182 protein-coding genes, 2 tRNA genes, 4 pseudogenes and 1 riboswitch (1 of these 189 cut by a window edge) are annotated in these 230,686 nt (G+C 56.1%); of the genes and pseudogenes, 90 read left to right on the forward strand and 98 right to left on the reverse strand.

From position 1 onward, the window contains the following. Positions 1-96, forward strand: a pseudogene (locus tag AC2FLD_RS06350) (IS5/IS1182 family transposase); the annotation flags it as partial. Here AC2FLD_RS06350 and AC2FLD_RS06355 read toward each other — a convergent pair. Both AC2FLD_RS06355 and AC2FLD_RS06360 read right to left on the reverse strand, forming a co-directional pair. Next, positions 84-1,166: a tyrosine-type recombinase/integrase gene (locus AC2FLD_RS06355; RefSeq protein WP_496668001.1), complete on the reverse strand. Its 1,083-nt coding sequence runs from the start codon at positions 1,164-1,166 to the stop codon at positions 84-86. The pseudogene AC2FLD_RS06350 and the gene AC2FLD_RS06355 overlap by 13 nt on opposite strands. A gap of 171 nt (positions 1,167-1,337) precedes the next feature. Beyond that, a tRNA-Leu gene (locus tag AC2FLD_RS06360) sits at positions 1,338-1,422 on the reverse strand. A gap of 689 nt (positions 1,423-2,111) precedes the next feature. Between AC2FLD_RS06360 and AC2FLD_RS06365 the strand changes: the two genes are divergently transcribed. From AC2FLD_RS06365 to AC2FLD_RS06425, 13 genes are all read left to right on the forward strand, one after another. Continuing rightward, positions 2,112-2,603, forward strand: a complete 492-nt coding sequence (locus tag AC2FLD_RS06365; protein ID WP_253276851.1) for a hypothetical protein — start codon at positions 2,112-2,114, stop codon at positions 2,601-2,603. A gap of 2 nt (positions 2,604-2,605) precedes the next feature. Further along, positions 2,606-4,618, forward strand: a complete 2,013-nt coding sequence (locus tag AC2FLD_RS06370) for a dynamin family protein (RefSeq protein WP_496668002.1) — start codon at positions 2,606-2,608, stop codon at positions 4,616-4,618. A gap of 8 nt (positions 4,619-4,626) precedes the next feature. Beyond that, a complete protein-coding gene (locus AC2FLD_RS06375; protein WP_496668003.1) occupies positions 4,627-6,375 on the forward strand; it encodes a dynamin family protein in 1,749 nt (582 codons plus the stop codon). Positions 6,376-6,445: 70 nt separating this feature from the next. Next, entirely contained in the window at positions 6,446-6,829 is a 384-nt protein-coding gene (locus tag AC2FLD_RS06380; RefSeq protein ID WP_253276850.1) for a hypothetical protein, read from the forward strand. A gap of 23 nt (positions 6,830-6,852) precedes the next feature. After that, complete coding sequence (locus AC2FLD_RS06385) at positions 6,853-7,719, forward strand: hypothetical protein (RefSeq protein ID WP_496668004.1); 867 nt, start codon at positions 6,853-6,855, stop codon at positions 7,717-7,719. A gap of 66 nt (positions 7,720-7,785) precedes the next feature. Continuing rightward, on the forward strand, positions 7,786-9,828 hold the full coding sequence (locus tag AC2FLD_RS06390) for a dynamin family protein (RefSeq protein WP_496668005.1): 2,043 nt from the start codon (positions 7,786-7,788) through the stop codon (positions 9,826-9,828). Then, positions 9,825-11,111 carry a dynamin family protein gene (locus AC2FLD_RS06395; protein ID WP_496668006.1) on the forward strand — a complete coding sequence of 429 codons (1,287 nt, stop codon included), beginning with the start codon at positions 9,825-9,827 and terminating at the stop codon, positions 11,109-11,111. The genes AC2FLD_RS06390 and AC2FLD_RS06395 overlap by 4 nt, the downstream gene beginning before the upstream one ends. Before the next feature lie 341 nt (positions 11,112-11,452). Next, the gene (locus AC2FLD_RS06400; protein WP_496668007.1) at positions 11,453-13,618 is read left to right on the forward strand and encodes a serine/threonine protein kinase; all 2,166 of its coding nucleotides are present in this window, start codon (positions 11,453-11,455) and stop codon (positions 13,616-13,618) included. A 202-nt stretch (positions 13,619-13,820) separates the two neighbouring features. Then, a complete protein-coding gene (locus AC2FLD_RS06405; protein WP_496668008.1) occupies positions 13,821-14,864 on the forward strand; it encodes an FHA domain-containing protein in 1,044 nt (347 codons plus the stop codon). 3 nt (positions 14,865-14,867) lie between these two features. Continuing rightward, entirely contained in the window at positions 14,868-15,650 is a 783-nt protein-coding gene (locus AC2FLD_RS06410; RefSeq protein ID WP_496668009.1) for a PP2C family protein-serine/threonine phosphatase, read from the forward strand. A 21-nt stretch (positions 15,651-15,671) separates the two neighbouring features. Then, positions 15,672-16,934 (forward strand): type 2 periplasmic-binding domain-containing protein, encoded by a 1,263-nt coding sequence (locus AC2FLD_RS06415; RefSeq protein ID WP_496668010.1) that lies wholly within the window; start codon positions 15,672-15,674, stop codon positions 16,932-16,934. A gap of 44 nt (positions 16,935-16,978) precedes the next feature. After that, a complete protein-coding gene (locus tag AC2FLD_RS06420; RefSeq protein WP_050603905.1) occupies positions 16,979-18,088 on the forward strand; it encodes a LysM peptidoglycan-binding domain-containing protein in 1,110 nt (369 codons plus the stop codon). A gap of 252 nt (positions 18,089-18,340) precedes the next feature. Next, the gene (locus AC2FLD_RS06425) at positions 18,341-19,315 is read left to right on the forward strand and encodes a glycosyltransferase family 2 protein (RefSeq protein ID WP_496668011.1); all 975 of its coding nucleotides are present in this window, start codon (positions 18,341-18,343) and stop codon (positions 19,313-19,315) included. Positions 19,316-19,782: 467 nt separating this feature from the next. Here AC2FLD_RS06425 and AC2FLD_RS06430 read toward each other — a convergent pair whose 3' ends face one another. The 4 genes from AC2FLD_RS06430 to AC2FLD_RS06445 all read right to left on the reverse strand — a co-directional run bounded on the left by AC2FLD_RS06430 (position 19,783) and on the right by AC2FLD_RS06445 (position 25,294). Then, a complete protein-coding gene (locus AC2FLD_RS06430; protein WP_496668012.1) occupies positions 19,783-21,996 on the reverse strand; it encodes an NADP-dependent isocitrate dehydrogenase in 2,214 nt (737 codons plus the stop codon). A gap of 210 nt (positions 21,997-22,206) precedes the next feature. Then, positions 22,207-23,343 (reverse strand): tetratricopeptide repeat protein, encoded by a 1,137-nt coding sequence (locus AC2FLD_RS06435; protein ID WP_496668013.1) that lies wholly within the window; start codon positions 23,341-23,343, stop codon positions 22,207-22,209. An 89-nt stretch (positions 23,344-23,432) separates the two neighbouring features. Then, the gene (locus tag AC2FLD_RS06440) at positions 23,433-24,491 is read right to left on the reverse strand and encodes an ABC transporter ATP-binding protein (RefSeq protein ID WP_496668014.1); all 1,059 of its coding nucleotides are present in this window, start codon (positions 24,489-24,491) and stop codon (positions 23,433-23,435) included. Then, entirely contained in the window at positions 24,488-25,294 is an 807-nt protein-coding gene (locus AC2FLD_RS06445; protein ID WP_496668015.1) for an IclR family transcriptional regulator, read from the reverse strand. Before AC2FLD_RS06445 ends, AC2FLD_RS06440 begins: the two co-directional genes overlap by 4 nt. A 142-nt stretch (positions 25,295-25,436) precedes the next feature. On the opposite strand from AC2FLD_RS06445, the gene AC2FLD_RS06450 reads away from it, so the two are divergent. The 10 genes from AC2FLD_RS06450 to AC2FLD_RS06495 all read left to right on the forward strand — a co-directional run bounded on the left by AC2FLD_RS06450 (position 25,437) and on the right by AC2FLD_RS06495 (position 36,721). Then, positions 25,437-26,696: an ABC transporter substrate-binding protein gene (locus tag AC2FLD_RS06450; protein WP_496668016.1), complete on the forward strand. Its 1,260-nt coding sequence runs from the start codon at positions 25,437-25,439 to the stop codon at positions 26,694-26,696. A 93-nt stretch (positions 26,697-26,789) separates the two neighbouring features. Beyond that, positions 26,790-27,716 carry a carbohydrate ABC transporter permease gene (locus AC2FLD_RS06455; protein WP_496668017.1) on the forward strand — a complete coding sequence of 309 codons (927 nt, stop codon included), beginning with the start codon at positions 26,790-26,792 and terminating at the stop codon, positions 27,714-27,716. A gap of 1 nt (position 27,717) precedes the next feature. Then, positions 27,718-28,566, forward strand: a complete 849-nt coding sequence (locus tag AC2FLD_RS06460; protein ID WP_050603898.1) for a carbohydrate ABC transporter permease — start codon at positions 27,718-27,720, stop codon at positions 28,564-28,566. A gap of 22 nt (positions 28,567-28,588) precedes the next feature. After that, on the forward strand, positions 28,589-29,929 hold the full coding sequence (locus AC2FLD_RS06465; RefSeq protein ID WP_496668018.1) for an alpha-glucosidase/alpha-galactosidase: 1,341 nt from the start codon (positions 28,589-28,591) through the stop codon (positions 29,927-29,929). Between the two features lie 57 nt (positions 29,930-29,986). Beyond that, the gene (locus AC2FLD_RS06470) at positions 29,987-31,693 is read left to right on the forward strand and encodes an IlvD/Edd family dehydratase (RefSeq protein WP_496668019.1); all 1,707 of its coding nucleotides are present in this window, start codon (positions 29,987-29,989) and stop codon (positions 31,691-31,693) included. Beyond that, positions 31,693-32,457, forward strand: coding sequence for an SDR family NAD(P)-dependent oxidoreductase (locus AC2FLD_RS06475; protein ID WP_496668020.1), 765 nt, complete (start codon positions 31,693-31,695; stop codon positions 32,455-32,457). Before AC2FLD_RS06470 ends, AC2FLD_RS06475 begins: the two co-directional genes overlap by 1 nt. Positions 32,458-32,461: 4 nt before the next feature. Next, positions 32,462-33,349 carry a 2-dehydro-3-deoxygalactonokinase gene (locus AC2FLD_RS06480; protein ID WP_496668021.1) on the forward strand — a complete coding sequence of 296 codons (888 nt, stop codon included), beginning with the start codon at positions 32,462-32,464 and terminating at the stop codon, positions 33,347-33,349. Beyond that, entirely contained in the window at positions 33,346-33,951 is a 606-nt protein-coding gene (locus tag AC2FLD_RS06485; RefSeq protein WP_496668022.1) for a 2-dehydro-3-deoxy-6-phosphogalactonate aldolase, read from the forward strand. Before AC2FLD_RS06480 ends, AC2FLD_RS06485 begins: the two co-directional genes overlap by 4 nt. Then, positions 33,948-34,808, forward strand: a complete 861-nt coding sequence (locus AC2FLD_RS06490) for an SMP-30/gluconolactonase/LRE family protein (RefSeq protein ID WP_496668023.1) — start codon at positions 33,948-33,950, stop codon at positions 34,806-34,808. The genes AC2FLD_RS06485 and AC2FLD_RS06490 overlap by 4 nt, the downstream gene beginning before the upstream one ends. Then, on the forward strand, positions 34,805-36,721 hold the full coding sequence (locus AC2FLD_RS06495) for a beta-galactosidase (protein ID WP_496668024.1): 1,917 nt from the start codon (positions 34,805-34,807) through the stop codon (positions 36,719-36,721). Before AC2FLD_RS06490 ends, AC2FLD_RS06495 begins: the two co-directional genes overlap by 4 nt. Before the next feature lie 40 nt (positions 36,722-36,761). Here AC2FLD_RS06495 and AC2FLD_RS06500 read toward each other — a convergent pair whose 3' ends face one another. The 14 genes from AC2FLD_RS06500 to AC2FLD_RS06565 all read right to left on the reverse strand — a co-directional run bounded on the left by AC2FLD_RS06500 (position 36,762) and on the right by AC2FLD_RS06565 (position 54,109). After that, positions 36,762-38,033 (reverse strand): ABC transporter permease, encoded by a 1,272-nt coding sequence (locus AC2FLD_RS06500; protein ID WP_496668025.1) that lies wholly within the window; start codon positions 38,031-38,033, stop codon positions 36,762-36,764. Next, complete coding sequence (locus AC2FLD_RS06505; RefSeq protein ID WP_496668026.1) at positions 38,030-38,950, reverse strand: ABC transporter permease; 921 nt, start codon at positions 38,948-38,950, stop codon at positions 38,030-38,032. The genes AC2FLD_RS06500 and AC2FLD_RS06505 overlap by 4 nt, the downstream gene beginning before the upstream one ends. A 12-nt stretch (positions 38,951-38,962) precedes the next feature. Next, entirely contained in the window at positions 38,963-40,075 is a 1,113-nt protein-coding gene (locus tag AC2FLD_RS06510; protein WP_496668027.1) for an ABC transporter ATP-binding protein, read from the reverse strand. 117 nt (positions 40,076-40,192) lie between these two features. Further along, positions 40,193-41,317, reverse strand: a complete 1,125-nt coding sequence (locus tag AC2FLD_RS06515) for an extracellular solute-binding protein (RefSeq protein WP_050603887.1) — start codon at positions 41,315-41,317, stop codon at positions 40,193-40,195. 125 nt (positions 41,318-41,442) lie between these two features. Beyond that, positions 41,443-43,428, reverse strand: a complete 1,986-nt coding sequence (locus AC2FLD_RS06520; protein ID WP_496668028.1) for a beta-galactosidase — start codon at positions 43,426-43,428, stop codon at positions 41,443-41,445. Beyond that, the gene (locus AC2FLD_RS06525) at positions 43,425-45,071 is read right to left on the reverse strand and encodes an amino acid ABC transporter permease (protein WP_496668029.1); all 1,647 of its coding nucleotides are present in this window, start codon (positions 45,069-45,071) and stop codon (positions 43,425-43,427) included. The genes AC2FLD_RS06520 and AC2FLD_RS06525 overlap by 4 nt, the downstream gene beginning before the upstream one ends. Before the next feature lie 65 nt (positions 45,072-45,136). After that, on the reverse strand, positions 45,137-45,886 hold the full coding sequence (locus AC2FLD_RS06530; RefSeq protein ID WP_496668030.1) for a basic amino acid ABC transporter substrate-binding protein: 750 nt from the start codon (positions 45,884-45,886) through the stop codon (positions 45,137-45,139). A 22-nt stretch (positions 45,887-45,908) separates the two neighbouring features. Next, positions 45,909-46,955, reverse strand: a complete 1,047-nt coding sequence (locus AC2FLD_RS06535; protein ID WP_496668031.1) for a LacI family transcriptional regulator — start codon at positions 46,953-46,955, stop codon at positions 45,909-45,911. After that, complete coding sequence (locus AC2FLD_RS06540; RefSeq protein WP_496668032.1) at positions 46,955-47,704, reverse strand: sugar phosphate isomerase/epimerase family protein; 750 nt, start codon at positions 47,702-47,704, stop codon at positions 46,955-46,957. Before AC2FLD_RS06540 ends, AC2FLD_RS06535 begins: the two co-directional genes overlap by 1 nt. A gap of 80 nt (positions 47,705-47,784) precedes the next feature. Then, positions 47,785-48,867 carry an ABC transporter ATP-binding protein gene (locus AC2FLD_RS06545; RefSeq protein WP_496668033.1) on the reverse strand — a complete coding sequence of 361 codons (1,083 nt, stop codon included), beginning with the start codon at positions 48,865-48,867 and terminating at the stop codon, positions 47,785-47,787. Positions 48,868-48,870: 3 nt separating this feature from the next. Continuing rightward, positions 48,871-50,526, reverse strand: a complete 1,656-nt coding sequence (locus tag AC2FLD_RS06550; protein WP_496726235.1) for an alpha-amylase family glycosyl hydrolase — start codon at positions 50,524-50,526, stop codon at positions 48,871-48,873. Positions 50,527-50,535: 9 nt separating this feature from the next. Next, positions 50,536-51,684 (reverse strand): carbohydrate ABC transporter permease, encoded by a 1,149-nt coding sequence (locus tag AC2FLD_RS06555; RefSeq protein ID WP_496668034.1) that lies wholly within the window; start codon positions 51,682-51,684, stop codon positions 50,536-50,538. Between the two features lie 3 nt (positions 51,685-51,687). Further along, positions 51,688-52,695: a carbohydrate ABC transporter permease gene (locus AC2FLD_RS06560; protein WP_496668035.1), complete on the reverse strand. Its 1,008-nt coding sequence runs from the start codon at positions 52,693-52,695 to the stop codon at positions 51,688-51,690. 55 nt (positions 52,696-52,750) lie between these two features. Next, positions 52,751-54,109: an ABC transporter substrate-binding protein gene (locus AC2FLD_RS06565; protein ID WP_496668036.1), complete on the reverse strand. Its 1,359-nt coding sequence runs from the start codon at positions 54,107-54,109 to the stop codon at positions 52,751-52,753. A gap of 219 nt (positions 54,110-54,328) precedes the next feature. Here AC2FLD_RS06565 and AC2FLD_RS06570 point away from each other — a divergent pair, with 219 nt between their 5' ends. The 9 genes and pseudogenes from AC2FLD_RS06570 (at position 54,329) to AC2FLD_RS06610 (ending at position 62,837) form a co-directional block, all read left to right on the forward strand. Beyond that, a complete protein-coding gene (locus AC2FLD_RS06570; protein WP_496668037.1) occupies positions 54,329-55,366 on the forward strand; it encodes a LacI family DNA-binding transcriptional regulator in 1,038 nt (345 codons plus the stop codon). Next, positions 55,363-56,664: pseudogene (locus tag AC2FLD_RS06575) on the forward strand (GH1 family beta-glucosidase); the annotation flags it as partial. The gene AC2FLD_RS06570 and the pseudogene AC2FLD_RS06575, both read left to right, overlap by 4 nt. Next, the gene (locus tag AC2FLD_RS06580; RefSeq protein ID WP_496668382.1) at positions 56,641-57,690 is read left to right on the forward strand and encodes a glucokinase; all 1,050 of its coding nucleotides are present in this window, start codon (positions 56,641-56,643) and stop codon (positions 57,688-57,690) included. The pseudogene AC2FLD_RS06575 and the gene AC2FLD_RS06580, both read left to right, overlap by 24 nt. Positions 57,691-57,729: 39 nt before the next feature. Continuing rightward, positions 57,730-58,656, forward strand: coding sequence for a carbohydrate kinase family protein (locus tag AC2FLD_RS06585; RefSeq protein WP_496668038.1), 927 nt, complete (start codon positions 57,730-57,732; stop codon positions 58,654-58,656). Between the two features lie 16 nt (positions 58,657-58,672). Continuing rightward, on the forward strand, positions 58,673-59,338 hold the full coding sequence (locus AC2FLD_RS06590; protein WP_496668039.1) for a D-lyxose/D-mannose family sugar isomerase: 666 nt from the start codon (positions 58,673-58,675) through the stop codon (positions 59,336-59,338). A gap of 99 nt (positions 59,339-59,437) precedes the next feature. Continuing rightward, positions 59,438-59,634: riboswitch (cobalamin riboswitch) on the forward strand. Positions 59,635-59,732: 98 nt separating this feature from the next. Then, a complete protein-coding gene (locus AC2FLD_RS06595; RefSeq protein WP_496668040.1) occupies positions 59,733-60,089 on the forward strand; it encodes a DUF1636 family protein in 357 nt (118 codons plus the stop codon). After that, entirely contained in the window at positions 60,086-60,862 is a 777-nt protein-coding gene (locus AC2FLD_RS06600) for an ABC transporter ATP-binding protein (protein ID WP_496668041.1), read from the forward strand. Before AC2FLD_RS06595 ends, AC2FLD_RS06600 begins: the two co-directional genes overlap by 4 nt. 12 nt (positions 60,863-60,874) lie before the next feature. Next, the gene (locus tag AC2FLD_RS06605; RefSeq protein ID WP_496668042.1) at positions 60,875-61,825 is read left to right on the forward strand and encodes an ABC transporter substrate-binding protein; all 951 of its coding nucleotides are present in this window, start codon (positions 60,875-60,877) and stop codon (positions 61,823-61,825) included. A 1-nt stretch (position 61,826) separates the two neighbouring features. Next, positions 61,827-62,837: a FecCD family ABC transporter permease gene (locus AC2FLD_RS06610; protein WP_496668043.1), complete on the forward strand. Its 1,011-nt coding sequence runs from the start codon at positions 61,827-61,829 to the stop codon at positions 62,835-62,837. A gap of 2 nt (positions 62,838-62,839) precedes the next feature. Here the strand turns inward: AC2FLD_RS06610 and AC2FLD_RS06615 are convergent, their stop codons facing one another. After that, complete coding sequence (locus tag AC2FLD_RS06615) at positions 62,840-63,730, reverse strand: LysR family transcriptional regulator (protein WP_496668044.1); 891 nt, start codon at positions 63,728-63,730, stop codon at positions 62,840-62,842. A gap of 115 nt (positions 63,731-63,845) precedes the next feature. On the opposite strand from AC2FLD_RS06615, the gene AC2FLD_RS06620 reads away from it, so the two are divergent. Continuing rightward, entirely contained in the window at positions 63,846-65,396 is a 1,551-nt protein-coding gene (locus tag AC2FLD_RS06620) for a proton-conducting transporter transmembrane domain-containing protein (protein ID WP_496668045.1), read from the forward strand. 20 nt (positions 65,397-65,416) lie between these two features. Beyond that, positions 65,417-67,822 carry a YbcC family protein gene (locus AC2FLD_RS06625; RefSeq protein WP_496668046.1) on the forward strand — a complete coding sequence of 802 codons (2,406 nt, stop codon included), beginning with the start codon at positions 65,417-65,419 and terminating at the stop codon, positions 67,820-67,822. Positions 67,823-67,871: 49 nt separating this feature from the next. On the opposite strand, the gene AC2FLD_RS06630 is transcribed toward AC2FLD_RS06625, so the two are convergent. The 6 genes from AC2FLD_RS06630 to AC2FLD_RS06655 all read right to left on the reverse strand — a co-directional run bounded on the left by AC2FLD_RS06630 (position 67,872) and on the right by AC2FLD_RS06655 (position 76,218). After that, positions 67,872-68,669 carry an inositol monophosphatase family protein gene (locus AC2FLD_RS06630; RefSeq protein WP_496668047.1) on the reverse strand — a complete coding sequence of 266 codons (798 nt, stop codon included), beginning with the start codon at positions 68,667-68,669 and terminating at the stop codon, positions 67,872-67,874. Positions 68,670-68,860: 191 nt separating this feature from the next. Next, the gene (locus tag AC2FLD_RS06635; RefSeq protein WP_496668048.1) at positions 68,861-71,305 is read right to left on the reverse strand and encodes a GcvT family protein; all 2,445 of its coding nucleotides are present in this window, start codon (positions 71,303-71,305) and stop codon (positions 68,861-68,863) included. Positions 71,306-71,313: 8 nt separating this feature from the next. Beyond that, positions 71,314-72,195: a phosphotransferase gene (locus tag AC2FLD_RS06640; protein ID WP_496668049.1), complete on the reverse strand. Its 882-nt coding sequence runs from the start codon at positions 72,193-72,195 to the stop codon at positions 71,314-71,316. A gap of 1 nt (position 72,196) precedes the next feature. Beyond that, a complete protein-coding gene (locus tag AC2FLD_RS06645) occupies positions 72,197-74,188 on the reverse strand; it encodes an ABC transporter permease (protein ID WP_496668050.1) in 1,992 nt (663 codons plus the stop codon). Then, entirely contained in the window at positions 74,185-75,207 is a 1,023-nt protein-coding gene (locus tag AC2FLD_RS06650; RefSeq protein WP_496668051.1) for a quaternary amine ABC transporter ATP-binding protein, read from the reverse strand. Before AC2FLD_RS06650 ends, AC2FLD_RS06645 begins: the two co-directional genes overlap by 4 nt. Positions 75,208-75,282: 75 nt before the next feature. Further along, positions 75,283-76,218: an ABC transporter substrate-binding protein gene (locus tag AC2FLD_RS06655; RefSeq protein WP_496668052.1), complete on the reverse strand. Its 936-nt coding sequence runs from the start codon at positions 76,216-76,218 to the stop codon at positions 75,283-75,285. Between the two features lie 215 nt (positions 76,219-76,433). Between AC2FLD_RS06655 and AC2FLD_RS06660 the strand changes: the two genes are divergently transcribed. Next, entirely contained in the window at positions 76,434-77,207 is a 774-nt protein-coding gene (locus tag AC2FLD_RS06660; RefSeq protein WP_496668053.1) for a DeoR/GlpR family DNA-binding transcription regulator, read from the forward strand. Between the two features lie 4 nt (positions 77,208-77,211). Here the strand turns inward: AC2FLD_RS06660 and AC2FLD_RS06665 are convergent, their stop codons facing one another. From AC2FLD_RS06665 to hutI, 13 genes are all read right to left on the reverse strand, one after another. Next, the gene (locus tag AC2FLD_RS06665; RefSeq protein WP_496668054.1) at positions 77,212-77,967 is read right to left on the reverse strand and encodes a methyltransferase domain-containing protein; all 756 of its coding nucleotides are present in this window, start codon (positions 77,965-77,967) and stop codon (positions 77,212-77,214) included. Next, positions 77,964-78,584 (reverse strand): pimeloyl-ACP methyl esterase BioG family protein, encoded by a 621-nt coding sequence (locus tag AC2FLD_RS06670; RefSeq protein WP_496668055.1) that lies wholly within the window; start codon positions 78,582-78,584, stop codon positions 77,964-77,966. The genes AC2FLD_RS06665 and AC2FLD_RS06670 overlap by 4 nt, the downstream gene beginning before the upstream one ends. Continuing rightward, the gene (gene bioA, locus AC2FLD_RS06675) at positions 78,581-79,867 is read right to left on the reverse strand and encodes an adenosylmethionine--8-amino-7-oxononanoate transaminase (protein WP_496668056.1); all 1,287 of its coding nucleotides are present in this window, start codon (positions 79,865-79,867) and stop codon (positions 78,581-78,583) included. The genes AC2FLD_RS06670 and bioA overlap by 4 nt, the downstream gene beginning before the upstream one ends. Next, the gene (gene bioD / locus AC2FLD_RS06680; RefSeq protein ID WP_496668057.1) at positions 79,864-80,484 is read right to left on the reverse strand and encodes a dethiobiotin synthase; all 621 of its coding nucleotides are present in this window, start codon (positions 80,482-80,484) and stop codon (positions 79,864-79,866) included. The genes bioA and bioD overlap by 4 nt, the downstream gene beginning before the upstream one ends. Further along, complete coding sequence (locus tag AC2FLD_RS06685; RefSeq protein ID WP_496668058.1) at positions 80,481-81,614, reverse strand: 8-amino-7-oxononanoate synthase; 1,134 nt, start codon at positions 81,612-81,614, stop codon at positions 80,481-80,483. The genes bioD and AC2FLD_RS06685 overlap by 4 nt, the downstream gene beginning before the upstream one ends. Continuing rightward, positions 81,611-82,591, reverse strand: coding sequence for a biotin synthase BioB (gene bioB / locus AC2FLD_RS06690; RefSeq protein WP_496668059.1), 981 nt, complete (start codon positions 82,589-82,591; stop codon positions 81,611-81,613). Before bioB ends, AC2FLD_RS06685 begins: the two co-directional genes overlap by 4 nt. 114 nt (positions 82,592-82,705) lie before the next feature. Further along, positions 82,706-83,554, reverse strand: a complete 849-nt coding sequence (gene nadC, locus AC2FLD_RS06695) for a carboxylating nicotinate-nucleotide diphosphorylase (protein ID WP_496668060.1) — start codon at positions 83,552-83,554, stop codon at positions 82,706-82,708. Beyond that, positions 83,551-85,119 carry an L-aspartate oxidase gene (locus tag AC2FLD_RS06700; protein WP_496668061.1) on the reverse strand — a complete coding sequence of 523 codons (1,569 nt, stop codon included), beginning with the start codon at positions 85,117-85,119 and terminating at the stop codon, positions 83,551-83,553. Before AC2FLD_RS06700 ends, nadC begins: the two co-directional genes overlap by 4 nt. A gap of 6 nt (positions 85,120-85,125) precedes the next feature. Then, positions 85,126-86,175, reverse strand: coding sequence for a quinolinate synthase NadA (nadA, locus tag AC2FLD_RS06705; RefSeq protein WP_496668062.1), 1,050 nt, complete (start codon positions 86,173-86,175; stop codon positions 85,126-85,128). A gap of 143 nt (positions 86,176-86,318) precedes the next feature. Then, positions 86,319-88,001: a urocanate hydratase gene (gene hutU / locus AC2FLD_RS06710; RefSeq protein WP_496668063.1), complete on the reverse strand. Its 1,683-nt coding sequence runs from the start codon at positions 87,999-88,001 to the stop codon at positions 86,319-86,321. After that, a complete protein-coding gene (gene hutG, locus AC2FLD_RS06715; protein ID WP_496668064.1) occupies positions 87,998-88,804 on the reverse strand; it encodes an N-formylglutamate deformylase in 807 nt (268 codons plus the stop codon). The genes hutU and hutG overlap by 4 nt, the downstream gene beginning before the upstream one ends. Beyond that, entirely contained in the window at positions 88,801-90,339 is a 1,539-nt protein-coding gene (hutH, locus tag AC2FLD_RS06720; protein ID WP_496668065.1) for a histidine ammonia-lyase, read from the reverse strand. The genes hutG and hutH overlap by 4 nt, the downstream gene beginning before the upstream one ends. Continuing rightward, positions 90,336-91,544 carry an imidazolonepropionase gene (hutI, locus tag AC2FLD_RS06725; protein WP_496668066.1) on the reverse strand — a complete coding sequence of 403 codons (1,209 nt, stop codon included), beginning with the start codon at positions 91,542-91,544 and terminating at the stop codon, positions 90,336-90,338. The genes hutH and hutI overlap by 4 nt, the downstream gene beginning before the upstream one ends. A gap of 82 nt (positions 91,545-91,626) precedes the next feature. Between hutI and AC2FLD_RS06730 the strand changes: the two genes are divergently transcribed. Further along, entirely contained in the window at positions 91,627-92,991 is a 1,365-nt protein-coding gene (locus tag AC2FLD_RS06730) for a formimidoylglutamate deiminase (protein ID WP_496668067.1), read from the forward strand. On the opposite strand, the gene AC2FLD_RS06735 is transcribed toward AC2FLD_RS06730, so the two are convergent. Continuing rightward, positions 92,988-93,521, reverse strand: a complete 534-nt coding sequence (locus AC2FLD_RS06735; protein WP_496668068.1) for a HutD/Ves family protein — start codon at positions 93,519-93,521, stop codon at positions 92,988-92,990. The two genes, AC2FLD_RS06730 and AC2FLD_RS06735, sit on opposite strands and share 4 nt — an antisense overlap. Before the next feature lie 80 nt (positions 93,522-93,601). On the opposite strand from AC2FLD_RS06735, the gene hutC reads away from it, so the two are divergent. Next, complete coding sequence (gene hutC, locus AC2FLD_RS06740) at positions 93,602-94,303, forward strand: histidine utilization transcriptional repressor HutC (RefSeq protein WP_496668069.1); 702 nt, start codon at positions 93,602-93,604, stop codon at positions 94,301-94,303. On the opposite strand, the gene phnY is transcribed toward hutC, so the two are convergent. After that, a complete protein-coding gene (phnY, locus tag AC2FLD_RS06745; protein WP_496668070.1) occupies positions 94,297-95,745 on the reverse strand; it encodes a phosphonoacetaldehyde dehydrogenase in 1,449 nt (482 codons plus the stop codon). The two genes, hutC and phnY, sit on opposite strands and share 7 nt — an antisense overlap. Positions 95,746-95,902: 157 nt before the next feature. Then, positions 95,903-96,877 carry a LysR family transcriptional regulator gene (locus tag AC2FLD_RS06750; RefSeq protein ID WP_496668071.1) on the reverse strand — a complete coding sequence of 325 codons (975 nt, stop codon included), beginning with the start codon at positions 96,875-96,877 and terminating at the stop codon, positions 95,903-95,905. 360 nt (positions 96,878-97,237) lie between these two features. On the opposite strand from AC2FLD_RS06750, the gene AC2FLD_RS06755 reads away from it, so the two are divergent. The 3 genes from AC2FLD_RS06755 (at position 97,238) to AC2FLD_RS06765 (ending at position 103,629) form a co-directional block, all read left to right on the forward strand. Further along, on the forward strand, positions 97,238-100,438 hold the full coding sequence (locus AC2FLD_RS06755; RefSeq protein ID WP_496668072.1) for a beta strand repeat-containing protein: 3,201 nt from the start codon (positions 97,238-97,240) through the stop codon (positions 100,436-100,438). Positions 100,439-100,501: 63 nt separating this feature from the next. Next, positions 100,502-102,262: a type I secretion system permease/ATPase gene (locus AC2FLD_RS06760; RefSeq protein ID WP_496668073.1), complete on the forward strand. Its 1,761-nt coding sequence runs from the start codon at positions 100,502-100,504 to the stop codon at positions 102,260-102,262. Next, on the forward strand, positions 102,259-103,629 hold the full coding sequence (locus AC2FLD_RS06765) for an HlyD family type I secretion periplasmic adaptor subunit (protein WP_496668074.1): 1,371 nt from the start codon (positions 102,259-102,261) through the stop codon (positions 103,627-103,629). The genes AC2FLD_RS06760 and AC2FLD_RS06765 overlap by 4 nt, the downstream gene beginning before the upstream one ends. Before the next feature lie 106 nt (positions 103,630-103,735). Here the strand turns inward: AC2FLD_RS06765 and AC2FLD_RS06770 are convergent, their stop codons facing one another. Beyond that, entirely contained in the window at positions 103,736-104,353 is a 618-nt protein-coding gene (locus tag AC2FLD_RS06770) for a TetR/AcrR family transcriptional regulator (RefSeq protein ID WP_496668075.1), read from the reverse strand. Between the two features lie 147 nt (positions 104,354-104,500). On the opposite strand from AC2FLD_RS06770, the gene AC2FLD_RS06775 reads away from it, so the two are divergent. The 6 genes from AC2FLD_RS06775 (at position 104,501) to AC2FLD_RS06800 (ending at position 111,608) form a co-directional block, all read left to right on the forward strand. After that, the gene (locus AC2FLD_RS06775; protein WP_496668076.1) at positions 104,501-105,430 is read left to right on the forward strand and encodes an AEC family transporter; all 930 of its coding nucleotides are present in this window, start codon (positions 104,501-104,503) and stop codon (positions 105,428-105,430) included. Between the two features lie 103 nt (positions 105,431-105,533). Continuing rightward, complete coding sequence (fghA, locus tag AC2FLD_RS06780; protein ID WP_496668077.1) at positions 105,534-106,367, forward strand: S-formylglutathione hydrolase; 834 nt, start codon at positions 105,534-105,536, stop codon at positions 106,365-106,367. 3 nt (positions 106,368-106,370) lie between these two features. Beyond that, the gene (sthA, locus tag AC2FLD_RS06785; RefSeq protein ID WP_496668078.1) at positions 106,371-107,828 is read left to right on the forward strand and encodes a Si-specific NAD(P)(+) transhydrogenase; all 1,458 of its coding nucleotides are present in this window, start codon (positions 106,371-106,373) and stop codon (positions 107,826-107,828) included. Beyond that, positions 107,825-108,280: a YaiI/YqxD family protein gene (locus tag AC2FLD_RS06790; RefSeq protein ID WP_496668079.1), complete on the forward strand. Its 456-nt coding sequence runs from the start codon at positions 107,825-107,827 to the stop codon at positions 108,278-108,280. Before sthA ends, AC2FLD_RS06790 begins: the two co-directional genes overlap by 4 nt. Before the next feature lie 121 nt (positions 108,281-108,401). Then, a complete protein-coding gene (gene mtnA, locus AC2FLD_RS06795; RefSeq protein WP_496668080.1) occupies positions 108,402-109,496 on the forward strand; it encodes an S-methyl-5-thioribose-1-phosphate isomerase in 1,095 nt (364 codons plus the stop codon). A 75-nt stretch (positions 109,497-109,571) separates the two neighbouring features. Further along, complete coding sequence (locus AC2FLD_RS06800; RefSeq protein WP_496668081.1) at positions 109,572-111,608, forward strand: bifunctional aldolase/short-chain dehydrogenase; 2,037 nt, start codon at positions 109,572-109,574, stop codon at positions 111,606-111,608. Between the two features lie 50 nt (positions 111,609-111,658). Here the strand turns inward: AC2FLD_RS06800 and AC2FLD_RS06805 are convergent, their stop codons facing one another. Further along, the gene (locus AC2FLD_RS06805) at positions 111,659-112,894 is read right to left on the reverse strand and encodes an MFS transporter (RefSeq protein WP_496668082.1); all 1,236 of its coding nucleotides are present in this window, start codon (positions 112,892-112,894) and stop codon (positions 111,659-111,661) included. Between the two features lie 149 nt (positions 112,895-113,043). Between AC2FLD_RS06805 and zapE the strand changes: the two genes are divergently transcribed. Further along, on the forward strand, positions 113,044-114,102 hold the full coding sequence (gene zapE / locus AC2FLD_RS06810) for a cell division protein ZapE (RefSeq protein WP_496668083.1): 1,059 nt from the start codon (positions 113,044-113,046) through the stop codon (positions 114,100-114,102). Positions 114,103-114,180: 78 nt separating this feature from the next. Here zapE and AC2FLD_RS06815 read toward each other — a convergent pair whose 3' ends face one another. From AC2FLD_RS06815 to AC2FLD_RS06830, 4 genes are read right to left on the reverse strand one after another with little or no spacing between them, the layout of a single operon-like run. Next, positions 114,181-115,455 (reverse strand): bifunctional folylpolyglutamate synthase/dihydrofolate synthase, encoded by a 1,275-nt coding sequence (locus AC2FLD_RS06815; RefSeq protein ID WP_496668084.1) that lies wholly within the window; start codon positions 115,453-115,455, stop codon positions 114,181-114,183. Then, positions 115,452-116,381 (reverse strand): acetyl-CoA carboxylase, carboxyltransferase subunit beta, encoded by a 930-nt coding sequence (gene accD / locus AC2FLD_RS06820; RefSeq protein ID WP_050603831.1) that lies wholly within the window; start codon positions 116,379-116,381, stop codon positions 115,452-115,454. The genes AC2FLD_RS06815 and accD overlap by 4 nt, the downstream gene beginning before the upstream one ends. A gap of 60 nt (positions 116,382-116,441) precedes the next feature. Next, positions 116,442-117,326: a CPBP family intramembrane glutamic endopeptidase gene (locus tag AC2FLD_RS06825; RefSeq protein ID WP_496668085.1), complete on the reverse strand. Its 885-nt coding sequence runs from the start codon at positions 117,324-117,326 to the stop codon at positions 116,442-116,444. Further along, positions 117,319-120,420 carry an ABC transporter transmembrane domain-containing protein gene (locus tag AC2FLD_RS06830; protein WP_496668086.1) on the reverse strand — a complete coding sequence of 1,034 codons (3,102 nt, stop codon included), beginning with the start codon at positions 120,418-120,420 and terminating at the stop codon, positions 117,319-117,321. The genes AC2FLD_RS06825 and AC2FLD_RS06830 overlap by 8 nt, the downstream gene beginning before the upstream one ends. 251 nt (positions 120,421-120,671) lie before the next feature. On the opposite strand from AC2FLD_RS06830, the gene AC2FLD_RS06835 reads away from it, so the two are divergent. From AC2FLD_RS06835 to AC2FLD_RS06845, 3 genes are all read left to right on the forward strand, one after another. Next, entirely contained in the window at positions 120,672-121,433 is a 762-nt protein-coding gene (locus AC2FLD_RS06835) for a DUF6478 family protein (protein WP_496668087.1), read from the forward strand. An 11-nt stretch (positions 121,434-121,444) separates the two neighbouring features. Continuing rightward, on the forward strand, positions 121,445-121,804 hold the full coding sequence (locus AC2FLD_RS06840; protein WP_496668088.1) for a hypothetical protein: 360 nt from the start codon (positions 121,445-121,447) through the stop codon (positions 121,802-121,804). 78 nt (positions 121,805-121,882) lie between these two features. Further along, positions 121,883-123,409 (forward strand): MFS transporter, encoded by a 1,527-nt coding sequence (locus AC2FLD_RS06845; RefSeq protein ID WP_496668089.1) that lies wholly within the window; start codon positions 121,883-121,885, stop codon positions 123,407-123,409. 117 nt (positions 123,410-123,526) lie between these two features. On the opposite strand, the gene AC2FLD_RS06850 is transcribed toward AC2FLD_RS06845, so the two are convergent. From AC2FLD_RS06850 to AC2FLD_RS06880, 7 genes are all read right to left on the reverse strand, one after another. Continuing rightward, positions 123,527-124,867, reverse strand: a complete 1,341-nt coding sequence (locus tag AC2FLD_RS06850; RefSeq protein ID WP_496668090.1) for a S41 family peptidase — start codon at positions 124,865-124,867, stop codon at positions 123,527-123,529. 6 nt (positions 124,868-124,873) lie between these two features. Further along, complete coding sequence (locus AC2FLD_RS06855; RefSeq protein WP_496668091.1) at positions 124,874-126,004, reverse strand: murein hydrolase activator EnvC family protein; 1,131 nt, start codon at positions 126,002-126,004, stop codon at positions 124,874-124,876. Then, positions 126,001-127,518: a 2,3-bisphosphoglycerate-independent phosphoglycerate mutase gene (gene gpmI / locus AC2FLD_RS06860; protein WP_496668092.1), complete on the reverse strand. Its 1,518-nt coding sequence runs from the start codon at positions 127,516-127,518 to the stop codon at positions 126,001-126,003. Before gpmI ends, AC2FLD_RS06855 begins: the two co-directional genes overlap by 4 nt. Before the next feature lie 102 nt (positions 127,519-127,620). After that, positions 127,621-129,291: a sulfatase-like hydrolase/transferase gene (locus AC2FLD_RS06865; RefSeq protein WP_496668093.1), complete on the reverse strand. Its 1,671-nt coding sequence runs from the start codon at positions 129,289-129,291 to the stop codon at positions 127,621-127,623. Between the two features lie 71 nt (positions 129,292-129,362). Beyond that, a complete protein-coding gene (nqrM, locus tag AC2FLD_RS06870) occupies positions 129,363-129,599 on the reverse strand; it encodes a (Na+)-NQR maturation NqrM (RefSeq protein ID WP_050603822.1) in 237 nt (78 codons plus the stop codon). Positions 129,600-129,613: 14 nt separating this feature from the next. Beyond that, positions 129,614-130,639: an FAD:protein FMN transferase gene (locus AC2FLD_RS06875; RefSeq protein ID WP_496668094.1), complete on the reverse strand. Its 1,026-nt coding sequence runs from the start codon at positions 130,637-130,639 to the stop codon at positions 129,614-129,616. Positions 130,640-130,705: 66 nt separating this feature from the next. Beyond that, positions 130,706-130,891 (reverse strand): hypothetical protein, encoded by a 186-nt coding sequence (locus AC2FLD_RS06880; RefSeq protein ID WP_050603938.1) that lies wholly within the window; start codon positions 130,889-130,891, stop codon positions 130,706-130,708. A 123-nt stretch (positions 130,892-131,014) separates the two neighbouring features. On the opposite strand from AC2FLD_RS06880, the gene AC2FLD_RS06885 reads away from it, so the two are divergent. Beyond that, positions 131,015-131,539, forward strand: coding sequence for a CBS domain-containing protein (locus tag AC2FLD_RS06885; protein ID WP_496668095.1), 525 nt, complete (start codon positions 131,015-131,017; stop codon positions 131,537-131,539). Positions 131,540-131,541: 2 nt separating this feature from the next. Here AC2FLD_RS06885 and AC2FLD_RS06890 read toward each other — a convergent pair whose 3' ends face one another. Beyond that, the gene (locus AC2FLD_RS06890) at positions 131,542-132,306 is read right to left on the reverse strand and encodes a metallophosphoesterase family protein (protein ID WP_496668096.1); all 765 of its coding nucleotides are present in this window, start codon (positions 132,304-132,306) and stop codon (positions 131,542-131,544) included. A gap of 184 nt (positions 132,307-132,490) precedes the next feature. Between AC2FLD_RS06890 and AC2FLD_RS06895 the strand changes: the two genes are divergently transcribed. Continuing rightward, complete coding sequence (locus AC2FLD_RS06895; protein ID WP_496668097.1) at positions 132,491-133,504, forward strand: NAD-dependent epimerase/dehydratase family protein; 1,014 nt, start codon at positions 132,491-132,493, stop codon at positions 133,502-133,504. Positions 133,505-133,561: 57 nt separating this feature from the next. Here AC2FLD_RS06895 and nqrF read toward each other — a convergent pair whose 3' ends face one another. The 6 genes from nqrF to AC2FLD_RS06925 are packed head-to-tail and all read right to left on the reverse strand — an operon-like array spanning position 133,562 to position 139,422. Beyond that, positions 133,562-134,785, reverse strand: a complete 1,224-nt coding sequence (nqrF, locus tag AC2FLD_RS06900) for an NADH:ubiquinone reductase (Na(+)-transporting) subunit F (RefSeq protein WP_496668099.1) — start codon at positions 134,783-134,785, stop codon at positions 133,562-133,564. Positions 134,786-134,795: 10 nt separating this feature from the next. After that, entirely contained in the window at positions 134,796-135,404 is a 609-nt protein-coding gene (gene nqrE, locus AC2FLD_RS06905; RefSeq protein ID WP_050603817.1) for an NADH:ubiquinone reductase (Na(+)-transporting) subunit E, read from the reverse strand. Next, complete coding sequence (locus tag AC2FLD_RS06910; protein WP_152460184.1) at positions 135,404-136,057, reverse strand: NADH:ubiquinone reductase (Na(+)-transporting) subunit D; 654 nt, start codon at positions 136,055-136,057, stop codon at positions 135,404-135,406. Before AC2FLD_RS06910 ends, nqrE begins: the two co-directional genes overlap by 1 nt. Continuing rightward, entirely contained in the window at positions 136,057-136,872 is an 816-nt protein-coding gene (locus AC2FLD_RS06915) for a Na(+)-translocating NADH-quinone reductase subunit C (protein WP_496668101.1), read from the reverse strand. The genes AC2FLD_RS06910 and AC2FLD_RS06915 overlap by 1 nt, the downstream gene beginning before the upstream one ends. Beyond that, positions 136,865-138,073 carry an NADH:ubiquinone reductase (Na(+)-transporting) subunit B gene (locus AC2FLD_RS06920; RefSeq protein WP_496668103.1) on the reverse strand — a complete coding sequence of 403 codons (1,209 nt, stop codon included), beginning with the start codon at positions 138,071-138,073 and terminating at the stop codon, positions 136,865-136,867. The genes AC2FLD_RS06915 and AC2FLD_RS06920 overlap by 8 nt, the downstream gene beginning before the upstream one ends. A gap of 5 nt (positions 138,074-138,078) precedes the next feature. Next, positions 138,079-139,422, reverse strand: a complete 1,344-nt coding sequence (locus tag AC2FLD_RS06925) for a Na(+)-translocating NADH-quinone reductase subunit A (RefSeq protein ID WP_496668105.1) — start codon at positions 139,420-139,422, stop codon at positions 138,079-138,081. A gap of 298 nt (positions 139,423-139,720) precedes the next feature. Between AC2FLD_RS06925 and AC2FLD_RS06930 the strand changes: the two genes are divergently transcribed. Together AC2FLD_RS06930 and AC2FLD_RS06935 are read left to right on the forward strand one after the other, a co-directional pair. Then, positions 139,721-140,836, forward strand: coding sequence for a THUMP domain-containing class I SAM-dependent RNA methyltransferase (locus tag AC2FLD_RS06930; RefSeq protein ID WP_496668107.1), 1,116 nt, complete (start codon positions 139,721-139,723; stop codon positions 140,834-140,836). Between the two features lie 109 nt (positions 140,837-140,945). Next, positions 140,946-141,022 (forward strand) — tRNA-Pro (locus AC2FLD_RS06935). A gap of 131 nt (positions 141,023-141,153) precedes the next feature. Here AC2FLD_RS06935 and AC2FLD_RS06940 read toward each other — a convergent pair. From AC2FLD_RS06940 to AC2FLD_RS06950, 3 genes and pseudogenes are all read right to left on the reverse strand, one after another. Beyond that, positions 141,154-142,173, reverse strand: a complete 1,020-nt coding sequence (locus AC2FLD_RS06940) for a tyrosine-type recombinase/integrase (RefSeq protein WP_496668109.1) — start codon at positions 142,171-142,173, stop codon at positions 141,154-141,156. Positions 142,174-142,187: 14 nt separating this feature from the next. Next, positions 142,188-142,343, reverse strand: a pseudogene (locus tag AC2FLD_RS06945) (helix-turn-helix domain-containing protein); the annotation flags it as partial. 499 nt (positions 142,344-142,842) lie between these two features. Continuing rightward, positions 142,843-142,968, reverse strand: coding sequence for a DUF3644 domain-containing protein (locus AC2FLD_RS06950; protein ID WP_425079684.1), 126 nt, complete (start codon positions 142,966-142,968; stop codon positions 142,843-142,845). Between the two features lie 204 nt (positions 142,969-143,172). Here AC2FLD_RS06950 and AC2FLD_RS06955 point away from each other — a divergent pair, with 204 nt between their 5' ends. The 4 genes from AC2FLD_RS06955 (at position 143,173) to AC2FLD_RS06970 (ending at position 148,392) form a co-directional block, all read left to right on the forward strand. Further along, positions 143,173-143,751, forward strand: a complete 579-nt coding sequence (locus tag AC2FLD_RS06955) for a hypothetical protein (RefSeq protein ID WP_496668111.1) — start codon at positions 143,173-143,175, stop codon at positions 143,749-143,751. A gap of 94 nt (positions 143,752-143,845) precedes the next feature. Then, a complete protein-coding gene (locus tag AC2FLD_RS06960; RefSeq protein WP_496668113.1) occupies positions 143,846-144,859 on the forward strand; it encodes a hypothetical protein in 1,014 nt (337 codons plus the stop codon). Positions 144,860-145,163: 304 nt separating this feature from the next. Continuing rightward, positions 145,164-146,291: an ATP-dependent DNA helicase gene (locus AC2FLD_RS06965; RefSeq protein ID WP_496668115.1), complete on the forward strand. Its 1,128-nt coding sequence runs from the start codon at positions 145,164-145,166 to the stop codon at positions 146,289-146,291. 655 nt (positions 146,292-146,946) lie between these two features. After that, positions 146,947-148,392, forward strand: a complete 1,446-nt coding sequence (locus AC2FLD_RS06970) for a phospholipase D-like domain-containing protein (RefSeq protein WP_496668117.1) — start codon at positions 146,947-146,949, stop codon at positions 148,390-148,392. Positions 148,393-148,860: 468 nt separating this feature from the next. Here the strand turns inward: AC2FLD_RS06970 and AC2FLD_RS06975 are convergent, their stop codons facing one another. After that, positions 148,861-149,247: a hypothetical protein gene (locus tag AC2FLD_RS06975; RefSeq protein WP_496668119.1), complete on the reverse strand. Its 387-nt coding sequence runs from the start codon at positions 149,245-149,247 to the stop codon at positions 148,861-148,863. A gap of 1 nt (position 149,248) precedes the next feature. Then, positions 149,249-149,716: a hypothetical protein gene (locus AC2FLD_RS06980; protein WP_496668121.1), complete on the reverse strand. Its 468-nt coding sequence runs from the start codon at positions 149,714-149,716 to the stop codon at positions 149,249-149,251. Between the two features lie 233 nt (positions 149,717-149,949). On the opposite strand from AC2FLD_RS06980, the gene AC2FLD_RS06985 reads away from it, so the two are divergent. The 3 genes from AC2FLD_RS06985 (at position 149,950) to AC2FLD_RS06995 (ending at position 153,307) form a co-directional block, all read left to right on the forward strand. After that, on the forward strand, positions 149,950-152,034 hold the full coding sequence (locus tag AC2FLD_RS06985) for an alkyl/aryl-sulfatase (protein WP_496668123.1): 2,085 nt from the start codon (positions 149,950-149,952) through the stop codon (positions 152,032-152,034). Between the two features lie 93 nt (positions 152,035-152,127). After that, on the forward strand, positions 152,128-152,646 hold the full coding sequence (locus AC2FLD_RS06990) for a DUF1269 domain-containing protein (protein ID WP_170421358.1): 519 nt from the start codon (positions 152,128-152,130) through the stop codon (positions 152,644-152,646). An 82-nt stretch (positions 152,647-152,728) separates the two neighbouring features. Further along, complete coding sequence (locus AC2FLD_RS06995) at positions 152,729-153,307, forward strand: DUF3611 family protein (protein WP_496668125.1); 579 nt, start codon at positions 152,729-152,731, stop codon at positions 153,305-153,307. Between the two features lie 5 nt (positions 153,308-153,312). Here AC2FLD_RS06995 and AC2FLD_RS07000 read toward each other — a convergent pair whose 3' ends face one another. Next, entirely contained in the window at positions 153,313-155,175 is a 1,863-nt protein-coding gene (locus AC2FLD_RS07000; protein WP_496668127.1) for an SLC13 family permease, read from the reverse strand. A gap of 3 nt (positions 155,176-155,178) precedes the next feature. Further along, a complete protein-coding gene (locus AC2FLD_RS07005) occupies positions 155,179-156,051 on the reverse strand; it encodes an ABC transporter ATP-binding protein (RefSeq protein WP_496668129.1) in 873 nt (290 codons plus the stop codon). Positions 156,052-156,766: 715 nt separating this feature from the next. Here AC2FLD_RS07005 and AC2FLD_RS07010 point away from each other — a divergent pair. Further along, positions 156,767-158,479 carry an adenylate/guanylate cyclase domain-containing protein gene (locus tag AC2FLD_RS07010; protein WP_083445195.1) on the forward strand — a complete coding sequence of 571 codons (1,713 nt, stop codon included), beginning with the start codon at positions 156,767-156,769 and terminating at the stop codon, positions 158,477-158,479. Positions 158,480-158,916: 437 nt separating this feature from the next. Continuing rightward, positions 158,917-159,888: a hypothetical protein gene (locus tag AC2FLD_RS07015; protein ID WP_496668131.1), complete on the forward strand. Its 972-nt coding sequence runs from the start codon at positions 158,917-158,919 to the stop codon at positions 159,886-159,888. A 394-nt stretch (positions 159,889-160,282) separates the two neighbouring features. Here AC2FLD_RS07015 and AC2FLD_RS07020 read toward each other — a convergent pair whose 3' ends face one another. From AC2FLD_RS07020 to AC2FLD_RS07035, 4 genes are all read right to left on the reverse strand, one after another. Then, positions 160,283-160,756 (reverse strand): hypothetical protein, encoded by a 474-nt coding sequence (locus AC2FLD_RS07020; protein WP_496668133.1) that lies wholly within the window; start codon positions 160,754-160,756, stop codon positions 160,283-160,285. Between the two features lie 539 nt (positions 160,757-161,295). Next, the gene (locus tag AC2FLD_RS07025; protein ID WP_496668135.1) at positions 161,296-162,192 is read right to left on the reverse strand and encodes an EamA family transporter; all 897 of its coding nucleotides are present in this window, start codon (positions 162,190-162,192) and stop codon (positions 161,296-161,298) included. 58 nt (positions 162,193-162,250) lie between these two features. After that, entirely contained in the window at positions 162,251-162,874 is a 624-nt protein-coding gene (gene wrbA, locus AC2FLD_RS07030; protein ID WP_496668137.1) for an NAD(P)H:quinone oxidoreductase, read from the reverse strand. 106 nt (positions 162,875-162,980) lie between these two features. Further along, positions 162,981-163,868 carry a LysR family transcriptional regulator gene (locus tag AC2FLD_RS07035; protein WP_496668139.1) on the reverse strand — a complete coding sequence of 296 codons (888 nt, stop codon included), beginning with the start codon at positions 163,866-163,868 and terminating at the stop codon, positions 162,981-162,983. Between the two features lie 1,203 nt (positions 163,869-165,071). On the opposite strand from AC2FLD_RS07035, the gene AC2FLD_RS07040 reads away from it, so the two are divergent. Further along, positions 165,072-170,189 carry a RecQ family ATP-dependent DNA helicase gene (locus tag AC2FLD_RS07040; protein ID WP_496668141.1) on the forward strand — a complete coding sequence of 1,706 codons (5,118 nt, stop codon included), beginning with the start codon at positions 165,072-165,074 and terminating at the stop codon, positions 170,187-170,189. A gap of 240 nt (positions 170,190-170,429) precedes the next feature. Here AC2FLD_RS07040 and AC2FLD_RS07045 read toward each other — a convergent pair whose 3' ends face one another. Then, on the reverse strand, positions 170,430-170,831 hold the full coding sequence (locus AC2FLD_RS07045; protein WP_496668143.1) for a helix-turn-helix domain-containing protein: 402 nt from the start codon (positions 170,829-170,831) through the stop codon (positions 170,430-170,432). 140 nt (positions 170,832-170,971) lie between these two features. Then, positions 170,972-171,427: an Lrp/AsnC family transcriptional regulator gene (locus AC2FLD_RS07050; RefSeq protein WP_496668145.1), complete on the reverse strand. Its 456-nt coding sequence runs from the start codon at positions 171,425-171,427 to the stop codon at positions 170,972-170,974. A gap of 115 nt (positions 171,428-171,542) precedes the next feature. Between AC2FLD_RS07050 and AC2FLD_RS07055 the strand changes: the two genes are divergently transcribed. The 3 genes and pseudogenes from AC2FLD_RS07055 to AC2FLD_RS07065 all read left to right on the forward strand — a co-directional run. Next, positions 171,543-172,742 (forward strand): methionine gamma-lyase, encoded by a 1,200-nt coding sequence (locus tag AC2FLD_RS07055; protein ID WP_496668147.1) that lies wholly within the window; start codon positions 171,543-171,545, stop codon positions 172,740-172,742. 14 nt (positions 172,743-172,756) lie between these two features. Beyond that, positions 172,757-175,129 (forward strand): thiamine pyrophosphate-binding protein, encoded by a 2,373-nt coding sequence (locus AC2FLD_RS07060; protein ID WP_496668149.1) that lies wholly within the window; start codon positions 172,757-172,759, stop codon positions 175,127-175,129. A 315-nt stretch (positions 175,130-175,444) separates the two neighbouring features. Continuing rightward, a pseudogene (locus AC2FLD_RS07065) lies at positions 175,445-175,634 on the forward strand (IS5/IS1182 family transposase); the annotation flags it as partial. On the opposite strand, the gene AC2FLD_RS07070 reads toward AC2FLD_RS07065, so the two are convergent. After that, positions 175,618-176,916: an MFS transporter gene (locus tag AC2FLD_RS07070; RefSeq protein WP_496668151.1), complete on the reverse strand. Its 1,299-nt coding sequence runs from the start codon at positions 176,914-176,916 to the stop codon at positions 175,618-175,620. The pseudogene AC2FLD_RS07065 and the gene AC2FLD_RS07070 overlap by 17 nt on opposite strands. Positions 176,917-177,131: 215 nt before the next feature. Between AC2FLD_RS07070 and AC2FLD_RS07075 the strand changes: the two genes are divergently transcribed. After that, entirely contained in the window at positions 177,132-177,539 is a 408-nt protein-coding gene (locus AC2FLD_RS07075) for a hypothetical protein (RefSeq protein ID WP_496668153.1), read from the forward strand. Between the two features lie 227 nt (positions 177,540-177,766). On the opposite strand, the gene AC2FLD_RS07080 is transcribed toward AC2FLD_RS07075, so the two are convergent. The 4 genes from AC2FLD_RS07080 to gntH (AC2FLD_RS07095) all read right to left on the reverse strand — a co-directional run bounded on the left by AC2FLD_RS07080 (position 177,767) and on the right by gntH (AC2FLD_RS07095) (position 183,102). Continuing rightward, a complete protein-coding gene (locus AC2FLD_RS07080; protein WP_496668155.1) occupies positions 177,767-178,378 on the reverse strand; it encodes an exonuclease domain-containing protein in 612 nt (203 codons plus the stop codon). A gap of 372 nt (positions 178,379-178,750) precedes the next feature. Continuing rightward, positions 178,751-180,034, reverse strand: a complete 1,284-nt coding sequence (locus AC2FLD_RS07085; RefSeq protein ID WP_496668157.1) for a HupE/UreJ family protein — start codon at positions 180,032-180,034, stop codon at positions 178,751-178,753. After that, positions 180,027-181,757, reverse strand: coding sequence for a hypothetical protein (locus tag AC2FLD_RS07090; RefSeq protein WP_496803717.1), 1,731 nt, complete (start codon positions 181,755-181,757; stop codon positions 180,027-180,029). Before AC2FLD_RS07090 ends, AC2FLD_RS07085 begins: the two co-directional genes overlap by 8 nt. Positions 181,758-181,905: 148 nt before the next feature. Next, positions 181,906-183,102, reverse strand: a complete 1,197-nt coding sequence (gene gntH, locus AC2FLD_RS07095; RefSeq protein WP_496668161.1) for a guanitoxin biosynthesis MBL fold metallo-hydrolase GntH — start codon at positions 183,100-183,102, stop codon at positions 181,906-181,908. A gap of 114 nt (positions 183,103-183,216) precedes the next feature. On the opposite strand from gntH (AC2FLD_RS07095), the gene AC2FLD_RS07100 reads away from it, so the two are divergent. The 5 genes from AC2FLD_RS07100 (at position 183,217) to AC2FLD_RS07120 (ending at position 190,422) form a co-directional block, all read left to right on the forward strand. Then, the gene (locus AC2FLD_RS07100; RefSeq protein WP_496668163.1) at positions 183,217-183,786 is read left to right on the forward strand and encodes a TetR/AcrR family transcriptional regulator; all 570 of its coding nucleotides are present in this window, start codon (positions 183,217-183,219) and stop codon (positions 183,784-183,786) included. Positions 183,787-183,997: 211 nt separating this feature from the next. Next, positions 183,998-185,125, forward strand: a complete 1,128-nt coding sequence (gene gntH, locus AC2FLD_RS07105; RefSeq protein ID WP_496668165.1) for a guanitoxin biosynthesis MBL fold metallo-hydrolase GntH — start codon at positions 183,998-184,000, stop codon at positions 185,123-185,125. A 726-nt stretch (positions 185,126-185,851) separates the two neighbouring features. Continuing rightward, positions 185,852-187,204, forward strand: coding sequence for an MmgE/PrpD family protein (locus AC2FLD_RS07110; protein WP_496668166.1), 1,353 nt, complete (start codon positions 185,852-185,854; stop codon positions 187,202-187,204). Positions 187,205-187,677: 473 nt separating this feature from the next. Continuing rightward, complete coding sequence (locus AC2FLD_RS07115) at positions 187,678-188,568, forward strand: DUF418 domain-containing protein (RefSeq protein WP_496668168.1); 891 nt, start codon at positions 187,678-187,680, stop codon at positions 188,566-188,568. A 126-nt stretch (positions 188,569-188,694) separates the two neighbouring features. Then, the gene (locus tag AC2FLD_RS07120; protein WP_496668170.1) at positions 188,695-190,422 is read left to right on the forward strand and encodes a pyridoxal phosphate-dependent decarboxylase family protein; all 1,728 of its coding nucleotides are present in this window, start codon (positions 188,695-188,697) and stop codon (positions 190,420-190,422) included. Between the two features lie 449 nt (positions 190,423-190,871). On the opposite strand, the gene AC2FLD_RS07125 is transcribed toward AC2FLD_RS07120, so the two are convergent. Further along, the gene (locus AC2FLD_RS07125) at positions 190,872-191,123 is read right to left on the reverse strand and encodes an SH3 domain-containing protein (RefSeq protein ID WP_496668384.1); all 252 of its coding nucleotides are present in this window, start codon (positions 191,121-191,123) and stop codon (positions 190,872-190,874) included. A gap of 971 nt (positions 191,124-192,094) precedes the next feature. Between AC2FLD_RS07125 and AC2FLD_RS07130 the strand changes: the two genes are divergently transcribed. The 6 genes from AC2FLD_RS07130 (at position 192,095) to AC2FLD_RS07155 (ending at position 198,860) form a co-directional block, all read left to right on the forward strand. Further along, the gene (locus AC2FLD_RS07130; RefSeq protein WP_496668172.1) at positions 192,095-194,191 is read left to right on the forward strand and encodes a hydantoinase/oxoprolinase family protein; all 2,097 of its coding nucleotides are present in this window, start codon (positions 192,095-192,097) and stop codon (positions 194,189-194,191) included. Next, complete coding sequence (locus AC2FLD_RS07135) at positions 194,191-195,846, forward strand: hydantoinase B/oxoprolinase family protein (RefSeq protein WP_496668174.1); 1,656 nt, start codon at positions 194,191-194,193, stop codon at positions 195,844-195,846. Before AC2FLD_RS07130 ends, AC2FLD_RS07135 begins: the two co-directional genes overlap by 1 nt. Beyond that, positions 195,843-196,910 (forward strand): pyridoxal phosphate-dependent aminotransferase, encoded by a 1,068-nt coding sequence (locus AC2FLD_RS07140; RefSeq protein WP_496668176.1) that lies wholly within the window; start codon positions 195,843-195,845, stop codon positions 196,908-196,910. Before AC2FLD_RS07135 ends, AC2FLD_RS07140 begins: the two co-directional genes overlap by 4 nt. Next, positions 196,907-197,644 carry a maleate cis-trans isomerase family protein gene (locus tag AC2FLD_RS07145; protein ID WP_496668178.1) on the forward strand — a complete coding sequence of 246 codons (738 nt, stop codon included), beginning with the start codon at positions 196,907-196,909 and terminating at the stop codon, positions 197,642-197,644. Before AC2FLD_RS07140 ends, AC2FLD_RS07145 begins: the two co-directional genes overlap by 4 nt. A 513-nt stretch (positions 197,645-198,157) precedes the next feature. Then, positions 198,158-198,562 carry an isocitrate/isopropylmalate family dehydrogenase gene (locus AC2FLD_RS07150; protein WP_496668180.1) on the forward strand — a complete coding sequence of 135 codons (405 nt, stop codon included), beginning with the start codon at positions 198,158-198,160 and terminating at the stop codon, positions 198,560-198,562. Positions 198,563-198,566: 4 nt separating this feature from the next. Beyond that, positions 198,567-198,860 carry an isocitrate/isopropylmalate family dehydrogenase gene (locus AC2FLD_RS07155; protein ID WP_496668182.1) on the forward strand — a complete coding sequence of 98 codons (294 nt, stop codon included), beginning with the start codon at positions 198,567-198,569 and terminating at the stop codon, positions 198,858-198,860. 227 nt (positions 198,861-199,087) lie between these two features. Here the strand turns inward: AC2FLD_RS07155 and tcuB are convergent, their stop codons facing one another. The 3 genes from tcuB to AC2FLD_RS07170 are packed head-to-tail and all read right to left on the reverse strand — an operon-like array spanning position 199,088 to position 202,231. Further along, a complete protein-coding gene (gene tcuB, locus AC2FLD_RS07160; protein WP_496668184.1) occupies positions 199,088-200,155 on the reverse strand; it encodes a tricarballylate utilization 4Fe-4S protein TcuB in 1,068 nt (355 codons plus the stop codon). Continuing rightward, positions 200,145-201,539: an FAD-dependent tricarballylate dehydrogenase TcuA gene (gene tcuA, locus AC2FLD_RS07165; RefSeq protein WP_496668186.1), complete on the reverse strand. Its 1,395-nt coding sequence runs from the start codon at positions 201,537-201,539 to the stop codon at positions 200,145-200,147. Before tcuA ends, tcuB begins: the two co-directional genes overlap by 11 nt. Positions 201,540-201,550: 11 nt before the next feature. Further along, on the reverse strand, positions 201,551-202,231 hold the full coding sequence (locus tag AC2FLD_RS07170) for a GntR family transcriptional regulator (RefSeq protein WP_496668188.1): 681 nt from the start codon (positions 202,229-202,231) through the stop codon (positions 201,551-201,553). Positions 202,232-202,339: 108 nt separating this feature from the next. Between AC2FLD_RS07170 and AC2FLD_RS07175 the strand changes: the two genes are divergently transcribed. The 3 genes from AC2FLD_RS07175 (at position 202,340) to AC2FLD_RS07185 (ending at position 206,638) form a co-directional block, all read left to right on the forward strand. Beyond that, positions 202,340-203,374: an AbrB family transcriptional regulator gene (locus AC2FLD_RS07175; protein WP_496668190.1), complete on the forward strand. Its 1,035-nt coding sequence runs from the start codon at positions 202,340-202,342 to the stop codon at positions 203,372-203,374. Positions 203,375-203,582: 208 nt separating this feature from the next. After that, positions 203,583-205,322: a type I secretion system permease/ATPase gene (locus tag AC2FLD_RS07180; protein ID WP_496668192.1), complete on the forward strand. Its 1,740-nt coding sequence runs from the start codon at positions 203,583-203,585 to the stop codon at positions 205,320-205,322. Continuing rightward, entirely contained in the window at positions 205,322-206,638 is a 1,317-nt protein-coding gene (locus AC2FLD_RS07185) for an HlyD family type I secretion periplasmic adaptor subunit (RefSeq protein ID WP_496668194.1), read from the forward strand. The genes AC2FLD_RS07180 and AC2FLD_RS07185 overlap by 1 nt, the downstream gene beginning before the upstream one ends. An 11-nt stretch (positions 206,639-206,649) precedes the next feature. Here the strand turns inward: AC2FLD_RS07185 and AC2FLD_RS07190 are convergent, their stop codons facing one another. Genes AC2FLD_RS07190 through AC2FLD_RS07200 form a run of 3 tightly spaced genes read right to left on the reverse strand, consistent with a single transcriptional unit; the run spans position 206,650 to position 209,652 of the window. After that, positions 206,650-207,648: an ABC transporter substrate-binding protein gene (locus AC2FLD_RS07190; protein ID WP_496668196.1), complete on the reverse strand. Its 999-nt coding sequence runs from the start codon at positions 207,646-207,648 to the stop codon at positions 206,650-206,652. Further along, positions 207,627-208,994, reverse strand: coding sequence for a sensor histidine kinase (locus AC2FLD_RS07195; RefSeq protein WP_496668198.1), 1,368 nt, complete (start codon positions 208,992-208,994; stop codon positions 207,627-207,629). Before AC2FLD_RS07195 ends, AC2FLD_RS07190 begins: the two co-directional genes overlap by 22 nt. Further along, positions 208,984-209,652 (reverse strand): response regulator transcription factor, encoded by a 669-nt coding sequence (locus AC2FLD_RS07200; protein ID WP_050603782.1) that lies wholly within the window; start codon positions 209,650-209,652, stop codon positions 208,984-208,986. Before AC2FLD_RS07200 ends, AC2FLD_RS07195 begins: the two co-directional genes overlap by 11 nt. Positions 209,653-209,759: 107 nt before the next feature. Between AC2FLD_RS07200 and AC2FLD_RS07205 the strand changes: the two genes are divergently transcribed. The 5 genes from AC2FLD_RS07205 (at position 209,760) to AC2FLD_RS07225 (ending at position 214,747) form a co-directional block, all read left to right on the forward strand. Continuing rightward, entirely contained in the window at positions 209,760-210,743 is a 984-nt protein-coding gene (locus tag AC2FLD_RS07205; protein ID WP_496668200.1) for a Bug family tripartite tricarboxylate transporter substrate binding protein, read from the forward strand. A 67-nt stretch (positions 210,744-210,810) separates the two neighbouring features. Next, positions 210,811-211,293 carry a tripartite tricarboxylate transporter TctB family protein gene (locus AC2FLD_RS07210; RefSeq protein ID WP_496668202.1) on the forward strand — a complete coding sequence of 161 codons (483 nt, stop codon included), beginning with the start codon at positions 210,811-210,813 and terminating at the stop codon, positions 211,291-211,293. 1 nt (position 211,294) lies between these two features. Next, positions 211,295-212,806 (forward strand): tripartite tricarboxylate transporter permease, encoded by a 1,512-nt coding sequence (locus AC2FLD_RS07215; protein WP_496668204.1) that lies wholly within the window; start codon positions 211,295-211,297, stop codon positions 212,804-212,806. Then, entirely contained in the window at positions 212,799-213,983 is a 1,185-nt protein-coding gene (locus AC2FLD_RS07220) for a CaiB/BaiF CoA transferase family protein (RefSeq protein ID WP_496668206.1), read from the forward strand. The genes AC2FLD_RS07215 and AC2FLD_RS07220 overlap by 8 nt, the downstream gene beginning before the upstream one ends. After that, positions 213,980-214,747, forward strand: a complete 768-nt coding sequence (locus AC2FLD_RS07225; RefSeq protein WP_496668208.1) for a citryl-CoA lyase — start codon at positions 213,980-213,982, stop codon at positions 214,745-214,747. The genes AC2FLD_RS07220 and AC2FLD_RS07225 overlap by 4 nt, the downstream gene beginning before the upstream one ends. A 7-nt stretch (positions 214,748-214,754) precedes the next feature. On the opposite strand, the gene AC2FLD_RS07230 is transcribed toward AC2FLD_RS07225, so the two are convergent. From AC2FLD_RS07230 to AC2FLD_RS07260, 7 genes are all read right to left on the reverse strand, one after another. After that, a complete protein-coding gene (locus AC2FLD_RS07230) occupies positions 214,755-215,951 on the reverse strand; it encodes an acetate/propionate family kinase (RefSeq protein WP_496668210.1) in 1,197 nt (398 codons plus the stop codon). Continuing rightward, complete coding sequence (locus AC2FLD_RS07235) at positions 215,948-217,345, reverse strand: bifunctional enoyl-CoA hydratase/phosphate acetyltransferase (protein ID WP_496668212.1); 1,398 nt, start codon at positions 217,343-217,345, stop codon at positions 215,948-215,950. The genes AC2FLD_RS07230 and AC2FLD_RS07235 overlap by 4 nt, the downstream gene beginning before the upstream one ends. A 172-nt stretch (positions 217,346-217,517) precedes the next feature. After that, complete coding sequence (locus AC2FLD_RS07240) at positions 217,518-219,695, reverse strand: Tex family protein (RefSeq protein WP_496668214.1); 2,178 nt, start codon at positions 219,693-219,695, stop codon at positions 217,518-217,520. A 136-nt stretch (positions 219,696-219,831) separates the two neighbouring features. Beyond that, a complete protein-coding gene (locus AC2FLD_RS07245; RefSeq protein ID WP_050603775.1) occupies positions 219,832-220,572 on the reverse strand; it encodes an aspartate/glutamate racemase family protein in 741 nt (246 codons plus the stop codon). 39 nt (positions 220,573-220,611) lie between these two features. Further along, positions 220,612-221,850 carry an NAD(P)/FAD-dependent oxidoreductase gene (locus AC2FLD_RS07250; protein ID WP_496668216.1) on the reverse strand — a complete coding sequence of 413 codons (1,239 nt, stop codon included), beginning with the start codon at positions 221,848-221,850 and terminating at the stop codon, positions 220,612-220,614. A gap of 1 nt (position 221,851) precedes the next feature. Continuing rightward, positions 221,852-224,065 (reverse strand): TRAP transporter permease, encoded by a 2,214-nt coding sequence (locus tag AC2FLD_RS07255; protein ID WP_496668218.1) that lies wholly within the window; start codon positions 224,063-224,065, stop codon positions 221,852-221,854. Between the two features lie 83 nt (positions 224,066-224,148). Next, on the reverse strand, positions 224,149-225,156 hold the full coding sequence (locus AC2FLD_RS07260) for a TAXI family TRAP transporter solute-binding subunit (protein ID WP_050603772.1): 1,008 nt from the start codon (positions 225,154-225,156) through the stop codon (positions 224,149-224,151). 129 nt (positions 225,157-225,285) lie between these two features. On the opposite strand from AC2FLD_RS07260, the gene AC2FLD_RS07265 reads away from it, so the two are divergent. Continuing rightward, positions 225,286-226,230, forward strand: a complete 945-nt coding sequence (locus AC2FLD_RS07265; RefSeq protein WP_496668220.1) for a LysR family transcriptional regulator — start codon at positions 225,286-225,288, stop codon at positions 226,228-226,230. A 36-nt stretch (positions 226,231-226,266) separates the two neighbouring features. Here the strand turns inward: AC2FLD_RS07265 and AC2FLD_RS07270 are convergent, their stop codons facing one another. From AC2FLD_RS07270 to AC2FLD_RS07280, 3 genes are read right to left on the reverse strand one after another with little or no spacing between them, the layout of a single operon-like run. After that, entirely contained in the window at positions 226,267-228,480 is a 2,214-nt protein-coding gene (locus AC2FLD_RS07270; RefSeq protein ID WP_496668222.1) for a hybrid sensor histidine kinase/response regulator, read from the reverse strand. A 3-nt stretch (positions 228,481-228,483) separates the two neighbouring features. Further along, on the reverse strand, positions 228,484-229,653 hold the full coding sequence (locus AC2FLD_RS07275) for an FIST N-terminal domain-containing protein (protein WP_496668224.1): 1,170 nt from the start codon (positions 229,651-229,653) through the stop codon (positions 228,484-228,486). A 46-nt stretch (positions 229,654-229,699) separates the two neighbouring features. Then, entirely contained in the window at positions 229,700-230,383 is a 684-nt protein-coding gene (locus AC2FLD_RS07280) for a response regulator (protein ID WP_496668226.1), read from the reverse strand. Positions 230,384-230,614: 231 nt separating this feature from the next. Between AC2FLD_RS07280 and AC2FLD_RS07285 the strand changes: the two genes are divergently transcribed. Next, positions 230,615-230,686 carry the 5' end (the start) of an SRPBCC family protein gene (locus tag AC2FLD_RS07285; RefSeq protein WP_496668228.1) on the forward strand. It continues 453 nt past the right edge of the window, so 72 of the gene's 525 nt are visible here — the first part of the coding sequence; its start codon is at positions 230,615-230,617; its stop codon lies beyond the right edge, outside the window.

The following is a 230,686-nucleotide window of genomic DNA, read 5'->3' on the forward strand; positions in this document are numbered from 1 at the left end:
AAGGACTGGCGACGTGTGGCAACCCGCTACGATAGATGCCCGAAAGTCTTCCTGTCAGCCATCGCACTCGCCGCACTCGTCATCTATTGGCTATGAGTCCTGAGCCTAGCAGCTGTTGCTTGGCTGTGACCCGCGATCTTCGCCGCCACGTATGGATGTACGTTTGCTCTGACGAGCCGACTAACAAAAATGCTTCGTAGATTCCGGATCGTGAGGTTGGTTAAATCGGCTTTGCGGCAGATTGATTTCCAGGCCACACGGATATCCACCAATTTTCGGCCCGTGGGTGACGGAAACACGTATCCGTCCCGGCGACCGCTTACCATCTGCCAATCCCTGAGTGCCGACAAAAGCTCGTTTGAGATTGGCACTTCTCTTTCTGTGGAAGTCTTATTGTTCTCGCCACGGATAGTCAGCATCCGGTTCTCAAAGTCTAAATCCCGCCACTCAAGACTGGCGCATTCGCCCAAACGGAGGCCACAGTAATAAAGGGTAAGGACCAAGGGTCGGGTGTATAAAGTGGCATCGTAGTTGTTCACCACGTCCAAAAAGCGGCTACGCTCGGCATCCGACAAGATACGCTGCTTGCCACCTTTAATGGTGGGAAGTGGTTTAAAACCGCGTAACGGATGGCGCTCAATCAAGTCAAGTTCCAGCGCGCGGGTCAAAACCGACGAAATGGAATTCACCGTTCGATTCACGGATACCGGCGTGACGCCTCGGCCAAGCATCTTCTGTCGAACGGCGTCTATGTCAGAACGACTGATTTCGTCCAACGGCTTGTTCTTAAGGTGACCGAAGTTGGTTTTTATCCGGTTCACCTGGGACTTTGGGCATTTTAGATTGTTTTCACACCAACTCGCATAGGTGGTTGCCACAAATTCTCTCAACGTCGGAATCTGTTTTTTGACCGGCACCACACCTTCCAACTGATACCGGCTGAGCGCTGCTCTGGCCGTTGCCCTGGCCTCGGACATCGATACTACCGGCCAGCTACCAAGCTTGACCCGCTTTCCGCGCTTGAACTGACAATAGTGGGAGATGCTTCCGCTTGGCTGGACCCGGACCACATATCCGGTCACATCGGAATCACGGAGGTCTTTGATCTTCTCTGGAGGGTTCGCGGCATGGCGCTTTAACAGGGCATTACTGATATTCACCGGCATTTCGGCACTTCCTCACTATTCATTACTGTGGTGCTTTCGAATTGCCGAAAAAACACTACGAAAATCAGCGACACAATATACCCAGCAACAGGGAGGCGGCAACAAAGCTTTTAAAAACAACGCACTAGACGTTGTTCTAGATATACATCGGTAGATTTCTGTTGAATGAAGTGGTGCGGGTGGAGGGACTTGAACCCCCACGCCTTGCGGCGCCAGAACCTAAATCTGGTGCGTCTACCAATTTCGCCACACCCGCAACCATGCGCCTCGGCGCCGGAATGATGCGCTCATAACAAAGCTTCTGTCCGAGTGCGAGAGGTAAATTGAGCATTTGAGGAAGTTTTGTTGCTCAGATTTTGAGTGTAGGAATCTTTGAATTTGAGCCGCCAAAAGGCACTGATACCGTGAGAAAACCTGCAGTGGGCCGCGGTGTTCGCATATGGCTGCAATGGTGGTCCCTCGCCCTGTTCTTGCACGACCATGGGAATCCGATCGATTGACATGTTTTCTTCTTTTTTGCTGAGAACGGGCCCTGTGCGAAAATCGACAGGGATAGTTCGAAAGACGCGTTTACGTTGAGTGATGGCCTCTTATTTAGTCAAAAATGAATATTGGTGAAGCGACTGGGCGACAAAAATGAGACCTTTGACTTAAGGTCCAGTTTCTGACGTTGCCGCTCGCGGTTCGTCACTAAGTATCCCTATAACAATATGCATTTTATAGCTTTTCCCGGCCATACGCGCCGCTCCCAAGGAAATGGCACTGAACGGCTGTTGTGAACTTTCTGTGCCCACAAGCTGTGATGTTTCCAGCGACGGTACTCGTATGGGTTGAGACATTCTTATGGGTGGGCCGCCATGAAGCCGCCACATTTCAACCGCCAAAAAATCTTATTCACGTCAAAATAAGACCGCCTTGAAGGGTCTTCTTGTTTGATAGGAGTTAATGAGTCTTTTTCGCCACTTTGGCACCGGTACGAGTTTTCTGCTCAACTCCAGTACAAGGTTTTCTGCTGTGACCGATATGAACCCTACCGTTGCCGCCGAGCAAGAAGCTGTCTTCTTTGCTCGCGAGAGCTTTCTTGGCGAGCTCAAGACCCTGAACCGAGATCATCCGAATACCGGCTTTGGTATTTCTCTGCACACGCATTCCGGAGAACACTATCTGCTGGCCAATGCACGTATGCCTTTACCTGCCGTAAAATCCGAAGGTTTCCCGACCGGGCGCCGTGTTGCGCGACTTGAAAACGGCGACCGCTTCAGCTCGATTGAAGTGCTGGCGGATTCCAAAGCCTACGAAACCATTTCTCCGTGTGCCGAGGCCGAGATCTTGGGTAACGCCCTGGATCTGATCGCACGTATCGACACTCTGACAAGCATCCCGTCTGGGCGCGTGTCACACGAACCCCAGATTGCTGCTACGGGAACCGGAGGTTAAGCATGGCGCGCAACGATCACCTTTTGTCTGTCGGCAACGAAGCATTGGCCCCGATGACCTCTGCCATTTCTTCACTGACGACGCAGATCGATCACTTGACTGAGGTGGCTGATGCGCGCTCCTCGGCACGGCTGGCCACCCTCAAGACGCGGATGGAAAACTTCACCGCCAGCATCACGATGGTGGGTCAGGTCAAGGCAGGCAAATCATCGATTGTGAACATACTGGCCGGGCGCCCTGCCCTGCTGCCGTCGGATGTCAACCCATGGACGTCTGTGGTCACGACCCTGAACATCAACACACGCCCGCCAGGCGATACTAAAGCCAAGTTCACATTCTTTGAGCAGGAAGAATGGGACAATCTGATGGTCGGCGGCGGTCGTCTGGGGGAACTGGCGAACCGGGCTGGCGCAGATGATGAAATGGACGACATCCGCCGTCAGATCGGTGAGATGAAAGCCAAATCCGAAGAACGCCTTGGCAAGCATTTTGACCTGATCCTCGGCCAAAGCCATCAATACGATCACTTCGATGAAGAACTGATCAAACGATATGTGTGCCTGGGCGACGAAGACGATCCGGATATCGACCCGAAAACCGGTCGCTTTGCTGATGTCACCAAGTCGGCTGAGCTGTATATGGATATCCCGCAATATCCGATCGCTCTCAAGCTTTGCGATACACCCGGCGTTAACGATACATTCATGGTGCGTGAACAGATCACGCTGCGCAGTTTGCGCGGTTCTGAGGTCTGTGTCGTGGTTCTGGCGGCAAGTCAGGCGCTGACCACGATGGATATGGCCCTGATGCGTATAATCGCGCAGTTCGAGAACCGTCAGATTGTCCTGTTCGTCAACCGCATCGACGAACTCTCGGATCCGGTCAATCAGGTGCCGGAAATCCGCGACCGCATTCAGGACACGCTGAAACAGAACAATATCGATACCAACACCAGCGTCGTCTTTGGCAGTGCTATCTGGGCCGAAGCAGCCCTGACCGGCAATCCGGATATTCTGACCGAAGAGTCGCGTGAAGCCCTGAATACCTTCTACCTGGCGGCCGGGTTTGGGGATCAGGCGGCCTCACTGGACAAAATCTGGGCACTGTCCGGCCTGCCCGATCTGCTTTTGGCCATCAACGAACGTATTGCCGAAGGGGCCGGGTCTCGATTGATGGACCGTGTGCGCCACCGGGCCCGAAACATCGCCAGCCAAATCCGCGCGACAGCGGTCGCCAAGAACCTGTCCGACGGCGAAGGCGTCGCTCGGGACCTAGACGGCGTGTCGCCCGAAGAGGCCATCAACACGATGTCGGCGGAATACGATAAGAAAGCTGCCGAATTGACAAATGCGTTGCGCGACAAGGTGTTGGAACGTCTGAACTCGGCCGAGGCCAGCTTTGTCAAACGCGCAACAGACTCTTTGATCGCGCATCTTGAGAAGAATGGCGAACAAGGCACCTGGCAGTATGACCCGGCGGGTCTGCGTACCCTGCAAAAGGCCGCCTATTTCAGCTTTGCCCGCGCTATGCGGAAAGACGCCGGGGCTCTTTATAACACAGCTGCTGCTGATGTTGAGGCGCTATATCATAAGATACTCGGCAACCATCTGGGTGAGTTCAGCATAGAAGCGCCCATCGTGCCTCGCGTGCCTCCACCACTTGGCATTGGCCGGACGATTGCTCTGGACTTGCAAAGCACCTGGTGGCGGCGATGGTGGCAAAAGCGCAAGGGCTTTGAAGCATACGCTGCGGATTACACGCGTTTGATCGCGTCTGAGGCAAATTCGATCACCAAGGACATCGAAGAAAACCAAGTCGCAGCAGTGTTGGAAAATGTCCGCGCGATCCTGACGGATTTCATGCGCGAGCAGAAAGAAACCTTGCTGAGCATCTCGTCGACGGCTGATAAGAAAGCAGGTCAGACTGCGGCGGCGATGGCGGATTTACAGCCCCAGAAATCCAAAGACGAGATTCTGGGTGACATCCTAAAAGATCTAAGCAACGAAGCGGCATAAGTAGAAAAATGGCAAAAGATACACAATCACGCTTTGTTTCACCGAAGGCTTGGGAACGTATCGAGCAGTGGTCCCGCCGTAAACCGGTTTTCGCTCTGATGGGCGAATTCAGCGCCGGTAAGTCTACGTTGATGAATTTTCTGTTGCGAACGCAGACCTTGCCGACGCAGGTCACTGCAACACAACTGCCTCCGGTCTGGTTCAGCTGGGGTGATCGTGCACCCTATATCAAGCGTCATGATGGCTCTGTCGAAACTATAGAATTGGACGATCTAGAATCTGTTGGTGTCAATGACGCGCAGTTTATCCGCGTATTCCTTGAGGCCGATATCCTTGAGGCGGTGGATCTGATCGACACGCCCGGAATCTCGGATCCAAAAATCTCGACGGATGTCTGGCAGCGGGCCGTGGGTCAGGCGAATGGCGTTTTGTGGTGTACCCACGCGACCCAAGCCTGGCGCGAGACAGAGCGTGCAACATGGGTATCCCTGCCTGAACGTTTGCAGCACAATTCGCTGCTATTGGTCACCCGCGCGGATGCTTTGAATCTCAAGGACCGTCAAAAGGTTCTGCGCCGCGTGAACCGCGAGGCCGGGCATCTGTTCAATCGGTCTATTCTGTTTTCCGCTCGGGATGCAATTGTCGCGCGTGACAAGACCGGCGACGCAGAGATGTGGTCGCGCAGCGGTGGTGGCAAGATGATCGACAGTTTCCTGGAGATCACAGAACAGATCATGGACAATCGTGCCGATCAACTGGCCCGGTATCAGATTGACAAAAGCCAGTCAGATGCCCCGAAAGTGCAGCCCATGCGCCCTGCACGCTCATCGGACAGTGACGCGCAGGTCGAAGCCGCGCCTTTGCGGTTGGTTAACCCGTTGGAAACAGACGCTCAGCCCGCGCAGAACGACACCGCGGTTGTCACCAGCTTTCCTGTTCGGCCTGCGCGGGTGGAGCGGCGCTCGGATGAGGCCGAACGCGTGCGGATCGACGCAGAAGAAGCCGAACGTATGCGGACCGAAATGGTCTCGGATCCGGATCCCCTGCCCGAAGAGCCGGATACAAGCGATGATTTGCGCGCCTTCTTCAGGGACACGTCGAATGATCCTTTGGAGCTGACCAATGTGGCCGGCCTTGAGGATGCAATCGACGAGTTCGAACTGTCAGACGAAGCGGATCTTGATGACGAGATTGATGATCTGTCAGAAGAGGTGGCTGAAGTAGAGGTGATCGAGGCGCAAGCTGACGAGATTGACAATACCGATGATGTTCTGACTTCGCTTCACAGCACTTTGCGAGACGTCCCGGTCGACACAGATGTCTCGGGCGATAAGGCCGAAGAGATCGACGAGCGCGAAGATCGCGGCATCGAGGTTTCGGTATCCTCTATCGCAGCTTTGATGGCGGCTCAGCCCAACATCACTGCTGAAGACTATGAACCGGAGCCCGAGAACAGTGGTTTGATCGAAGCGGCTCTGTCAGATCGGGTGGAGGCAGTCGATTCAAATGTCGCGGCGCTGGGAGATCTGCCGGAAGTTGCCGTTGGATCCCCTTTGAGCGCAGCCGCAATGTGGCGGGAAGTAGCAAGTAGTGAAGACTTGCCTGAAGATGCAGATGGCTTAAAAAACGTGTTCAAGGCATTTTTGGCTGAGTTTGATCAGATCGCAATCGAACACAGCGCGAAGCAGACGAAGGAAGTACTGCAATCCATTCCAAAAGCAAAAGAAAGTAGTGCGGCGGAATGGCATGTGTTGTAGAGATCGTCGAATCGGGAAGATGGCCAAACATATAGGGATAACAAATAGTTAGATGTCAATTCAGGAGGCATTGAGCACGGCAATCGAAAAGATACCCGACTGCGTTGCAGCCGGGTATGTCGATATGGAAACAGGGATGCTTCTGGGGAGTTGCGTCTCGGATCCGGAATGCGCGGAGTCTTTGGACATATTGGCAATCGCTGTGGCCAATCTTTTTCAAGGGCGCGGGGTTGCCGCGTTTGAAGCGCTAATGCGTCAGACAGGACGCGACGATGCGGAGAATACAGGGTTTGGGGAAATCGCTGTGTTCTCGAAAGATCGCCTGAACATTTTTTTGCGGACCAAGGAATATCCTGATCATGTGGTCTGCTATATCTGCCGCAACAGCGCAAATGTGGGGTTGGCGCTGACAAAATCACATCTCAGCCTGGGGCCGGTTGCGGCCGCAGTCTGAACGGGACCAGAGGGGGTCACGGTATGATGGACACTGACATTCTGGGCATGCTCGAAGATATCGGGCGGTCTTCGGTGGCACGGTTGTCGCCAGCTGTGATGATCACGGGGGACTCTGCTGTGTCCCGGCGCGCGGCAATCCTGCGCGCCATTCGCGGTACGGTCCTGCCACGTCGGTTAGAGTTTACAGCCGCCAATGGGGCGTGTCTGGCACTTGAAGTGAACAGCTCGCGGGTCACGAACGTCTTTCAAGTGCCCGATGGGCCGACGCCGGATTTCGAAACCGAAACGCGTGACGCACTGGTTGAAAAGTTGGCTCAGCTGGTGTCAGACATCGCAAACGCCCCTGCCCCGCTTGAGCTGATGTCGGGTAAGCCGGATTCAGCTCTTGAGGCCGACGATGTGGGTTTGACGTTCAGCGAAATCGAAAACGCGTGTGCTGCCATAGATATATCCGGTGAACCGATTGTTTCGGTCGTGCCAGACATCGACGCGCCGGAAGATGATGAACCGTCCATGGTTGAAGATCGCACAGCCAACTTGGCCCAGAAGTTCTTTGATCATGCGGGCCGTTTCGCTATAGGCCGTATGTTGATCGACGGGACAAGCAACGCCGCTTTGGCTTGCGAGGGTTCCTGCCAACCTTCCCAAGACATGCATCCCGATCAGGAGGTTTTGGCACGTTTCGTGGCTGATCTTGCAGGTTGGGAGAACGATAGTCAGGACGAGTTTGACAGCCCCCATCTCATTGTCATGCGACCATCCGGCGGAAAAGGCGCGGGAATGGCGGTGCTGAGCGACAGCGATCAAATAGCGGTTGCTGTCCACGATGCGCGCAAGCTGGGGGCGGTCGTCAATCTGTGGACCTCTTTACAGGGGGTAGCTGAATGATTGCCTCCATAGCATTCAAATTTTCGATTAATTCAATCCGTTTTAGTGTGACCAAGGTAGTGAGTAATGAGTGATACACATCGTCGCGAGCTTATACGCATCGCAGAAGACATGAATGAAACCAGCAATGACGAAACGCAGCATTTCATTTCGCGCATCATCGGAGATCTGGGAAACCTAAAGCCGTCAATCGCATTTGTAGGGCAGATCAAGGCAGGAAAATCACGTTTGATCAACGGGTTCACCGGGCAGGCTGAATACCTGCCGTCAGACGTTAACCCGTGGACCACCGTGATCACCGACATGCATTTCGGGCATCCCTCTGGTCGGACCGATGGGGCTGAATTTCATTTCTTCGACAATCACCAGTGGCAATCCCTGATCGCCGAAGGTGAAGAACTGCGCAACATGTTCCCCGATGACGAGGACAGCTATAAGCGCGAGATGATCGAAGAACAGGTCGAGGCCATGAAGACCCGGGCACGCCTGCGTCTGGGCGACAGCTATGAACAGCTGCTGGGACAACACCACGATCTTGATCAACTCAACTCGGACGATCTGGCGCGCTATGTATGCGCCGGAGATGATCCTGCCGAAGATGGCGGTGTCGATCCGGGCAGTGATCGTGGGCTTTACAGCGACATCACCCGCAAGGCTGAAGTCTATTTCGACATCGGACATTTCCCGTTCCCATTAACCGTCACGGACACGCCGGGGGTCAACGATCCGCTGTTGATCCGCGAAGAGATTTCGCGCCAATACCTCAAGGAATCCGATTTCTTCGTGGTGGTTCTGTCCGCGCATCAGGCGTTGTCACGCGCGGATCTCAAACTGTTCCGCCTGATGCAGGCGCTTGAGCTTGGTCAGATCGTTGTTTTCATCAACCGTGTCGATGAACTGGGTGGCGGGCCCGAAGACGCGACCAAAGTGCGTCTGGATGTTTTGGACGGTCTGGAGAAGGCGCTCGGTAATTCGGACATCGACGTTCTGATGGGCAGCGCTCAATGGGCTCATTATGCGCTGACCGGCGACGAAACCGGCGTGAACCATGACCATGTCCTGGCGTGGCTGCGAGCGCACCCGGAACAGATGCAGCAATACCTGAACGGCGTTGCCGAGATCAAACAAGGCCCCGGGCCGATCAGCCGTGAGGCCGTGTTGCGCTTTGCTGCAATGATCGCTTCGGGACTACCGGATTTGCGCCGTCATGTTACCAAAGCTCTGACGGACGGGCCTATTGACGAACACCTTCGGATGGCGTGGCAGCATCTTGACAGTTTCGCGCGAGGCGAGCTTGAGCGGTCCCAGGTTCATCTGCGGGCGCTGCAAGATGAAAACAATTCCGACGCACGTAGCGCAGATGACAGTGACAAGACCCTTGGTGAGTTGCGCAAACTGATTGCCGATAAGACACAAGACATTACCCGGGACATGGATGATGTCCTGTCCAATCTGCGCGGGGTAATGGATGATACAGTCGCTGAATCCGTCTCGGCCGTAGTACGTGGACCGAATGGTCAATCGCCTCTTCTGGCCAAAGGGGGTGCGACCGAACTGAACTTTACCCCCCTGCGGGAACACATGCGGGAACTAATGCAAGGCGCGTCGCAAGTGGTGCGCCAGCGTATGCTGAGCGAGCTCTATACCATCGATATGCAATGCAATGCGGCTTTGCGTGCATTGCCGGGTTGGCAAGAACCGGTCGATAGTCGCATGAACACCAGCGCTGTTCGTTGGTTCCGACCCGATACCACTGCGCTCACCCGTGGAATTACGGTCGAGTTGCGTGTAAACTGGCTATCGCGCCTGATCTCGCGCAACAGCGTTGTGACGCAGGCAGAACGGATGATCGTGCAAGAGTTCGAGCTGATCGGCGACGACCTGATCGACACGACACGCGACAACTTACTGGAACGGCTGAATACAGTTTTGGATCACTACGTGGCTCTGTTGTCGGGCCATTTCGAACATCGCTCTGGCGCGGGTGAATTGAATGCTCATGCCGAAGCACAAACTGCATTCGACCGGGCGCGCCGCATTGCTATGGATCTTGAAAGTGTCTTTGGAACAGGCAGTGTGGACGAACGACTAGCAGAGGCTGCGGAATGATTGAATTTCCCGGAACCGAACAGGAAGTGCGCCAGCTGGAGCGTTTTCTGACCGCGACTGAAAAACTGTCATCGGATGCAAAGTTGGAGGACATGCGCGCACGGGCGCTGGCCCATGCCGAGCGGCTGTCCAACGCGGTCAATATCGGGTTTGCCGGGGAATTTGGCGCGGGCAAGTCGAGCCTGGCAAATATGCTGGCCGGTGCAGATATTCTGCCCACAGGCCCACAGCATCTGAAACTGCCGCTTGTGATCGTGGCTTATGCCGATGTGCCTGAGACGACCGTGGGCTGGTGGAACAAGGAACCCAAGACCTATTCCGGGATCGCGCTTGAAAAAGCGGCGGCGGATGATCCGGATTTCATCTCGGTGGGGATCAACACGCCTGCCCTCAAGGAAATCTCGCTGTTTGATCTTCCTGGGTCGGGTGCCTTGGACGATACGTATAAAAAAACTCTGGATCTGCTGAAGTTTGTCGACTGCGCCATCTGGTGCACAAACGGTACAAATGCATGGCGCGAGACTGAGCGCCACTTGTGGTCGAAGGTGCCGCCTGAACTTCGCGCGAACAGTCTGTTGGCTGTTACTCATGCCGACCTGCCGCCGGTACAAGGGTCACTGGACCGTGTTCTGGCACGTCTCAACAAGGAAAAAGATGGGATGTTCCGTGAGATTGTGCCGATTGGTACCCCGGTAGCGGTCAAAGCGATGGCTCAGGAGCCGGAACCTGACTTTGCTCTGTGGGAGACATGCGGCGGACAGAACCTTGCCGAACAAGTTCTGGATGCAGCGTCCAATCGGAGGCGCAGTGATCTGGATGCCGCTCGAAAGGATTTGCAGCAGGAGTTCCTGCCGTACCTCGAAGAGCTTGAGGGTCCCGAACCTGAACCGGCCGTTTCTGATACACCTGCGATGCACGCGACTCTGGGCTCGGCCCTGCCGCCATTGAACAATCCCATCCTCGAAGATTGGCTGGCCGCAATTGCCAGCATTTATGAAGACCTTCGTGAGTCGTCCAACATCGAACCCGCAGCATTTTTGCATAGCTGCCAGGAGATCGTGGAAGACTTCGCTGAAAGGCTGGAACAAGGGGGGGAGATCGACCCCGACGCAGATTGGATTCCGGCGGAATTCGAGAAGGCAACGGACCTGTTGTTGCTGCTGCAATTTGAAAGTGGTGATGCGCCTTTGAATGACGCGATCAGCATTCTTGCGCAGCTGGGTGACAACCTTGCCTGGGCCGGCAGCACAGTTGCCGCAGCGCAATCCAAAACCGGCACTTAATAATTTCTCGTTAAGATTGAGCGCGACTCAGCGATTCGAAGGGCCGAGGAATCGGCCCTTTATTGTTTCGAATTCGTAGACCAACCACTGGATTTTGGGGTGTACGTTTTCACTGATACCGTCTTGTCGATCAATATATAGTATCATCACAACCGCAAAGCGCAATATAAGCCAAAATCGAAAAAACGGTCCATAGTGAAGCCACGAGGCGGCCCCAATAAAGTCAAATTTGAACCGTCTAACCGTTCTCAAGTGTCCTGCGGTTGTTTTGGTTGTGAGTTCGTGGGCTGTCGGCCCTGTTTATTTAAGCCGCAAAAAACGAGTAAAACGGGCGGATTGAAATGAGCCACAACCAGGCTGTCGGTGCGACGCACGACGAACCAAAAATTGAAGGATTGCAACCTGGCGCGAAATTGTTGCGCGGGCAGTATGAAATCCTTCGCTTCCTAAGCAACGGTGGATTCGGAATTACCTACCTGGCGCGCGACAGCCTGGAGCGCGACGTGGTGATCAAGGAGTGTTTCCCCGGTGCCTTGTGTCGCCGAAACGGTGATTTGGTCGAGCCCAATGACCCGTCCTACAAGGAAGATCTGCGGGCTATCATTGATCTGTTCATTCAGGAAGCCCGCAATCACGCACGCCTTGTGCACCCCAACATCGTCGACGTGCATCAGGTGTTTGAAGACAACGACACCGCCTATATCGCGATGGATCTGATCCGTGGTTGCGATCTGCTCGATTACGTTGAAAACCCTGAAAACGACACGGGCCCTGACTTTATCGTGCAGGTCACGGAAAAGATGTTGTCGGCGGTTTCATTCATTCACCAAAGCGGCATGTTGCACCGGGACATTTCACCGGACAATATTCTGATCGATGAGAACGGTGATCCGGTCCTGATCGACTTTGGCGCAGCGCGTGAACAGGCGGCCAACAAATCTGCGGCTCTGCTAACCCTGCGTGTCATCAAAGATGGTTACTCTCCGCACGAGTTTTATGTCCGGGGCGCGGAACAAGGACCGAGCAGCGATCTCTATGTTCTGGCAGCAACTCTTTACCACGCCATCAGTGGCGAACGCCCCGTAGACGGGCAGAGCCGTTTGAACGCCTTCAATAACGGGCAGGACGATCCCTATGCCCCACTGACGGGACGTTTCGAGGGATACCCCGAAGGTTTCCTTGAAGCGATTGACAAGGCGATGGAGGTTCACGCCACGGACCGTTTGCAGACAGCGCTGGACTGGTTGCGCATGTTCCGTGGCCCGGGTGTGATGTTCGACACCTTCGCCTATCGTCCGGTTTCGGTGATCGTCGGTATGGACCGCAAGGACAAGGAACAAGAAAAAGCACGCATCAAAGCTGAAAGCGAAAATGCCGAAGCGGTTGTGACGGCCCTTCTGGCTGGCAATGCAGATATCGTTGTTGGAAACGACGAACAGAAGAAGAAAGAAGAACTCGCTAAGATTGCGGCAAAGGAAGAGGCTCCTGTTGCTGTCGATACCGTTGTTCAAAGCGGCTCAGGTGGAAGCGGTAAATTGATCGCCGGAGCGGTCGTCGTCGCAGTTGCCTTGGCGGCAGGTGGGTTTTTCGTCATGTCAGGGGACAAGCCAGAAGAAAAGGCCGAGACCCCGGTTGAGCAATCCGTGGTGGATGTTCAAACTGCCGAAACGGAAGCACCCGTTGCGGAGGAGGCTTCCGCCACTGAAGCGCCTGAGGCCGTAGTGGTCTCGGATCCTGCCCCAGCGCCGGCAGAGCCTGTCGAGCAGGCACAAGAAGACGGTGTAGAGCCCGTTGCCGTGGAAACAACACCCACAACAGAAGAAACGTCGGCGGTTGTGGCGCAGACGGCAGAAGCACCAGAAACCGAAGCGGAACCCACGGTGGTCGCAGACTCCGCAGTTCCTGCGGCCCAACAGGTGTCCTTTGCCCACTGGGATGTGGAAATTCCCTTCCAGACGTCTCAACGTCGCGGTTCGACGGGTCCGACAATTGCAATCACCGGGATAGACTCCAATCAGGATATGAGTGTGGTTGGCGAATGGGTACAGCGTGGAGCTGTAATCTTTACCCTCAACGGCAAACCTGTGCGCCAAGATGTATCCTTCGCTGCGCAAGTTCTTGACACTCTGAGCATTGATCCCGACGGCTATACCCGAGTGGCGGCCCGCTATCGTCCGCTTGGACAGACCCGGGCTCAGAATGGTCTGCTTGCCCTTCCGGTGATGCGGTCCGTGGGGTTGGAGAACGGCTATTCCTTCTCAGTGAGCAGTTCGGGTAACGAAAGTTGGCAGACAGAAGTCACGTCCGTTTCGGGAGATTACGCGGGCAGCTTGCAACAAGGCGATATCCTACTGAGTGAAAGCCAGACGGGAGCAAATCTGGACGGTTCAGACAGTCTTGACGCAATGCTGGTCGAGCTTGTCTCAGAAGGCCGTGCGGTCGCCCAGCTGACCGTCCTGCGAAATGGGGTCGAAACGAACGGAACCATGCCGCTTGCACAGGAGTAATCTGACCGGTTCGTTGTGATCTGCCAGTGTGTGTTTGCTGAGGGTGGCACCCAATTCTGCCACCCCGGCGGGAACCGGCCCGCCGCAGAATGTACCAGTTTCCTTGAGTATTCATCGAGTGTCTCTGTGCCGTGAGCGCGGGGATAAGTAGCAGCCCCTCGGCACAAGTTGTTCGTGCCGCCAAATTGAAGGTGTCGACACCATGTTTAAATACAAAAGCCCTCTGAGCCGGCTTCTCGAAGGTGCCGGCAAGACCAAAGAAGAAGATACGCCTGAAAAGGCGGAGGCGACAGAAAACGCCGCGTCTGAAGAACAAAAGCAAGAGCCGATCGCGGACTTCAACGCGCTGCGCGCTGCATTGGCCGGAGGGAACACGACATCCGAACCGTATGAAGAAACGGATGAACTGATCCCGGAAGAGAAAATGCCAGAGTTCGATGAGGCTGAGGTCACTGAGGCGGAAGAGCCCGTTGAAGAGTCCATCTTTGCCGAAGCGCCCACCGACGAAGTCGACGCGCCGGCACTGGACTCGGCAGTTGAAAACACGGCTGATCCGATTGAGGACGAACAGGTTATCACCCTGCACGTGGCTGACGAACCTGTCTCGGCCCCGGTAGAAGAAGCCACGGAACAGGTCGAACCTGAAGTTGCCGAGATGCAAGACACGGCAGCCGAGCCAGCGGTAGAAGCCGAGGTGGAAGACCTGCAGGTTCAAGAACCCGAACTAGTTGAAGAGATCGTTGAGCCTGTTGCTGAGGCTGCCCAACCTGCCCCTGCTCCGGCAGAAGATCGTCGCTCACGCGTTAAGACAACCTTCCTGGGTTTCGAGCGGGCCGATACACATGTTCAAGACCTGATCGAAACCGCAGCCCCCGTGGCAAAAACGGAAACCGCGCAAAAGACTTTCCCCGTTGGCTGGCTGGTTGTCACTGCTGGTCCCGGACGGGGTGCTAGCGTCACACTGACCGAAGGTCTGATGCAGATCGGTCGCAACGATGACCAAGCTATTCAGCTGGATTTCGGCGACACCGGCATTTCACGTTCGAACCATGCTGTCATTGCCTACGACCCTGAAGATCGCAAATGTTATCTGGGTCATGGCGGCAAGGCCAACCTTGTGCGCCTCAACGGCAAACCCGTGCTCAGCACTGTTGCCCTTTCAAACGGTGACCTGATCCGTATCAGCGAATCCTCTCTTCGGTTCATGGCCTTCTGCGACGAAGGTTTTGATTGGCGGGATTCTTAATAGATGCTGGCGACCCCGGCATATGATGTTGCGTTGATCCTGAACCAGGGTCAGCGAGAGACGCAGGAAGACGCCATTGCTGCACGCATGTTTGATGCGTCCGCTGCGGGTTACGTCGTTATCGCGGACGGAATGGGTGGTCATGACGCAGGTGAGGTCGCGTCAGAAATGGTGGTCGCAGCCTGGCGTGACGCGCTTGACGTCGAGCTTGAGGCCGAGACCCTGAATGAGAGATCCGCGATCGATGCGCTACCCCTGGCCGCGATGCAGGCCAATGCCGCGATCGCCGCTCATAACGAGGAACAGGGCGAGAGCTTCAATATGGGCGCGACCCTTTTGGGCATCCTGCTGCTGGGGCATCGCGTTTACTGGATATCGATCGGAGACAGCCCCCTTTACCTGTTCCGCGATGGGACGTTGTCTCAGGTAAACGAAGATCACTCGATGGCGCCCGTGATCGACGAAAAACTGGCTGCCGGAGAGATCACCGAAGCTGAAGCCAAGCATATGGACCGAAACCAGCTGACCTCGGTCATCATTGGTGGTGGCATCCCCAAGGTGGATTGCCCGGAAGAGCCGTTGCTGGTGTCGCCGTCTGACATCCTGATCCTTGCCAGTGACGGATTGCAGTATCTTGGCGACAACGAAATTCAGTCAGTTCTGAAGGAACACGGGCAGGCTCTTGCTCAGGACATAGCCGAAGCTTTGCTTGCGGCGGTCCTGGCCAAAGGCGATCCGGATCAGGACAACCTATCCATCGCCGTCGCGAAACTCACAAGAAATTAAACAGGCTAAGCAACAGGACCCATGAGAAAAAATCTTATCATATCCAGCCTTGCCCTCGCAGCGGCCACCGGAGCTGCTTCGGCGCAAGAGGCGTGTTCAAGCTATGAAATTCAACGCGGCGATAGCCTGCGGGAGTTGGCAATCGAAGTTTATGCGACCGAAGATTTTCGCATTATTTTCGATGCGAACCGCGATGTCATCGGCTCTAACCCCAACATCATTCGTGTCGGCGATGTTCTGGAACTGCCCTGTCTCGAAGATGTCGGACGTGCTCCGGTGCTAGCCGATACCGAAGCAGAACGGCTGGCAGCTGAAATGGCGGCAGAGCTGGTGAAGGCCGCCGAGGAACGTGCGGAAAAGGCCGTTGCCGAAGCCGAAGCCCGCGTTGCGGCTGCGGAGGCCGAAGCAAAGAAGGCGAGTGAAGAGGCCGTTGTTGCAGCACGGGTTGCAGCGAAGGAAGAAATTGAGGCTGCCCGGTCGGAAGCCGCAGCTTTGATCCGGAACGCCGGAACGGGAGAACGCCCCGAAATTCGTGATCGTCAGTTGCTGCTGATCACTGGCAGTAACTACGCTCCGTTTACCGATGAATCGCTGCCGAACCGGGGTCTGTATACGCATCTGGTTGAGACAGCCATGTTTCGCGCCGCACCAGAGCAAGCCTACAAAATTCAGTTCGTGAACGACTGGTCATCGCATCTGGACTTGTTGATGCCGACACTGGCCTTTGACGGCACTTTCCCCTGGTCGCGCCCCAATTGCGAGGAAGCCGCGGCCCTGTCGGAAAGCGACCGTAACCGGTGCGAAACCTACAACTTCTCAAACCCATTCTATGAGGTCGTGGACACGTTCTTTGCTCGTGAGGGATCAGGATACGAGCAGACATTGACCTATGCCGACTTTGCCGGAACGACGATCTGCCGCCCGGAAGGCTGGTCACTGTCTCATTTGGACGTGGTGAACCTATACGAGCCGGTTATCAAACTGCTACGCCCGACTTCGCCGGATGATTGCTTCCACGCCCTAATGGAGGGCACTGTCGATATCGTAGCAATCGAAGCGCATCTGGCGGCCGAAGCCATCGATCGGCTCGGATATCAACATCGGATTATCGAAAACCCCAACCTGGCGGCCATCAAGTCGCTTAACGTCATGACCCACAAAGATAATCCTGACGGGGAAGCGATCCTTGAGACGCTGAATCAGGGTCTGGCAATCATGCAGCAATCGGGCGAATGGCGCGACATCGTGTCAACTGCCCTGCGTCATCAAATGGAAAATGGATAAGGCCCCGATCTGGCCTGACAAACTAAAGTCTGGAGGAAGTGGACATGTTTAACGAGAAGATGAAGAAGGTAGCGCTTTCAGCAACCGCTATTACCGCTCTGAGCGCGGGTGCCGCGGCGGCACAGGAAGCTTGTACCAACTATACCGTACAAGACGGTGACACAATGGCGACCATTGCCATCGCGGCTTATGGAACATCGAACTATCAGCCGATCTTCAACGCGAACCGGAACGAAATTACGAACCCCAACGCTCTTGAACCGGGTTTGGTTCTGGCCCTGCCTTGTGAAGACGGAAGCCTGCCGAATGGTCAGACCGCACAGGAAATCATCGCGGCTGAAGAACAGCGCGCGGCCAGCGTCAAGCGTTCGAGCGTTTACCAGCCGCCAATCAAGCTGGTAACCGGCAACGGCTGGGCCCCTTTTGCGGATGAATCGCTGAACGGTGGCGGTGCGATTACACGCTTGGGCACCACAGCGTTGCAGCGTGGCGGAAACGCGCGTGATTATTCTGTCAGCTTTGTGGATGACTGGAACTCGCACCTTGAAACCCTTCTGCCGCTTGGTGCCTTCGACGTTTCCATGGCATGGAACATGCCGGACTGCACCAATCGCACTTATGAATGGTCGTGGGAAACCGAAGTGCGCTGCACTCAGTTCGACTCGTCCGTACCAGTCTATGACATCGTGGTCGGTTTCTACACCATCCCCGAAAGCGACTTTGCTGGCGCAACAACCTTTGAAGAGCTGAAAGGCGCCACGATCTGCCGTATGGATGGATGGTTCATTCATGATCTGGAACAAGAAGGTTTGCACAATGGTGAATCCATAACACTGATGCAACCGATCACCGCGCGGGAATGTCTCGATGCAGTACTGACAGGCACTGCGGATGTTGCAACCTTCGAGGTTCAGCTGTTCTCGGACACTATGGTTGAAATGGGTCTGAACCAGAACGACCTGGTCGAAAACCCATTCGTGACTTCGCTGTCTTCGCTGCGCTTTATCAGCCATCGCAGCAATCCGTTTGGCAAACAATATCTGGCGATGTTGAACAAGGGCCTGAACGAAATGCGCGAATCCGGTGAATGGTATGCGGTCGTTTCCGACACGCTGCGCGAGCATAACGAGAAACTGATGGCAGCTTCGAACTGATCCCTCGGTTCAGCTGAAACTCTGGGGCCGGTGCTTGAACCGGCCCTTTTTTTGTTTGCTGAAGCAACAGTTCTCTCAGAATGACAAAATTTTGCCGTTTATCTGCTTCATAACGGTCGAATACGCGCTTCACTCTGAATCCGAAGCGCAATCATCTTTCCCTTGGTGGGACTTAAACAGCATGAGCCACGCATGATAGAAGGTGCATTGGATCTCAGGAAAAGGTCGGCGACTCCGGTCAATAGGCCGGGCTTGGACATCGCTGTTATATTGCCCTGTTATAACGAGGCGGTTGCCATCGGCGAAACCGTCAAGCAATTCCGGGCGGCCCTGCCGGACGCGGTCATTTACGTCTTCGACAATAATTCCTCGGATGAGTCTGTCCGAATAGCTGAAGAAGCGGGCGCCTTGGTCTTTTCCGAACCCTATCAAGGCAAAGGCAATGTGGTGCGCAGGATGTTTGCCGATGTGGATGCCGACGTCTACGTTATGGCCGACGGGGATGCGACCTATGACAGTTCAGCAGCACCAGAGTTGATCAACCTTCTCGTGTCACGGAATCTGGATATGGTTAACGGTGCGCGTGTGAATGACGAGATCGAAGCGTATCGGAGAGGCCACAAATTCGGAAACGCATTGTTCAGCGGCCTAGTGAAGTTTTTCTTTAAGAGCAAAATCGACGATCTGCTCTCGGGCTATCGCGTTTTCAGCAAACGTTTTGTCAAAAGTTTCCCTGCGGTTTCGAACGGATTTGAGATTGAAACCGAGCTCACGGTCCACGCAATGCAGATGCGTATGCCGATTGGTGAGGTCAAGACCCGGTACTTTTCACGATTGCCGGAGTCAAACTCCAAATTGGCCACCTTCTCTGATGGTTGGCGTATTCTCAAGATGATCGGCCTGCTGATCAAAGACGAAAAACCCGTTCCGTTTTTCTTGTCTTTGGCTTTATTGGTCTTCTTGCCTTCCCTCTTCGTCTTTGTGTCCGTTTTCCGCGAGTTCCTGGAAACCGGGCTTGTTGAACGAATCCCGTCTTTGGTCGTCGCTGTGTCTGGATTCGTTGCCACGATGTTGTCGATTGTATGCGCGCTCATCCTGCAATCTCTTGCCCTAGCGCGAAGAGAAGCGCGCCGCCTGTCTTACTTGCGATATGAAGGTGTGGCGGCTTCTGGTGTTGGCCGAACTATGTCATCCGCCGTGAAGGCCGAAAGACGCCGGTTCGGCTGAACGACTGAGATTTTCAATCCCCGCGGATGAAAGCTGGCGATGTTCCGTCGCCGTCGAGGTAGGCGTGCGTTGTGCGCCATAACATGGGGCTACCATCAGAATTGGCGATCTCAAAAAAGCAAATGACCAGCACCCCAAATGCTGGTCATTTTCTGAGTGAGTGATATAGCCCGAGGGCCTCACCAGTGAAATTCCGTGTTACCACAGGATTACCTTGGCTTGCATTTAACCGCTATTGGGGGAATCCCGTAGGTTTGAGAAATTTCTCTTTAAGCTCAGAAAAAATGGAAAAATGTTGAGACAGGTTTCTTAGTTTGCTTGAATGAATTTGCAATTAGCCGCAACGATCCCTTTTGGAACCAACGCGCCGTCAACCAACACATACGCGACAAAAAAGGGACCGCGCAATGCGTCGGTCCCTTCCAGATTTCCAGCGGGTGCAAAGTGACCCGATGTCCCGTTGACGATTATCCGATGATCGAGTTCAACGTTGCACTTGGGCGCATTACAGCAGCCGTTTTTGCGGGATCGGTGTGGTAGTACCCACCCAGATCCGCAGCAGCACCCTGAGCCGCAGCAAGCTCTGACAGGATTTGTTCTTCCTTGTCGGCCAGCTCTTTAGCCAGCGGAGCAAACTCAGCTGCCAGATCAGCATCATCAGATTGTGCCGCAAGCGCTTCGGCCCAGTAGCGCGCGAACCAGTAATGGCTGTCGCGGTTGTCGGGCAGACCCACTTTGCGGCTGGGCGAACGGTTGTTATCCAGAATGCCCTGAGTTGCTGCTTCGGCCGCAGCGCCAAGAACGCCGGCTTTCGCGTTGCCTTTGCCGTCAGCCAGGAAGTTCAGAGATTCCCCAAGTGCGCAGAACTCACCCATCGAGTCCCAACGCAGGTGGTTTTCCTCAACCAACTGCTGCACATGTTTCGGTGCCGAACCCCCTGCCCCGGTTTCAAACAGACCGCCGCCATTCATCAGTTTGACAATCGACAGCATCTTGGCCGAAGTGCCCAGTTCGAGGATCGGGAACAGGTCGGTCAGATAATCCCGCAGCACGTTGCCGGTGATCGCAATCGAGTCATTGCCTGCAGTGATGGTCTCCAGCGACTGACGGGTTGCTTCGCGCGGAGCCATGATCAGGAACTTGTCGGCAACGCCCGCGGCCTCAAGTGCCGGTTTGACGTATTTGATCAGTTCCACATCATGGGCGCGGTTTGCATCCAGCCAGAAGATCGCCTCGGACCCGGTCAGGCGCTGACGGTCCATGGCCAGTTGGATCCAGTTCTCGATAGGTGCTTTCTTGACGGTGCAAGACCGCCAGATATCACCGGCCTCGACGTCGTGGCTGTGCAGTGTTTCCCCATTCGCAAGAACGATACGGATCGTACCATCAGCAGGGGCTTGGAAGGTGGTAGGGTGCGAACCGTATTCTTCGGCCTTCTGCGCCATCAGGCCCACGTTAGCGACAGCGCCAGCGGTGGCTGGGTCAAGCGCGCCGTTGGCTTTGAAGAATTTGATGGTTTCGTCATATACCGGGGCATAGCAGCGGTCAGGGATCACACAATTGGTGTCACCCTTGGCGCCTGTCTCATCCCAACCCTTGCCACCTGCGCGGATCACGGCGGGCATCGAAGCGTCGATGATCACGTCTGAGGGGACGTGCAGGTTGGTAATGCCACGATCCGAGTCGACCATGTACATCGAAGGACGATCACCTTTGATCGCATCGATGGCAGCCATGATATCCGCGTTGTCTTTCACACGGTCCAACAGGTCGCCCAGTCCCGAGTTCGGGTTCACACCCAGTGCGTCCAGTTCGGAACCGAACTTCTCGAATACTGGGGCCAGCCATGCTTTGACGGCATAGCCGAAGATGATCGGGTCGCTGACCTTCATCATCGTTGCCTTCATGTGCAACGAGAACATGGTGCCGTCTTTCTTGGTGTCCTCAATGGCGTCGGCCAGGAAAGAAGATAAAGCTTTGACCGACATAAAGGTCGCATCAGCCACGGTGCCTTCTTCCAGTGGCCAAGCGTCCTTCAAGACGGTTACGCTCCCGTCTTTACCGACAAACTCGATCTTTGCGTTACCTGCCTGAGCAGCGGTAATGGTCGCGGACTTCTCGTTGGCATAAAAGTCGTTGCTGGCCATGGACGACACTTTGGTTTTGCCGTCCGAAGCCCATTCACCCATCGAATGGGGGTTCTTCTGAGCATAGTTCTTTACGGCTCGGGCCGCGCGGCGATCGCTGTTGCCCTCGCGCAGAACCGGGTTCACAGCCGAACCCTTGAGCGCGTCATACCGCGCCCGGACTGCTTGTTCTTCGTCTGTGGCGGGTTCTTCCGGGTACGCAGGAATATCATAGCCCTGCGCCTGAAGCTCTTCGATCGCCGCAACCAGCTGCGGGACCGAGGCTGAGATATTGGGCAGCTTGATAACATTGGCGTCCGGAGTTTTCACCAGCTCACCCAATGCGGCCAGATCATCGGTGATGCGCTGCGCATCTGTCAGCTTCTCGGGGAAGGTTGCCAAAATGCGCCCGGCCAATGAAATATCCTTGGTGCCAACGTTGACGCCCGCGGCAGATGCGAACTTGCGGATGATGGGCAGGAACGAGGCGCTGGCCAGCTCGGGCGCTTCGTCTACAATGGTATACAATATGTCGAAGTTCGATTTATCTACCATATTCTTTTACCTTTTTTTAAGCCTTTCGGGGCGTGCGTTCCAAGAGTTAAGGCCACATTTGCGCGGCGCAGCAGGGGCGTGATTACGATACCGCCCCTGGGTGACTCTGTTTTGACAGGGCTTCCCTTAAATCACGTTGGGCTGGGAATCAATCGTATCTAGACGCGCGTTTTGCCACGGGCAGGAGGTTTTGCTTCCATGTGGGAGGGATTAACCGGATTGTGGACCAAGGTTTGAAAAGCCCACTTTCTGTTCCAAGTGGTGGATATAGTCATCAATCGCTTTGTTGATATGTGGCGTCGATCCCGCACGGGCTTGCGGGTCAACGGGCACGCCGGCTCCCTCTATAATATCAAGAAGGAGTTTTGGGGAGTAGGGGCCACCTTTTTCCAGGAAAGTGAGGTATTCCGCACGGGCGAGATCTGCCGCACCCAAAGCTGCGAAGGTATGGCTTCGCCTTATCCACTCAGTACCTTGCCCATGGATTACGTATCCAAGTAAAAGATCAATCGTTTTTCTGACAGAACCTTTGTCTCTCCACTGAATTTTGTTCTCTGCTTTCGCATAGGCCTCGGCGTACTCAACCCCCTTTTTCTCATCGCCGATTTTCATGTGGATCAAGGCAAAAAGCAACAAGTCTGCTGATGGATTGGGCGCAATTGATATTCTTTTCTCGATCGCGTTCAAGGCTTTTTCCAGATCATAACCGTAGCGCAGTTCATATGTGACGCGCGCATCGAGTGCCCATGGTTGATTCGGCCATTTCGCTTCAGCTTGTGCCAGATGACGTTCAAACGCCTCGGGTGGCATCGTGTCATAAAGCAACGTCAAGTACCGGGTGCCGACATCTCCAAAACTCGGATCAAGTTCCAGAACTTTTTCATAGCCTTCCAACGCAAGGGGAACTTCACCCCATGTTCGCATCTTCTTTGCCACGTTGAACAAAACATATGTGCTGTTGGGGCTGATCTTTTGTGCCCGTTCCAAATCGGCCCGGGCACCGTCCTTGTCCTCCAGCGCGTTCTTGGAATAGCCGCGCCAGACAAGTGTAACTGCATCTTCAGGGTTCAAGGACAGCGCGCGATCTGCGTCCTCGATGGCTTGCTGGTAGTGCCTCTGACTATGCAAAGCCTGCGCCCGTTTGGCGTAGTAATCCTGACGTGCCTCCAACGGCTCGTCACTCAGATCAAGCAGCGCAGTGCAAGCCGGGATAGCCATTTCTGATCCGCAGCCCATTCCACAGGCCGCGCGCAGCCTGGCGTATTCCCTTTCAGCTTTCGAAGGCGTGTTAAACGACAGTAAAAGTGCCGTGCAAACGACGATCAACGCGGCGAGGCGAATGCCCATAGTACCCTCAAAACAAGTGTGTTTCTACTTTAGGTAGTTATTCTAGGGGGGGCAAAACAAGCGCCAATAATCTGTCAGACGCTGAACCGTTACCGAAATCTCTGCCCTGTTTCAGGGTCGAACACCATGGCGCGGTCGGGTTGGATCGAGATGCCAATCCTTTCGCCTGTTTTGCTGCGTTGGTCATCCCGTTCTTCAACAATCAGCTTGTCGCCATTTGGGGTGAGCAGATAGGAATAGGAAACACCCCCTAGCGCCTCGGTCAGGTCCACGGTGCAAGTATCCGCCGAGCGATCGATCTGGATGTGCTCCGGGCGCATCCCCAAAGTCACCTTGCCCTGCCCGGCAGGAACCTCTTCAGAGACCGGCAGAGGTTGCGCCAGCACAGGATGAGTGATTTGGCCGTCGGCATAGTCGCAATCCAAAAAGTTCATTGCGGGTGAACCAATGAAACCTGCAACAAAACGGTTGTCGGGGTCGCGGTACAGATCCATCGGAGCCCCCACTTGTTCAATTCGGCCATCGCGAAGCACGACAATCTTGTCGGCCATAGTCATCGCTTCGACCTGATCATGGGTCACATAGATCATCGTCGCGCCGATTTCCTGATGTAGACGCGCGATCTCGACCCGCATTTCGACGCGCAATTCGGCGTCCAGGTTCGACAAAGGTTCGTCGAACAGAAAAACCTCGGGTCCGCGGACGATAGCACGGCCAATTGCAACCCGTTGCCGTTGCCCACCCGACAAGGCCTTGGGTTTGCGTTTGAGATAGGGATCAAGCTTCAGGATGTTCGATGCTTCCTGAACTTTCTGATCAATATCGGCTTTTGCAACGCCGTTCATGCGCAGACCGAATCCCATGTTCTCGGCCACCGTCATGTGTGGGTAAAGCGCATAGGTCTGGAAAACCATCGCAACACCACGCTTTGCCGGGTCCACATGCGTAACTTCCCGCGCGCCAATGTGGATCTCGCCTTCCGAGGTCTCTTCAAGCCCTGCAATCATGCGCAGCAAAGTGGATTTGCCACATCCAGAGGGGCCAACAAAGACGCAGAATTCGCCATCCTCGATTTGCAGATCGATCCCGTGAATGACCTGCGTCTGACCGTACCGCTTGATTGCCTGGTTCAGAGTTACTCCTGTCATGTCACTTGCATCCTGTCATCGCTAAGGTTTGGGCCTGTTTCGGGAAAGCGCCATGCCTGCGCCTCGGCCCCGATCTGTTCGGCCACGCGGCGGACACGCGGCACCCAGGCTTCGAGTTGTATGAAGTTCATCCGTTCCGTCGAACCTGTCACGGAAATCGCACCCAGCATTCGACTGTTCGACGTCAGAACCGGGCAGGCGATACAGATGATTCCGGGCTCGTGCTCTTCATCATCGATAGCGAATCCCCGGCCGCGTATCCGATCAAGATCTTCGCGCAGCGCCTGTTCCGAGGTCAGGGTCCTTTCGGTGAAGCGGTGATAGCTTTGCTGAGAAATGACTCTATTCAGCGTCTCTTCCTCTAAATACGCCATCATCGCCTTGCCGACCCCGGTGCAGTAAGCGGGGCCAACCTTGCCAGCTTGTGAATACATCTCAATGGGCTGCGCAGCGTTGCGTTTATCGACATACAGCACCTGACCTGAGTCGAGCTGTGCCAAATGCACGGTTTCACCCGTTTCCCGACTCAGCGCGTCCAGAAACGGGCGCGCGATTGGGGCCAGAGAGCTTTGTGTCCAAGCGGCATGGGCAAGTCGGACAAGGCGCATCCCGGGGGCATAGGTCTGCCGGTCCGGGTCGTACGAAAGCATTCCTTGATTCGTCAGGGATTGAAGGAATCGGTAGAGCGTTGCCTTTGGAAAGGCACTGCTGTCCAGCAGCTCCGAAAACCGCACAGGGCGCTGAAACGCCGCTACATGATCCAGCACATCACATGCTTTGCCTATGGTTCCATCACCTGACACGGGTGCGTGTTCTCCTCCAATTGCCGACTGCCATCCTTTCGATGGGTCTTGACAAGACTAACCGAGTCGATGTGTAGTTTTCAATATATAAAACTAGGTTTCAATATTTGGAACCGCACATGGGAGAAATAGGGAGGAGACCATGTATTCAACTTTCAAGCGCACAACAGCTGCGCTGGCGCTTGGTGTCGCGATGGCGGCACCTGCAGCTGCGGAACTGACGGGAGAGCTGCGCATTTTCCTGGACACATCAAACCCGGCGCCGCGTGCGACGATGGAAGCGATGATCGAGCGGTTTGCGGAACAGCATCCAGGGTTGGAAATCGAAACCACCGTGATCGACCGCGAAGCCTACAAAACGCAGATCCGCAATTTCCTGACGGCCGATACCCCGGACGTCGCCACATGGTACGCGGCCAACCGCATGAAGCCTTATGTTGAGGCTGGCCTGTTTGAGGATGTGTCGGACCTTTGGGCCGAACCGGAAATTGCCGACAATTTGGCCTCGACCAAAGGCGCGATGACCATCGACGGCAAGCAGTGGGGCGTGCCCTATACCTACTACCAGTGGGGCGTTTACTATCGCAAAGACATCTTTGATGAGCTTGGCCTGACTGAACCGACCACGTGGGAAGAAGAGCTGGCCAACTGCCAGAAGATCGTCGATTCAGGCCGCGCCTGCTATACCATCGGCACCAAGTTCCTGTGGACCGCCGGTGGCTGGTTCGACTACCTGAACATGCGCACCAACGGTTACGACTTCCACAATCAGCTCGCTAACGGCGAGATCAGCTGGGAAGATGACCGGGTCAAGCAGACCTTCGCCAACTGGAAACAGCTGATCGACATGGGCGCGTTCATCGACAACCACCAGACCTATAGCTGGCAAGAGGCCCTGCCCTTTATGGTCAACGGTGAAGCCGCCGCTTACCTTATGGGTAACTTCGCCGTTGCGCCGTTGCGTGATGCCGGGCTGACAGATGATCAACTGGACTTCTACCAGTTCGTTTCGATCAATCCCGATGTCGAACTGGCCGAAGACGCGCCAACAGATACGTTCCACATCCCGGCCAATGCGTCCAATAAAGAAGCAGCGCGTGAGTTCTTGCGCTTTGCGGTTTCGGCAGACGAGCAAACCGAGATCAACAATGGTGCAAACCTTGGTCAGCTGCCGGTGAACGCGCAGTCCGCGGTGGATGACGACAAGTTTCTGCAACAAGGGTTCCAGATGCTTTCATCCAACAGCCCGGGCGGTGTCGCCCAGTTCTGGGACCGCGACGCTCCGGCTGAAATGGCCAAAGCGTCGATGGAAGGCTTTCAGGAGTTCATGGTCAAGCCGGACAATGCCGACCGCATTCTGGCCAAGCTGGAACGAGCACGCCAGCGCATCTACGACAACTGATCCGGAATGGGCCGGGCTGGTGCCCGGCCTACGCCTTGCACAAACGTAGGCGGGCGGAAGCCCGCCTTCACCCCAACAGACCCGAGAGTCCCCATGACAGTTGCAGTAGACGTCCCCGAACAGGAAAGCTGGTTCCACCGCAACCAACAACGCATCGCGCCGTGGCTGTTTCTGGCCCCTGGGCTGCTATTCTTCATGGTCTACGTGATCATTCCGGTTTTCCAGTCTTTCAACCTGTCACTCTACGAATGGGATGGGCTGGGCGCGGCGGAATACGTCGGGTTCCGAAACTACGAGGACCTCTATTGGGAATGGGTTGATCGGGATGCTTTCTATATCTCGATGAAAAACAATCTGATCTGGCTGGTCATGTATTTGCTCGCGATTCCAGCGGGTCTGTTCATCGCGTTATTCCTGAACCAAACAGTTTGGGGTATTCGACTCTATAAATCATTGTTTTTCTTCCCGTTCGTGATCTCTCAGGTGGTCGTCGGTCTTGTGTTCACGTGGTTTTATGATCCGACTTTCGGCCTGCTGAACGAATTCCTTGACCTCTTTGGACTTGGCCCTCTCAATGTACTGGGGGATGAACGTTTCGTGACCTACGGTATCATCTTCGCCGGGCTCTGGCCGCAAACAGCCTATTGCATGATCCTGTATCTGACTGGCCTCAACGCCGTGGATCCGGAACAGATTGAGGCCGGGCGTCTGGATGGCGCAAAAAGTTGGAGAATGCTGTGGCATATAATCTTGCCGCAATTGCGTCCGGCCACCTTCATCGCCTTCGTTGTAACAATCATCGGCGCGTTGCGCAGCTTCGACCTGATCTCGATCATGACCCAGGGCGGACCTTTCGGATCATCTCGCGTGCTGGCCTATTACATGTTTGAAGTCGCCTTGTCCGAGTACGGATTCCGCATGGGCTACGGCGCTGCCATTGCGGTGATTCTGTTCCTGATCATGCTCTGCTTCATCGCCTACTTCCTGTGGTCGATGTACCGCGAAGAAAAGGGGCACTGAGATGTTTCCCAAACCTATCGAAAAACAACCGCGAGCAGCGCAGATTACCTATCAGGCGATGCTGCCCCTGGCACTGTTGCTATGGCTTGGTCCCTTGTTGGCGGTTGCGCTTTTCTCGGTCAAACCCGCCGCAGATTTCACCAACGCCAACTACTGGGGATTGCCGTCCAGCTTTGAGGGAGCGTTCAACTATGGACAGGTCTTCTTCAACTCGGACATGCCGCGCTATCTGTTGAATTCGTTCATGATCACCATCCCAACAGTGATCGGAGCTGTCGCGCTGAGCTGCATGACCGGCTTTGCTCTGGGAATCTACAAGTTCAAATCGAACCTCTGGATCTTCTTCATGTTTGTCGCGGGCAACTTCGTGCCCTTCCAGATCCTGATGGTGCCGGTACGCGATCTCACGCTTGAACTCGGTCTCTACAACACCAAAACCGGCCTTGTACTTTTCCACATTGCCTTCCAGACTGGGTTTTGCACCCTCTTCATGCGCAACTTCATCCGCGCCCTGCCGTTTGAACTGATCGAAGCCGCTCGGGTCGAGGGTATCAGCGAAATCCGTATCTTCTGGTATGTAGTCTTACCTTTGATGAAGCCGGCAATTGCCGCGCTTAGCGTACTGATCTTCACCTTTATCTGGAACGACTATTTCTGGGCCGTCGTGCTGACTCAGGGCGCGGAAAGCCAACCTGTCACCGCTGGTATCACCAGCTTTAACGCTCAGTTCAGGGCCGCCTATCAGCTCATGAGTGCGGGTTCCATCGTCGCGGCCTTACCGCCCGTTGCCATGTTCTTTCTGATGCAGAAACACTTTATCGCGGGCCTGACCCTCGGTGCTGTAAAGTAACGTCAAACCAAGAGTTTGTAAGATGACAAAGATCACCTTTATCGGGGCCGGTTCCACGATCTTCATGCAGAACATCGTGGGTGATGCCCTGCTGACCCCAGCATTGGCGAACAGTCAGTTTGCCCTGATGGATATTGATTCCGAGCGCCTTGCCGAAAGCGAAGCTGTGGCGCGCGCCATGATCCGATCGATCGGCACGGGTGCAACGGTTACAACCCATACCGACCGCCGTGCTGCGTTGGATGGCGCAGATTTTGTCATCACTGCCTTTCAGGTCGGGGGGTATGAACCTTGCACTGTCACGGATTTCGAAATTCCCAAGCAATATGGCTTGCGCCAGACCGTTGCCGATACGCTGGGCGTCGGTGGCATCATGCGCGGCTTGCGTACGGTTCCGGTGTTATGGGATGTAGCGCACGATATGATGCAGCTCTGCCCGAACGCGACGCTGCTTCAATATGTAAATCCGATGGCGATCAACACCTGGGCTCTGGCCGAGCGATTCCCCGGCCTAAAGCATGTTGGTTTGTGCCATTCGGTGCAAAACACGGTCGAAGAGCTGGCCCACGATCTGGACCTGCGCAAAGAGGACATCCGCTACAAGGTCGCGGGCGTCAATCACGTGGCCTTCTTCCTGAAGCTTGAACATCAGAACCGCGATCTCTACCCCGCTTTGCGGAGAGGCTATGCCAGTGGTCAAATCCCAAAACCGCCCCTGCTGATGCCGCGCTGCCCCAACAAAGTGCGTTACGAAGTCATGGACCATCTGGGCTATTTCTGTACCGAAAGCTCGGAACACCTGGCCGAATACGTCCCCTGGTTCATCAAGGACGGGCGTCAGGATCTGATCGAGCAGTTCTCCATCCCACTGGACGAGTACCCGACACGCTGTGTCGAACAGATTGCCAACTGGAAAAAGCAAGCCAAAACGCTGACCGACGGTCGCGACATTGAAGTCGTCCGCAGCCACGAATTTGCCGCCGATCTGATGAACGCCATCGTCACGGATACCCCATATACAGCCTATGGTAACTTGCCGAACACAGGCCAAATTCCGCAACTTCCCTTGGGTGCAGCGGTCGAAACGCCTTGTCTGGTGGATAGCAATGGTGTGCAGCCTTCGGTTGTCGCCGACATACCGCCTCAACTGATTGCCCTGATGCGCACGCAGATCAACGTGCAGGAACTTACCGTTCGCGCTTTGGTCGATCAGAACCCGGAATACATATATCACGCAGCCATGATGGATCCGCACACTGCGGCCGAACTCGACCTGCGCCAGATCCGCAATCTGGTGAGCGACTTGCTAACGGCCCATGCCGACTGGCTGCCCGATTGGTGCCGCCCTGCTCGGGCCGCCTGATCTTCATCTTTTCAACAATACTCAATTCCAACCGCAGCCAAGAAAAGCCCCGCAAAAATGACAAAACGCCGCTCACAGCATTGGTACGGAAAACTCGACAAGGACGGGTTCATCCACCGGTCCTGGATGAAGAACCAGGGTTTCCCTGATCACGCTTTTGATGGGCGGCCGATCATTGGCATCTGCAATACGTGGTCGGAACTGACCCCTTGCAACTCGGGCCTGCGCGATCTGGCCGAAGGCGTCAAACGTGGTGTGTGGGAGGCAGGCGGCTTTCCGGTCGAATTCCCCGTCATGTCTTTGGGCGAGACGCAGATGAAGCCCACAGCGATGTTGTTCCGCAATTTGCTGGCGATGGATGTCGAGGAGTCAATCCGTGCCTATGGCATTGACGGCGTGGTCCTGCTGGGCGGTTGCGACAAGACCACGCCGGGGCAATTGATGGGCGCGGCCTCGGTCGACCTGCCTTCGATCGTTGTCAGTTCCGGCCCGATGCTGAACGGCAAATATCGTGGGCAGGATATCGGCTCGGGCACGGATGTGTGGAAATTCTCCGAGGCCGTCCGCGCCGGAGAGATGACGCTGCAGGATTTCATGAACGCTGAATCCGGTATGTCGCGCAGCGCCGGTGTTTGTATGACAATGGGCACCGCAAGCACAATGGCCTCACTTGTCGAGGCGATGGGTATGTCCTTGCCCACCAACGCCGCCTTACCTGCCGTTGACGCCCGCCGAATGGCACTGGCGCATCTGACCGGCAAACGGATTGTCGAGATGGTGGACGAGGACCTCAAACCCTCGGACATTCTGACCAAAGAGGCATTTGAGAATGCCATCCTGGCCAATGCTGCGGTGGGTGGCTCGACCAATGCCGTTGTTCACCTGTTGGCTTTGGCGGGCCGGGTGGGAGTTGATCTGACACTCAAGGATTTTGAGATCGGGTCGGAGATCCCCCTGCTGGTAAACTGTATGCCCTCGGGCAAATATCTGATGGAGGATTTCTGTTACGCGGGCGGTGTGCCGGTCGTGCTGAACGAGCTTAAACCCTTCCTTCGCCCGGCAATAACGGTGTTGAACAAAGACATATCGGCCCATTGCGAAGGAGCCGAATGCTTCAATTCGGACGTTATCCGCCCCTTCAACGACCCAGTGAAATCCGCTGCTGGTTTGCGTGTGTTGCGCGGCAACTTAGCACCGGACGGAGCCATCGTTAAACCTTCGGCGGCGACGGACGAACTGCTGGAAACCGAAGCCGAAGCATACGTTTTTGAGAATATCGAAGACCTGAAAGCCAATATCGACCGAGATGACTTGCCTGTCACACCCGATACCATTCTGGTTCTGAAAGGCTGTGGCCCCAAGGGTTATCCGGGAATGCCAGAAGTTGGCAACATGCCGATCCCGGCCAAGCTGGTGAAAGAGGGCGTGCGCGACATGATCCGTATCTCGGACGCGCGCATGTCGGGGACGGCTTATGGGACCGTCATCCTGCATGTCAGCCCCGAGGCGCAGGCAGGCGGCACGCTGGCTTTGGTCAAAACTGGTGACCGTATCCGCGTCTCTGCCAAAAAGGGCGAACTGGAACTTTTGGTGGATGAAAAAGAACTGGAAGCCCGTCGTGCTGCGTGGCAACCGGACGATCCTCACTACACCCGCGGATACGCGAAGCTTTACATTGACCATGTGCTGCAAGCCCATCGAGGCGCTGACCTTGATTTCCTAGTGGGCAAAGACACCCGCCTTGTAACCAGAGAGAGCCACTGATGGATCAAACAGCAACATTCCCTGACCTGAACGGGGCGTCTGTCTATATCACTGGTGGCGGCTCGGGCGTCGGCGCAGCATTAACCGATGGATTTATGGCTCAGGGGGGCAACGTGGCTTTCATCGGTCGCTCAGACGCCAGCGGGTTCGTCGAGGAGATGCGGGACAAGCATGGCCGCGCGCCGCTTTTCATGCAGGGTGACATGACCGACACCGAGTTGCTGCACGCCACCATGCGCCAAGCCGCCGAGGCGCACGGTCCCTTGCACGTATTGGTAAATAATGCGGCCAATGACCAACGACACGCATTGGACGAAACCACTCAAGAGTTCTGGGACTGGATGATAGAGGTCAACCTGAAAGCCTACTATTTCGCTTGTCAGGAAGCGGCCCGGCAAATGAAAGACGGGGGTGCGATCATCAATTTCAGTTCGATCAGCTACATGATGGGCAACGCGGGGTATCCGATCTACACAACGTCAAATGCTGGAATTACAGGCATGACGCGTTCATTAGCACGTGAGCTTGGTCCGCAGAACATCCGGGTGAACGCTCTGGCTCCCGGCTGGGTTCTGACGCAGAAACAACTGGACATGTGGGCAACGCCCGAAGATTTGGCTGCACATCTGGATCGGCAATGCTTGAAAGAACATCTGACACCCGAAGACATGATTGCGCCCACCTTGTTTCTGGCGTCTAAGGCCAGCCGCGCGATGACCGGTCAATGCATGGTCGTTGACGGTGGCGTTGTGGTTACGGGGTAACGTGATGAAGACAGACTGGATCGCTGTTGATTGGGGTACCTCCCATCTGCGGGCGTGGGCTATGCAAGGGCACACGGTGCTCGATCAGGCGCAGTCCGACGCCGGTATGGCACGTATCGGTCAGGATGGGTTCCAAGCCGCATTGTTGGGCCTGATTGAATCCTGGCTCGTAGATACCCAGGTGAACGTGATTGCTTGCGGTATGGTTGGGGCGCGGCAAGGTTGGGTCGAGGCACCCTATTGCGCTGTGCCGAGCCAACCGCTGCCAGCCGCGCCTATCCGTGTTCCCGGCACCGATCCACGTATCCGCGCCTTTGTGGTGCCGGGTCTGAAACAGGTGGCACCGCCGGACGTTATGCGCGGCGAAGAAACGCAGATCGCAGGATTTCTTGCCGCACATCAGAACTGGGATGGGGTGATCTGTTTGCCCGGAACACATACAAAATGGGTTCAGGTCAGCGCAGGCGAAGTTGTCAGCTTTCGGACGTTTATGACGGGAGAGATGTTTGACTTGTTATCCGGGCAATCGGTGCTGCGGCACTCGGTTTGCGAAGGTTGGGACGACAATGCCTTTGCGGACGCAGTTGCAGATACCTTGTCCAAGCCCGAACAACTTGCTGCACGTCTCTTCGGCCTGCGCGCGGCAGATTTGCTGCAGGGTCAGGACAAGGGCACCGCTCGGGCGCAGCTTTCGGGTTTGCTGATCGGTGCCGAGTTGGCCGCCACCCGGCCCTATTGGTTGGGACAACAGCTGGCTGTCATTGGCGCCGACGGTGTGTCGCAGATCTATGCCGCCGCGCTAAAGCAGCAAGGCGCATTCGCCGAAACTGTAAACGCCACTGCGGCGACGCTGGCAGGGCTTGCTCTGGCTAAAGACAAGGTGAATTCATGAGCCGTCCTATCATCGCCATTCTGCGTGGACTAAACCCGACAGAGGCCGAAGCCGTTGGGCGCGCAATTCTTGACGCGGGGATTGACCGGATCGAAGTGCCGCTCAATTCACCCGACCCGCTGAACAGTATCGCCGTTTTGGCCAAGGCGTTTGGGGATCAGGCGCTGATTGGCGCGGGCACGGTTTTGTCCGTCGATCAGGTCGAAGCGGTCTCGGACGCCGGGGGCAAACTGATCGTATCGCCAAACTATGATGCCGACGTCATCGGACGCTCGGTCGCTCTGGGGATGCAAAGCTGGCCGGGTGTCTACACCCCGACCGAAGCTTTTGCGGCCCTAAAGGCTGGGGCCACAGGACTGAAGCTGTTTCCCGGTGTGATGGCAGGGCCGACCGGGCTGGCCGCTTTGCGCCCGGTTCTGCCTGATGGCGCGCTGGTCTTTGCCGTAGGTGGTGCAGGCCCTGAGAATTTCGATCAGTGGATCAAGGCCGGTGCAGACGGGTTCGGAATCGGATCGGCGCTTTTTCAACCTGGCATGGACGTAACCGAAATAGCAGATCGTGCCCACCGCGTCGTTGCGGCCTATGACAAGGCGACGGGATGAGCACTGTTTTTGACGACCGCCCGTGTGAGTTGGGCGAAGGGCCTTTGTGGCACCCCGAACGGCAACAGTTGTTTTGGTTCGACATCATCGGCAAACGTCTGATGACCCGTGATGGACAAGGGTCAATTAGCTGGGCATTTGACGAACATGTCTCTGCCGCAGGGTGGGTCGACCGAGATAGGCTGTTTCTGGCGTCAGAATCCGGGCTCTGGCGGTTTGATCTGACCACTGCGGACCGCAGCTTGATCGTCCCTTTAGAGCCAGACAATCCTGTGACCCGCTCCAATGATGGCCGCGCCGACCCTTGGGGTGGGTTCTGGATTGGAACGATGGGAAAGCAGGCCGAACCAGCGGCCGGATCGATCTATCGGTTCTGGAAAGGCGAGCTGAGGCGTCTGGTTGCGGATGTGACAATCTCGAACGCGATCTGTTTTGGACCGGATCGGTCCGTTGCCTACTTTTGCGATACCGTGACAGGGCAGGTTCGGTGTTGGAAGCTGAATGCAGAAACCGGGTGGCCTGAAGGGGATCATTCGGTCTTTTTGGATCTTAGGGATGAGGGGCTGAACCCTGACGGCGCTGTGGTTGATGCCGCTGGAAACATCTGGATTGCACAATGGGGTGCCAGCCGGGTTGCCTGTTACACACCTGATGGACAATTCCTGAGCGCCGTGTCTTTCGATGCGGCACACACGTCCTGCCCGGCCTTTGGTGGCAGTGACTTGAGCACGCTGTTCTGTACTACAGCGCGTCAGGGGTTGAGCGTCGGCGAAATCGAAGCGCAACCAAACAACGGAATGACCTTTGCCGCGCTGAATGTCGGGCGGGGTCAGGCAGAACACAAGGTCATCTTATGAAGCCGGAACTTGGCGTTTGCTATTATCCCGAGCACTGGCCCGAGGCGATGTGGGCAGCGGATGCCGCGCGCATGATCGCCACCGGCTTGACCTGGGTCCGAATCGGTGAGTTTGCGTGGAGCCGTATGGAACCACAGCCGGGTAATCTGCAGCTCGATTGGCTGGACCGCGCGATCGAAACACTTGGTTCCGCAGGATTGAAGGTCGTACTGGGCACGCCAACGGCAACGCCGCCGCGCTGGATGATCGACAAACACGCCGACATGTTGGCTGTGGATGAACATGGGCACCCGCGCAAGTTTGGATCGCGGCGGCATTATTGCTTTAGCCATAAAGGCTATATCGACGAATGCTCACGCATAGCCCGCATCATGGGAGAGCGGTATGGCCGCAATCCGCATGTGGCCGTTTGGCAGATCGACAACGAATACGGGTGCCACGACACAACGGTCAGCTACAGCGTCCCTTCCCTCCAAGCCTTTCGGCATTGGCTGGCGGATCAATACGGATCCGTCGAAGCGCTCAACACAGCATGGGGCAATGTGTTCTGGTCGATGGAATACGCCAGTTTTGATGAGATCGATCTGCCCAATCAAACCGTGACCGAACCGAACCCAGCCCACGTATTGGCGTTCCGGCGGTTCAGCTCGGATCAGGTTGTGGCGTTCAACAAGGCTCAGGTTAACGTCTTGAGGCAGTTGACTGATGCGCCACTGCTGCACAACTACATGGGTCGTGTTCTGAATTTCGATCACTTCGAGGTCGGCGCTGATCTGGATATTGCCACCTGGGACAGCTATCCGATTGGGTTTTTGTCGGACCGGCTGGAAGATGACGACGCGCATAAGATCGCCTTTCTTCAGCAGGGCGACCCGGATATGCAGGCGTTTCACCATGATCTGTACCGGGCAGTCGGATATGGACGATGGTGGGTGATGGAACAGCAACCCGGTCCCGTGAACTGGGCACCGTTCAATCCAGCCCCCCTGCCGGGAATGGTGCGCCTCTGGTCGCTTGAAGCTGTTGCCCATGGGGCTGAGGTGGTCAGCTATTTCCGCTGGCGTCAGGCCCCCTTCGCCCAAGAGCAGATGCACGCGGGCTTATTAACGTCGAATAACCGCCCCGCGCCTGCTTTGAACGAGGCACGTCAGACCGCTGACACACTGTCCGAGTTGGGTGAAGTTCTTCAGGTGCAAGCCAGAGTGGCCATTTTGTTTGATTATGCGTCGGACTGGGCATGGGCTGCTCAGCCGCAGGGGGCTGGGTTTGATTACTTTCGACTGGTCTTTTCCGCCTATCGCGCTTTGCGGCGCGCGGGGTTGTCGGTGGATATCGTATCGAAACATGACATTTCAGGACAATACGATCTGATCCTTGCGCCGGGCCTCGCGACAATCGACCAGGATTTGGAGCGCCGTCTGCAAGAGGCATGTAAGCTCGCGATCCTTGGCCCCCGCAGTGGAGCCATTACGCATGATTTCCAAATTCCCAATACGGGCCGTCCCGGGTTGGGCGCCTTGGACTGTGAGGTCGATCTGGTTGAAACGCTACCTCCGACGGTTGAACGACCCGTTCAAGGGGGTGGTGCGGCCCTGCATTGGGTGGATCGCCTGTCGGGATCGGCCGCCGATTTATTGAGCTTTGAAGACGGAACGCCTGCGCTTAAGGGAAATTCCGGGCTTTGGTATCTGGCAGGTTTCCCCGACGAGTCGCTCTGGGACCGGATCATACTGATGGCGGCAGAGCAAACAGGGTTGCGTGTGCAAACCATGCCGCCAGGGCTGCGGATGCGCGAGACTGCTGATCATGTTTTCCTGATCAACTATAACGCGGACCCGGTGATCTGGGACAGGAAAACCGTTCCGGGCTGCGATGTCGCCATCCTGAAACGCAATCCGCCCGGACAGATTTGATCCTGATCCGGGCGGATGCCTTGGCTATCAACCTACGACGCTACTCGTCGTTTTGCAGGCTGTTAGGGTCGAAGACGTTTCCGAACCCGCTGTTGTTCGACGGGGCTGGGTCTGCGTCGGACGAACCATCGTCGCTTTCGCCTTCGTCTCCACCTAGAGAGTTCGGGGCAAACACGTTTCCAAAACCACTGTTGTTTGAGGGCTTGGGCGTGGATTGCGCCCCACCCTGTTCAGCTTCTTCGGCTTCGCGCTGCTTGCGACGTTCTTCGCGCTGCTTGCGCAGTTCCTGAATGCGCTGTTCGGCCTCCAGTTGCTTCTGCTCGCGCACGTCGGCGATACACTGACCAGGATCGTAGGCCGTAGCAGTGCCGACAACCGTGATCGTTGCAATGGCAAATACGACCAGCAGAACCGCTGCCATGTTACCGGCAAAGAAGCTGGGCAGTTTGATCTTGCCTGCCAGTTCCTCAACCGTCGCGTTTTTGCGCGCCGCTGCCACCAGTTCCTGACGCTTGAGCTTCGCCTCGTTCAGCAAGGCAAAGAACACCGTCAGCGCAACGATGATGAATGCCAGCGCCGAGATCGCGGGTGTGATACCATAGCGGACCTTCTGGGCCAGCTCGATCGTCAGTGTTGGGTACTCACCAAAAGTGAAGGTGGTGGTGTTGTAGTTCTCGAACGATGCAAGGAACGCCAATACCGCCGCTGAGGCAATCGCCGGGCGCATGAACGGCAGCAGAATCTTGCGGAACGCCTGTGCATGCGTGGCGCCCAGATCCAAGGCTGCTTCTGTCAGAGCCATGTCATAGCGCTGCAATCGCGCCACCAGAACCAGCATGCAATAGCTGGCGATAAAGGTGGACTGGCCGATCACCGTCAGGAAGATGCCGTTCGACAGGAAGCTATCCGCGCCCAGTCCCAGCATCCGGTTGATCCGATCCCAGAACACCAGCGTCGAGATACCCAAAACCACGCCCGGGATCAGGATCGGTGCGATGATGACCGTATAGTAGGTCGCGCGCAGTTTAGGCCAGATCTGCGTCAGCATCAGCGCACCTGCCAGCCCCATGGCCACGGACAAGACCACCGTACCGAGCCCGATGATCAGCGAGTTCTTGATACCGTTCAGGATACGCTGATCCTGAAACAGTTCACCAAACCACTGGAAGGTCAGACACTCCCAAGGGCTCATCCGTGGGAAACCCGACGAGTTGAACGCGGTGATCGACATGATCACAAGCGGTCCCAGCAGATACAGGAAGAAGAGCACCAGATAGACCCAGATGCTTATGCGGAGGAAGGAATTATTCATTTCCCGATATCCCCCATGTTCACCTTGAACATGCGCATCATGGCCAGCACGAACAGGATACAAGTGACCAGCAGAACGATCGCGTAGGCGGCACCTTGTGGCCAGTCATTGTTGTCGTTGAACTGTTGATAGATCAGCTGCGTGAACCACAGGCTCGACGGTCCGCCCAAAATCTGCGGCGCGGCCAACGCACCGGCGCTCAGCATGAACACCATGGTGCAGCCCGAACTGATGCCCGGTTTGGCATAAGGTATGACCACGCGCCAATGTATCCGCCACCACGGTGCGCCCAAGTCGCGGGCAGCCTCGATCTGGTTTTTGTCCAGACTTTCAATGACGTTATACATCGGGAAGATCATCAGCAGGATGTAGGCATAGCCCAGACCCGCATAGAGAGCGATATCGTTGCGGATGAAGTCGAACGGTGTATCCCATATCCCCAAGCCCATGAACAACGTATTCAGAACGCCGGTTTCACCGAAGATTATGCGAAGCGCAAAGGCGCGCAGGATTTCGTTGATCCAATAGGGAATGATCAGAATGATCGCAAAGATTCGGATATGGCTGCCTTCGGATTGTCCCAAGTAGTAGGCAATCGGATAGCAGATGATCAGGTTGAAAATCGTGACGCACACGGCCGCCACGAGGGTGCGGAAGAACACCCTCAGGTCGACTGTGTTATAGTCCTGACTGCCGCCCTCGGGGCCGTAGATCAAGTATTTATAGTTTTCCAGAGTATAGACGTCCTTGGGCCCGCCTATCTCTGGCGGTGGCAGGTTCGGGCGGAACGAAAAGTCCAGCATCGACAACTGCGGCAGGATGATCAGGCCGATTGTCCAGAACAGGACCAGGCCCAGGATCGCCAACCCCATACCGGTACCGTTGCGATTGAAGAAATCTTTCAAAAACTGGGGCATGAGTTGGTCCCCTTATTCTGCGGCCAGTTCACCCGCCGGGACGATGACGGCGTTATGCGTCTCGTATTCCAACGTGATGTTCTGTCCGGTGTGATCGTCGAAAGACTGTCCGTGATTCGGGATCGACACTTTGATCTCTTTCCCACCTTCACCTTCGGTAAAGATGTTAAAGGCGTTGCCTTCGAACTCTTCGTGGTTGACACGCGCCGTGACGAAATGATCGCCTGAGGCGCCATCGGGTGCAATGGCAAAAGCTTCGGGGCGTACGAACATCATTGCGTCGTCGCCTTCCTTCATCTTGCCTTGATTGGTTGTCGAAATCCGCGCCACCAGATCGCCCGAGCGATTGGTCGCAATCAGAGCCTCATTGCCCATGACTTGTTTAACTTTGCCGCGAAACACGTTGTTTTCGCCCACAAAAGAGGCCGCAAAAGCCGTGTTGGGATCATTGTAGATGGTCTTGCCATTGGCAATCTGATCGATCACACCCGCGCGCATAACAGCGATATTGTCCGACATGGTCAACGCTTCGCCCTGGTCATGGGTGATATAAATGAATGTGATGCCGACGCGCTTTTGAATTTCACGTAGCTCGGTCCGCATGTGTTGGCGCAGTTTTAGGTCAAGTGCCGACAGCGGTTCATCCAGCAACAGAACGTCAGGCTCGGCGCACAAAGCACGGGCTATAGCAACACGTTGGCGCTGACCGCCTGACAATTCGCTGGGCAGTTTGTCGCCCTGCTCTGGCAGCGCGATCATGTCCAGAAGCTCATCAGCGCGCTTGCGGCGCTCGGCGCTGCTGGCACCTTTGATTTCCATCGAAAACGTGATGTTTTCCCAGACCTTCATCAACGGGAACAGCGCAAGGTTCTGAAAGATCAGTGCGGTGGGCCTCCTGTTTGGCCCAATACCTCGCATGTTTTTGCCGCCGATCAGAACGTTGCCTTCGCTGGGCTCAAGAAAACCTGAGACAGCCCTTAAGATGGTTGTTTTACCGCAGCCAGACGGTCCGAGGAACGAAAAGAAATCGCCCCCGTTTATGTTGACGTTTGCATCGCGCACGGCGACGAAGTCACCGAAACGGATCCACAGGTTTTCCAGATCGACTCCGACCCCTGCACTCATTTTTGGTATCTCCCCTGAGGCGCGTATTAGCACCGCACCACATAACTGTCCGTTACGCCGGAGCGGCGCACAGATGATTGCCCCCCGCAGATCGCGAAGGGCAAGGTTTCGAAACGCTTAAGCGCTCTTGAACTTGTTGACGAACTCGGTCCGTGTTTCAGCATACCAAGGTGCTTCGGCCGGCCACGGGTTAAGGTTGGCCAGCGAGTCGCCCGGATAGGCCTCGGCAAAGTTCTTTTTGTAGGTGTCGCCCGAATACTGGTCTGCACCTAGAACTGGCGAGTTATACCCGTGGCTGTCGATGGCAACACCGGCAGGCTTGGCCTGATAGGCGAAGTCGACGAAGGCGTAGATCTGGTCGATGTTCGCCGCGCCGCTCGGAATCGACATACCGTCAACCCAAGCCATCGCACCTTCGACGGGTGCCTGATAGTGCACCGGTTCACCAGCGGACTTAAGCGCCAGTGGCGGGCCGTCCCAGGTTTGACCAACAACAACACCTTCGTTCAGCAGACCGTTTTTCTGTGTGTCAGCGTCGTTCCAGATCAGCTTAATGCGATCCTTGCGCGCGACACACCAGTCAGTGATCTGGCCCCAAACCTTGCGCATGGTGTCTTCATCACCGTATGCGGCCCAGACCGAGCCCGGCTCCATTTCGCCTGCGCGTTCCATGTACAGACCTGCGCCCAGCATCATCGAATGCGCACGGCCCATTGTCTTGCCCGCGTTTGCTTCCGCCCAAACGTCGCCATAAGACGGCGCATCACCTTCCGGCAGCCACAAGTCGGTGCGGTATGCAATGCCCTCGGTGCCCCAGATATGCGGCAGCCAATGCGCACCTGATCCACCAAAGTCCCACGCGTCAGTGCCGATCTTTGCCATGGCAGGGTTCACCAGATCAATCGGAACCTTGTTCATGTCAAATGGCTGAAGCAGCTCCAGCGGTTCCCACTGCAAAGAGCGGTTGTTGGTTGGCGAAACGATGTCAAAACCCTGGCCCTTGGTGGCCTTCATCTTGTTGATGATTTCTTCGTTCGAACCGATGCCGGTGTAGTTTACCTTGATGCCGGTCAGAGTCTCGAACTCTTCGATGAAGCTGGGCGGAAGATAATCCGACCACATCAGAATGTTGATCTCACCCGACGATGCCAGCGCGCTTTTGCTGTAAAGCGGCGCCGCCAAAGCAGCAGCACCCGCGCCCTTTAGCACCGTGCGTCTGGAAAGAGTTGATTTATCAGTCATTAGTGTTCTCCCATGATGGACTGTTTTGTTTTTGTTTTTTATTTATAGGACTTTCTTTGTCAGTTCGGCAGTCCAAAAGTGACAGTTTCCAAAAACCTTAAGTCCAGTTCTTAGTAAGAGCCCATTCAGATAGTCTTTTTGGGTGGCCCATTTTCTTGCCAAACTGCTAAATCCCCAACATTTACAGGGTCAGTTCCTATCAAGAATGTACGATGATCCCCGGCAGGCAGAGATTTAGGAATGTCACCAAAATTAAACGCAAAATGCAATGTGTCGCGTCGGGCAATGCGCATGTCGGGGTCACACTCCAGAGTTTTCAACCCTGCCCAATCCAAAGCCTGTTTCAAAATGGACTGTAAAAACGTACCGCGCGGGAGCATGGCCAGATAAGTTGCGCGGTCCGATCTGACAATTGCAGGACTTCCATCGCGATAGCTGCTGTCAAAGCGTGCCAGGATGCCTTCCTTTGTTTCAACAATTTCGCGCCAACCTGTGAAAGTGTACCGCTGGCCGTTGGTCAGTTGCACGTACTCTTGTGCCAGAGCGGGCAGCGACTCGACGCGCGTGACACGTACTCCGGTCAGCGCAGCCAACGCGCCGGGCGCCAGATTATCGGGTGTGTGCATCTGTGGTGTTTTGCTGCCGGACCGAGCCCCAATCACAAGTTTCGCGCCCGAAGCTGTGAGTTTAGCGGCGAGATCTGTGCTCATAATCATGCTCTGGGGCAGAAGGATCAGCGCATAGCCGTCTGGATCATCTTCTGGGCCTAGGAAATCGACGTCTACGCCGAGTTGACGCAAGCTGGCATACCATTCGCGGAAAATGTGACTGTTCGGGAAATCATCATCATGAGGCAGGATGTCTGCCGCCCAGATCGAACTGTAATCCAGAAGCATCGCCACCTTGGCCTTTCGTCGCGCCGCAGGTGGCAAAGTTTCGCGATCCTTGACGATCTGTGCCAATTCAACGGCCGCTTGATCCAGGTTGTTATCCGAACGCAGCAAAGCCGAATGGTATTGTTCCTGTGCGTATTTTGCCTGCCGCCAGCGAAAAAACATCACCGCTTGTGCACCATGCGCATAAGCCGCCCAAGTCCAGAGCCGCACCATTCCCTCTGCCGGAGAAGGGTTCGAGGCCGCCCAGTCCACTGGACCCGGCTGCTGTTCTAGAATCCACATCCGTCCGCGTCCCTGACTGCGGTAGAGATCGCAGTGAAAGCCTTGGTAATCCGGTGCACCTGTCCGCAAATAGCGACGCTTTTCGTCGTCGGGCATGGTCGAGCCCATCAGGTTGCCCAGCGGGTAACTGTCAAAGCCAACAACATCCAAATCGGCGGCAACGGCGTGATGGTCGAACTCGAAACTGCCTGCCATGAAGTTGTGCGTGATGTCGCGACCCGGAGCATGGTTCCGCAGAATGTCGACCTGCGCCTTGTTGAATAGACGCACCCTGTCCGATGAATAGCGCATGAAGTCCAACGCATGGGTTGGGTTCGGGGACGCGACCAGACCGTTGGGCAGTTCGATCTGGTCAAATCCGGAATAAAGCGATCCCCAGAACACAGTTCCCCACGCTTGGTTCAGTGCGTCGATTGTTCCGTATCGCTGTTCCAGCCAGTGTCGAAAGCCGCTGCGTGCTGCATCTGAATAGCTGAGCACCGTATCGTGATCGTTGTATTCATTGTCGATCTGCCAAGCATGGACATGAGGGTTCTTCCCATATCTGCGGGTATACTCGGTGGCAATTCTTTGGGCCTCGGCCAGATAAATCTGGCTGGAAAAGCAATAATGTCTACGCGAGCCATATCCCCTGACCCGACCATCCGGTCCGACCGGCAGGATTTCAGGATGCTCATCGATCAGCCACTTTGGCGGGGCTGCCGTCGGAGTCGACATCATGATCTTTAGCCCGGCTTGCCCCAGAACCTCGATCACCTCATCCAGCCAATCCCAGTGGAATTGCCCGCGCGCGGGTTCGATCAAGCCCCAGGTGAATTCGGCAATGCGCACCCAATCCAGCCCCATCTCGACCATGCGTTTGGCGTCGTCGCGCCATTCGGACGGGTCCCATTGTTCAGGGTAATAGCAAACCCCCAACTCAAGCTTGCTCATCTGGTGTCCTTTGCGGCACGGCGTTCGATCCACTTCAGGAAGCTGGCGCAACCCAACGTAATCACGACATAAAGTATGGCCGCCGTATTGAAGGGGGCGAAAGGCAGGAAACTTGCTGCCTGAAACTCTCGCATCCTTTGGGTCATGTCACGGACGGACAGGATTGATAGCAACGAGGTATCCTTGATCATTGCTATGAATTCGTTGCCCAAGGGGGGGGTCACGATCCGCAATGCCTGCGGCAAGACGATTAGCCGAGCAGTCTGCCATCGAGACAAGCCCAAAGAGCTGCCCGCCTCCAACTGTCCTTTGGGTATGGCCTCGATCCCGGATCGGAAGATTTCGGCCATATAGGCGGAATATCCGACCGAGATGGCGATGATGCCGCGCGTCATATTGGTCATGTCGATGCCGCCGCCTGTGGCGTCCTTGACCGCACCAGCCAGAGGCAGGCCGATATAAAGGATGATCACCAGCATCGGGATGCCGCGGATCGTATCTACAAAGAACTCTGCCCCGACCGCCAGGGGGTGCAGTTTGTGCTGTGCGCCACCAATGGTCAGCGTCAATAGCAAAAGGCCAAAGACTGCAAAGGCCAGCGCAAGATTGCGAAATTTGTCGGGCAAAAAGCTGGTTTGCCAGAGCACAGGATAGCCCTGCGTGTTCGCCTCAACTGGGACAAACGCGCCAGAGACGCTGTCGACGGTTTCGATTTGCTCAAGGGCCGAAGCGGCATCCGTCGCACTGCGGATGCGATATTGTTGTTCTCCGCCACCTTTGAATTCGCCGAAACGGATGATGTCAGCCTGCGCCTGTGGGGTGCCGCGCACGATGGCAATACGGGCTTCGGTGCCACCGACAAGGACATAATGCACCTGTGGCTGCATGAAAAAGAAGGCTGAGACGCCCAACAAGGCCAGGCTAATCGCGCCATACACCATCGTGGTGCGCGCCTTGGGTTTGAACGATTGCAACCCCACCCAGATCAGCCCGAGGATCGCTGCGAAGATATACGCAAAGATCGCGGCGCGGAATGTAATGGCAACGCCGGTGGCAAACTGCCAATGCGCCATGAACATCAAATAGAACAATGTGGCTCCGGTCAGGACCTCAAACCCGATTTGAGCATAGCCGCGCGACGGGTTGTTCAGACGGCCGGATACCAAGCACAGTGCGATGACCACCGCGTAGATCACCAGCAGGATTTGCAGCCCGGTCTGAACCTGTACCACTACCTCTGGGAACAAAACCCAGGTTTGGTTGGACCGGTCAATAAGCGTAGATGTGTTTTCGCTGAGCGCATGAAAGAACACCGACTCGGCGAAGGGCAGGAGAATCTGAGGTGCAACAACAGCAAGTATCGATAGCCCGACCGCCGCCGGAAACGCAGCCAATGCCGCCGCGCGCAACCAGGCTGGTGCCTGCGACTGGAAGCGCAAATGGCGGGCGCAGAGATAGCCCAAAATCGCCGTCGTCAGGATCAGAAGGAACCCGACAAAAATCGGCACCGCGTTGTTGCCGATCCCCAGAATGGCGACCAGAGATCGCAAGTATTTGGACGAGGTGGCAAACAGATAAATGATGAACGGCGCTGCTGCGAGCAACACAAGGTTGCTCGGGCGGATCGAGCTGAGGCGCGACATGGGGTTCTCCGCTGGTTCAAAGCCCCGGCGAAGTATTCCGCCGGGGCCGATTGAGTTTTATGGGATCAGTTGGTGCCCCAGTATTTGGCTTTCAGCTTATCCAGCGTACCGTTCTCCTGAATCTCGGCCAGCCCTGCGTTGATGGCATCAACGGTTGGGTCGCCCTCCTGAAAGACGATGCCCAGCGGGTCGGATTGCAGGCCGGTGATGCCAACGGTCAACTCGCCTGCAAACTCTTGCTCATAGGCCGACGCCGAGGTGCCATCGATGATCACCCCCTGAACGTCCGCGTTTTGCAGCGCAAGAATGGCGGCTGAGAAGTTGTCGTAGAGGCTGACATTCTCGCGGCCTACCAGCTCTTCAGCGAGCTGTGCGTTGGTCGTGCCGGTCTGTGCGGCAAGCTTTTGGCCCCCGGCTTTAAAATCGTCCAGCGTCATGTCGGCATTGTCGACCTGGAGTAGGATGGCCTGGCTGACCACGATGTAGGGGTCCGAGAAATCCATGGTTTCTTCCCGCTCTGGCGTGATGGACACGCCTGAGATCACCAGATCAAACTCACCCTGTTGAAGCGCGGCAAAGATGCCGTCCCAAGCGGTGTTGACGAAGTTCGGAACGCAATTCACGCGCTCGCAAATCGCGTTCATGACGTCGACATCGAAACCCACAATTTCACCTGTTGCTTCATCAACGGTTTCCATCGGTGGATAAGTCGCATCCGTGCCGATCTTGAGGACGCGGCCCTCCAGATCGGCTGCAAAAGCGGCTGGCGCGGTCATCGCGGCAAGGGTTACTGCGGCAAGTAGATGTTTGAACATACTTGGTTTCTCCTCTGTTGGTTTAGGTTATTCGCGCCCTACCGGACGCAGGCGTGTCAGGTTGCCGCTCGATCAATGTGGCCCTGATCTTCTTTTGAATCTCTTTCGGGTCGGCACCGCCCAGTGCTTTCAGCATGAATTCACCCAGCAGGCGGCTGGTTTCACCAATTGGCAGGTAATAGGTGCTGGGCGGAGGCACGAAATACTGGCTGAGTTTCAGGTCGTCGTTTGAAATGGCCACCACGTCCTGTCCCACTTTCACTCCTGTTTTGGCAGCAGCCGACAAGGCCCCAAGGGTCATCGCCTCGTTGGCGCAAATGATGGCGCTAGGCGGGTTTGGTGATTGCATAAGCGCGGTAAAGGCCAGTTGACCGGTTTTTGCGGTGGTCGGACCGGTGGCAATCAGCGCGGGGTCGAAGCTCAGCCCGCCCTCCGACAGAGCATCGGCATAGCCCTGGCGGCGTTGCTGGGCATAGATCAGGTCATCTGGTGGGTTGATCAACGCGATCCGGCGATGGCCAAGTCTGATCAATCGGGCCGTTGCTTCCGACGCCGCAGCCTGACTATCGAGGTCCACATAGGCGTGTGGCTGATCGCTGTCACTCATGCCGTATGTGACGAAGGGAAACCCCTCAACCTGCAAATATGCGATACGTGGGTCGTTCACACGGGTGCCCGAAAAGATCACGCCATCAGCCAACCCCTCTTGGACAATCGATCGTAGAGTCTCTAGCGCGGCATCACCGTCGCTTATGCTGAAAACACTAAGCTGATAGCGCGACCCTTGAACCGCTTTTGAAACCCCGGCCAGAATGCGCGTGAATTCCACGCCTTCCCATTCTTCAGCGGCATCTTCCGACACGCATACCAGCACCGCGATACGATAAGATTTATTGGTGCGCAGCTTCAGCCCATCGAGGTTCACACGATAGCCCAGAGCAGCTGCAGCCTTGTGAATCTCGTCTCGTGTTTCTTGTTTCACTGATGGGGCGTCACGCAAGGCGTTCGAGACCGTTCCAACGGAGTATCCCGTCTTCCTGGCAATCGATTTGATCGTTGCCCGCGCCATCAGGTGACCCCGGTCAGGCGTTCGGTCAGGAACATCCGCCCCGTGTTCAACGTGCGCCTGCGATCTGAACTTTCGTCATGTTCGATAAACAGATCGGCACACTTGCTGTCCGCGAGGGCCTTCAATGTAGCGTCCCAATCTACGACGCCCTCCCCCAGATCGCGCCAGCGCTCGTCACCTGTCCCACCTTTGGGATCTACGTCCTTTGCGTGGATCGACAGGATGCGATCCGCGTGGCGGGTGATTGCTGCTGCTGGGTCCAGGCCGGTCGCTTGCAGCCATCCGATGTCAGGCTGCCAATAGATATTCCTTTGCGCAAGTATTTGGTCCAGAGGCGTTTCACCAGAGCTACCCGCCAAATCAAAATCGTGATTGTGATAGGCCAGACGGATGCCGTGTTCGCCCAGCCGATCTGCCCATTCAGCCAACCGGCCCGACACTGCCATCCATCCCCGGGCAGTGTCGGGCCGCGCCCGGGGCGCCAGCCAAGGCATGACGGCCACCTGGCATTCCAGAAGCCTCAGAACTTCGACAATCTCGTCGAAACGAGTGTCGAACTCTTCCCAGTCAAAATGTGCAGACCGAACGTTAAGACCTGATTGATGAATGGTGCCCGCCATCTGCTGCGGGCTTAGCTCGTGCAGACCAGTTGTTTCGATATCTGTAAATCCGCAAGCGGCAACCAGACGCAGCTGATCTGTCAGATCACCGCATTGCCGCACCGTATAGAGCTGGGCTGAAACTCTCATTCCCCACCATTGAAACGTTTCAATTATGGTGGATTACGAGCTGTAGCGTTGTCAAGCGTTGCGTTGAACGCCCCTTACTCTCACTTTCGCATCGAAAAACCGTTGTGGAACAAGTGTATTTTTTCCGGGGCTGCGGTCACGGAAACTGTCTGTCCACGCATGTTCTTTTGAACTCCGGGCAGTTTGGCAATCGGACCTTCAGCGTCCTTAGTTTTTTCAAAGTACAACAGTGTGACCTCGCCCAAAGCCTCGGTGAAATCGACCGTTCCGGTCAGGATCGCGGTATCGTCTGTCATGACAAAATCTTCGGGGCGAACCCCGATTTTGACCTTCTTGCCCTGATCACTGTCTTCAGTCGGGACCGCAGAAATGGCGGTGCCGCCTGAGGCAAGCTCCACAGTTGTTGTTGCCCCCGTCCCCGTGATCGTGCCGGGAAGAAGGTTCATCGACGGCGAGCCAATGAATTGGGCCACAAACTCATTATCGGGCGTCTCATACAACTCAAGCGGCGAGCCAACCTGCGCGATACCTTTATCGGCCAAGACTACGATACGGCTGGCCAGTGTCATCGCCTCGACCTGATCGTGGGTGACGTAGATCATGGTGCTGTCCGGCATGGCCTCTTTCAGGCGCGCGATTTCGATCCGTGTCGCCACCCGAAGGGCGGCGTCAAGGTTCGACAGAGGTTCATCAAACAGATACACCTTTGGATCGCGCACAATTGCACGGCCGATTGCAACGCGTTGTCGCTGACCGCCGGACAACGCTTTGGGCAAACGGTCGAGAAAGGGCTCCAGTTGCAGAATCTGGGCCGCTCGCTCTACCGCGGCATCTATTTCACCCGCAGGCATCTTGGCGATTTTCAGGGCAAAGGCCATGTTCTCGCGCACGGTCATGTGGGGATACAAGGCGTAGCTTTGGAACACCATCGCGATGCCGCGCTGTGCGGGCGGAACATCGTTCATGACCTGCCCTTCGATCTCCAGCGTCCCGCCAGTGATCTTCTCCAACCCTGCGATCATCCGAAGCAAGGTGGACTTCCCACATCCGGAAGGACCGACAAAAACGATCAGTTCGCCCTGTTTAATGTCGAGATTGATGTTCTTCAGAACGTCAACAGGACCATAGGATTTCGCGACATCTGTTAGGTTGAGTTCAGACATGCCTTACCCCTTTTTCCGAATCATCAGGGAGAACTGCGAAGCCGTCAGAGTGATTGTATGTCCACCTTCAATGCCACCCAGTTCCTGACCAATGGTCTGCCAACTGCCGTCTGGTACCGTCACTTCGGTGGTGTCTGAACCGAGGTTGAACGCACAGAAAATTTCCTCGGAACTGTCTTCACGCAGGAAAGTCAAAACCGGGCCAATTTCATTCATTTCGGACAGACGACCTGATGATAGAGCCGGGTGTGCATGACGCAGCGCGATGGCGCGGCGATAGTGGTTCAGCATTGACTGCGGGTCCGCCTCGGCCCGGTCTACTGCATGTTCGGCCTGCTGGGCGCTGACCGGTAGCCAGGGTTCTGCGGTGCTGAACCCCGATTGTTCATCCTGAACTGCCCAAACCATCGGTGTGCGGCAACCGTCGCGGCCTTTGAACTCGGGCCAGAACTCGATGCCGTAGGGGTCTTGCAGCTTCTCAAACGGCACTTCTGCTTCGCGCAGGCCCAGTTCTTCGCCCTGATACAAACAGGCAGAGCCGCGCAGGCACATCATCAGAACCGCGTGCTGTCGGGTCGCCGCATCATCCAAATTCCAGCGTGAGGCGTGGCGTTGCACATCGTGGTTCGAAAACGCCCAACAGGGCCATGCATCACCCGCCTTGGTCTGTAACTGGTCAAAGACATGCTTTGTATAACTGGCTGTCAGCGCACGTTTCTCGAGGAACTCGAATGCATAGCACATATGCATCCGCTTATCGCCCGAGGTGTATTCACCCATGATCTCGAGCCCACGCTGTGCATCGCCGACCTCTCCCAGACAAGCACGACCTTCGTATTCGTCCGTCAGCGCCCGCAGGCGCTCAAGGAATGGGATATTCTCGGGCTGGCTTTTCGAGAACAGGTGATCCTGATGGTTGTAAGGGTTGACCGCAGGTGCGATCGAGGCATTCCGCTGATCCATCGGCAAGGCCGGGTTGTCGCGCAGTTCTTTGTCGTGGAAGTAAAAGTTGATGGTATCCAGCCGAAAGCCGTCGACGCCCAGATCCAGCCAGAACCGCGCCACGTCCAGCAACGCATCCTGAACATCCGGGCAATGGAAATTCAGATCCGGCTGCGATGTCAGGAAGTTATGCAGATAGTATTGCAGGCGTCGGGCATCCCATTGCCACGCCGAGCCGCCAAAGATCGAAAGCCAGTTGTTTGGTGGTGTTCCGTCCGACTTAGGATCTGCCCAGACATACCAGTCGGATTTCGGGTTTTCACGGCTGCTGCGGCTTTCGCTAAACCACGGGTGCTGGTCTGACGTGTGCGACAGAACCAGATCGATCATGATCTTCAAGCCTTTGGCATGGGCCTGATCCAGAAGCTCTTTGAAGTCCTCGAGCGACCCAAACATGGGATCGACATCGCGATAATCGCTGACGTCGTAGCCGAAATCCTTCATTGGCGACTTGAAAAACGGTGAGATCCAGATCGCATCGACGCCCAGAGACGCAATATAGTCCAATCGCGCGGTGATGCCCTTCAGATCGCCGATTCCGTCGCCGTTGCTGTCCTGAAAGCTGCGCGGGTAGATCTGATAGATCACCCCTCCATGCCACCAATCCGAAGACAGTTTCGTTGCTTTGCTGCGTTCAAGGTTGTTGTGCACGTTCATTAGACGCCTCTATTTGACTGATCCGGCCAGAAGGCCCCGGACCAGGTATTTTTGCATTGCGAAAAAAACGACCAGCGGCACAAAGATCGAGACAAAGGCAGCGGTCGCAAGGATTTCCCAGTTACCGCCACGCGTACCCAAAAGCTCGACGATGCGGTTGGTCATCACGGTTGTCTGGCCTGTTGCGTCGATCAGGAAAACCTTGGCAACCAGAAGGTCGTTCCATGTCCACAGAAACTGGAAGATCGCGAACGACGCCAGCGCCGGGAAACTGAGTGGCAGGATGAGTTTGGTGAAAATCTGGAACTCGGTGGCGCCATCCACGCGGGCGTTCTCGATCAGATCACGCGGCAATCCGGCCATATAGTTGCGAAGAAGGTAAATCGCCAAGGGCATCCCGAACCCGGTATGTGCCAGCCAGACGCCCAGATAGCCTTTGCCGATCCCGATGTTCAGGTGAAACTTCAGCAAGGGAATCAAGGCTAGTTGCAGTGGAACCACCAAGAGGCCGACAACCGCCGCGATCAACAATGCCCGACCGGGAAAATCCATCCACGCCAGCGCATAGGCCGCAAAGGCGGCCACCAGAATAGGGATGATCGTTGCCGGGATGGTCACAGTTAGCGTGTTGAAAAAGGCCTTGGCCATGCTGTCCGTACTGCTCTGATCCAGAAGAACTTTCTGGTAATTGCCCAAGGTGAACTCGGGGGGCAACTCGGCTGTCACAAAGATGCGCGCACCGCGGTTTCCGGTGAACTCTTCGGTGTTTTCCATCCGGTAATTGCCAACCGCATCCACGGTGATCGTGCCGCCCTTCCGAAGTTCGGCCGTTTCGCCGGGTTCAAAAGCATCCACATCACGCGAGCTGATACCCCATCTGGAAATTTTGGCTTGCTCATCCGCGCTGAACAGCGCGCCCTCAATCACATACACTTCGTTTTCAAGCACCTGTGTTTCAGGCGCAGCGCTGCGAAGCGTCAGGTTCTGCTCGGACGGAAACAGCGATCTCCACCAACCGCTGGATGAAATCTGATCTGCGGTTCGAAAGGATGATACCAGCAGACCCAAGGTTGGAATGACCCAAAGCACGACAAGAAAGATGACCGAAAGGTGTACAACCCATCTGAGCGCCGGTTTGGTTCCTGCAATATCGCTCATGGCCTACTCCATTTCCTTGCGCGCGTTGCGCACGTTCCAGACAAGAATCGGAGCAACCAGCAGCATGATCACCATGGCCGAGGCTGACCCGACGCCCCAGTCGTTGGCCCGGAAGAGCTTGTCGTACATGTAGTTGGCCAGCACCTGCGTTTCCCACTGGCCATTGGTCATGGCAAAGACGATGTCGAAGACCTTGAGCACGGTGATTGTGATCGTCGTCCAAACAACAAGGATTGTTGTCTTGATCTGGGGTACTTTGATCTTGAAGAATATCTGAAACGGATTTGCGCCGTCCAGAATAGCGGCTTCGATGGTTTCTTCGGGAATGCCTCGCAATGCTGCAGAAAGGATGACCATCGCAAAACCGGTCTGAATCCAGACCAAAACGATCATCAGGAAAAAGCTGTTCCAGAACGGGACCGTCAGCCATGTTTGCGGCTCGGCCCCTCCGAAGAAGATATAGAGCGCGTTCAGGATCCCGATCTGGTCCTGTTCTGCGGGGCGCGCATCATAGACCAGTTTCCAGATCACCGAGGCACCAACGAAAGATATCGCCATAGGCATGAAGATCAGAGACTTGGCGAAATTGCCCCAACGGATGCGATCAGTCAGTTGCGCCACAAGAAGACCAAAACCCGTGGACATGGCGGGCACAACGATTAGCCAGAACATGTTGTTGCGCATGGCTTCCCAAAACTTCGGCTCTGCCACCATCTGAGAATAATTGTCCAAGCCGACCCATTTGTATCCGCCGCCGGGCACGCGCTCCGTGAGTGACAGGCGCAGTGTTTCAACCACTGGATAGGCCAGATACAGCCCCAGCGCAGCAAGCGCCGGGAACAGGAACAACCATGGGCGGATCACGTTGGCCCGGTTTATGTTGCGGCCCGCGTTTGGCCCACGCGGTGGGAACAGGACTGTGTCCAGAAACTGATTGGAGAGATAGAAATAGCCCACGCAACCCGACACGCCGATGGCGATCGTCAGCAGGCCTTGAAGTGCCGGTGTCATGGTGCGCTCATCCGTTTGGCAAGCGGGGCGATCCTAAGACCGCCCCAGGCGTTGATCACTTGGCTGCATCCCAGGAAGACTGGATTTCGCTGGCCACGGTGGCTGCATCTTTCGCACCCGACGAATAATCGACCATCCCGGTCCAGAAGGTGCCCGCCCCGACCGTGCCGGGCATCAGGTCAGAGCCGTCAAACCGGAATGTTGTTGCGTTGGTCAGGATTTCGCCCTGCCCGCGCTGGGTGTCATTTGAATAGTTTTCGGGGTTCGCACCCAGGTGAGGTGTCAGGAAGCCGTCTTGTGCCATCATGATCTCATGCGCGAAGGGCGTCTTGAGGAACTCCATGAACGCTTCGGACGCAGGGTTCGGGTTGGTGACGGTGAACAGCGTCCCCGCCCCCAGTACCGGTGTTCCCAGATCCTTTTCGGCATAAGCCGGGAAATAGAAGAAATCCGCGTCTGCACCCAGTTCGGTTCCCTCAGGGAAATACGCAGGGATAAACGACGCCTGGCGGTGCATCATGCAGGCTGGCGGGCTGTCGAACAGACCTTTAGGACTGTCGCGGAAGTCGATCGCGGCAGTATCATTTGCGTTGCCTACGACATAATCGTCATTGCGAGTAAAGCTGCCATATTCTTCGATTGCAGCGATCACCTTTGGATCATCGAACTTCATCTCGTTCGATACCCATTGGTCATAAATTTCCGGGGGTTGGGTACGCAGCATCAGGTCTTCAACCCAGTCGGTTGCAGGCCATCCGGTTGCGCCACCCGAGGCCAGGCCAACGCAGAGCGGGGTTTCGCCATCTTCGACCATCTGATCCATCAGAGCTTTGAACTCTTCCATGGTCTGCGGCACTTCGTATCCGAAATCTTCAAAGTTCTCTGGTATGTACCAAACCAGAGATTTCACGTTCACGTTGAAGAAGAAGCCATAGAAACCGTCTGTTCCTTCGGCGTTTTCGAATGTCCCCAAGTCAACCCAGGACTGACCAGCAGCAAAGTTGTCTTTGATCCAGTCCGCCGACCCTTCTGCCAACGGTGTCAGATAACCTTGCTTTGCAAGATTTGCCGCAAGACCGGGTTGCGGGAACACCGTTAGGTTTGGTGCCGAACCTGCCGCAGCATCGATAAGGATTTGCTGTTCCAGCGAGTCTGAGCCCACATAGCTGGAACTTGCGCCGGTTGCTTTGTCAAAATACGCAACGAGGTTCTCAAAGGATTTCCCTTCACCCGCCAACCAAGGGCCGAAAATCGTCAGACTTTCACCGGATAGGTCCGTCGCATCGGCAAAGGCCTGAAACCCTTCCCAATCAAAACTGCCCTCCCCTACGGCGTGGATCAATTCACCCTCAGCCTGAACAGACCCAGCCATCAGGGCAAACATCGCCGCACCTGCGTAAAGCGAGTGTTTCATCTAATTCTCCTCCCAAGTTTTCACGCGCTTGCAGACTCAGTTTCAAAGCGCTTTGGATGCGATGTGTTATCCGCTAACAATTTCACTCTGTCAATGAATTGCTTTCTCGACCCAGCAGTATTAATAAATATTGCCATCGCAGCAAAACAAGTTGACGGGCACTTAAATTGCCCACACAACAAGTGTGAGTACGCAATTGAAGGCGCTTTGAATAGCATAATGAACCTAAAGCAGCTCTCGGAAATCTTAGGTCTTTCGCAAACAACGGTGAGCCGTGCGCTGAACGGCTTTCCCGAGGTCAGCGAAGGAACGCGCGTGCGTGTGCAAGCCGCCGCGCAAAAACATGGGTACAGACCCAACAGCAGGGCTAAGGGGCTGGCGACTGGTCGGTCCATGGTGATCGGACACGTGATTCCCAGTTCTTCGCAGCATGAAATGGTTAACCCCATCTTTGGAGATTTTGTCGCCGGAGCTTCAAAGAAATATGCCGAATACGGGTACGACATGATGTTCACCAACGCTGACGATACCTCGATCGAGGATGCCTATCGCAGCCTTTTTCAGCGTGGGGCCGTTGATGGCGTCGTGCTGCAAGGTCCTAAAGTGAACGAAGCTCGGATTGCAGTTCTTAAACGTATGAGCGTGCCGTTCATTGTGCATGGGCGTTCAACGGGCACGGATACGCCTTATGACTGGATAGATGTAAACAACAAAAGCTCGTTTTTGAGGGCGACGCGGTTTTTGATTGATCTTGGACATCGAAGGATTGCCCTTATCAACGGGTTGGAGGAGATGGATTTTGCACAGCGTAGACGCGCGGGGTATCTGGAGGCGCTAGAGCAAGCTGGAATAGCCGCTGACCCCGACCTGATGCGTAGCGCCGAGATGACCGAGGTTTTCGGACATCGGGAAACGCACGGCATGTTGCAACTTGATGATCCGCCGACAGCCATTCTGGCATCTTCCATGATATCCGCCATTGGGGTCAGGCGTGCGCTGGATGAAGCGGGGTTGAAGATGGGGCAGGATGTTTCTGTTATCGCCCATGATGACGACTTGTCTTATCTGAAGAACGGGCAAGACGTTCCAATTTTCACCGCAACACGCTCTTCCGTCCGGCAAGCGGGGGAAATGGCGGCTGAGATGCTGATTGAACGGATCAAATCCCCGTCTGCTCCGACCAACACCAGACTGCTGGAGGCCGAACTGGTGGTCGGCCGCTCGACCGGCCCTGTCCCCAACAGGACGTCGAAATGAAACACTCTCGCGCTGACTTTCCCAAAGATTTCCTTTTCGGAGTCGCTACCTCAGCTTATCAGATCGAAGGTCATGCACAGGGGGGTGCTGGGCAAACCCATTGGGATACGTTTGCCGCCTCACCAGACAACGTGGTGCGCGGGGAAAACGGCGATCTGGCCTGTGACCATCTGCATCGGTTTGAACAGGATTTCGATCTGGTGCGCGAGGTGGGGTTTGACTGTTATCGGTTTTCCACCAGTTGGGCACGCGTCATGCCCGAAGGTCGCGGACAGATCAATCAGGCGGGCATGGACTACTACGACCGTCTTGCAGACGCGTTGCTGGCCCGCGGAATCCGACCTTGCGTGACGCTGTATCACTGGGAACTGCCTTCGGCTCTGGCGGATCTGGGCGGTTGGTGCAACCGCGACATTGCTGGATGGTTCGCAGATTTTACCGAGATCATCATGGGCCGCATCGGTGACAGGATGTACAGCGCGGCCCCGATCAATGAGCCATGGTGTGTCAGCTGGCTAAGCCATTTCGAGGGTCATCATGCCCCCGGGCTTCGCGATATTCGCGCCACGGCCCGCGCGATGCACCACGTGTTGCTGGCTCATGGACGGGCCATTCAGGCCATGCGCAGCCTTGGTATGAGCAACTTGGGCGCAGTGTTCAACCTGGAATGGGCAGAACCAGCAGATGACAGCGTCGCAGCGCAGCACGCAGCGGACCAGTATGATGCGATCTACAATCGGTTTTTTCTTGGCGGTGTTTTCAAGAAAGAATACCCTCAGCTGGTGCTGGATGGTTTAGAGCCGCACTTGCCGTCTGGATGGCACGATGATTTTGGCACGATTGGCGCGCCGGTCGATTGGTGTGGATTGAACTACTACACGCGAAAGTTGATTGCCGCGAACGATGACGCATGGCCCAGTTTGACGGATGTTCCGGGTCCTTTGCCAAAAACGCAGATGGGTTGGGAAATCGACCCTTCTGCCCTGACCCGTTTTCTGGTTCGAACACAGAAGGACTATACGGGCGCGCTGCCAATCTATATCACCGAAAATGGTATGGCCAGCGCAGAGCGTGGGCAGGATAAGGACCGTATCGATTATCTCGACACGCATCTGGCAGCCGTGCAAAACGCTCTGGCGCAAGATGTTCCCGTGAAGGGCTATTTCGTCTGGTCTCTGCTGGATAACTATGAATGGGCCTTCGGGTACGAGAAAAGGTTTGGACTGGTGGACGTGGATTTTGAAACTCTGGAAAGAACCCCCAAAGCTTCGTTCATGGCACTGAAATCTGCCTTGTCCTATGGGCAGAACGTCTCTCAGCCGTTAGCGCAACCATTGGGTTCCGTGCATGAGCACTGGAACCTTGTTGCGGATATTGGTGGTACGAATACCCGTCTGGGGGTAGTGACAAATGGCGATTTGACAGGGCTGCGCAAGCATCCAACGGGAACTTTAAAAGATTTGCTGAACGCCTTTCACGATCTGCGTGATGAAGTAGGTACAAATCCGCAGGCAGTTGTGGCCGCTGGCGCCGGTCCTGTTCGGAATGGCGTCATACGTTTGACAAATGCTAATCTGGATTTGTCCGAGACCGAACTGGCTCGGGCTACCGGTGCGGAACAAACGTTTGTCATCAACGACTTTACGGCTGCGGCATGGTCGGTCTCTGACGTGACACAGGATGATGTCTCGGTTTTGCAAGGAGAGGCAAATCCACCTATCGGCACGCGATTGGTGGTCGGTCCCGGAACGGGGCTCGGCGTCGGGGCGCTGCTGTATTCAGAAGGACATTATCATACAGTGTCCGGCGAAGGTGGTCACGTCGGCCTTTATCCCCGCCACCGCGACGAGGTTGAGATTTTTGAAGCCGCGCGTCGCATAGCGCCCGCGTGTTTCTTTGGAGACAGCCTCGCCCTGGAGGCGGAAATGTTCCTGAGCGGAACGGGCTTACCAATCTTGTATCAGGCCGTTGGAATGGCGGCAGGGCACGCTCAGTTCCCGGCGCAAGCTGCAAAGAACATCTTGCAGGACGCGCGAGATGCTTCCGATCCTATCGCAGTGAAAACGGCGCAGATGTTCACCACTCATCTGGGTGCACTGATGGGCGATATGGCCGTCACCTTGATGCCTTCGGGCGGTGTGTTTCTTGTCGGTGGCGTTGCCGAGAAAAACCGCTGGCTTTTTGGACAGGACTTCATGGAAGCCTTCAATGGAGGTGGGCGTTTCAGTGAACTGCGCCAGTCTTTGAACCTCTACGTTTCTGAACAAGCTGAGTTTGGTATTATCGGGGCCAACAATTTCTGCAAGAACGCCCTGAAACGCTAGGCGAAAAACTTCTTCGACAAACCGGGAAAGGACCGTGGAATGATCTTGTGTTGCGGCGAGGCTCTGATCGACATGATTGCCGAGCCAACAGCTTCGGGGGCGCAAGGTTTCGTGCCGCACACCGGAGGTGCGATCCTGAACACCGCGGTGGCCATGGGGCGATTGGGTGTGCCCGTTGGAATGCTGACCGGAATGTCCAGCGATATGTTTGGTAAGCAACTGACCGACGCGCTAAATGCAAGCCACGTAGATACATCGCACATGGTCGTCTCGGATAGACCCACGACGCTTGCCTTCGTTCAGCTTACGGACGGGCACGCAACCTACAATTTTGTCGATGAAAACACGGCCGGGCGCATGTTGCTTCCCGAAGATATGCCGGATCAGCTTCCGGCTGTCACAACCTTGTATCTTGGGGGGATCAGCCTAGCGTGCGAGCCCTGTGCCGATGCCTACGCGTCATTGCTGAACCAGCACGGAGGCGATCGGGCAGTGATGCTGGACCCCAATATCCGTCCGGGTTTCATCGCAGATCAAACCCGGTATCGAACACGCCTGAACCGGATGATCGCCCAATCGGATATCGTCAAAGTATCGGACGAGGATCTGGACTGGATCATTCCCGGCAGTGAACCCGAAGCGGCAAAGGCCGCCTTGCTGTTGCAGACCGGACCATCGGCCCTGATCGTGACCCGGGGCCGCGACGGCGCGAACGGATATTTGGCGGATGGGTCACAGGTATCCGTGCCAGTGAAACCGGTGCAGGTCGTCGATACAATCGGTGCCGGAGATACGTTCAATGCAGGCGTGTTGACCGAACTCCACCGAGCGGGTCATCTGACAAAACCGGGGGTGCGAAACCTGACCCCCGACGCTTTGCGCGCGGCAATGGCCTTGGGCGCTGAGGTTGCAGCTGTAACCGTTTCCCGTGCCGGGGCAGAGCCGCCTTGGGCACATGAGCTTTGATCATTGAGGTTAGCCAATGAAGCGATCCGAAATAAACCGCATCAAGTCTGAAGCGCAGACTTTCATCCAATCCTTCGGAGCAGTGTTGCCGCCTTTCGCATATTGGTCGCCCGAGCAGCTGCGCAGCCCTGAGGCGCAGACGATCCGAGACCGGGGCTTGGGTTGGGACATTACCGATTACGCCCAAGGCCGGTTTGACGAGTTGGGCCTTTTTCTTTTTACCCTGCGCAATGGTGAAGTGAACGATTTGAAATCCGGTCGTGGGATGCTGTACGCAGAAAAGCTATTGATCTCGAAAGATAAACAGCTATCCCCAATGCATCGTCACATCGTAAAGGCTGAAGACATCATCAACCGGGGCGGCGGCGATCTGGTGCTGGAGATTTACGCGTCAGACCCTGAGGGAGGCATCGACCGGGACACGCCTATTACGGTGCCAAGCGATGCCTGCCCGGTTACCCTAAAACAAGGCGAGCATCTGCGCCTGAAACCAGGGCAAAGCGTGACCTTGATGCCAGGCGTCTGGCACGCTTTTTGGGCAGAACGCGGCGATTGCCTGATTGGCGAGGTTTCGACCGTGAATGACGACCGCACCGATAATGTGTTCGAAGACCCAATCCCGAGGTTCTCGAAAATCGAGGAAGATGCCGAACCCGATTTCCTTCTTGTTTCAGACTACTAAGGTTGATCCAGTTGAGCCTGTGCAAAAGGAATAGCGGGCACAACACTTGTTTTTCGTGCCAGCCCCAGTTTCCTACCGCTTGACAAGTCTTGCATTGCCGGACTAGCTGATCTCGATGGTTCCGCAAGGGATGAAAATGGGAATACGGTACGGCGCACCCTTGCGCCAAGTCCGTGACTGCCCCCGCAACTGTAAGCGGAGAGCGACGCCACTTCACCACTGACCTCGAGGGGTTGGGAAGGTTGGCCGAGCCTTGACCCGCAAGTCAGGAGACCTGCCATCGCATGTTAAACCAACCCGGGGCGGGGCGTCCTGGAAGGAGGCTCGATGGCGCGTTTGCGTGAAAACCCGGTATGGTCCCCCTGTCTGTGTCCGACAAAAGACGGAGACGGCAATGACCACCTATCCTGAGCATTTCGTTCTGATCTGTTCCACATGTCAAGGAACGATGACGGCGGAAGCCGTGCAAACCGCATTGGACGATCGGTTGCCAGACGGTTTTGAAATCCGGTTGATTGCCTGCATGGCAGGTTGTGAACGGGCCATGACCGTTGGTTTTCAGGCTACGGGAAAAGCGCAGTACCTGTTTGGCGATATTGAGACGGCCAACGATCTGACCGCTCTGGTTGAATTTGCAACCCAGTTTGGCGACAGCAAAGACGGCTGGACCAGCGCTTCAGATCGCCCCCCTGCCCTGTTTGCCAAAACCTTGTCGCGGATGCCTGCCATGCCATCGCAGGGGGCTTCATGAGTTTTCTGGTTGTCGAAGATCTGGAGTACTATGCCCTGAATGGCGATGTGCTGCTTCAGGATGTGTCATTCAGTCTCGACGAAGGCTCAATTCTCGCAATCGCTGGACCAAATGGTGCCGGAAAAACCACTCTGCTGAACTTGCTGTGCGGAATTGAAAGGCTGGTTCTGGGGGACGTTCGCGTCCGAAATCAAAGCCTCCGTACTCTTACCGCTCATGAACGTGCTCGAACCATTGCAGTGGTTGGCCAGCAGGAAATGCCAGATGCTCGATTGCGTCTGCGCGACTATGTTGCTCTGGGGCAAATCCCGATTAAAGCTGATCGATCGGCAGGAGAACATAAAGAGGATCTTGATCGGGTTCTGGCGACGGCCGGTCTGTTGCATCTTGCCGGAAAACCCATAGGCCAACTATCGGGAGGCGAACGCCAGCGGGCGCATATCGCGCGGGCGCTGGCACAAAACCCGTCTTTACTGTTTTTGGACGAACCGACAAACCATCTGGACCCGGATGCCAAGGGGCACATGCTGTCCTTGGTTGCCGAGTTGGGCGTAACGGTGGTCATGATCGTGCATGATCTGGTCATGATTCCGGAATTCGCCACCCATGTTGCGTTGATGAAATCCACACGCCTGACAGGGTTCGGACCTGTTAGCGACGTACTGACCCCCGACCGGGTGCGCGACACCTTTGGCGTGGATTACCTGTGCTTTCAGCATGAAGGCCGCATGATCCCTGCCTTGGATATCCGAAAAAGAAAACTGTCATCATAACAGGAGCTTACAATGATGCACAAACTCTGGCCCGTGGCTTTGTTCACCGGTCTGGCCAGCGGCGCGGCTGCAGATGCTATAACAGTGGACAATTGCGGTGAAACGTTGGTGTTTGAAACCGCACCGGAACGTCTTGTCGTGCATGACATGAACATGACAGACATGGCTTTCGCCCTTGGCCTGCAAGACCAGATCGTGGGCCTGACCGGCATCACCGGATGGTACAAGACAAGCCCTGATTTTGAAGCGCAACGCGGCGAAATTCCTGAGCTTGCGCCCAAATACCCAACCATCGAAAACCTCGTCTCGGTCGAGCCGGACCTGTTCTTTGCAGGCTGGTATTATGGCATGAAGCCGGGTGGCGACGTGACCCCGGACACTTTGGAACCCTTCGGCATCAAGACCATGGTTCTGACCGAAAGCTGTATCCATTTGGACAAGGATCGCCCCACGGCCAGCATGGATCTGCTGTTCAACGACGTGTTGCGTCTTGGTCAGGTCATGCAGGTTGAAGACAAGGCCGAGGCACTGGTCGCGGGTTGGAAGGACCAACTGACCGCCATCGAAGCGAAAACTGTCGACTTGGCGAAAACGCGCGTCTTCCTCTTGGATGGGCCAGCAGATGCGCCTTTCACAGCCGGCAAATTCGCAATTCCCGACGCAATGATTGCAGCGGCCGGAGGCGAAAGCGTGACCCATGATCTGGAAACAAGCTGGGGCCGCACTTCGTGGGAGGCCGTGGCTGCCGCCAACCCTGAGTTCCTGGTATTGCTGGACTATCAGACCGGAAACGGTGCAGAAGATACTTTCCAGTTTCTGAAAGATCATCCAGTTATGTCACAAACCGATGCCGTCAAGAACGAACGCTGGATTGGCCTGCGTTACGAAGAACTGACACCTGGACCGGCGAACATTGAAGCCATTGAGAAGATGGCCAAAGCGATGCATCCGGAGATCAACTGATATGGTCCATTTGGGCCGTTCGATATTGCTGGGGGCGATCGTTTTGATCGCCCTTTTGCTGCTGTCCATCGTTTATGGAACGACGCAAATTCCGGTGCGCGACGTGATCTCGGCGATTGGCCTGGGTACGGGTCTTGTCGAAGGTGACATGTCCCCCATGCACCGGATCGTGTTTGACTTGCGCCTGCCCCGAGCTTTGTTCGCTGCGGTGATTGGCGCGGGTCTTGGGGTTGTAGGTGTGGTTCTGCAAACCACTACGCGCAACGATCTGGCCGACCCTTTTCTGTTTGGCCTATCCTCGGGTGCGGCTGCGGGTGCGGTTCTGGTGATCACTGTCACCGGGGATGTACTGGGCATATGGACCTTACCTTTGGCCGCGTTTTGCGGGGGTCTGATCGCATCGGCTATCGTTCTGGCACTGGTCCAGGGTTTGCGCACAAGTGCGCCGGAAAAATTGATTCTAGCCGGTTTAGCCGTCTCCTTTCTGTTTTCCGCAATCACGAACTACTTGATTTTCTCTGGCGACAATCGCGCGGCGCATTCGGTCATATTCTGGATGCTGGGTGGGTTGGGACTCGCCCGGTGGCAGACATTCCCCCTGGTCGTGATCGGTCTGGGGTTGATCCTGAGCTACGCCCTTTATCGCAGCCGCTGGCTAGATGCGTTGCTGACTGGTGATTTCACAGCCTCTTCACTTGGTATCCCGGTTCAGGGCTTACGTTTTCGCATGTTCTTTGTCGCCGCTTTGGCAACGGCCAGCTTTGTGTCCGTGGTTGGTGTCATCGGCTTTGTGGGCCTGATGGTGCCTCATATCGCGCGCGGCATTGCTGGCACGCTGCACCGGAATCTGTTGGTCACTTCAGCCATTGTGGGGGCGATCCTGCTGACGCTGTCGGATATTCTGTCGCGCCTCCTTCTGGCCCCCCAGGAACTGCCCGTGGGCATCGTGACAACGTCAATCGGCTCGCTTTTTGTATTCTTGTATCTGTTCAAATCGTCGCGCGGTGACTAAGTTCAGCCATTCGCCCAGTTATTTGTTTCGTAGGACAAAAGTTCTTGCACCAAAGGGTTTGGGAACCGGCGTTTGAATGTGATCGCGTGGAAGTTTTCCTTGATTTTCGGGTGCTCCTGCGCCTCGACCAACCGACCCGAATTCAACTCATCCCGAACCACGATCGGCGCCACCAGAGCCAGGCCAATGTCTTCCCGCGCCAGCAGCCGCATCATGGCCATGTCGTCCACCTCAGCGGCCACCTGAGGGCGCACCGACATGCGGCTGGCCATGGCGTCAAAGGCTGTGCGGACAGTGTTGTTCATTGTAGGCAGGATGAAAGGTTGTTCTTCCAAAAGGTCCCGTATGGGACGTTTCGGATCCAGACGATCCGGAGTGCCCACGATGCTTACCGGTTGTTCCGCCAGATGATGGGTGACGAAATTGGTCAAGCTGTCGCTTGCCGGTTCATGATTCATGAGGACCAGGTCGAAATTGAGCGTCTTTAGACCTTCCAGCAGCTCACTTGGGTTGCCAGACCTTAAGATGACCTCGACATCAACACGCGACAAAATGGGCCGCAAAAAGCGAATCTGAAAGTTCCGAGATAGGGTGGATTGCGCCCCTACTCTGAGGGCCTGCCGCGCATTCCCGGCATCTTGCAAGGTTGCCACAAGTTCCTGACCTGTAGCAAAAATCGCATCGGCATGGTCCAGAGCAATATGTCCGGCTTCGGTGAGGTGCAGCTTGCGACCTCTGCGTTCGAACAGCGGATGACCAAGGCGGTCTTCCAACTCCTTGATCTGCACGGACAACGCTGACTGGGACAGATTCAGACGCTGCGCCGTCCGTGTCAGGTTCCCGTCATGCGCGACGGCCCAGAAATATCGAAGGTGATGATAGTTCAGCGGCATATAGTTCTATTTAAACGAACGATAATCATCAAACAATGTATTTTTCATATGTTAGGCCGCGACATATCTCGATCTGAACAAATCAAGTCAATGTCGAACGTCAAGGGACACATGAATGAGCTACCTGCTTCTTCCCCTCCTTAGTCCATTAATCCTGTTGGGATCTGCGTATTATTGCAGCCGACATCCGGGGGTCCGACCGCGTAATTTGCCTAAAGTCGCAGAATGGGCTGCCTTGGCGGCCATTGCCGTGTCTGCTTTGGCGGTAACATTGTTGATTGCAAAAGGACCAGGAACCTCTGCGCTGATCGGGTTCTGGGGCATGGGATTGTCGGTCCAACTGGATGCCGTGAGCGCAACGATGCTGGTTCTGGTCAGCTTTATAGGCTGGATCGTGCTGCGCTATTCGGCGACTTACATGGATGGCGAGCAAAGGCAGGGTGCCTTTACCGGTTGGATGTTGGTCGCCTTGGCGTCTGTTCTGCTACTGGTCATGTCCGGCAACATCATCCAACTTCTTGGGGCTTGGATCGCGACAAGTTTAGCATTGCATCAACTGTTGTTGTTCTACCCCGAACGCACCACGGCACAACGCGCGACACGAAAAAAGGCCGTTGTGGCGCGGATCAGCGAAGCCGCGCTAACGCTGGCTGTGGTCCTGTTGATCATTGGCTACGGCACGACCGATATCGCCAAGATCCTTTCGTCGGCGCAGCCAACCCTGACAACAATTGTTGCTGCCCTATTGATCGCATTGGCGGCCGTGCTGGCGTCAGCTCAGTTTCCGGTCCACGGGTGGTTGACCGAGGTTATGGAAGCACCGACACCCGTGTCTGCTCTGCTGCATGCCGGAGTGATCAATGCGGGCGGATTCTTGTTGATCCGTTTTGCCGACGTGATGCTTGTTGCACCGGGCATAATGGCCTTATTGGTCATGCTGGGCGGGTTCACCGCGCTGTTCGGCGGCTTGGTTATGCTGACACAGCCCGCGGTCAAGACATCTCTGGCGTGGTCCACAATCGCCCAGATGGCGTTCATGATCATGCAGTGCGGCCTTGCCCTGTTCCCGCTGGCGCTGCTGCATATCGTGGCGCATTCGCTCTATAAAGCCCACGCTTTCCTGAGCGCGGGTGAGGCCGTGCGCAACGTGGCCGCCATTCGCCGGCCGGGGCCGGTGGCTGTACCAAGTGCCCACAATGTACTGCTGGCCTTTGCAACCGGCATTCTGATCTACGGCGCAGTGGCTTCGGTGTTCGGGATTGACAGGAAATCTGTTCAGGCCATTGCACTGGGCGTGATCCTGATCTTTGGTGTTGCTTATCTGCTGGCGCAGGGGTTTGCGGATGCCGCCCCCGGTGCCCTGACCCGCCGCACCGTCATCTATGCCAGCGCAACCTCTGTCAGCTACTTCGTACTGCAAATCGCGGCGCAGCGCCTGACATCTGGCACCTTGCCGCCCACACCTGCTGCGGGTCCGCTGGAATGGGCTCTGATTGTTCTCGCGCTCATCAGCTTTGGCGCCGTGGCGCTAGCGCAATCGACTTTCCTGCTTTGGGCCTCGCATCCGGCAGCGGCTGGTATCCGGGTGCATCTGTCAAACGGTCTTTATGCAAATGCAATCTTTGACCGGCTGCTGGACGGATGGTCCACGCGCCGGACTGTATGAATGGGGGATCAGACAAGTATATGAAACACGAAAGCTATCCTGCTCAGCTTCTGGAACTTGTCGCGATTGCAAATGACGCTGTACGTCAGATCCCCCCTCTGTTTCCGCTGGCTGCAAATGTCGCCGTGAATCCTTTCTTGGGTCAGACGGAAGACACCCTCGCTGTTACGGCTGCGCGCCTTGGCCGCGTTGCTGGTGTGCGCATCACTCCTGACAGGCAAGTCATGGCCGAAAAGCTGAAGACCGGCGAGATGGTTGAGGGTGATCTGGTCGAGGCGATATCTCATGTTGAAAGCCGTTTTGATCCCTCGGGGCTTGAAAATGTGACGGCTGCTTTGACGGACGATGCGGTGCCACTTGCCCCATTGCCGACTGTTGCAGAACTGGCAGCCGAAATATCCGGCATCGACTGGCCGGAGTTGATAGAAGAGCGCATCGGAGCGTGGGCTGCCAGCCATTTTGACGAAGGTCAGGCCCTGTGGCAGCCTCGCCGTGTTGGCGGTGCGTTCAGCGCGTGGCGCGAGTTCGCGTCGCGCGACTTGACGCCCGAAATCAACGGGTTGAAAAGATTTGGCGCATTTGTAGCAGCAACCAACCGTTCGCAATGGCGCGCCATCGGGCGGGCGTCTGAAACTCTGGGCGTAACGCCTGAAGCGGCCGGCACTACCTTCCACCGGTTGTTGATCACGCTTGGCGGCTGGGCTCAATATGCGCGCCATCTGTTGTGGCAGGCCGAGCTGCAGGGTCAGACCGACACAACGACGGCCGAGTTGCTTGCCATTCGGATGGTGTTTGAAGAGGCCCTGTTCCACCAATACCGCGATCAGATTTCGGCGCGTTGGTCGGAAACCATCGCAATGCACGAAACCCCGATAGCTCCGTCCCGGGACATGGTGATTGATGCCATTCTGCAGGATGCCGCTGAACGGGCTCAACAGCGCAAGTTGAGCGAAGCTTTGGACCGACGTCAACCAAGGGCAACCGAAGGCCGCCCAATAGTACAAGCTGCGTTCTGCATTGACGTTCGGTCCGAGGTATTCCGCCGGGCGCTGGAAGCGCAGGATGCGGGCATCGAGACCATCGGCTTTGCCGGGTTCTTCGGGTTGGCCAGTGCGCACAAATGCGCAGGATCTGACGTGACCGAACTGCGTGGTCCAGTTCTGCTGAACCCCAATGTCACGTCCAAAGCGGCAGAAGACACATTATCTGATCTAGACCGTCGCTACACGGCCCGCGCGAAAAGAGCGTGGGGTCGGTTCAAACTGGCTGCTGTTTCGTCCTTTGCCTTTGTCGAGGCGACCGGCCCGATCTACGCGGGTAAATTGCTGCGGGACTCGCTGGCTGCCAATGGCAGGACAACCAGATTTGACCCCGCACCGAAACTGGATCCTTCGATGGATCTAGCCACGCGCGTCAATACCGCCAAAGCCATTCTGGGCGCGATGTCGCTGACCAGCAATTTCGCGCGTATCGTGATGCTGGCTGGACACGGTGCGGATGTTACCAACAATCCGCACGAAAGCGCGTTGCAATGCGGTGCCTGCGGTGGTCACGCGGGGGATGTCAGCGCCCGGCTTCTCGCCAGCCTTCTGAACGACAACCAGGTACGGAAAGGTTTGCAGGGCAAGGGGATCGACATCCCGTCAGACACCTTGTTCCTGCCAGCGTTGCACAACACGACGACGGATGGTGTTACCCTGTTTGATCAGGATCATCCTGCGGAATTGTGGGCGCCGCAGATCGCACAGCTGAAGGCCTGGCTTGCCGAGGCCGGGCGTCTTGCTCGCGCCGAGCGTGCGGCGCGGCTGCCCCGGGCCAGCGGCGAAAGTGATGTTGCGCGCCGCGCCAACGACTGGGCCGAATTGCGCCCTGAATGGGGGTTGGCAGGCTGCCGTGCCTTTATCGCCGCGCCGCGCAGCCGGACTGACGGGACCGGTTTGGCCGGGCAGTCGTTCCTGCACAGTTATGACTGGCGCTCGGACGAAGGGTTTGGCGTGCTGGAGTTGATCATGACCGCCCCGGTTGTCGTGGCCAGTTGGATCAGCTTGCAGTATTATGGCTCGACCGTTGCGCCGGGGCTGTTCGGAGGTGGCAACAAACTGCTTCACAACGTGGTCGGCGGGATCGGCGTTGTCGAGGGGAACGGAGGCGCTTTGCGCCCTGGGCTGCCCTGGCAATCGGTTCATGATGGTGAAACTTTCCAGCATGACCCTCTGCGACTGTCGGTTGTCATCGAAGCCCCGCGTGAGGCCATGAACGATATTCTGAAGCGCCACGCAAATGTAAAAGCGCTGTTTGACAACCGTTGGCTTCACCTGATCGCAATGGATGAAAACGGCGATCTGGCATGGCGTTACACAGATGATCTGGAATGGAGCCCAATCGCCAAAGCTGCAAGCTCTGAGCAGGCCATTGCAGCTGAATAGCTAATAATGAAAGGGCCCGGTACATGTTGCCGGGCCTTTGTTCATCAGACTATCCGTTGATCAACTCCAGAAGGTCAGCGTGTAATTCCGGAGTCGCCGCAGATACGACCGCGCCATCTGACTCAAGCGTCAAAGTTCTGCCCTGCCAATCGGTAATCACGCCACCGGCTGCTGTGACAAGTGGCGCGACCGCCAAATAGTCGTAAGGTTGTAAATCATAATCCACTACAGCGTCCACATGCCCCGCAGCCAGCAGCGCGTGTGGGTAACAGTCATATGCAAACCGACGTGTCTGCCCGGCCTGCATCAAGCGGGTGAACAGGTCCGGATAATCGCGATGGATCTTGTCGCCTTCGTTCACGTAGAGGATCGACTGTTCCAAACGCTTTTGCTGCGAAGCCCGAATGGGTTTGCCGTTCAGTGTGGCCGCCTCCCCCACGCCCCCCACATACACCTCATTCAAAGCAGGCATTCCGACCAATCCCAACTGAGGCTGCCCCTCAACCAGATATGCCAAAAGGAACCCGAACAGAGGATGACCGGACAGAAACGACCTGGTTCCGTCGATTGGGTCGATGACCCACATGTGCCGGCCATCACCGGCTTGTTTCCCATGTTCTTCACCGAAGATTCCATGCGCGGGGAAATGTCGCTTCAGGTAGGCCCGAACCTCAGCTTCCACCGCTTTGTCGGCTTGCGTCACGGGGCTTTCATCCAGTTTGAATTCAACGCCCAGAGACCCACGGAAAAACCGCATCCCGGTCGTGGATGCGATATTCGCCATCTGAACGGCGTGTTCCTTAAACGTATGAGTGTCGACCATTTCGGCCCTTTCGAAAGGGGTCATCCGCAGGGTCACAGATGACAGGTTTTGTCAATAAAGGTGCGGGCCCGCAGCGACTGGACCCCGCCGTTTGAAGCAGTCGGTGCTTCATTCTAAGACTTTCATCAAACCATTTTCCCACCAGCAGAAAAACACCGTGTATGGCATGGAAAAGCCCCGGCGTTGAACGTCGGTATCGCAGCAGCTTTTTCGTCTCAGATCTTAATGCGCTCCATCTTTGGATCGTAAAGCGGCAGCAACGTCGCCTGGCATGGCACCCGCCGAGTGGCGACGTCCAATTCGTACTCTCCCGAAGTGACATATTCCGCATCAACCCCATCAGGGTTGCGGACATAGCCGTACCCGATGGATTCCCCGATTGTATAGCCATACCCACCAGAGGTCAGCCAACCAACGCGTTTGCCGTTCCGATAGATTGTTTCCCGCCCCAGCAAGACAATGTCCGGGTCAACTGTGAAACAGGCCAGCATCTTCTTGACGCCCTCGGCCTTTTGCTTCTCAGACGCGGCGCGGCCCTTGAATTCCACATCCTTGCGCAACTTCACGGCCCAACCCAACCCGCTTTCGAAGGGCGTATGATCCGGCCCGATATCAGAACCCCAAGCGCGATAACCTTTCTCAAGCCGAAGCGATTCAATGGCACGGTAACCTGCGTTGACCAAGCCATGTGTCTTGCCTGCCTCCATCAGCACCGAATAGACGGTCTGCGCGTATTCGACCGGCAGGTGAAGCTCCCAACCAAGCTCGCCTACATAGGTCACGCGCAGTGCCTTGACCGGACACCCGGCGATACCGATGGTGCGGATCGTACCGAAATTGAACCCGTCATTGGACACGTCATCGCGTGTCACAGCTGCAAGAATGTCCCTCGCTTTTGGCCCCATCAGCGACAACACTGCGTTGGACGAGGTGATATCGAACAACTGACAGTTCAAACCCTTGGGAATATTGCGGCTGATCCAGTCGAAATCATGGGTGGCAAAACCGGTGCCGGTGACGATGTAGAACTCGTCATGCGCCACACGACCGACAGTCAGATCACATTCGATCCCGCCCTTGTCGTTCAGCATCTGGGTATAGACCAGCGCTCCAACCGGTTTGTCCACGTCATTAGCACAGATCCAGTTCATCGCAGCCAGCGCATCCGGACCTTTCAGCGCAAATTTGGCAAACGACGTCTGGTCGAACAGCACGGCCACTTCACGTGCCGCTTTATGCTCGCGGCCCACGGCGTTGAACCAGTTCTGACGACCAAAGCTGTACTCGTCCTTGGGCGCCTCTCCCAACGCAGCATCCGCGTACCAGTTCGGGCGTTCCCAACCAAGCTTCTCACCAAAGCACGCGCCCTGCGATTTCAGCGTATTGTAGAGCGGCGACTTGCGGCAGGGACGACCGGAGTCATGCTCCTCATACGGCCAACCCATCGTGTAGTGCTTGCCATAAGCCTCGACCGTGCGGGTGCGCACCCAATCGGTGTCGAAATGCGGGCGGCCAAAGCGGCGGATGTCGGCGGACCACAGGTCAAACGGAGGTTCTCCCTTATGTACCCATTCGGCGAGCGCCATGCCCGCACCGCCACCAGCGGCGATGCCGAATGCGTTGAAGCCCGCGCCGACAAAGAAATTGCTCAACTCGGGCGCTTCACCGATGATGAAGTTGCCATCCGGCGTAAAGCTCTCTGGCCCATTGGTCAGGGTTTTCACACCTGCATTCTCCAGCGCGGGAACACGACCCAGTGCCAGTTCCATCAACTGTTCAAAATGGTCAAAATTGCTATCCAGAAGCGTGTAGTGGAAGCCCTGCGGAATGCCCTTCGTGGCCCATGGAATCGGGTTCGGTTCATAGCCGCCCATGACCAGCCCGCCAACTTCTTCCTTGTAATACGTCAGGCGATCCGGGTCGCGCAGGGTTGGCAGGTTGGAGGGCACGTCAAACGGTTCAGTGACCATATACTGATGTTCCATCGGCACCAGCGGCACGTTCACGCCATAGCGACCAGCAAAGGTACGGGTCCACTGACCGGCGCAACAGATCACCTTTTCGCATTCGATCCGGCCATGTTCGGTGATGACCGCGCGGATTTTGCCGTTTTCGATCTCGATATCGGTGACTTTGGTATCCTCGAATATCCGAGCCCCAGCCATGCGCGCGCCTTTGGCCAACGCCTGCGTGATATCCGATGGGTTGGCCTGACCATCCGTTGGCAGATAGGCTGCCCCGATCACGTCTGACACATCCATCAACGGCCACAGCTCCTGCGCCTCGGACGGCGTCAGCAATTGCATGTCCAGACCAAAGGAATGCGCAGTTGTGGCTTGCCGTTTCACCTCGGTCCAGCGTTCCTCGTTACAGGCCAGACGCAACCCGCCATTCATCTTCCAACCGGTGCCAAGTCCCGTTTCCTCTTCGATCTTGTTATACAGATCGACCGAATAACCCAGCAATTGCGTGATATTGGCGTTCGAACGCAACTGCCCCACCAAACCCGCGGCATGGAAGGTCGTGCCCGAGGTCAGTTTTTTACGCTCCAGCAGCACGGTATCGGTCCAACCCAGCTTGGCCAGATGATATGCGGTTGAGCAGCCGATAATCCCGCCGCCGATAATGACGGCTTTGGCTGTTTTCGGAAGGTCGGTCATGTCTGTCCTCAGGAATTTTTGAATTCGGTAAGGGCCGCGCGGAACCGCGCGAGGTTTTCGGCTGTGTAAGCTGCGTAGTCGAAATCGATGTCCGAGGTGATCTCGGACACCATGCTCCACATGGTTTCGCGCAGCAGCGAGGCGCATTTCATCGCCGTATAGCGATGGCGCAGGTCGTCGGTGACAGGGGCTTCAAAGTAAGTCTCAAGCACCCAATCTTCCTGTCCCGGTGTCAGGCCATTGTTCGAGGCCAGCCCACCCAGATCGAATAGCGGTGAATTGAACCCGGCATAGTCAAAATCGATAAGCCACAGGCGGTTGCCATCATCCAGAAAGTTGCCGCAGAGCAGGTCGTTATGGCCGAACACTATGTCATAGGGTCCAGCCTCGGCTTCGAGCGTGTTGCCTGTTTGAACCAATTCCGGGATCAGGCCCGCATGGGTGCTGCCGCGTTCGGTCAAAGTGGCGGCATAGTCGCGGATGACGTGGAACACCCAGAACACAAGCGACGGGCCGCGCAGGTGCTTGGGCACTTCGGTATGGCACGCCTTCATCAGTTCCAACACGCGGGGCAGCATGTCCGAGTGGCGCACATCCTCCTCTGTCAGGGTGCGGCTTTCAATAAACTCCAGAACCGTCATATCGCATGAGGAATGCACCACTGCCGGAGACAACCCGGCGGCATGAGCAGCTTTGCTCGCGGCCAGTTCGTTGAATCGCATCACCTGATGCAGAGGAATGTCGTCTCCGACACGCACCACATATGACGCGCCGCCATCGGTGACCTTGTAGTTCACATTGGTGATGCCGCCAGTCAGAGGCGTGGCCTCGATCTCTCCCTGCCAGATCGGCAGGTCGCGGATGCGGCTGATCAGATCGGATTGGCTCATGTTAGCTCTCCAGTCCAAAGCGGATGCGGGCTTGACGCGCGCTGGCATTGATCAGGCGGTCGGCGATGATGGCGATGAAGGCGATGGCCAGACCGGCCACCAGCCCTCTGCCCGTGTCGGCCTTGGTTAGGGCGATATAGACCTCCTGGCCCAGATCACGGGTTCCGACGAGGGCGGTGATCACCAGCATCGAAAGGGCCAGCATAATGGTCTGGTTGATACCCAGCAGGATTTCCGGCAGCGCCATCGGCAGCCGGATATGACGCAACAGCTGCCTCCGGGTGCAGCCTGAAACCAGGCCGGCCTCGATCAGTTCCTCATTGACCGATCGCACTCCGTGGGCCGCATAGCGCACTGCCGGAGCCAGCGCGTATAGGACGATGGCGATCAGGGCGGTGAAGTCTCCGACCCGGAACAGCATCACCACAGGGATCAGATAGACAAAGCTGGGCAGTGTTTGCAGCGTGTCGATCAGCAGGTTGATGACTGCTCCGGCGCGCTTGTTCAACGCGGCCAGCACGCCCAGAGGCACCCCGATCAGCGTGGCAAGGATCACCGAAGCCCCGCACAAATAGACTGTGACCATCGCTTTGGACCACAGGCCCGATACCAGGATCAATGAGGCCATACCGCCACACAGCAGCGCCAGTCGCCATCCGTCCGCGTGCCAACCCAACAAGGTCAGCATCGCAATGGCCCAAGGCCACGGAATGCCCAACAGAACCGTCTTGATCGGGATCATGAACCACGTGAGGAAGAAAACTTTGATTGCCTCGAACACATCGAAGTAATTGACGTTCAGATACTCGACCGTGTTGTCCCAGAACGCGCCCGTGGTGATGGTCTGGTTCTCAGGATATTCGAGCAATAGCGGAGAGAACTGCCCCAGCACCCATGTCACAACCAAAAGGATCAGTACCAGAACCGTCCGGCGATGGCGCGCGACCCACGAGCCCGGTTGGTCGTGATGTACCTGACCCATCCGTTCGGCAAAGGCCTGGCTCAGCCGGTCGACTGCAATGGCCAGAACCACGATGGCGATCCCGGCCTCAAACCCCGCACCAATGTCCAGACGGCGCAGCGCGGCGAGGACATCAAAGCCCAGCCCTCCGGCCCCGATCATCGAGGCGATGATAACCATGTTCAGCGTTAGCATGATCACCTGATTGACGCCTACCATCAGGCTATGGCTGGCTGATGGCACCAGCACGCGCCACATCAACTGACGCTGAGTTGTACCCGCCATGCGTCCGAAATCGAGGATCTCGGGATCCACGCCTTTCAGCGCCAGCGTGGTAATTCGTACCATGGGCGGCGTGGCATAGATGATCGTGGCAACCAGGGCCGAGATCGGGCCAAAGCCGAACATGAACAGGATTGGCACCAGATAGGCAAATATCGGGATCGTCTGCATCAGGTCCAGAATGGGCGAGATGATTTTCTCGAACAACGGATGGCGATAGGCGAGGATGCCCAACAGCAGCCCTCCGCCCGCGCCAATAGGCACCGCAATCAGGACCGAGGCCAGCGTCACCATCGCGCTGTCCCATTGCCCGAAAACCGCCAGATATATGAAACAGGCCCCGACCAGCGCGGCCAGCGCCCAATCGCGACAATACTGACCCAAGGCAACGACGGCGGTGATCACGACGATCCAGCTGATTGCAGGCAGGATGACCTGTGCATCGCTGCCCTGACCGCTGACAAACCCATCCGCCAACAGGGCCAGCACCAGATTATAAGGTTGTTCGATCGTCCACGCCACAGCGCGGGTGAGGTCCGTGAACGAGACCGGCCCAATGGCAGCATCCTCGATCAGCCATTTCATCGCCGAGGAGACATAGGTCTTGAACGGGATAACCCAGGCCGAAGGGAACTTGGTCAGCCAACGTGCATCCAGCGCCTTGCCCAGATCGCGGCCATAGTACCCAAGTACGATCGTGATCAGAACAAGGGCCAGAGCGATGGCCTGAGTTCTGTTCAGCCGGATCATGCCGTGTCCCCTTCCCCAAACAGCACACGCGCAACGGCTTTGCGGTCAATCGCGCCTACAGGCTGCCCCTCGGTATCAACCACAGGGATCGGCGCGTCAGCGGCGATGATACGTTCGGCTACGTCCGATACGCGAGTGGACTGAAGGATGGGCTCTCCTTCTCCATCAGCGCCAGGGGACATGACGCCGCTGACGGTCAGAACCTTCGAGCGGGGAATATGTTTTGTGAACTCAGTGACGTAATCGGTAGCCGGGTTCATCACCAGCTCTTCGGGAGTGGCGATCTGGATCACCTCGCCATCCTTCATGATGGCGATGCGGTCGGCCAGACGGACAGCTTCTTCAAAGTCATGCGTAATGAAGACAATGGTCTTGTGCAGTCGCTCCTGAAGACGCAGGAATTCGTCCTGCATCTCTCGCCGGATCAAAGGGTCCAGGGCAGAAAACGGTTCGTCCAGAAACCATATGTCAGGCTCTGTCACCAGCGACCGGGCAATGCCCACACGTTGCTGTTGCCCTCCCGAGAGTTCACGGGGATAGTAATCCTCGCGACCTTTCAGCCCAACCAGTTCTACCACTTCACGCGCTTTGGCATCAGCTTCGGCTTTGGGTACGGCCTGAATGGTCAGCGGGAACATAACGTTTTGCAATACGGTCAAATGCGGCAGCAACGCAAAATGCTGGAACACCATGCCCATCTTGTGGCGACGAATTTCGATCAACTCTTTTTCGGAAGCGCGCAGCAGGTCGCTGCCATCGAACAAAACCTCGCCTCCGGTAGGTTCGATCAACCGTGACAGGCACCGGACCAGAGTGGATTTTCCGGAACCGGAAAGGCCCATGATCACAAAGATCTCACCTTCGGCAATTTCGATATTGGCGTTGCGCACAGCACCGATCACGCCTGCGCTACTTAGGTCTTCGACAGTTGGATCAGAGGTTTTTTGCAACAGCCGATCCGCATTCGCGCCGTAAAGTTTCCAGACGTTGCGGCAGGCCAGTTTTGTCTTGGGGGGCATCAGTGTGGTCCGGTAATTTAACGCAAAAGGGTCAGAGCGGTCCGAGAGAGCAAATGGCCCGCTCTGGCCAGTGGGTTATTCTGAGATCCAGCCCGACCAGCGGTCTTTGTTGGTCTCCATCCACCCTGCGACAACACTGTCAATTTCCACGCCCTCCAGATCGGCCTTGCCGACCATGGCGCTCATTTCGTCATTGTTGATGTTGTAGGCTTCGATGATGTCATAGGCACCGGGCCATTTTTCCTGCAGGCCGGACCAGGCGGCTTTCCAGATAGGCCCACGTGGTTTGCCGCAATCATAAGCCATGTTGGGGTTCACGCCGACGGATGGGTCGCTGTAGCATTCCGCGGAAAACGGCGGGAATTCAACAAATTGGCCATCGTATTTGGCCGGTGCCCAATGTGGGACGTAAACCCATAGAATAATTGGGTCCTGCCGCTGATAAGCTGACTCAAGCTCGGCAAACAAGGCCGCGTCAGTACCCGCATGTACCACCTCGAAATCCAGTTCCAGGGCTTCGACACGCTCTTCATCGAAGCCGCCCCAAGTAACCGGCCCACCGACGTAACGCCCGTTGGGTGCGGTTTCAGCGGTTGAGAATTCTTCGGCGCAATCGCGCAAAGCTTCCCAGTTTGGCAGCCCCGGGCAACGCTCTTTCATGTAGCTGGGATACCACCACTCTTCGATCGCCATCAGGCCGGTTTCCCCGACGTTGACAACATTTCCAGATGCCGTCGCCTCATCCAAGGCTTCCCGCCCGGTGGTTTCCCAGATTTCCATCGCCAGATGCAGGTCACCCGTTTTCAGTCCCGCGAATTGGGCGATGTAATCGGCCTGCACGTATTCGACATTGTAGCCGGCTTCTTCAAGGATCGAACCCATGATCTTGGTATTGATCAACTGACCCGACCAGTCGTGCAGCGTAAGCTTGATAGGGTCAGTCGACTCCACCGCCCATGCTGACGTGGCAGCTGCAAGTGCAAATGCCGTTAGTCCCAGTTTGCATTTCATAACACCTTCTCCCTGTCGTGATTTTTTTGATGAATCGGTGGTACTGGCTACAGACCATCACACTGTGGGGTTTTGTGTCAATAAAAACCAAGTAAAGCCACATCGATTTAAGGAAAAGTACATTCTCCGAGGATAAATTTGGCTGAATGTTGCTTTATGTGGGCGTTGTGGTATCTCTGAGCCTCCCGTATGACGGGTTTGTCAGAGCGGAAAACATGAACCTTAAGACCACCAACCAACGAGAAGAAGAGATCCTGCGTGCGCTGTTTCGCGCGGGTGGATCCTGTCGCGTGAGCGTTCTGGCGAATGAGTTGGGCGTGACCCTTGAAACCATTCGGCGCAATGTGCGCAATCTAGAAGAGCGCGGTATTGTTCGAAAAGTACATGGGGGTGTCCACCTTTTGGAGGACATCCTGGAGCCTTCACTGGAAAGCCGTCTGGACAAGAAAGTCGACGCAAAAGAGAAACTGGCCAAAGCGGTGGCCGAAGTCATCAGCGACGGGGACTCGGTCTTTCTGGATGTTGGTTCGACCACTGCCTATGTGGCTCAGGCGCTGTGTGATCATAGCAAATTATTTGTAGTGACAAATTCGGTTTTTGTTGCTCAGACTTTGGCATCCCGGAACAACAACAGGGTGTTCATGGCAGGCGGTGAGCTGCGTTCTCATGACGGCGGCGCGTTTGGTGTTGAAGCGCAAGACCTTATCAAACGCCTGAACGTCCGGTTCGCAGTTCTGTCGGTTGGGGCAGTCAATGCCGAGTCCGGCTTTATGCTGCATGACCTGCAAGAAGCCAATCTGGCGCATATCGCTGCTCAGAACGCGCAGGTTCGCATCGTGGTAGCTGACGGGGAAAAGCTGGGTAAGCGGGCACCGGTCACTCTGGACTCAGCCAGACAGATCAATCTGTTCTTCACGGACACCCAACCGTCAGAAGATATTCGCCAGATGCTGTTGGCAAACGAAATCGATCTCGTCGTCGCCGAATAGGCGCTTATTGTTTTTGGGCAATGATCCAAACTGGGTGATAGGTTAAAGACACCCCGTTGGCTGTTCCAAAGTTATGCACATAGTCTTCTTCGAACCGGGCCAGAGTCGACTTGGTCCATGCCCCCTGCGCGCGCCCGTTCACACCGGTTCTGCGCAGGTATTTCAAAACGTCCCTCGGCGTTCTGAAATAAGATGGCCGGATGCGTTCCCCAGCGGCCAGAACCCGCATTGACCCTTCAATGGCCGCGACAAGATTGTCTGCCCCGCAAAGGCCCGGCGCGTGAGCTGTTGATCCGATGCTTATCAGTTCTTTGTATTGCTGGGGCCCAAATCCTGATATGGCCAGCCAACCACCCGGGGCCAGCGCATCGATCGCTTGCTGCAACAAACCGATCGGGTCTTCCATCCATTGGATCATCGAGGCTGAAGCGATCAGATCGATCTGATCGGGCCATTGGACCATGCGCACATCGCCTGCGATAAATGCGACGGCTTCGACATCTGCCGTTGCTTGAGCTTGCGGTGCGATGTCGTTCAGAATGAGGTCGGGCAGGTCGAAATTTTGCCGCAGCATTCGGGTGAGATGCCCTGTGCCACACCCCATTTCAAACGTTGTGTGAAACTGGCCCGGTGCACCCGCACGGCGCAGTTCAGAAACCAGTTTATCGGCAACCCACGCCTGCTGGCTGGCTGTGTCGTGATAGGTGTCAAAGCTTCTGCTAAAGCTGCGCTGGACCTTATCTGCCAATTGCGCCGTCATGACACCCACTCCGCCCAGTTTTGCCCTGACCTGAAGGGTACATGGGGCCCTGCAACACGCTTGATCGAGGCCGAGGTCGCCGCCCAGGCAGCCTCTTGCGCGTTCGTTGGAATGATACGGTCACGCTCGGGTATCCACACCAAGTCAAAGCCCGGGTCCGGGGCCGACCCGCGCTGGATCACCTCGTGAAGCTCTTTTTGCGCCGCTGCGACGTCTAGTTCTGGTGGTTCAACGGGCAACCCCGCGCGGCTGCAGAACTTGGCAAAGCTGGAGGTCGTCAGCTGATCCGCCGTGCTCCGAATCGTATCGGGTGCAATGCCCCGGTCCGGGCACGCCGGATGCAGGGTACCGCTGACGGCAACCAGCCGGTCGGGGCGAAACTGTGTATGGGCCAGCCAATGCGCGGCAGATGCGACGCCAAAGGAAAACGCAAGCATGTCGACGCAGTCGAACTGCCCCAGCTCGGGCAAAGGATCATCAAGCTGAGTAAAGTCATCAACAAGCAGGACAGACCCACCACCGGTCAGGTCATGAAACGGTGTAGCACCCAGCGCCCAACCCCCAAATACAAGGGTCAGCTTGCCATCGTCTGATTGCGCCAGCCACCTGTGTCTCATTCCTGCCCCCCGGCCAGCGCGACCATCGCGCTTGTGACCTGGCTGAGCTCGTCAGGTGAGATGATGTAAGGGGGCATACAATAAATGTTGCGTGCAAAGGGGCGCAACCACACTCCGGTCTTTGGCGCCAGCCGATGGGCGACAGAAGGATCAACAGTATCCTTCATTTCAATAACGCCAATGGCACCAAGGACCCGGACATCCGCCACGCCGGGCAAACCGCGGGCTGGCTCCAGCTCTGTCCGCATCTGGTTTTCAATGGCAGCCACCTGGCGCTCCCAATTTCCCTCACCCAGCAAGCTCAGGCTGGCTGAACCCGCGACGCAGGCCAGAGGGTTGGCCATATAAGTCGGGCCGTGCATGAACACGCCCGCCTCGCTGTTGCCGATGCCATTAGCCACCTGCTCGCTGGTTACGGTTGCAGCGAACGAGATGTGCCCCCCGGTCAGAGCCTTACCCAAACACAGAATATCTGGCGTGACGTCAGCATGATCGATTGCAAACAGCTTGCCAGTTCGACCAAACCCGGTGGCGATTTCGTCGAAAATGATCAGCACATTATGCGCATCACACAACGCTCGCGCCGCGCGCAGCCATTGAGGGTGATAGAAATACATACCTCCTGTACCCTGAACCACGGGCTCAAGGATCAGGGCCGCAAGTTGGTCGCCCTTCTCGGCAAGCAGCCGTTCCAGCGGCTCCAACCCGTTCTGGCCTGAATCTACTGGCCATTCGTCACCCAACCGCACTTGGGGGCGCGGCAGGAAGTGCTGGATCGACAAGGCCCCACGGAACAGTCCGTGCATACCCGTGACTGGGTCGCAGACGCTCATCGCCTTCCATGTGTCGCCGTGATAGCCGCCCCGAATGGTGGCAAACTCGAACTTGTCGGTGCGGCCATGGGCCATTTGGTACTGCACCGCCATCTTCATCGACACCTCGACCGAGACCGAGCCACTGTCGCAGTAGAAAATGCGATCCAAACCTTCGGGCAGCATGTCGACCATCCTGCGTCCCAGATTTATGGCCGGGTGATGTGTCAGCCCCCCGAACATCACATGAGGCATCTTTTCCAGCTGGTCCTGCATCGCGGATGTGATTGCGGGATGTTTGTGGCCATGGATTGCACACCACCATGAGGACATGGCATCGATCATCTTCGCGCCGTCTTCCCGGTACAGAAAGACGCCTTCGGCCCGGTCGATCAGGTGCATCGCGCCGGGATTGGCCACGTTGGTATAGGGGTGCCACAGGTGGCGGGCGTCAAACTCCAGCGGGGTCACAGGAACCTCCGAATGGTGGCCATATCTATTTCTGAAAAGGCATCTTTCAGGGTCTGCTGTGTCAGTTCGTTTAGAACAGGAAGCCGTCCAAGGTGACGGGTATTGCTCATCTCAACGATGGTTTGCTCGACATCCGGCTCTGGCTCACCGACAAAGGCAACACCCACGACCTCACATCCCGCGCCGCGCAGGGCCATCAGAGACAATGTGGTGTGGTTGATCGTTCCAAGCGCCGTGCGAGCGACCAGTACAACCGGGGCCTGCCATTGGGCGATTAGGTCCAGGTAATAGCTTTGGCGGTTCAGCGGCACCATCAGGCCCCCTGCCCCCTCAACGACCAGCGGCCCGTCAACTTGGGGCAAAACAAGTCGCGACAGATCAATTTCAACGCCCATGTCTTCCGCAGACAGATGGGGTGAGGCAGGCATGTTCAGGCGATACGCCTCGGGCAAAACGTCCGCACCGGACAAGATACGGACGGTTTCGGTGTCTGTCGCATCCTCCAGACCCGACTGAACGGGCTTCCAATACCGGGCATTCAAAGCTGCGGTCAGGCCAGCGGAAAAAACGGTTTTTCCGACGCCCGTGTCCGTTCCGACAACGATAAGCGCGCTCATGCGGCCTCCGATTGATGGCTGGCGATGGTTGCAAACAAGGCCGAAATGTCCTGAAGGCTGACATTCCCGGTGATTGAGACGCGCAGGCGGGATGTTCCCTTGGGAACGGTGGGCGGTCGAATGCCCCGGATGTCAAATCCCTGCTGCTGCAAAGCAGAGGCCATCGCCATCGTTCGGGCTTCGTCCCCCAAAATGACAGGGATGATTTGGCTGCTCAGGGTCGAATCCGGCAGTCCTGTTTGCCGGGCCACGTGATGAGCATGATACAGACGTTCATGCGCAGCAGCGACCAATTGAGTGTTGGCCGCCAATTCCCGCAGAGCTGCCCGCACCAGAGCGGCGTTCAAGGGTGATGGCGCGGTTGCGAAGATAAAGGGCCGCGCTCGGTTGATCAGCGTATCGATCATCACACGCGAACCACAGATCAAACCGCCCGAAACGCCCAGACCCTTACCGCATGTGTGCAGGGTCAGAACATCCGTGTTCAGATCATGCGCCAGACCCTTGCCGCTTGCGCCAAAAACGCCTGTGGCGTGCGCCTCGTCCACGACCAGAACGGCGTCAGAGTCGCGCGCCAAGGACGCAAGGTCCTCTAGCGGCGCAAGATCGCCTTCCATGGAATAGACGCTTTCCACTGCAATCCAGATTTGGCCCGCCCCACCCGTTGCCCGCCACTCGGCCAAAACCTTGCGCGCATCTTCAACGTCATTGTGGCGGAAGGCGCGCAGATCCGCGCGGCTGGAACGCATCCCTTCATGGGCGCTGGCATGGACCAGTGCGTCATAGAGCACCAGATCTCCGGCGGCAGGCAGGGTTGAAAAGATCGACTGATTGGCCTGGAACCCTCCACCCATGAAAAGCGCGGCTTCAGACCCGAAGAATGCGGCGGCTTCCTGTTCCAGTGCCTCATGCTCGGGGTGATTGCCGCGCAGCAAGCGCGAGCCGCCCGAACCAACCGGCACACCGCGCGCCAAGGCGGCCTGTGCTGCATCTTGCAACAGTTTTGATCCGGCCAAACCCAGATAATCGTTCGACGCAAAATCCAGCCCGCGCGCAGGGATCAAAGCCCGGCGACGGTGCCGGGTTTCAAGCGCATCAAGCATGGAGTTCAGCCGATCGACTGCTTTCATTCGGCAGCTTCCGTGCGATTATGTTCTTCAGCCGTTTCAGCCTGAAGCCCGAGCTTGGCAAACAGGATCGAGTCGGTGTCTTCTTCGGGGTTTTCTGCCGTCAGAAGCGTTTCACCGACAAAGATCGAGTTCGCACCAGCGAAGAAGCACATTGCCTGCATCTCGTCGCTCATGTCGCTGCGTCCGGCAGACAGGCGAACATAGGATTTGGGCATCAGAATACGGGCGGTTGCAATGATCCGCACAAAGTCGATGGGATCGATCGGTTCTGCTTTGGCCAGTGGTGTGTCCGCCTGCGGCATCAGCATGTTGATCGGCACAGAATCCGGCGGCGGGGTCATGTTCACCAGGGTCAGCAACATGTCGATACGGTCGCCGGTATGTTCACCCATCCCCAGGATACCACCCGAGCACACCTTTATACCTGCTTCCTGCACCCGGTTCATTGTGTCGATCCGATCCGAGAATGTACGGGTGGTGATCACTTCGGAATAATAACGCTCTGAGGTATCGATATTGTGGTTGTAATAGTCCAGCCCGGCGTCGCGCAGTTGGACGACCTGAGTGTCGTCCAGCATGCCCAGGGTCATGCAGGATTCCATGCCCATCGCTTTGACGCCTTCGACCATGGCAACCAGAGCAGGCATGTCGCGCGATTTGGGCTCTCGCCATGCGGCCCCCATGCAAAACCGGGTTGCGCCGCCATCCTTGGCCTTCTTGGCCTCAGCCAGAACGCGCTGAACCTCGATCAGTTTCGACGCCGGAAGTGTTGATCCGTTGCGGGCCGATTGCGAGCAATAGGCGCAGTCCTCGGCACAACCACCGGTCTTGATCGAAAGGAGTTTCGATGTCTGGACCTTATTGGGGTCAAAGTTTTCGCGGTGCACGGTTTGTGCCCGAAACAGAAGATCCATCAAGGGAAGATCATGAACAGCTTGCGCAGACTTTCGGGTCCAGCCGGAATGAGGGATGATCATTTTATCTATAAAACTTCCTGCAGCTTGCGTTGCGGCAGATTTATTATCAATAAAATTGAATTGCGCAAGCGTGTTGGCGCAAACGATCCCAATTCAAGCGGAAATGCCGCGCCCTTAGAAGTCGAGACCCAGATCAACAGTACGCGCCGAATGCGTCAGCGCACCGGACGAAATATAATCCACGCCGGTTTCAGCGATGGACGCTACGCGCTCTAAGGTCACGTTGCCGCTGGCTTCGGTTTTCATCTGACCATCCACCATTGCGACAGCTTCGCGCAGCATTTCGTTGTTCATATTGTCCAGCAACACGACAGAGGCACCGCCAACCTTGAGCACCTCGGCCAACTGGTCCAGACGGTCGACTTCAATCTCGACCGCCATCATGTGGCTGGCCTGGGCCTTTGCGGCCTCCAATACCTGAGGAACCCCACCCGCTGCAGCGATGTGATTGTCCTTGATCAGGATCGCGTCGGACAGGGAATAGCGGTGATTGAACCCACCGCCATGCAAAACGGCCTGCTTTTCTACGATACGCAGGCCAGGCGTGGTCTTGCGTGTGCAGGTTACTCGGGCTCTTGTGCCTTTGGTCTGCTCATTAAATGCCGCAGTCATCGTTGCAATACCAGTCAGGCGACCGGCAAAGTTCAACGCGACCCGCTCACCCGACAGGATCGAGGCGGCAGATCCCTTGATTGTCATCAGCGTATCACTCCGGCAGCAGCGTGCGCCGTCTTTGACCAGCACCTCGACCTCAAGCGTAGGGTCCACAAGTCGGAATGCGATTTCGGCGACCTGCATCCCGGACACAACAGCATCTTCGCGCGAGTTCAGCCGGGCCGTATACGTGGTGTCCTGCGGGATCACTGTCCGGGTGGTAACATCACCGTAACTTCCTAAATCCTCCATCAGCGCCGCGCGGATCACAGGTTCAAGGATCAGATCTGGCAGGGTTGCAAAAGTCATGTCAGTTCCTTGCAGGCTTCGGCCCGAATGCTCAGGGCCTCAGAGAGATACATCTTGGACCGTTCGCCGGGTCCATCACCGGTTTCCGGGAAGTCAGAGCGTTCATGCGCTCCGCGGCTTTCTTCGCGCTGCAAGGCAGCGGCGGCAATCAGCGTTGCGGTCGCGCACATGTTTCTGAACGTGGGGCAATTGCCGTGGCGGGCCTCCAACTCGGCAATGGTTTGCAATGCACGGCTCAGCCCAGAACGCTCGCGGACGACGCCGACATCGCGTGTCATGGAATTGCGCAACTCCTGAATCGCTTGCGCCGTATCGGGTGCGTTGCCCGGAGCAAACCGCAAGTCTACCTCGCTGACATTTGTACCTGCAGGCAGCGACTCTGCTATGCTTTCGGCACAGATGCGGGCAAAGACCAATGCTTCGAGCAGCCCATTCGATGCCAGACGGTTGGCCCCGTGCAGACCCGTGGAAGACGCCTCACCACAGACCCACAACCCGTCCAGAGTCGCCCGACCATCCGTATCCGTGGCGATCCCGCCCATGTGATAATGGGCCGCCGGGGCGACTGGGATCGGGTCGTTGGCCGGGTCAATGCCGTTGCGCGCGCAAGAGGCTGCGACCGCAGGAAACAGCTCATGGATCCGTGTACCCAAAGCGTCGCGTGTGTCCAGTATGGGTCGATTGCCCGCCTGCACTTCGTCAAAGATCGCGCGCGCAACAACATCTCGCGGGGCCAGTTCGGCGTCTGGATGAATGGCCTGCATGAACCGTTCGCCTCGCTTGTTGACCAGAAACGCCCCTTCCCCACGCAGCGCTTCGGTGGCCAAGGGCGCCGGGTCCTCGCCCACGTCCATAGCTGTTGGATGGAACTGAACGAATTCAGCGTCAGCAATCAGCGCCCCGGCGCGTGCAGCCATGCCAATGACTTGCCCCCGGATTCGCTCTGGGTTGGTCGTCAGCGCGTATAGCCCGCCAGAGCCGCCGCCCGCCAGCAACACCGCTGGTCCACGTAATGTAACGTGCGCAGTGCCGGTCTGTGTTGCGTCTTGCAGCACAACCCCTGACACAATGCCCTCGTCCATGCCCAAAGCCACGGCAAGGACGCCTTCTAATACCTGAACCGAAGGCGTCTCACGCACGCGCTCGATCAGGGCAGCCATGATCTCGCTGCCTGCCTGATCCCCTTTTACACGGACGACACGGGCGAAACTGTGTGCGGCCTCCCGCGAAAGAACGTAACCGCCATCTTCGGTACGGTCGAACGGCGTGCCGATCTCGGTCAGGTCAAGGATGTATTCGCGCGCTTCGCGGGTGACCAAGTCTGCCACATCAGGCTCGACGGTGCCTGCCCCTGCATTGACCGTGTCCAAAGCATGGCTTTCAGGACTATCGGCCAGGTCCATCGCCGCTGCAACCCCGCCCTGCGCCCAAACCGAACTTGCGCCTTCCCCCAACGGGTCGGGCGAGATCACCACCACAGGCCGCGGCGCCAGTTTCAGCGCTGCGTAAAGCGCACCGATTCCGGCCCCAACGATAATGACCCGATCCGTGGTGATGTCCGTCATTTCAGGTCAGATGCCAAGCTTGCGGGACAGATCGATCATGGCCTGAACGGATTTACGTGCCTTTTTCGCCACGTCTTCTGCAACCTCGACCTGACCATCCATCGTGTGCAGAGCGTAGAGGATCTTTTCCAGCGTGATCTTCTTCATGTACGGGCACATGTTGCAGGGGCCCACGAAATCGACCTCGGGCAGCTCATCCGCAATGTTCGACGCCATCGAACACTCGGTAATCAGCATCGCCTTTTCAGGCTTCTCGTTATGCACATAGTTGATGATGCCGCTGGTCGAACCGGAATAATCTGCCTCGGCCACAACATCCGGTGGACATTCGGGGTGGGCAATCAACCGCGTGCCGGGGTTCCATTCACGGAAATCGCGCAAATCCTGAGCCGTATATTGCTCGTGCACGATGCAGGACCCGGGCCAAAAAACCACGTTCTTGTTGCTTTGGTTTGCGACGTTTTGGGCAAGATACTGATCCGGCGTCATGATAACCGTGTCGCTTTCCATCGCGTTCACGATCTGAAGCGCGTTCGACGACGTGCAGCAAATATCCGATGCTGCTTTGACCTCGGCGGTTGTATTGACATATGTGACAACCGGCGCGCCGGGATATTTGGCGCGCATCTCATCAATCCCGTCCGCAGTGATCGATTCTGCCAGCGAACAGCCCGCCTCCATATCCGGCATCAAAACAGTCTTTTGCGGGCTCAGGATCTTCGATGTCTCAGCCATGAAATGCACACCGGCCTGGACGATCACATCCTCTTCGACTTCACTGGCCTTAATCGCCAGTTGCAGACTGTCTCCAACGAAATCGGACACACCGTGATAGATTTCGGGCGTCATGTAATTGTGCCCAAGGATCACGGCGTTACGCTCTTTCTTGAGCGCGTTGATGGCCCGCACATAGGGCGCGTAGATCGCCCAATCCGGGGGGCTGATCACACGATCCATGCGGGCAAACGTGTCTTTCATCTCATTGGCCAGCGTGGCCGATGGGGTGAGGTCGTAGACGTCCGAAAGAACCGAGCGGACATGTGTAATATCGAGCAACGGGCGAGCCACCTTTGTCAGTTGTCGTTAGCCTTGCGGGCTGCTTAACGGCTTAGCCCTAGCCGAAAGACACCCGGTTCGAAACCGGAAATTTCAACGTTAGCGCTAAGCCACGCCGACAAATTCAAAGATGAATGAGCAAATCAGCCCAGAATACCCGGCAGACGCAGCCCATGCTCGCGTGCACAGGCCTTGGCATCCTCATACCCGGCATCCGCGTGACGCCACACCCCCGAGGCCGGGTCGTTCCAGAGAACCCGCTCCAGCCGCTTGGCCGCTTCGTCAGTGCCGTCGGCGCAAATGACAACACCTGCATGCTGAGAGAAGCCCATGCCAACGCCGCCGCCATGATGCAGCGAAACCCATGTTGCACCGGAGGCGGTATTGACCAGAGCGTTCAACAAGGGCCAATCGCTGACAGCGTCAGAGCCGTCTTGCATCGCCTCGGTTTCACGGTTTGGCGAAGCGACGGAACCGCTGTCCAAGTGGTCTCGGCCGATGACTACGGGCGCTTTCAGCTCACCGTTGCGGACCATTTCGTTAAAAGCCAGACCAGCTCGGTGACGGTCACCCAATCCGATCCAGCAGATGCGGGCGGGCAGGCCTTGGAAGGCGATACGCTCCCGCGCCATATCCAGCCAATTGTGCAGATGGGTGTTCTCGGGGAACAGTTCCTTCATCTTGGCGTCCGTCTTGTAGATATCCTCGGGGTCACCCGACAGCGCACACCAGCGGAACGGGCCGATGCCACGGCAGAACAGAGGACGGATATAGGCAGGTACGAAGCCGGGGAAAGCGAAAGCGTTTCCCAGCCCCTCATCCTGAGCCACCTGACGGATGTTATTGCCGTAATCCAGCGTTGGAACATCGGCGTTCCAAAAGTCGACCATCGCGGCCACGTGTTGCTTCATTGAGGCGCGGGCCGCCTTTTCGACCGCTTTAGGATTGCTTTCCCGCTTGTCCTTCCACTGCGCCATGGTCCAGCCCAGCGGCAAATACCCGTTGACCGGATCATGGGCGCTGGTTTGGTCGGTAACGATGTCGGGGCGCATCCCGCCCGCTTGCATCCGCCGGTAGACCTCAGGGAAGATTTCGGCCGCATTGCCCAGCAGGCCGACCGATTTGGCTTCGCCCGCCTTGGTCCAACGGTCGATCATCTCAAGCGCTTCGTCCAGTGTCTCGGCCTTTTCGTCCAGGTATTTGGTACGCAGGCGAAAATCGATGCTGTCGGGGTTGCATTCCACCGCCAGACAGCAGGCCCCGGCGAAGACAGCCGCCAAAGGCTGCGCGCCACCCATGCCGCCCAAGCCGCCGGTCAGGATCCATTTACCGGTCAGGTCGCCGCCATAGTGTTGACGCCCGGCCTCGGCAAAGGTCTCATAGGTTCCCTGCACAATGCCCTGCGTGCCAATATAGATCCACGAGCCAGCGGTCATCTGGCCGTACATCATCAGACCCTTCTTATCGAGTTCGTTAAAGTGATCCCAATTGGCCCAATGCGGTACGAGGTTTGAGTTGGCGATCAGCACACGCGGCGCATCCGTATGGGTACGGACGATGGCCACCGGCTTGCCGGACTGCACAACCAGCGTTTCATCCTCTTCCAGATCCTTGAGGCTGGCGACAATGGTGTCGAAATCGTTCCACGTCCGCGCAGCGCGCCCGATGCCGCCATAGACCACCAGCTCATGCGGGTTTTCGGCTACGTCGGGGTGCAGGTTGTTCATCAGCATCCGCAGCGGCGCTTCGGTCATCCAGCTTTTGGCGTTCAACTCCGGTCCTGTGGGCGGATAGATGTCACGGGTGTTCTTGCGGGGGTCGGTCATCGGGGTCCTCCGGTGAGCTGAGGGGCCAGCGCGGCCAGGCTGTTGAGTATGGCTTTGAGATAAGAGCGCAGACGATCGGCCTTGCCTGTATCAAAGGTCCAGGGTGCGGTCTCGGCGCTCAGATAGGTGGATTGTGCCAGTTCCATCTGGATTGCATGAAGGCCGTCAGCCGGACGGCCATAATGGCGTGTAGTCCAGCCGCCCTTGAAGCGGCCATTGAGTACGGTGCTGTAGCCCGCCGCTGCATCACAAATGCCCAGGACAGCTTTCTCGACCCGCGCGTCACAGGTTGCGCCAAGATTGGTGCCAATGTTGAAGTCTGGCAGCACCCCGTCGAACAGGAACGGGATGTGGCTGCGGATCGAGTGGCAGTCATACAGAATAGCAAACCCATGCAGCGTCTTCACGCGCGTCAGTTCAGCCGAAAGAGCGGCGTGGTAAGGCACGTGGAAAGCTGCGCGCCGTGCGTTAATTTCGCCCACGGACGGGAGCTGTGCCCAGATATCCTGTCCGTCAAAATCCGTCAGCGGCACCAGCGTCGTGGTGTTCTGGCCGGGATAAAGCGACACGCCGGACGGGTCGCGGTTGGCGTCGATCACATAGCGGTGGAAAGTGGCCCGAACCGTGGTGGCACCGGGCAGCAACCCGTTATAGAGTGTGTGGATGTGCCAATCGGTGTCATCCAGTCCCCGGCCCCGGTCATTCAACTGGGACGCGATCTTGGGCGGCACATAGGTGCCGGTATGCGGCAGGCCCAGGACGATGGGACTGTCTCCGCGGGTGATCTCAACCGCATCAGTCACGCGCCAAGCTCCGGCATGTCGACGCCCGTGCCATGGGCAATCTCGCCGTTGGCGATCAGGGCTGACGCTGCTTCGATGTCCGGCGCGGTATAGCGGTCATCACCCAGGGGCGGTACCACTACGCGCAGCCGCGCCATCACGCCCTGCAAGACCTCGCTGGTGGGCAGCGGCGCGCGGAATTCGACCCCTTGCGTGGCACAGAGCAGCTCGACACCCAGAATGCGCTCCAGATTTGTGACCATCTGCCCCAATCGACGTGCGCCATGTGCAGCCATGCTGACATGGTCTTCCTGATTAGCCGATGTGGGTGTGCTATCCGTCACGCAGGGATTGGCCAGGTGCTTGTTCTCGCTCATCAGTGCTGCCGTTGTAACTTCGGCAATCATCAGCCCCGAGTTCAGCCCGGGATTGGGCGTCAGGAAGGGTGGCAGATCAAAACTGAGCGCCGGGTCAACGATCAGAGCAATGCGGCGTTGGGCAATTGCCCCGATCTCGGCCAGCGCCAGTGCAATCATGTCGGCGGCAAAGCCCACCGGTTCCGCATGGAAGTTGCCGCCCGAGACGATCAGCCCGGCCTCGGGCAGAACAAGCGGGTTGTCGGTGGCGGCATTGGCTTCGATCTCGAGGGTCGTAGCCGCCTGCCGAAGCACATCCATCGCGGCACCAACAACCTGCGGCTGGCAGCGAATGCAATAGGGATCCTGCACCCTGGTATCGCCTTCGCGATGGCTTTCACGGATCACCGAGCCGGCCAGAATGGCACGCATGGTGGACCCTGCCTCGATTTGACCGCGATGGCCGCGCAGCGTATGGATTTCCGGCTGCAATGGCGCAGTCGAGCCCATGATGGCATCTGTGGTCAGTGCTGATGTGACCAGCGCACTCTGCGCGGCCTGCCATGCTCCGAACAGACCCGCCAGCGCAAATGCCGTCGAGAACTGGGTGCCGTTGATCAGCGCCAGACCTTCCTTGGGGCCCAGCTCGATGGGCGTCAGACCTGCCGCCGCCAAGGCCTGATCGCCGGGTATTACAGTACCGCCGAACTCGGCTTCACCGGCCCCCATCATCACAGCGGCCATATGCGACAGCGGTGCCAGATCCCCTGAAGCCCCGACAGAGCCCTGCGCCGGGATCACCGGGGTCACACCCTTGTCCAGCATATCCTCCAGCAGGACGATCAGTTCCATCCGTACGCCGGATGCGCCGCGCCCGAGGCTGAGCAGTTTCAGCACCATCATCAGCCGTGCGATCGCGCGCGGAATTGCAGGACCCACGCCGCAACAATGAGACAGGATCAGGTTACGTTGCAGGGTCGCGGTATCCTCAGCCGCGATCTTGACGCTGGCCAGTTTGCCAAAACCGGTGTTGACCCCGTAAACCGCCGCCTCACCCGCGGCTGCATCGGCGATGCGCGCATGGGCGGCCTCGATACCGGACCGGCAAGCCGGCTCCAGCCGCACCGGAGATTCTTCGCGGTAAACCTGTTCCAGCTGTGCCAGAGAGACTTCACCTGGAGTAAGCGTCAGGGTGGTCAAGTTGTGTCTCCAATAATGCGGGTGTGAAGCGGGTTAAAGCCAATGCGATAGGCCAGCTCGGCCGGATGGGTTACATTCCAGACAGCCAGATCAACGCGCAGGCCGGGGATAATGCCGCCACAATCCGTCAAGCCCAATGCGCGGGCCGCATGGATGGTTACGCCCTGCAGTGCTTCTTCGGGCGTCATGCGGAACAGGGTGCACCCCATGTTCATGGTCAGCAGCAGCGAGGTCACAGGGGCCGACCCCGGGTTGCAATCGGTGGCCAGCGCCATCGGCACCTTATGCTGACGCAGCAAATCAATAGGCGGGGCTTGGGTCTCGCGCAGGGTATAAAAGGCTCCGGGCAGGATCACGCCCACGGTGCCAGCCTCGGCCATAGCCTTCACGCCATCTTCATCGAGGTATTCGATGTGATCCGCCGAAAGAGCGCCATAAGAGGCGGCAAGTTTTGCCCCCCCCAGATTGGACAACTGCTCGGCATGGCATTTGATCGGCAAGCCAAGCTCTTTCGCCACGTCAAACAGCGGCACCAGCTGGTCCGGCAGGAACGCGATCCCTTCGCAAAACGCATCAACCGCATCCACCAAACCTTCCCGGTGCGCCGCGCGCAGGGTTGGGATACAGACCTCGGCGATGTAAGCTTCGGGCCGGTCTTTGTACTCGACCGGAACCGCATGGGCGCCCAGAAAACTGGTCACAACCCGCACCGGGCGATGATCGGCCAAGGCCCGAGCGGCGCGCAGCATGTTCAGCTCAGTTTCACGATCCAACCCGTATCCCGATTTGACCTCGATCACCGAGACACCTTCGGCCAGCATTGCATCCACACGGGGCAGCGCCTGTGCAATCAGATCGTCAACTTCAGCCTCTCGTGTGGCCTTCACCGTCGAGATGATCCCGCCGCCTGCTCTTGCAACCTCTTCATAGCTGGCTCCGTTCAGGCGCATCTCGAATTCTACGGCGCGGTGACCGCCATGCACAACATGGGTGTGGCAGTCAATCAGCGCAGGCGTCACCAGACGACCTTCGCAAGACGTGCGCGGCAACGCCGCATATGCGTCTGGAACGTCAGACTGACACCCAACCCAGACGATCCGCGCACCCTGTACGGCAATCGCCGCATCCTCGATCAATCCATATGCGCCTTCACCGGTCATGGTGGCGGCATGCAGATCGGTGAACAGCTGATCGCGAACTTGCATTCGAATCCCTCATTCCCGCAATTCTCTCTTTTCTCGTACATGGCTTTGTGTATTATGTCTATTCATAAAATTGGAGAATAGCGTGACGACCATTTTTGCGAACCGCGCCCTATTGGCGACTGGCTGGGCCGAGAATCTGCGGCTTGAGATTGAAGGCGGGCTGATCGGGCGTCTGACGCCGAGTGCGATGGCGCAACCAAGCGACACGCAGGTCGACACTCTGCTGCCTGCGCTGGCCAACCTCCACAGCCATGCCTTCCAGCGCGCCATGGCAGGCATGACCGAGTACCGCATGGCCGGACGAGACAGCTTCTGGACCTGGCGGGAATTGATGTATCGCTTCACCGCCCATCTCAGCCCCGAACAGGTGCAGGCCATTGCTGCGCTGGTCTATCTTGAGATGCAGGAGGCCGGATATGCCTCGGTCGGAGAGTTCCACTACCTCCACCATCAGCCGGACGGGCAGCCCTATGATCGCCTCGCCGAGCTTTCAGACCGGATCATGGAAGCCGCAGCCGAGACCGGGATCGGCCTGACCCATCTGCCGGTGCTCTATTCTTATTCAGGCGTCGGGGAAAAACCCCTTGAGGCCGGGCAAGCCCGGTTCGGCAATGATGTGGACCGCTTCTGCGCGTTGGTCGAACAGGCGCGCGGCGCGCTTGGTGCCTTGCCAAACGACTGCCGCGTCGGCATCGCGCCGCATTCCCTGCGCGCCATCTCACCCGCCGATTTGGCAAGAGTTGTGGCCGCACAGGACGATGGTCCGATCCATATCCATATCGCAGAACAACCCAAAGAAGTGGCCGAGATTCAGGCTGGTCTGGGCGCGCGTCCGGTCAAGTGGCTGCTGGACAATGCGGCAGTCGACACCAAATGGTGCCTGATCCACGCCACCCACATGACCGAGGAGGAGACCCGCGCCATGGCCGCCACCGGTGCCGTCGCGGGCTTGTGCCCTGTGACCGAGGCCAATCTGGGCGATGGACCATTCAACGGCCCGACTTACCTGAGCGCGGGCGGAGCCTTTGGTGTAGGTTCGGATTCGAACGTGCTGATTTCCCTGACCGAAGAACTGCGCACGCTGGAGTATTCCCAACGCCTGCGCGATCTGTCCCGCAATGTGATGGTTGTCGGTGAAGGCTCGGTCGGACAGACCTTGTACACGGGCGCGGCCTTGGGCGGTGCGCAGGCTCTGGGCCGCGACGCCGGAGAGATCGCCCAAGGCAAACTGGCCGATCTCGTCGCCATCAACAGTCAGGACCCGGCGCTTTGCGCGCTGAGGTCGGACCAGCTGCTGGATGGTCTCGTTTTTGCTGCCAAAGACCATGTTGTCACTGACCTGTGGTCTGCAGGCCGCCATCAGGTGCAAAACGGCCGTCATGTGGATCGCGAACGGATCACGTCCAATTACCGGACTTTGATGACCGGGCTTCTGTCGGATCTTTAAGCGGGAACTTCCGCAAAGCGGACATGCAGCACTTTGGAGTCAGGGGCCGGAGCGAACATCGCGGCGCCAGCCGTCCTAGTCGCGTCCCCCGCCACCAGCCGCGTGCTGTCCGTCGAGACTGTCCCCGACACAACAAAGACAAATTCATCTTCCGCAACATAGAATGCCTGCTTACCTGAATGAACATCCACAGTGACTGAGACGATCTGCGGGTCATAAATCACGTTGAACGCTCGGCATGGTCCGTCCAGCAGCCGCGCTGTCACGGCCAGCGCCCCGTCAAACCGAAGAGGTTCAAACGGACGTGCGCCGAGCACCTCATCCGCGCCATGCAAGGCCAGCCCGGCCCCTTCGATGATCGTGTGCACCCGCGCCAGCCCCGGAAAGAGCGAGAAGGGCCCTTCCCTTTCGATCTCGGCCACGCTGATGCGCCAAGCGACCTGACCCCCGACCCGTTTGGCCGCCAGTTCCCGGGTCACACCGCCGCCATTGGCCCAGCGGGTGGCTTTGCACGCGTCCACTCTCATCATCAGTCGGATCAATTTCTTTGCATATCCCTATTATTCTGGACATAATATGATTATGAGCGTCAAAAATACAGGGGCAGAGCGTGTCTGAACAAAAGAATGTCGGTTTCCAGGACATCCGCGACGAAGTGCTCAACCGCATTCAGACCCGCGTTTGGCCGCAGGGCAGCCTGCTGCCCACGGAAATCGAATTGGCCGCAGAGTTTGGATGCGCCCGCGCCACTGTCAACCGCGCCCTGCGCGAACTGGCCGATCAGGGCATTGTCACCCGCAAACGCAAAGGGGGCACCCGTGTTGTAACCACACCGGTCAAACAGGCCAAACTGCCCATCACCGTGGTCCGCAAAACCATCGAAGAGATGAATGCCCAGTACCGCTATGCCCTCGTCAGCCGCACCGTGATCGACTGCCCTGCATGGCTGCAGGCCAAGCTCGGCCTGCCAGAGGCCGCAAAGATCGTACATCTGACTTGCATGCACCAGGCCGACAACCGACCTTTCCAGTTCGAAGAACGCTGGATCAATGTCGATGCAGTGCCACATGTGACGAACGAAGACTTTCTGACCACCGGCCCTAACGAATGGCTGCTGGCCGAAGTCCCGTTCTCAAACGCGGAAATCGCTTTCTCGGCCGTCCCAGCAACCGGCCCTCTGCAAGAGTTCCTATCCGTTCCGACAGGTACACCACTCTTCCAGCTCGAACGCACAACATGGTTCCAAAACAAACCCGTCACGTTTGTGCGCATGACGTTCCATCAAGGGTATCAAATGAGAACGACCTATTGAGGCCATGGAAGTGAATAGGTTTTGACGTTGGTGAAGAATTTCATCGCTTCGATCACGCCTTCCTTGACGCCATTGCCGCTGTCCTTGATCCCTCCGAAAGGTGACATTTCGATCCGATAGCCGGGCTGTTCCCAAATGTTACAGGTGCCCACGTCCAACCCATTAATATAGGCGATAGCCCGGTTCAGATCGTTGGTGCACACACCCGACGACAGGCCAAACGCGGTGCTATTTGATATTTGCATAACCTCCGCGTCGTCATCCGGCACACGCACGATAGGAATGACAGGGCCAAAAGTCTCTTCCATGACCAACTCGCTGCCATGGGGCACATTGTCGACAACGATCGGCGGCAGCAATGCGCCCTGCCGACCCGGATGGTACAGGATGTCCGCCCTCTGCTCTGCTGCTTTTAGCACGCGGTTCTCAAACAGCTCTGCGGCCTCGGCATGGATGACACAGCCCAACTCGGTCTCGGGGTCCTGAGGATCGCCGAACCGGATGGCTTTGGCTTTCTCCAGCACCATGGGAACAAAACGATCCGCTACGCTGGCTTGAACCAGGATTCTCTTGATGGCGGTGCAGCGCTGACCCGAGTTCCCCGTGGCGCCAGCAACTGCAATTGTCGCAGCGCGCTCCAGATCGGCGTCATCCAGGTCATTCAGCACAATCAAGGGATCATTCCCGCCCAACTCAAGCGCTTGTCGCTTGTAGCCTGCCTTTGAGGCGATGAGCTTGCCTACAGAGACGCCGCCGGTGAAAGTGATGATGTCGATATTGTCATTGGTGACCATTTCGTCGCCAATGTCCTTTGGCCAGCCGGTGACGACCTGGAACATCTCAGGCGGCAGGCCCGCCTCGTACAGAATGTCGGCCAATGTCAGTGCTGTCAGTGGTGTCAGTTCGGTTGGTTTGCAAACCATACAGTTATTGGTTGCAATCGAAGGCGCGATCTTGTGGCTAACCATGTTCAGGGGGTGGTTGAACGGAGTAATCGCACTGATCGCTGTGACAGGTTCACGCTTGGTGAAGATTTTTCGCGCTTTGCCATTTTGCGTCAGATCGCAGGAGAACACTTCTCCATCATCTTTCAGGGCTTCGGCGGCGGCGAACTGAAACACGTCTTGTGCGCGTTTGGTTTCATATACCGAATGCTGATGGCAAATGCCCAGCTCCAGTGTCAGCCATTTGGCCAGATAGTCGCGTCTTTCTCCTATCAACTCCCCTGCTCGTCGAAGAATCTGACTTCGCTCGTATCGGGTCAGGGTTGGGGTGTAGATTGCCGCAACCTCAAAAGCTTGCCGTACATGCTGGACAGTTCCCGCGGGAACGGTGCCGACCACCGCATTTGTATAGGGATAATGCACAGGAACAGTGTCTTCCGTGAACACAACCTGTCCACCGATGCGCATACCTTCGTGTCGGATTTCGGTTTCGGCCATGTCCCTGTTCCAATTTTTCGGCGGCCACAGCTACGCGTGGCCGACCATCCGGATATCAACGAAACAACCGATAGTGCTGCACTTGGCCTTGCGTCAATAGAATGTATGGATAGTCCCGCTCTATTTCGTGGAACCAAGTCTGTGGCTCAATAGGCAGCTACATTTTCTCGGGCACAGGTTCAGAATTGGTGGGTCGGAGTGGAGTCTCGTTTTCCGGCTGATAGGTGGGGATTACACCAACCGGCGGGTTTTCCAAGATGTAGGCTCCGATACGCGCTAGCATCGGCTTTCTGGGGCAGTTTGGACGGGTGGCTGCGCCAAGATCCCGCAGGTGCCCGGGGGCGTCAAATGGAATGAAACACAAAGGCCAGTTATCCCGTTTGAATTGTTCCGCTGCCAAAGCCGAGACAATGGTGCAATCGTCGGAATGGCAGAGATGACGGCAGATCGTCTCAAACCGCAATGCGGTCAGATCAAAGCGCTTGCTGATCCGGGTTGTCCCGTCTTGCTTGGGCAGCCGATCTTCGAGATCGTATCCGAAGCTATGTGGTAACCGGATGAAGTCATGTTTTGGCACCTCTTCAGGGGCGATGGATGACAGTGTGCACAGGGGGTGCCCTTCGCGCAGAGCCAAAAACAAGGGTTCGGACCAGATCGAAGTGAAGTCCAAAGACGCACTGTTGTTGATCTTGGCGACCAGCGCCATGTCCAGCGTGTGATCTTCGACCCTGCGCAACATGTTTTGTGGCAGGTCCTCAACCAGCGTGACTCGCATCTTGGGAAACAGAGTACTGAAGAGCGTGGAAAAATATCCGGTCAGATACGGGGCCAACGTAGGGGTCATGCCGATTGTCAGGGGGACGGCCTCGGGGTCGCGGAATTCAGTGGCCGTATCGCGGATTTCCTGCGCGTCGTTCAGAATGCGCCGCGCGATTTCCGCAATGCGGGTACCGTATAGTGTCGGGCGCACCTCATTATTGAGGCGCAGGAACAGATCGGTGCCCAATTCCTGCTCGAGCTTTTTGATCTGGTTCGACATGGCGGGCTGGGACACGTTGCAAGATGCTGCTGCCTGACTGAACTGGCCGTGTTTTGCGATGGCAAGTACATATTCCAGATCTCTGAGGTTCACGGGGCATCCATTCCTGAAGCAATTTCTTCCAGATAATCGTCTATCAAAATACGAACTGGCGACAGAATTCAGAAGACCACTGAGACGATTCCGGCCGGATTGCCGCTCACATCCGTTAACAAATCTGTCAAACCTCGAAATCGAATAGACTTGCAGCCAACCCAGCCTGGACGAAAACGCCGTGTTTGTTGCGACTTCGATGTTTCGTTCCTCACGAAGATCGTGAGTATTTGCGATGGTTATACACCCGATTTGGATCATGAATTTCAGATGCTGTGCGGGGCGGCCTAGTCCTTTGTTGCGTCGGCTGCCCGGAAAACGGGCCGCCAGCACAAACGCAACTTATTGACGGAGTGATCCATGCTGTCCCAATTTGCAGAAGGCCTGCGCGCCCGTCTCTTGACCACGTCGACCCTGGCACAAGAGACATCCCGCGATGGCCAAACCCTCATCAACAACTTCTTTCAATCCACGGTCGTTGACGACACGCCGGCCTTTGTTTTGGCGAATGATTTTTCGCGCCTGCTGAACTTTGGCGAGATTGTCACCAACAACGCCGTTGCCGCTGTTCAGGCACAGGGTCAGGATGTTGATATCTTCAACTTCCGCTCGGGTCAGATCGAAGCGAATAATGGTCCTGATGCCCTTGCAACTGGTGTTCAGGTCACCGGCAGCGCCTCGGTTCGCAACTTTGGCGAGATCGCGGGTGAATTCAACGGTGTGCAATTTGCGGGCGCTAAAAGCTCAGGCAATCTGGACAACTTCCGCGGTGCCGTCATCTCTTCTGACAGTCGTGCGGTCGATATTCAGGGCCAGGGCGTCAACGTGCGCAACTTCGGCGATATCATCGGCACCGGCGACCAGCGCAACGGCACCATCTACACCAACTCGACTGCCGAGGATGTGTCGATCTCGAACTTCACCGGCGGCCTGATTGATGCGGGTGAAGGCAATCAGGGTGCTGGCATCTCGCTGCAAATTGGAGATGAGGTTGATGATCGCGTCGAAACCGACGTGTTTAATGGATTTGGGGCGACCATTCAGGGTCGTGGTCAAGCGGCGTCGAACACATCACTGGCCGGTGACGGTATTCGTATCGATGACGGGGCTCAGGGCACCGTTCTTGAAACCGAAATTGTCAACAGCGGTCTGATCTCGACCGAAAGCAATCAGGGCACCGCAGCCGGTATCCGTATTGCCGATGGCGCAAATGCCGAAGGTGAAATCCTGAACACCTCGACCGGGGTGATCGAAGGCCCGCGCAACGGCCTGTATATCGGTGATGGTGAGCACGATCTGGATGTGCTGAACTTTGGCGCCATCCAGTCCGGCAGTCGCGCGGTGAATATCGACGGCTCGGGCGTCGATATCATCAATGGTGGCGACATTCTGGGCAAAGGTGACCAGCGCAATGGCACGATCTATGCCGACGACACGGCCCGTGACTATTCGATCAACAACCTTGCCACAGGCACGATTGATGCAGGTGAACACAACAACGGCGCGGGTATCTCGCTGTCGTTGGCCGAAGACGGAAATGGCGAGGTCGAGATTGAAAACGCCGGAACGATCGCCGGTCGCGGCAACGCGGGGGCGGCACTGGGTACTGCGGGTGACGGTATTCGCCTGGAAGGCGTGCGTCAGGAAGGTGGCTTTGCCCCTGCCTCGTTTACCGGCACCATTGCCAACAGTGGCACTGTCACATCGGAAGGAGCAAACGGTACTGTCGGTGCATTCCGTGCCGTGAACAACGTCAATTTCCAGGGACAGCTGGTCAACGAAGAAACCGGCGTTTTCGCGGGTGGTCAGAACGGCGTTTATTTCGGCACTGGCGACCATTCTGGCGGTTGGTTCCTGAACCAGGGTACCGTGACCTCGGACAGCCGCGCGCTCAACATTGACGGTATCGGGCTGTCGGTCGAAAACGACGGATACATCCTAGGCACCGGAAACCAGCGCAACGGTACCGTTTATGCAGATGGCACCGCGAACAACTATACCTTCACGAATACGGGTGTGGTGGACGCAGGCGAAGGCAACAACGGCTCGGCCGTGTCGCTGCAGACCGGCGGCGTATCGGGCGATGTGGTTTCGGCCGCTGTTCTGAACGAAGGCACGCTGCAAGGCCGCGGTGACGCTGCCGAGGGCAATCAGGTTGGCGATGGCCTGCGTCTGTTTACCAGTCAGGATGAGGCGTCCTTTGCCGGTGTTGTGGTCAACGAAGGTCTGATTGCTGGATCCGAGGACTCGGATGCCGCTGCCGGTATCCGCGTGGATGGTGGTCTGAACCTGCTGGGTGCAATCCTCAACGAGGGCGAGATCCGTGGCACCGTCAATGCCATTGACGCGTCGGATGCAGGCATAGTCACAATCATCAACGACGACGAAGGTGTGATCAACGGCGACGTTCTGCTGGGCGATGGCGATGACATATTTGTCGATCTGGGCACCACCAATGGCAACATTTACGGTGGAGCTGGCAATGATGTTCTGATCGCGGGCGAAACAGACAATGTTCTGACCGGTGGTCTGGGCAATGACTTCATCGACGGTGGCGACGGCATCGACACGGCCGACTTCTCGGATCTGGATGTCGCAGTCGAGGTTCGCCTGGATGCCAATGGCAACGGGACAGCCACACGAGACACCGGGTTCAGCGTATCGATCACGGATACGGCTGTCGCGGCACCTGATCAGTTTGGGGCAGACATCCCGGACGGTGCTTGGTTTGTTGAGGAAGCGGTTCAAGGCGACCTGTACTACAACATCCACACGGCAGAATTCCCGGCTGGTGAAATCCGTGGACAGTTGCTGGTTGATAGCGATGTGACGGAAGGCGGTATTCGCACTGTCACACTGAGCGGCGATCTGGATGCTACGCAGGAGCCGGGACCAACCTCGGACAGCGCAGCAACGGGTGACGCAACCGTTGTCATCACTCAAAACCTGGCAACCGGTGAAGTCACCTATTCCAGCGAACTGAACGTTGTGGGCCTGAACGAAGCTGACCTGAATACCCCGATCCCCGGTGTCGTTTCTGCCATCCATTTGCACAATGCACCTGCCGGACAAAACGGCCCGGTTGTCCAGGATACGCTTGTGGATGCTGGCGCTACTTTGGACGAGGATTCTGCGGACGGCACCGGTGTCATTGGTCAGGACGTCATCGATAACCAGATCGAAACCGACACTCTGCGGTCCATTGAAAACGTTATCGGTTCCGATGAGGGCGACGTGATCGTCGGCGGTAGCTCGACCAACGTATTGTATGGCGCAGGCGGAGAAGACGTGCTGAACGGTGAAGGCGGCGATGACGTCCTGATCGGTGGCGCAGGAGCGGATACGTTCCAGTTCGGTGCGAACTTTGGCAACGATACCGTCGAGGACTTCGAAGTTGGTCGTGATCAGCTGCAATTCAGTGATTTCGGACCAGACTTCGGCGCTCAGGTCAACGTGGCACAGGACGGCGATGATGCCGTGATCAGCTTCGGCGATGAAGGCACGGTCCGTTTGGTCGGCATCAACACAGCCGATCTGAACGAAGACGATTTCGCCGCCTAAGCAAACAATTGGCGGGGCGGCCCAGGGTCGCCCCACTTTTTCCAGTCGGAAAGGATCAACACGATGTTGCAGAAAACCAATCCCGTCAAAGCCGCCTGGGGGTCGCTGCGCAAAGGATTTGTCGCAGTTGCCTACTTTAGCCTGTTTCTGAACCTGCTGATGCTGGCTGGACCGATCTATATGCTGCAGGTCTATGACCGTGTACTGACCAGTCAGAACGCTGACACACTGATCGCCCTGTCGCTGCTGCTGGCGGGTGCCTTTGTGGTCATCGCCTGCCTTGACCTGATACGGATGCGCATTCTGAGCCGACTTGCCGCCCGGTTCGAGATGAACGTCGGCGCCCCTGTACTTGGGGCTGCCATGAAACGCAGGGTCCAGGGTGAAGCTGGCGCGGGCGACAATCTGGTCGAGGACGTGAACGGATTTCGCGAGTTCCTCTCGGGCACAACCCTGACCGCTTTTTTCGACGCCCCGTGGATACCGATTTACCTGTTGGTTCTGTATGTTCTGCACCCCCTTCTTGGATTGCTCGGACTGGTAGGGGCTTTGACGCTGACCGCTATGGCGCTGATCAACAATGCCCGTGCACACAAGCCGATGCAGCAGGCAGCACAGGCGCGCGGCCGCTCGGATGCGCTGTTTCGATCCGGAGATACCAATGCCGAGCTGGTCCATGCGTTGGGCATGAAGTCCGATCTGGTTCGGCGCTGGACTGCTTTGCAGATCGAGGCACATCGCCAGAAGACCCGTGTCGCCGACCGGATCGCCAGTTTTTCGGTCATGTCCAAGACACTGCGCATGGGGCTGCAATCCGCAGCTCTTGGTCTTGGCGCGGCACTGGCCATCACAGGTGAAACCACAGCAGGCGTCATGATCGCGGCCACGATCGTGCTGGCCCGAGCTCTGGCCCCAATCGATCAGTTGATCGGGCAGTGGCGCACCTTTCTGGCCGCGCGTGGCTCATATGCCAAGATCACACAACTCACCGAAGATTTTTCGGAAACACCTACCAATCTGCACCTGCCCCGTGCTTTTAAGTCTCTGGACGTTAGAATCGCGCAGGCGGGTCCGCCACGCGCGGTCAATGCCACCCTGCGTAGTATTGATTTCAGCCTGTCTGCCGGCGATGTGCTGGCGATTATCGGCCCCAGCGGTTCCGGCAAAACAACGCTAGGCAAGATGCTGGCCGGGATCTGGCACCCGCAACGCGGCGAGGTTTTGTTGGATGGCAGCCCGATGTCGAAATGGAACCATGAAGATCTGGGTGAGCAGATCGGCTATCTACCGCAGGACGTGGACCTGTTTGACGGCACGATCCGTGAAAACATCGGCCGCTTTGCAGTTGCCATCGACGACGCCGAGGTCCTGCGCGTTGCTCGCGAGGCCGGAGTGCATGAGCTGATCAGCAATTTGCCCGACGGGTATGAAACGCGCATCGGTCAGGGGTTTTTCCTGTCCGGCGGACAGCGGCAGCGCCTTGCCTTGGCCCGCGCTCTTTATGGTGATCCGTTTGTGCTGGTGCTGGATGAACCCAACTCGGACCTGGATGAGGATGGCGAAAAAGCCCTGCGCGACGCTATTCTGGCGGCTCAGGCCCGGGGATCGATCAGCATCGTTATGACCCATCGCCCTGCCACATTGCAGGCGGCCAACAAGGTCATGGTCATTCGCAACGGGTCACAAACCCAATTTGGCGACAAGGACGACGTGTTGAAGGTCAAGGCCCGCAACGTGCTGAAATCCGCGGCACAACGCGCAGCCTCCGGCAAACCTGCCCTGTCCCTTTCAGAAACCACCCGCATTCAAGGAGCCGCCCAATGACCCGGATCGTTCCCTTTACTTCGAGCAACTCCTTGCCAGACCTCTATGATGTGCAAGTTGTCGACATGACCGAAACCACACCCGGCATCCGGATGTATGTTCTGTTTGGTCTCTTCACCTTGCTGGCCTTTGTCAGCGGCAGCATCTACTGGGCTTTTGCGTCCCGGCTTGACGGTGCTGTTGTCGCGCCTGCGTCCTTTGTCGTCGAAGGCGATCGCAAAACAGTTGAGCATTTGGACGGCGGCATCGTCCGGTCCATTCTGGTCGCCGATGGTGAAGCCGTCGAGCAGGGGCAACCTCTGATCCGTCTCGATAGCACCGAGATCGACGTTGATCTCAGCGTGCTTGGCAGCCAGATCGGAGAGCTTTCCGTACGCCGCGCACGCCTAAACGCGCAGATGCAGGGGTTGGCTCAGTTTGGTGAAGCCGCGGCGTTCCAGAACTTTGAGGAAGATATGAACCGTCTGCATTGGTCCTCGGCCTTCCTAACGCAGAAACAACTGTTCGATGCGGAATACCGCGCCCGCGCGACTGAAGCAGAGATCAACGCGCAACGTATTTCGGCGCTGCGTGATCAAATCGATGGCCTGAATGAGCAACGGATCAGCACGCAGAACCAGATAGCAATCACACGGACAGAGTTGGAAAGCCTGCAGACCCTTCTGGACAAAGGCTTGGTTGCCGTCACGCGAGTGAGCTCACGGCAGATTGAGGTTGAACGTCTTTCGGGCGCTGATGCTTCGCTTCGGACACAGATTGCCCAGGCAGAAAACCAGGTCAGCGAGTTGCAATTGACAATGATCATCCAGCAAATGCTACGGGATGAAGTACTTGCCAGTGAGTTGGCCGTTGTCGATGCCCAGCTTGACCTCTTGCGCCCGCAGTTTTCCGGCGCCGTGGAACGCCGCAAACGGATCGAGATCCTTGCGCCAGCCAGCGGCCGTGTTGTGAACCTTGCCGTGTCGACCACAGGCGGGGTGATCAGACCCGGTGAACACATCATGGAAATCGTGCCTGCAGATCAGGCGCTGATTGTCGAAGCCCGTGTGAAACCAGGTGACATCGACAAGCTTAAGATCGGTCAGGCCACACGTATCCGCCTGTCCGCTTTTGCCCAAGCCGATGTGCCCGAGGCCCAAGGTGCAATCTTTGATATCTCGGCTGACGCATTGGAGGACGAGCGGACGGGTGAGGCTTATTATAAAGCGCGGGTCAAACTGGATGAACAGCAATCCGAAGAGGTGGCGGCTTTGGAACTGGTGCCCGGTATGCCCGCAGACCTGTTCGTCACCACAGGCGAGCGTTCTGTGATCGCTTATCTGGCACAGCCCGTCAGCGAACGCTTGGCGCGAACTTTTATCGAGTAAAGAGTTTCACAAGACTTTTACCCGTAGGTTGATCAGTATCGAGTGTTTTGTTGAGTTAGCGATGGTCTGTGTCCCATTTCGGGGCACGGGCCATCACTTTTAAAAATTAGCACCCGTAACGGGCCAAGAACATGTCCACAGCCTGTGTCGCAACTTCGTCTATCTCACTCTGACTAAAGCTGTTCTGAATACCAAACGCCGCGCGGGTCCATATACGGACCTTACACAGTTCGGAAAACTGCTCGGCCGCGATTTGCACGTTTTCTATCGCCAATTCCCCTTTGGCCACGGCCTTTTCCAGATACTCTACCATCTGCCGCTGGCCGTTTTTTGGCCCCGCCTCGTAAAACGCGAGGCCAAGCTCGGGGAAACGGTCCCTCTCGGCCACACAGATCCGAAACACTTGCTGCGCGAATTCCGAGACCAGAAAAGCGGTCAGCTGCGTGGCCGCGATTTGCAGCACTTCGCGCGCCGGTTTGGTCTCATCGATCATCGAAATAATGCGCTCTGACATCAGGCGGCATTCCGTTTGCGCAACTTCCATGAACAGCAAGCGCTTGTCCGGGAAATAGCTGTACAGGGTCGCCTTCGACACACCGGCCGCGCGGGCTATGTCGTCCACGCTTGCACCTTCAAACCCATCTGCCATGAAAACCTCTCGGGCCCCGCGCAAAACTTGGTCGAACTTTCGGCCTGTGCGCAGGATGGTGGCAGTCTGAGTCATGTCTTCTCCGGGATCATTGATTGCGCCAGCTTATAAACCGCTCGGTTCAGATACAATGGTTTTCAACTTTTTTGAGAAAACCTTCCGATCCGTCGTTGGCGGTGACAGGGGCTTGCCGCGCGCGCAAACCGTGCTAGGAATTTGCCCATGGTCGATGTCTTTTTGCGCACACTTCCCTTTTTTGCAATCATCGGTCTGGGCTATTGGGCTGGACGCACACGGTTTTTCAGCGCTGAGGCAACCGCCTATCTGACCAAGTTTGTTTTCTACTTTGCGCTTTCGGCAATGTTGTTTCGGTTCGCGGCCACATTGCCCTTCGCCGAGATCTTCAATGCAGGCCTTATCCTTGGATATCTGATCGGTACGGTTGCGGTTTATGCTCTGGCGACATGTGTCGCATGGTTGCGGCGGCTGGATGTTCCGACAGGCGCGGTCGAGGCGCAATGCGCGGCCATCGGCAATGTCGGCTTTCTGGGCTTACCCATGCTCGCGCTTTTGTTCAGCGAAGCCGCAATCGGTCCGGTGATGATTGTTCTAACAGTTGACCTGGTTGTTTTTTCATCCCTCATCGTGATTTTGATCAATGGCGGGCGTGATGGCAGGCTGACGCCGGCCACGTTCAAACTGATTGGTCTGGGCCTGGTCAAAAACCCGATGATCGTGTCCATTTCGGCAGGGTTGCTCTGGTCATCTCTTGAGATCCCAGTTCCCGGACCTTTGTATGATTTCCTGACCATTCTAGGTGGCGCAGCCACGCCCGGCGCATTGTTCGCCATCGGGGCGTCTCTGGCGGGCAAATCGGCAGAACGTATCGAAATCGCAGCCTGGCTGAGTTTTTGTAAACTGGTGATCCACCCGATCTGCGTTGCGGTTGTTCTGCTCTGGCTTGTGCCAATCGACATCTTTCCGGCCACGGTTGCCATTGCGGCAGCCGCCTTGCCGGTCGCTGGCAATGTGTACATGCTGGCCGCGCATTACAGGGTTGCTCCTCAGCGGGCCTCTGCCGCCATTCTGCTCTCGACTGTTTGCAGCATTTTGACTGTACCGCTTGCCATCTCGTGGCTGAATGGTCTCTGACCTTCACCTTTTCGAAAAATACTCTCGCCGAAGGCTGTCGGACTTTACGCCGGGTCTTAGGACCGTTAGCCATATCGCGACTCTAATGTAAGGACCGTGCCTGATGGAAACCCTCTCGGAAAACGCCTGTTTTGGCGGAGTGCAGGGCGTATACCGCCATGCCTCTTCGGCTTGCCAATGTGACATGACCTTTGGCCTTTTTCTTCCGGCCGAGGCGAAAGATGGTCCGGTTCCGATCCTGTGGTACCTCTCGGGCCTAACCTGCACCCATGAAAACGCCATGACCAAAGCCGGTGCTCAAGCCTGGGCCGCAGAACAAGGGATAGCCATCGTATTCCCTGATACGTCGCCGCGTGGCGAAGCGGTTGCGGACCACGAAGACTATGATCTGGGTCAGGGCGCAGGGTTTTATGTAAACGCGACGCAAAACCCATGGGCCCCGCATTTCCAGATGTGGGACTACACTGCTGAAGAACTGCCCGCATTGCTGGTTGAAAACTTTGCAATCGACAGCGAACGCCAGGCTATCACCGGACATTCCATGGGTGGTCACGGAGCCCTGACGCTGGCGATGAACCTGCCCGGACGGTTCCGCTCAGTATCGGCCTTTGCACCGATTTCGAACCCGACAGGTGCAGATTGGGGCCGTAAGCAGCTTAGCGCCTATCTGGGCGGTGATGAGACCCTCTGGGCCAAGCATGATGCGTCTTTGCTAATGAAGGAAAAAGGGTTCGATGGCCCGATTCTGATCGACACCGGCGCCAATGACCAGTTCATGGACCTGCTGCGCCCCGAAGCACTGGCCCAAGCCATCGCCGAACGCCGTCAGCAGGCGACATATCGCTTTCAGCCGGGTTATGACCATTCGTACTTCTTCGTTTCCACCTTCATGGAGGACCACATCACGTTCCATGCTGAAGCACTGTACGGAGACTGAGGAATGAGCAAATACGATTACGACCTGATTATCATCGGGTCCGGCCCTTCGGGGCGATCCGCTGCCATTCAAGCCGGGAAACTGAAGCGTCGGGTATTGGTCATCGATCGCAAAGATCGGTTTGGCGGAGTGTCGGTCCATACTGGCACTATCCCATCCAAAACCCTGCGCGAGACGGTGCTGAACCTATCGGGCTGGCGCGAGCGTAGTTTTTACGGCCGCTCATATCGGGTCAAAGATCAGATCCGCGCCGAAGATCTGAAGGCCCGTCTGCATATGACGCTCGACCACGAGGTCGACGTGTTGGAGCACCAGTTCAACCGCAACCATGTCGATACGCTGGATGGCCTGGCCAGGTTCATTGGGCCTCATGAGGTGGAAGTCGCCACCGATGCCGGTGAAACCACGCGGGTGACAGCTGCCAAGTTTCTGATCGCCACTGGGACCAAAACCTACCGCCCGGAATACGTACCATTCAACGGCAAGACCGTGGTCGACGGCGACGAATTTCTGGAAATGGCAGAGATTCCACGGTCACTGGTCGTTATTGGCGCGGGCGTCATTGGGGTCGAATATGCCACAATGTTTTCGGCCCTGGACGTGCGGGTGACATTGGTCGAACCGCGCGACACTTTCCTGGACTTCATCGACAGCCGTTTGATCCATGATTTTACCCATCAGATTCGGGAAAACGGCGTTGACCTGCGATTGGGTTCGGCTGTTGAGAAGATCGAAGATGCTGGCGAGCACGTGGAAGTGACACTGGAAAACGGTCGCCATCTTCGGGCCGAAATGCTTCTGTTCGCAGCCGGGCGCATGGGCGCGACGTCAAAACTCAATCTCGATTCCGTTGGGTTGGAAACAGACCACCGCAACCGGATCAAGGTCGATCGCAAGACCTATCAGACATCGGTGTCGCATATCTATGCGACCGGCGATGTCATCGGGCACCCCTCTCTGGCCTCGACCTCGCTGCAACAGGGACGTGTGGCCGCCTGTCATGCACTTGAAACACCCACGTTGCCGGAAAGCCCTTGGTATCCTTATGGCATCTATTCCGTGCCCGAGATTTCCACTTGCGGCATGTCCGAGGAAGAACTGCAGGAACGCGGTATCCCCTATGAGGTTGGTGTTGCCCGGTTCCGCGAAACATCACGCGGGCATATCATGGGGCTGGAGCACGGGATGCTGAAAATGCTGTTCTCGCTCAAAACCCGCCGGGTCTTGGGTGTGCAGATCGTTGGCGAAGGCGCGACCGAGTTGATCCACATCGCGCAGGCTGTGTTGAACCTTAAGGGCACTGTGGATTACTTCGTTCAGAACACGTTCAACTATCCAACTCTGGCCGAAGCTTACAAGATTGCCGGGCTGGATGCGTTCAATCGGATGCCGATCCCCGAAGAGTTCAAGGTGCGCAAACAGCCAGCCGAGCCCGCCAAGAAGGAGGCCAAGAAGGCGTGACCACGCTTTATGTCGATGGCGATGCCTGCCCCGTGAAGGCTGAGGCTGAACGGGTTGCAACACGGCACAAAGTGCCCTTGGCGCTGGTGTCCAATGGCGGGCTTCGTCCATCGGCCAATCCGCTGGTGCAGGTCATCATCGTCTCGGAAGGTGCTGATGAGGCCGACAAGTGGATCGCCGAGCGGTGCGGAACTGGGGATGTGGTTATAACATCCGACATCCCTCTGGCCGCCAAGTGTGTCGAGACAGGCGCGCGTGTTCTGCGCCCGAATGGTGAAGCCTTTACAGCGGCAAACATTGGTCAGCAGCTGGCGATGCGCGATTTGATGGCAGACCTGCGCGCGGCCAATCCACTTGGTGCGGGTGGTGGCGGACGACCGTTCAGCAAAGCGGATCGGTCCCGGTTTCTGGATGCTTTGGAACGGGAAATTCGCGCTGCCATGCGAGGTTAGCGTGACCTTCAACCGGTCAAAATACTGACGCCGAACTGGAAACGCCCGTTTACAAGTCCTGCGTAAGAACGCACCTTATGTTTGAATTCTGGTCAGACCATTCGAACACGGAGACTGCATTATGCAAGTACAGGGCACTCACTATCGATCGATTTGGTGGGACAAGTCGCAGGGTGAGGTTCGGATCATCGATCAACGCTGGCTGCCGCATGATTTCCGGGTCGTGACCTTGAAAACGTTGGATGAGTTTGCAGCGGCAATACGGGATATGTGGGTCAGGGGTGCACCTCTGATTGGCGCAACGGCCGCTTTTGGCATAGCTGAACAGATGTCTCGTGACAGTTCCGAAGCCTCGTTTGATGCGGCATATGAAGTTCTGCACGCAACCCGCCCAACCGCAATCAACCTGCGTTGGGCTTTGGACAGATGCCGAGAGGCCCTGATGCCGCTGGCCGCGTCTGATCGCGCCGAACGCGCCTGGGCCTTGGCACAAGAAGTCGCGGACGAAGATGTCGAAATCAATGCTGCGATTGGTCGACACGGGTTGGAGCTGATCAAGGAGATCGCCGCGCGCAAACCCGCGGGTGAACCGGTACGGTTGTTGACCCATTGCAATGCGGGCTGGCTGGCAACCGTGGATTGGGGTACGGCCACAAGCCCGATGTATCACGCGCGTGACGAGGGCATCCCCCTGCATGTTTGGGTGGATGAAACCCGGCCCCGCAATCAGGGTGCGTTGACCTCATGGGAATTGGGCGAGCATGGCATTCCCCATCGATACATCGTGGACAATGCCGGCGGCCACCTGATGCAGCACGGGCTGGTTGATCTGGTCATCACCGGCACGGACCGCACCACAGCACAAGGCGACGTGTGCAACAAGATCGGCACCTACCTCAAGGCTTTGGCAGCGCAAGACAATGGTGTGCCGTTTTATGTCGCCCTGCCCTCGCCCACGATTGACTGGACTGTACGTGACGGTGTGGCCGAGATCCCGATTGAGGAACGCGATGCACGGGAAGTGAGCCACGTCATGGGTGTCGATGACAGCGGGAAAATCGCGGATGTTTGTGTAACCCCAAAAGGTACGGAAGCCGGCAATCCCGCTTTTGATGTTACACCGAACAGACTTGTGACCGGGCTGATCACAGAGCGTGGTGTGTGCGCTGCCTCAGCCGAAGGGCTGGCAAACCTGTTTCCGGACAAGGTTGGTTAACTTTTTGTTTAAGCCTGTACACGAACCTGCCGCAAACCCTTAGGGGCATGTGCGCTTAACTTGCTGAGATTGAGAATGATTGAAAACTGGTACAAGGCAGAAGAGGCCCAGAAATGGCGCGAACAGGCCGGGGTCGATCCGGCCGATCAGGAACTGGGTGAACGTGTCTACACCTCTCGGCTTATTGGTCAGAACCCCGATCTGTTGATGCATGGTGGCGGCAATACCTCGGTCAAGCTGGAGCGCCCGGATCTGTTTGGCACGCCGCAGCGTGTTCTTCATGTCAAAGGGTCAGGATGGGATCTGGACAGTATCGAGGCGCCGGGCTTGCCTGGGGTTTGGCTGGATCCACTGATGGAACTGCGCGCACTGGGTCATCTCTCTGATTTCCAGATGGTCAACGTTCAGCGTGCCAACCTGTTGGACTCCGGCTCTCCGAACCCGTCTGTCGAGACGCTGCTTCATGCGTTTCTACCGCACAAATACGTGGACCACACACATGCGACCCCATTTCTGGTGTTGGCAAACCTGCCCAATGCCGAGGAAATCTGTCGTAAGATATTTGGCGACCAGCTGGGCATCGTGCCTTACATCATGCCGGGCTTCGGCTTGGCGAAGAAAGCGGCCGAAGTGTTCGACGCAAATCCAAATGTCGAAGGTCTTTTGCTGCTCAATCATGGGCATTTCACCTTTGGTGCCACGGCCCGGGAAAGCTATGACCGGATCGTTTCGCATACCAATGAGGTCGCTGCCTATTTCGGCATGAAAAAGCTGACGACGATCGGGCGGCGCGATCCCGCAACGAACCTTGACGCCCTGCCGATCCTGCGCGGGGTCATCGCCGAGGTCGCGGCCCGACGAGATGATGCTATGCCTGTCTTCGACCTGCGTAACGGACCGGAAGTCATGCAGTTCTTTGACCGGTCGGATCTTGAGGAGCTATCCCAGCGCGGCATGGCCTCGCCGGACCATGTGTTGCGCACAAAGGGATGCCCGCTTGTTCTGCGCGCGTCTGACCTTGCAGCCGGAAGGGCGCAGCTCAAGGCAAAAGTCGAAGCTTTCGCTGACGCCTATCGTGCCTATTTCGACCGGCAGGCACCACAGGTGGATGAAGCCAAGACGTTGCTGACGCCAGATCCCAAACACGCGTGGATCGAAGGCGTCGGATTGTTGGGTATTGGTGCAAACGCCAAGGCCGCCTCAATCGCCGCTGACCTTGCAGAGCAGAATGCTCGTGTCCGGTCCGTGGGTGAAGACGCGGGCGGATTTTACCCGATCGGTGAAAAAGACCGTTTCGATTGCGAATACTGGTCGCTTGAGCAGGCAAAACTTGGCAAGAGCGCACCGCCGCCGTTGCAAGGCCGGATCGTGATGGTCACCGGCGGTGCGGGTGCAATTGGGCTGGCGACAGCCAAATCCTTTGCACGCGCCGGGGCCAACATCCTTTTGGTGGATCGGGATGAGACAGCACTGGAAGTGGCCCGATCAGACCTGGGTTCCTGGCACGCAACATTTGCCTGCGATGTAACCGACAAGGATGCCGCAGACGCAGCAATGGCTGCTGCGGTCCATCGGTTTGGGGGTCTCGACATTCTTGTCTCCAACGCCGGGACTGCGACCTCGGGCGCGTTGCTGGAGCTTGGGGATGAAGAGTTTCGTCAAGCTTTCGAGCTGAACTTCTTTGCCCATAAGGCTTTTGCAACACGCGCCGCGCAGGTGATGCGGGCACAAGGCCGGGGTGGTCAGATCCTGTTCAACATCTCGAAACAGTCCATAAATCCAGGCCGCAATATGGGCGCATATGGTACGCCCAAAGCCGCCACCCTGTTCCTGATGCGGCAACTGACGCTTGAACTGGCCGAACATGGTGTTCGCGTCAACGGCATGAATGCCGACCGCATTCGATCCGGACTGTTGACGGAAGGGTTCATTCAGGAACGCGCCGCAGCGCGCGGGATGTCTGAAGAAACCTATATGTCCGGCAACCTGCTTGGCCGCGAAGTTGAGGCGCGACATGTGGCAGATGCCTTCGTCGCCTTGGCGCTGATGGAGCGCACCACGGGACATGTTGTGACCGTAGATGGAGGCAACACCGAAGCCGAACTGCGATAATGCCCAACAGCTCTTGCATCACCCCCTGACCTGCGGCTTGGAAAATGGCCTCAGGCCGGGATGGCCGAGCGGTTTTCGCGGATGGGCAAATGCACGATTGCGCTGAATGCCCCGATTGCGACGCCAATCCACCAGACCATGCTGTAATCGCCAAACTGGTCATACATGCGACCGCCCAGCCAGACGCCCAGAAAGCTACCAAGCTGATGGCTGAAGAAGATAATGCCGTACAACGTGCCCATAAACCGCAAACCGTAAAGATGCGCCACAAGACCCGAGGTCAGCGGTACAGTGGCCAGCCAGAGCGATCCCATCACCAGCGAGAACACGATGACCGAAAGCGGCGTGATCGGGAGCAAGAAAAACAACGCCGCAGCCAATGTTCGACCCGTATAGACGGTGGCCAACAGGTATTTCTTGGGAAAATGGTTCCCCGCCCATCCCGCCAGCAACGTGCCGCCGATATTGGCCAAACCGATCAGTGAAATCGACACGGCCCCAAGCGCTGAGGTCGAGGTGATGCCGAGGGAATGCAAGACACCACCGGGCTGGATCGGGCCACACATTTCGGTCACAAAGGCCGGGAAATGGGCGGTGATGAACCCCAACTGATACCCGCAGCTGAAGAACCCCAGAAAAATCAAAGCATAAGAAGGATCGCGGAACGCCTTACCTAAAATCTCGCCCATGCTTTCTTGCAGTTCCGCCTTGTTGACGGGTTTCGGCGCGCGCATGAAAGGTAGGGCAAGCACAAGCGCCAGGATCGCAACCGCAAATATGATGAAAACCTGCTGCCAGGGCAGGAAGGTCATGAGCCATTCGGCGATGGGCGCGCCGAGAACCTGCCCGAAACTGCCTGCTGCTGTGACGATCGCAAGCGACATAGAGCGGTTTTCGTCAGAAGACGCGCGTCCAACTACGGCCAGGACAACACCAAACCCGGTACCAGCGATACCGAAACCGACCAGCCACGCATAAGTTTGGTGCTCGAAAGGCGTGACGGACCACGCTGAAAGCACCATACCGGCAGAATAGGTCAGAGTACCGATCACGATCGCCTTGCGATCACCCACCTTCTCAGCAATCGCGCCAAAGATCGGTTGTCCGATGCCCCACGCCAGGTTTTGGATGGCAATTGCCATTGAGAAATCAGTACGCAACCAACCAAACTCATCCGCAATTGGAATCTGGAACACGCCGAACGATGCACGCACGGCAAAACTGACAGTGATGACGATGCATCCGACGATCAGGATCGGATTCAGCAAGCGGGCGGATTGGGGCATCGGGACCTCGGGCGTTTCGCCCGAAGGACCGTATCGCTTTGGCGGGCGACGTCAATTCAGCAGATTTGCGGTCACGGATAAGCAAATTTGATGTGCCGCGAAAATTGGTTTCTTTTCAACGGGCGATAGGGCGTTTAAGGCTCAGAGTTATGACGGATCTGATATCGCTATACGAGGCCCGCGTCGCGGATGGAACCCTGACCCGCGATGACGCACAAGAGGCTGTTCTGCCTCAATTCGAACGTATCCGTGCGGCGCTGTCTGAGCCGGTCAAACGCGGTTTCTTTCGCAAGACTCCTCCGCCGCCCAAAGGGTTGTATCTTTGGGGAGGGGTCGGACGCGGCAAATCGATGCTGATGGATATGTTTGTCGAAACGCTAAGCGAAATACCTGCACGGCGTGTCCATTTCCATGCGTTCATGCAGGAAATCCATGCTGGGATGCACAAGGCTCGGAAAGAGAATGTCGAGGATGCCCTGGCACCTGTGGCCAAAGATGTAGTCAAATCCGTCCGGTTACTGGCATTTGATGAGATGCAGATTACGGATATCACCGATGCAATGATTGTCGGACGTCTGTTCGACCTATTGCATGAGGGGGGCGTGGTGGTGGTAACGACCTCGAACCGGCACCCGGATGATCTTTATAAGGACGGTCTGAACAGGCAGCTGTTCCTGCCTTTCATTGCGCATATCAAAGAACAGCTTCGGGTTTGGGAACTGGTTTCGCCGACGGATTACCGCCAAAACCGGCTGGAAGGCGCGCCGGTTTATTTTGCGCCAATCGGCCCGGAAGCCCGGCAGAAAATCCGAGAGGTTTGGGTGGACCTTGCAGGCGGCCCTGCGGAACCGCTTGTTTTGCAAGTCAACGGCCGCGCCGTTGAACTGCCCGCATTTCGCAACGGGGTCGCACGGGCCTCGTTCTACGATCTGTGTGGACGGATGTTGGGACCTGCTGACTATCTGGCAATAGCCGACGCGGTGAAAGTGCTGGTGCTCGAAGACATCCCACGCTTGTCGCGGAACAACTTTAACGAAGCCAAGCGGTTCGTGACCCTTATCGACGCGCTTTATGAATCCCGGGTACGCTTGATCTGTTCAGCAGCGGCCGAGCCCGAGATGCTGTATGTGGAAGGTGAAGGGACGTTCGAATTTGAACGCACCGCCTCACGCCTGCGGGAGATGCAGGATAAAGATTGGGGGACATAGGTAGGGGGCTTTCCCCCCGACATGCTGCGCGGGCTCCTCTGGTGCACTTAGGGCCAGATGAAGGGGCGCGGCACGTGCCTAGCCGTTTTCGCGCAGGATATTGCCCGCAAGGTAGAGCGAACCGCAGATCAAAACGCGGGCTTGAGGGTCCTGGCTTGTGATCGCCGCCAGCGCGTCTGACACGCTGTTTGCAGTAGACGCTGGCAAGTCGACTTTTGCCGCCGCAGCCGCAGTTTCTTCAGCGCTGAGGGAAGCGGCCTCTCCCGGAATCGAGACTGCAGTCAGACTTGCAGCCTGTCCGGCCAGAGGTGCGAGATACCCGGTCACATCCTTTGTGTTGAGCATACCGCAGATCATGTGCGTCGGTTTCTGAGGCAGCTTTGCCAGCACATCAGCCAGCGCAATACCCGCTGCCGCATTATGACCGCCATCCAGCCAAAGCTCGGCCTGTGGTGCCTGTTCGACCAACGGGCCGGTTTTCAGGCTTTGCATACGGGCTGGCCATTCGGCTTTGGTCACGGCTGCCTCATAGGCATCATCACCCATATCCAGATGGCGCAAAACCGCCAGAGCTGCGCCCGCGTTCTGAATTTGGTGTGCGCCCAGCAGGTTGGGCAGTGGAAGATCCCGTAGCCCGGTTTCGTCCTGATAGATCAAGCGACCGTTTTCTTCATACACATGCCAATGTTGACCCTGGACCAACAAAGGCGCGCCCAGACGGGCGGCCGTGTATTCAATGACCTCAAGAGCTTCGTCCTGTTGAGGGCCGACGATGCAGGGCACGCCGGGTTTGATGATCCCGGCTTTTTCGGCGGCGATCTTGCCCAGAGTATCGCCCAGAAACTGCTCGTGGTCGATGGAAACTGGCGTAATTACAGTCACGGCTGGATTTTCGACCACGTTGGTAGCGTCCAGACGCCCGCCCAGGCCAACCTCAAGAAGAGTATAGTCCGCTTTTGCTCGGGCGAACGCCAACAAAGCGGCACAGGTGGTGATTTCGAAATAGGTGATGTTTTCGCCGCCATTCGCGGCATAGCATTCGTCCAGAACTGCGGTCAGATCGGGTTCTGAAATCAGTTTTCCAGCAAGACGAATTCGCTCATGAAATCGCGCCAAGTGAGGCGAGGTATAAGCATGTACCGAGCGCCCTGCCCCCTCAAGCCCGGCGCGGATCATGGCCTGAGTCGAACCTTTGCCATTGGTACCGGCAATATGGATAACCGGAGGCAGTTTGAACTGCGGATGATCCAGCGCAGCCAGCAGACGCCAGACGCGGTCCAAGGTCAGATCAATGATCTTGGGGTGCAACGCCATCATCCGATCAAGAATGGCGTCAGATGTTTGAGCGGTCATTTCTGGCTGGTCTCTTCGGCCGGTGCCTCAGCAGCTTCTTCGGGTGTTGGCGGGGGCAGATCGCCCATGATTGCCGGAGGTTGCTTCATCAGCATTCGGGTGATGGAAATTAGCTCATCACGCATTTTGGTACGCTTGGTGACACGGTCCAGCATACCGTGATCCAACAGATATTCGGCGCGCTGGAACCCTTCGGGCAGTTTTTCCCGAATCGTTTGTTCAATAACGCGGGGACCGGCAAAGCAGATCAAGGCGTTGGGTTCCGAGATATGGACGTCGCCCAGCATCGCGTAAGACGCTGTTACACCCCCGGTGGTGGGGTGCGTCAGAACGACGATATAGGGCAGTTTCGCCTCTTTCAGCATCTCAACCGCAACAGTGGTCCGCGGCATTTGCATCAGGCTGAGGATACCTTCCTGCATCCGTGCGCCGCCAGCAGCGGAAAACAGGATCAGTGGACGCTTGAGCTTTACTGCCTCTTGGGCGGCAGCAATGATCGCGTTGCCGACATACATGCCCATCGACCCGCCCATAAAGGAAAAATCCTGCGCAGCTGCGACAATCGGAGTGCGGCCAATTTCACCCAAAGCAACCAGCATCGCTTCTTTTTCGCCGGTCTTTTTCTGCGCCGCTTTCATACGGTCGGGATATTTCTTCTGATCGCGGAATTGCAGCGGGTCGTCCTTGGGGGCCGGAACGTCAACTTCTGAGAAGATACCACCATCGAACAGGTGCTTGAACCGGTCACGAGGTGTAATCGCCATGTGGTGGTCGCATTGGGTGCAGACATTCTGGTTCTCAGCCAGTTCGCGGTGGAACAGCATCGTTCCGCACTCGTCGCATTTATGCCAGAGGTTTTCTGGCACCTCGCGGCGCGAGAAGATCGAGTTGATCCGGGGACGGACGTAATTTGTGATCCAGTTCATGTCGGAACCTTGGCTTGTGCGGCGTTGACGTCAAATAAGACGCCACGCAAGGAAATGCAATCAGCGCCTGAGCGCAACCCGCGCAGCAAGCCAGCAAACAAACATCACCGCCAAATCCACCACTAGCCAGGGGCGAAGCTGGTCTGCGTCGGATGTGTCAAAAGGCAACAGGAACAGGGACAACCCGCTGAGGCTGTCAGGAAGAGAGATGAACAGCAGGGCGATGAGGTTATTGAAGAAATGCAAGGCGATGGCAGGCCCCAGCGTTCCCGCGCGAGCAGTCAGATCAGATGTCAGAAGGCCAAAAGCAAGGGCCCATGCAGCGATCAAAAGCGCGTTGCTCCCGGCCATGTCCGGCGTGTAATGGCCTGCAGCAAACAGGACCGATGGCACGCCCATCCAGATGACAGGCGACTTGAACCGGGCGGCAAGAGTTTGTTGGATATACCCCCGAAACAGAACTTCTTCGGCGCTGGTCTGAATCAAGACAGCAAACGCGGCAACCGGGAACAACAGCATCCATGTTGCAAACGGCAGATTCTGGGTCAATTCATCGCCCAATCCGTACGGCGGAAGCAGAAACCCGATAGCGCCCAAGATCAGGAGTGACTTCAGCACTTTCAGAAACTGTGCCACGGCGAGGCGGCGGTCGCCGACGATGGACCACAACGCGCGATGCTGAAACCAACGCGCGGCAAGGGTCACACCAAGCGTAATGAACCCAAAGCTGCCCAACAGCAGAAGCAGCGCCATTGGCGAACTTCCCAGCAGAAGCTCCTGCGCCCACTGATCCGGGCCCATCCCTACGAGCACGGCGAAGAAGACCATGTTCAGAAGGCTGACCAGCACGCCGATCAAGAGAAGGCCCAACAGCAGACGCCAGATCTCGGGCCGCGCGCGTGCGGTCTCTGTAAGGTATGCGTGAGCGGAATATGCCTTAGGCATTCTTTAGCGGATCCTCTGCTTCATGGGATACTGAAGGCAACACATCTTCAGGATTTTGAACACCATTGATCCTGTTGGACAGCGTAGTCAGATATCCTGCGACAGTGCGGAGTAGCTGTGTCGCCACAGATGCATCGCTTTCCACCACAGCACGCAGTTCCTCGGCTCCGATACGCAGGAAACGACAATCCTTGGTCGCGATCAGATCCAATTGACGATTCTCTCCGGTGATGATCGAAAGATCCCCGATAAGACGCCCTGGTTCGATGATTGAAATCGGGCGCTTTGTTCCATCTTCGTTGAACCAATCCAACCGAGCCTCACCTGAAATGCACAGATAAGCGGCATCCGGGGCTTGCCCGCGAGAGAATATGACTTGTCCAGCGTTGACCTCATACCACTGGGCCGAGAACGCCAGGAGCCGCTGGTTTCGGCCGTCCAGCCCGGAAAACAATTCCGTGCCCGATAGAATTTCAAGCTTCCGGCTCAGATCGTCTGAGGTGCCGCCCGTATGCTCGAATTTGGTGCGGGAAACTCCGTCAATCCGGCCGTCCTTGATTTCGACAAACAGATCATAGGCTTCGGGATGCGCAAAATGATCCTCCATGAAGATCATGATCGAATCGGGCAAAAGCTCTCGCAGTTTCAAGCGTGTACGCAATCGGCTTTCCGAATCGTGGCTGGCCAGCGCTTTGTCCAAAATCAGGATATCAGGTCGCTTGATCCCTGCGCGGGAAAACGCGGCGCGTTCTTGAAAGACGGTGGGCAAGTTGTTACCGCCAAGACCCGAAGGCAGATCATAGATGATGGCAGCGGCCCTGCGGCGCAGACCCGCTTCGTTCAGCGCATCAGCCACAACGTCTTCGATATCATCTGCATGTGCGCCTGCCATCAGAGATACACGACCATAGATTGCATTCTCCATGACCGTTAAACGGGGCACATAGAGCTCAGGCGTTACCGGCGTGAACAAACCATTCATCGCTCCACGCAGCCGTTCCGCCTGGCTTTTGCGGATCGCTAGGATTTTGTCTTTGTATTCCTCGGGGAAATCCGGGCCGATCTGCTCAGCAGTCAAAAGGAAGGGAACGGTCAGCAACAAGGCGCGGTCTTCCTGACTGAGCGCAATATCACCCTTGACCTTGCGCTGGTCTTCTATGTCGAGCAACCTATGAAACATGTCTTTCGACATACCCAGCCGCAGGAACAAAGGGTGATCCGCACCCTCCCGCCCGAATGTTTTGCCAAGCGTGTCCAGGACCGCGTTGGAAATGCTCAGGGCATCGTCCGCCAGATCATGCGCGTTGAGCATTTTCATGAACCGGGCATCCTCGACCAGAAAATCGGGTGAGATATCCCGTGACGGTGCCGCATAAAGCAGGTTTCCACCTAACGGAACCGCCGGGTTAAACAGATCCGGATCGAATCGGTAGACATATCGATCCAGACCCTTTGCTTTCAGACGTTCGGCTATCGTTTCTCGCAGATTGACCACTTCGCGTGCTAAAACTGGATGGACTTCGGGATCAAATTGCGTGCGCAGCGTTCGACGGAACATGAACTCGTCGATGCCCATGGCTTCGACCAGTTGGAACCACCAATCACGGATGTCTTCGATATCGTCCAGACCAGCCAAGCCGGGATCAATCCATTCATCCTCCAGCGAATCGGAGGGATTGCCCGACCGGACCGCTTCGATCTGCTTGCGGGTCGGAACCCGCATTGCCTCTGCCTCGCGTTTCGGATGTGTTCGCAGCGGCATCATCAGATTGTCACCCAGCGTTCCGTCAAACAGGTAAGGGCGAGAATAGGCATAGCCAATCCGTGCGGCAATCACGGCCTGATGCAGAGTATTCAGGCTGTGCCCCGCAACGATCACATCCCCCTGAACCGGTAGAATCTCTCGGGTCAGAAGCTGACCCAGAGCACTTCGTTCCGAGGCGTGAGAAGACTGGATGGCGACACGGGCCCCATGCGGGATGGTCAGATCCAGATCCTCCAGAATGGTTTTGCCGTCGCTATCTCTGACCGTCACATTGCGCAGCTCAATCGCCCCGTCCAGGCGCGGCATCGACTCGGGCTTTCCGGAAAACAGTTCTTCGGGGATCATCTGGTCGGGGGCAAACCGTTCTGTCACAACCTCCCACCGCAGTGACATGTCCTGGACCTGGTTGTAATAGGTCAACAGATCCTTCCAGGGGCCGCTCAAATCCTTGTACGCCCCTAGCGCCGCCACCAGAGCCCCCACCGTCACCTCGCCCGTGATCGCCAGATAGCCACCCACGGAATAGAACAGGAAGGGCGTCATCTGAGTGATCAGATTGTTGAGAAACTTCATAAAGAATTTTTTGTTGTAGATCTTGAACCGGATCTCGAACAATCTTCCCAAACGGTCGCTGAACTGAGCCAGTCGATACCGCCAGCCGCCATTGGTGCGCAGGTCGCTGATGCCTGCAGCACTTTCGCCGATTTCCGAGCTCAGACGCCGGACTTCCTGAATACGGTCTTTGTTCAGCAGGTTGATTTGTCGCTGCAATTTGGGAATCAGCCAAGCCTGCAGGGGGATGAGCGCAATACTGGCCAGCCCAAACCACACGCTTTGCATGAACAGGAACGTGACGATGGTCATCATTTGACCAAACTGGAACACCGGCTGAGCGATCGCGTCGCCCATCAGGCCGCCCATCGGCTCGGCTTCGGACGTGATCATCGAAACCAGCTCACCCTGACTGGTGGTGGCAAAATAGGACTTTGGAAAGCGCATCGAACGTTCAATCAGCATGAAGCGCAACCGGCGCAACATGCGCTCGGCCAAAACGCCCTTCATCGTGTTGATGCGCATCTTCATTAGGCCGCTGGCGATCACTGTGCCAAGAAAGGCGACGCACAGTATCAACAAGTAATGAACCTGCGTTACCGTGATGCCCCAGATACTGACGGTGTCACCCGGAGCACCGATGGCATCGTTGATGATCTGCTTGGGCAGCTCCAATGACGCGTAGAGGAACGGAAATGACAGCACCGTCAGCAGCAATAATATCAACTGCTGTTTCTTCGAATACTTCCAAATAAAAGAAAATAAAGTGGGCTCCATGTCCTGGCCTTATCGATAGCTAAACGGATGTGTGGCTAAAACCGGGTGACCCATTTTGCAGGAACCCTGACGGTAAGCGGTGGTCCTGTCTAATGCAAGAATAGACAGGCACACACTCATCCACGGGCAGCTATCCTATTTGTTGGTGGCACCCAACCGGAAAACGAAAGGCAAAAGTAGCAATTAAGTTATTGCGGGTTTGTTTCAGTAGCCATCTTGACTAAAGGGGCTCTGTATCGGACGACAAGGCCATGGGCAGGATTCTTGATCGCTATATTCACCGTAAGGCGTTGGACCGATGGCGACGGGCGGTTCAACATGCGCCGGGTGCAGCGCAGGCGGACTTGCGGCTGCAAAGGGATGAAGCGCGATCATTGCGGGCCCATCTTGATCGGTTGATCCAATTGGCTGATGCACGCTTGCTCCGTCCCAAGATCGGGTCCAAGCAGTTTCCCAAACCTGTCGGCACAGATTGGAGTTGCAGACCCGATCTGTGGCGCGGCCCTTTGGCGCGACCGGGTGTGGCTTCGGCCCCACGCAGGACAGATCTTAATGCGCAGGTCAAACTGTTTCATGACTGCCCCATCGCTGAGATCACCATACGCCAAACCCGAAATCGCGACACAGGCGATCTGGCCCCGTTCAGCCTGGCGGTCGAAGTGTTCAGCTTCGAAGGTTCTTTCCTTTCGGTGTCCGTCGATTTGCCGGCGGAAGCAGTGCTGAACCAAACGCGTGAACATCTGATAAGGATGCAGACCGTCATCGAATGCGAACGACACACAAGTATGTTCGCCCGCCTCAACATTCAGCACGGCCCCAATTCCGAGCAGGTTCTGCGGCAATTGCCCCCATCACAGGCCCCGTGCACGATTGATTTTGATCTTGCCCATCTTCCCCTGAACGAACGCCGGATCGAGAAGATCTGGGTTGATTTGATTTTTGAATCTCCGACCATGAACCGGATGGTTGTGCGGGACTTGACGTTCTGCCGTTTCCACCGTGCTGATTTGTGAAGCGACCCGACATGACACAAACAAAACTGACCTTCATCCGGTTCGAAAACGGCATCTGGCAAGGCCAAATTCAGGCGGTGCAGGAACCTGCCGTAGAGGTGCTATATCAAGGCGAAACGCTGGAGAACGCCACTCTGTCACCGGCAAAAAACGGGTGGGTTCTGAGCATCAAGGTGCCTACCTCAGCACTGTCTGAAGGTGTCCACAGCTTTGTCATCGCAGATGCGTTCACTGCCGAAAAGCTGGGAGATTTCACCATTATCGCAGGAGCGCCGGCAGCGGATGATCTGAGAGCCGAAGTTGCGCTCCTGCGCGCCGAGCTGGACATGCTGAAACGCGCAATCCGCCGGGCCTACCGTAACGGCGACTGAGCTGACCCAAGGCAAGTCTCTATCTTTTCAGCCAATTTCCGGGCATCATGGTCGAGTTCAAAATGGATCGCGCCCGTCATGGACCGCAGCAGTATTGTTAAAGTCATCGCACTAATGGTGACGGGATTTGGTATCGGCATAGATTTTACCGGTGCTCTGATGCTGGTGCCTGCGATCGAAAACAGCTTTGATGCGGATATCACAAGCACCCAATGGGTCCTGAACATTTACGCCTTGTTTTTTGCCATGACCATGGTCGCCGGTGGGCGCCTGGGTGACATGTATGGCCATCGCAAGATGATGATCATCGGTCTTTGTATTTTCTTATTCTCGTCGGTCATGTGTTTTTTCTCGCCCAGCCTTGATTTTCTGATCCTGGCCCGCGCCCTGCAAGGCATTGGCGCAGGCTGCGTCTGGCCCTGCACATTGGCTTTTGGGGCGACCAAAGTGTCCCGACCTGAACATCGGGCCCTTATAATGGGTCTGATTTTGGCGGGTGTGACCATGGGCAACGTATTTGGCCCAATGATCAGCGGATTGGCCGTAAACTTGGGCGAATGGAGGTATTTCTTCCTGGCCAACGTCTTTTTTTCCTGCATTTCTATGTCCACCGCTCTGATCCTGATGGAACGCGAAACGCAGCATAAAACGGACGAACATCTCGACCTTGCTGGTATGGGTCTTTTGGCGTTTGCGGTTCTGTTTTTGCTTTACGGGCTGGATGTCGGCGCGGATTGGGGATGGACGTCAGTGCCATTACTGATGCTGTTTTTCATCAGCGCCGTGCTGTTCCTTCTGTTCCCCAAGGTCGAGAAACGCGTTTCAGAACCACTGCTGTTACCGCAGATGATGCAAAACCGCCAGTTCACGATCACGCTTGGCCTGAATATGTTCAACGTCTCTGCCGCCTTTGTTGGACTGCTCTATTTCCCACAATACATGCAAAAGGTTCTGGGCTGGTCGACGTTTGAGTCTGCGTTGGGGCTGGCCCCGCTTACGGTGTTGCTGGCGGTGGGATCGATTGTTTCAGGCACCCTTTACAACGATTTCGGGCCCAAACGGCTGCTGTTCTGGGGGTATTTGATTGCGACAATCGGGGCTGCGACGGTTGTATTGCTGCCGAGCGATCTGGGATATTTCCGCATTCTGCCAGGCATGGCGATGATCGGGCTGGGCGCGACCCTGACCGTCGGGCCATCCGGAACGGCTGCGGTCTGTGCGGTCAAGCCCGAGCGGGCCGGTTTGGTCGGCGGTCTGAGCTTCATGACGCATCTGGTGTACGGTGCCATTTCCGTCGCCTGCGCCACGGCTATCATGTATGTCGTCAGCCTGTCCAAACTGCGCGACGGTCTGCTCGCCGCAGGTATCAAACTATCAGAGGCTGACCTGAGGGCGATCAATGGCGGAACGCTGGACACGCCTTCGGCACATGCGGTGATCAGCCGTTTGAGCCCTGCTGACTTGGAGAAAGTTCAATCCGCACTGTCCGCGGCTTTTAACAGCGGCATGAGCACGGCGTTTGTCTTTTCGACCGCATCCGTATCGGTTGGTATTGTGCTGGCGCTGTTGCTGGATGAAAAGAAACTGCACAAGATCGAAAGCTAGCGCATTTTCAGTCACATTAGGATCTGGTGTTCGCGGCCTGACTATTTGCAGGCGCGCAACAAGCACCACGTTTTGCCTCAACGAAAAGGGGCCGCGGTAAGCGCGGCCCCGGTTGGGTTACTGAGACGGTCCGTTGGGATTGAATGCCGACAGACCTTTGAGGATGTCGATGGCATAGGCCAACTGGTAATCCTCTTCCCGCAGTTCAGCCGTGGCTTCGGCCTTGGCACGATCTTCTTCGATCTGGCGGATTTCATCCTCGCTGAGGCTGTCATTGTTCAGGCTACCACGCAGCTCTGCCTCGGACCGGGTAAAGCGGCTGTCCTCTTCTTCTTCAGCTTCGGGCTGCGGGCGTGGCTGTTCCACGATGATATCCGGGCTGACACCCAGGGCCTGAATTGAACGACCCGACGGTGTGTAATAGCGCGATGTTGTCAAACGCATGGCCCCATCACCGCGCAGCGGCATGACCGTCTGAACAGACCCCTTCCCGAAGCTTTTCGTGCCGACCACGATTGCACGGCGGTGATCCTGCAAGGCACCGGCGACAATTTCGGACGCCGAGGCCGAACCGCCATTGATCAGGACCACGATCGGCTTGCCTTCGGCCAAATCGCCGGGCGCGGCGTTAAACCGTTCTCCTTCTTCCGGATCGCGGCCACGGGTTGAAACGATTTCGCCTTCGTTCAGAAACGCATCCGAAACTTTGATCGCCTGCGTCAGCAGACCACCCGGGTTGTTGCGCAGGTCCAGAACAAAACCATTGACCTTGTCGATGCCGCCCGCGTCTTCGATCTGTTCCTGCAAACCTTCTTTCAGGTTCGGGAAGGTCTGATCATTGAACGTGGTCACACGCACAACCACGCTTGCGCCCTCGGTGCGTGCACGAACAGCCGTCAGCTTGATCGTGTCACGGATGATTGTAACGTCGAAAGGATCCGGCTCACCTTCGCGAACAACAGTGATAACAATCTCAGAGCCCACCGGACCACGCATCAGATCAACAGCCTTGTCCAGCGTCAGACCCAGAATGCTTTCTCCATCTACATGAGTGATAAAGTCCCCGGCCTCAATTCCGGCTGCGTCGGCAGGGGTGTCGTCAATCGGCGATACGACTTTGACAAAACCGTCCTCCTGCGTGACTTCGATGCCAAGTCCGCCAAACTCACCTCGTGTCTGCACGCGCATCTGCTCGGCATCGTCGGGCGAAAGATAGCTGGAATGCGGATCGAGCGAGGTCAACATGCCATCAATGGCGGCCTCGATCAGTTCTTCGGGTTCGACCTCTTCGACATATTGGGCGCGGATGCGTTCAAAAATGTCACCAAACAAATCCAGTTGCTCATAGACGCTGGCCTTGTTCTCAGCCTCCTGCGCCAGCAGGGGTCCTGCGATCTGGGTTGTTGCAAGAATACCTGCCACAGTTCCGGCCAAACCGGCCATCACAAATCTCTTCATACTCGTTTATCCATCCTTGTCGGTCCGAAACCATGATTCCGGGTCCACGGGGCTATTATCTTCTCTTACCTCTATATAGAGCGTTTCTGAGCGATCAGTTCCAGTGCCATCACCGCTTATTGACAATATTGCGCCGATTTCGGGCGTTTCACCGGGCATCAAACCCACCGGAGTGCCCTCGGGGATCACCTGACCGGGGTGGCCGTAGACCTCTTGCAAGCCAGAAAACACGAAAAGCAGCCCCGGCTGCGGTTCCAAAATAACCAGATTCCCCAAATCCAATAGGGGGCCTCGATAACGGATCGTGGCCGCTGTGGGCGATGTGACCAGCGCACGAGGGCGGGTTCCCAGTACCAAACCCGCGCGTTTCACCCCGGCTGCATCCGTTTCACCAGCCTTGTGCAACATCACCCCCTGAACCGGTAAAGAGATTTGCCCTTTCTGACCCGAAACGTCAGCGTCGGTTTCGATGATTTCGCCTTCCGAGATTTCAGACAGTCCACTTGCAAACCCGTCCAGCGTTTCGGTCGAGGATATCAGAATGGCCGTGCGCACGGGGTCTTCGACAAATCGCCTTGGCAGATCCGTGCGATCGGCCACGGCCTCGCTCAGGCGGGAGCGCGCATCCTGCGCGCCGGTAAGGCCCTCGGTCAGAGTTTCCGATGCGCTTTGCTGTAGCAGACGCAGCGTCTTTACTTCATTCAGATCATCTGCCAGGGCCTGCGCTTTGGCGTTCAAGCCGGGCGTGACCTCGGACAGCATCATACCAGTGCGCGCCGCCCCCAACGGGCCTGAAGGGTGCAACATCAAGACCGGAGGCGCCGTTGTCTCAATAGTTTGCAAAACACCGATCAACTGCCGAACGTCCTTTTCGCGTGCCCGCAACTCGGCGCTCAATTGTGCTTCACGGGTTGCGGCCTGACGCAACCCTTCCCGCATCGCGCCCAACCCCGCTTCATAGGCCTGGATCGTCTGGGTCAGCGCGCGCACCCGATCTCGGGCACTGTCAGCTTCAGTCAAAGACAGCGAGGCTTGCTCCAGCATCTTTGCCGCTTCCAGCGCTGCCTGAGATGAGCTGGTCTGGGCCAGAGCCGGAAATGCTGAAATCAGAGAAACCGCAAGGGCCAACAGCTTCATGACAAAAGGCTTTCCCCGGTCATTTCTGGCGGCTTTGGCAAGCCCATCAGTTCAAGCAGTGTGGGTGCCAGATCCGACAAACGCCCCTGCCGCAACTGCGCACCCTCAGGCCCACCGACCAGCACCACCGGCACCGGGTTCAGTGTGTGGGCGGTATGCGGACCACCCGTTTTGGGATCAACCATCATTTCACAATTCCCGTGATCAGCGGTGACAATCATCGCACCGCCGGCCTTTTCCAGTGCGGCAACGACTTGCGCCAGACCATGATCCACGGTCTCACAAGCCTTGATCGCCGCCTCTAGGTCGCCGGTATGGCCCACCATGTCAGGGTTGGCATAGTTCGTGACGATCAGGTCATACCCGTCTTCGATAGCCTCAATGAATTTGGCCGTGACCTCAGCCGCCGACATCTCGGGTTGCAGGTCATAGGTCGCGACCTTTGGCGATTTAGGCATAAAACGAGCTTCACCCTGCTCAGGCGTCTCTTTGCCGCCGTTCAGGAAGAAGGTGACATGCGGGTATTTCTCGGTTTCGGCCAACCGGAACTGGCGTAACCCCTTTTTGGCCACCCATTCCCCCAGAGTATTCACGATGGCCCGTTTAGGGAAAACCGTGGTCATATAGGCGTTGTGACCGTCCGAATATTCGACCATGCCCAATAGCGCCGAGAGCTTGGGCCGCGACCCTGTATCAAAATCGGAAAATCCGGGCTCTCCAATGGCGCGCAGGATTTCCCGCGCCCTGTCAGCACGAAAATTGAGGCAGAAAAAACCGTCGCCGTCTCGAACGCCTTTGTATCCGTCAAGAACAGTTGGGGTGATGAACTCATCTGACTCTGACTGATTATAGGCATGATCGACCGCACCATGGGCGCTTTGCGCCGCCCTGCCCTGCCCCTTGATCATCGCGTCATAGGCTTCGCTGACACGTTCCCAGCGATTGTCCCGATCCATGACAAAGTAGCGCCCGCCGACGGTCACAATTCGCGCGTTTTCAGGCAGGCGCTCTTCCAGTTCCGCAATATAGGACAACGCCGATTTTGGCGCCACGTCCCGCCCATCGGTAACTGCATGCAGCGCAACCGGGACACCCGCATCGGTGATCGCGGTCGCTGCGGCGACGATATGGTTCAGATGCCCATGCACGCCCCCATCCGAGATCAGCCCCATCAGATGCGCTGTACCGTCCGCCGCTTTCACATTGGCAATAAATGCCCGCAATGCTTCATTGTTAAAAAAGGACCCATCTTCGATGGCCAGATCAATCTGGCCCAAATCCATGGCGACAACGCGGCCTGCGCCGATATTGGTATGCCCGACCTCTGAATTGCCCATCTGTCCGCTGGGCAGACCTACGTCGGGTCCGTGGGTGATCAGAGTTGCATGAGGGCCATTGGCCATGATCGCATCAAATGTCGGCGTATGCGCCAGATATGGCGCGTTGGCTTTGGTGTCCGCGGACAGACCCCACCCATCGAGAATGCACAGGACAACAGGTTTGGGCGCGGCCATAGAAATTCTCCGATTACTGCTCGTGAGCCTCTTCTATCGTCTGCCCTTCGGCGGGTGAACCACCTTTGGGTCGGTGAAGAAGATTTAATCGACGCAGAGGCGTTATTCCTTGAGGTAGCTCTTGTAGGGGCGTGCCTTGCGATTGCGGTATTTCACAGTCAGATCCAGAGGCGCATCGTTTTCGTCATACACACCCAGGACAACGCCTCTGCCCCTGCTTTTGGTGCGCATGTCGATCAATTGCTGTTCTGATCGCGTGGTGCGCTGTGACGGTCGTCGTGCCCATGTGAACAGGTGATCATACATCTCGGCAATCACGTCTGCATGGTCCGCGCTGTCGCCCAGATCGTTCAGCTCTTGGGGATCGTTTTCCAGATCAAACAGGATCGGTCTGTGACCGCCCTCGCAATGGATCAGTTTCCATTTTTTGTTGGCCACCATGAACATTACCGCATCCCGGACCGCCGATCCTACAATATCAGCGATCGGTGAGCCCGAGTAATCGTATTCACAGATCACATAGTCCCGGGACAACGTTTCTGCTTTTCCATGCAAAATGGGCAGCAAACTGTGGCCTTCCAGGATATGTGTGGCCACGTCACCTCCTGCCATATCAACGAAGGTTGGAGCCAAATCGATGGACTCCACCAGCGCATCACAGACCGTGCCGCGTGTCGCATCTGCCTCGGGCGATGGGTCATAGATAATCAGCGGCATCTTGGTTGAAGCATCATGGAAGAACGTCTTCTCGCCCATCCAATGATCACCCAGAAAGTCACCATGATCCGAGGTCAGAACGATCATCGTGTCGTCCATCCGCCCGGTCTTTTCCATCCAGTCGAACAAACGTCCCATCTGGTCGTCAGCTTGTTTGATGAGACCCATATAGGCCGGAATCACTGCCTCGCGCACGTCCTGTCGTGAAAAGGTCTGACCAATCTTTGTGTCCATGAAAGCCTTCAGCACCGGATGCGCATTCTGACGCTCAACCTCGGATCGCACCACAGGCAGAACATGCTCTGGACCATACATCGAAGCATAAGGTTCAGGTACGATGTAAGGCCAATGCGGTTTAATAAAGCTCAGGTGGCAGCACCATGGTCCATCATGCGTTTCCATGAACTCGATGCCGCGGCTGGTCAGATATGGCGTTTCACTGTCTTCCTCGGCGATATTGGCGGCTTCGAGTGCGTTCTTCAAAAACCAGCCGGACAGAACATTACCGTCTTCATCCAGCCCTGAATTGGCAAAGTCATGCCAGGGATTGTCGCTCTCATACCCTTTGGCCTTGAGAAACTTGTTGTATTCCTTTGCGCCGTCCGGGTCGTAAAATCCGTCAGGCCCCTCGGGCAGCATACCGTCATCGCGCTCGAAAACGTCAAAGCCGCATTCGGCGACTCGAGCACCGATCAGACTGTCAGGCTCCAACCCCAACCGCGCCATCCCTTCGGCATCCGCGCGCATATGGGTTTTTCCGATAAGCCAACACCCCATTCCCGCCTTGCGCAGGTGATCCCCCATCGTGATCTCGCCGACTTTCAACGGAATACCGTTCCAGGACGCCCCGTGCGAATGCACGTAGCGCCCGGTATAGGTCGACATGCGCGAACTGCCACAGATCGGTGACTGGATGTAGGCTCGATTAAACCGGACGCCTTTGGCTGCAAGGCGATCTATGTTGGGGGTATGCAGATGTGGATGCCCGTAACAGCTCAGGTAATCCCAGCGCAGCTGGTCGAACATGATGAACAGGATGTTTTTCGCCTTGGCCAACGCAATGCCCCCCAAACCTTACGGAGACCTAGTTAGCCATTTCAACCCGCAGAGCGAAGCAAAACTTCGCTTCAGGCCTGACGTTCCATCTGTTCCAGCATCTTCTTGGCGCGCTTGCATTGCAGTTGATCGCGCAACGGGCTGTCGGGGTCCACGTCTTTCTGGCATACAACGCACTTATCAGCACCGGAAATTGCGTTCAGGCCGCCACAACTGCCTTTGATGGTCTTGCCCATCAGCATGACGCCAAGTGACATACCCACCATGACAAGGGCGAGAAGAAGGAAGGCCAGAATAAAAGTGCTCATTTCAGCTCCACCTGTCAGTTTGAGTTCAGCGCGTCTTTGAACGCGGTGCTATGCGCCGTAATATAGGCTTCATCGCCGCCTGTCACATCCCGTGAGATGAAATACACGGCAAGTTTATGCTCTTCTGCCAGTTTCAGGCCCTTTTCCTGACCCAAAGCCAGCATCGCGGTGGCCCAGGCATCCGCCATCATCGCGTTTTCAGCCAGAACGGTGACAGAGGTTGTTCGGTGCGTGATCGGGCGGCCAGTGGTTGGATCGATGATATGCGAATAGCGTACGCCGTCATGTTCGAAAAAATTCTTGTAATCGCCCGAACTGGCCATGCCGCGATCATTCAGCGACACGATCAACTGAATGGTCTGACTGCCCGTTTCCGGTTTTTCAATGCCGATCCGCCAGGCTTCGCCTTTTTCGTTCTGGCCTTGGGCGACAAGGTCTCCACCAATCTCAACAAGGTAATCCTCGATCCCTGCATCCCGCAAAGATTCAGCAACCGCATCAATGCCATAGCCCTTGGCAATGGCCGACAGGTTGATACCCACACTGGCATCAGATTTCGCGAGAGTACCGGCGTTAGTGTCGAGCGTCAGCAGTCGGCTTTGTCCAACGCCGCTGAGTGCGGTTTCGATTTCGGCGTCCGAGGGCACCGGATCTTCTGGCTTGCGGGGGCCAAATCCCCATAGCTCAATAAGTGGTCCCAGTGTTACGTCGAATGTGCCGCCGGATTTTTCGTGCACGTCGTTGGCGGCCGCGATGACCAAAGCGAACTCGTCCGAGACAGACATCGGATCTGTACTGGCCGATGCCGAAAACTCAGAGACTTCGGACTTCGGATCCCAATTGGACATCTTGGCATTGACCTCTGCCAAAGTCTTTTCAACTGAGATTGCCAGTTTGTTCTCGTCCAGATCGTCACCAATGGCGGTGACATTAAAGGTTGTCCCCATTGTTTCGCCCGACAGGCGGACAACTTCGGGTTCCTTGTCAAAGAGGCAACCGGAAAGAAGGGCAACAAAAGCCACTGAGGGCAAAAGACGCATGGGGCGAGCTCCGGGAAATTCTGTGCTCGGCATATGCCAGCGCCCTCTGCCAGAGTCAAATCCACATCACAGCTTCAGAGGTAGGAAACCCAGCAACAACAGGCCGATTCCTGCTGGCAACCCAAACAGCCACGCCCGCTTCCGCCATCCCGGCGCCTGCTGCTTCCAAACCATGCGAAAATTGTGACCACACACGACGACTGCAAAGAAGATCAGAACGGCCACGGGCGGGGTAAGATAGAGTTCACTCACAAGCTTAATCGTCCTTTGTTGACCGCAGATTTCGCGCATTCGAGCAATTGTACCCTATACAGGTCATTTAGCTGCGCTAAGGTGAAAGGGAAAGACATTGCAAGAACCATAAGGAGATTGCCCATGGCCCCAACCTCGTACCAGTCACCATCACGCGGCGACAAGGCAGACAAGACGACCTACAGCCAATCGGCAGAGTCGAACTTGTCACATTCGCAGACAACCGTGGCCAAACTGCTTGAGGGAAAAGGGGACGCGGTATTTTCGGTGCGGCCAAACGATACGATTCATTCGGTGGTCAACACGCTCAAGGAAAAGCGGATCGGTGCCGTTTTGGTCACAGATCAGAACGGTGCATTGCAGGGCATCCTGTCGGAACGTGACATCGTGCGGCGCATGGCGGACACGCCGGGCCAGACCTTGCCACAAGCAGTCGAAGACCTGATGACCAAGGAGGTCAAGACCTGCACACCTGACGATCTGCTGAACGACGTTCTGAAGACAATGACTGAAGGGCGTTTCCGCCATATGCCCGTGCTGCGTGATGGCCATTTGTGTGGCGTCGTCACCATCGGAGATGTTGTGCATTTCCGCCTGAAAGAGCTGGAATATGAAGCCCTGCGGATGAAGCAGATGATCGTTGGCTAAGGTCAGGCGGTCGAAAGAAACCTGATGCCTCCGTCCTCGATTTCGGCAGCCGTAAGTCGGCCCGTTGCGAAAGCACCCGTGTCAATTGACAACACCTTGTTTCCGACACGAGGGTAGTCGACGATGGTGTGGCCATGCACCACCCACAGGCCGTCTCTGCGCGCAGTTCTTGGGAACATGGGATGCCCCCAGAGGCAAATCTGACGGTCTTGAGCTTCGACAGGATTATGCGGATCCAAAGCTGCATGAACAAAAGCGACGTTACCGCTGGTCCAGATCAGGGGCCGCTCTGTCAGCCATTCAAGCAGATCCTGCCCCATCGCTTGCCGAAGGTCATCGGCCAGTTCGTTGACGTTCTGGCTGTCTTCTGGGTCTCCAGTCGGTTTGAGCCCGAACGACGCCAGCGTGTGCATACCTCCGTTTCGAAACCAAAGCCTTGCATGGCGTTCTGGATCGTCCAGGAAATGCAACAACATCTCTTCATGGTTACCAAGAAGGCAATGGACTTGCCGGTCTGACGCTTCGCTCAGATGGCGCAGATGGTGCAACACTTGTGCGCTGTAAGGCCCCCGATCGATGTAGTCGCCAACAAAAACCAGAGGGCTTTGCTCATCCAAGCGTGGCAATAGCGCATGCAGCAAGTCCAAACGGCCATGAATATCGCCCACCGCCGTCACTCGCGTAATGGGGGCGATGTCGCAAGACACCGTATCGGTCGTTGGACGCGCCGTGCGGCTGAACCGCGATTTGATCCATTTCGTAACCATGCGCCCTGATCCCTACCCTTCTGAGCAAATGGCGGCAATGAACATCTGATTGAACAGGCAAAGTGTTGATCAACGCCCTCGTGTTGTCTGAAATGACCTTCGAAGCGGTCGAAAAACGTTGATCTCAGGCGCGAAACAAAGTCTTTCGGTCAACGATGATTTCGTTGTGCGATCTGAGGGTTTTATGAAACGTGTTTTGATTACGGGCTCTGCGGGGTTCATTGGCTTCCATCTGGCCAAGCTACTTCTGGCAGACGGGTTTCGTGTGCATGGCTATGACGGGATGACCGACTATTATGATGTGACCCTGAAACAACGCAGGCACCAGATCCTGTTGCAAACCCCCGGCTTCACCGAAACCGAGGATCGGCTGGAAAACTATGACCGGTTGGTACAGGTGGCGGACGAATTCCAGCCCGATGTCATCGTTCACTTGGCTGCCCAGGCCGGTGTGCGGCACAGCCTCGAGTACCCCCGCAGCTATATCGAATCAAATGTCGTTGGCACGTTCAATGTAATGGAAATCGCGCGCCAGCATAAAGTCGGGCATCTGTTGATGGCTTCGACCTCGTCAATCTATGGCGCCAACGAAGAGATGCCATTTACCGAGACGGAAAAAGCGGACACGCAATTGACCATCTACTCCGCCACCAAAAAGGCGAATGAGGCGATGGGGCATTCATATGCGCATCTGTGGGATCTGCCGACTACGATGTTTCGGTTCTTTACGGTCTATGGCACCTGGGGACGGCCCGATCTGGCCTATTTCAAATTTGTTGCCGCCATTCTCGACGGCCGTCCCATTGATATCTACAATCATGGTGACATGCATCGGGACTTCACCCATGTTGAAGATCTTGTGCGTGGGATAAGATTGCTGATCGATGTACCCCCGGTCCGGCCTGCCAGTCCTGAGGATATTGAGGACGGCGACAGCCTGTCACCCGTCGCACCCTATCGCATCGTCAATATCGGCAACGGGGAGAAAGTGCGTCTGATGGATTTCATCGAAGCCATCGAAGAGGCCGTTGGGCAGAAAGCCGTCAAGAATTTCATGCCGATGCAGATGGGTGATGTTCATGCGACCTGGGCCGATAATCGCCTGCTGCAACGGTTGACCAATTATCGTCCACAGACCGACCTGAAAGACGGCATTGCCCAGTTCGTCGCCTGGTATCGGGACTATTACGGAAAATAGCGTTGGCTAACCGCCAAACGAAAAAACCGGCGTTGGGAGCGCCGGTTTTTCTGTTTCTTACCCGCCGAAATCGTCGAGCATGATGTCTTCGCGGTCCACACCCAGATCCAGCAGCATGTTGATAACCGACTGGTTCATGATCGGCGGGCCACACATGTAGAACTCGCAATCTTCCGGCGCAGGGTGGTTCTTGAGGTACTCATCGAACAACACGTTATGGATAAAGCCGGTGTAGCCCTTCCAATCGTCCTCGGGCTGCGCATCCGACAGGGCGACATGCCATTCGAAATTATCGAACTCTTCGGCCAATTGGTCGAAATCCTCGACAAAGAACATCTCTTTCCTGGACCGCGCACCGTACCAGAAGGTGATCTTGCGGTTGCGGTTCTCCAGACGCTTGAGCTGGTCGAAAATATGGCTGCGCATGGGCGCCATACCCGCACCACCGCCAATAAACACCATCTCTTTCTCGGTTTCGCGGGCGAAGAACTCACCAAACGGACCCGAGATCGTGACTTTGTCGCCCGGCTTCAGGTTGAAGATATACGACGACATCTGACCCGGAGGGATGCCTTCCGAACCCGGAGGTGGCGAGGCCACACGGACGTTCAGCATGATCATGCCTTTTTCGTCCGGGTAGTTGGCCATCGAATAGGCACGTTCAATCGGTTCGTTAACGACAGACTCATACTGCCACAGATTGAAGCGATCCCAATCCTCGCGGTATTCCTCTTCCACGTCGAAGTCAGTGTAATTCAAGGCATGCGAAGGTGCCTCGATCTGGATGTAGCCACCGGCGCGGAAGTTCACGTCTTCGCCTTCGGGCAGGTCCAGCGTAAGCGCCTTGATGAAGGTTGCGACGTTCTCGTTCGAACGGACGGTGCATTCCCACTTCTTGACGCCAAAGACCTCTTCGGGAACCTCAATGTCCATGTCTTGCTTTACAGCAACCTGACAGGACAAGCGATCACCACACGAGGCTTCGCGCTTGGTGATGTGGCTTTCCTCGGTCGGCAGGATCGAACCGCCGCCCGAATGTACACGTACGCGACACTGGGCACAGGTGCCGCCACCGCCGCAAGCCGAAGGAACAAAAAGCTTCTCGGCCGCCAGCGTTTGCAGCAATTTGCCACCGGCGGGAACTGAAATGGTTTTCTCACCGTTGATGGTAATGTTCACGTTGCCTGTCGATACCAGCTTGGACCGGGCGGCCATGATAAGGGCCACCAACGCCAGAACGATTACGGTGAAAAGGGCTACGCCTAAGGTAAAGGTTTCCATCGACGCCTCCTTACAGTTTCACGCCAGAGAAGGACATGAACGCCATAGCCATCAGACCTGCGGTGATGAAAGTGATGCCCAGACCTTGAAGACCGTCAGGAATATCCGAATATTTCAGCTTTTCGCGTACGCCCGCCATCGCGGTGATCGCCAGCGCCCAGCCAAAGCCCGAAGATAGGCCATAGGTTGCAGCCTCGGCAAAGTTGTAGTCGCGTTCCACCATAAACAACGAGCCACCAAGGATGGCGCAATTCACCGTGATCAGAGGCAGGAAGATTCCCAGCGCGTTGTAGAGCGGCGGGAAATACTTGTCCAAAACCATCTCGAGGATCTGCACCATCGCCGCGATAACCCCAATGTAAGAGATCAGGCCAAGAAATGTCAGGTCCACATCCGGGAACCCGGCCCATGCCAGCGCACCGGGTTTCAGCAGATAATTCAACAACAGATTGTTGGCAGGTACGGTAATGGCCTGCACGACCATGACCGAAATGCCCAATCCCAGCGCGGTCGAAATCTTCTTGGACACGGCGATGAAAGTACACATCCCCAGGAAGAAGCTGAGCGCAAGGTTTTCGACAAAGATGGCCTTTACGGCCAGAGAAATCAGACCTTCCATCAGTGGGCCTCTACCTGCTGAATTTTGTATTCACGCTCTTCCACCTGGTTCGGCTTCCATGTGCGGAAGGCCCAGATGATCAGACCGATGATGAAGAACGCCGAGGGTGGCAGCAGAAGCATGCCGTTGGGCACGTACCAACCACCGTTGTTGACGGTCTCCAGAATGGTGACACCAAACAGCGAACCCGCACCAAACAGTTCACGAATAAAGCCGACCAACAGCAGGATCAGGCCATAGCCCATCCCATTGCCCATACCGTCGATAAAAGACGCAACCGGAGGGTTCTTCATTGCAAACGCTTCGGCGCGGCCCATCACGATACAGTTGGTGATGATCAGGCCGACAAAGACCGACAGGGTTTTCGAAATCTCAAACGCATAAGCCTTCAGGATCTGATCCACGAGGATCACCAGCGAGGCGATGATCACCATCTGAACGATGATCCTGATCGAGCCTGGGATCTGGTTGCGCAGGCATGAGATGAAGAAGGACGAGAAAGAGGTCACGAAGATCACCGCAAGCGCCATTACCATCGACACCTGCAGTGACGAAGTCACCGCCAGCGCCGAACAGATACCCAGCACCTGCAAAGTGATCGGGTTATTGTCGACAAGCGGGTCGACCAGCATCTCTTTTTTGGTCTGGGACATCAGAGCTCTCCTGCTTGCAGTTTGGCCAGAAACGGAGCGTAGCCCGCATCGCCCATCCAGAATTTCACCAGGTTATCGACACCAACCGAGGTCAGAGTAGCTCCTGCCAGAGCATCGATATAGAAGTCCGGTCCGGCAGCAGGCTGTGACTTGGCAACGGTGATCTGAAGATTCCCGTTGTCATCACGCAGCTTCTTGCCATTCCACAGCGCTTTCCAGCGTGGGTTGTCCACCTCGGCGCCAAGGCCCGGGGTTTCACCGTGCTGATAGAATTGCAGGCCGTAGATATCGTTGCCGTTGTTTTCCAATGCGATAAAGCCATAGAGCGTCGACCAAAGACCATAGCCGTGCAGCGGTAGGATCACCTTGTCCAAATCACCCGCATCGTCGCGCAGCAAATAGATCACGCGGTACTTCGACTTACGGCCAATGCCTGCCGGATCATCGTCCAGCGCCACGCTCAGTTCAGGATCGCTCGCGGCAGCGATGTCGTCGAATGTGGTCGGGTCGAACTGGTCATCGACGAAATTGCCGGTGGACAGCTCCAGCACATGCGGCTCGAAAGCGGCGAAGGCTTCGGTCACGTCGATGCCGGGCTCGAACACGCCCGCCACTTGCAGAACGTTGACCTGCTTGTCCTTCAGACGGTTGGTTTCCTGAACCGGGCGCAAGCTGACAGCGGCGGCGGACACGACCATTGAGGCAACGAGGCAAACGGCAACGGCGACGAAGATCGTTTTGCCAACCGAATCCGGCGAGGCCGCCAGGAACTTGGCCAGTGCGCCTTTAGGTTCTGGGGATTGCGTATCAGACATGGCGACGCGCCCTCCGTTTGATGTTGGCTTGAACAACGAAATAGTCGATCAGCGGTGCAAAGACGTTGCCGAACAAGATGGCCAGCATCATACCTTCGGGGAAAGCCGGATTGATGACACGGATCATCACAACCATGACACCGATCAACGCACCATAGATATAGCGGCCGACGTTGGTATGGCTTGCCGAAACCGGTTCAGTCACCATGAAGGCGAGACCAAAGGCATAACCGCCCAGCACGATATGCCAGTACCATGGCATCGCGAACATCGGGTTCGTGTCCGATCCGACCAAGTTCAGCAGCAGTGTAAAGCCGATGGTTCCGGCCAGACAGCCCACTATCAGGCGATAGTTGGCGATCTTCGTCATCAGCAGGAAAGCCAAGCCGATCATACAGGCAAGCGTAGAAGTTTCACCAAAGCTGCCCTGAATCTGGCCAAAGAAAGCGCTCGACCAAGTGATGCCATCCGCTGCCAGCGCCTGAACGCCGTCCGCAGCCGAGACCGCCAGAGCTGTCGCGCCTGAGAACCCGTCAACAGGTGTCCAGACCGCATCACCCGACATCTGTGCGGGATAAGCAAAGTACAGGAAGGCGCGTCCAACCAGTGCCGGATTGAGGAAGTTCTTGCCTGTTCCACCAAACACTTCCTTACCGATCACGACGCCGAAAATGATCCCCAGTGCAACCTGCCACAGGGGCGTGGTTGCGGGCATGATCAGCGTGTAGAGCATTGATGTAACAAGGAAACCCTCGTTCACCTCGTGCCCGCGCACGGTCGCGAAGATGACCTCGAATATGCCGCCAGCCACAAGCGTGACTATATAGATCGGCAGGAAATACATCAGCCCGTGCATCACGTTCGCAAATATGCTGTCTGGGCTCAGCGAAATACCAAAGGTCTGCAGAATGGCGATCCGCCATCCTGTGGCCGAGTCAGGCCCAAGCGTGGCAATAGCCGAGTTGGCTTGGTAGCCGGTATTGTACATCCCCCACAGAATACATGGGATCGTTGCGATCACGACATAGGTCATGATCCGCTTCATATCCACGTAAGACCGTGCATGCGGGGCGACAGTGGTCACAGTTTTCGGAGTGTAGATAAAGCTTTCGACCATCTCGTAGATGGGGAAATACTTTTCGTACTTGCCGCCCTTGGTAAAGTTCGGCTCAATCCGATCGAAGAAGCTGCGCAAACCCATTTGGATCAGCCCTCCTTTTCAATCTTGTTCAGGCAGTCGCGCAGCGCCAGCCCGTATTCATATTTCGCCGGACAGGCAAAGCCCACAAGGCCCAGATCCTCTTCGTCCAGCTCCAGCGCACCCAGCGCCTGGGCGGTGTCGGTATCCATCACCAACAAGGCTCGCAGCAGCTGAGTGGGCAAGTAATCCTGCGGCATCAGTTCCTCGAACACACCGGTCGGCACCATCGCGCGACGCCCGCCGTTCAGGTTGGACGTGAACGCATACAGCTTCTTGGCGAATGCCGACCCCAAAACCGGCTGGACAGAATACTTTGACGGCATTGGACGAATCCAGCCCATTGGGATTTGGTCGGGATCTTCACGGATGATGCTGATCTGACGGGCGAACCGACCCAGATAGGCCGTCGGCCCATCTGCGTGTTGCCCTGACAGGATCGAGCCGGAAATAATGCGGGGTGTTCCGTCGACATTCACCTCATCACGGGTCAAATCATCGGTGGATGCACCCATGACTGTGCGGATCAAGCGTGGCTGACGTGCGCCCGGACCGGTCAGAGCAACCACGATGTTTGGGTCGTGGTGACCGGTCTGCATCAGACGGCCAATAGCAATGACGTCCTGATAGCCGATGGTCCAGACCTGCTTTTCGCCAGCAAGAGGTTCAAGAAAATGGATATGAGTACCGGCCAAACCCGATGGATGCGGGCCCGAGAAAGCTGCCGCCTCAACGCCAGGCACATCTGCTCCGGGGATCGCGTCACCTTCTTTCTGGCAGAGGTAGGTCTTACCGTCGGTCAGCTTACTGATCGCGGTCAGGCCAACAGTGAATGCCTCGGGTGCCTCAGCGATGACCACCGCGGCATCAGCGGCCAGTGGATCACTGTCCATGGCAGTGACAAAAATCGCGGTCGGTGCACTGCCCGGCTGGGGCATTTTCGAATAGGGCCGTGTGCGGAAAGCGGTCCACAAACCAGCGGCGCACAATTTGGCAGTCACGCCCTCGGCCGTATCCGCATCGCCGACGCCAGAGAAATCCATGCCTGGGTCATTTACGTCCGACACTTCAATCACGACGCTTTGCAGAACACGACGGGCACCCCGGTTAATGGCGACAACCTTGCCACTTACAGGCGCAACCATCAAAGCGTCTGGTGCATCCTTATGACAGAACAACGGAGCACCCCGCTGAACTTCATCGTCTTCCTGCACCAACATCTTTGGCTTCAGGCCGGCATAGTCGCCGCCCAAAACACCAACGGTCTTATATTCCGGCCCCGGATGGATGGTCTGGTCAGGAGCACCTTCAACTGGCAGATCCAACCCTTTTTTCAGTTTGAAAGTTTGCATGTTGCTACGTTCTTCCAAGCCTTTGTTGCTGCGCCTGTCTTGCCGACGCCCATTCGAGCCTATGCAATAACGCGGAAAATTTTACCATCTGTCGCAAATGCGTCAGAATGGGTCCAAAATCCGTTGGCGTAATTCCGATCACGGACCCTTTACGCGGGGACGCCCCTAAACGCAAACCTGTTACCGCCAAAACTTATCCTGAAACTGCATATTCCTGCGATACCCCGGTCAAATTAGCAGATATTGCGTTTCAAAAAAGCGTGTCGCACCTGCCCGTCTTCCGGTGTAAGCAACCGGAATGGAAAAAAACGCAGACCTCGATATCTTTCTGATCGCCACACCGGGCCTCGAAAATCCACTATGTGCCGAGGCACAATCCTGCGGTTTCGCCGAAGCAAAAGCTGTTCGAGGTGGTGTAACGTGCCGAGGATCCTGGTCCGAAGTTTGGCGTGCGAATCTGACATTGCGCGGGGCAAACAAGGTTCTTGTACGCCTGGGCAGCTTTCCGGCCGTGCATCTGGCTCAATTGGACAAGCGTGCGCGCAAGTTTCCGTGGGGTGATTTTTTACGCACCGACGTTCCGGTGAAGGTCGAGGCCACAAGCCGCAAGTCCAGAATCTACCATGCGGGTGCAGCCCGGCAGCGGATCGAACGCGCCATTTCCGAGGTTTTGGGGGCACCGATCTCGCCCGAGGCAGAACTAAGGGTCTTGCTGCGCATTGAAAAAGACATCTGCACACTGTCGATCGACAGTTCAGGTGAGCTTTTGCACAAGCGTGGTCACAAGGAAGCAATTGCCAAGGCCCCGATGCGTGAAACAATGGCTGCCATGTTCTTGCGAGAGTGCGGGTTTACAGGGGACGAGCCTGTGCTCGACCCGATGTGCGGATCAGGTACGTTTGTGATAGAAGCCGCCGAAATTGCACTTGGGTTGATGCCGGGCCGATCACGTCGCTTTGCGTTCGAAAACCTGGCCGAATTCGATCACGACCAGTGGCAAAAGATGCGTGAAAGCAACACTGCGCAAGAATGCTCTCTGACTTTCCACGGATCGGACAGAAACGCAGGTGCAGTGGGCGCCGCCGCAGCCAATGCCGAGCGGGCCGGGGTTGGCGCGATGACGCGTTTTCCGCAACGTTCGGTCAGCGACATTAAGCCACCTGAAGGTCCTGCCGGTTTGGTTATTGTGAACCCGCCTTATGGGGCACGCATAGGAGACGAAAAGCGGTTGCGCTCTGTCTATGGCACTCTGGGTAAGGTTTTGACCGGCCGTTTTCAGGGATGGCGCGTTGGAATAGTGACCAGCGCACCCGCATTGGCACGGGCCACTCGCCTTCCGTTGCTCCAACCCGGCCCGGTGGTAGATCACGGCGGCACAAAGATTCGCCTGTACAAAACGGATCCGCTTCGTTGACAACAGACAGCATTACGATCTTATCCATTGCCGTGTATAAGCCTCCACAATCACGCCTCAGAATCCTCTTGCGCACCCAGAACACCGGGTATAGATCACCCGCCACGGTCGGAGTGTAGCTCAGCCTGGTAGAGCACTGTCTTCGGGAGGCAGGGGTCGGAGGTTCGAATCCTCTCACTCCGACCAATAAAACAAGGCGCCCAATGGCGCCTTTTTTGTTTTCTGGGGATCGGCCGCAACGATATCCGCAACGTTTCGTTCGATAGATGTGCCCAGTTCGTTCACTACCGGCATCCACCAACTATCGAATTAGCGCTTCATATCTTCCAGTCCATTATTCCCGCTGCGTTCTTAAGCGCATCTGGGCTGTAGGACCGATAGACGTTTTCCAGGGTTTCGCGCGAGGTCGCAAAATAGGCCGTGGCGTCCTCCAGTGTCATGCCGTGCATGAACGCCCAGGTAACCGCTGTGTGCTTTAGGGTGTGCGGCGTCACATCCTTTAGACCGGCCCGCTGGACGGCCGCTCGAAAGGCCTTGTCGATCCGATCTATCGGCGCCCCGTTAAACGACACTACGTGGCTCCCCTCCTGGGCCCAAGTCTTCATCTCCGTGTGGAGCGTGCCAGGCATCTTGACCATTCCCTTGCGCTTCTTGGTCTCGGCCTCGGCCTTGCCAAGGAAATGGATCACCCCGCTGTCAAGATCGACCCAGCCGCTATCAAGGGAGGGCATCCACTTCAGCCGTGTGATCGCGGTCTTCCGACGTCCGGTGTATAGCGCGATCTTGATGAACCGCTGGACGTGAGAAGCAGAGGCTTCCAGCAGGCGCTGGATCTCCTCCTCGGTCAGCCAGCGGTCATTGGCGACTCCCTTCTCAGGCAGGGTTACGATCGGTGCATGGCTGATCCTGCGCGACGCCAGGGCGTATTTGACAGCGGCGTTCAGTGTGTTCATCTCGCGCCGGACGGTCCATGCGGCGCACCGCCTCCAGGCAGTATAGCCCCGGCACCTGTCGATGTCGATCTGGGACACCTTGAGGTCGCTCCAGTAGGGCGACAGTGCCTGTATCGTGTAGAGCAGGCGGTCCCTGTCGCGGACCACCTTTACCTTAGCCTCGCCGTAGTGCACCAAGATCTCGCCGACGGTGATCTCGCTCGGGTCGCGGACGCGATTATCTTGCCGCTTCTTACTGGCGATGTAATTGCTCAGGACTTCTTCCGCTGCCTCATGAAATCCATCACCAAAGCCTGTCCGGATCTGCTGTCCTCCGTCCAGGATGACCCAAGCGCCATCGTCTTTGCGTTGGAAGAGCCGGGCAGGTTTGCGCTTACGTGGCATGTCTTTGTGAACCTCTTCAATTCCTCGCGGGTCATGTAGTAGCGCTTGCCGAGGCGAACCGCGTGGATCTCGCCCTGGTGAATCATGGTCCGAACCGTTCTCAGGGTGATCGTGCGATGTAAGGCGGCCGCGAATTCCTCGATCGTGAGGAGTGCTTCGTCACTACTCATTACGTAACCGCCCGGAGGGTTGTATCCACAACCCAGATGCAAGGGTGGTATTCAGCCATCGAAGTTTCGGACACGGGCGCCAATTTCATGATCTGCGTACGCATTGCCGGGAGGTTCCTTTTTCGTGTGATCAATAAGCCTATAGCAAGCACAACGTCGGATGCGCATTGTAGATCGGAGAAAAATCATAAGCTATTGATATATTTCGAAAGAAATTTCTAGATAGTGCCGCTCTCCACTATTTCCGATAGTGATTTCGACAACCACGGGCCAACTACATGTTCAGGCCGCCGCTCCCTAGCGGGCTTCCCGCTCCGACCTCTGCGTCCGACTAAAACAAGGCTGCGCAACTAAGATGATCCTCTAGCCGATGTTTCAATCCACGCTGCTTGGACTACGCGGCTACTGATCATCATCAACAATAGCTATCCTGTTTTTCTGCACACTCTTCGAGAACAAGTTCGATCCAGCGGTCGCCGGTAGTCGATGCCCTCCTTTTTTAGTAAGTGCGGACTAGATATGTCCACGCGATGTTGGCCGTCACGATGAACAATTTGGCACGGAAGGTAGGGTCGATTGAATTGATGAGGTGAACAGCAGCGATCAAGGCCTCATTATTTTCCATTCCAATAGAAGGGTAGTCTTAGAACACGGCAGAGAACCGTTTTGTTAAGAAAGAGCACCCACCACTGGATGTTCACTTCGACATGTCACAAAGTTTAAGTCAAAAAAATTTCGCAACAAGCCGCAAGTCGACAGCCGCAGCGCTATAAAGGAGATGCGCGCGAACTTAGTCGCACACAATAAATAAAGTTGAAAGGAATCCTATATGGACGCCGCACCCAACCGCCTTGGCGGAACAATAGATGTTGGCAAACTGACTGCTCTCAACATCGATCTCAAAGAGAATATCTCTGGAGAAAATCACGATTTCATCGACAAGGGCACAGTGTTTTTCTTGCTGAAATCGATGGCCGATGAGCTTAATGGCGACAAGGATGCACCGGAGCTTGTCAGTTGCCTTCTGGGTATAACCAATGAGTTGCTCCAGGTGCTTGAAAACCATGAGTCAATTCATGTAACGCCCACCAAAATCGACGGAACAAAATCCGTTACCGAAATCCCGTTGTTTCCGCCGCAGATTCCGCCTTTGCCCCCGCTTACCGCACTGCGTCAGCTTTCTCGTGAAGATCAGGTTCGCTTTCTCGACAAGCGTGCCAGTGATTTAATGCGCGAAATTGAAGGTCTGCGTTTAGGTTACTATGAGGCACCGGATTACCGGCAGGCCTATCGAATGATCGAGCAGGCTCGTCGCCGATTTCGCAAGTTGCGCGACACCGCCATGAAGCTGGGTCACTGGACTGATGGACGCTGGAACGCAGGTTCTGAAGAGACCCACCTCGTCTGATCTGGCGCAAGCCACCTCCCACCCAACCCAAGCACAAAGACATGACCGGGATTTCGACCGCAAGGTCGGTCCCGGCACGAAAGAGATATGTCAAATGACAATGGATCAACACAAACTGAGGCTAAACAAGCTTCATCGCATGCTCACGCTTATACCGACAAAATACCGCGCGCTCGAGGCCGAAGTGATGCCGACCAAATGGCCGGAGTATCGTTTTCTTACACCTTTTGATGCCACGAAGCAGTTCCATCGTGCCTACATCGAAGCGTACAGGAATTACTATCGCGAGAACATCGACGCGACCGCTGCATCCGACATTAAGGTCGGTTTCAAGTTGAACTTTTTCAAACGGAGCTCCGATCTGACTCAGCTCAATGATGCACGTCTGAAGGCCGATCGGATCGGATTGCCGTATCCTGCTTACTTGGAGTTCGCATTCAAGTTCGCGTCGGCGCGTAAACGCAAATATCCACCGCAGCCAAATCAGCTTTGGCCTGGCGAGAAGAAACGCGATGCCTATCTGACCAAGATAGTGGAGTTCTGGAGTGATGACCGCCATGGCCTCGAATTGAACCGGATGAAGGGTATGCCCCAGTACGCATATTTTTCCCACCAAAGCCTTCCGGCGCAGCATCAATTTCGTAAAGAAATGCTCGATTTGGTCAGTCGCGGCGTATTTTCGATAGAAGGGTTTGTTGCCAAGCACGTGATCGAGCGCCAGTACTTCCGTGCCGTTGACTGTAACTTCCTTGGGGAAAAAGCCGTCGAGAGTGCTGAACGCAAAGCACGAGAAGACGTAGCCAACGGCTTCCTTAAACCCGTTGAGCTCAAGACGCCTAAAAGCGAGGAGTTCTACCAGAGTTGTTTTGGTGTGCCTGGGGTAGTCACGTCTGACAATCCTATTTGCTCATTCTGTACGCAACGTGGAAATTGTGAGCTGGCGCGCCAGGCGGTCATCTCGAAAACCCTTTCAGAAACGGGCTTCGCGGATCCGATTGCCGAGGCCGATAGGCGGGCAAACCGGAGGCGCGTGAACGAATATCGCGCTCGCCAGCGTGCACTGAAGTTAGAAGCCAACGCTGCCCCGAAGTTGGAGGTTGCGGTGTAATGGCCCCCTTGCGTCAGACATAGTGTAAGAGAAATGAAGTTAAATATTAGGGGAGCGTTACACCTTCCGGAGATCAAGAAACTCCTCCGGGTATGTAATGCCCCCCTAATTAATTACTTTCTCCGGAACATTCCTCCTGAAGTGTAACCTGTCACAAGGGGGGCATTACACCTTAATTTCCATGAACGCAGAGCCGACCATCAATCGTCTGGTTGGTTTGTCCCTAAGACGCCCAAGATACGCTCGGCCAGACTCGCCCGTTGGCCAGGATTCTCAACCCCAAACCTGCAGAAGACCTAACCTCATGAATGCTATCAATTTCACTATGTCCGGCCAACAGCTCTCAGCGCTTGACTGCGTTGGCTCCTGGCTGAAGAACGATGCCAAGACAAATAAGATCTTCCGGCTCTTCGGATATGCTGGCACCGGCAAGACGACAATCGCGCGACATCTGGCCAGCGGTTTGAATGGAAGGGTTGTTTACGCAGCCTTCACTGGCAAAGCGGCTATGATGATGCAGCGCAACGGCTGCGAGGGTGCTTCCACCATCCACAGTCTGATCTACAAGTTTGTTCAGGGACCGGATGGCAAATTCAGTTTCCACCTCGATCCGGATAGTGCAGCAGCGGATGCGGACTTAATTGTGCTCGATGAGTGCTCAATGGTTGATGTGAACTTAGCCAGTGACATTATGTCATTCGGAACTCCTATCCTCGCACTTGGTGATCCTGCCCAACTGCCGCCGGTGGCCGGAGAGGGCTATTTTTTCACCAACGCCAAGCCTGACGCCATACTGACCGAAATCCACCGTCAGGCCAAAGACAGCCCGGTCTTACAACTGGCGACAGACATTCGTGAAGGGAAACCGTTGAAATATGGTGCCTATGGGAACAGCCGTGTGGTGCCGGACGGGAGTCTTGAGATTGATGAGATACTGAATGCGGACCAGCTCCTTGCCGGTAGGAACGTCACTCGTTCCCACTACAACGAAGAAATCCGCAGGGCCTTGGGACGCACCAGCGACCTGCCTGAGATTGGCGACCGCCTTGTGTGTCAGCACAATGACCATGGCCTTGGTATCGTCAATGGAGGCATGTTCACGGTCGTCTCTGAGCCGAAGAAGTCCCGGTTTTCGGGGACTTTGTCGTTGGAACTGAAATCGTGCGACTTCCCGGATCATGAAAACTACCGCGTACGTGTGCATCCGGAGTTTTTTACTGACGACGAAGAGAGATTGGCGGACAAGGAACGGAAAAATTCTCAGCAGTTTAAGTATGGCTACGCTTTGACAGTTCATAAAGCCCAAGGCAGCCAGTGGGACCACGTGATTATAGAGGACGAAAGTCACATCTTCGACAAATATGCGAGGAATTGGCTCTATACCGCAGTTACACGGGCTTCTGAATGCGTGACTCTGGTTACACGCCTCTAGGATATTTCCATACTAAAGGCGTCATTGGGCAGGGTTTCTCTGCCCAATGATAAAGTTTTCGTCTCTATTCGGCGCTCCTTGGTCAAGCGCCTTCGAGCAATTATTAACAGCGGGACTTCAGGTCTTTCGCGGGCCCTTGCTTCTCTTCGGGATCAGCTTGCTGGCCCTCCCATCCTGGGATCAGAAGAGTGAAGCGGTCCAATCTGACTCGCGGCCTAGCAGTCATGATACTGTCGGATCTGAACCCGTTGCGAACTCGCCTCAGCTCGAGACGCAGCACCTACCGAAGACCGAAGCTGGAATTTGGGCACAATCCGAATACGCCATCTGACTCTATATAATGGGAGCATTGGGCCTCACAGTCGTGTTGGCGCCAGAATGCATCCCCTTCGCCTCCAAAGGCTAATTCTAGGACATCGCTGATATCCGACGGGCGGGAAGCAGACCTTCGCTGCACCGTTCATCGAGGTCCGCAGAATGGAGCTAAGCAGACGTTGGTTAGGCTCGGAGACGGCGTATGAGGTGCGCCAAGCGTGATGTCAGTGGTAGAACGGTTGGATCCAAGCATTTCAAAACCAAACTTTCTGCACCCTTGTTAGTCAAAAGAGATAGGGTGAGGCTTCAAGTGGTGTAGCTTCATTTGGGGGATCGTATTTTGAGCCTCGCCTACCTGTGGGCATTTCTCGTCACGCTTGCGCAGGTGTCTTTAGCCTTCGGAGTCACTGTGCATGCTGTTCTGAGAAAGCGCGATACGCGCGCGGCCATTGGCTGGTCAGCCCTTGCTTGGCTTGCGCCGTTTGTGGGCTCGTTGGCGTACATCATACTGGGCGTCAATCGGATCAACCGGGCTGGCACACGGATGGGCCTGTCAGACACCATGCGCAGAATTCCAAGTTTCTCTCTCTCGGAAAGCGAGAGAGTGTTGTTTGAAGAGGCTAATATTCAACTACCTCACTTGGCCGGATTAGCCCGTGCCGGGGAAGCTCTTAGCGCAAAGTCACTCTTGCCGGGAAACACGGTCGATTGCCTACGAGATGGTGACGAGGCCTTTCCGGAGATGATCGCGGCCATAGATAGTGCCAATTTATCGGTTGGATTGTTGAGCTATATTTTTGACAGCGACCGAGCAGGAGAAGAATTCTTGAATGCGCTCGTCCGCGCCAAGGATCGCGGCGTGGTAGTGCGCGTTCTTATCGACTGCGTTGGCGCGCGCTACAGCAAGGAAAACATGGTTGCTCGTTTGAAAGAGGTGGGCATTGAGGCCGCGAGTTTTCTTCCTACAAGCGGGTTCTCCTCACGCCGCTTTTCAAACCTGCGAAATCACAGAAAAATCCTTGTCGTAGATGGCTGTATAGGCTTCACAGGTGGAACAAATATTCGCGAAGCGCACTGCCTGAACCTCGATCCCGAGGCGCCGACACAATGCCTGCATTTCAAATTCGAGGGGCCGGTTGTAAGCCACTTCAAACAAGTGTTTGTCACGGACTGGGCCTTCACCACAGGTGAGCAGTTGAGCGGCCCGGCATGGTTTCCTGAGCTTACACGCCATGGCACAGTCTGGTCGCGGGGGATTTCGCACGGACCAGACGAGGATTTCGAGACGCTCAGCAAACTCATTTTCGCAGCGCTGTCGGCCGCGCGGGAACGGGTGCGTATTGTCAGCCCTTATTTCCTGCCAGATTCTCGGCTGATAGAAGCGCTTTCAGTGGCGGCGCTCCGTGGCATCAAGGTCGAAATCTACCTGCCATCCAACAACAATGTTAAGGTTGTCGAGTGGGCAGCTATGGGGCAGATCGGGCAAATTTTGGAACATGGTTGCCGGGTTTTCTTCACCAAGCCACCGTTCGATCACACGAAACTCATGCTCGTGGACGACGTTTGGGCTCTTGTTGGAAGTACAAACTGGGATCCCAGAAGCCTTCGATTGAACTTTGAGTTCAATGTTGAATGCTATCATCGAGAGCTGTCGGAAGAACTCCATGCCATCCTTGACTCAAAAGCACTTGGCGCTCGAGAAATTGGCCTTGAAGAGATCAATGATCTCCCGCTTTTGGCCAAATTGCGCAACGGTTTCGCCCGGCTACTTTCCCCTTACCTTTAGGAAGCACAACTTAGACTTACACCCGAACTTCCCGAACGTCCAAGCGAGCGGTCTGAGAAGCAGTTCTTTTTTGGTATCTGCAACGCCCTTAAAAACTTGACCCAAAATGAACAATGCAGAGGGTTTGTCCGAAATTGAAAGGGAAGGTTGAACGTCCCCTTGTCTATTTCGCGGTGTTGAAAAGTTGCGCCAACAAGCTCGCGTGGCTATCATCTGAATATGGAATTTATTGTGGGCGGCATAGTTACGGTTGTTCTGGTGATTTGGGGCGCGGCCTCATTTTGGCGAGCGCCCTCAAAGGACCAAAAGAAGGAAAAAGACAAAAAGTAGCGGCATCGTCTGCAATCACTTTGAGCACGCCTCATGAGATGCATCATCATCCAATGCACCAAATAAATGTATTCGCCGACTTTATGGATAGCGTTGCAGCGACGACAGGGTGAACATTGCCCCCTTTCTCAATGATCATTACCCATCGAATACTCGCGACCAGGTCTCCTGATCCAAAAGCGAAACGAGTTGATCACGTGAGTCGAGTACCGCGCTTATCGCTCGATCTCTTTCCTGATCCAGTTCACTAAAAATGGCTCTTGTGGACGATGCCGATTCTGATTTGTCCGTGGAACCGAGAATGGCATTATCCGCAGCACCTTCGACCGCGGCACGGAACCGATCAACGGCAACTTCCAAGTCGCTCACAACTTTCAAAGCCGCGGTCCGGACGTCGCTGTCCGCGGGCGAAATAGCCTTATCCAAGGCGGGTTTCAGCGTATTGGGGTCCAGAAACGATGGTGTTAAATCAGACAATCCGTCCAACAAGAAAGTGACCGCCGTTATCGTCGCAATTACTGGCATATCATAACTCCAAACTGGTTCCCGAAGCGACTATGTCTGCCTTTTCGTACAGAATTTCAGCAACTTCCGGCCAGTAATCTTCCGGGATTGCCGCCTGCAATTGCCCCTGCAATACCAGCAGGTTATCGCGTTGCGAACGGCGTTCGGTGTCATATCTGTCTAAAACAGCTATCAACTTGGAACGTTTTACAGAACGGTTGGCGGACAACCGGTTGAATTCTTCAATAAAGGCCGCGTGCGCCTGGATCATCTGTGTCGAATTCGCCTCAATCTCCCGGGCAATCTGAACCAGATCTGAGCCATCATCAGAAGGTATCCGTTCCAATGCAGCTGCAAGCTCAGAATTTATGTCGCCGATCGAACTACTGCGGTCGAACGGGGTGCAACTTGAGATGCAACAAAGAGAAGCAGCAGCGGCCAGGTTGATAAAATCTCGCCTCGACAGAGAGGCATTCCAGGTTGCTGCCATCACGTTTCCCCCGACTTGTGATCCACCTTTTTTAGGCCGCGTCTTCTTCGCTGTGCTCACATAAGACGGCTCTATTGTTGACGATACTCAGGAACTCAAAAATTTAGCGAGCAGAGCTGGGCGCAAAAACTTAATCTTAGCACAATTACATATAAATGTTAGGATGTGAGTTGTTGCTTTTCAGAGAGCTAAATAAACGGGGGAATACGATGGCACCTAATCGGCGCGACTTCATGAAAACTGTTCCTGCAATTGGGGCTGCTTTTGCGGTAAGTCCTACTTTTTTGTCGGAAGAAGCAGCAGCACAAACCACATCGACAGCCGCGCCATTAGAGGGCCATTTTCACCCTAAAGGAAAAGCACCATCTGAGCACACGCTCAAAATCCTGGCCGAAGCGAAAGAAACACTGCCCTTCTCTGACACTCAGGACTTTGACGAAGTGGCCAAAGGTTTCATTGCCGAGATGCCGCAACCTCAGATCATGGCGGATGCGGGGAACGTTGCGTGGGATCGAGGTGCATTTGATTTTATCGACGAACAGGACGAATACGACAGTATCCACCCGTCATTGATGCGCATCAGTAAGTTAAACCAGAACTATGGTCTGTACGAGGTAATACCCGGCATCTATCAGGTGCGCGGGTTTGATTTGTCCGACATCTCATTCGTGCGGGGCAAGACGGGTTGGATCGCCATTGACCCGTTGGTTTCGGCTGAAACGGCGCGAGCCGCGTGGGAATTGTTCTCGGAGCACAAAGGTGAAGGGTTGCCGATTACGGCGGTGATCTATTCACATTCCCACGGCGATCACTGGGCAGGCGTTCGCGGCATCGTTTCGCAGGAGGACGTCGATTCCGGCAATGTCGAAATCATTGCTCCGCGCGATTTCATGGAACATACAATTTCCGAAAACGTGTTCGCGGGCAACGCAATGAACCGACGGCTATTTTACCAATATGGTCTGTTGTTGCCCGTGGCCCCGCATGGGTTCGTCAATCAGGGTCTCGGCAAGCGCGTTTCAGCAGGTGCCACTGGCCTGATCGCGCCAACCCGGATTGTCGAGGACGACATCGAAGAATTCGAGGTCGATGGCGTGCGGATGATCTTCCAGAACACACCCAACACTGAAGCGCCGTCTGAGATGAATACTTACATCCCAGACATGAAGGCCCTGTGGATGGCGGAAAACGTCACGGCCACGTTGCACAACATCTATACATTGCGTGGCGCGCCGGTGCGCGATGCCCTTCGATGGTCAAAATACATCTCTCGTGCCCTGTTCCTGTTCGGGCAAGAGGCAGACGTCATGTTCGCTTCGCACCATTGGCCGCGCTGGGGCAATGACCGCGTGCAGCAGGTTCTGAGAGATCAGCGCGACCTTTATGCCCATATGAATAACCAGACCCTGCATCTGGCCAATCAGGGCGTGACGATTAACCAGATACATCACCACTATGAGCCGTCACAGGGTTTGCAGCAGACATGGCATACACGTGGTTATCACGGCTCACCTCAGCACAATTCGCGCGGCGTTGTTCAGCGGTTCCTTGGTTTCTGGGATTGCAATCCCGCGACCCTGATACCGTTAGAACCAGAAGCTTCCGCTCCGCTCTACGTCGAGATGATGGGCGGCAAAGATCCAATTATGGCCAAGGGTTTGGAACTGCACAATGCAGGGCAATATTTCGAAGCGTCCGAGATACTGAACAAACTGTTCCTGTCGGACCCATCAGATCAGGAAGTAAAAGATTTGTTAGCAGACGTTTACGAACAGCTTGGCTACCAGCAAGAGAACCCGGGCCTGCGGAACAGCTTCCTGTCCGGCGCCTATGAACTTCGTTCTGGCATCCCCACCGGTGAAACGGCCGACACGTCCAGCCCAGAGGTGATACGCGCGATGTCGACTGAGCTGTTCCTTGATTTCCTTGCGATCAAGATGGACAGCCGCAAGGCCGAAGGCATCGAGTTCACGATGAACCTAAGCACCCCCGACAATGGAGAGATGTTTGCGATCGAGTTGGCCAAGGCAACACTCACAAATGTCGAAGGTTTCGCCTTCGATGAGCCAGATCTGACTCTGACTTTAAACCGATCCGATCTGGAACTTGTGATGACCGGAGCGGCTGATTTTGAGGACTTGCTGGCCGACGGTCGCGCAACGGCTGATGGTGACGTCAGCGTTCTGATCAAACTCGCTGGAGCCATGGTTGAGTTCGATCCTCTGTTCGAAGTTCTGCCTGGGACAAGTACCGGTCCAACAGAGGTAGCAGAGGTTGAGCCGTTGCAGGCAGTGACCGGTCAGGTCGTTATCGAATGATGTTATACGCGGGTCCCATCGGACCCGCGTTACCCACTTTTACACTCCAATACGATTTTTACGATGTAATCCAAATCATCCGAGGAGACTTCAATGGCTGATCTTGTTGTTCTTTCATTTGATGGTGTCGACAGTGCAGATGCCGTTTTGACAAAACTACGACAGCTCAAAAAACAGGAATTGATCGACCTGCTGGACGCCTGTGTCGTTGTGCGGCCCGAAGAGGGAGACATACACATTAAGCAGTCAGTGAACATGACCCGAATTGGCGCCAGTACCGGCCTGAGCACCGGTGCAATAGTGGGTATGTTGGCTGGTATTCTTGTTCTCAACCCACTCGCGGGCATGGCCGTGGGCGGTTTGGCTGGGGCGGCAATGGGCGCGCTTGGAGGATCCCTTTCCGATTACGGCATCAATGATGATTTCATCAAAGAACTGGGCGAGACCATCCAACCAAATTCGTCGGCTCTGTTTCTGCTTGTCGCCAAGGCCACACCAGACAAAGTGATCGCCGAGATCGAACAATACGACCCGAAGATACTTCAGACGTCCCTATCGCAGGAACAAGAAGACAAACTTCGCGAAGCGCTCGCCGCTGCGCATGGCCAGTGATTTTTAGATAGAGATCGGCGGCCAAGCTAAAGCGTAGACGGCCTTCTTCAAATCATAGGGCTTTGGTTGGGAGCACTGCAATATGGCAGAGGAATCAGCTAATTGGCATGAGGAAAATTCCGGGCGCGTCGCACATGCGCTCGTAAAGCTTGGCCAGATCGGTTTCTGGGTTCAACTGGTTTTTTTGATCATTGTCGTTGTACTGGGCGGCGTTGTCCTTGGCGTTGTCGGAGGTGGCGCAGGCGTGGGCAACGTGCTGTCCTTCTTAGGTTTGATCCTGCCCGCTTTCACCACATTTTGGTGTTGGCATTATTTGTCTTTAGGGCGAAAGCTGAAAGAGACTGGAGATGACCCCTCAGCTGCCCGGCTTCAAAGTCGCGTGTGGATCGGCGTTTGGGTCGGAACGATCGGCGCTGTTCTGACAATTGTTTCATTGTTTGGAGCAGCTTTTGCGCTTCTGGTCACAATGCTGGCCAACCCTCAAGTTGGCTTGCAGATATCCGCAGCTGAAACTGGTGCCAGCCCCTACACGATTTCGGCGGTTGATGCAGTCAGCATCATGACCCTACTCTTGACGCTGACCGCTGAGTTACTTGTTGTAGCGATTTCTTTGCGTATCGTTTTCCTGATCTCTCGCTCTCTGGGAGGAAAGGATGCCTGAAACCTTTAGTAAGGGAACAGCATTGGAGCGATGATCACCGCGACAGAGCCGGTCAGTATTGTGAGCGGCACACCGAGCTTGAGGAAGTCAGCAAAACTATACCCCCCGGGTGCAACGACCAATGTGACCACAGGTGTTGAGATCGGAGTCGAAAATGACGCGGATGCAGCGATCAGAACACACAGCGCAACTGGGTATGGCGAAATTCCAAGTGCTTCGGCGGCTGAAATAGCAATCGGCGCAACAAGTACCGCAGAGGCAGTATTGGATAGGACTAAGCCCAATAGGGCCGTTAAAACAAAGATCGCCGCCATGACTGCGCGCGGACTGGCTTCTCCGACAATGTAAAGTAGTTGGTCAACGATTATGTCCGATCCGCCCGTAGCCTGCAGCGCGTCAGCAAGTGGCAACATCCCGGCGATAAGAACGAGGCTTGGAAGTTTTACGGCGCGATAGGCGTCTTCGGCGGAAAGAGTGCGAAGCAAGACTGCCGCTACCGCGGCCATCAGTACTGCAGTAGTTATTGAGACGAGTTCTGAGACCGTTAGAGCAACCATCGTGACCATGATGGCAATCGCAGCCCAAAAACCCGTAGCTGCCGGTGGGACGGATATCCGCTCATTTGGGAAGGACAGAAGCACCAACATATCATGCCTTTCAACCGCACGATCCAAGTCTTCCCACGATCCGGCAAGCATAAGACGATCGCCTGCTTGCAATACTGTACTGTTGGGGTGTTCGACGGGCTCGCTGTTTCTCACCAGGCCAACAATCTCAATCCCTTTGAATTCGAACCCGGGTGCATCATGCATTTGTCGACCAATCACAGTAGCCTCGGGGTGGATCAATACATCCGCGAGACCCAACTGATCGATCCAAACAGTACTTGATTTCTGAAAACCCAAAGTTTTGGAAAACAACGTATTGGTTGATATCTCCGCCAGTGCATCTTGGGATCCTCGAATGAAAACAATGTCACCCGGTAACAATTCCATACCTTCACGAAACATGGCTTCGAGGTACTTTCCTTTGGCGTCAGGCCGCAGTCGAACGAGTATTGCCGTGCCACTTCCCGTCAGCTTGTCAACGTCCTCTGAGAGTACTTTGCCAGTGACCTTGAAAGTCGCGGAATGTACATCCAATCCAAAGGTTTCCCACATACCTGCAAGCGTCGTTCCGGAAATTGCGAACTCCTGCTCATCAGGGGTCGATTTGGTCTTCAACCGGTAGCGGCCCCAAAACAAGACAAACAGGACTGCAACAACCAGAACCGACGCGCCGATCAAAAAGAAGGAAAACAAACCGAAAGGTTGGTATCCCTGCGCGACCAACTCATCACTTACGACAAGGTTCGGAGGCGTGGCGATCAGGGTCAGCATGCCACTTATCAACGCGGCATAGGACATCGGCATCAAAAAACGAGCCTTGTCGTTTGCCGTTTCTTGAGCAATTCGCAGAATGACCGGTATGAAAATTGCGACGACGGCTGTTGAGCTCATAACGCTTCCCAGAAGCGCCGTGCTGATCATGATGAGCACCAGCAATCCAGTTTCACCACGACCACCGTGCCGCATGATAGCGTCCCCTACTGCGCGAGCGACACTGGTTCTATCCAACATTTCGCCCAGCACAAGAAGGCAGGCGACAAGGATTACAACGCTGTTCCCAAAGCCCGAGAGGCTTTCTCCAATTGTCAGCGTGCCGCTGAGGGCAAGCGCAAGAACAACTATCAAGGCAACGAAGTCATAGCGAACACGGTTGCTTGCCATCAGCACACCCGCGACGGCAATCAGAGCGAAGACAAATCCGGCTTCATTCGTCATTATATTACTCCCTTCAAACGATAGGGCGTCTATCCATGCGTGCAAATTTCAGAGGGTCGCGTCAGCCATATCCACGCCTGCTTCCCGCAGCAGTTCAAACTTCACAGCTGTTGCACTGACCTGTCGATAAAAGGCAATCAGCTGCCGCGTCGGGCCCTGAAGACGTGTCAAACCTACGGTGGCGGCGACGACTGTGCCGACATCCGTATTGCCTTCCAGGACCTGCCAACCGCCCACGACAAGAACCCCCACCGTCCCGGCTCCGTTGATGGCGCTGAGTACAAATTTCGAAGACAGCTTCCAGACGAATATCCGGGAACGGGTATCGTAGATCTCGTCAAATTTAGGAGTGATCTCCGCGGTCGAGCGATCAGGGTCAACAAGCCAGTTTGTGGCTTTGCGCAATGTGTGAACTCTGTCAGACACAAGGGAGTTCACACGCGTCTGGACGAGAAGAACAATAAACACCTGAGGGATAATCATGCCAATTGCAATCAGCCCCAGAGAGGGTTGGTTGGCCGCAATATACCCAATAATCACAACAAGGGTTCCGGCCTGTACGATGGGTTCAGACAGAGCGCTACCGGAGAACTTTCCTACTTGTTCGGCTTCGGCCGACACCATTGTTGCCTTGGCACCATAGGCAACTTTCTCGGAACCCGCCGGGTTTTCGCGAGACAGATTGCAAATACGCGTGCGCAGCTTGCGGACCATGTCCTCGCCAAGGACGCTCGAAAGATACCCCAGCGCCCATTTCAGCGCGAGGCTCAGGGTTATCACCGCGCCCATAGCAACACCAAGCCACAGCAAGCCTCCGGCGCTTATGTTCTTTTCGGTCAGACCGTTCACGATTTCCTTCTGGTAGTTCAGTGGAAACGCCGCCAGGGCGGCAATGGCCAGCGACAGCAAGATGTTGACCACCTGACGATGTCCCGTAGTTCTCAAGATAGATTTATAAAATTCAATCACTCGATCCCCCAAAATCCAAGAGCACCTTTTCTTGAAGGTGCGGGTACAATGTTGTGACTACACCCTAACACTCAATCCAATCTGAATATAAATCTACCTATTCTTCGGACTAAACGACTACGCTTGAGACGCTCGGATTCAGGAGTAACCATTTGAGTGGAACACATATAGCGGGAATTGAGAGCGGCCGCTGAGGTCCAATCCTGGAGAAGCGGAACTGCACTAAATAGACGAGAAATCTCGAGCACGATTTGGTGGATTGGCCGAATTTCAGGTTGACCAGAACCTGAGATTAGTACGAACGTCGGCTCTTGATCAGCTACAACGCAGCATCTGATTGCACTTTGTATGTCCGGATCGGGCCGTCCTCGCCGGTCCTTCCTGCCTAGCCCTCGCAGATGCTGCGCCGCCTCCGAGGTCCGGAACGAGCCCAAAGCGGAATTGCTTTGCCACGAACATTGGCAGCTAAAGAAACGCAAGTGACTAACTCCGCGGATATGAAGGTGACCGTTTGCTGAATGCGCGACAGGTATTTGAGCATTACCTTTTTAGTTGTGCGTGTATGCCTGTACCTGTGCTTTCTATTCATTAAGGCTTTTCAAAATCTGACGAATGGGCTGACAGAAGCAACCCACCGAGCTAACTTCATTGCAAAGAGGAGGGGTGAATGGGAAGACGTCTCACGACGGTATTGGCCGCCGACATTGTGGGGTATTCCGCGCTGATGGATCAGGACCGTACTGGCACAGTCGCTGCATTAAAGACCTTCCGCGAGGACACGTTTCTCCCGATCGTGGAAGATACCAATGGTTCACTGATCAAAAGCATGGGCGACGGCTGGATCGTCGAGTTTCAATCACCATCTGAAGCAGCAGCTTGCGCGATTGCAGTTCAGTCCGCCCACAAACCTGACCACATCAAACTGCGCATCGGGGTTCACACAGGGGAAGTGGTAACCGATGGCGATGACATTTTCGGCGACGGCATCAATGTTGCGGCGCGTCTGGAGGCTCTCGCGAAGCCGGGACAAGTGCTCTTTTCAGATATGTCACATAACAGCCTTGACCGTAACGATGCGGGATTATTCGACGGCGGAGAGCAAACCGAACTGAAAAACATCACGCGGCATGTTGGAATCTGGTGTTGGCCAAAGGGTACGAAAGCCAATCTCGCGATCAAAGCGGATGTGAGGCCGGGAATCGCAGTGCTCCCATTCGACAATATGTCGGGTGATCCGGAGCAGGAGTTCTTTGCCGATGGCATAACGGAAGACATCATAACTGAGCTATCTCGGTTTCGTTGGTTGATGGTCGTCGCACGAAACTCTTCTTTTGCTTATAAGGGGAAAAGCACGGACATCCGCGACGTGGGCCGCGACTTAGGGGTTCGGTATGTACTGGAAGGCTCCGTTCGGCGTTCCGGGCAGCGCGTCCGCATCACGGGACAGCTCATAGATACCGAAAATGGGAGCCATTTGTGGGCGGACCGCTTTGACGGTGTGCTCGACGACATCTTTGATCTTCAAGATCAAGTCACCGAAGACGTAGTTACAGCTATTGAACCATCGGTGCGGCACGCTGAAACAAATCGTGCGCGTGCAAAACCCACCAAGGACTTACAGGCATACGAGCTCTACCTCCGAGCTTTATCACATTTCCACTTGCTGACTGACCAAGACAACATAGAGGCAATACGACTGACAAAACTGGCTTTGGATCGAGATCCGGAATACGCCTCCGCAGCGGGCTTGCTAGCATGGCTTCATATCCAACGTCTTGTGCAAGGTTTGGAACCTGTAGATCAGGGACCCAAGTCAGCTGTCGCGGCCGCAGAGCAGGTGCTGCGGAGCGATCGCGCGGACGGCATTGCAAAGGCTTATGCCGCGCATTCAATCTCTATGCTGGCACAAGACCTGTCCCGCGCGCGGACAGCCTTTAAGGAAGCATTGTCGGAAAATCCCAACGCGGCGACGGTCCACATGCTCGCCGCTGCAAATCTTTATTTGCTGAATCGCCCTGACAAGGCGCTGGAACATGCAGTCCGGTCTGTCGAACTCAGCCCGGGTGATCCATTGCGGCACGCCGCTTTCATGGGACAGGGTGCCGCCTTGTTTCACTTGGGACGTTATGAGGAAGCCGCGCAGGCCTGTCGCGAAGCCTTGTCTGTGCGTGCAACCTTCCTGATGAGCCACCTGATGCTGATTGCCTCGCTCGCTGAGCTCGATGACATAGATGCGGCAAAAACAGCGGCTGTCAAATTGAACGAAATCGCTCCGAATGCGGCTTCGATAACCGAGACAACACGTTTACCATTATTCTCTATTCCAACCTGCGCTGATCGCTGGCGCAGCGGGTGGAAAAAAGCAGGGTTGCAAGTGTGAAGGCAAACGGCACCCCCCCGGTTCCGACAACCATGCATTCGGTAAAGGATATTTCGCCTTTGTCTTGAAAATCAGTCGCTGACCAAAACTCTGCCTGGCTGGCCCTCCTCATGGACACGGAACACCAAAATGGTTGCCCCTTCGTCCCCTGAGCGAGCGGTGTGCACTTTTTTCAACGGAACGACGCCTACGTCACCTGAAAAAGCTTCTTGTTCGCCTTCGCCGTCTAGGATGAGGGTGGCTTCGATCTAGGATCGACCAGCAGCAAGGTCGTGTTAAGGTTTCCTTACGAGGAAGGTTTAGGTGCTTACGCAGTTCCTGCACCAGGAGAACTACAATCCGACAATCACCCTTATTACTGGACCACTCAGCTTTGGGAGAGACCTAACGGCCACTTCAGCTTGTGTGCATCGACTGAGTCTGAAAGGCGAAACCACTTGAAAGTGGCATTCCTGAACAAGACCAAAAAAGAGACTTCAGGATTGGTTGCCGAAGAGGTCGACGTATCCGCATATCTTGCCTTGATGATACGTCATGCGTTGGGGTGGTTGTGGGAAAAACTGGGGCGTAGTCTCAGCGAAAAAAGCATCGGTTTGTCCGCGAACTTTGGATTTCCGACAGAATCTGGAGGTAGTTCACCGCAGTTAGAAAGATTTCAGAATTGCGTTGGTGCCGCTCTTAGGGTCGCACTTTCGGAGGCGCCAATTTGTAGAGCCGTCGTCGAAAGGGAGCTTGAAGATTCCAGCCTTTCAAATCGAAAAGTGAGCGTCCCGACCTTGATCGTTCCAGAGTTCATTGGCGCAGTCATGGGGTATTTTCATTCTGCCCAAAAACATAACGGCCAGTTCATGATCTGTGACTTTGGAGGTCTCACCATTGACGCTGTCAGCTTTGGTTTTTACCAGCGTGATGACGGTAGTTCGCTGGTGAAGATTTACGGGAGCGCGGTCAAACCGTTTGGGGCAGAAGTCGCAAGGATCGCTGTCAGCGAGGGAGTTCCGGCCAATAAGCTGGCAACAGCCATCGGCAGCTTTGTTTGCGATCCCCTCCGGGATTCTTACAAGAAGACGGGATACAATGCATCCGCATGGGGAGGAACGATGCCCCTGTTTGTCATTGGTGGAGGAAGACACTGCTCCGAATTCCAAGGAACGTTTTCAGAAGCGCAGAGGCTCATAAAGAATGCCGTGTTCAATACCACATTTGCCAAGCAAGACTTGGACTTGGATGAAGAGCTAGATGTGTCTCTGGCCAATGGGCGAAGTTGCGGTCGACTAATGGTTGCTTGGGGCCTATCCCATTCTGATCTGGACTTGCCCGAATGGATCACCCGAGGCGAGGTGATAGATGCTCCCAAACGGAAAAGAAGGAACGTCCAGGATTTCTTTATTGGCAACGAGCAAATGTAGGAACTCAGTCGACTACGAGTGAATTTTTTCGTCAGGAAAATAGGCCGAAACCTCCCTAGGAGCTTCCGAAGCCGAAGTATCCGCGGCGCCAGAATGCATCCCCCTTGAGTTCATCGTAAAACCCTAGGACTTCATTCCCCCATAGCCTGGATGCAAATGATGCAGCCGCCCGATCAACTTTGACGGTTTTGAACCCAACTCTACCTCCAGTGCCTTGGACAACCTCAGTAGGTGGCATCTTCCGCGATATGGAGCCGCCAGTTTGAAACAGATCTCCTCTGCCCATCCCGATCATACCACTGCCGCCCTTGCGGCGCTTTGGGCCAATGCGTTTATTGCTCATATGTCCTTTTTCTTCTTAGTTTTGGTTTCTAATAGCATTAAACGTTCGACGTCACGACTGATATCCTAGGGCTTCAAACTCCTCTTTAAGAGTGGCTGGATCGTGGTTTTTAGCTATCCTGAAAACTGCATCTTCAATTTCGAGTTCAACTCGCTCAAGGCGCTCGAAGTGTGTCAGGCCATCGTCGCCCCCGTCTGAGGTGGCAACAATTAGGAGATCCTCTTCACCGTCGCGCAGAGTTGACACCACGTTCTTACAATGTGGGCGAATAACAGGTCGGTAATTGTCTTCAAAAAGCCTATGAGCGTCCTCGTTCATAACCCAGATCAGCTCGTCCACAACGGAAAATTCTTTCTTCTCGCCTGAGTAAGGCCAAGGGAAATAGTCTCCTGTGAGATCTTGAAACGGCACTTTCCGCATACGCCAAAGCACACCGAATGCGAGATCGTTGATCTTTTCCCCTCCTACCCTTTGGATAATGTCGAAATAGAAATCCGCGTCTTCTTGAGTGTTGTAATTTGCCACGGTTTACCCCTGCCTTGATCTGCCCAACGTTGCTTCGGACATGTTTCTGATAATGCGCGAAAAATGCCGAAGCATCTTTCGTAAGTTTCGCTCAATTGTGAACATGTCTAATCCCGCATAAGATGTTGCTATGAAACAAGAAGCGCAAGAACGATGGTTGGTCTCCAAAATAACCGGTTGGTCCGCCGCTACTTTGAAATGAACCACACTGTGACCGCTTGAAACCTACGCACAATACCAGACTGCATCGGGCGCTCACTGGCAGCGTCCAACGCGGTTTTCGATATGCGACAGCACTTAAGTAGAAACGCTCGCCCTGAGCGCTCTCAGCGCTTGGTTGCTCGACCACCATTCCACCATGGCTACAGGAGTTTTGGAACACCCGAACGTGGGGGCGCCAGAATGCATCCCCTTCATTATTCGGAGGGAAACCTAGGACTTCGATATTGTAGGGATCTGGCGAACGGGCTTGAGCGAAGCGCTGAGCCATTCCTCGCCCACTTGCGTGATTGGGTTCGCTGTTTGCAGCTCTGCACCCATCAGACAGGTCCAGCTGTTGCTGGTCTCCATTTTTTCAAACCCGAATTGTCTCTTCGACCCACGCTTTGGCCGACCACAACAGAGCCAATAACTATGACTGCTCCTATGGACTGGGTGAGGCTAAGCGTTTGTCCCAAGTATACCCAGCCGAGCACGACAGCTGTAACAGGACTCATCATGCCGAGCATCGAAACTGCACTGGGGTCCAGGCGCGCTATGCCACGAAACCAAAGAGCATAGGTTGCTGCAGCACCTATCAAACCAAGCCAGATAAGGCCGGCGACATTTGTCGCGCTGAGCGCATGGAGAGGTGGCTCAACGAACAATGCAATTGGCAGCAGTATCAAACCACCGGCTGTTAATTGCCACGCTGTGAAACTAAGCGCCGAGACCGGAGGTTGCCATTTCCTACTGAGAACAGTCCCAGCAGCCATTGACGCGGCTCCTCCCAAACCCGCTGCTATACCGATCCAATCAAGTTGTGCTTCTGGCCCGCTCAGCAGCAGAGACACACCCATTACGCCAGTCGCGGCGGCACCGAGTGCACCAAGTCGTATTGGGGTTCCCAGCCATCCCCACGCCATCAAAATCACGATCATTGTTTGCAACGATCCTAGGGTGGCGGCCACACCACCGGGTAACCTATACGCAGCAACGAAGAGGAGCACCCAGAACAGAGCGAAATTGAGGCTGCCTAAGACGAAAGTTCGACCGAGCCATTCGCGTGGTGGAACGCAGCGCGTCACTGCAAGCAACAACAAGCCAGCAGGCAAAGCTCGTAACGCAGCCAGGGTAATCGGATAGCCAGCCGGGAGCGCTTCCGTAGTTACCAGGTAGGTGCTTCCCCATACCGCTGGGGCGAGTGAGGTGAGAAGAATATCGGTTAAGCGTGACATTGTATGTCTCCCGGCTGAAGCGTTTGAGAATTTGAGTGAGACGACAGAGCAGCGCGGGTTAAGCTGCTTCCGCTTGCAGGTTTGATCCAGCGAGGCACGCGGCAATCCTTGCAACATGAGCGCCCTGGAACCGCGCTCCCGCTAGGTCAGTTTCGGTAGGTGTGCGGGAACCATCAGCACCGGCGATCGTTCCGGCACCATATGGTGCGCCGCCAATGATTTCTTCTGATGTAGTCTGGCCAGAAAATGTGTAGGGCATTCCGGCAATCAGCATCCCAAAGTGTTGAAGCGGGACTTGCGTTGTCAGAAGGGTCGCCTCGTGCCCACCGTGTTGCGAACCTGTTGATGCAAAGACCGCCCCGACTTTTCCAACCAGAGCATTCCTGGCCCAAAGCCCTCCGGTCTGGTCAAGGAAGGACTTCATTTGGCCAGCCATCATGCCAAATCGGGTCGGTGTTCCTAAAATTATTGCATCATAGTTTTCCAGATCTGCCGGCAAGGCGATTGGCGTATCATCCACTACATAGCCAGCCTGTTGGCGGACTTCCTCAGGGACAGTTTCGGGCACACGCCGAACGTCAACTTTGTTGCCGGGAACACTTCTGGCGCCTTCAGCTTCGGCATCGGCCAATGTGCGGACGTGGCCATAGCTTGAATAATAGAGAACGAGAATACGTGACATAGGATACCTCTCAGGGCTGTGACTTGTTCCCTGAGAGAATGGAATTTGTGGCGCCGCCAATTAAGTCACGCTCTTTGACATCACTCTTTACCTGTATTGAATAATGTCAGGACCTGAGAGCCAGACGCAGATGATCAAGAAAGGCTGTAACCTTTGCGTCCATTCCCAAGCGAGATGCTGTAACGGCGAATACTTCCGGCGCGGGCAATTCGTGGTCAGGAAGAACTCTCACTAAGGTTCCGCTGGCTTCAGGAGCATCAGAGACGAACTCGGGCAGAGTTCCGATACCTTGCCCCGCTATCAGCAGATCCCGCAAAACGAGGCTGTTGCCGACACGCACGCGCGGATCAAGCTCTAGTGCTGTGACACCGTTGGTGGCCGAAAGCTTCCAGCTCGTCAAATGATCAGCAAGCAAAAAGCCGATGATAGCGTGGTTTTTCAGATCCGCCGGCTGGGTCGGCGTCCCGCATCGCTCCAAATAGTCAGGAGACGCAAAAATCCGCTGTCGCATCACGCCGATCCGTCGCGCAACAAGGGCCGAATCCGGCATCGCAGCTCGGATTCGTATCGACAGATCGAACCCGCCCTCGACCATATCGATCACCTTATCGTCCATCGAAAGGGTAAATCGCAGATCTGGATAGGTTTCTAAGAACTCTGGAAGCATCGGTGCAATAACGGTTTGGCCGAAGGAACTTGACGCATTCACCCGAAGGTGCCCACGCACCGCTTTGGAACCATCTCTGATGGTCTGCTCCGTTTTTTCGACCGCGTCGAGAATTCCAATCGCATCTTGGTAGTAGAGACTGCCGGTGTCAGTCAGTGACATAGATCGGGTCGTTCTGGTGAGAAGAACGGTTCCCAGACTTTCCTCCAGAAGCTTGATTTCTCTACTGAGAAGCGCAGGAGAAACACCAAGGTCTTCCGCCGCACGAGCAAAGCTGCCGCGTTCAACGATACGGCGAAAAGCTTGCATGACTGACAGTTTGTCCAACTTCAGGCCCCCGATCAGTTTTTTGAGCCGCCCAGTTGGGCGTAACGAACTGCAAGTTATACGACCGCGCCACTGGTGCGAAGGGGCGACACGCCTGGGTTGCTGGTGTTGATTTCCGGGCGGTTGCCAGAAAACAATCATCACTCTATTTTCGATCAGGGTAGGAGTTAGGGGCAATGGCAAAATCTAAGAATCCGCATAAACCGAAAAACGTTCCAAGCCGGTCGAACAATGAAAAGTCGGATCGCCCTGTCGAGAGCAGGCTTATACCGGTTAACGACGCTGTTAGTGAGCCAACTCGACAGGAAAGACTTATGGCGATTGCAAAAGATGCGGAACGACGCCTCAAGGGTTCAATGAAGCTACTCTCTTGAAGTCGCAATGCGAACTTCCAACGGAATAACAGCACATACAATCAAAGTGCAGCCTTCAATACGCTTCACCGCAAGTTACAAGCTTCCCAATGAGCACTTAGAAGCAACGGAGCATACAAAAGGTCTGGTAAACACAAGCGCAAATTGGGCTCCGCCCCTGGATACTCCCTCCTACGTTTCCCTTGCGATCGATCTATCACCTTACCTGTGCGTGCTCTCTATAGGGGCTTTCTCTCACACCTCTTCTCTCTAGGCACATACGCTCTCTTAGGTGTGTTCTCTCTAGGTGCATCTATTTCCTGTCTATGAGCAATCGTCGGTATTCGATCTCCGGAGTAGCTCAATAGCTTTGCTGGCCTGATCGGGTGAGTTTGCTCTCTATGAGGTTTATGCTCAGGCGCTCTCTACGCTGGCCTGAGTTGCATCCGTTCTCTTACGTGTGTCAGGTGTCGTCTGGCCTGTGTTTCGTCGCTCTGTGCGCTTTTCTGGCCTTGGTTCGGATGTGTGTTTTCCGAGAACCGTTGTTTTTATGGGTTTGTCTGGTTCAAAGGTTTACATTTTGCTCTGAAAAACTGGTTTTCGGGTGAAATCTGTCAACTTAAGGTAAACTTAGTGTAAACCTTTGGCCTGATTTTGGGGTGTTTTGAGAGGTGAAAGGTTTACATTCCGTTGATCCCGGGAGGGTGGATGTAAACCTTTGTCAACCTTATGCAACCATTGAGGAGTGCGAGGAATCCACATTGCGAAGAGCAATTTGAAACGCACCTTCTCTTTTGTCTGTAATCCGGTAGCTATCAAGGAGACACTAAAAGAGAAAATTTGGCGAGCAATGATAACGAACGGTCAGGTGGACATTTCGCGCTTTCTTGAGCGCTGTGTATCGATTGACCTGGAAGTGGATCCTAAATCCGCTCGGATATTCGCATTGGCTGCCACAACGAACGATGACTCCCGACCAGCCCTCGTCGAAAAAAGCAGCTCCGCCTCAGCACTGTCGCAACTCGACACATATTGTAAAGGTTTCGACAGTGTCATCGGCCACAACATCTTGCACCACGACCTGCCCCACCTGGCCGCTGCTGCGCCCCGCTTTGCCGCCTTGGCAGAGGCACCAATCGACACACTCTGGCTCAATCCTTTGGCCTTCCCGCGCAACCCCTATCACCATTTAGTCAAACACTATCAAGACGGACGGTTGCAAACGGGTCATGTCAACGATCCCGAAAAGGATGCACGTCTGGTCTTCGAGGTTCTGCAAAACCAGATCGAGGCGTTCGCCAAGCTAAACACCACGACCCCAGATGCGCTGACAGCCTATCATTTCCTTGCCACACGCCCCCCACGCAGCGGAGGGTTTGACGCTCTTTTTACTGCTGTGCGATGCACTAGCAGACCCAATAAACAAGAAGCTTTTGACGCCGTTCGCCACCTTTTGGCTGGACAAGTCTGCTTGCATCGGCTCGAACAGACTCTTAGCCGGATGGAAAACCCGAACCTTGCCTGGCCTTTGGCCTATGCCTTGTCGTGGATTTCTGTTGCTGGCGGCGACAGCGTCATGCCTCCCTGGGTTCGCATGCAATTTCGCGAAGCTTCTCTGATTGTGCGTCACTTGCGAGAGGCTGCTTGTAACGATGACTCTTGCCAATGGTGTGTCGAACACAACGATCCTAAAAGGGCGCTAGATCGCTGGTTCGGCTTTCCGTCCTTCCGACCCGAACCCGTGGACGAATTCGGTCAACCCTTGCAGGAACGCATTGTAGCTGAGGCGATGGCAGGCAAAAGCGTTCTGGGCATCCTTCCAACCGGAACTGGCAAGTCAGTCTGCTATCAGATTCCAGCCCTTTCACGGTTCGACAAGACCGGTGCGCTAACCGTCGTTATCTCACCGCTAGTCGCACTCATGGCCGATCAGGTGCAGGGCCTGGCGAGAGCCGGTATATCTTCCGCCGTCACGATCAACGGCCTTCTGTCGCTGCCTGAACGTCACGACGCTCTGGACAAAGTGCGCATGGGTGATGCTGCGATCTTGATGATTTCACCCGAACAGCTTCGCAACAAGTCAGTTCGCAGCGCTCTGGCACAACGCGAAATTGGCCTTTGGGTGCTAGACGAAGCACATTGCATCTCAAAATGGGGCCATGATTTTAGGCCCGACTACCGCTACGTCAGCCGCTTCATCAAAGAAAACTCCGGCGATGCCCCCGCTCCGATACTTTGCCTTACCGCCACTGCCAAACCCGAGGTAGTGCGCGATATAAGAGAGCATTTCAAAACACGACTGGATCAGGATCTGATCCTGCTGGACGGTGGTGCGTCGCGCACGAACCTTTCTTTTTCGGTGCGTGAAACCCAGCGCGCGACGAAACTCGCAGATATTCTGAACGCGATCGAGCAGGGCTTGCCCGCCTCTGGCGTCTCCGGAGCCGTTGTCTATTGCGCGACCCGAGGTGCGACAGAACGCGTGGCCGAATTCCTGAAACAACAGGGTGTCAGCGCCGAACGTTTCCACGCTGGCCTACCTCCCGAAGAAAAGCACGAGATTCAAGAACAATTCCGGACCGGCGAATTGCGCGTGATTGCTGCGACCAACGCCTTTGGCATGGGCATCGACAAACCTGACATCCGCCTAGTAGTCCACGGCGACGTGCCAGGCTCGTTGGAGAACTACTTACAAGAGGCAGGACGCGCGGGACGCGACCGCGACCCCGCTAGCTGCGTGTTATTGTTCAACATAGAGGACGTTGAACGCCAATTCAGCCTTTCGGCCCGCTCCCGCCTTGCACGGCATGAAATAGGTGCCATCCTTAAAGCGCTACGTCGCTTGGATATGCGCACTCGAGACGAAGGTAAGATCGTCGCCACTCCGGGCGAGATCGTGAGAGAAGAAAAAGACTTTGAATTCCAGCGTGACAACAACACTGAAGACACGCGCGTAAAGACCGCCGTTGCTTGGCTGGAGGAAGCGAGTCTGTTGCGGCGTGAAGAAAACAGCGTGCAGGTCTTCCCCGCCTCCCTACTCGTGCGCGATGTGGATACCGCCGCCACCTTGTTGGATAAGGCAGACATCACGGGCGCTCGGCGCAAGCAACTGCTGGCGATAGTGCGCCATATCGTAAACACACCAGTGGGAGAAGGTGTTTCCACCGACGAATTAGCAGGAACTAGCGGGCTCTCCTCCGCTGAATTGCGCAAGGCGCTGACCGATCTGGAGGCGATTGGAATTGCCAGCGACGACACCAATATAACCATTTTTGTGCACTATGGCGTGACCGACGCATCGCAAGCCCGGCTGGATCGGGCAGCGCGACTAGAAGAAGACCTAATCGCCGTGATGCGCGAAATGGCCCCAGATGCCGATCAGGCTGAACCGATTCCGTTCAACCTTTCCATTGCCTGTCAGGAGTTGCAACAGCGCGGCCATGGCGAGGTGCGTCCGTATCTGGTGGAGACCCTTCTGCGCGGTATGGCACAGGATGGACGTGATACGGAGGGAGGGCGTGGCAACCTTTCTCTGCGTAAATCAGTGCGCGGTAGCATCCTTGTGCGTCTTCAACAGTCTTGGCGCTTTGTCGCTCAAACCGCCGAGTTGCGCCATCAGGGCGCACAACGCCTGCTGGCGCATCTTCTGACCCTCGTGCCGAAAGGCACACACGGCAAGGACATTCAGGTCGAGACCACTCTGGGAGCGATGCTGTCCACGATTACCGGCGATACGCTTTTGCGCACCAGTATCAAAGACCCAAACCGCTTAATGGACCGATCACTTTTGTGGATGCATGAACAGCAGGTGGTTACGCTGGGACGCGGACTGTCCATCTTTCGCCCTGCCATAACGGTGCATCTTGGCTCCAAAGGAGGTGGTTTCACCGTCCAGCATTTCGCACCACTCGAGGAACACTATGACGAACAAACCATTCAAACCCATGTGATGGCAGCCTACGCGGAAAAAGGACTGGAAAACATTGAGACAGCGCAGCGCTTGTCCGACGACTATTTCGTGCTGGAGCAAGACGCCTTCATGCGCCGATGGATGCCGGGGCGCGGGACCGAATTCCGGCGTCAGGCCACTGGCGCCACCTATAAGGCAATTGTCGACAGCCTGGGCAATCCGGTGCAGCAAAAAATTGTGCGTGACAACCGGGGACAAACCAACGTCCTTGTGCTGGCAGGACCAGGCTCGGGCAAAACACGAGTCCTGGTTCATCGCATCGCTTATCTGCTGCGCATCAAACGCGAGGATCCCCGCGGTATCCTCGTGCTGGCCTACAACCGTCACGCAGCCGCTGAAATACGTGAACGCCTTCGCCGGTTAGTTGGAGATGACTCAACCTTAGTAACCGTCTCAACGGTGCATTCACTGGCTATGCGCCTGGTCGGAGCTAGTTTCGCGGGCATTCAAACAGCCGACATCCCCGATTTCAAAGGTCTATTGCAAAAGGCTGCGGCACTGCTTCGGGGTGACGGTCTAAGCAAGCAAGAGGCCGAAGCGCTGCGTGAAACACTGATACAGGGGTATCGCTGGATTTTAGTGGATGAATATCAGGATATCGGTCCAGATGAATACGCGCTGATCGCTGCTGTGGCAGGGAGAACTCTGGATGATCCCGATCTGCGACTCAGTCTCTTTGCCGTGGGTGATGACGACCAGAACATTTATGCCTTCTCCGGTGCATCGATCCGCTACATCCGCCAGTTTGAACAGGACTACGCAGCAAAACCGGTTTTCTTAACCGAGAACTACCGCTCTACCGGTCATATCGTCGCCACCGCCAATGCCGTGATCGCTGGGGCAGCTGCGCGTATGAAACTTGGCCATGATATTGCCGTAGATCAGGCCCGGACGAAGGCTGACGCCGGTGGATCTCTGGCCAAATTGGATCCAGTAGCACAGGGCCGTGTGCAGATCCTTGAGTGCCCCGCTGGTAATGAAGAGCAAGCTATGGCCGCACTAGACGAGTTGATCCGCCTCTCTCGTCTCGACCCCGATTGGACATGGTCACGCGCCGCGATTATCTCGCGCGATTGGCGAAAGCTGATACCGGTGCGCGATTTTGCCGAAAACCTCGGAATACCGGTTGAAATGGCTAACGAAAACATACCTAGCCTATGGCGGATGCGCGAGATGCAGACGTTTGTCAAAGCCCTACGCGAGACACCCTCAAAGCTTTACTCGATCAATCAGTTGACCGAAGTGCTGAACACACTTTCGCATTCGCGCTGGACCGATCGTATTGGTGAAGGACTGGGCCTACTGGCACGCGAGGTTGGGTCGCGCAGCCTGCCCGTCCCAGACATAGTCGAATGGTTCGCGGAATGGTCCCGTGATAGCTGGGATGAACAAAGAGGGTTAAAGCTGCTGACGGCCCACCGCGCAAAAGGCCTGGAATTTGACGATGTAGTTATACTCGATGGCGGGTGGGAGCGGCCCTCGCGATCCGAAGATCAGGACGCACCCCGTCGACTGTTCTATGTCGCTATGACACGTGCCCGCCGCAGCCTTGTAGTAATGAGCAACGACAACCATGAATACCTACCAACAGGAGCACCTTCAGTTCTCACCCGTAGCGTGAAGCCTGACATGAACGCGTTGCCTGGTCCCCGTCGCTTTTTTCAGGCGGCTGAGGCGCGGATGGTTGATCTTTCCTATGCTGGACGCCTGCATCCAGGCCATTCTTCTCTGAGTGCAGTTAATGCGGCACGCGTCGGTGATGCAGTGTTATTGGTAAAGGACGGCGACCGCTGGTTGCTACACAATGAAAAAGGGCAAGTGCTGAGCCGGATGTCCAAATCCTTCGCACCACCGCCAAATACCAGGTTTGATCGGGGTGAAGTCGCCGCTATCCTTACATGGCGGAAGGAAGACTCAGGTGAAGCCTTCCAGCACACTCTCCGCCGCGATGCATGGGAGGTGGTTTTGCCAGAGCTCGTTTTCGTGTCCGTCAACTAGGACATCACTTACAATTTTTTTTGTTTCCAGAGGGATCCGACGAAGCCCAGCACTTCACCCATCCCCACCACAGTAATGCTACGCATTTTCATCAAGCTCTCCGAGGCTCGCATAAGCGCCGCAACAGCTGCACTCGCCGTAGGGTCGGCTCAGGATCACTTCCGTTGCTCACGTCACGGAGGAACCGCAACCAGGCGCGCTCATTCAATGTCAGGTCGTCCTTCTGGTCATACATGGCACCTACCTCCCGAAGATGGTCTTGATCGCCGTCTCTGACCGGCGGGTCAACCGAGGATCGGCGTTGTTGGTGGCCTTGCGAATTGCTTTCAGCCAGCCAAGTTCATTGGACGTGACAGGTTCTCCGAACACCTCGACAACTGCCTCAGCTGCAGTCAGTCCGATCGATTGCTCAATTGCGAGGCGCATAAGGTAGGCAGCGTCGCATTCCAGAGCTTTCGCCAAAGCCGGGACGCGATCCAATGCCACCTTGGAACTACCTTGCTTGATCATCGTGATCATGTTCGGGCTGACGTATCCCACCTGCGCCGCGATCTCGGCTTGGCTCTTGGTCGGTTTCAGTTCGAGCACCCTCCGTTCGACATACTTCGCCATTCGGGAAGCTTCATACGGTTTTTTGGTCATCGCTATCCTCTTTGAAGTGATGCAGCACGTTCTGCATGTTTTCGTTATAGCGACGGTAAGAATGGGAAATTGAGGCGGGAAGAAATCAGTCAGCTAAAATCTTTAGCCAGTTGGGAACAACTCATTCTGACTCGATCTTTCTATTCGGGCGGAAAAACAGCTGTCATTTTTACTGTTCCATAGACAAAGCTGGTATCGATCGAGGCTATCCCACCGATTGGATGAATTCGGTGACGAATAAATTCCTCGTAGGCCTCGAGATCCGATACCAAAACCCGCAATTGGTAGTCCATTGCCCCGGTCAGCACGTGGCATTCAAGAACTTCATCGATCATCCGAACTCGTTTCTCGAAGTTCTGAACGTCCGTTTCGTTGTGTCGCTCCAATCTGATACGCACGAAGACGGTAATGGCCATCCCATACGCGGCAGCGTCAACGTCGGCGCTGTATCCCTTTATCACTCCTTTGGCTTCTAGGTTTTTGACCCGGCGCAAACACGGTGAGGGAGACAAGCTCACCTCATCGGCAAGATCCTGGTTCGTCATGCGCCCGTCACGCTGCAGCGCTCGTATAATCTGCCTGTCCTTGGCGTCCATTTCACCCTCATTCTTAGCAGAATCTGCCAATATAGATGCTCGGTTTGGTATAATTCGCAACCATTGGTCCAAAGTAAAGGCGCAAACTGGCTTCAACATGAATCAGGAGCTTGCAATGACTCGTTCAACCGGATTTGCCACGCGCGCTATTCACCACGCATATGACCCTCTAGAGAATGACGGCGCTCTGACACCACCGCTACATTTGACGTCCACGTTTACCTTTGAAACCGCAGAGGCAGGCGGAGAGATGTTCGCTGGAGAGCGTGAAGGTCATATCTACAGCCGTATTTCAAACCCCACATGCGACCTTCTTGAACAACGTATTGCAGTGCTTGAGGGAGCCGAGGCCGGTCTAGCTCTCTCAAGCGGAATGGGCGCGATTACGGCAGTGCTTTGGACCCTGCTGTCGCCAGGTGATGAAGTCATCGTGGACAAAACGCTCTATGGCTGCACTTTCGCCTTCATGCGTCACGGTTTGGCAAAATGGGGAGTCACGATCACGCACGTCGACATGACAGACCCTGAGAACCTGAAAACTGCCGTTTCTGACAAAACCCGCGTTGTCTATTTCGAAACTCCGGCCAATCCGAATATGCGCTTGGTGGACATCGCCGCGAGCGCCGAAATTGCGCATTCGGTCGGTGCAACGGTCGTCGTCGATAATACCTACGCTAGCCCGTATTTGACCCGCCCGATCGAGCACGGGGCAGATATCGTTCTGCACTCCGCCACCAAATACCTCGGTGGGCATGGCGATGTGGTTGCCGGTCTGGTTGTCGGGTCCGCCGAACAGATTGCTGAGATCCGCCTTGTTGGGATGAAGGACATGACCGGCGCGGTAATGGCCCCTTTCAACGCGATGCTGATCCTGCGTGGTCTGAAAACACTGAACCTTCGTCTGGATCGTCATTGTGATTCTGCCAAGGTCGTCGCGGACTTCCTTGAAGCGCATCCTGCCGTCGGTGAGGTTTATTTCCCCGGTCTTGAGAGCTTCGCACAGCACGATGTAGCGCAGCGACAGATGTCCCAACCGGGCGCTATGATAGCGTTCGAGATCAAATCCGGTCTGTCCGGAGGAATTGAATTCATGAACCGCTTGAATATGATCCAGCGTGCGGTGTCATTGGGCGACGCGGAAACACTGATCCAACACCCAGCGTCCATGACTCATTCGACGTATACCCCAGAAGAGCGTGCCGAGCATGGGATAAGCGATGGCCTGATCCGTCTGTCTGTCGGGCTAGAGGATGTCGAAGATATCCTTGCAGACCTAGAGCAGGCTTTGCCCTACCCTGCTCGCAGCGCCGCCTAAACCCGGAGACCACCATGCACATTGATCCCACCCAACTAAAGATCGTCGAACAGCGCCTGCTGTGGTTGTCTCATTGGATGATCCACCATGCCAACCATGTCCGACCAAAGGTGGATGGGATCAAGATTGGTGGCCATCAGGCTTCGTCTGCGTCGATGGTATCGATCATGACCGCGCTCTACTTCTCAGCCTTACGCCCTGAGGACCGGGTTGCAGTAAAACCGCATGCGTCGCCGGTGTTTCATGCGATGCAGTATCTCATGGGTAATCAGACCCGCGAGAAGATGGTGAATTTCCGCGGATTTGGCGGTGTGCAAAGTTATCCCAGCCGAACCAAGGACATTGACGATGTTGATTTCTCGACCGGGTCTGTAGGTTTAGGTGTCGCGATCACCTCGTTTGCCTCGATCATTCAGGACTACATCAAGGCCAAAAGCTGGGGTTCAGACGCCCCGATGGGGCGTATGGTGGCACTTGTTGGCGATGCCGAACTGGACGAAGGCAACGTCTATGAGGCGTTGCAGGAAGGCTGGAAAAACGACCTACGAAACACGTGGTGGATCATCGATTACAACCGACAGTCGCTGGACGGTATCGTCCGAGAAGGACTGTTCGAACGGATCGAGAAAATCTTCGATGCATTCAGTTGGGATGTCGTGCGCGTAAAATACGGAGTTCTTCAACGCGCGGCCTTTGAAGAGCCCGGCGGCAACCGCCTGCGTGATTGGATCGACGCTTGCCCCAACCAGGACTACTCGGCGTTGACATTCATGGGTGGTGCGAATTGGCGACAGCGTCTCATGGACGATCTGGGGGATCAGGGGGATGTGACTGCCTTGATTGAAAGGCGGACGGATGCAGAGCTTGCAGCCCTTATGGAGAACCTCGGCGGCAACTGCGTCGAGACCATGGCCCAGACATTTGCCGCCATCGATCATGATCGCCCGACATGCTTCTTGGCCTACACCGTCAAAGGATGGGGCACCCCTATTGCAGGCCACAAGGACAATCACGGCGGGCTGATGAACAACAGCCAATTCGTCGCATGGCAGTCGCATATGGGTGTGCCGAAGGGCGAAGAATGGGAGCCGCTCGCGACGGTGCAAGATCCAGACGCATTCAAAGATTTTCTGGCCAGCACCCCGTTCTTTGCCAAAGGTCCGCGCCGCTATTTTGATGACAAATTGGATGTGCCGCCAATCGAAATCGACACCAGTCGCGAAATCTCGACCCAGCTGGCGTTTGGCAAGATCCTTGACGATCTTTCAAAAGGCGACAGCCCATTGGCGGAGCGCATAGTGACGACCTCCCCAGATGTGACAGGCACAACAAGCCTTGGTCCTTGGGTGAACCGCCGCAAACTGTTCGCCCGATCCGAGCAAGCCGACGCCTTCATAGAACACCGGATCCCTTCGACGGCGAAATGGGAATTCACGCCGGACGGGCAGCATATCGAGCTTGGCATCGCCGAAATGAACCTCATGTTGCTTCTGGGAGCGGCGGGTCTGTCGCATTCCCTGTTCGGTAAGAGGCTGATCCCTGTTGGCACCGTTTATGATCCATTCGTGAGCCGCGGCCTAGATGCGTTAAATTACGCTTGCTATCAGGACGCGCGTTTCATGCTGGTTGGCACACCTTCCGGCGTCACACTCGCACCTGAAGGTGGAGCACATCAGTCCGTTGGAACACCACTCATCGGTATGAGCCAAGATGGGTTGGCCGCTTTTGAGCCCGCCTTTGCCGACGAGCTAGCGGTGATTATGGAATGGGCCTTCGACTACCTGCAGCGCGATGGCGAAGGGCAGCCCGACGAGCGCACATGGCTGCGCGATGAAACCGGAGGGTCTGTCTACCTGCGCCTGACCACCAACCCGATTGAACAGCCCGGCAAACGTGTCGACCAGGAGTTCCGCCAAGGTGCCATTGATGGGGCCTATTGGTTACGAAAACCCGGGCCCAATTGCGAAGTTGTAGTCGCCTATCAAGGAGCCGTCGCGCCGGAGGCAATCAAGGCCGCCGGTATGATTGGTGAAGGCCGTCGCGACATAGGTGTATTGGCCGTGACATCCGCAGATCGCCTGAATGCTGGATGGACCGCCGCTCAACGAGCGCGTTCTCGTGGCAATCGAGCGGCACGCTCCCACATCGAAACCCTGATGTCCGACCTTCCGCCACACTGCAAGCTTGTCACCGTTATCGATGGTCATCCTGCAACTCTATCCTGGCTTGGGGCAGTGCTGGGACATCAGACTATCCCAATGGGCGTCGAGCATTTTGGCCAGACCGGAACGATCGGCGATTTATATCGCCACCACTGCATTGACGCAGACGCTATCCTGGAGAAAGTGAATGGCCTGACCCATGGCAGAACTCTTCACCGTGCATAAGTGGGCCGGGTCTGCTCGCAATGAAACCGCAACGTTATCGCAGCGCTATCCGCCACTGAAGTGCAATGGTTGGCATTCAAAGCCCTTATTTTGTTTACTTTCACCCTGGGAACTCGCCTTCGGGAGGCAGGGGTCGGAGGCTCGAATCCTCTCACTCCGACCAATAAAATCTGATGTCTAATGCAGAGATATTTTGCCTTTTGACCAATTCACTTACTGTTCCGCCACCTAAAGTTGCCTCTGGCACTCTGATTTGCTGCTATTTCAAGCCTTAAATTTGAACAAACGGCCCTGAGCGCACCTATAAGCGCCTACATCCCCAGTCGTAAGCAACGCAAGACCCCCGGCCAAATACGACAATTGCCGAGACAAGCGGCGCAACCGCATTGAGATCAGTTATGGCAGGCTCAAGGAATGGAGGTGCATGGCGACACGCTATGACATTTGTCCCAAGGTCCTCCAATCAGCCATCGCACGCGCGGCAACTGTCATTTACTGGTCGTGAACCCTGAGCCTAGACGTTTACCCAACACTAAGCTCAGAGTCATCGCCATGAGAAGAAAAGCGGTGCCGACAATCCACGCGACCGGGGTGGAGTACATATCAGCGATGGCACCTGAGAAAACCAGACCCAGCGCTGCCCCCATTTGCTGGATCAACGATCTTAGAGACAGCATTGTGGACCGCTGGCGGGCTTGTACGCAGCTATGCAGAATGCTGCTGGCAGGCGTTTCACTTGCACCAAGGATTACAGAGTACAAGATGAATACAGCCGCAAAACCGATGATGCTGCCTTGTAGTGCCAATGCTATCTGTACACCTGTAAGGCAGGCGAAAATCGCTGCAAGCGTGGCGGCATGCTGGCGTTTAAAAATCCGACTTAGGCGTGGGGAAAGCGACGCGCCAAAGGCGATAGAAAAGAAATAGCTCGCGGTCAGTAGACCAATGACAGTGTTGGCGTATCCGTCGTCTAACATTGGCTTGGCGTGGGTCGGCCAGATTATTTCAACAGGATTGGTCGCCATAAGGAAGAGCGTAAGCGCTGCCAAAAGTATCGAAAGTGTACGATGCCTTAAGGCTAGGAGGCCAGCGTCTTTGATCACCGATGGGACTTGCAAGAATCCCCGTTTAAGCGCGTTTGTGTTGAGTGGAGGCGATGTTTCGACAATGGCAAACATGGTGTAAATGAACACCCCAAGCATCACACAAAAGCTTGCCGCGTAGGACACGTCATAGATGCTAAACCCAAGTCTCTCTGCCACCGAACCAAATACGTCCGGCAACAAACCTCCAATGACGGCCCCAATGGCTAGGCCCATAGCATTGGCCCATTGAGCTTTGGCGAGAGCGGGTTGAATGTCCACATTTGGCGCGGCCACTTTGAATTTTTCAACAAACCATGCATCGAGCGTGCCCGACCGAAGTGCGCGCCCAAACCCGATGAAGGCAAAAGAAAGAGCCAAGACGAAAAAAACGCTCGAGGATAGGAAAAGCGCCAGCGATATCAAGCTTGCTATCACTGCTGCCATAAACACCGGCTTGCGTCCAATGTTATCGGCCAATCCACCAAACGGCAGTTCCATCGACATTGTGGTCAGCGAGTAGACCCCGAAGAGAAGGGATATCTCAAAGAGGTCCATCCCTCGGTCCGTGAGTGCCAGCGCAACTACCGCCACTGTGAGGCCCATAGCAAAGCGATCTAGAAACTGTTGTATCTGAAACACCCGAACATGCCGACGCGCCGCATCCGTCAGTGAATTGAAAGAGAATTCCATTTCGTTCGTCATACTCGCAGCTTCGGTGCTGCCACCACCAAACACAATACCTTGGCGACGCTGGTGCTATCGTGCGTGCGTCAATGCAGTCATTCGAACAAGAGCAGATAAAGTTGGGAAAGTCCGCACTGCCGCTGGACGTCCAAGCCGCCGCATGGGTCCGACCTCAGTCGAACTCCCCCTCTTGCGGCAACAAGTGACGACGCGATCCGCACCCGGGTGGGGACGTGATCCGTGGTTACGATTGGCCTGGCCGCTACAATGGCCGTGTTCTACGCAACACGTTCATTGAGATATGGCACGGACTGGAGAGCGCCTGGAAACTGGAAGCTGGCGCTGAAGCCCTGAAATGGGCCGCCGCTCAGTATGCTGGCGACCCAGATGTGGCGACCGCCTTTGTTGGCGAGGGCATCGGTCTGATCAGTTCGGCGCTGGCTCGCTGCGCTCCGCGTCCCGGCAGGAGTGTGGTGATCGAGAAAAGGCAGACTTTCCTATGCTGGAACTATCGGTGCCGCTCTCGATTGTTCCCGGACCCGCGTGCATCAGCAGGCAGGGTACAGACCAATCTTGTCCATAAAGGGTTGTATTTCCTCTTGCCATTCTGCGAGTTGACGAGCCAAACTTGCGCTCAGTAGATTTAGGCTAATCCGCAATGGCCTCAATGCCGACCTATGATGCAGAGCAAATGCGTTTGAGTTTGCGCTTCTCAACATGCAGATTCGGTTCTTTCCCAGCATTCCCATTCCAGACATACGAGCGAAGTAGAATTTGGGATGACCACTTCCGCAGGGCTGACCGCCGTCCACTGCGTAACATCGAACAGTTAGTTCGTCGATCAGCAGAATCTTACTGACCTTGGCAGTTATCTCTCAGATCGATTTTCGAATGGTAATGTCAACTGGCGATTTGTCGTAAGATGGGACAACCGCGCGCCTAAAACCTCTTCTGCCTTTAAGATTACTGACGCCGAAGCACGGGCGTCCTCACCTGCGTCATGGTGATGAAACTCAAGGCCGAGATGTTTCTTGAGGTTTGCCAGCCCGTGGCCACCGGCCCCCTTCAATGATGGCCATGCTTGACGGGCAATCGCGACACTATTCGTCCAATGCGACGTGATCATTGGCAGGCCATACCGGGCGCAAGCTGCCGTCATCGCCTTTTCATCAAACGTACTGTGTTGCACGAGGCTGTGCGTGTTCAGGATCTCGAACAAGGACGCATAGACCGTTGGGAATGTCCCAGTCCCCTTCACGGTTTCGGCGGAAATCCCGTGGAGCTCAGTATTGAAAGCCTCGAACGGTCCCTCTGGGTCAATCAGGACAGAATAGGTCTGCATAAGACCTGCGTCGCTGACAAAACAAAGCCCGATCTGACAGATGCCACTGATAGATCTTCCTGCCGTTTCGACGTCCAGTGCAATAAAGCGAAATGGACCGGCAGGCGGCGCATTAAGATGCCCGAATCTGTTCAACATGTTCACCGTTTGGGCACTCTACATCTGTCGGATTTCCTTACCCTTCGCTGCTAGATCAACAATTGGGATACCTACTTTTCGTGGATCAAGTTAGTCTTGGCAAGCCGTTCGCGATATCAAAGAAAGCAATCTGTCTGCATGACGCTTCACTCACGGCCCATTCCGGACATCCGCCACAGGGTCGGGCGCCACGCCCCAGCTTCACCAACCGGATGGGGTGGATGGCTCCTGCTCCAAGCGTCAGCACCGTACTGACGTCTCAAAACTATCGCTAGATCAAGCGGCCGTTGTCAGCAGGCATCTTTGCTGATGCATCGGACAGCTTCGAGCTCAAACCGGAAATTCTTATAGAGTTGGAAGCCGTACTGCTTTCTAAATCGCAATCAATGATAGAAAGTCTATTCCACGTTCGAAAGTCCACCAACTTGCGATAGCTGCACATCCGATTGCAATCGAAACTCTCAACGACATTTCGGGTTTCGGGCCTAGCCTCGCGAAGACGTGCAGCAATGGCCAGATCACAAGAACGATAGCAAGCTGACCAACTTCGACGCCTACATTGAACGCCAGTAAGCTCTGCCAGATATTGGGCGACGTCACCTGAAGTATTTCATGTAAAACAAAACTGAAGCCCAAGCCGTGAAGAAGACCCATAAGCACCGTTACAACAAAGACCTTTTTGTTAGAGTTCTTTTCCTGCTCATTCCGCCTAACGGCCAGAAATGCCGCGTAGACGATGGACAAGGCAATCCCGGTTTCGACAAATGGCACAAACCAGGCTCCTGACGGCACATATCCAAAAAAACCAAGGGACAGAGTTACGCTATGGCCGACCGTAAAGCCGGTGACTCGCCACAGCAGCGCGCTTAATCCGGGGGCACCAATCACCAGGCAGACGACAAATAGCACATGGTCGACGCCTTCCAGGATGTGTCGCAGGCCTTCCCAAACGAAAGTTACGATTCCTGAGAACCGGGACCGGGAAACCCCAACGGGATCTTCCATCAGGCCTCGGGTTCGAAAGACAAGCGGATCGCCGGATCCATAATCCAGAATGAGATTGGCGGTCATTTCCTGATCAGGCAGGCCTGGGTCCAATGAACTGGAGATGGCATAGGAGGTAGGCGCATTCCCCAATTCATACCAGAGTGTGACATCCACAATAACGTCACCAACATAAACTGGCGGGTCATCCTGTATGGTCGTTCCAGCAGATACAGATTGCTGGGCTTCGCTCAGTGTCGCAAAACCCGGCTCCTCACCTACTTTGTGGATGGTCACGGATTCAACGTCGCCCTGAAGGCGCGTCCCCGAGATTTCTATGATCGTACCCGTTTCAGCGATGTGCCCAAGGCCAAGCGGGTTTTCAGCGATTTGTGAGGTATCGACAAAATGAACCACTTGACCATCCTCAAGGGTATTTGTCGTGAAAGGAGCCGCTTCAGGAAGGCCGTCCTCATCCTTTTTGCCGATTTTGTCCGCCACAAGATAGGGCATGGGTGTTCGCAAATGGATGCGCAGACCGTCACTTGTGTGTTCTACGTGAAATATACGAACGTTAAGGTTCAGCAGAAAATGCGCCTGGCTGGCGACCGCAGCCAAGATCAAACTGGTCGTTATCCAAATCAACAACATCTTGTTCAGTCGGTTAAACATCCGGTGCGCGCGCCTCCATTACAGTGATACCCGTAAGCTTCCAAACGCCTCTTTCGGGACGGAACTCGACCCTTGCCCGATACTCCACCCGACGACGATGATCATGGCCCCAATGACCCGCTCGGGCGTTTACAATCCACTTGGCAACACCCTCGAAGACTCCGGTTGCCGTCATGCTGCCTTCCACGATTGCGACATCGGTTACGTTGGCGATCTGCGCGCGGCTTCCACCGGGCACACGGATGGCAAGGTTAGTTTCGAGTTCAGCAGCGACGTCTGCGAGGGACGTGTTCCTGACAATTGGCTCTAGCGCCTTGCGACGTGCTTCTGGTGAGACCTCAAGCGCGGCCACATACGAGTTCGCCAAAAGTAGGGAAAAAGCTTCAGAAGCCATCTGTTCTCTGGATGGTCCGGCTATTGGATTTTGAAATGGAATTTGCATTTCGTGCCGAAAGGCAACCCCTGCAACTAAACTGCCAGCCGACAGCAGGACGAACCCGATCCGCCGGCCTTTTAGGGGCGACAAGAGCGCGCCCACGCCTGCACCAAGCGCAACAGCGACAGCCAGTACAGTCCAAATCGACAGAAAGAAAACTCCCGTCGCCCGTACCCGCGTAACTTCAGGGTCAATGTAGCGTTTCAAATGGTTGATCCAACTTACCTCCGGATCTTCAAGAGTAGCCCAATCCAGAAAGGGACCGGCAACATCTGTCAAAGTCACAGGCACATGCTGAAGGGATTGGTCGAACATATCCCATGTGACCGTCGCCTCTTCGGGCAGTGTCGAAATTGGGTAAGACAATATCAAGCCTGCAAAAGTCGTGTCGGTCAGAAGCGTCGGAGAGCCCTCAACGACTTGAACTCCTGTTTCGCCCAGTGTCAGAAATGCGCCCCTGACAGAGGCGGGCTGAACCGGCTCCCCCCCGATGGTGACCGGATTACGAGTTTCGAACGCTTCCAGCGCAGCGTCGAGTATTGTTTCCTGCTGAGATAGGTCCAGTTTGGAGCCCGTGCCAATATCCATGCCTATCCAGGGCGAAAGTTCCCGCAGCCGGATAAGGACTTCGTGGCGAATTTCGCGTGGTGCCACGTACAGAAAAGACGTTGTGCCGCTTTGAGCCGCCCGATTGAGATTCGCGTTGGTGAACGCGGTGAGCCATGGGTCGGACCAATCAATCTCAAGTCGCGCGTCACTATCGAAGTAACTAAATTTGGTGACAGGGACGGCGCGATCAAAAACCATGAAACCGATTGATGTGGCGGGCTTATCCTCTTTGAGTGCCGGGGGGCGAAGGATCAGGGTCTCGGGGCGCGCGCCGTCAAAGCCAAAGAAAGCTTCGATGTAGATAACCTGCGGATTTCCAGGAGGGGCCGGAATTGTACGCCCGGTAATTGGATCGGTTCTTCCTGCCAGGGGGGGTGCACGGTCAACTCTCTCACGGTGCTCGGCAGTCACAAATTCGAAAGGCAGAGGTGATCCGTCGGTGCGGAAAACCGAAATGCTTTCAGCTTCGCTGCCAATCGCAGCTTTACGTGCGGCCGCTGTTGGGTGGAAATCCTGCAAAAGCTCGGCAGGCATAAATACCTCAAAGCTTTCAAAATCCTCGGGGTAGACTTCCAGCGTAAGACGGACGCCGTCGTTTTCCACCCGGAAGACTGCGATATTTCTAGCGACTTCCGCTCCGCTATACGGGATGACGTCACCTTTTGCAGAGCTGCCCATTATTATGGCAGTGAACAACATCAGAAGGCATCGGATTTGGATCAACAATTTGGCCAGCGTCCTTCGCGGCGTCATCCTAGGTACAGAAGCTGTGTCAATTCCGTCTTGTGCGGCTCATTAGCGAGCCGCGCCAAAACGTGTCACTTATTCAGTTTTGATCCGGCATAGGCGGTGGCGTGTAACCGTCCCATTTACCTGCTTGGACCTTGTCCGACGGTTCTTTTTCCTTTGAACGCTGTGCATTGATGTACTCGTCGCTTACTGCGGGCGGCAACGCATAGTCATCTACGCTCGCCTCGCGTACGACAATCTGGTCTTTGGTTACGTTGATCACCTGAAGATCACGTGCCAGCGTGAGCGGTCCATCGTAGGTCGACCTCACTCCTTCCAGAATTGCTTGATAATTTTCTGGCGAAAGCACGGAGTGATATCCCAAAGCCATACGCGGTTCGACGGCAGACATTACCTTTCCGAATGCTGCAGGCTCAGAATGGACGCGCGTGGCGACATATGTTGCTTGCGTCATGTCCCAGCCAAAGTACGGTGCCAACGCTTCTGGTGGCAGGAAAGCCTCGTGCGATGCGATATCTGCACCTTTGGCATACTCGACATACCACTTGTTTGGATAGGTATCTCCGCCGAAAACGTATTTCAGCCCATTCCACTCAAGGGAATAACTGACTGAACCGTCGAGGCTATGGATCGCAGGCCAGGAACGAATGGTGACACCGTTGACTTGATAAACGATCTCATTTTCCTGCATGTAGTCGAATTCGGTGACTTCAAGCTTGGCGCCCTCATCCGGCAACGCGCCCGTACGTGTGGCAAGGTCCCACGCATAGGCTTTTGACATACCCTCTACGTAGGCTTTGGTACCAAGCTCATCTTCTGATCCCGAAGGGCCAAAGATGTGAAGCGGTGTGTACCGACCTGATAACCAGCCACCAACGTGCAGCCCCATAAAGTCCCCAACATGATCAACGTGCAGGTGGCTGAAGAAAACTTTATCAATTTTCGAAAAGTCCGGGCGCAGCGAGAACAAGTTACCCGTTGATCCGGTGCCAACGTCGAACAGAAAAACGTCACCGTTGCCCAATTCCACATAAAACGAAATTGAGACGGCAGCCTTTGTCTGGTTTGGCATCCCTGTCCCTAATGCGGTTATACGCATCTCGTCTTCGCCGAGAATTTCAGTATTGGGAAAATAGGAAGCTGGATAAACACCATCTTCGATGGGGGCGGCCGTTCGACCCGTGGGCAACATGTTCTGCGCTGTGGCGGTTCCTGCGACCGCAATCCCCATTGCAAAAAACAAGACCGTTGCGGAATTGAGCAAGCTATTCATAGTTCCCCCTCCATTCTGAAGTATTCATTCAGCACACAAGTTCGTGAGCCCCCCATTCTCCGTAGACATCTCTACGGTAGGTCCATAGACTGGTCTATGTCAATAGAGGTGTCTATGGAAGCTGAGCCAAGGATAATTGAAAAACGGGAAAAAGCGTCACGGGAAGACTGGCTTCTTGCGACGCTGGACGTTCTGAGAGAGCGTGGAATCGAAGGTGTAAAAGTTGTCGCTATTGCGCGCAGGCTTGGCCTGACGAGTGGGAGTTTTTACTGGCATTTTCGAAACCTAAAGGATCTTTTCGACTCGGTTTTGCTGTTTTGGGAAGACGCTCTGACTGGACATATTATTGAAGACGCAATTCAGTTCGAGGGACCACCTGAAGAGCGGATAAGGCACTTAATGCATCAGGTTATCCGCGAAGACGCATCCAGGCCGGATGGAGCTATCGCGGTCTGGGCAAAATCCGATGCTGACGCCGCACAATGTTATAAGCGCGCTATGAAACGGCGATTTGAGTTTTCTGCATGGTTATTCGAAGAGCGCGGTTTTGCGCCCCTTGATGCTGAGATTCGAGGCCGGATGATGGTTATGACGCTGATGGGTGAGACAACGAACAACCTGCATCTGCAAAAAGATTGGCCAGATGTAATTGATCGGCATTGGCGAGTTCTGGTGGATAAATAGCTTCCCGCCAATTGGGTTGAACAAACGCCATTTTCGATCAGTTTTTCGCGATTGCCTCCGTACTGATTGAGGTATTGATTTTGTACACATTGGCGCCACACACAAGGCTCCGGCGCGACCGCTCCGAGCCCATCGGCAGGTGTTCGATTTCGAGCTGAAGGTTTTTCGTAGTACCCTTATCGAAATCAGAAGATTTTGGGGGGGACTACGTGTGCGATTGAATCTGATAACAACTCTCGGTCTGGCTTTTGCTTCGATATGTTCCACAGCGGCTTCTGACAGTGCGTCGGAAACACGAAAGTTCTATTATCCGAATACCGAACCACTTGGCGAAGCGGAGATGCGCGTTGTCTCGCTGGGCACCGGGACACCCAATTTTCGACACTCCCAAGCGTCTGCATCATGGTTGGTCGAACTTGGAAACGGTGACAAGTTTCTGTTCGACGTCGGGACTGGTTCGTTAGCCAATTTGGCCGCCTTGGAAATTCCGTACACGTATCTCGACAAAGTGTTCATCAGCCATCTGCACGTGGATCATATCGGAGACCTGGATGCGCTTTTTGTCGGCGGATGGGTTTCCAACCGGACTGTACCTTTACAGGTCTGGGGGCCAAGTGGCTTGGAACCCGAGTATGGAACCACGGCGGCAATGGACGGACTTCAAAAAATGCTGGCGTGGGACGTTGCAGGTCGTCGCGGAAACATGCCCTCGGCAGGAGGGCATTTAAAAGTGACTGAGTTCGACTATTCGAAGACGCAGGTGGTTTATGAGAACGACGGTGTGATCATACGGTCCTGGCCCGCGATACACGGCATTGACGGCTCTGTGTCATACAGCTTGGAATGGAACGGGCTTAAGTTTGTCTATTCGGGTGACACCAACCCAAACAAATGGTTCGTAGAGAACGCCAAAGAGGCTGATCTCGTCATCCACGAATGTTACCTGACGGTACAACAGTTTATTGATATAAAGAACTATGATCCCGAACGCGCCCGTTTGGTTGCAACGGTAATTCACACGCCACCGGATGCGTGCGGCAAGTTATTCTCGACAATCGAGCCGCGACACGCGATTGCCTATCATACATTTGCCGATTTCGATATCGCCCCAGATACCATCGCGGCAATTCGAATGACCTATGACGGGCCGCTCACTTTGGCTCAGGATATGCTCGTCTGGAACATATCGACGGAGTCCGTAACCGTTCGAGAGGTAATAGGATCAGACAATCCGTTGCCAGTTGACCCCCCGACAGCCGCCGGACCTCCTGACCCAAGCGAACGAACAGAATTGTCAGATTGGCTCAACGCAGGCCGCCTCGACCTTAGCCAGGACTAACCGGCGAGAAACAAGTCTTGCCAGATTGGGTTTGAGAGATCGGAAAAGCCCAAATACTTGAGGTGAAACCCTTTTTGTTGGTGCTCGGAACGATTTCGCGTTGTCCGCTCCTCGATTGCCGGGCCAGATGTCGGCGAAAGATCGGTTTGTATTCAGCCAGAGTCGGCTTGATTAAACGACCGGCCTTGGGAAACCTGCCGCGCCGCCGAATGATCGCTGCCGCGAATACGAAGGTTTCTTTGCCTAGGCAATAGCTGCACCGGCAAAAGGCAGCAAAGTCCGCGACATGTGAATTCGGCCTCTTGTCCTTGCCGCGGCCCGCATGAAAGGCTGGTCTACTCGCTGCGCGGCGGCACCAAATCTATCGCCCACGCGACATTTCTGCGCTGCGAGCGCACGCAGTGAGAAAACGGAATTCACAGGTTGGGCTCGCAACCGACATTCGATTATTTCACTCTGACAATTGACGAGCACTTGGCGGCCAAAGTCGGCAATGAGCTGTACAGCGGCCTAATCCACCCGCAGCTACCGGGTCACTCGGCAATGACCGACTAGGGCTCTTTTGACACCTTCGCCGCCGCTTCGATGAAGGGCCGGTTTTTGTTTGGATCAGAGATGCTTGATGTTTGGGTCAAAATTGAATTACGTAATTTTCTTGTTTCCTGAAGTTTTGACAGCCAAATAAGTCAAAGGTTCGAGACGCTCCACAATAAGGGCACATAATCGATGCGCGTTGAATTTGGTGAATTCGCACAGATCCTGACCTATGACGATCTGCCGGATGCGGTTCTTGAAACGCTACGACGTAGTTTTACCGATACAATGGGTGTTGCCGCGATTGGCTCAACAACCCCCTTGTCTGGCATCGTCAGACGCGTCGCTCCGATGATTTTTGGTGGGGGCAGTTCTGGCGCTGTCCCGATGCTGATGGATGGGCGCACCGTCAGCCCGGTGGGTGCCGCAATGGCTGGGGCCTTCACCATTGACAGTGTTGACGCGCATGACGGCACAACCCCATGTAAGGGCCATGCCGGATCAGCGGTTTTCCCGGCATTGATTGCAATGGCGCAGGCGCAGGCCGAAAGCGGGCGGCCCCTTGATGGCAAGCGATTTGCCGAGGCGCTGGCAGTTGCCTACGAGATCTCTTATCGGGCCGGTCTCGCGCAGCACGCAACCTGCGCAGATTATCACACGTCCGGCGCCTGGACCGCTGTTGGCGTTGCTGCAGCTGGCGCAAAGATGCTTGGCGGTGACGCCGAACACATACGTCATGCGGCAGGTATCGGCGAATACCATGGCCCGCGAAGCCAGATGATGCGTTGCATCGATCATCCATCGATGGTGCGCGATGGCGTTGGCTGGGGGGCTCCAAGCGGTGTGACCGCCGCCTATCTGGCGGTGGAAGGGTTTACCGGCGCGCCTGCTTTGACCTGCGAAGGCCCCGATGCAACTGCGTTTTGGGATGATCTGGGGCAAGGTTGGCGCGTGGTCGATCACACGCATTACAAAGCCTATCCGTGCTGTCGCTGGGCACACCCTTCACTGGATGCGGTAAGCGACATCATGCGCGAAAATGCGTTGCACCACAGTCAGGTTGCTGCCGTTGAAATTCGTACCTTCCATTATGCAACCCGGTTGGCAGGGCACGAGCCCAAATCCCAGGATGAATTTGCATATGCCATCGCGTTTCCTGTGGCGGCGATGATCGTGCGCGGACAAGTTGGAGTGGATGAGCTGACTACAGACACGCTGAATGATCCCGAGATCTTGCGGATCAGCCGCGCAACCACGTTGATCGATGATGATGAGATGACCCAGATCAGCACGGACAAACGCTGGGCGCAGGTGACAGTGATCCTGAACGATGGCCGCCGAATTGAAGATGCTCCGCGCACGCCACGAGGAGATGCGGATCTGCCATTAAGCGACGTTCAGATTTCGGAGAAGTTCCACTTGCTGGCCGATCCCGTATTGGGCACAGCCCGAGCGGACGAAATCGAAAATCTCTCGGGCAGGTTTGACAGCCTGACTGAATCAGAACTGACCCATCTTTTCTCCCTTTGCGCCAAGCAGGTGTAATCTCATTTCTCACCATTCAATTTAGGTAAGGAAATCAGCGCATGAACGTAGTTGAGCAGAGAAGAGAATGGAGGTTTTGAGTCAACATTTATTGACCGATTCCACCTGAAAATGCCTGAAACGAACTTTCACGACGAAGCCGCAATTGCAATCGACTTGGGCAAGGCAGGACTTTTGGGCGAGTAAAGCCCAACGACCCGCTGGAGAATTTCGTACATGTATCCAAAGAAAGCCTTGCTGTGAAAGGGACGCATGACCGCGCCCTAATGCCCGATTATCTGAGACTCATTGCCCTCTTCGGCATTGTGATCGTCAACGTCTAGTACATCGCATTTTCTGCATTGTACGGCTTCACTGAATCCGTCGGAGAGACCTTTGGCGATGAGGTAGTCCTTTGGCTTATCAATGGGTTGGCCTTACTTAAAACCTACGGCCTGTTTTCTTTTATGTTTGGGGTTGGACTTGGGTTTCTGATGGGTTCCGCGGAACGTCGCGCCTTGCCTTTTGGCCACATGTATCGCAATCGGATGATCGGCCTATTACTCTTGGGGATCGCGCATGGTTGCTTGTTTTTTCCCGGCGACATCCTTGTGATCTATTCCATCACTGGCTCTGTCCTGTACTTTTTTCGCAACTGGGCGGCGACACGACTTGCAAAAGTTGGGGCTGCTTTGCTTATTCTTCAGTTGGTCGTCGGGCTCCCTTTGCTCTTTGCTCCATCCGAAACGCCTGCTGAGATCTTCCAGTACGAGGAAGAGGCCTTTGGTGAAGGGGGCTTCTTCGATGCTGTGATTTTCAGGAGTATCGGTTTTGCGTTCACGTTACCACTTTTCCTGATCATCCAAGGAATCTCTGCACTTGGTTGGTTTTGCCTTGGTCTGGCGTCAGTGAAGTCGGGCATGATTGACGATGCTTGCCACCGGCTTTGGCAGCGTGCGCGGCGGCTGTGCTTGCTACCGGGGTTGGGTCTCAGCTTGCTGGGGGCTGGTCTATGGCAGTGGGGCCCGGCCGCGACCGGGGCAACCCTGACTATCATTGCCGCACCCATAACAACCTTGGGATACCTCGGTGTGATCGCCTCGATTTCGCGGCCACCTGGGCCGGTCATGTCGCGCGCTCTTGCCGCTGGTGGATCAAGCCTGAGTATCTACCTCGGTCAATCAATTCTGTTGTCGAGCATCTTTTCAGCATACGGGTTGGACTTGTGGAGCGAAGTAAGCCGTGCAACTGCGTCGTCCATCGCAATTCTAGTCACGATCTTGCTGATTGTGGTCCTGACTGTCTGGCGAATTTGGTTCAAATTGGGCCCGATTGAATGGCTATTGCGACGGGTCACCTATGCAGGGACGAGCTCGCATTCATGACACATTGACGGCGAACGCAGACATTCATGCATCTTGCAGCATTGGTCACTTCGGGCTCTCAACTGACCTCGGAGCAAGCGCGGCATCATGCTGGCGGACCCATCTCGCTAAGTCGAAGACGGCCCATTGTTCCCGCGCATCGATGCCCCCGACTCTGCAGTGCAGCTTCCCCAAGCGGACGTCCGTGCACAGCGCAGCATTTTCCATAATCGGATGGTGGCTCTGCGGACAATAAAGCTGTTTCGCCAATCTGTAGGACGCCCACGCATAAGCCTTCCGATCCACCATCGCTCCACCAGGACTCACCGTCTGTTGGAGATTCAACCTGACGGTAGAACGATTGCACTGAATGCACTTATCGATCACTCTTTCCTTCGAAACAAAGGGATGCTGTTGATGGAGAAACACCAAAAGTTAACTCTTGATCCGGACGATTGGGAGGCCAGCCGCGTACTCGCGCACAGGATGGTTGATGAGGCCGTCGACCATCTAAAACAGGTGCGAGAGCGCCCTGTTTGGAGTTCCATGCCCGACAATGTCCATGCCACCTTCCAGTCTGGTTTGCCGGACCATCCCTCGTCTCTGGAGCAGGTCTACGATGAATATCAGGCGACCGTGCGTGCGTATCCCATGGGCAATATCCATCCACGTTTCTGGGGGTGGTACATGGGTGCCAGCAATTTCACTGGTGCATTGGGTGATTTTCTCGCGGCCGTAGAAGGCAGCAATCTTGGGGGTGGCAACACAGGTGCGGCGCAGGTCGAACAGCAAGTCGTTGATTGGCTAAAAGAAATTGTGGGATTTCCCAAGAATGCGAGTGGTACTCTGACCAGCAGCGGGTCAATGGCAAATCTTGTGGCGCATACTGTGATCCGCAATTTTACCGCCGGGTATGATGTGCGCCAGGATGGTATTGCCGCGCTGGATAAACCACTTAGGTTTTACGCCTCTGATCAGGTCCATAGCTGTCACCAGAAGGCGTTGGAGACGCTGGGCCTTGGCGCCAAAGCACTGGTGGAAATTGTGAGCGATGACCGCCAAAGAATGCGGCTCGACGCCCTCGAAGACGCGATCAGGCAAGATCGCGCGAATGGATTGCAACCTGCTTGCGTGATTGGAACGGCTGGAACAACAAACACCGGGGCGATTGATGACCTGACCGCGATTGCCGACCTGTGTGAGCGCGAGGGCCTATGGTTCCACGTTGACGGATGCATCGGCGGTGTATTGCGCCTTGCCCCCGAGCACGCTCATCTGGTCACCGGGATCGAACGCGCCGATTCCGTTTCCATTGATCCCCACAAATGGCTGCACACACCCTTTGACGCTGGTGCTGTACTGATCAAGGATCCCGAAGCGCACTTCAAGACATTCGAGATGCACGGCCCCTACCTGCAACTCCAGGAACGCGGAATGATTGCCGGGAAGTTCCTTGCAGACTACGGCCTAGACCTTAGCCGAAGCTTTCGCGCGTTGAAAATCTGGATGGCTTTCAAGGAACAAGGGGCGGCAAAGTTCGGGCGCCTCATTGCGCAAGACATAGGCTTTGCACGTTATATGGCTGAACAGGTAGAGGCGCATCCGCTTCTGGAACTTGTCGCTCCTGTAGATCTCAACATTGTTTGTTTCCGGCATCTAGCGGCAGGTGAAGATGCAACCAAAGTACTCAATACCGAAATTATGCTTCGGATTCAGGAGCGCGGACTCGCTATGCCTTCGGACACCACGGTGCAGAGCAAACATGGGCTTCGCTGCGCGTTCAACAATCACCGCACCCAACGCAAGGACATAGACCTGTTCCTCCGCGATGTGATTCTGATCGCAGAGGAAATTCTGTCGGAACAAACCGCCTAACGCTCTCATTGAAAGCTGTTAAGCATTTGCAAACGCCGTTTTCGGGCTCACAGCTGACCTCGGAGCAAGCGCGGCATCTTGCTGGCAGACCTATCTCGCGTCCGTTCGGGACGGCAGATTCATATCTGATACTACGATTTCAATTGCGATCAGAGCTTTGCGACAAAGCGGCCCGTCAAAGCCTCCGCTTGCCGCAAGAGCAAAATCTGAACGCGTTCGAGTTCGAACTGTCCGGTCCGAGAAGAACCATTCAGGGAAACCAGCCTAAGCGCCTCCTGCTCCATTTTCCCTTGGAGGCAGGTTTTTTCGGCTGGGTTACGGCTGATCCGACAATTGTGTTGTTCCTGGCAGCCCAGAAATACAGGTGCCAAAGAACCCAACGGCAAAGATGGGGGGTTCCACCGACCTGTTAAGGTGCTGTTTGGGCGGGGACCACAGGGTGCATCCGATCATCTTTCTCGTAAATAGGCCCAGGATACATAACCCTTTAGACTACGCGCGCGATCCAGCGATACTCGGCACCAACGGGTGCCACCGGTTTGTTCGCAACTGTGAACCCGCAAGGCGGTTCCATTTGGAAGCCCAACGATCACATTAAAGCCTGTTCCTGGTCCAGCACGCATCTTCAGCATGTCACCCTCTTCAACACCAAAAACCTCGTATCTTCCGAGTGAGGCCGCCGCTGTAGGCTCAGTATTCATAAAGAGGCCTAGAACAAAAGCCGCTAATGGGATGAAGATTGCACGACTCATCGGGTATTCCTGCTTGTTGCCTCTAACACCATCTTAACGAGCCAATTCAGCAAGAGGAACAATCCAAAGGCATAACTTTGCGAAGCCATCCTGGACCCGAGGCCGGGTCAGCCAAAACAGCGCTTCGCAAGGGCGAAACGGGACTTTGGTCTACTGATGCTCTTCCGGCACCCAATCTTCGGCATTGTTGTTCCAGAACCTGTTGGGATTGTCTTCGTCCATTCCCCGGATATGGAGCGTCCGCGCGCACGGCACAACGAATACTACCGGCTCCTTCGTAGGGGTGAGAGGAAAATACCTCTCGGAGCACCTGCACGGCCCTTGCTTCGTCTCTGCCCAGAAAGAAAGACAGTTCCACACAGGGCACCTCGACCGCATGTGATGTCGCCGCGTTGCGCCCGCTTCCCAGTGATCTGAATTGCTGGACCCCGGGCGTGGTCCGGAATGTAACGCAATCGTAGTCAACGTACTTGAGGGTATTCTCGACCAGGACCGCGTCAACGATCTTCTGTGCGTGGGTATCCGGCACCTGGACGATGATCCGCAGACCTGTTTCGACAACAAACCTACCGTTGACGAGATTGGGTAATGTCATGGTTACAGCCACACCGCATGCGCGATGATTTGAGGTCGACAGCGGTGGTCTTGTGGTTGGCGGCAGGTGATTTCATCGATACCAACTACGTTCCAAACTGGGCATGAGCAATCTAGCAGCGGTTATTGTGACAACACCGGAAACTTTCCAACAAAACCCTTGATGAGCGAAATCCGTCGCGCAATGATGGATTCCATGAAACCGATATGCATTTCCAATCCCATGGATCGCCGCGCCACTGGCTGTGATCTTGTGATCCCGGCCTGATCGCTGGGCCAAGGCCCTCTGGCATCCTGCTGTGACCACGGAAATTTCGGAAGATTTAATGACAACTCAAACGCTGCGCCTGGCTACTGATATTGGCGGCACCTTCACCGATACGGTTCTTGTTTCCGGCGAAGATACGATCCTCGCCTCGACCAAAACCCTGACCACTCATCAAAACCCCGCCGACGGCGCCCTGGAAGGCGCGATGCGCGTGATGGCGCAATCCGGGCGCGTGTTGGGTGATGTGACCGGCTTTGTTCATGGTACGACTCTTGCAACCAATGCGCTGATTGAACGGCGCGGCGCGGTCGTGGCGACAGTCACCACCGAAGGGTTCCGCGACATTCTGGAAATCGCCTATGAGCGGCGCTATTCGCAATATGACATCAATCTGGAAAAGCCCGATCTGCTGGTGCCACGCGAACGCGCGCTGACCGTGCGCGAGCGGATGGCCGCGGATGGCCGCGTTCTGATTGAACTCGAAGATGCGGCCATCGACGCGTTGCTGGATGACATCGACGCCAGCGGGGCCGAGGCCATTGCCATCTGCCTGATGCACGCTTATGCAAACCCCGTGCATGAACGAAAACTGCGCGATGTGCTGGTCACAGAACGCCCGGAACTGACCGTCTCAATCTCGTCTGAGGTCAGCCCAGAGGCACGCGAATTCGACCGGCTGTGCACCACTGTCGCCAATGCCTATATCCAGCCGCTGATGCAGACCTATCTGGCGCGGTTCGTCGATCGGTTCGAGGCCGAAGGCGTGACCTGCCCGATCCTGATGATGACCGCAGGGGGCGGCATGTGCACTGTGCGCACCGCCGCACGGTTCCCGGTCCGGCTGGTAGAATCCGGGCCCGCCGGGGGTGCCATTCTGGCCGCCCGCATTGCCGCGCGCGCCGAACTGGATCAGGTTCTGTCCTTTGACGTCGGCGGGACCACCGCCAAGCTGTGCCTGATCGACAAGGCCCGCCCGCAAACTTCGCGCCAGTTCGAAATTGCCCGCGCGGCGCGGTTCATCAAAGGATCGGGGATGCCGGTGCGCATCCCAGTGATCGAGATGATCGAGATCGGCGCGGGGGGCGGGTCCGTCGCCGGGGTCGACCGGCTGGGCCGTCTGACCGTGGGGCCGAAATCGGCGGGGTCCGAGCCCGGCCCCGTCGCCTTTATGCGTGGCGGCACCGATCCGACCGTCACCGACAGCGACATTACGCTGGGCTATATCGTTCCTGACACCTTTGCCGAGGGGCATATCAAGCTGGACCCCGAAAATGCGAAACAGGCGCTGAGCCAGGTGATCGGGTCGCGGCTCGAATTGGATGCAGTGGGGGCGGCTGACGGGGTTAGCCGCATCGTGGATGAAAGCATGGCCAGCGCGGGGCGGATGCACGCGGTGGAATCGGGCAAGGATCTGGGCCCGCGCACGATGATCGCCTTTGGCGGCAACGGGCCGCTGCACGCCAGCCGCGTGGCACGGTCCGCCGGTGTTGGCCGCATCGTGATCCCGCCCAACCCGGGCGTTGGGTCGGCTGTGGGTTTCCTGTTCGCGCCGGTCAGCTTCGAGATCGTCCGCTCGCGCTATTCCCTGCTGGACAACATGGAGATCAACGAGGTCAACGCCCTGTTCGACGCCATGATAACCGAGGCACAGGATGTGGTCACACTGGGCGCGGGCGATGCCCAAACGGAAACCCTGCGCACCGCCTTCATGCGCTATAACGGTCAGGGGCACGAGATCGAGATCACCCTGCCCGACCGCCCCCTCGCGACAGGGGACATCGCCCCGCTGACCGCCGCATTCGAGGAACAATACCGCAAGCAATTCTCGCGCCCGGTGCCGGGGATGCAGATCGAGATCCTGAACTGGGCGGTTCGCGTCGCCACAAGCGACAGCGCCGTGCCGCCCCTGCCCGAGTCACCCGCGTTGACGACGATCACCGCATCGGACACCCGCCCGATCATCTGCGATGTGGACGGGGCCTTAAAACAGGCCGCGTTTGTGGCGCGGGATGATCTGAAAGCCGGGGATCACCTGTGTGGCCCCGCGCTGATCCACGAGCCGCAAACCACAACGCTGGTTTCGGCCGATTTCTCGGCCCATGTGGATGCAATAGGAAACCTCGTCCTAGTTCAGGACCAGAAAGGAGGCGCATGATGACGACTGCCGATCTTTCTCCCGCCCGCCTTCAAGTGATGTGGAACCGCCTGCTGGCCGTGGTTGAGGAACAGGGCCAGACCCTGATCCGTGCCGCCTTTTCCCCCATCGTGCGTGAATGCGGCGATATCTCGGCCGGGATTTTCGACGTGAACGGCCGGATGCTGGCACAGGCCGTGACCGGAACGCCGGGCCATATCAACACCATGGCCGAGGCGGTACAGCACCTGCGCGAAGCCTTCCCGGTTCAGACCATGAAACCGGGCGACATCTACATGACCAACGATCCGTGGCTGGCCTCGGGGCATCTGAACGACTTCCTGCTGATGATGCCTGCGTTCAAGGATGGCAGGGTGGTGGGCTTCACCTCCTGCACCTCGCATCTGGTCGATCTGGGCGGCCTGGGCATGGGGCCTGAAGGGTCCGATATCTATGACGAGGGGCTGCTGATCCCGCCCTGCAAGCTGGTCGAGGAAGGCACCCCCAACGCACTGCTGCTGGACATCATCCGCGCCAACAGCCGCGAGCCCATCGCCAACGAAGGTGACATCTATGCCCTGATCGCCTGCTGCGAGGCCGGGGTGAGCCGGCTGGTGGCGATGATGGACGAATTCGGCCTGAACGATCTGGAAGCGCTGGGGTCCTACATCATCGACACCTCGCGCCGCGGCACGCATGAGGCCATCGCCGAAGTGCCCGAAGGCGTCTACAGGAACGTTCTGAAGATGGACGGCTATGAGAACGAGCTGGAGTTGCATGCCACCCTGACCGTCACCAAGTCGGGGATGCATGTGGATTTCACCGGTACCTCGGGCTGTTCACGCAAGGGCATCAACGTGCCGCTGAACTATGCCACGGCCTATACCGTCTTCGCGCTACGCTGCATTGTCGGTTCGGACATCCCCAACAATGCCGGATCGCTGGAGCCGTTCACAGTGGACGGCCCCAAAGGCTGTATCTTGAACGCGCAGCGCCCGGCGCCGGTCGCGATGCGACACACGCTGGGTCAGGTCACACCCGATCTGGTGCTGGGCTGCCTGCATCAGGCCCTGCCCGATCAGGTCCCGGCTGAAGGCGCAAGCTGCATGTTCGACCTGCCGATGCGACACGCGCCCGAGGTGGCCCGTGACGGCGGGCGGAAATTCGCGGTTGAACCTGTGCACAATGGCGGCACCGGCGCGCGGCCTCATGCGGATGGGTTGTCGGCCACCGCCTACCCTTCGGGTGTGTTCGGCAGTCAGGTCGAGATTACCGAAAGCGTCGCGCCCGTCACCATCTGGCGGCGCGAACTGCGCCCGGATTCCGGCGGTGCGGGCAAATATCGCGGCGGGCTGGGACAACGGATCGAGATGACCTCGTCCAACGATGCGCCCTTCATTGTCTTCCTGTCGGTCGAACGCCTGAAATTCCCCGCTCTTGGCCGCATGGGTGGCGAACCCGGCGCGCCCGGGCGCATCCGTTTGCGTGATGGAGATAGCGACATTCCGGGCAAGGGCGAGCTGCGGGTCGAAGGGGGTGACTACCTGATCTTCGACACCCCCGGCGGCGGCGGGTTCGGCAATCCTGCGGATCGCGATCCCGATGCGCTGTCGCTGGATATGAAACGCGGCCTGGTCAGCGCCGCTGGCGCCAAAATATACGGGGGTGACGCATGATCCGTCCGGTACCTTCCGTCGGGGCCATGGCCGCTTATGCGCTGGCTGATCTGGGCGGCGCGCAGACCGTTTCGCTGGCGCAAAACGAAAGCGCCTTTCCCGCCAGCCCGGCTGCTGTGGCTGCGGGACAAGCGGCGATGTCTGATCTGACACTCTATCCCGATCCAGAATGGCCCGAGTTGCGGACCGCGATTGCTGCGGCGCACGGGCTGGACCCTGCCCGTATTTTGTGCGGGGCCGGGTCGATGGAGCTGATCGGCTGTCTGATCCGCGCCTTTGCCGGTTCGGGTGATCAGGTGCTTGGGACACAATACGGCTATGCCTTTGTCGCCTCGGCCACGGCGCAGGCGCAGGCTGAATACACCGTCGCGTCCGAGGTCGATCTGACCGTTTCGATCGATGCGCTTCTGGCCGCTGTCACGCCCAAGACCCGCATCGTCTTTGTCTGCAACCCGGGCAATCCCACCGGCACGCTGATCGCGAATTCCGAGATCACCCGCCTGCGCGCCGCCCTGCCCCGCGATGTGCTGCTGGTGGTAGATCAGGCGTATGCCGAGTTTGCCGACCCCACCAACGACCCCGCCGAAATCTTCGCGCTGGCGGATCAGGGGGATACGGTGATAACGCGCACTTTCTCGAAAGCCTACGGGCTGGCCGGGGCGCGGGCCGGATGGGGGTATTTCCCTGGCCGGCTCGCAGGCGAGATACGCAAACTACTGAACCCAAACAATATCTCGATCGCCGCGCAGGCGGCAGCAGCAGCAGCGATGCGCGATCAGGTTCATATGCATGATGTGGTGGTGCAGACGGCGGCGATCCGGGACCGGTTTGCGCAGAACTGCCGTGATCTGGGCCTGACAGTGCCCGAAAGCCACACCAATTTCGTGCTGATCCGCTTTGCCTCGGCCGCGCAGGCGCAGGCGGCAGATGTGGCGCTGCGGGCTGAACATCTGCTGATGCGCGGCATGGGCGGCTATGGCTTGCCTGATTGTCTGCGTGCCACCATCTGCCCCCCCGACGTGATGGACAGGGCGCGCAACGTGCTGAAAGGAGTGTTGACATGACCGAGACACGCACCGCAGCCAGGATCGGTGTTCTGGTGCCGTTCACCAACACCAATCTGGAACCGGATATGGAGATGCTGCGCCCGCCAAACACCACCGTTCATTTCCAGCGCATGGGCGGCTATGACGTGGACGAGATTCCGGGCGCGAACCAGATGGCTGGTCTGGGCGCCTCGGATATCAGTCACGACCTGCGCATGATATCTGGGGTGCGACCGGACGTGGTGCTGTATGGTTGCACCTCGGCCACCTTGACCCATGGTCCGTCTTTCGACGCCGATCTGGCGCGGCAGATTGAATCCGGTTCCGGGGCACGGTCCCTGACCGCCGCCGGTTCACTGATCGCCGCCATCAAGGCGCTGGAGGTCACGAAGGTCGGATTTTCTTCTCCCTATCTGGGTGAGATCAATGCTCAGGCCATAGCGTTCATGGCTGAAAACGGTTTCGAAACCGTACACTGCGCCGATGTCGGCCGCGAACTGGGCAATTACGGTCAGGGAGAGCTGACACCCGACGAAGTTTTTGACCTGGCCTGTCAGGCTGACCACACCGACGCGCAGGTCATCGTTCTCAGTTGCACCGACATGCGCTCGGTCGAGGCCATCGAGCGGATCGAAACGGCGTTGGAAAAACCGGTCGTCACCTCGAACCAAGCGATGATATTCTGCCTGATGCAGGCCCTGAACCTGCCACGCCACGACGCACTGCCGGGCCGTCTGTTCGACAAACTGTAACAACACCGGAGCGAAGCGAATTGCCCCGCTTTCTTAGAATCTGTACCCATTTTTTTGGCTGCCACGATCTCAGCAGCGTGTTTCAAGCCACTGAGTTTCAGTTGGTGCAAACGAGCCATTTGTTCTGGCTGACTGAAAAGCAGATGGAACGTCTTCAGCCTTCCATCGGCTGATTGGCACCCGTCTGAATCACAGTGCTATGGCGAACACCGTTGTTCTTGGAGAAATTGCACTCAGCCAAGTTCGACCCGCCAGTCATGGCGGGTGAACCCTATGACCCATTCGCAAGTGGCAGCGTTGAACACCCCGTCCACCTCGCAACCGAAGATGCGTGACCTTATTCGACAATCAGCGGCGGCTGCATGGGCGGACCGGGTTCAAAGCGGAAACATCTGCGCGCGCAGTCCTGACGTCTTCCGTTGATCTGGATGACTTTCACACCAGCCTACGCCTGCTTCAACGAGATCTAGATCCAGGTGCCATACATATGGTGCTGCAGCAAGGGATGGCGGGATGAACGGGCCACTCAAGGTGCTCGGCCTTGGCGGTGACCACATTGGCCCCGAGGTCGTGGACAGCGGGTTGCAGGTGTTGCGTCAGGTTGCCCGACAATTCGACGTGGCGGTCGACATTGAGGAGGATCTTCTTGGTGGTGCGTCATGGGATGCGCATGGCACATTCTGCACCGATGCGGTTGTTTCCAAGGCACGAGCTGCGAATGCCATATTGGTTGGCACTGTGGGTGGACCGGAATGGGACGACATCACGTTCGATGGACCGATCACAGAAACATATGGGCTGACCCGTCTGCGGATCAAGTTGGACATGTACGATGCCTTGAGGCCAGCGCGGGCGGCGGGGTCACGTGACGTCGCTGGACAAATCCAACGTGATGGAGAGCGGAAAGCTCTGGAGTGAAACGGTGGAACAGATCGGGTGCGACGAGCACCCCGTGAAGGGTGGGCTCTACGAGCCAACGCATGGCAGTGCACCTGACATTTCCGGGCAGGGGATCACCAACCCACTAGGCGCGATCCTGTCGGTGGCGACGATGTTCGAGCATAGCTTTGGTCGGCCCGAGGCTGCTGATGCCATCAAGCGGGCTGTGGACGACTTTCTGAACGCAAGGTTGCTGCCACCTAACCTTGGGGGATCAGCCGATACGGCGACTGTTACGCAAGCAGTCTTGCGCAACCTGAGGACCGACAAACCATGATTGGAGCGGCGCATCTGACCACCTTCACCGGTCCGGGAGCAGATAGGTCCCGTCCAGTCCCTGATTTCGTTGCGGCGATAGAAAGTTGTGCGGCCATACAATGCACGAAATACTCAAACTGAAAGTGACATTCGACAGCCGCGCATTTGCCCTACCCTTCGCCAATGCTCTTGGTAATCTGACGGGCTCGAAAAACATCCGATTCCCTATAAGCTTCAATTCAGCCGTTAGAGGCTACGCTTTCGTTGTGCATCCCTGACAAGAGCCGCGAGGCGGTAGAACCCGTGCGCCATTTTTGTGAACGGTGTCAGAACGAAAAACGTCAGAACAGATCCCAAGTGGATGGCTAATAGGGCTGGCATCAACGGCGTCGCGCCGAGGGCATAGAGAACAAGCCCGCTCAGCCCAACAAAACCAAGCAGCAATATAAAACCGATGTCTCCACTCCAGGCGGATTTGTCCCCAAGGTCTGAATCCGATTTCTGTTTCAGCATTACCATGGCTCCGCACCCTATGGTCAACAGGATGCCGCCTGAAACCCCGAACAGTTTGGGTAAGGACCAAAACCCGTATGGTGCCTGCAAACCAAAGCCATAGTGCAGAATGGTTGCGACGGAAGTAGCGGCGAAACACAACAGGAAACCGTACATGATGGCCTGGTGGATGTGCCGCCGGGCCTGACTGAACCTGTCTTCATCCTCAAAGTTGCAGCCCTCTCCATGGCCTGCAGCCAGGTCCCTCATCGTTGCGGCGCGTTCAACAGCCACCTTAAGGTCTGCCAACTGAACGGGCGTTCCGCCAACCGCGGTCCAATAGCGCCTGAGGCCAATAGCGATACTGAAAAGCGGCAACAGGAAAGCGGGCGCAAAAATCGCGACCATCGCATTGTGGGACAGGACGGCGTAGAAACCTTCTCCTCCGCTGGATCCAATCGCGCGGATTGCCCAGAACAACGCGGCAAATCCAACCACAAGCGCCATGGCTATGGCCCCGCCATGGGTGTGAAACCGGCGCACTAACGGCTGCGGCCAGGCGAAGCTTTCCCAACTGTCCCGACGAACTTCGGCCAGTGCTTTGGGCAGGTTCAAATCGAACTCATGCGGTGCCGTGTACTGGCAGGCATAGTAACACCCGCGGCAGTTGTGGCAGAGATTGGCCAATTGCGTGATGTCACCATCTGAGAAGGCGCGCTCCGAATGCAGCGAAGGGAAGACTGAGCAATAGCCTTCGCAATACCGGCATGCATTGCAGATCTCGGCCTGACGGCGGGCTTCCTGTATCAGATCAATTTGCATAAGCAGCGGCCTCACGTCCTGCGACGCGCCCAAAAACGGTTCCGATGGTCATGCCAAAACCGGCCAGATAACCCTGCCCCAGAATGGACCCGGCCATGGTTTCCCCTGCCGCCCAAAGGTTTTTGATCTTGCCATCAGATGTTGAGCATTGCGCGTTGTCGTCAACTTTCAACCCCAGATAAGTGAAGGTCACGCCGGTGCGCAGCGAATAACCGTAAAAGGGCGGCTCATTAATCGGCCGGGCCCAGTTGGTCTTGGGCGGGCTCAATCCGGCGGTTGCGACCCCATCCAACTCAGTTGGATGAAACCCGGTGGTGTCACCGCAGGCCGCATTGAACTCGCTGACCGTTGCGGTCAGCTTGTCGGCAGGCAGTCCCATCATCTCTGCCAGTTCCTCCAACGTGTCCGCCTTGAGCGGCGGGAAAACGGATGGCATGAATAGGTTTAGCGACGTCGCATCAATGATCACATAGCCCACCTGATCCGGCTGTGCCGCCACCAGGCGACCCCAGATCGCGTATCGCTTTGGCCAGACGTCCTCTCCCTCGTCATAAAATCGCTCTGCGTCTTTGTTCACGACGATAGAAAACGGCACGCAGTCCAGGCGGGTGACGATGCCGCCGTCGAATTTCGGCGCGCGTCCATCAATGGCCACGGCGTGGCACTGCGTGGGATCCCCAATGCTCTCAACGCCCTGTTTAAGAAGATCGGCCAGGACAACGCCCCGATTATACGGCGTGCCTCGGATCAGAAAGTTCTGCGCCGCAGGCCCCCAAGCGCGGGTAAGCCAGTCCGTGTCCCCCTGAAATCCGCCCGAGGCAACGATGACGGACTTTGGCGCTATGCGATGAGAGCGTCCTTCGTAGGTGTAGTCCACCCATTCAACTTGATCGCCATTTAACTCCAAATGCGTCACTGCGGCCTCATACAGCACGTCAACGCCTAGACCAGCCGCTGTCCTGTAAAACGCGTTCACCAGAGACTTGCCGCCGCCCATAAAGAAGGCATTTGTACGTGCCAAAGAAAGTGTCCCGGACAGGGACGGTTGAAAGCGAACCCCGCGCTCTTCCATCCACGGCAGGCATTCCTCTGACGTTCGTATGGCCAGTCGGGCCAGATGTTCGTCCGTTTTGCCATCAGTGACTTTCAAAAGGTCCGATAGATATTCATCTTCGCTGTAGGCGTCGACCAAGGGACCCAAAGGGCCCTGATGCATACAACGAAAGTTGCGTGTGTGGCGCGAGTTCCCCCCGCGATAGGGTTTTGGGGCTGTTTCAAGGATCAAAACACGGGCACCGGCCTCGGCTGCCGTCATCGCCGCACACAGAGCCGCGTTTCCTCCGCCAATCACGGCAATATCGTAAACTTCCGTTTGGGTTGCCATGTTCTGCCTGCCTACTGATTTTCGTCGATTGAGCGGTCGCGTTCCTGCAACGCACGAATCCGCATCCGTTGCGCAGCCTGAATATGCGCGCGCATTTCCGCTTCAGCCGCAGCACCATCGCGGGCTTTCAGCGCAACCATGATGCGTCGATGCTCAGCCACCGCCGCTTCGGATCGCTCGCTGTCCAACAATTGCGAAGGCCCTAAGATCAGCAACGCCTTTTGCAGAGACAGCATAGACTTGGCCAAAAACCGGTTTTTGGCGGCATCCAGGAGCGTTGCATGGAAAATCCTGTTGATCTGAGCCGCGTCGGGACCAGTGCCTGCCTCGGCAAGCCGGTCATTCAATATGTCCAACTCATCCAGTTCTATGTCTGACGCCGCACGTGCTGCCAGCCGGGCCGCAGTGCCCTCAAGCACCGCGCGCATTTCATACAGCTCCATTACCTCGGCGTAATCTAGACTGCGTACAGTCGCGCCCTGCCGCGGAACATGCGTGACCAGCCCGTCCGCTTCCAACTGTCGGATCGCTTCGCGCACAGGGGTCCGGCTGACACCCAGCCGCTGGGACAGTTCAATCTCACGCAGGCGATCGCCGGGCAGAAGCGTGCCATCGCGAACCTCGTCCAGAAGGCGTTGGTACGCAGAATTGCCTTGTGGGCCGGGCTGTATGGCGGCGTCTTGAATTGTCATCACAGGCTCTCTTGCTCTCTTGCGTCCTATTGCATACATTTGGATACATACTGAGTCAACGACGTCGGAACCTGCATCTTGCCTTCCCTCACGAACGCACCCTCTCTCATGGCCAAACGGGCCGTGACGTTCAGCCTGGCGGTTCTGGGCACGGGGGTGTTCTGGGCGCTGAACCTACCGCTGCCCTTCTTGTTCGGCCCGATGAGCGCATGCCTGATTGCGGCTCTGGCTCATGCCCCGATGGCGGGGTTCGGGCAGATTTCGGTAGCCGCGCGTACCATACTGGGCGTCGCAGTGGGGGCGTCGATTACACCCGCCCTATTTGCCCAGCTGCCAAAGATGGCCGCATCGATTCTGTTGGTCCCCTTCTTCATTCTGCTAATCGCGCTGGTTGGCGTTCCGTTTTTCCGCAAGGTTTGGGGTTTCGACGCGAAAACCGCGTTCTACGCGGCAATGCCGGGCGGTCTTCAGGACATGATCATCTTCGGCACTGAGGCCGGCGCCAATCCGCGCACTCTGTCGTTGATACATGGAACACGCGTTCTGATCATCGTCACCCTCGCCCCGATAATCCTGACGGTGTTGTATGATGCAAATCTGACCAACCCGATCGGTCAGCCCGCCCGCGATCTTCCGTTGCATGAATTGGCGCTGATGGTGATGGCAGCACTGGTCGGCTGGAAAGGGGGCGAACGCATTGGCCTGTTCGGCGCGTCCATACTGGGGCCCATGATCCTGACTGCTGCGCTGTCATTGGGCGATTTCATCCACTCCCGTCCCCCGCGCGAGGCCGTGCTGGCCGCTCAATTCTTCATTGGATGCGGAATCGGTGTGCAGTTTGTTGGCGTAACCTGGACTGAATTGCGCCGCGTTGTGGCAGCGGGTGTTTCGTATGTTGTCGTGCTTGCGATTCTGGCAGCCGCATTCACCGCCATAGTCACAAGCTTAGGACTGGGGCACCCCGTCGAAGCATTTCTGGCCTTTGCCCCCGGCGGTCAGGCCGAGATGACGGTTCTGGCCATCGTATCGGGTGCTGATCTGGGCTTTGTAATCACCCACCATCTGACACGGATTGTGCTGATCATCATCGGTGCACCCATTGCCGCCAACCTCATTTTGCGATGGACACGGTCCCGAGAGTGATCACACGAAATACATCGTCAAACCGAAATTTGCGCCACGACGTCCGCGTGGACCTGTCTTGCGCAAATAGGAAACAACGGCTAAATGATGCCGCTTTTTAGTATCGCGTTTGCGGTTTCTTGCTCAAAATAGTGTGTGCAAACTTGGCAATGCTGAACTAGCTTTCTAAATGCGGCGATGCTTCCCTAAATGATGTGGATTGATAACAGTGAAACCTGAACACCGCTTAACTGCGCCCCCCCGCCACGAACTGCGCAACGTGCGGAATCAAGGCGTCGCCTTTCTGGCGCTGGCGTTCTTGTTCAGCATCTTCGTCAATCTGCTGATGCTGACCGGTCCCTTGTTCATGCTGCAGGTATATGACCGGGTTCTGGCTTCGCGCGCGGTGGAAACTCTGACTGCTTTGTTCTTGCTGGTCGCTCTGCTTTACGCGTTGATGGCCATGCTCGATTTTGCGCGAGGACGTATCGTTGCCCGATTTGGCGCGCGGTTTCAGTCTCAGCTGGATGAACGGGTTTTTGAGGCCACAATGCGCCGCTCGCTTGTTCCGCAGGTCCGCTCGGCCCCGGCAACGGCTTTGCGTGATCTGGAGTCCATCAGAAACCTGTGCTCATCACCGGTTCTGCTGGCCGTCATGGACATACCATGGACACCCGTCTTCTTAGGCGCGATTTTCCTGTTTCACCCTCTTTTGGGATGGTTGGCAGTGACCAGTGGGGTGCTGCTTGTGGCAATTGCGCTACTTAATCAGGCGATGACCAGCCGAAAAGTGGCCGAAGCCCAATCCGCAAGCGCGCGGGCCAACGCTTTTTCTGAACACGCCAGACAAGCGGCTGAGGTTGTACGGTCGCAGGGTATGCAAGCGGACGTGACCAAACGATGGCTGAACCAGCGTTCGGACGCTTTACGTCAGTCCATTGCAGCAAGCGATTGGACCGGTAGCTTTACGTCGCTGACCAAGTCGTTACGGCTGTTTTTTCAATCTGCCATGCTGGCCCTGGGCGCTTGGTTGGTTTTGCAAAACGAAATGACACCTGGCGCGATGATTGCAGGCTCAATCCTTTTGGGTCGCGCCCTTGCGCCCGTCGAACAGGCCGTTGGGCAATGGAGCCTCGTTGAACGTGCCAGAACGGCCTGGGTGTCGCTGAACCGGTTCCTCGACCTGATGCCACCGGAAGAAGAACGGATTCGCCTGCCTGTGCCCAAGGCGCAATTGGAAGCCAAATCTCTGACCGTGATTCCCCCTGGTACGTCGACACCGACGCTTCGGGGCGTAAACCTGAAGCTCGAGCCCGGCAAAGCACTGGGCGTCATCGGCAAAAGCGGGTCGGGAAAGACGACATTGGCCAAAGCGTTGCTAGGGCTATGGCGCCCCGCCGCAGGCGAGATCAGGCTAGGTGGCGCCACGTTGGATCAGTATGATCCCAATGATCTGGGTAGCCATATAGGTTATCTGCCGCAACAGGTGACACTGTTCAACGGAACCGTCGCTGAAAACATCGCCCGTATGTCTGAAAAGCCGGACTCCGAAGCCGTTGTGGCGGCGGCCAAGAAAGCCAACGCTCATGAATTGATCCTGTCACTGGAAAAGGGCTACGGCACGTTCCTTGAAGGCAATGACAGTCAACTATCCGGGGGTCAGAAACAGAGGATCGCTCTGGCCCGCGCCCTCTATGGCAACCCAGTTCTTCTGATATTGGACGAACCGAACTCTGCCTTGGACGCCGACGGCACAGAGGCGTTGAACGCGGCTGTAAGAGGTCTGAAGGAAGCGGGCAAATCCACGATCATCATGACGCACCGCCCACAGGCCATCTCGGAATGTGACGATCTGGCCGTGGTCGAAAAAGGACAGGTTGTGAGATTCGGTAGCCGGGACGAAGTCCTGGGCGCAATGGTCCAGAACGCAGGCGCGATTAAGCGCAAGCTCAGCCCCGTAGGTGAATAATGGCGAAGAAATCTGCACAGAACCCAGCTCAGATCTGGAGCATGAAGATTCCTGCGCTGGTCGGGTTTGCAGCCCTTGTCATTCTGGTCGGCGGATTGGGCATCTGGTCTGTCAAAACGCGTTTGGCCGGGGCCATCGTGTCTTCGGGTGTGATCGAAGTGCAAAGCAATCGCCAGGTTGTGGAACATCTCGATGGTGGCGTGGTCGGCGAGATTTTCGTGCGCGACGGGGATGTGGTGTCATCGGGCGACATGCTGATACGTCTGGACGATACTTTCCTGTCCTCCGAACAGACGATTGTCGAGGCACAGCTTTTCGAACTGCTGGTGCGGCGCGCTCGGCTGGAGGCGGAAAGGGATGGCCTGACATCCGCTGAGCTGGCCACACGGTTGAGTGAGGTTCAGACTGAGTATGAAATTGATGCCGACCTGATTTCGGGCCAGCTGAACCTGTTCGAAGCCCGGCTTGAGACGCTGACCAGACAAGATGAACAGCTGCGCAAACAGTTGGTTCAGATCGAAAGCGAAATCGAAGGCACTCAGGCCCAGTTGGTCTCGCTGCGTCGTCAGGTCGAATTGATTGAGGATGAACTGGAAGATCAGCAAAGCCTGTTGAAACGAGGTCTGACGCAAACCAGCCGGGTGCTTGCCTTACAACGGGAAGAGGCCAGCCTGACCGGTGAGATTGGCCGATTGGAAGCTGCTGTTGCGCGCCTGAAAGGGCAGATCGCGTCTACCGAGATTCAGATCGTCGAACTGACCGCAACCCGGAGAGAAGAAGCCATCACCACCTTGCGGGATGTACAGGCACAGATCGCGGAACTATCCGAACGCAGACTGTCTTTGACCGAACGCCTGACTCGCCTGGACATTCGATCACCAGTCAGTGGCACCGTGTACGGAAGTCAGGTGTTCGCCTTGCAGTCGGTTGTACAGCCGGGTGAGCCGATGATGTATGTCGTTCCTCAGGACACGCCGTTGCTGGTTGCCGCACGTGTGGATGCGATCAATGTGGATCAATTGCATGTTGGTCAGCCGGTGGCCCTGCGCTTTCCCGCGTTCAATCAGCGCGAAACACCCGAGTTGGACGGGCAGGTCAACAATGTCTCGGCGGACACGTTCACCGACGAACAGTCCGGTTTAACCTTCTACCGTGCTGAAGTTGCCCTGAATGATGGGCAGTTGGAACGTCTCAATGGGCAGGAGCTTTTGCCCGGTATGCCGGTAGAGACGCTGATCAAAACTGACGAGCGCACGCCGTTGTCTTATCTGGTCAAACCGATGGCGGATTACTTCAATCGCGCTTTCCGAGAGTAAAGCCGGCGCGGTTATCTCTGGATCACCGCGCTTTCCCATTCCGTCAGAAACCGGCGGCGCTTCAACCTGTCCAGAAAGGTCAGCAGGGCCGGGTCGAGCCCAATCGCTTCCCGCTCCGCCCCTGCGTCGTAGAGCGCCAGCGGCGGAAGAGAAAAAACGCTTCCTGCAGGGCTTGAAACAAGATGCTGCACAAAGGTCGCCGCAGCATCAGGTTCTGGGGTGCCGTCCAGCACCAATGCCGTGCGCATCATGGTGGTCTGAAAATCAGATGGCAGGATGACCTCTAGCACGTCCTTGCCGCCAGCCCGGGCGGAGGCATAACTGCCTAAAACGTTGTACGCTACGGCGATCTCTCCGTTGACAAGATCGTCAATCATGTCGGCCGAGCAGCAGTACAGGCGAACATTCAACCCGCCCATGACCTCCATCAGACGCCAATAGGTTTCGGATGCGCGGGCATCCTGGGTGGCAAAAAGATAGCCCAGACCGGATTGCCGAATGTCATATGTCCCCACGCGCCCCAAGAATTCGTCCGGGCGCGCGCGCAGCATTTCAATAAGCTGCTGGCGAGTTTCGGGCATGGGGCCACCTTCAAAAGCGGCACGGTTGACCACAATTGTCGCGGGCTCGAACGTAAACGCAAACAAACTTTGGTGCCATTGCGCCCAAGACGGCAGCCTGACGTCATCAATTACCCGCCCAAAACCGTCATTTGCCAATTTTAGTTGCAGGTCCATTGCACTGGAAATGACGATATCAAAGTCGGCGGGCGCACTGCGAACGATCCGGTCGATGTCTGCTGTGCCCGTCACCATGTAATCTACCGAGATACCCGGGTTCTCCTCAAGAAACGCGGCAATCAGCGGCGCGAAAAGGAATGTATCCGTGCTTGAGATCACCCGCAGGCGGGTCTGACCTGCCTCAGCATTAAACACCTGTCTGTCTTCCCAGGCTTGTGCCAATACAACTGTTGGAAAGAAAAACAAAATCAGAGCGATAATGTAACGCATGCGCCGCCCCCTTGTCGGTTCTCTAGTTCCAGCGTGCCGCCATGGGCAGTTGCGACGTCCTGCACGATGGTCAGACCCAAGCCGGACCCGATGGTGCCGCTTGCGTTTTTTCCACGCTCGAAGCGGCGTGTCAGCGTATGGATTTCGTTTGGCGGGAACCCGGGTCCGCGGTCTTTGACACGAATCTGCTTAGTCGGGGCAGACGTTACCTCAATGCGGACAGAACTGTCAGAAGGTGCATATTTGAGTGCATTATCGATCATGTTACGCACCGCGTTCTGGATGAGAATAGGATCCCCGGAATAAAGAACCTCCGCATCGCCATCCAAGGATAGGGACAAGTCCTTCATTTCGGCAATCGGTGTCAAACGCTGCACCAAGTCTCGGACCAGAGCGACAAGGTCGATCTCTTCCCGCTCCAGGTGATCCGCGCGGAACGTGATCATCGCATGATCCAGCAACTGCCCCGCCGCCCGCGAGCTTTCGTCAATGGCCCGTACCATCGATCGCAACGCTTCGCGGTTCTCTTCCTTCTCAACCCTTTGCAAAGTTGCGTCAGCATAAGATCTGACTGTTGCCAGCGGGGTCCGCACGCGGTGCGCCGCCTCGGCGATGAAGTCTTCGGATTGGCTCAGAGACTGATCGAGCCGACCCATCAAAGAGTTCAGCGAGGCGACCAATGGTGCCATTTCGCGGGGCACGGGTTTTTTGAAGGGGCTCAGATCTTGCGGGCCCCGGCGGGTGACAGAGGTCGTCAGCCTGTTCAACTGCCCAATGGTCGAAGACGTCGCCCAAAAGGACAAGGCGGCGGCAAGGGCAAAGAACCCGATCCCAAGAACTGCCGCGTTGCGTGAGATCTGGTCCAGAGTTTCCGCCAACGCATCTTGTGTTTGCCCCAGCACAATTTCGACTACGGTTTGTTTGTCCAATCCAACCAGCGTTCGGTTGGCACTTACCTGTCGGATGGTCTCACCTCGGACGTAGTTGGATTGAAAGCGCCACCGGCTGTCACTCTGCCCTAACGATGGCGACAGGTCTTTGTATCCAGACAGAAATTCCCCATCCTGATAAATCGCGTAAAAGACCCGGTCGTCTGACGGGGTGCTCAGCATTGCAAAGGCGGCGTATGGAATATCAACCTCAAGCTCACCTTCACGCAAGGCTGCCGCATCCAGAATAGAGGTCACGGAAGCGCCCAGAATATTGTCCTGCCCCTGTTGCGCGACCTGCGCGGCATAATTTCGGACCGCTACAAACAGAAGAAAGGCAAGTAGAGCAGCACCCCCGATGAGGGTTAGAACCAATCTGTTCCGCAGCGATCCTGACACATTGGGATCAAGAGGCATGATCCAGCCTGTATCCCAGTCCGCGAAGTGTTGTGATCTTCAAGTCAGACGGTTCCAGATGCTTGCGCAAGCGACCCACATAGACCTCAATCGCATTATCCGAGACCGTGTCGTCGTAAGAAAACAGCCGGTCTGTTAGCTTTTGCTTTGAAAAAACCTGTCCAGGTGCGTTGATGAACAATTCGAGCAGGCGCAACTCACGGTTACGCAGGGAAAAGGTCTGATCCCCTACGGTCAGGTGGCCCGCCAGCGGGTCGAAGACGATGCCGCCGACCTCGATCTTCGTCGTCGTATTCCCGGATTTGCGGCGTAGTACGGCGCGACAGCGGGCCTCGAGTTCTGCGTGATCGAAAGGTTTGGTGACATAGTCGTCTGCCCCCAGATCCAGCGAACCGATTCGATCCGATACCTGACTGCGGGCCGTCAGCACAATGACGGGCGTATCCCGATTGCCTGCGCGATGGCGTTTCAGAAAGTCGCGCCCATCCCCGTCGGGCAGCATGATGTCCAGCAGGATCAGGTCATAATCCTGAGTTTCTACAAAGCCGGTTGCATCGTCCAAATTTGCTGCATGATCAATCACATGTCCGTCTAACCTCATGCGTGAACAAATCGCGCGTGCAAGGTCGTGACTGTCTTCAACTAGCAAGAACTTCATGGGGCTTTGGCACTATTTTGGCACGTGACAGGTTGATGTCAGGTTGATGTGTTTTTGTTCTGTCAATCTGAGCCGCGACGCGGCCGGTTGTCAAATGGGAGGACATCATGACGACATTCACACTGGGCCGCCGCGCCCTGATCGCAGCCGTGGCCGCAATCGGCCTAACGGGGCCGGCTCTGGCCGATGATCATCAGGTTGTGGACAGCATCCACTTTCTGATCCCCGGCGGCGCAGGCGGCGGCTGGGACGGCACCGCACGTGGTACTGGCGAAGCGCTGACGAACGCGGGTCTTGTGGGCACTGCGTCCTACGAAAACATGTCGGGTGGTGGTGGCGGCAAAGCCATTGGTTACCTGATCGAAAACGCTGACAGCAATCATGGTACGCTGATGGTGAACTCCACGCCGATCGTGATCCGTTCCCTGACCGGCGTATTCCCACATAACTTCCGCGACTTGACGTTGGTCTCGGGCACCATTGGTGATTATGCCGCGATCGTTGTGGGCAAAGACAGCCCCATCAACTCGATGGATGATCTGCTTGCCGCCTTTGACGCCGACCCGGGCGGAACAGCGATTGGCGGCGGCTCGGTGCCCGGCGGTATGGACCACTTGGTGGCCGCGATGGTGATGGAAGCGGCAGGCAAAGATGCGCTTGGCGTGAAATACATCCCCTATGACGCGGGTGGCAAAGCCATGGCAGCCCTGCTGTCGGGTGAGATTGCGGGGCTATCCACCGGTTTCTCGGAGGCGGTCGATCTGGCAAACGCGGGCGAAGTCAAAATCATCGGCGTGACGTCGGAAGAACGTGTTGATGCGGCTCCTGATGCCATGACCATGAAGGAGCAGGGCATCGACACAACCTTCGTGAACTGGCGTGGTTTCTTTGCAGCCCCGGGTTTGCCCGAAGACAAGCTGACCGCCTATCAGGCCGCGATTGCCAAGATGTACGACACTCCTGAATGGGAAGAGGTTCGCGCACGTAACGGTTGGGTGAACATCCACAATTCAGGCGACGACTTCCAGTCATTCCTGGAGCAGCAGGAACAGCAGATAGGTGATCTGATGAAAAAACTGGGCTTCCTTTAAAATCACGACGGGCAGAGCGGGTACCCGCTCTGCCATCCCCAACAACAAGAAAAAAGGAGGGGGTCTCATGGCGCTGGATCGCTGGATCGCGCTCGTTCTTCTGGGTGTGTGTTTAACATATGGCTACGCCGCTTGGTTCACGATGGACGGCAGCCTTCCCCCTTTCATGCAGAGAAACCCCATTTGGCCCAGCACCTTCCCAAAAGTGCTGTCGATTCTGGGAATCATCACCACCACGATCATTCTGCTGGGTTTCGAAAAGGCTGAACCCAAAGAAGCCGATATCGATTATCGGCGGTTGGGTGATTACCATCTTGACCAGGCGTTGATGCTGTTGGCCCTGATGGTGATCTACGCCCTCTGCCTGCGCCCCGTCGGGTTTCTGATCTCGACTTCGGCTTTCCTGATCCTGGGATCATTCATTCTGGGCGAGCGAAAATGGCACATTATGCTTCCCGTCGCTTTCATAGCAACAGGTGCCGTCTGGTATCTGGTTCAGGAAGTTCTTGGCATCTACATGCGCCCCTTGCCGGGCATTTTCGGAGGCTGACATGCTTGAAGGACTTCTGATCGGCCTGCAAACGGCATTCTCAATTCAAAACCTGCTGATGGTCATCGCAGGATGTCTTATAGGTACATTCATCGGCATGCTCCCGGGCCTCGGCCCGATGTCGATCATCGCCATTATGATTCCTGTTGCTATTTCCATGGGCGATCCGTCCGCGGCGTTGATCCTGCTGGCCGGGGTTTACTATGGGGCCATCTTTGGCGGCTCCACCTCTTCGATCCTTCTCAACGCGCCGGGGGTCGCGGGCACTGTTGCGTCCAGCTTTGACGGCTACCCGATGGCTCGCCAGGGGAAAGCAGGAAAAGCTTTGACCATTGCAGCAATCGCAAGTTTTGCAGGCGGTACAATTGGTGCCATTTTGCTGATGGTCTTCGCCCCTGCCCTGTCGTCCGTGGCATTGCTCTTTCACTCGGCAGAGTATTTCGCCCTGATGGTGGTTGGCTTATCGGCCATTGCAGCCTTTGCAGGAACGGGACAAGTTGCCAAAGCGGTCATTATGACGCTTCTCGGGCTGATCATGGCAACCGTGGGCGAAGGCGCATTGTTCAACTTGCCGCGATTCACCATGGGTATCATGGACCTGCAGTCCGGGTTTGGGTTCATCACCTTGGCAATGGCCATGTTCGCCTTGCCCGAAGCGCTGTTTCTGGTCCTCAAACCAAAAGACCTTCAGGGAGATGATGGCGAGATCAAAGATCTGCGGATATCAGGCAGCGAAGCAAAGGCCATCGCACCTGTGATTGGTCGCCAATCGATACAAGGATTCTTCATCGGTGTCCTGCCCGGCGCAGGCGCTACGATTGCAAGTTTCCTAGGCTATGCGGTCGAACGCAACATTGCCCCGAAAGACGAACAGGAAGAATTCGGCAAAGGCTCAATCAAGGGTCTTGCGGCTCCTGAATCGGCAAACAACGCTGCCTGCACCGGGTCTTTCGTGCCGCTGCTGACGCTTGGCATTCCCGGCTCTGGTACAACGGCGATCTTGCTCGGGGCTCTGATTGCACTGAACGTGACACCGGGCCCGCGTCTGATGTTGGATGAGCCGCAGATTTTCTGGGCCGTGATCATGTCAATGTTCATCGGTAACCTCGTGCTGCTGATCCTTAACCTGCCCCTGATCCCATACATCGCCAAAGTTCTCTCGGTTCCGCGTAATTACCTGATCCCCTTCATTTTGTTCTTCACCCTGATGGGGGCCTATATCGGGCAGAACAATGCAACTGAGCTTTTGATACTTGTTGGCTTCGGCGTCTGCGCGACAGCGTTGAAATTCGCTGATTACCCACTGGCACCGTTGCTGATCGGCTTCATCCTTGGTGGCATGATGGAAGACAACTTTGCCCGCTCGATGCAGCTCTATGACGGCATCGCCTTCGTCTGGGAACGCCCGATGACTCTGGGTCTGCTGGTCATCGCGGCACTTCTGGTGCTTCTGCCCAGCTATCGCGCACGCCGTGCACGGGCGCGGGCGGCTGGGGTTGCAGAAGGTGACTGAACCGCTGGCAGGAATACGGGTGCTCGATCTGACAAATGTCCTTGCGGGTCCGTATTGCTGCTATCAACTGGCGCTGATGGGAGCTGAAGTGATCAAGGTCGAACGCCCTAGTGGCGGCGACCTTGCCCGCGTTCTAGGCGCTGATCCCGACAGAAACAAAGCGGGCATGGGCATCAGCTTTCTGGCCCAAAACGCCGAAAAGAAATCTGTCACGCTCGACATGAAATCGGCAAAAGGCAGGGCGTTGCTGAAACGTCTTGTCCAAGCTGCTGATGTGCTGGTTGAAAATTTCCGACCCGGTGTAATGGATCGCCTTGGGCTTGGTTACAACGTCTTGCGAGAGGTCAATCCGAACCTGATTTACTGCGCCATAAGCGGGTTCGGTCAGGATGGCCCACGAAGGGGTGATCCGGCTTATGATCAGATCGTTCAGGGCATCAGTGGCGTGATGTCCATCACCGGGGCACCTGATACTGCACCCTATCGCGTTGGCTACCCTTTGGCGGATACGGTCGGCGGGATGACGGCCGCCTTTGCCGTTGCCGCTGCATTAAACGCAACCCCACGCGGAACCTATCTGGATGTTGCTATGTCCGAAGCGGTGATTTCAACGATGGGTTGGGTCGTGTCGAACTATCTGGTCGGCGGTGTCGTGCCCGGAGCGCACGGAAACGAAAATACAACCTCTGCCCCCTCTGGCACCTTTGCGACGCGCGACAGCCCGATCAATATCGCCGCCAACCGAGATGAGCAGTGGCAGGCCCTGGCAAGCCATCTGGGACGGGACGATCTGCTAAGCAATCCCGCCTACGCAACCCGCGAAGACCGCAAACAGAACCGTCACACATTGCGCGAAGCGCTGGAGCAGACTCTTCGGACCAGAGCCGCAGCAGATTGGGTGCATGAACTCAATGCCATTGGAGTACCGACCGGTCAGGTTCTGACCGTGCCCCAGGCGCTTGCCGACGAACAGCTTTCCCGTCGCGGCCTAATCGGGTCTGTGCAGGTTCAGGGCGAAGTCATGAAGCTTGCGGGCAGCCCTGTCGTGATGGACGGCACGCGGCGCATGCCAAAGACCGCTCCACCCGAGCTTGGGGCCGACAATGCCTCAATTTGGACTGAAGTCGGTTTGTCCGGCGCAGAAATCGACACGTTGCGCAAGGAGGGGATCATATGAGCGATGTGTCCGATTGGTGGACAACATCCATCATTGACATGGAACCCGGCCGGATCGATTTGCGCGGTGAACCGATCCAGAACTTGATCGGAAACCTCAGCTTCGCTGAAATGATCTGGTTCATGGTGTGCGGCGATCACCCTTCCGACGCGCAGGCCGGGTTGTTTGAGGCCGCATTGGTCGCCGCAGTAGACCATGGGCCTCAGGCACCTTCGATTGCTACAGCGCGCATGGCAGTAACCTGCGGCCTGCCCCTCAACAACGCGATGGCAAGCGCCGTGAACATGTTGGGGGACGTTCACGGCGGGGCTGGCGAGCAAGCCGTAACTCTTTTCCATTTCGTAACTGAACATCCCGGCAGTTTGGAACAGGCCCTGGACGACTGGATTAATAACGAGGGGAAAATATTGCCGGGCTTTGGCCACCGGTTCCATACCCCCACGGACCCTAGGGCCCCGCGTTTGATGGCGTTGGTGTCCGAAGCCGTGAAAAACGGTGCCTGCGACGGTCAGTTCATGCGGATTTGCCAAACGATCGAGGCGGAGTTGGCAAGGCGCAAAGGGAAGCCCGTTCCGATGAACATAGATGGCGCAACTGCTGTTATTTACGCCGAACTTGGCTTTGCGCCCCCGCTTGCACGCGGCCTGTTCTGCCTGTCCCGATCTGTCGGTATTTTGGCCCATGCGTGGGAACAGATGCAGCAAGGGGGTCGAAACAAGGGGCCGACCCCACCCGCCTACCGCTGGACATATAAGGCGACGTAAACCGCCCCTACGCGGTTTTCAAATGTGGGCGTTCGGCCAATAGATTCGACGCGGCGCGGGCAATCATCAGTTCTTCATTCGTCGGGATCGCCATGACCACCACGCGGGACAGATCAGTTGAGATGATCAGGTCATTATCCGCATTTGCATCCGGGTTCAGTTCTATCCCTAGCCACCCCATTCCAGAGCAAACCCGGTCGCGTACCAAACGCGAGTTTTCTCCGATCCCGCCAGTGAAAACCAAGGCATCGATGCCACCCAGAATAGCCGCCATCGCTCCTAGTTCGCGTCGAATACGGAAGGTGAAATAGCTGATCGCCTGGCGGCTTTCAGGCGTGTCCGCTTTTTCCAAGGTTCGCATATCATTCGATAGCCCGGAAAGGCCCAGCAAGCCCGACTTGCGGAACAGAAGGTCCGAGATTTCGTCAGCGCTGAGCCCTTCCTGTTCCATCAGGTACAGCACCACGCCGGGATCAAGCTGGCCGCAACGTGATCCCATTGGCAGCCCGTCCAGAGCCGAAAACCCCATGGTGGAGCCCACGGACCGTCCGCCGATCATTGCACACATCGACGCGCCATTTCCCAGATGAGCGACGACCACCCGCCCTTCGTGCAGCAGCGGGGCCGTTTTTGCCATGTGGTCCGAGATGTATTCATAGCTCAGCCCGTGAAAGCCATAGCGACGGACACCCTTGTCGTAATACTCGCGCGGCAGCGCAAATACGTCATTTTCCCACGGGTGATTGCGGTGAAAAGCTGTGTCGAAACAGGCAATCTGGGCGGCGTTCGGAAACCGTTCCATCGCCGCCTTCGCCCCAGCCAGATTGTGTGGTTGGTGCAATGGTGCAAAGGGTGAAAGCTTGTCCAGCGCTTCAATGGAGGCTTCGGTCAGCGGTAGCGGCGCATCGATATCCGGACCACCATGGACAACACGATGCCCTACCGCAGTCACTTCGCTGTTGGGGAAAGAGCGTGCCAGCAGATTCAAAACCCAATCCAGGGCAGCAGCGTGATCGTGGATTTCGCCCGCTGTGCCACTGGCAAGAACACTGCCGTCGGATGACTTGGCCTTGACCAGCGGCTCGCCCTCGCTAATCCTCTCAACTGCCCCGGTGCAAACCATGATCGGATCGTCATTGGTCAGCTCGAACAGACCAAATTTCATCGAAGACGATCCAGCGTTTAATGTCACGACATGTGTCATTCGGGTGCTCCGGAGGGCGAAAGGGTGAATGCATCATGCAAGGCCGCAACGGCACAGGACGCCAGCCGCGCCTTGTCGTCATCAGCCCGGCTGGTCAGAATGATGGGCGCCTTGGCCCCCATCACTACACCCGCACCTTCTGCATTGGCGATATAGGTCAGTTGCTTGGCCATCATGTTCCCGGCATCCAGATTGGGCACCACCAGAATATCGGTTTTGCCTGCGACTTTCGATACAATCCCCTTGGATCGCGCGGCAGCAAGGCTGACGGCATTGTCCATGGCAAGAGGTCCGTCAACCAGCCCACCGGTGATCTGACCGCGTTCCGCCATTTTCGACAGCAGGGCCGCGTCGACCGAAGATCGAATGGAGGGATTGACGGTTTCGATGGCCGACAAAATACCCGCCCTCGGGTTTTCGATCCCCAGCGACAGGGCCAGATCTATTGCGTTTTGGACAATATCAATCTTGGTTTCCAGATCCGGCTCGATGTTGATCGCCGCGTCCGTCACCAACAGCGGTCTGGGTTGTCCGGGCACGTCCATGACAAAGACATGGGTAAAGCGGCGACCCGCGCGTAGGCCATTCTCACGTCGCAGCGCGGCCTTGAGCAGTTCATCCGTGTGCAGATGCCCTTTCATCAACGCCTTGGCCCGGCCCGTAGAAACAAGATCAACCGCCGTATTTGCTGCGCTGAAATGATCGCTCTGCGGTATGATCTCAAACTTGTCCAGCGAAGCGCCGATTTCGGCCGCCGCGTTTGCGATCTTCGTAGGATCACCTATCAAAATGGGGGCAATGATCGTCTCGCGCGCGGCCAGTAAGGCACCACCCAAAGAATTCGGGTCTTCAGGGGCCACAACCGCCGTTGGCATGGGCGGCAGGGGGCGCACCTTATCCAGCATAGCGTCAAAGTGGCGATGGCGTTTGACCACAAGCCCGGGCAATTCCAGCTCGGCAAACGCTAACTCTTTGTCCGGCGCTATGACAATAGCCTGTCCACTGACGATCACTGCACCGTCGGACGGGCGTGTAACGACTGTATCAAAGACAACCTCGCGACCTGGCCGCTTTTCAGCAACCGTGACCTTGGATACCAATTCATCGCCAGCGTGCGCCCGTTCAACAAAGTCAAAGTTTTGCGATTTGTAGAGCGTCCCTGCCCCCGGCAGAACGTTCCCCAAGACGGCCGAGATCAGAGCCCCCACAAACATTGCTGGCGCAACCGCTTCGTTAGTATGGTCGCCATCGCCGTCTTCACTGGCCAGATGGAGCGGATTGTGGTTGCCGGAATTGTTTGCGAACACATAGAAATCGTCGACCGAGCAAGTGCGAACCAGCTCGGCAGTATCGCCGACCTGAAGCTTGTCATAGGGCTTGTTGTGATACTGCATGAACTTTCGATTCTGTTTCGGTCCGTGTGGCGGGGCTGCGAACTCTCTTGCTGATACTCAGTTCAGCGCTCAATGAAAACAATGCAATAAGGCCGACCGTGTCGGTCGTCACATTATGTCCAGTATGCAACGGCTTCATGTCGTTGCGCCCGGAAACTGTGCACATTGCAGATCAGGCGCGCCTCTTTCCGCCGCCGCCCTGTTTTCGCATCGTCAAGCCGATCCGTTTTCGGGGCACATCCACCTCGACAACGCGGACTTTCACAACCTGCCCGGTTTTGACGACCTCATGCGGGTCTTTGACAAAGCGGTCTGCCAACTGGCTGACATGAACCAGCCCGTCCTGATGCACGCCCACATCCACAAATGCCCCGAACGCTGCTACGTTTGTCACGGTGCCTTCCAGAACCATGCCAGGCTTCAAATCGGTGATCTCTTCAATGCCATCCGCAAATGAGGCTGTGACGAAACTTGGCCGTGGATCGCGTCCGGGCTTTTCCAACTCGGCAAAGATATCCCGAACCGTTGGCAGACCGAAATCGTCGGTCACGAACTGTTCGGCCCGCAGCCCTTTTAACGCCCCGTCATGGCCCATGATGCGTCGAATATCGCGTCCACAAGTCGCCACAACGCGCCGGGCGACGTCATATGCTTCGGGGTGAACCGACGACGCGTCCAGCGGCTCTGCACCATCCCGGATACGCAGGAAACCGGCGCACTGTTCGAATGCACGTTGGCCCAGCCGGGCAACAGACAACAGATTTTTACGTGACTGGAACGGCCCATTCAGATCACGATGGGCAACAATGGCTTCGGCCTGTGCTGCTCCCAGACCAGAAACACGCGACAGCAACGGGGCAGAGGCGGTATTCAGATCGACGCCAACGGCGTTCACGACATCTTCAATCGCGGAATCAAGTGACTGTGAAAGCCGGTGTTGATCTACGTCGTGCTGATACTGTCCGACGCCAATTGATTTGGGTTCGATTTTGACCAGCTCCGCCAATGGATCCTGCAAACGCCGTGCGATGGATACTGCCCCGCGCAGCGAAACATCCAGATCGGGAAACTCTCGTGCCGCCATTTCAGAGGCGGAATAAACCGAGGCACCGGCTTCGGACACAACCACCTTTGTCGGCGCCTTCACGCTCTTTGGCAGCAAGGCCAGTGTGTCTGCAACCAACCGTTCGGTTTCACGGCTCGCAGTTCCGTTCCCGATGGCGATCAGTTCGATCTGGTGGGCCGAGATCAGATTGAGGAGTACCGCCTGCGCCCCGCGCACGTCGTTCTTAGGCTGAAATGGATAGAGCGTGTCGGTGGCCACCACCTTACCGGTTGCATCAACAACAGCCGCCTTCACACCAGTGCGGATACCTGGATCAAGACCCAATGCGGTCTTGGCCCCTGCTGGCGCTGCAAAGAGCAGATCCTTGAGGTTGCGCGAAAAGACCTGAATGGCCTCATCCTGCGCACGGCTGCGCAGATCCCCCATCAGGTCGACCATCATGGACAGCGAAAGCTTAACTCGCCACGTCCAGCCCGCAACTTTGCGCAGCCACGCATCCGCCGGTCCCTTCCCGCGCGTTTGCAGATGCGCGGCGACAATTGTTTCGGCACGTGCTGCACCGAATTCGGGTTCCGGAGCAATGTCCAGCGTGACAATGCCCTCTTTCGAAGCGCGCAGCATAGCCAACGCCCGATGCGAAGGAACATCAGCCCAAAGCTCGGAGTGGTCGAAGTAATCGCTGAACTTCGCGCCTTCCTTTTCCTTGCCTTCGATGACCTTGGCACTCAGCAGCGCCTCGCGTTGCATGAAAGCCCGCAGTTCCCCCAACAGACCCGCGTTTTCGGTCAACCGCTCAGTCAGGATATCCCGCGCCCCGTTTAGCGCATCGCGCTGTGTCGGCACCGCCTCGGACAGAAATGCCCCGGCCAGCGTTTCCGGTTCTGCATTGCGGTCGGCCAGAATGGCATCGGCCAAAGGCTCCAACCCGTTCTCCCGTGCAATCATCGCCTTGGTGCGCCGCTTTGGTTTGTAAGGCAGATAGATGTCTTCCAGTTGCGCCTTAGTCTCGGCCCGGGCAACCGATTTGCTCAGATCTTCGGTCAGCTTCCCCTGATCCCGGATCGAGTTCAGGATGGTTTCGCGCCGCGCCTCAAGTTCTCGCAGATAGGTCAGCCGCTCGGACAGCAAGCGCAACTGGGTATCGTCCAAACCGCCGGTAGCTTCTTTCCGGTAACGGGCGACAAAAGGCACGGTTGCCCCATCATCCAACAGTTTGATCGCGGCACCGACCTGATCGGAACGCGCGTTGATCTCGGTGGCGATGGTGCGGGCGATACGGTCCAAAGGAACCTCCAGAAACGACAGTGGAAGGGTTTCTTAACCAGCCGTTTCAATGAGGGGAAGACCCTTGTCGTGATCATTGGGCATCTACCCGCTGAACCCCATGGTCAACGGCGGGATAACCCAGTGCAGGACGGCCTTAACCCCAGGGCATCAGACCACCATAAGGCGCACGTGTGCTCACAGAATGTGCCATCTGGGCAAGAGTTGTCAGATCATAGACCGGCAGCTTCAACTCATCCTGAATGCGGTACGCATAGGGTGGCAGGTCGGTGCATTCCAGAACCACAGACCTGATGTCCGGCGCATCACGTTTCAGCTTGCGTACTGCGTCCAGAACTTCGGCTTCGATCACATCGGTATTCATGCGAGTGCGGGTGTTGCGCAGTATGACTTCCGCGAACTCTGTGGTGTGCTCCAATCCCTGCACGGCAACAGGTATTTCCCCTGCCCCAACGCCTTCGAAATGGCGTGATGTCAACGCGGTGGAATCGGCCGTGATCACGCCAACCGGCGCGCTGGCCCCGGACATGTGATAGGCCAGCGGCACCTGAATCAGGCTGGAGGCAAATACCGGCACCGACACAGCCGCTGCCAGCTCTTTCTGAAACAGCGCAAGAAACCCGCAACTGCCCGTGATGGCGCGCACACCTTCGGCCTCAAGCCGTTGTGCGCCCTTGATGAATGGATCCAGCAATTCAGGCGTCGGGTTATTCAGCAGCGTCGGAACTGTGACACCATCTATCATCTCGTAGAGCACCGGAAATGGCAGGCTCGAAGGGTTCTTGATATGACCCGGAGGTTTGGGGAAATAGCTTTCCAGACACAAAACCCCGATTGAGGCCCCGCAAATGTTCTGTCCGCCTTGGAAAATTGGCATGATATGGTGATCCTTTTTCGAAACTGCGCCTTGTTGAGGTCAGAACCGCGACAAGGCGAATGGGGCCGTTGAGATATTCAGGCGTTGCCCCGACACCATATCAGCCAAAAGCTCTCCGGTTTTGGGGGCCATCATCAGCCCGTAATGGGAATGGCCAAAAGCGCTGAACAAACCTTTGCTGCCTTCAACCGGACCAATTGCAGGCAGGCTGTCAGGGAACGATGGGCGGCGGCCCATCCAAAACTGCGTGTCCGTGGTGTTAAGATCCGGCACCATCGCCCGCGCCTGTTCTGTCAAAAGCGCCTGTTTCCTCGGATCGGGTGGCGCATCGATGTTGGCAAATTCCGCTGTCCCTGCCACGCGCAAGCCGTCCTGCATCGAACTGGCAACCACCTTGGCATCCACATCCATGACAGAGTTTTCCAAGACCGTTGACGGAGTGGGAAACTGCACGTGGTATCCGCGTTCCGCGACCAAAGGCACCGACAGGCCCAAAGGCTTTAGCAGCTCGGCTGACCAGACACCCGCCGCCATCACAACCGTATCGGCGTGAAGCGGGCCCTCAGGTGTCACCAGATGCCATAGGCCATCATCGGGGCGGTTCAGCTTGGTGACTTCGGTGCGCACGAATTCAGCACCCTGCCGGTGCGCTTTGTCGGCCAGCACCGAACCAAGCCGACCGGGTGAGGTAACCCGTGCTTGCCCTTTGATCAGAATCGCTGCTTTAAAATCCCTGGACAAAGCGGGTTCCATCCGACGTAGTTCTGCCCCGTCGATCCGCTCAAGTTGCCCGCCTTTTTCCTTCCGGATCGCATAACCCAGTGCTTTCAAATCAGCCTGGTCTGATTGGCGAAACGCATGGATGTAGTTGGAATCAACAATCAGGTCTTCATGCCCGGTGTTTTGCAAATGCCTACGATAGAGCTCTATCGATGGGCGACAGAGCAGTTCCATTGCATCAGAGATGTTGCGCACGGATTTTTCATCTGACTTTCTCAGAAACTGCAGGCCCCAAGGCACCATCCTGGGCCAGAATGATGCCCTGACAGACAAAGCACTTTTAGGGTCCAGCAACATCTTGGGAATCGTTTTCCAGATACCGGGCACAGCCTGAGGGATCACCGACCAGGGTGAGACCACACCGGCATTGCCGAATGAGGTCTCCTGCCCAGGCTCACCCCGGTCGATCAGCCGTACGGCGATGCCGCGGTCCTGCAGGGAGAGCGCGCAACAAAGGCCGACGATCCCCGCCCCAATGATTGTCACCTGTTCCGACATGTCAGGCCGTGGCTTGAGTGCGGCTACGGGCGATCAACTGGGTCACGATGACCGGTGACGCCACAGCCAGTGCGATCAGGTCCGCCGTTAGTGTCGGCGCGACAAAGATCACACCCGCGATCGACATCAGGACGCGCGAAATCACGTTCATCGGTTGCAGCCAATAACCAACCACTGCTGCCGACAGTGCGATGACCCCCGCGATACAGCTGGCTGCGGTATAGGTGAATTCCAAGAAATCGAACCCGGTCGACGACACGAACAACAAAACCGGCGCATAGACAAAGGCCATTGGCGCGATGACTTTACCCAGCCCAAGGGTAAAGGCGGACAGCCCGGTTCGGAAGGGGTTCGAATTAGCGATGGCCGCCGCCGCATAGGCCGAGGTACAGACCGGTGGCGTGATCTCGGACACCACACCATAATACAGCACGAACAGGTGGCTGGCGATTGGCGGGACGCCAAGCTGGGCCAGCGCAGGCTGCGCAACCGACACCAGCATGATGTACAGTGCCGTGGTCGGAATACCCGCGCCCATCAGGATGCAAACGATGGCGATGAAGACCAACGAGATGAAGAGTTGCAGATCTTCCATGGCAAACAACTGGAAGCTGCCAAACGAGATCATGTTGTAGAGGTCAGCCGCGAGGTTGCCTGCGCCCTGCGTCACCATGAAGCCGATGCGGAAACCGATGCCTGTCGTGTTGATCACGCCAACCACGATGCCCACCGCAGCGGCGGCGGCGCCCACGGCCAGCGAGTATTTCACGCCCAGCTCTACTGCCTGCAGCATCTCTGGCACCTCAATCCGTTTTTGCGGATTCAGTGTCGCAATCACCGTTAGACCACAAAGAATCGCCGTCATGGTCAGGTCAAACCCGCCATTCGAGTATTTCCACAAGACAAAAGCCAGGAACGCTGCAGCGTAAACCAACGTCGGCGGTTTTTTGATCCGCGACATGCCCGCGATGACGGCCAGAGAAATACCGCAGAAAGCGGACATGAACGGCGTATAGCCGGTAAACAGCACCACCAGCAGACCGATCAAAGGCACGATATTGGCCCAACCTTCGGACCAGACAGCTTTGAGCTGCGGCAACTGTTCCTTCGTCAGACCTTTCAGGTTCAGCTTGCGCGCCATCAGGTGCACAACCGCAAAGACGCCAACATAGTGCAAGAGTGCCGGGAAGATCGCCGCAATCACGATGGTAGTGTAAGGCACCTCAAGGAACTCAGCCATGATGAAGGCTGCGGCACCCATAATCGGAGGAGTGATCTGACCACCGGCCGAGGAGGCGGCTTCGACCCCTCCCGCAAAATGGCCGGGGTATCCAAGGCGCTTCATGTTGGGAATTGTCAGCGCGCCGGTTGAAACGGTGTTGGCCACCGAAGAACCCGAGATCGTGCCGAAGAAGGCCGAGGATACCACCGACACCTTTGCCGGACCGCCTGTATAACGGCCCGCCAGAATCGTTGCATTGTCGATGAACAATTGCCCCAATCCGGTGCGCTGTGCGATCACGCCAAAGAGTACAAAGTGGAAGACGATGGTCGAAACGACCCAGAGGGTAACGCCATAAATGCCCTCCTGCGGGAAATACATCGACGACACGAAAGTTTTGAAGTTCACGCCCGGGTGCTGCAACAGCCCTGGGAAATATGGCCCAAACAGGGCGTAAGAGATAAAAACGCAGATGATCAGCGGCAGTACCCAACCCAGCGTGCGGCGGGCAATGTCCAAAACCAAAAGGATGATAACAACACCCAGGAACACATCATAGGTGTTCGGGTTGCCCATGCGGAACGTCTGCTCCTCGATCCCCAGAAACGGAAGGCCGCGCCAAGCGAACCCTACATACAGCGCGGCGACAATACCAAGCGCCATGAACACCAGGTCGTAGACGGGAATGTTACCGATGCGGAACCGGCTGACCTTGAGCGCATAGAGGCTTTTCGATCCAACAATAGGGATGGTCGCGTAGACCAGAATGAACAGAAGGGCCAAATAGATGCCCATATGCCAATGGTCGGCAGGCAGGCCAAATCCGGCGGTAAAAAACTCGTAGAACGCAAAGATCAGGGCAACAACGCGCAGCACCTTACCGGCTGTCGGTGTGACTTCCCGAACAGCAGCGCCTTCGTCGAACTGTTCTTCGATGGCCGCCAATTCCTCGGCCGTCAGCTCATGGTCATCAAGTTTCTGGGTTTCGGACATGATGGCCCCCCGATTGCGCGTACCTTAAGAATTCGGTGCCCCAAAATCGGGGCACCGGAAGAAACGCTAAGTTGCGGTTTCGACTATTGCAGCAAGCCTGCTTCTTTGTAGAACTTCTCGGCACCCGGATGCAGCGGAACACCCAGTGCTTCAACACCGTTCAGCGCGGTATCAGGGGTGATCTGCTTGCCTTTGGCATGGCCATTGTCCAGCAGTTTGCGGGTGTTGTCGTTCCACATGGCCTTGGTCAACTGATAGACCAGATCTTCGGACAGGTCCGCGGAAACCACCAGCATCGCGCTGACAGCGGGCGTTTTGGTCGGCGCGTCGATGCCTTCATAGACACCACCCGGGATCTCCGACGGAATATAAGCCGGGATGATCTCGTTGATCTTGGCCAGGTCTTCGTCGCTGAAGGAATGCAGGTTCATGCCTTTGGTCGAGGATAGCTGCACCATCGCAGCAACCGGCCAACCTGCGGCATAGAAATAAGCATCCAGCTGACCGTCGGCCAGACGTTCGGCGCTTTGGCTGTTGTTCAACTCGGCTTCGTCCATGTTGTCACGGTTGACGCCCCAGGCATCCAGCATCTGCAGCACGGCCACCTGTGTGCCCGATCCGGCCTGCGCGATACCGACGCGCTTGCCTTCCAGATCACCAAGGCTACCAATCGTCTGGCCCGCTGGCAGAACCAGATGCAGGTCCTCGGGGAACAGGTTTGCAACGATGCGCAGCTTGGGGTGTGGCTTACCTTCGAACTTGCCTTCGCCCAGATACATCGAGCGCGTGACGTCCGCCGCAGCCAGACCGGCTTCAAGCTCACCGTTCTGCACGGCGGCGTTGTTGAAGACCGAAGCCGTCGTCGATTGTGCAATCGCGATCAGGCCCGGCACACCACACTGGCCGCCTTCTTCGCAGGGACGCGAGCCCGGAGGGGCCGAAATCCCGTTGGCAATGGTGCCGCCGATCGGGAAATACGTACCACCTGCGCCGCCGGTGCCGATGCGAAAAAAGGTCGGGTCCTGTGCAAGTGCAGGTGCGGCCAGCGCCCCCGCCAACGCCAAACCCGTCAGGCATTTCATAAGTTTCATTCTAAGCTCCCAGTTTTAGATCTATGGATTCGGTGCGTCCGAATTCTGATCAGATCAGCCTAGGCAGAAAATTCATAAATACAAATTTGTTATATTTAATAAAACTAAAGTTTAGCTTATGAATGGACTATGAACCTTATTCAATTAACCGTGTTTCGTGAGGTGATGGAGACAGGCTCTATCTCTCAAACCGCCAAGAAACTGAACCGGACACAACCGGCCATCAGCCTTGCGATCAAGAATCTGGAACGTAGTCTGGGTCTGACCCTTTTCGAACGCAAAGGACGGCGCCTGATCCCTGTGCCCGAAGCGCACTACCTGCTGACTGAAACTGCTGGTGTGCTTGATCGATTATCCTCTATTGCAAGCACGATGCACGGGCTTCTCGAAGGGCATTCCGGCAGTTTGAATATTGCTGCCATGCCAGGCCCGTCGACCATCGCATTTCCGAATTTCATCAGTCGCTCAGTGGGCGGAAACCCTGACATTCGCATCACTCTATCGACACGCAGTTCACCGCAGATCATGGAACTGGCAGCGACACAGAATATTGACTTCGGGTTTGCGGATTTTGAGTATCCGGCTGGCAAGAAGCCCCAGTTTTCCGCCGAAGTCATCAGCGGCGATTGTTTCTGCGCGATGGATCGGGACAATCCCCTGGCACGTAAACAGGCCATTGCGATTTCGGATTTGGACGGAGTTCCCATGGGAGGGCTGCATGCGACGCATCCTTTCCAGAAAAAAGTGCGCCAAGCGTTTCAGTTAGCTTCCGCAACTTACACTCCCAACGTGACCTGTCAGTACTTTCTGCCCCTGCTTCCCTTTGTTGGTTCGGGCCAATGCTGCACGATTGTCGACCCGCTGACCGTCGCCACTGAACGTGAGTTGAACATGTCAAACGGCCGGGTTCAGTTTCTGCCGCTCAAGGAACCGCTGAGATATGAGTATGCGATCCTGTCACCGGATCACCGCCCCCCTTCCCAATTGGCAATTAAAATCAAAGCAGGATGGAAGGCCGAAGTCTTGTCGATGTTGAACCAGACCGGAGCCAATCCCCGAACCGAAGTTGTCTAATCCAAACAAAGCCCAGCTGACAGAAGCCTTCGGCGCTCATATGCTTTTCGCAACGGACACTTCCAGGGTTGTCCTCAACAATTGCGCGTCAATGGGTTTGTAAAGCAGCGGCAGATCAGCTTGCCTGCAGTTTTCCACCAGTTCCGGAGATCGATTGGCGGAAATGATACACCCCGGCAAAGCTCCAAATTCTTGGGTCAAGGCGACTATGGCTTCGATCCCCGTTTCATCATGGTTCAACTGGTAATCCGCGACAATAATGTCTGGGAGGATACCAATTTCTTGCAACAGGCGACTCGCGCCGTCTCCACTGTCTGCTTCCAGCACTTCAACGCCCCAGGACTCGATGGTCATGCTCAAGGCGCTGCGCAGGTTCTCATCGTTTTCGATCAGCAGGGCGACGGTGCTGCATGGCAGTTTGGGGTTGGACGTTTGACGCAAGGAAACGTCATGTGGGGCCACAGGCTTTGTTTTTGCCAATGGGATCTCGACCGAAAACCCTGTGCCCTTCCCCAATTCAGACCGCAGATGGATCGGGTGATGCAACAATCCGCAAGCCCTTTCGACAATCGCAAGGCCCAACCCCATGCCTTCAGCAGCGCTGGCATCTGAATGCAAACGCTGGAACTCCTGAAACACAGTGTCCCGCTGGTCCGGCGCGATTCCGATACCGGTGTCCCACACCTCAAGCGAGACAGATTTCTTGCGCCGCCTGACACCAACCAGAACCTTCCCAGCATCGGTGTAACGGATCGCGTTCGATAATAGATTCTGTAAGATACGCCTTAGATAGCTGGCATCACTTGTAACCGCGACGTCCGAGACAACAAAGCGCAAGTCCAGCCCTTTTGCCTGCGCGACCGGGCGAAACGCGTCCTCCATCTGAGAAAACAACTGACCCAATGGAACAGGAGACAAATGCACCCGGGCCCGCCCTGAATCCAGCTTCGAGATATCCAGTAATGCTTCGAGAATATGCTCAACACTGTTCAGCGCGCTTTCCGCTTTTGCGGCAACGGTCTGAGCGTCTTCCTTGTTCAACCCGCCGCCCAATGACGCGACATAAAGTTTTGCCGCAGACAAGGGCTGCAACAGATCGTGACTAGCAGCAGCCACAAAACGCGATTTTGAGGCGTTGGCACGCTCAGCCTCGTTCAACGCATCGGCAAGTTCCACCGTGCGCGACGCCACCCGCTGTTCCAGCAACTCTTTCGCTTCATACAAAGCTTCAGCAGATTTGCGTTCCGCTGTGACATCGGTGAATGAGATCACAAAACCTCGGTCCGGCATTTGTTGTGCAAAGACCGACAGGATCTTGGATCGCCCTCTGTGCATCTGAAACTGCAAAGGGCGGCGCGACGCTTTGCGACGTACCCAGTTCAACAAGTCTTCTTCAGTGATCCCTTCCTGAAAACTTATGTTTGCGCTGAGCCGGTTAGACAGTGTGTCAAAGCGAGTTCCCATCTGAAACTGGGTGATCGGAATCGCCAGCAATTCGCTGGCCCGATTGTTCCAACCGATAAGGCGGTGTTTATTGTCGAATATGCAGACGCCTTGATCGATATGCTCAAGCGTGGCGCGGATGAGCCTCGCCTTGTCGTCCAGAATCCGGTCCCTCTCCTGCCGTTCGATCCGCATGATGTCGGTCACGTCCGTTTGCAGGATAACCGTCCCGCCATCCGGCGTGCGATGTTCTGACACTTGCGCCCAGCGATTGCCCGCAAGCCGGACGTTGAACACAACATGGTCGTCACTATGTCGATCAAGACGAGCTTTGGCCCACTCCTTCGGTGTTACTTCTTCGGGCAATGACAGGAATGAGGATTGGCTCAGCAACTCGACATATTCGGCAAATCCCAAGCCCGGGTTCAGCCGTTCTCGAATATCGGGCATGTGCAATCCGAAACGGGTGTTGCAAAGCACCAGCTTTTCGTCTCGGTTGAACAGGGCAAACCCCTCCTGCACCGTTTCGATCGCATTGGCGAGATCGGCCCGCGCAGACTCGGTTTCCTGATTGGCCTGCGCCAAACGAGCGTTGGAATCGTTAAGAAGCTCTAGCGCCCGTTCCAGATCATCGGTCCGCGCCCGCACTTCCTGCTCAAGGACAGCGGCCCGTTGAAACTGTGCGTAAGCGGCCCCTGACGCATCGGTGGATTCTTCAACCCGCCGCATCAGCGCCTCGGCGATCCTGCGTAACTTCTCGTTCTGACGTTCTATGGAATCTGAGGGATCCGTGAGATGTTCGATCATGGGCTACTCTTTCTCAGGCGGATAAATCGCAACGCCTGTCAGAGTCTGGTTCACATGGATCGAATTGTATTGTTCGCCATAGGTCGAGAACCCGACCACGTGATTGTGCGCCAGAATGCTCGAAATTTCACGGGTCATCTGCTTTTCTTGCGCTTCCAATCGGCGCAGGATGCAATCGCAACCCAAAATCGTGTCAGGTTGTTGCTTTGCGGATAATACCCCGATTTCCTCTTGAAGGTGCTCGACCATGTCCCGTGGTTTGGCCAGTGTCAGAACCAAACCTTCGTCAATGGCCGAGAAAAACACCAAATCCCCGTTACCTGCAACTTGTTGAATTGCACGGACGTGGTGCTTCCCGCCGATTTGCACGACCACAGGATGCGCCGCAAAGGTGAAAGTCGTCAGTTGTTCGGGATCTTTTCCAAGAATACGGGCGTATTCACGCGCAGCGGGTTCGGCATTGATTTCCTGCACAATCCTTTTGGCCGGGTCCGCCTTGGTCACAACCATACGCCGTTCGGCCGGAAGAAGATGGTCGGTCTTGAACACTTTGATCGGACACCTTGTGCGGACCTGAGTCAGAATGGCCGCATTGGGCAGCGCCTGCCCCTCATGCAGCACATAGGTGCTGTCGAACCGAGCCCCATCCCCTGCCGACCCCCCGAACAACGGCACCGGTCCTAAACCCACGGCCAGTTCAGAAGTCAGCGCGTCCTCTTTGGTCGACAGCCCATCGATCATCAGAAATGTGAATTCATGGCTCCAATCAGGCGCGGTTGCCATCATGTCATGTCGGTTATGGATCATTTCATTGATGATGCTTTCCGCATCAAAGTCGCTGAGGTCAGAGACCAGAACCGTGCGCGTTTCAAAGTGGCTTTGCGGCAAGGCGATCGCGACGATCTTACCCTCGCAATAGCCATCATCCGCTAACTCTCCGGCGGTGGTGCAACCAACAACTGGTGTTGGATCGAAAACCTCTTGGGCTTCGGCAATGACGTCCGATGCATCCGCGTTTGGACTAACGAAAAGTATGACAAGCGCAAATGGCCCGTCACCCAGGTTGTGCTTGAGCGTGCCCACAGCCTGCGCGCTGTCGTATTGAACAAAAGCCGTTTTGACGATGCCTGGCGTGCGGGCCCGGGCCTCTGCCCACCCGACTGCTTGGTCCATCGGGCCTCCTCCCTCAAAGCGCGACAATGGGGTGAGACTATGCCGCTTAGCCTTGGTCTTGCAAGACGCTGGCAAAGGACGCTTTCTTGGCGATCAAAACCGCCTGCGTGCGGCTTTGCACCCCCAGTTTCCGCATGATTGCAGTTACGTGCGCCTTTACCGTGGTTTCTGCAATCGACAGGTCAAAAGCGATCTGTTTGTTCAGTTTGCCTTCGCAGATCAGTTGCAGAATGCGCGACTGCTGATTTGTGAGCGTCGCCAGACGGTTGATCGCGTCACTGTGTTCATCGTCGTTTTCTGCCTCGATCAATACACAGCCTTCGGGCACAAAAATGTCACCGGATTGCACTGCCTCGATAGCCGAGCGGTAAATGTCGCGCTGGCTATGTTTGGGTACGTAGCCCGAAGCCCCTGCCTGAATCACTTGGCTGACAACGCGACTGTCCGTCAGGGATGACACCACGATTACCGGTGCATTTGCAGCGGCCTTCAAGCGTACAAGCCCATCCAACCCGTCAACATCAGGCAAGTTCAAGTCCAGCATCACGGCATCCGGTTTCAGCCCGTTGGCCAACAAATCCATTGCGCCTTCCATGCGATCTGCGGTGTGGATTTCACCGATCTGGGCGACTGTTTGCAAAGTCATCGACAATGCGTCGCAAAACAAAGGGTGATCGTCCACAATCAGAACATTCTTGAAATTGGTCCGTCGGGAGGAATCGGCAAGCATTTGGTATCGCCTTTTGAAATCGAGTTGGCTCCAGCCTAACCAATCCTAGCACTCAATGAAAACAGCCCCTACTGGGCGAAAGTCGTAGGCGACAAATTGATTGCCTGCGGCGCAATGGAACGGCAGAGTGGACGAAATTGGGTTTACGCGGGGCGACAACTACACCCAAGGTCTTATAGGCAGGGCGGCCAACACCGCGTAGCGTAACGAAAAATATTTTGGAGACGTGAAATGGAACTCAGCGACAGCCGCGTCATTGCCGCGCCAAGATCCAAGGTTTGGGACGCGCTTTTGTCGGCAGAA

The organism is Ruegeria sp. CDSA021 (genome assembly GCF_059612325.1).

Coding starts and splice junctions, on each gene's coding strand:
- AC2FLD_RS06355 (WP_496668001.1), bottom strand. CDS start 1,166: ATGCCGGTGAATATCAGTAATGCCCTGTTAAAGCGCCATGCCGCGAAC.
- AC2FLD_RS06365 (WP_253276851.1), top strand. CDS start 2,112: ATGAGTCTTTTTCGCCACTTTGGCACCGGTACGAGTTTTCTGCTCAAC.
- AC2FLD_RS06370 (WP_496668002.1), top strand. CDS start 2,606: ATGGCGCGCAACGATCACCTTTTGTCTGTCGGCAACGAAGCATTGGCC.
- AC2FLD_RS06375 (WP_496668003.1), top strand. CDS start 4,627: ATGGCAAAAGATACACAATCACGCTTTGTTTCACCGAAGGCTTGGGAA.
- AC2FLD_RS06385 (WP_496668004.1), top strand. CDS start 6,853: ATGATGGACACTGACATTCTGGGCATGCTCGAAGATATCGGGCGGTCT.
- AC2FLD_RS06390 (WP_496668005.1), top strand. CDS start 7,786: ATGAGTGATACACATCGTCGCGAGCTTATACGCATCGCAGAAGACATG.
- AC2FLD_RS06395 (WP_496668006.1), top strand. CDS start 9,825: ATGATTGAATTTCCCGGAACCGAACAGGAAGTGCGCCAGCTGGAGCGT.
- AC2FLD_RS06400 (WP_496668007.1), top strand. CDS start 11,453: ATGAGCCACAACCAGGCTGTCGGTGCGACGCACGACGAACCAAAAATT.
- AC2FLD_RS06405 (WP_496668008.1), top strand. CDS start 13,821: ATGTTTAAATACAAAAGCCCTCTGAGCCGGCTTCTCGAAGGTGCCGGC.
- AC2FLD_RS06410 (WP_496668009.1), top strand. CDS start 14,868: ATGCTGGCGACCCCGGCATATGATGTTGCGTTGATCCTGAACCAGGGT.
- AC2FLD_RS06415 (WP_496668010.1), top strand. CDS start 15,672: ATGAGAAAAAATCTTATCATATCCAGCCTTGCCCTCGCAGCGGCCACC.
- AC2FLD_RS06420 (WP_050603905.1), top strand. CDS start 16,979: ATGTTTAACGAGAAGATGAAGAAGGTAGCGCTTTCAGCAACCGCTATT.
- AC2FLD_RS06430 (WP_496668012.1), bottom strand. CDS start 21,996: ATGGTAGATAAATCGAACTTCGACATATTGTATACCATTGTAGACGAA.
- AC2FLD_RS06435 (WP_496668013.1), bottom strand. CDS start 23,343: ATGGGCATTCGCCTCGCCGCGTTGATCGTCGTTTGCACGGCACTTTTA.
- AC2FLD_RS06440 (WP_496668014.1), bottom strand. CDS start 24,491: ATGACAGGAGTAACTCTGAACCAGGCAATCAAGCGGTACGGTCAGACG.
- AC2FLD_RS06450 (WP_496668016.1), top strand. CDS start 25,437: ATGTATTCAACTTTCAAGCGCACAACAGCTGCGCTGGCGCTTGGTGTC.
- AC2FLD_RS06455 (WP_496668017.1), top strand. CDS start 26,790: ATGACAGTTGCAGTAGACGTCCCCGAACAGGAAAGCTGGTTCCACCGC.
- AC2FLD_RS06460 (WP_050603898.1), top strand. CDS start 27,718: ATGTTTCCCAAACCTATCGAAAAACAACCGCGAGCAGCGCAGATTACC.
- AC2FLD_RS06465 (WP_496668018.1), top strand. CDS start 28,589: ATGACAAAGATCACCTTTATCGGGGCCGGTTCCACGATCTTCATGCAG.
- AC2FLD_RS06470 (WP_496668019.1), top strand. CDS start 29,987: ATGACAAAACGCCGCTCACAGCATTGGTACGGAAAACTCGACAAGGAC.
- AC2FLD_RS06475 (WP_496668020.1), top strand. CDS start 31,693: ATGGATCAAACAGCAACATTCCCTGACCTGAACGGGGCGTCTGTCTAT.
- AC2FLD_RS06480 (WP_496668021.1), top strand. CDS start 32,462: ATGAAGACAGACTGGATCGCTGTTGATTGGGGTACCTCCCATCTGCGG.
- AC2FLD_RS06485 (WP_496668022.1), top strand. CDS start 33,346: ATGAGCCGTCCTATCATCGCCATTCTGCGTGGACTAAACCCGACAGAG.
- AC2FLD_RS06490 (WP_496668023.1), top strand. CDS start 33,948: ATGAGCACTGTTTTTGACGACCGCCCGTGTGAGTTGGGCGAAGGGCCT.
- AC2FLD_RS06495 (WP_496668024.1), top strand. CDS start 34,805: ATGAAGCCGGAACTTGGCGTTTGCTATTATCCCGAGCACTGGCCCGAG.
- AC2FLD_RS06500 (WP_496668025.1), bottom strand. CDS start 38,033: ATGAATAATTCCTTCCTCCGCATAAGCATCTGGGTCTATCTGGTGCTC.
- AC2FLD_RS06505 (WP_496668026.1), bottom strand. CDS start 38,950: ATGCCCCAGTTTTTGAAAGATTTCTTCAATCGCAACGGTACCGGTATG.
- AC2FLD_RS06510 (WP_496668027.1), bottom strand. CDS start 40,075: ATGAGTGCAGGGGTCGGAGTCGATCTGGAAAACCTGTGGATCCGTTTC.
- AC2FLD_RS06515 (WP_050603887.1), bottom strand. CDS start 41,317: ATGACTGATAAATCAACTCTTTCCAGACGCACGGTGCTAAAGGGCGCG.
- AC2FLD_RS06520 (WP_496668028.1), bottom strand. CDS start 43,428: ATGAGCAAGCTTGAGTTGGGGGTTTGCTATTACCCTGAACAATGGGAC.
- AC2FLD_RS06525 (WP_496668029.1), bottom strand. CDS start 45,071: ATGTCGCGCCTCAGCTCGATCCGCCCGAGCAACCTTGTGTTGCTCGCA.
- AC2FLD_RS06530 (WP_496668030.1), bottom strand. CDS start 45,886: ATGTTCAAACATCTACTTGCCGCAGTAACCCTTGCCGCGATGACCGCG.
- AC2FLD_RS06535 (WP_496668031.1), bottom strand. CDS start 46,955: ATGGCGCGGGCAACGATCAAATCGATTGCCAGGAAGACGGGATACTCC.
- AC2FLD_RS06540 (WP_496668032.1), bottom strand. CDS start 47,704: ATGAGAGTTTCAGCCCAGCTCTATACGGTGCGGCAATGCGGTGATCTG.
- AC2FLD_RS06545 (WP_496668033.1), bottom strand. CDS start 48,867: ATGTCTGAACTCAACCTAACAGATGTCGCGAAATCCTATGGTCCTGTT.
- AC2FLD_RS06550 (WP_496726235.1), bottom strand. CDS start 50,526: ATGAACGTGCACAACAACCTTGAACGCAGCAAAGCAACGAAACTGTCT.
- AC2FLD_RS06555 (WP_496668034.1), bottom strand. CDS start 51,684: ATGAGCGATATTGCAGGAACCAAACCGGCGCTCAGATGGGTTGTACAC.
- AC2FLD_RS06560 (WP_496668035.1), bottom strand. CDS start 52,695: ATGACACCGGCACTTCAAGGCCTGCTGACGATCGCCATCGGCGTGTCG.
- AC2FLD_RS06565 (WP_496668036.1), bottom strand. CDS start 54,109: ATGAAACACTCGCTTTACGCAGGTGCGGCGATGTTTGCCCTGATGGCT.
- AC2FLD_RS06570 (WP_496668037.1), top strand. CDS start 54,329: ATGAACCTAAAGCAGCTCTCGGAAATCTTAGGTCTTTCGCAAACAACG.
- AC2FLD_RS06580 (WP_496668382.1), top strand. CDS start 56,641: ATGGCACTGAAATCTGCCTTGTCCTATGGGCAGAACGTCTCTCAGCCG.
- AC2FLD_RS06585 (WP_496668038.1), top strand. CDS start 57,730: ATGATCTTGTGTTGCGGCGAGGCTCTGATCGACATGATTGCCGAGCCA.
- AC2FLD_RS06590 (WP_496668039.1), top strand. CDS start 58,673: ATGAAGCGATCCGAAATAAACCGCATCAAGTCTGAAGCGCAGACTTTC.
- AC2FLD_RS06595 (WP_496668040.1), top strand. CDS start 59,733: ATGACCACCTATCCTGAGCATTTCGTTCTGATCTGTTCCACATGTCAA.
- AC2FLD_RS06600 (WP_496668041.1), top strand. CDS start 60,086: ATGAGTTTTCTGGTTGTCGAAGATCTGGAGTACTATGCCCTGAATGGC.
- AC2FLD_RS06605 (WP_496668042.1), top strand. CDS start 60,875: ATGATGCACAAACTCTGGCCCGTGGCTTTGTTCACCGGTCTGGCCAGC.
- AC2FLD_RS06610 (WP_496668043.1), top strand. CDS start 61,827: ATGGTCCATTTGGGCCGTTCGATATTGCTGGGGGCGATCGTTTTGATC.
- AC2FLD_RS06615 (WP_496668044.1), bottom strand. CDS start 63,730: ATGCCGCTGAACTATCATCACCTTCGATATTTCTGGGCCGTCGCGCAT.
- AC2FLD_RS06620 (WP_496668045.1), top strand. CDS start 63,846: ATGAGCTACCTGCTTCTTCCCCTCCTTAGTCCATTAATCCTGTTGGGA.
- AC2FLD_RS06625 (WP_496668046.1), top strand. CDS start 65,417: ATGAAACACGAAAGCTATCCTGCTCAGCTTCTGGAACTTGTCGCGATT.
- AC2FLD_RS06630 (WP_496668047.1), bottom strand. CDS start 68,669: ATGACCCCTTTCGAAAGGGCCGAAATGGTCGACACTCATACGTTTAAG.
- AC2FLD_RS06635 (WP_496668048.1), bottom strand. CDS start 71,305: ATGACCGACCTTCCGAAAACAGCCAAAGCCGTCATTATCGGCGGCGGG.
- AC2FLD_RS06640 (WP_496668049.1), bottom strand. CDS start 72,195: ATGAGCCAATCCGATCTGATCAGCCGCATCCGCGACCTGCCGATCTGG.
- AC2FLD_RS06645 (WP_496668050.1), bottom strand. CDS start 74,188: ATGATCCGGCTGAACAGAACTCAGGCCATCGCTCTGGCCCTTGTTCTG.
- AC2FLD_RS06650 (WP_496668051.1), bottom strand. CDS start 75,207: ATGCCCCCCAAGACAAAACTGGCCTGCCGCAACGTCTGGAAACTTTAC.
- AC2FLD_RS06655 (WP_496668052.1), bottom strand. CDS start 76,218: ATGAAATGCAAACTGGGACTAACGGCATTTGCACTTGCAGCTGCCACG.
- AC2FLD_RS06660 (WP_496668053.1), top strand. CDS start 76,434: ATGAACCTTAAGACCACCAACCAACGAGAAGAAGAGATCCTGCGTGCG.
- AC2FLD_RS06665 (WP_496668054.1), bottom strand. CDS start 77,967: ATGACGGCGCAATTGGCAGATAAGGTCCAGCGCAGCTTTAGCAGAAGC.
- AC2FLD_RS06670 (WP_496668055.1), bottom strand. CDS start 78,584: ATGAGACACAGGTGGCTGGCGCAATCAGACGATGGCAAGCTGACCCTT.
- bioD (WP_496668057.1), bottom strand. CDS start 80,484: ATGAGCGCGCTTATCGTTGTCGGAACGGACACGGGCGTCGGAAAAACC.
- AC2FLD_RS06685 (WP_496668058.1), bottom strand. CDS start 81,614: ATGAAAGCAGTCGATCGGCTGAACTCCATGCTTGATGCGCTTGAAACC.
- bioB (WP_496668059.1), bottom strand. CDS start 82,591: ATGATCATCCCTCATTCCGGCTGGACCCGAAAGTCTGCGCAAGCTGTT.
- nadC (WP_496668060.1), bottom strand. CDS start 83,554: ATGACTTTTGCAACCCTGCCAGATCTGATCCTTGAACCTGTGATCCGC.
- AC2FLD_RS06700 (WP_496668061.1), bottom strand. CDS start 85,119: ATGACGGACATCACCACGGATCGGGTCATTATCGTTGGGGCCGGAATC.
- hutU (WP_496668063.1), bottom strand. CDS start 88,001: ATGACCGACCCCCGCAAGAACACCCGTGACATCTATCCGCCCACAGGA.
- hutI (WP_496668066.1), bottom strand. CDS start 91,544: ATGCAAGTTCGCGATCAGCTGTTCACCGATCTGCATGCCGCCACCATG.
- AC2FLD_RS06735 (WP_496668068.1), bottom strand. CDS start 93,521: ATGATGAGAGTGGACGCGTGCAAAGCCACCCGCTGGGCCAATGGCGGC.
- phnY (WP_496668070.1), bottom strand. CDS start 95,745: ATGGCCGAAACCGAAATCCGACACGAAGGTATGCGCATCGGTGGACAG.
- AC2FLD_RS06755 (WP_496668072.1), top strand. CDS start 97,238: ATGCTGTCCCAATTTGCAGAAGGCCTGCGCGCCCGTCTCTTGACCACG.
- AC2FLD_RS06760 (WP_496668073.1), top strand. CDS start 100,502: ATGTTGCAGAAAACCAATCCCGTCAAAGCCGCCTGGGGGTCGCTGCGC.
- AC2FLD_RS06765 (WP_496668074.1), top strand. CDS start 102,259: ATGACCCGGATCGTTCCCTTTACTTCGAGCAACTCCTTGCCAGACCTC.
- AC2FLD_RS06770 (WP_496668075.1), bottom strand. CDS start 104,353: ATGACTCAGACTGCCACCATCCTGCGCACAGGCCGAAAGTTCGACCAA.
- AC2FLD_RS06775 (WP_496668076.1), top strand. CDS start 104,501: ATGGTCGATGTCTTTTTGCGCACACTTCCCTTTTTTGCAATCATCGGT.
- fghA (WP_496668077.1), top strand. CDS start 105,534: ATGGAAACCCTCTCGGAAAACGCCTGTTTTGGCGGAGTGCAGGGCGTA.
- sthA (WP_496668078.1), top strand. CDS start 106,371: ATGAGCAAATACGATTACGACCTGATTATCATCGGGTCCGGCCCTTCG.
- mtnA (WP_496668080.1), top strand. CDS start 108,402: ATGCAAGTACAGGGCACTCACTATCGATCGATTTGGTGGGACAAGTCG.
- AC2FLD_RS06800 (WP_496668081.1), top strand. CDS start 109,572: ATGATTGAAAACTGGTACAAGGCAGAAGAGGCCCAGAAATGGCGCGAA.
- AC2FLD_RS06805 (WP_496668082.1), bottom strand. CDS start 112,894: ATGCCCCAATCCGCCCGCTTGCTGAATCCGATCCTGATCGTCGGATGC.
- zapE (WP_496668083.1), top strand. CDS start 113,044: ATGACGGATCTGATATCGCTATACGAGGCCCGCGTCGCGGATGGAACC.
- AC2FLD_RS06815 (WP_496668084.1), bottom strand. CDS start 115,455: ATGACCGCTCAAACATCTGACGCCATTCTTGATCGGATGATGGCGTTG.
- accD (WP_050603831.1), bottom strand. CDS start 116,381: ATGAACTGGATCACAAATTACGTCCGTCCCCGGATCAACTCGATCTTC.
- AC2FLD_RS06825 (WP_496668085.1), bottom strand. CDS start 117,326: ATGCCTAAGGCATATTCCGCTCACGCATACCTTACAGAGACCGCACGC.
- AC2FLD_RS06830 (WP_496668086.1), bottom strand. CDS start 120,420: ATGGAGCCCACTTTATTTTCTTTTATTTGGAAGTATTCGAAGAAACAG.
- AC2FLD_RS06835 (WP_496668087.1), top strand. CDS start 120,672: ATGGGCAGGATTCTTGATCGCTATATTCACCGTAAGGCGTTGGACCGA.
- AC2FLD_RS06840 (WP_496668088.1), top strand. CDS start 121,445: ATGACACAAACAAAACTGACCTTCATCCGGTTCGAAAACGGCATCTGG.
- AC2FLD_RS06845 (WP_496668089.1), top strand. CDS start 121,883: ATGGACCGCAGCAGTATTGTTAAAGTCATCGCACTAATGGTGACGGGA.
- AC2FLD_RS06850 (WP_496668090.1), bottom strand. CDS start 124,867: ATGAAGAGATTTGTGATGGCCGGTTTGGCCGGAACTGTGGCAGGTATT.
- AC2FLD_RS06855 (WP_496668091.1), bottom strand. CDS start 126,004: ATGAAGCTGTTGGCCCTTGCGGTTTCTCTGATTTCAGCATTTCCGGCT.
- gpmI (WP_496668092.1), bottom strand. CDS start 127,518: ATGGCCGCGCCCAAACCTGTTGTCCTGTGCATTCTCGATGGGTGGGGT.
- nqrM (WP_050603822.1), bottom strand. CDS start 129,599: ATGAGCACTTTTATTCTGGCCTTCCTTCTTCTCGCCCTTGTCATGGTG.
- AC2FLD_RS06875 (WP_496668094.1), bottom strand. CDS start 130,639: ATGCGTCTTTTGCCCTCAGTGGCTTTTGTTGCCCTTCTTTCCGGTTGC.
- AC2FLD_RS06885 (WP_496668095.1), top strand. CDS start 131,015: ATGGCCCCAACCTCGTACCAGTCACCATCACGCGGCGACAAGGCAGAC.
- AC2FLD_RS06890 (WP_496668096.1), bottom strand. CDS start 132,306: ATGGTTACGAAATGGATCAAATCGCGGTTCAGCCGCACGGCGCGTCCA.
- AC2FLD_RS06895 (WP_496668097.1), top strand. CDS start 132,491: ATGAAACGTGTTTTGATTACGGGCTCTGCGGGGTTCATTGGCTTCCAT.
- nqrF (WP_496668099.1), bottom strand. CDS start 134,785: ATGGAAACCTTTACCTTAGGCGTAGCCCTTTTCACCGTAATCGTTCTG.
- nqrE (WP_050603817.1), bottom strand. CDS start 135,404: ATGGAAGGTCTGATTTCTCTGGCCGTAAAGGCCATCTTTGTCGAAAAC.
- AC2FLD_RS06910 (WP_152460184.1), bottom strand. CDS start 136,057: ATGTCCCAGACCAAAAAAGAGATGCTGGTCGACCCGCTTGTCGACAAT.
- AC2FLD_RS06915 (WP_496668101.1), bottom strand. CDS start 136,872: ATGTCTGATACGCAATCCCCAGAACCTAAAGGCGCACTGGCCAAGTTC.
- AC2FLD_RS06920 (WP_496668103.1), bottom strand. CDS start 138,073: ATGGGTTTGCGCAGCTTCTTCGATCGGATTGAGCCGAACTTTACCAAG.
- AC2FLD_RS06925 (WP_496668105.1), bottom strand. CDS start 139,422: ATGCAAACTTTCAAACTGAAAAAAGGGTTGGATCTGCCAGTTGAAGGT.
- AC2FLD_RS06930 (WP_496668107.1), top strand. CDS start 139,721: ATGGAAAAAAACGCAGACCTCGATATCTTTCTGATCGCCACACCGGGC.
- AC2FLD_RS06940 (WP_496668109.1), bottom strand. CDS start 142,173: ATGCCACGTAAGCGCAAACCTGCCCGGCTCTTCCAACGCAAAGACGAT.
- AC2FLD_RS06950 (WP_425079684.1), bottom strand. CDS start 142,968: ATGGAAAATAATGAGGCCTTGATCGCTGCTGTTCACCTCATCAATTCA.
- AC2FLD_RS06955 (WP_496668111.1), top strand. CDS start 143,173: ATGGACGCCGCACCCAACCGCCTTGGCGGAACAATAGATGTTGGCAAA.
- AC2FLD_RS06960 (WP_496668113.1), top strand. CDS start 143,846: ATGACAATGGATCAACACAAACTGAGGCTAAACAAGCTTCATCGCATG.
- AC2FLD_RS06965 (WP_496668115.1), top strand. CDS start 145,164: ATGAATGCTATCAATTTCACTATGTCCGGCCAACAGCTCTCAGCGCTT.
- AC2FLD_RS06975 (WP_496668119.1), bottom strand. CDS start 149,247: ATGCCAGTAATTGCGACGATAACGGCGGTCACTTTCTTGTTGGACGGA.
- AC2FLD_RS06980 (WP_496668121.1), bottom strand. CDS start 149,716: ATGGCAGCAACCTGGAATGCCTCTCTGTCGAGGCGAGATTTTATCAAC.
- AC2FLD_RS06985 (WP_496668123.1), top strand. CDS start 149,950: ATGAAAACTGTTCCTGCAATTGGGGCTGCTTTTGCGGTAAGTCCTACT.
- AC2FLD_RS06990 (WP_170421358.1), top strand. CDS start 152,128: ATGGCTGATCTTGTTGTTCTTTCATTTGATGGTGTCGACAGTGCAGAT.
- AC2FLD_RS06995 (WP_496668125.1), top strand. CDS start 152,729: ATGGCAGAGGAATCAGCTAATTGGCATGAGGAAAATTCCGGGCGCGTC.
- AC2FLD_RS07010 (WP_083445195.1), top strand. CDS start 156,767: ATGGGAAGACGTCTCACGACGGTATTGGCCGCCGACATTGTGGGGTAT.
- AC2FLD_RS07025 (WP_496668135.1), bottom strand. CDS start 162,192: ATGTCACGCTTAACCGATATTCTTCTCACCTCACTCGCCCCAGCGGTA.
- wrbA (WP_496668137.1), bottom strand. CDS start 162,874: ATGTCACGTATTCTCGTTCTCTATTATTCAAGCTATGGCCACGTCCGC.
- AC2FLD_RS07040 (WP_496668141.1), top strand. CDS start 165,072: ATGATAACGAACGGTCAGGTGGACATTTCGCGCTTTCTTGAGCGCTGT.
- AC2FLD_RS07045 (WP_496668143.1), bottom strand. CDS start 170,831: ATGACCAAAAAACCGTATGAAGCTTCCCGAATGGCGAAGTATGTCGAA.
- AC2FLD_RS07050 (WP_496668145.1), bottom strand. CDS start 171,427: ATGGACGCCAAGGACAGGCAGATTATACGAGCGCTGCAGCGTGACGGG.
- AC2FLD_RS07055 (WP_496668147.1), top strand. CDS start 171,543: ATGACTCGTTCAACCGGATTTGCCACGCGCGCTATTCACCACGCATAT.
- AC2FLD_RS07060 (WP_496668149.1), top strand. CDS start 172,757: ATGCACATTGATCCCACCCAACTAAAGATCGTCGAACAGCGCCTGCTG.
- AC2FLD_RS07070 (WP_496668151.1), bottom strand. CDS start 176,916: ATGACGAACGAAATGGAATTCTCTTTCAATTCACTGACGGATGCGGCG.
- AC2FLD_RS07080 (WP_496668155.1), bottom strand. CDS start 178,378: ATGTTGAACAGATTCGGGCATCTTAATGCGCCGCCTGCCGGTCCATTT.
- AC2FLD_RS07085 (WP_496668157.1), bottom strand. CDS start 180,034: ATGTTTAACCGACTGAACAAGATGTTGTTGATTTGGATAACGACCAGT.
- AC2FLD_RS07090 (WP_496803717.1), bottom strand. CDS start 181,757: ATGGGCAGCTCTGCAAAAGGTGACGTCATCCCGTATAGCGGAGCGGAA.
- gntH (WP_496668161.1), bottom strand. CDS start 183,102: ATGAATAGCTTGCTCAATTCCGCAACGGTCTTGTTTTTTGCAATGGGG.
- AC2FLD_RS07100 (WP_496668163.1), top strand. CDS start 183,217: ATGGAAGCTGAGCCAAGGATAATTGAAAAACGGGAAAAAGCGTCACGG.
- AC2FLD_RS07110 (WP_496668166.1), top strand. CDS start 185,852: ATGCGCGTTGAATTTGGTGAATTCGCACAGATCCTGACCTATGACGAT.
- AC2FLD_RS07115 (WP_496668168.1), top strand. CDS start 187,678: ATGGGTTCCGCGGAACGTCGCGCCTTGCCTTTTGGCCACATGTATCGC.
- AC2FLD_RS07125 (WP_496668384.1), bottom strand. CDS start 191,123: ATGAATACTGAGCCTACAGCGGCGGCCTCACTCGGAAGATACGAGGTT.
- AC2FLD_RS07130 (WP_496668172.1), top strand. CDS start 192,095: ATGACAACTCAAACGCTGCGCCTGGCTACTGATATTGGCGGCACCTTC.
- AC2FLD_RS07135 (WP_496668174.1), top strand. CDS start 194,191: ATGACGACTGCCGATCTTTCTCCCGCCCGCCTTCAAGTGATGTGGAAC.
- AC2FLD_RS07140 (WP_496668176.1), top strand. CDS start 195,843: ATGATCCGTCCGGTACCTTCCGTCGGGGCCATGGCCGCTTATGCGCTG.
- AC2FLD_RS07145 (WP_496668178.1), top strand. CDS start 196,907: ATGACCGAGACACGCACCGCAGCCAGGATCGGTGTTCTGGTGCCGTTC.
- AC2FLD_RS07150 (WP_496668180.1), top strand. CDS start 198,158: ATGAACGGGCCACTCAAGGTGCTCGGCCTTGGCGGTGACCACATTGGC.
- tcuB (WP_496668184.1), bottom strand. CDS start 200,155: ATGCAAATTGATCTGATACAGGAAGCCCGCCGTCAGGCCGAGATCTGC.
- tcuA (WP_496668186.1), bottom strand. CDS start 201,539: ATGGCAACCCAAACGGAAGTTTACGATATTGCCGTGATTGGCGGAGGA.
- AC2FLD_RS07170 (WP_496668188.1), bottom strand. CDS start 202,231: ATGACAATTCAAGACGCCGCCATACAGCCCGGCCCACAAGGCAATTCT.
- AC2FLD_RS07175 (WP_496668190.1), top strand. CDS start 202,340: ATGGCCAAACGGGCCGTGACGTTCAGCCTGGCGGTTCTGGGCACGGGG.
- AC2FLD_RS07185 (WP_496668194.1), top strand. CDS start 205,322: ATGGCGAAGAAATCTGCACAGAACCCAGCTCAGATCTGGAGCATGAAG.
- AC2FLD_RS07190 (WP_496668196.1), bottom strand. CDS start 207,648: ATGCGTTACATTATCGCTCTGATTTTGTTTTTCTTTCCAACAGTTGTA.
- AC2FLD_RS07195 (WP_496668198.1), bottom strand. CDS start 208,994: ATGCCTCTTGATCCCAATGTGTCAGGATCGCTGCGGAACAGATTGGTT.
- AC2FLD_RS07200 (WP_050603782.1), bottom strand. CDS start 209,652: ATGAAGTTCTTGCTAGTTGAAGACAGTCACGACCTTGCACGCGCGATT.
- AC2FLD_RS07205 (WP_496668200.1), top strand. CDS start 209,760: ATGACGACATTCACACTGGGCCGCCGCGCCCTGATCGCAGCCGTGGCC.
- AC2FLD_RS07210 (WP_496668202.1), top strand. CDS start 210,811: ATGGCGCTGGATCGCTGGATCGCGCTCGTTCTTCTGGGTGTGTGTTTA.
- AC2FLD_RS07215 (WP_496668204.1), top strand. CDS start 211,295: ATGCTTGAAGGACTTCTGATCGGCCTGCAAACGGCATTCTCAATTCAA.
- AC2FLD_RS07225 (WP_496668208.1), top strand. CDS start 213,980: ATGAGCGATGTGTCCGATTGGTGGACAACATCCATCATTGACATGGAA.
- AC2FLD_RS07230 (WP_496668210.1), bottom strand. CDS start 215,951: ATGACACATGTCGTGACATTAAACGCTGGATCGTCTTCGATGAAATTT.
- AC2FLD_RS07235 (WP_496668212.1), bottom strand. CDS start 217,345: ATGCAGTATCACAACAAGCCCTATGACAAGCTTCAGGTCGGCGATACT.
- AC2FLD_RS07245 (WP_050603775.1), bottom strand. CDS start 220,572: ATGCCAATTTTCCAAGGCGGACAGAACATTTGCGGGGCCTCAATCGGG.
- AC2FLD_RS07250 (WP_496668216.1), bottom strand. CDS start 221,850: ATGTCGGAACAGGTGACAATCATTGGGGCGGGGATCGTCGGCCTTTGT.
- AC2FLD_RS07255 (WP_496668218.1), bottom strand. CDS start 224,065: ATGTCCGAAACCCAGAAACTTGATGACCATGAGCTGACGGCCGAGGAA.
- AC2FLD_RS07260 (WP_050603772.1), bottom strand. CDS start 225,156: ATGAAACTTATGAAATGCCTGACGGGTTTGGCGTTGGCGGGGGCGCTG.
- AC2FLD_RS07265 (WP_496668220.1), top strand. CDS start 225,286: ATGAACCTTATTCAATTAACCGTGTTTCGTGAGGTGATGGAGACAGGC.
- AC2FLD_RS07270 (WP_496668222.1), bottom strand. CDS start 228,480: ATGATCGAACATCTCACGGATCCCTCAGATTCCATAGAACGTCAGAAC.
- AC2FLD_RS07275 (WP_496668224.1), bottom strand. CDS start 229,653: ATGGACCAAGCAGTCGGGTGGGCAGAGGCCCGGGCCCGCACGCCAGGC.
- AC2FLD_RS07280 (WP_496668226.1), bottom strand. CDS start 230,383: ATGCTTGCCGATTCCTCCCGACGGACCAATTTCAAGAATGTTCTGATT.